Source organism: Leucobacter sp. UT-8R-CII-1-4 (assembly GCF_030010235.1).
Taxonomy (GTDB): Bacteria; Actinomycetota; Actinomycetes; order Actinomycetales; family Microbacteriaceae; genus Leucobacter.
This window is the reverse complement of sequence record NZ_JASCRS010000003.1, coordinates 1-230686: the sequence shown is the minus strand read 5'-3', so window position 1 is coordinate 230686 and position 230686 is coordinate 1. Positions and strand designations below refer to the sequence as shown.

The following is a 230686-nucleotide window of genomic DNA, read 5'->3' as shown; positions in this document are numbered from 1 at the left end:
ACACCTCGCTCATGTGTCGCGGTTGCACCCTCTGGCAGATCTGGCGTGTCCCGGAAGCTCAAGCCAGCCGGCAGCGAATCAGTCACGGTAATTGGGCCGTGATCTGTCTGTGTGCCGGTGTTCTCCACGGTGATCGAATAGGTGCCCACCTTACCGACCTTGAACTCACCAACAGCCTTCTTCTCAATCACCAGCGTGACAAGAGGGCGAACATGAATTGGATCTTCAAATTCATTGTTCGAAGGCTCAGGATCGGTCTCATTCGCCGCCGTAATCTGCACGTGGTTGACCACATCATCAGCTTCGCTGAAGGCGTTCTCATGCACGATCGTGTTCAGTACAAGTGGCTTAGTATCCGCACCCACCTCGGTGAGGCCGGTGTAGCTCGCAACTACGACGGTCGGCTGGCTGGCATCCCACTGCTCTGGCGTGATCGAATCAATCGTCCAACCGGTTGGGTCGCCCTGATCGTCGAGCACGGCACCGAGCTGATCGGTTACCTCAAGGCCGACCGGCATAGTGTCGGTCACGGTGAAGCCGCTCGATACCGATGGCCCATGGTTCGTGACATTGATCAAGAACGGCAGTGCCTCCCCGATAACTACTCGGTCACGGTCATCAGCGGTCGGGTGCGACTTGGTGATCGAGAGATCGGCCGAACGCGTAACCAGTACATCAGCGCTATCTGCGTTGTTGTCTGGGTTCGAATCTGGTGTCTCAGACGTCACGTTCGCCGAGTTGACCAGTGTCTCGCCATTGGCGATTGCCGAGTCAATCTGAGCTTCGAACTCAATCACTGGAGCATTGCCACGAGTGGCATCCGCCGCGGTAGCAGCAAGCTGACCGCCACTGAGGGTGAAGGTCACGATCTGAGGTGATCCGGCGACTACCGGCTCAGCCTTCATCGTCCAGCCGTTCACAGTAGAAGTGCCAGCAGTAACAGTGAGACCAATAGGCAGAGTGTCAGTTACGACGACGGGGCCGCTCGCGTCACTTGCGCCGAGGTTTGCAACCTGCAATCGGTACCAGACGCTTTCACCAGCGGTAACCGGAGCTGGCCGTTCAGCCACCACGTCACCACCAGCCGCACTGATCACGCTCTTTACGATGCTGAGATCAGCATCGTTTGCGATCGTCACGCTTGCGGTGTCGCGTGCGGTCTGCACGCCGGCAGTAGTGTCATCAGACCAGCTGATCTGCGCGGTGTTCACGAGCGCAGGCACGCTTGGCTCTTGAGTCGGGCGCAGCTCTGGGGCGAGCATGGTCTCAATCTCAATCGTTGTTGCGTTGGCTTCGCCAACCGGGTGCAGCCCATTGTTTGCGGTGTAGCTGCACACGCCGGTTGGTACCCCATTGGTTTCGTTGCATTCCCATCCGGCTCCGCTCGCCGAGACGAAGCTCACGCCAGCAGGCAATATATCGCTGAGCGATACCGGTGCTGCAGATGGGCCTTCGTTGGTCACGGTGACCTGCCATTTCGCGGCGGTACCTGCGATCAGCTCAGCGCTCTCGACCCAATCGCCCGAGCTATTCTGCACCTTCTTCTCGATCGACATCGATGCGGTGGTACCGGTCGTGGTGATCAAGTCGGTAGCCCGATTCGGGTGCGGATCAGGATCTGGTTCAGTCTGATCGTCAGGGCCGTCAACGGTAGCCACGTTGTTCAGTGGCGTGCCTGCGCGCAGCGCTGGATCGATAGTTACGTCGAAGGTTACGGTCACCGTCTGACCGACGTCAAACACATCAAGGGCTTCGAGCAGGTTCCAGGTGAGGGTACGGTCGCCGTCACCGCTGAGGCTTGGCTCAGCTGGCATCTGGCTGCGGCCGGTCACGGTGCTGGTCGCGTTCGCGCTACCGGCGACGTATGAGAGGCCAGCGGGCAGGGTGTCAACAATCTCGACATCACCGCTCGTGGAGCTCGGCCCGTGGTTGGTCACCTTGAGGGTGTAGCTCACGGTGGTGCCAGGAGTGAATGGCCCGGTGCCTTCATGCGACTTCTCGATACCAAGATCAACAATCTTGGTGGCGTTGGTGTCGTCCTTATCGCGCACTGGTGTCGCGTTGTCAGCCGAAGCTTCAACCCAGTTCACTACTGCGCCCGTGATGGTCGAGGCGGTTTCATAGCGAACCACGAATGCGCGTGACTCGCCAACAGGCATGGTGCCGCCCTGCAGGGCGAAATCGTGCCAGTTCGTGGCGTTCACCGGCGAAGCAGTCCAGTTGCCGCTGAGGTCAGTCGCGCTCGCGAAGGTCAACCCGTCTGGAGCCTCATCGACCACGTGCACATTGCGCGCATCTGCACTGCCAAGGTTGGTCGTGGTGATTCGGTAGTACACAGGGTTACCAGCGACAAAAGCGTCGTCTGGGTTCGTGCTTGGATCAGCCTGGCGCCAGCCGTCAGCTGCACTCGCATCGGCAACCACACGGGCCTTGCGCACGCCGATTTCTGTCGAGCTATCGGTTGGCGTCGTAGTGGTGCTGGTGTTGTTCTCAGACGAATCGGGGCGGTTTGGCTCTGGGGTCTCACCTGGCAGTACCGCAGCGGTGTTCGTGACATCGCCTACGTGCGAGGTCAGAATTGTTCCACTCACTGAGACTGTGCTGGTGGCACCCACCGGAATCGATGCACCGGTGAAGGTCCAGGTGATCTGGTCTCCTGCCTTGGCTGGGAACTGCGCAGCAGCCCCGGCACGGGTCACACTTGCGGTCCATGAAGCGTTCGATGGGTCCGCAACACTCGAGATTCCGGCAGGAACCGTGTCGGTGATCGTAATTGGCTTCGCGCTCGAGCTAATCGAATCAGACTGGCCGAGGTTGGTCACCGCAAGTTGCCAGGTCAGCTGCCCGCCAACAACGACACCGCGGGCTGGAACCTGCGTTGGCGAGGTCAATGACTTCACCAGAGCAAGGTCGGCAGCGGTCGTGGTCGACAGAGATGCCTCACTGCGGTTGTTCTGCGAATTGTAACCAGGCGCAGCCGGGTCAGAAACGTAGTTCGGATCAAATGTCGCGCCAGGCACAACGATCGCCGAGTTGTTCACGGTGATTGGCTGCTGCGCGGCAGCAACATTCGCGCGCACGGTGATCTTCGGGAACGACTGGTTCTTCGGAAGCGACTCGTTCAGATTTGTGCGCGCACAATCGATCTCGGTCGCACCGTTCGCGGCGCGTGGTCCGACCGTACAGTTCCAGCCGCTACCGCTTGCGCCGGTAATGGTGATGCCGTCTGGCAGTGCGCCGGTGGTGTCCTTTACCCGGATTGGACCCTCTGCTGAGTCTGGTCCGAGGTTACGCACCACAAGATCCCAGGCAGCGAATTCACCGCTGCCAGCAACCACGGCTGAGGTAGGCACGGCAGTTTTGGTCAACTGCAGGTCAGCCTCGGCGATGTAGGCGTCCGCTTGGCTTTGCGATCCAACGTATGAAGTCGCATTCTTGTTGCGGCTTGCATCGTTGGCGTCAGTTGCCGTTGCGGTCAGGGTGTTTCGGTGCACGTTGACCTTGCCACCGTTGCCAATGACGCCGGTGCCTGGGGTGGTCAGTGCCGCCTTTGTTGGCTTGGCATCAAAGGTGATCACGAAGGATCGCCCGGCCGCAAGCGGGGTCGCTTCGGCGCCGGCAATCTGGTTCTGCGACCAGGTCACTGTCTGCTGGTCGCCGCCGCTGACAGCCGCGGTGGTCACGTTTGGCTCACCGAGAAGCGCGAGCGCTGGGCCACCGTTGATGCTGATTTGTGCATTGCCCGCGTATTCCCAGTTCACTGGCAGTACGTCGGTGACGCTGACACTGTTGGCCGTGCCTGCGCCCGCGTTTCGCAGGGTAAGGGTCCAGTTGAAGTTCTTACCGGTGTGCGCCAAACCGTACGACTGTCCCGCTACTGGGTTCGTCACGGTCTTCGTTGGTACGAGGTAAGGGAAGAGCGGCGTGACACTCGCGTCGTCTTGCAAGGTCGCTGGCATGTTTGCGCCGCCTGGCAGCTTGCCGCCCGGACGGTAGGTCCATCCGGTTTCACCGTTCTTGCCGTACGAGGTGTACTCGACGATCTTGGCGATGTTCTGCTCAGCAACTCCGGTACCGGTTGTGGTTGGAGTCGTTGATCGCAGCTCTGCCGATGCCGCGAAGGTGGCATTGAAGGTGAGGTCGATGCTGCCCCCGGCCGGGATCGGGTCGAGGCCAGTCCAGGTGATGGTGCCGTTTGCGCATCCAGCGGCCGCGTTTGCCGAGTAGCTGCCACCGTTCGAAACTGAGGTCACGTCGACAACGCCCGCTGGTAGGCAATCAGTGATTGCCGCATGGTAGGCAGGAGTCGTGTTCGCGTTGGTCACGCGCACCCGATAGGTGAAGCCCTGGTTAGGGTCACCCTGTTTTGTCTTCGCGTAGCTTGCGTCGTCAGCACCTGCCAGCTTGACCTGCTTTTGCACGGTCAGCGATGGGTTCAGGATTGTCACTGGAGCGCTCGCGTCGGCGGTCTTCTTTCGGGTGCCTTCGTCGGTGGTCCTGTTGGTGTTCCAGCTTGCGTTTGCAAAGTTGGTCGGTTGTGTGCTCGCGATCTGATCGGTGATCTTTGCCTGGTAGGTGATCTCGATCGTGCGCGCAGTCGCGGCGGTAGGAATCTCAACACGGCTGTCTGCAGGCCAGACCAGAGTCTGCCCGGTCTTTACCGCACCGCTAACTTTCGGCTGAGCCGCAATGTTTGGGCCGCCTACGAAGTTCAGCGTTGCACTGCCGTCTACAAATTCGAGGCCGGCCGGCATGCGGTCGCTGATCTCGAAGTAGTAGTAGTTTGCGTGTGCGGGAATGGTCGCGCGCATTGTGTACGTGACAGTCTCGCCAACTGGGGCACGGTTCGGAGTAACCGACTTCGTGAGTGTTGCGTTTGCAATGTTCACGTCGGCGCTTGCACCGGTGTTTCGAGTGCCCGCACGTTCGTCGGCCTGTGGCAACGTGTTTGGCAGCGTCTTGCCGACGAGCTGCGCGCGGTTGGTGTACTGCTCGCCGCCGGCAGCGCCGGTGTCAACGATGGCGTCGAATTTGAGGGTCGCTGGCTTGCCAGCGTCGATCCGTCCAACGTTCCACTTGATCAGCGTTCCGGTGCCCTGGGCGTCAGGCTGCGTCACCGTAGTTCCGGCACCGGTTCCGGTTACCGAGCACTTCACTGCCGGGGTCACCGGATCAACGGTGCCTGCTGACGGTGCGAAGGTCTGCGCTGGCAGCGTGAAGCCCGCAGGCAGGCAGTCGTAGACCACCGCATCATAGACAGCCGGGCGGCCGTTGGTGTTGCTCGCGGTCAGGGTGAAAGTGACTCGACCGTCGGCACCCTGGGTGCCCGATACAGCCTTGTTCAGGATTGGTGCTGGCTCAAGGTAACGCGTGTTCGCGGTCGCCGTCAGATCCGCTCGACCAGGAATTCCTGGGTTGGTTGTCGGCTTGTTGTAGCCGAAGTGAGCGGTGTTTACGAGCTGGTCATTGTGAACCAGCGTAACGGCGCCCTTCTTCTGCTTGACCCACACCGTAATCTGCACGCGGAAGACAGCATCATTCGCGGTGTCATTGGTGTAGAACTCAGGCAGCGTCAGTTCACCGGTGGCCGGATCGCACTTGAAATCTGCTGAGCCCGTGCCGCAATCAATCTGTGTAGTTCCGGTCGCGCCTTCGTAGAACTTCGCGCTACCTGGCACAAATTCGTAGCCGAGCTTGTTGCTGTTGCGCGCAAACTCTGCCGCGTCAAAGAGCTTGCCGCCCGCGACGCTTGTCTTTGCCGGAATCGTAGCCGCGTATTCAAAGGTCGCGTATTCACCCTCAACAATGGCATTGTCGGGGCGAGCTTCTACGGCGCCGGTGGTGGTGCCCGAGTTCAGTGGGTCGGCCGGAGTCGATCCACTCGGCTGAATCTCGGTCGAGATCAGCTTCTTTGAAACACTTGCATTTGGCAGGGTCACGTTCGATGGGTCTGTGACGTGGTCAGCTGGTACTTCGAGCTGGTTTGCGCCAGCGGTGCGAAGCGCTACCGGTGCGGCTGTTTCGCCCGCCTTATCGATCGTGCTGCCGCCTGTTGGCACGGTGCTGTTGCCAGCTCCGGGGGTAGGCACAAGAGTGGTCGAAGTGCCTGCACTCGCGTTGTTCACGACAGCCATTTCGGCGATCGAAGCGGTGTTGATGTAGTTCTGCGTGATCTGAGCCGCGGCGGTACCGTCTGCAGCCCCTGGCACTGTGACCGCGTAGCTCACGCTGAAGCCGCGCTGCACAGCAGGCACTGCTGGTTGGCCGCTACTTGGGTCGTTCGGGTTAGCCGGAACAGCTGGCACCTCTGGCGAGCTACCTGGCACGGTACCGGTTACCTGCCAGACCACAATGCTGCGGTCTTTGTAGAGAGGGTTCAGGTCAGTCGGGTAACCGGGATCGCCTGGGTTGTAGGCGTGAGCGGTGTAGGCAACTGTGCTGTTGGCGACATCAGCGTTGTCTGCCCACAGTGTCGAATTTCCGGTGAAGCTACCGTCTGCAGGATCGTAATCGCTCAGGTGCTCAGCTTTGACGCCTGCTGGCAGCGCGTCGTAGAGCCAGTAGTCCTTGGTGTCGACAGTTGGTGCGGTGACGTCAAGCCTGAAGACCACCTTGTCACCCTGCACGATCGGCTGCCCGTCAACATTGCTGTTCGGTGCGTTGGGGCCGAGGTATGGCTGGGTGTTGGTTTTTGGATCAGTGAAGGTGTTGCTTTGAATGCCCTTGACCAGACGCGCAGAGGTATCGAGTGCAATCTCTGCCTCATCACGGAGGAAGTAGATTTCACCGTCGACGTTGTTCTGCTGGTATTTCGCCAGGTTCTGCGAAAGATCGACCTCACCAAATGCCGAGATGCTGGTGACCTTGGCCTTGAGGTAGATCTCAAGCTTTGAGTTCAGTGGCATGAAGCGGTCTGTATCGCTCAAGCCGCAGCTATTGCCGAGGTTGAAGGTGAGCACGTTTCCGCTCACGTTGATACCGCTTGCCGGCGCGAAGGTATTTACCCAGTCGAGGTCGCTCGTCGGCTCGCAGGTGCCCATTTTGGCGTTTGGTGCCGATGGCACGATCCACATATTGTCTGGGCGACCGTCGCTGTCGTTGTCGATCGGGTCGAATTCGACGCCCTCGGGTAGGAAGTCGGTGAATTTTGGATTGCGCACATCGGTGCCGGTCGGTGGGGTGATCTGTACCCGGTACCAAACTTCGTCACCTGGAGCGAACGGGGTGGTCGCTTTCTTGGTCCAGAGTGCTGGGTCTGGGCCGCCGTCCTTCTTTGGCTTCGCAATATCTGCGGCCTCTGGCACGCCGGCTTCGCGCGAAAGCACGGTTTTGTTCAGCTGCGTGTAGTTCGCTTTGAGCGTCGCCGCTGAATCATCTGAAGCGTTCCAGATGCCGTCGGCTACGTCGCCTGAAACCGTGTTTCCGTCGACAGTGCTGCCCGCAGAAGTCACTCCGTCGAGAGCTGGAATCGACCTGGTCTTGCCGAAGATATCGACCGAGTTGTGCACGGTGTCGCCCGAAGTGGTCGCGCCTTCGGCGCTTCCCTTCACATATGCGACTCCCTGCTGTGCCGAGTACTGCACGATGCGGTCGCGAGAGTCTGCTTCGAGCAGCGCTGGATCGACAGCGAGTTCGAGATAGAAGTGCCCTGATTGTGCGTCGAAGCCGATGGTGCTGAGCTTCGCACCTGCCAGCTGAGTCGAGTCAGGCTGAGTGTTGCTTGCGCTGGAGTTCCATGCGCAGGCAGTGCCGAGGCCTGCGTCTGCGACCGCAGCATTCCATGCTTCTGCGGTTTGGAATGGCTGTGCGCCGCTGGTGTTTGGCTTGCCGAGCACCAAATTGGGCATTGGCTGCGCAGTGGTGCTCAGTGGGTTGTTCGCGTCGTGCGCCACTGGCACATTTGCGGGGAATACTGGGCAGAGGCCGTCTGCGAAGTCGTCAAAGAGACGATATGGCGCAGCGCCTGGGCTCGGCACTTCAGCACTCGTGTACTCGCTCGTTGCGAGGTTCAGCGTGTAACGTGCGAAACCGCCCTGCTTGAACTCGCTGTCGTTTACTGACTTGATAACACGCAAATCGACCGCTTCGATCGTGCGGCTGTTTGCGTCATAGGTCTCAGCGTCCTGGTAGCTGCCGCTGGCAGCAGCCACGTTGGTGTAAGTCTTTGGCTCGCCATCGCCCTTGTCGGCAGCGGGGTCTGTTGGGTCAACGTCACCGTGGCGGGTTGAAGCACCGCGGTTATTGTCGAGGTTTGCCGCTTGCGCTCCGCTCGCAGCGTCTGGGGTGTTGCCACCAAAGTCGAGTGTATTCTCAAAGAGAGGCACGCCTGCACGGTAGCGAATCACGGTGGTCGCGGCGACACCCTCAGAAGAGGCGTTTGCACCCTGTGGCTTTGGCGCTTTACCAGTGTCGTTCTGGTTCATTGCCCAAATGCCGCTAGGAATCTGCCAGGTAACCTTCGTGTAGACCTTGCCAACCTCGAGGCGTGAAGCGCCCCGGTTGTTCTGGTACTTCTCGGCGGTTTCGGCGTCCATCAGAATGGTTTCTACCGATGATTCCTGCAGGCAGTTATCGCCTACTGGTGCGGTATTGAGCGCGCCGGCGCCCGGGTATTCGGCACTTTCAGCTCGGGTACCGTTTGCATTCGTTGAGTGATCGTCAATGCCACACGAACCAAGGTATTCGAGCCCGGCAGGCAGGAAGTCGACAACTTCGGCGTTGTCGAGGTCGGCCTGACCGGTGTGGTTGACGGTGAGGCTGTAGATCGTACCGTTGTCGCCGTGCACACCGCGCAGCACCTTGTTATCTGGGTGTTCGGTTTGTGCTTTGCTGACGCGCAGGCCCTTCACTGGGGCGTCGAGCGTGACAGTGCCTGGGGCCGAGGTATGCGAGTTTGTGGTCGCAACTGATTTGACGCCGGGGAAGACGGGAACCATTGTGGCCTGATTGCTGGTGAACGCCGAAATGGTTGCGTTCAGTGCAGAGCCGATGGGGAATAGCGTCGCGTCTGGGCGAACCTTGATCGAGTGCTGGGTTGCTGCACCGGCAGGAAGGTCACTGATGTTGGTGAAGACTGCATACGTCATGCCTTCTGGCACCTGACATGAGTTTGCCTTGCCCGGAGCTGGTTCGAGGCCGAATGCGACACAGTCGGTTGGGAATTTCGCGTAGGCGCCAGGAACGACTCGGTTGGTCTCGCTCACTGGGTAGAGAGTGGGCGCACCAAGGGTGGTCTTGCCGTCGAGTACAACACCCTTTGGCAGCACGATGCCAAGGCTAAGGTTGTACGCGTCTTGCGCGCCTGCGTCTGTCGCTTTGAACGGACTCTGAATATTGAGATTGACGGTGACGTCTTCTCCCCAGAGCGGCGTATTCGCCACAGTGGCCGTAAGTTTTGGCGCAGGCGGGCCAGCGGCTACCGCACTTTGCACGCCGACTCCGGCAACGACTAGCATTCCTGTCAACAGCGCAACTGCCGCGCTCCCGGAAACGAATTTTTGCATTCGCTTCCAGGAAGACGCGACAGATGTACCCTGAACCGATCCCTCGGCCATTCAACACCCCTAATATCCCCATTAGAAGGCACTCCAAATAACCTCGAAAAACACCCTTATTGTTTTCGAGCACGCTGAAGCGCCAGAGAGGAGTCTCCCCAAATGACTCCCTGTTTGACCTTATGCCGAGGGCAAAAATGACACCAATTTTAGAGGGAGTAGATTTGGGTGAAGATATATTTTGGTCGAATGCACGCCAAATCGTGTACCCTACGCCGGTGACTCTTGAAGCCGGCGAGCAAGTGAGTCTTCCTCACGAAATCTGGCAGCCGATCGAGGCCGCCCACCAACGCAGAGTCGAAGAACTCACCACGGCCCATCTTGCCAGACGCCTCGCTAGGCAGCGCCACCCAGTCGAAGACTTCCTGTGGACCTACTACTCAGTGAAACCCGCGGAACTCCGCAGATGGCACCCCGGAGCAGGCATCACACTTGAGGTGACCGACGAGGATCGCGTCGCCTGGAAGTTCTACACCGTGCGGGCAGGAGAAGCGACTGTCGACCTCGACAGCTACTTCGAAAAGCGCGGCGCGACCGTCGACTACGTCGAACAGCTCCTCGGAGCAACGCTCGAACACACTCCCCAGTTCGGCTGCTTTGGCCTGCACGAATGGGCAATGGTCTATCGGATGACCCCGGAGCAGTTGCGGCACACCGGCCTACCGCTCAGAATCGGCCACGAAGCCACCGATCAAGTGGTTGAAACGAACCCGATCAGCTGCACCCACTTTGACGCCTACCGATTTTTCACGCCTGAGGCAGCACCGCTAAACGCCCTTCGACCAACCCGAGAAAGCCAACCAGCACTCGAACAGTCGGGCTGCCTGCACGCCGGTATGGACGTCTACAAGTGGGCGGCAAAACTCGGCCCGATCATTCCGGGCGATGTGCTGCTCGATGCCTTTGTGCTCGCACGCGACATTCGTGAGGTTGATATGCGGGCCTCGCCCTACGACGTCAGCGAGTACCGCGGCGCCGACGGCGAACTGCTCAGCGCAGTTCCGATTGAAACCGCTGCGGGCAAGCGACAGTATGCCGAGCTGCAGAGAGGATTCGCCGAGCGGGGCAACGCCCTACGCCACCGCGTGCTCGCCGCCATCGCTCACGCCCGCTTACTCAGACAGTCCCAGTAACCACGCTGCCGTCATCCTGCGAGCTATGCCGTCTCCGGCCGCACAGCCACGGGATGACGGGTCGATCCACCCAACCGCACGGCCAGGCGCGCTACTTACTCAGCGGAAGTAGTTTCCTCGGCAATGCTTCGGTGATGCCGAATCACCTCGGCCACCACGAAGTTGAACCACTTCTCGGCGAATTCTGGATCAAGCTGTGCGTCTTCGGCGAGCGCGCGCAAGCGAGCGATCTGGCGCTCTTCACGCCCAGGATCGCTCGCTGGCATGCCGTGTTCTGCCTTCAGCTCACCAACCTGCTGGGTGCAGCGAAACCGCTCAGCCAGCATGTGGATCAGGGCAGCATCAATGTTGTCGATGCTGCTGCGCAGCGCAAGCAGCGTAGCTTCAGGGGTTCGATCGCTCACGGCTTTTCCTCGTCTTAGTCGAGCAGATCGTGGCGCACAACAACCTGTTCGCGCTCGGGCCCAACACCAATGGCTGACATGCGTGATCCGCTCATCTTTTCTAGCGCGAGAATGTAGTCCTGCGCGTTCTTTGGCAGATCTTCGAAACGACGAGCGCCCGAGATGTCCTCTGTCCAGCCAGGGAACTCCTGGTAGATCGGCTTTGCGTGGTGGAAGTCGGTCTGGTTCACCGGCATCTCGTCGTGGCGCACACCGTTCACGTCGTATGCAACACACACTGGAATGGTCTCAATACCCGAGAGCACATCGAGCTTCGTGAGTACGAAGTCGGTAACTCCGTTGATGCGCGCCGCGTAGCGCGCCATTGGCGCGTCGTACCAACCACAGCGGCGCAGACGCCCGGTAGTCGTACCGTACTCGTGGCCGACTCGTGCGAGCTGTTCGCCCATTTCGTCGAAGAGTTCGGTTGGGAACGGACCAGCCCCCACTCGTGTCGTGTATGCCTTGATCACAGCGATCACGCGATCGATTCGATGCGGTGGCAGACCACTACCGGTCGATGCGCCGCCGGCAGTCGCGTTCGATGAGGTCACGAACGGGTAGGTGCCGTGATCAATGTCGAGCATGGTTGCCTGGCCGGCTTCAAAGAGCACAGTCTTGTCGTCTCGAATCGCTTCGTGCAGCATGAGGCCGGTATCGCAAACCATTGGCTCAAGCAGTTCCCGGAAGCTCAGCAGCTCTTCGACTACCTCGTCAACGCCGATAGCGCGACGGTTGTAAATCTTGACGAGCACCTGGTTCTTGAACTCAAGAGCCGCTTCGACCTTCTGACGCAGAATGCTTTCGTCAAAGATATCCTGGATTCGAATGCCCACGCGGTTGATCTTGTCGGCGTAGGCGGGGCCGATCCCACGCCCGGTGGTACCGATCTGACGCTTACCAAGGAAGCGCTCCGTGACCTTGTCGAGAGTGCGGTGGTAAGCCGTAATGACGTGCGCGTTGGCGCTGACCTTGAGCTTCGAGGTGTCGACGCCGCGCTCGTTGAGTGCGTCAAGCTCTTGCTTGAGCACTGCGAGGTCAACCACAACACCGTTTGCGATGATCGGGGTGACACCCGGTGTCAGAATTCCCGAGGGAAGCAGGTGAAGTGCGTATTTTTCGTCGCCGATAACGACAGTGTGGCCGGCATTGTTGCCGCCGTTGAATTTGACCACGTAGTCGACTCGGCTACCGAGCAAGTCTGTTGCTCGGCCTTTGCCTTCGTCGCCCCACTGGGCACCGGTGATCAGTACTGCGGGCATCTCAGCCCCTCCTTATTACTGGCAGGCAGTTACTGACCCAGTGTACCGAAGCGCTCAGATATCCATGCAGCCGCTTCGGAGGGTGCGAATTTGTCTTGCATTACGCCCGAGTGATGGGTGGCCCACCAACGCCCGGTTAGTTCGAAGCCTGCTGCACGATATTTCCGCATCAATCCGCGGGTGAAGGGGGCTGGAGCAACCTCATCGAAGCGCGCTGCATCAATCCGAAGTGGCGGCTGCCCGGCACGCGGAGAAAGATTGGCGAGTTCGTTTCTGCGGAACGATTCGAAAAGCATTTGCCACATTTGTGCTTGCTTCGCGCCCCCGATTCGATTGGGTGCGATGCCTCCCCAGGAGTCGTCGCGACCGAGTTCGACCAGTGTTTTCGAAGCTAGGTCGGCCCAGGCGGTTTTCGCGGCTGGGCTCAGCCCTTCAGCCTCAACAAGTTGTTTGAGCCGAGGATCCTCAGCCGAAGCGCCAAGCAGCATCAGGCCAATGAGCGCCGAAACTGTCGCGGAACCCGGCACCCAGCCGGCCATCTTGCGGGCCACCCCGATGCTGAGTTCCATTCTGGTGACGGGCGCAAAGGCTGAGGTGCCAAGAAGCACCGCATCGTTGTCTGGCGCGGTTGCGATTGAGGCGAACATGGCCGCAACCGCACCCTCGGAATGGCCTGCGAGCACCCAGCGGTTGCCGAGCCGAGCGTCGAAGCTGTGGCGTGCGGCCATCATGGCTCGCATTGATTCACCGAGTGATGCGCCGATTAGATAGGGGTGACTGCCGATCGAACCGATGCCCTCGTAGTCTGGCCGGAGCACGGCGATACCTCGACGGAGCAGTCGGCCGCAGAGGGCATCACCCTGCGAGATTCGCCGCCATTCAACGTGTCCTGGCTCTGCACGGCTCGGGGCCGCCGCAGCTGAGGCGCCCGTTGTCATATGCCCGTAGACAACTACCGGATAGCCGCCACTTGGCGCTGCACTATCTGGCAGATGCACAAGCCCGCTCTGCTCACGCTGCTCACCGTCGATCCCTTTCGCGGAAAATGTGACGGCATGGCCCGGTAGCGGCTGCATTACCATTTGCCCTTGGGAAAGATTTTGCGCACCGCGGTGGGTAGAACTCCAAGCAGTGAGCTTTTTCTCGTCTCTGCCTCATTCACGACGTCAACGAAGAAGCGGGCTACGGGTTCAAGCTGGTCGACATCGATCCGGTCGATTGTGTCGGCGTCGTCGTAGAGATAGAGCGGCCCTGAAACGAGACTCACCGTGGGAACCCCGGCAACAAAGGTGAATGATGCGTCTGTGGGAATACCGCTCGCTGACGCTTCAAAGAGCGCCGCACCGAGCAGGCTTGTAGAAACCAAGTGATGTTTTCGTACCAGCGTTGCGATCTTTTTGGTGAAGGCAGGGTTCACATTCACGAAAATACCGCGCGGCTCAGTTTCTTGCACGGTTTCGAAGTGGCCGTTGCTTCCGCGAATCGCGCGCAGGCCGACATGCTCGATCGTGGCATTGAGCACGATGTTCCAGCGCGGTTCTGGCGCGAGCACGTGTCTACGTGTGAACTCCATGTGCGCGTGATACCCGGTGAAGTGAGTGTCAAAGGTAATAAAGAGCAGTGTTTTCTCGCGCATAACACCTTGTTTTGCGAGCTCGCCGTAGTGTTCGGCAAGCGCAATAACCTCAGCGGTTCCAGAGGCGTCTTCGACGGCGCCCGGGCTCACCGAATCGTGGTGCGATTGAATCATGATGGTGTCGCGGCTTCGCCCCGGCAGTACACCGATGACTGTGCGTGAGTTCACTCGCTCTCGACGCATATCGAGAGTGAGTTCGGCTGATCCACCGTTTTGCATTGCGAGCTGCCTGCGCAGTGCTTTGCCGGTGTCTTTCGTAATCCAGACGCCTGGGAGCGCGAAGAGTGTTCGGCGGTAGTACTCGTTGTGGTACCGATGCGATTCTGGGTAGTCACGCAGCACACCAATCAAGCCGACGGCGCCTGCTTTTGCTGCTTCAACCATCACTTTCGCGAGCGTCGTAATGTAGGGATTTCGACTGCCGAGCACATCTTTGCGGCGCAGCTTTCGCTCGGGGTCGTACATTGAGATTGATAGTGGCAGGGAGTGCGCCGTGGTCATGGTGAATGCCAAATCGAAAAGCACCACTTTGCCTTTGACGTCGTGCTTTCGAACAGGGTCTGCGCCGATGTCTACGATTGGCGCGTGCAGTCGGTGCTGCACTTCTCCGGTCCAGTCGTGTCCGGGTAGGCCTGAGTGCAGAATTGGCGAACACTCGTATTCGGTGCCAGCGACCGTGATGCCGTGCCGGTCAGCGGTCCAAGCATACGAATCAACGTCGAGGTACTCGGTTTCAAGACCTGCCTGTTCAAAACGATCTGCAACATAGGCCGCAGCTTGCTCACCGCCAGGGCTGCCGGTGGCGCGGGGCGCCATTGCGACAAGATCCTCGATCGTCTTGTATATCGATGGGGTTTGCAAATTCATAGGGCGATCGTATGACTATGATCAGATTTATTCGCTAAGCAAGGTTGATCCTTCGATTTGGCGAGAAAGGCTCGGCATTTTCGTCACATGATCAACGATGACTTCACTTCTCACGATACTGCTCCACGCCTGCTCGACGAGCTTGACCTTGCCATCGTGCACACACTGCAACTTGATGCCAGGGCACCGTGGACCCGAGTCGCAAGTGCCGTTGGCGCCGATAGCGCCACAGTTGCGCGGCGCTGGGAGCAGATGCGTGAGGAACGTCTCGCCTGGCTCAGTTGCTGGCCAAAAGCCGCCCAGTGGGAATCAAGCACCGACCTCGCCATGGTGCTCCTTGAAGCCCACGCAGACATCGCCGCGATCAGCGCACTCCCCTGGACACTGAGCATCGATGAAACCTCTGCAGGTGTTGTCGCGCTTGTTGCCACCGGCGCTGGCCTGCGTAGTCTCGCTCCGCGCGTGCGCGAACTTGCGGTCACGGCGGGCCTCGGCGAGGCGGGTATTGCTCCACGAATGCACGTGGTGTCAGCCGTTCACGCAGAAGACTCGATGTGGCGCACGGGCGCTCTCGATCCGCGCGGACAGCGACTCATCACCAAATCACTTGCCGGTGAACCAGCGATTGCTCCGAAACGAGAGCTTGTTGCCGAACTTCTTGAGGTAATGCTTGAGGATCCCCGAATGAGTGCGGCGACCCTCGCTTCACGGTTGGGGGTCTCTGAGGCAACAGCGCGGCGTTCAGTTGATCGAGCAACGGCCTCTGGCCGGTTGGGGCTCGGGTGTGACCTCGCAGTTCCGTCAGCGGGGCTTCGTCGCGGTGCCATGCTGTGGGCGCGATCCTCGCATTTGCAACTTTCGGCTTCGCGGGCAAAAAGCTTGCCTCAGGCCTACCGAGTGCTTGAGATTGTCGGGCCAGCTCCGCTGTGCCTAAGTGTTCGCGCCGCGACGCTCACCGCGCTGCCGGAGCTTGAACGAAGCCTCGGCGAAGACATACAGATCACCGATCGCTGGACGGTGTTGAGCCCGCGCAAGCGCAACGGCCACCTGCTTGATGAGTGGGGTCGCACAATCGGGCAGGTTCCGGTGCGCTGGTAGTTGCAGCATTTGTGTAATGAACTAGCGTGATTCCAAGCGACTAGCTACCCTCGTATGTCGGCGGGTTCAACGCATGTACCCGTGCCCCCCACATCTCGGAGGTCGCGCATGCGAACCACACGTTCATTTTTTGCTGCCCTACTCGGCTCTATTGGCGCGCTCGCGCTCTCTGGCTCGATATTCGCTGCCAGCCCGGCGCTTGCGGTCGGCGCCAGCAGTGCCGCACAGAACGCGACGGCCAGTGCTGATGCGGCGGCAGTTTCGGGGCAACCCGAGATCACCTCGGTCGCGCTCAAACCGTACCTAGAGGGTTTGCCTGATTGGCCGTCAACCATGTTCTCGACGTTTGCGCTGGTGATCGATTTTGCGAGCGCCGCTCCAACGCCGGGCAAATCGGTCACGCTTGCGCTCTCACCCGGTCTCACCGCAGCAGCCATGCCCGGCACTGTCGACGACGAAAATGGTCAGGCTCTCGCTGACTTTGAGGTGCTCGCGGGCGGCAGCGAGGTGCGGATCACCTTCACCGAAGCGGTTGGCGAAGTCTCAAATCTTGAGGCCACTCTTGCGGTCTTCGCGAACGCGAGCTGGCTAGACCCGAACGACACCACTTACCTCGCCGAAGCGACGATCGGCAACACTGTGTTTCCGCTCAGCATCGACTACTCGGCTGAGACACGTTTTCCGCATCGCGCCGAAGAAAACTGGTTCATGAGCGACTCGGGCTTGCCCCGGTTTAGTTCACTCAGTCTGTTTGACGGTCAAGCGGAAGCCGCAAATTTTGGTGGCCTGTGGGTGGCTTCAGGGCCCTACGAGTCTTACGACGCCCGGCTTCTTCCGGCTCCAGGCAGCACTCGGCTTTTCGAGGTCGCAGCGCCCCCGACCAAGCCAATTGACTATGTCTCGCCTGAAACAGAACTCGTTGCGGGCACCGACTACACGCTCAACGAGAACGATGAGTACCTTGGCCAGCGTGTAATTTCAGCGACGATCGCACAGCCCAAAAATGCTGGTTATGCCATCGAGCAGGCTTTTGACCTGCAAGATCCGGGCACGGTTGTCATGCAGGTACCCAATGACACTTTGCCGGCGGCTGCTCGCTCACTCTATTTCCCGTCGATAGCTCGCTGGATCACCGCCGCCGATACCACCGCCACAAGTGGGCCGGGCATGCAGGGTTCCATGTCAGCGATCTATTTTGTGAGCTCGGGCGGCAGCGCAACTGCCACCCCCGCCGAGGCGGCGCTCAACGTGCACCGAGATATCGAAACCATCGCAGCAGCAGGCACGACTCACGGTACTGTGACGCTCAAGATTGAGAACACCGGCAATGTCCCGTTGCAGACCGACGTGCTTGATTCGCTTGCTGCCGATGGCGCACGGGTCAGCGTGGGCCAAGCAAACGCCACCTCTCGCACGGCTCTGATCCCCGGTAATGAGTTGCACTGGAACGGTGTGGTGCAACCGGGCAGCGAGATCTCGGTGAGCTACGAGTTCATGGCTGAAGCAACCAGCGTTCAGGCCGGTAGCGTGGCGTTCTCTGGTGCCGCGAGTGGCATTTCAACCGCCAACGCCCAGATGTCTGCTGATGCCGAGTTCGTTGACGAGTTGGTCACTGTTGCCGGTGCACCTCTTACGGTGGATCCGACAACGCGCGGCGAACAGCAGTCCGGGCTTTCACACACCGGGTCGGGCGATGCTTTTTGGCTTGGCCTTGCGGCAGTTCTCACCGCTTTACTTGGTGTCTCGGCAATCGCGGTTGGGCGTCTTCACCGACGAAACTAGCCCCGCGGTTGAAACGGTTGCCTTGCGCTATCCCTTGGCCAAGGCTTGCTCACGCAACTGCCCGTCAAGACGGTACTTCGCGAGCGGAATGAGGCTCAGTACGCACAGCACTGCCGGCACTACTGAGACACCAAGCACAATCGCCCATTGGGTTTCTGCCGACTGTAGTACGGCCGATCCGCTTGCCTCAACATACCCGCCAAGACTCAAAATCACGCCGAGCAAAGCGGGGCCGAGCGCGAGGCCGAGCAGTTCAAAGCCGGACCACAACCCAGAGATCATGCCGATCCGGTTGACCCCTGAGCGTCGCGCGTCTTCGGCGGCCACGTCTGGCAGCATCGCGAGAGGGAAAATCTGTGCACCCGCATAGCCAATCCCGACGACGGCCGCGGCGATAAGGAGCATTGCGGTGTCACCAGTTCGGCTGCCGAGCAGAGCGAAGAGCCCTACCGAAAGCACCACGGTAGCGATCATGAAGCCTCGTTTTTTACCAAGCTTCACCCCGACTTTGGACCAGAGCGGCGCAAAAAGCACAGCCGGCAACACAAAACAGGCGAAGGCAAAAGTAGAGACGCTTGGGTCGTGAACAACGTGCCTTGCCACATACACAACCCCGCTCAGCACCATGCCGATCGCAACCGCCTGCAATACGAAGGCAATTACCAGGTCACGGGTGTCTCGGTTTTTGAGCACAATTCCGAGCTGCTCAAGTAGTTTGCCCCCGGCTTCTTCGGTGCGCGCGAGCGGAACACCCTTGGTGCCGAAGTAAAGCCCGAGTGCGCCGAGCAGAATCAACAGGCCCATCACCGCGGCCATAATTCGATAACCAGTGATGCCCTCGGCTGCTTCGACCAGCATCGGAGCCGCCGCGCCCGAAACCAGGATCGCAATGCTGAATACTGCCACTCGCCAGGTAGTGAGCCTGGTCCGCTCGCTGTAATCGTCGGTTATCTCTGCTGCCATTGAGAGAAATGGCACCTGAAAAAATGCGTAGATTGTTGCGCAGGCGAGCGAGATGAGCAGCACCCAGAGTCCAGCAAGCAGTGGCGGACTCGTCGGTCCAACAAAGATGATCACGAAGACGATGGCCAAGAGCGCACCCGCTCGAATTACGAACGGCCTGCGCCGATCACTTGGGTGTTGCGAACGGTCGCTGATGCGACCCGCAATCGGGTTGAGAATAAAGTCCCAAGCTTTCGGGGCAAAGACGATCAAGCCGGCAAGCCCCGCAGCGACCCCAAGGTAGTCGGTCAGAAACGGCATCAGAATAAGTCCCGGCACCGTGCCGTAGGTGCCTGAGGTGATTCCACCGAGGGCGTAGCCCATACGTACGCGCGGCGACAGCTTAGTCATGAACCGATCGTAGAGCTGCCATCATTTTTGACTCCAACAGCGGCGCAATCACGCATAATTTTGCTGTTGATATCGGAGATCAGTCACACAAGAAAGGCGAGGGGCGGGTATTACCCATTCGCGCCACACGCCAATGCCGTGACAAACCATCCAGCCAGTACACACCCACCAAGCGAGACATAGACTGCAACTATGACGAAGATCAGTCCCGAGCTTGCCGAGTTTCTCGAGGGGGTCACGCCTGCCATCCGCAGGCGTGATGCTGAAACACTGCTTGAGCTCTACGCCAAGGCAACCGGGCTTGAACCAGAACTGAGCGGCACCATTATTGGTTTCGGTAGCTACGACTATCGCTACGACAGCGGTCACAGCGGCACCGCCGCAGCCGCGGGCTTTTCACCGCGAAAAGCCGCGATGTCTGTTTATCTTTCCGACGGGACTGCCGCGCACGCGACGCAACTGGCTAAGCTTGGCCCGCATCGCGCCGCTGTCGGCTGCCTCTATCTTGGCAACCTTGAAAAGATTGACCTTGCCGTGCTTGAAAGCATCGTGCGTAAGTCGTTTCAAACGCTCAGCGCAGGGGTGTACGGCTCACGCGCACGCGAAGGAACAGAATAACCAGCGCAGATCCCCGCAACTTAAGGAACGAGGATCAGCTTGCCCGTCGTTCCACGACCAGCAAGCGCCTGGTGCGCGGCAGCTGCATCGCCAAGCGCAAATCGCCCACCAATACGCAGCGTAAGCGATCCGCTTTCTAGAGCCTCAAACAATTCGCGGTAACGCCATGCGCGCTCTTCTTCAGTTCGCATGAAGTACATCAGTGAGGGCCTCATCACCGAGAGCGAACCGCCTGCGTTCAATCGCTGCAAGTCAAAGGGCGGCACCTGCCCACTCGCGCCGCCAAACAGTACGAGCTCCCCACGCACGCGCAGCGCACGCAACGAGTCGTCAAAGGTATCTTTGCCCACACCGTCATAAACCACCGCAGCCCCGTCGCCACCGGTAAGTTCACGCACCCGGTCGGCGAACCCCACGTATTCAAGCGAGTGCGCTGCCCCTGCATCAAGACTAAGTTCACGCTTCTCTCGCGTCGACGCGGTGGTAATCACTCGCACGCCGCGCGCCACCAACAGCTGAGTGAGAAGCAGGCCGACACCGCCCGCGCCGGCATGCACCAGCACGGTTTCGCCGGCTTGAGGCGTGGCGGCAGACGTGGCTAGATAGTGCGCAGTGCACCCCTGCAGCGGCAGTGCCGCTGCAGTTTCAAGGTCAACGCTGGCCGGCACATGCGCAGCTTCTTCCGCGGCGACGATGAACTGGGTGGCGTAGGTTCTGCTGGCACCCGCCGTGGCGATACGATCGCCAACGGAAAACCCGGCAACGCCCTCGCCGACCGCAATCACCGTGCCAGTAGCCTCCGTGCCCGGCACGAAAGGATACTCAACGGCGTACACCCCTGAGCGCTGGTAGATCTCAATAAAGTTCACGCCAACCGCAGCGGTTTCAACCAGCAGTTCTCCCGCTTGCGGCTGAACATCGGGCAGTTCTTGCAGGCGAAGCGATTCTGGCCCGCCAGCCTCATTCACCACAATCGCACGCACGGCTCTCCCCTGTTCTCTCGTGCTCTCACCCTACGCCGCTCGCCGAGATGACGACAGCGCACTGTCTACTATGACGTGCTAGCACCAAGCACAATGTTCTCTGGTGTTTCACCGGCTTGCAGGTGTGCAATCTGACGACGAATCAGAGCACCAATACGCGGCATCATCGCGGTCGAGTCTCCACCTGCGTGCGGCGTGATAATCACGTTGTCAAAGCCCCAGAGCGGGTGATCGGCTGGCAACGGCTCCGGTTCAGTGACATCAAGCGCCGCACGCAACCGACCAGCGCGCAGCTCAGCGGTAAGCGCTTCAGTATCAACCACAGCGCCCCTTGCAACATTCACCAGCAGCGCATCATCGGGCATTGCAGCGAGCGCTTCGGCGTTCATCATGCCGGCAGTTTCAGCGGTGAGAGGAACCGTAAGCACCACTACCTCTGCGCTGCGCAGTGCATCGTGCAAACGATCAAACCCGAGCACCTCGACGGTTTCGCCGGCGTGGTTTTGCTCGGTGCGGGCGCTTCGGGCGATCCTCGAAATCTGCACTTCAAAGCCCGCCAAACGAGCTTCAACAGCTTTCGCGACCCCACCGTAACCAACAATGAGCACCCGACGATCAGCAAGGCTCGGGAACGTTCTCAGGTTCCAAGTGCCAGACAGGCCCTCGCGAATGAAGCTGCCCATGCCACGCTGCCCGGCGATCATCAGGCCGAGCGCCAGCTCTGCCGTGCCGCTCTCGTGCACGGTGCTCGCATTCGCCAGCGGCACACCTGCCGGCAGCACCTCAGCGATACCGTTGTAGCCAATCGACTGCCACTGCACGAGTTGAGTGCTTACCTCTCGCACTCTTGCGAGACGATCGTTCCCGCCCCAATACGGCGGAACGACGAGGTCAATCACGGGACGAGGTGCCGGACCGTCAAGGTCCCAAAGCACAAACTCGACCCCTTCAAGATCACCAACGGCCTCTTTGAGTCCTGAGTCACTGGGCAACGACACCACGAGTTCACGCATAAGTCGAGTCTAGCTATGGCAGTTTGAGAGCGAGAGCTACCGGACCGCGGCGATCACCGCGCTGAGTCTGCGGTCGCGCTCTGCGGCGAGCGCAGCGGCAGAATCCTCGTCATAGTCGTCAAACCCGGCAAGAGTTTTGGTACCGAGTCTGCCCGCCGCAACAGCATCAACGAGGCTCTGCGGCGGCGCGAATCGTTCGCCGAAGACCCCCTGCAGGGTCTCGAAGATTGATAGGTAGGTGTCGAGCCCACCAAGGTCAGCATTGGCCAAAGGCCCGAGAGCGGCAAGTCGCGGCGCAAATGAGGTTCGCACCACCTCATCGATTGCCTCACGCGATGCCCCATCTTCGAGGCAAAGCATTGCCTCTCGAATCATCGCGAACTGGATCCGGTTTGCAATGAAACCCGGCCGGTTTTGCACCGATACCGGGGTTTTACCGGCGGCACTCAACAGTTCGGTGACGGCTTGAATGGTGTCTACCGCGGTTTGGCTGCCCGGGGCTAGCTCAACACACTGCACCTCGTATGCGGGGTTAAACCAGTGTGCCGCAAGCACTCGGCCTGGCTCGGGCACAACCCAAGCAAGGTCATCAACATCCAATGAGGAGGTATTCGTCGCGAGCACTGCATCGGCGCGAGCAACTTCACCGAGTCTCGCCCAGAGCTGTTGTTTCAGTTGCAGGTTCTCTGGTGCCGCTTCAAAAACGTAGTCGGCTTCGGCTATTGGCGCCCAGTCTGCGCCGATCTGGCCCACCGCCGCTTTCGGGATTTCTTGCAGCCGCTCACGCAGCGCAGCGGCGCGAGCTTGATCGGGCTCAACCACCGAAACTCTGTGGCCGGCATTCGCCATCGCGATGGCGATACCTGCGCCCATGATTCCGCCACCGATGACGACGATCGATCGCTGCTTGGGGCTCTGTGTCTCTGTCATAGCTTCCTTGCTACCTCCTGCTTCACACTATGGCAGCTGCCGACTTAGCCTGCGACACATTTCTTCGGGGCACTGATCGGCGCGAGATGACAGAATGAAGCCATGAGTCCAGCACGCGCCTATACCGAGTTCGACTACACCGACGCTCACGGCATCGACATTCGTGCCTATGTTTGGTTGCCGGGCGAAGAGAGCCAGCACAACGACACCGATGTGATCGCGCTCTCTGCCGATGGTGGCCAGCCACATGCGATTGTGCAGATCGCGCACGGCATCGGCGAACACGCACTGCGCTATGACGCCTTCGCACGCGTGCTCGCGGCCAATGGCTTCGCCGTATATGCCGATGACCACCGCGGTCACGGTCATACCGGCCGCAGGCAGCACGGCGGAGATCTGGCAAAGCTCGGCAAGCTTGGGCCCGGTGGTTTGCGGGCCACTGAGGCCGCCATTTTGCAGCTCACTTCGATCGCGCGTGAACGCCACCCTGGTCTGCCTGTGATCATGTTTGGCCACTCCTGGGGTTCGCTTATGACGCAGCGAATTTTGAATCACGAGGATCGCCCGTTCGATGGCGTGGTGCTTTCGGGCAGCGCATACCGCACCCCATTGATGATGGAATCGGGCGACCTGAATAAGAATTGGCGTAGCCCGAAGGCGAATGGTTTTGAGTGGCTGAGCCGCGACCCGCGCACCGCAAAAGCATTTATTGCCGACCCGCTCTGTTTCTCGGCAGATATTGCCAAGCTCTTTGGTCTTGCCGATGCGGCACGCCTTTTTGGCACCCCGTCTGCCAATGTCGCTGATGTGCCGATGCTGATTGTCTCGGGGCGCGATGATCCGCTCAGTCGCGGCAATGGTCTGCGCAGGCTCGCCGATGCTTACCGCGCGCGAGGGGTGCGTGATGTCACGCTTCGCCTCTTTGACGGCAGGCATGAGCTGCTCAATGAAATCAACCGCGATGATGTTATCGCCGAGATTGTCACCTGGATGCTTGACCATTTCCCTGTCGGCGAATAGATCACCGGCCGCTGCGCGGCGGCGCTACGCTTAAGGCATGGCCCAGCATCACGGCGAATACAAGGTTCCTGGCGGCAAGTTAGTAGTTGTCGACTTCGATTCTGAGCGCGTAAGTGCTGAGAGTTCTGGTGGCGAGGATCGCGAGATTATTGCGAATTTCAAGCTTTCAGGCGATTTTTTCCTTGAGCCTGATGATGCCCTGCCGGTGATCGTTGCCTCAGTGAACGGTCTTGATGTTCGCACTGACGTGACGCAGATCAGCGCCGCCATCACTGACGCCCTGCCTGCAGATACTCACCTGATCGGCTTCTCGGCTGAGGCCGTTGGGGTCGCGGTTCGACGCGCGCTCACTGGTGCTGCGCAGTGGCGTGACTACGAGTGGAGCATTCTGCACGAGCCGGCACTCTCACCAATGATGAACGCTGCCCTTGACGAAGTGCTCGTGAACGAGGTCGGCAGCGGTAAGCGCGGCCCGACTCTCCGTATCTGGGAATGGGATGAGGCTGCCGTGATCATCGGCAGTTTTCAGTCGGTCATGAACGAGGTCGATGAGGAGCAACTGGCCGCGCATAACGCCCAATTGGTTCGTCGTATCTCGGGCGGCGGTGCGATGTATATGGAACCGGCCAGCAGCATCACCTATGCGCTGTATGTTCCCGAAGAGTTAGTGCGGGGCATGAGCTTCGCCGACTCCTATGCGTTTCTTGATGATTGGGTGCTTGAAGCTCTACGCTCACTCGGCATTGATGCGAGCTACAAACCGCTGAACGACATTACGAGCCCGCTCGGCAAGATCGGTGGTGCCGCGCAAAAGCGGATCGCGAACGGCGCGGTGTTGCATCACGTCACCATGGCGTATGACATGGACGCCGAGGCGATGACCAAGGTGTTGCGAATCGGTCGGGAAAAACTCAGCGATAAGGGCACCACGAGTGCACAGAAGCGTGTTGATCCGCTGCGCAGCCAAACCGGTCTCGCTCGCGAAGAAATCATTTCTCATATGCTCGAGGTCTTTACCGGGCGCTACGGCGGCACGGCTGACAAAGTCACTGCCGAAGAGTATGCTTTCGCGGAGCGGCTCGTGGCAGAAAAGTTCTCAACCGAAGAATGGATCCGTCGCGTGTCCTAGGGATTCGTAAGAATCTCACGTACCGCAGTTGACGCGGTCGGCCCCAACGGGTGTCGGCAACCGGGTCTGCGACTTCACAAACCGCAACCCAGGTGTCGCCTCTCCTTGGCGACACCTCCAAGCCAATGGAGGCAACACATGAGCGTCGAACACAACACCCGCAAGATCGAAGATGGCGTCGTCACTGATCTCAGCGAGAAGATGAGCTACGGCCGCTACCTTGACCTCGATACGCTGCTCTCGGCACAGCACCCGGTGAGCAAGCCCGAGCACCACGATGAGCTGCTGTTCATCATTCAGCACCAGACCTCAGAGCTCTGGATGAAGCTCGCCATTCATGAGCTGGTCAGCGCCCGCGAGTGCCTGCGCAATGACGAGCTCGGCGCTGCCCTCAAACGGATCGCTCGCGTGAAGCACATTCAGAACGTACTCACCCAGCAGTGGTCAGTGTTGGCTACCCTGACGCCTGCAGAATATGCGGAGTTCCGCGGCGATCTTGGAAACTCTTCCGGCTTCCAGTCAGTGCAGTATCGCGCTATCGAATTCGCGCTCGGCAACAAGAACGAGCGGATGCTCAAGGTTTTTGAATCAGAACCAGAGAACTACGCGCTGCTGAAGAAAGAACTTGAGAGCACCACTCTCTATGACGAGTTCTTGCGCCTGATTGCTCGCCGCGGTCTGTACGTGCCAGAAGAGGTTCTGAATCGCGACGTTACCAAGGCGTACGAGGCAAACGAAGAGCTGGTTGCCACCATGACAAAGATCTACGAAAACTCCACCGAATACTGGGATCTTTACGAAACCTGCGAGGCGCTGGTCGATCTAGAAGACAATTTCCAGTTCTGGCGTTTCCGCCACCTGCGCGTGGTCACCCGCACCATTGGCATGAAGATTGGTACCGGCGGATCGAGCGGAGTCGGCTTCTTGCAGCGTGCGCTCGACCTCACTTTCTTCCCGGAGCTCTTTGCCCTCCGCACCGAAATCGGAGCGTAAATCATGCAGACCCGCGTGATCGTCACCTGCCGGGATGCCCTCGGCAACTGGCGCCCGGCCGCGCTGCTGAGCGAAACTGCAGCTAACGGCGAGCAGCGCTGCCGAGTTGATTTTGACGCTGTTTCTGCCGGCGAAGCGCCCCTGAGCGGCGGCGTGTTGACCGGGGGGTTCACCGACTGGCACGTGCATCTGCATCTCAGTGATTGGCAATACCTCGCGGTCTCACCAATAAGCCGGGTGCACGATCTCGGTGGTAGCCCAAGCGAACTCCAGCGGCTTGCCGCAGATTCTGCGCACCCGATTGAAGTCATTCACGCTGGCGCATTTTTGACTCCGGTCGGCGGGTACCCCTCTGACCGGGATTGGGCGCCAGCAGACACCTATCGCGAGATTGCAAACTCGTCCGAGGCTATCGCCGCAGTTACCGAGATGGCATCGGCTGGTGCATCGGCGATCAAGGTTGCCAGCAATAGCAGCACAGGCCCTGTCTTCTCTGATGAACTTTTCAGCCTGATTGTGCGCACTGCTGCCTCCTTCAAGTTGCCTGTAGTCGCGCACCCAGAGGGGCCGGGTGAAGCGCTTCGCGCGGCGCGGCTTGGCGCCACCAGACTCGCACACGCTCCGTTTTCTGAGGTTCTCTCCGAGGATCAGATAGTCGAGCTTGCGGCGCTCACCTCGTGGTGCTCAACACTCGATATTCACGGCTGGGGCGAATACACCGAAGCGCACGAAATCGCGCTCAAAAATGTTGCCGCCTTCGTTCGGCACGGGGGCACCCTGCTCTACGCAACCGATATGGGCAATGGTCCGACTCCCGTCGATTTGAACACTAGAGAACTCGCATCGCTTGCAGCTGCCGGGCTGACGCCTGAACAGGTGCTTGAGGCTCTCACGCCGGGCGATCCAACGCTACCGGACGCGAAATTGCTGTGGGTACCTCGCGACGATCAGGGCGAACTTGATGTTTCAGCTTCACGACCGCTGACGCTCGACAACGAAGAAACTGAGATCTCAGCAATTCTCGCCGCTGCGCAGACAGGAACAAAAGCGCGGCGTTAGCTGGCTCTGTGCCGCCCCACCATCAGTCCGTGCCGATGTTGTCGGGGCGTCACTTGCCAGGTGCCACCGAGATTTTCGACAATTGTGAAGTGGTGCAGTTTGCACCGGCAATGTCGCGAGCACAGGAGGACACCGTGAATTCTGCCCCCGAACTTTTTCTCGGCAAGGGACTCGGTCCGGCATTCGCCAAAGAGCACACGGCCAAAGAGATTATTGGCACCTCGCTCTTCGCCGAAAATCGCGAATTTCCGCAGCTCAGTCTGAATGATTCTGCGCTCACGCAGAACATTGCTGCCATGGCTGAATACACAAAGGCCCGCGGAGTACACCTCGCTCCGCACGGCAAAACCGCAATGTCAGTCGAACTCGCCGAACGTCAGCTTAAGGCCGGCGCGTGGGCCATTACCGCGGCTACCCCAACGCAGCTGCGGGTGTACCGACACTTCGGTATCTCACGCCTCTACCTGGCAAACCAACTGGTCGAACCCTCAGCCATTGCGTGGTTGCGAAATGAGCTCGCTGCCGACCCAGCATTTGAGTGCTTCATCACTGTTGACTCGGCAGCTGGCCTGCAGTTGCTTGCTGACACCTCAGCGGAGTCAGAGACGAGACGACCGATCGATGTGATGCTCGAACTTGGCCATGTTGGTGGCCGCACCGGCACACGCAGCGCCGAAGAGCTCATTGAGCTGGCGCGAACCGCCAAGATCACGCCAGGAGTTCGAGTCGCCGGCGTCACCAACTATGAAGGCACCCTGGGCGGCGCGACACCTGTGGTCGCAGCCGAACGTGTTTATGACTTTGCCTGCACAATGGCAAGCATGGTGGCCCAGCTTGAAAACGAGCATCTTGTTGCCGCTGATTGCTGGGTGAGCATTGGCGGCAGCGCCTACTTTGATGAGGCGTTCCGCGGGCTTACCGAGGCCGGAAACGTTCTGCCCAACCGAATCGTGCTGCGTAGCGGCGCCTACCTCACCTACGACAACGGCCTGTATGCACGCACCGGCCCTGCCGCGCGCGAAATCTCAAACTCCCCCAAGTTCGCCTCAGCCATTCGAGTGTGGGCGCCCGTATTGAGCATGCCCGAACCTGGACTAGCACTGCTGCTCTGCGGTCGACGCGATGTTGGCTTTGACGCCGACCTGCCCGCAGTGCTTGGCGTGCGTGCACGCAATGGAGACAACGCTCGCGCCTTCTCTGGCACCATTACTCAATTGGCCGATCAACACGCCTTCGTGAGTTTTGATCCCACGAAATACGACGCCCAAGCTCTGCCGCGTGTTGGCGAACTAGTTGAGCTGGGTGTCTCGCACCCCTGCACCACCCTCGATCGTTGGGGCCTTGTACCCGTTGTCGATGATCAGTTCCAGGTGTGCGAGCTCACCCAGCTGCACTTCGTCTAGACCTCGCTCAAGCGTTTGCGCTGTCTCGCGACCGCGAGCGCAGTGAGTCCGAGACCAGCTAGCGCCCAGAGCGTGAGCAAGAACGCTGTCATGCCCGCACCGCCCGTGCCCATCGCAATGGCTTGGAAACCGTCAAACAGCGCACCGATTGGGCTCGCGTCGCCAATTGCCTGAAGCAGTGGCGGCGCGGTCGAAATCACACCGATGGCGAATGCAATCACCAGCAGGGCGAAAGAAAGGAACCTTCCGAATCCGCCCAATAGCGCTGACAGACCCTGGTTCACAAGCGAGAACGCTAGCCCTGCGAGGGTGGCAATACCGAAGAAGCCGAGCCCCTGAGTGAAGCTGTAGCCCATCAGAATTGGCAGAATTGCACCAACCACAGCGCCCTGCACGGCCCCGATGACAGCCGCCGGCCAGGCACTTCGCATAGTCACATAACCCACCCCGCGAGCGGCCTCACGGGTGCGACGCCAGAGCGGTGCAAGTACGAGGAACGAGGCGAAAGCGCCGGCCCAAAGCGCGATACCGGCAAAGAGCGGCACACCGGCCGCGTTGAAAAGCTCATCGCTTGCGCCCTTTGCTTCAACCGGTTTGGTCGCAAGTTCGGCTAGGCGCTCACGATCGGCCTTTGAGTAGTTCGGAATTTCGTCTGCTGCCTTGTGCAGGCCGTCTGCGAGTTCGGTACTGCCGTCGGCTGCCTTGTGTGCGCCATCGGCAAGCCCGGTGATACCGCCTGCGAGTTGCGAAGTACCTGCAGCAAGTGTCGGCGTGCCCGCCGCGAGTTCGGCGGCGCCGTCAGACACCTGTCGAGCACCACCAGCAAGCTGATCTGCGCCGTTCGCCAGCTCGCCTAAGCCGCCGGCGTAACCACTCACGCCGGCTGAAAGCAGCGGGCCAGCACTCTTAAGCATTTCCAGTTGGGCCGCGGATTCCGGATCAGTGAGCCCAGCAATCAACTGGTCAAGCCCGGCAAGCGCGGCAGCCTTGTCATCAACTGGAACAAGATCAGCTTCAATTGCAGCACGCAATTGTTGTAAAGATCCGACCGCGCCCTCGAGCCCCATTTGCAGCTTTCCGACTGCATCGCTCACTCCAGCCGTGTAACTACCGAGTTGCGCAGCAACAGAGTTCAGACCTGGATTCCCCTGAGAGCCATCACCGTTTAAAATTCCGTGTGCTCCGGCGGCAATTCCGCCTACTCCACCGGCAATCGCGGCTGTACCGGTCGCGAGGTCTCGCGTTCCACTTGCCAGCTGCTGCGTACCGCTCGCCAGCTCGTTGGCACCACTCGCCAACTGGTCAGCACCGTCAGCAAGCGCAGCCCCGCCGTGGGCGAGCTGCGTTGCGCCATCGGCTGCTCCACTTATTCCCTTGCCGATCTCGTTCATGCCAACAAATACTCCGCCAACAAACTGCTCGCCAAGCTGGGCATTGAGCACACTCGTTGCGGTGCTGGTGACAATGTTCGAGAGCGCTGAGTCAAGCAGTCGCCCGCGATCGCTTGTCTGAATATCGATCGTTGCCTTTTGGGCCTTCTTTACGTCTTTCGATGCCGAAGTTGCCGCCGCAGAGAAGTTTTCTGGAATCGTGACGACAGTGGCGTATCGACCGTCTTTGAGACCTTTTTCAGCGTCTTCTTCATCGGTGAGTTGCCAACTGAAGTTCGTTTCGGCTTCTCCGTCGATCAGTTCGCCAGCAAGCACCCGCCCAAGTGGCACCATTTGGCCATCAACGGTAACGGGCTCGTCGAGATTCACGACAGCCGCGGTCACGGTCTCGAGTCGGTCAGTTGGATTCCACAGCCCCCAGAGCAGCACCCCGGCCGCTGTGAGCGGAACCAAGAGCAGTCCCAGAATTGTTCGCCAGTTCACAGCTTTGCTGCCACGCAGCCGGCTTACTCCCGCGCTCATAGCGCGCCCCCCTCTGTTGCCGCTGTCCAGGCGACCGCTGGCTCTTCCGTTGCCGGCGGCGCCCCAGCGAATCCCTCTCGAATGGTGTATTCGGCCGGCAGCACGGCTTGTGTCTGCTGTACGGTGCCGATCACCACATAAATCTCATTCCCCGATCCGGCGTGCAGCGGGCGCAACGGTCTTGCGTGCACACTTCGCAGATCGATAACGATCAGTTCTGGCCGGTCCTGGTACGCCTCTTCGAGTGTGTCGAGGTTGGCCCAGGCCGAGCGCATACGGACCGAGGCGGCCCGTTCAGGCAGCAGTAGCCCAGCGACCTTAAGCGTGCCCGTTTTCAGGGCACCGCGGCCGGTAAGTACCGCAGCAAGTGCCTGGGTGCGCGGATCAGCCGGGTCAAGCTGCAGAGCTTCGCCGTGGGCGATCCGAAGATCGGGGATTCTGCCCGCTCCAGGCAGTGTCAAGTTTGAGCTGGCGATCCTCGCGCCTGGCATATCTGCTGGCCACTCAGCGTGCGCGAGTTCGCGTGCAAGACCCTCACCCTCAACGTCAAAAGCAGGGAGTATCTTGTCGAGCCAGCGCGGCATGCGCCACGCGCGGTCACCGAGCAACTGCAGTACGGCGGGCACGAGTGTCATACGCACAATAAACGCGTCTACAAACACGCCGACCGCGAGCCCGAGCGCAATCACCTTGATCGATGGATCACCCTCTGGCACGAACGCCGCAAACACGGCAAACATAATGATCGCTGCAGCGGTTACCACTCGCCCTGAGCCAACAAAGCCTCGTTTAATGGCCGAACTACTGTCTGAACCGTGCACCACTTCTTCGCGAATACGCGAGACGAGGAACACTTCGTAGTCCATGGCAAGTCCGAAAAGCACACCCATCAGGATGATCGGCATAAAGCTGAGTACCGGGCCGGCGTGGTGCACGTTCAAGAGGTCGGCGAACCAACCCCACTGGAACACGGCGACCACGGCGCCAAAGGCAACCCCGACTGAGAGCACGTATCCGAGTGTTGCTTTGATCGGCACCCAAACCGAGCGGAACACCATTGCGAGCAGAATCAGTGAGAGTCCGACCACGAGAATGCCAAACGGTACGAGTGCTTCAAGTAGCAACTGTGAGACGTCGATTCCGACCGCCGTGAAGCCGGTCACAGCGAGGCTCACACCGTATTTATCAAGCCATTCGTCATGGTGTGCACGCAGTTCGGCTACCAACGCTGCCGTGCTCTCTGCCTGTGGGCCTTCTTCTGGGATCACCTGAATGATGCCAGTGTCGGCACCCTGGTTTGGCGTGGCCAGGGGCACCTCCGCGACGCCGGGTAGCGCGCGTACTTCGTCGGCTAGGTCTTCCATTAGGCCGAGTGGGTCGGTGCTCGAAATGATCGAACCCGTGAGCAATAGCGGGCCATTTGCTCCCTCACCGAAGTGTTCGCCGGTGAGCTCGTACGTGATTCGAGCGGGGTTGTCTGCTTCAAGTGTCTCGGCGCCGGGCAGCGCGAGACGCAGGCCGAACGCTGGGATCGTTGCAGCGCCAAGCGTGATCAAGACGAGCACTACGGTGATGAGCGGCTTCGCGGTAACCGCGCGCACCCAGCCGCCGAAGAATCGATCCGCTTTGCTCACGGTGACCGGTTTCGCGTCTTGAGCGGACGCGTTTGCACCACTTTCAGCTGCTTCGGCTTGGCCTGCAACTTCACCCTGTGCGAGCAGTCTGCGCTGTTTCTTTGACAGGATCTTGTTTCCCGCCATTGCGAGCACTGCTGGTGTCAGGGTTACTGCGATCAGTACCGCGATTGCGACACCGGCGGCCGCGGCGACACCGAGCGCTGTCAGGAACGGAATACCTGCGACGGAGAGACCCACGAGGGCAATAATCACGGTGAGGCCGGCGAACACCACGGCCGAGCCGCTGGTCGCTGTGGCTCGCGCGATGCTCTCTCGCATTTCGACACCGGCTCGTAATTGCTCTTGATGCCTACTGACAATAAAGAGTGTGTAGTCGATACCGACGGCTAGTCCAAGCATCAGCGCAAGCATCGGCGTGGTCGAGGTCATGTCAATAAATGCGGTGGTGAAGTAAATGCCCGCGACTGAAATGCCAACACCCAAAATTGCGATGAGTAGCGGCATCCCCGCCGCTACAAGGGAGCCGAGGGTGAAGAGCAGCACGATGAAGGCGATAATTACGCCGATGGCTTCGGTGGCCGAGAACCCTGGAATCGCCATTGAAAAGGCGTCGCCACCGTATGAGACTTCGCTGCCCGATGGCAGTTCGGCGCGTAGTCGCTCTGCTTCAGCTTTGATGCCGTCGGCGGTTTCGACTGGTACGTCGGTTGCCGTTGCCTCCATTTGGATGGTGAGCAGGGCTGCCTGTTTGTCGTCGCTCAAGCCGCTGGGTGCGAGTTCAGCGAAGGGGGTCGATACCGCGGTGACGGTGTCGAGTTTCTCGAGTTTCGCTGCTGCGTCTTTAATTTCGGCGCGGATCGGATCACGATCTACGCGCTGCCCCTCAGGGGCAACCACAATAATTGTGGCGCTTGTTCCACTCACCTCGGGGAAGGTGCGACCGAGGGTGTCGATTGCTGCCTGTGATTCAGTGCCGGGAATGGTGATCGGCGCGTCGGCTCCCTTTGAGAGGAAGCCGGCACCCGCACCAAGCAGCGCAAGAATCGCAAGCCAAATAACCAAGACCAGAACTTTAGCCTTGGTCGCTCGGAGCCCAAGGGCGTAGAGCATTGACGACATAGTGTGCCTTCCGGGGTGAGGGCGTTGGGACTATCGATACAGTTGTGTATCCAAATGAATACAGTAATGTATCGAGCATGGCTATTGCTGATGAAAGACTGAGCGTTCCGACAGCTACCGTTCCGGTACTGACGCCGAGCGCACGTCGGCAAGCTACGCGGGATCGCCTCCTCGAAGCTGCGGCAGAAGCCTTTCGCGAAGCCGGCCTGCAAGGCGCATCTGTCGAGGCAATCTGCACTCGAGCCGGGTTCACTCGGGGTGCGTTTTACTCAAACTTTGAGAGCAAAGAGCAGCTTTTTCTCACCCTGCTCGAACGAGAATTTGGCCGCCGCATTGCGCACCTCAAAGCACAATCGGCAGTGCTCGAACCGGAGCTTCGCGAGTGCGGGCCAAGCCTCGGACCCGAGGCTGTCGCCGGTTACGTTGCTGACTTTTTTATGCCCGAAACCGATGCAACCACCTGGTTCGTGCTCGAGACAGAGTTCCTCCTTCTCGCCATGCGCGACCAATCAATTGCCGGTGAATACCTGGAATTCATGCAGCGCTTCTACGAAGAAGTTGCCGAGGCCGTCGCGCACGTAATCGGCGTAGCCGGCCGCAGGTTCTCACTGCCAAGCGAAAACGCCATGCCGCTCCTGAGCGGCGTGTACGAGCGCGAATTGCGCGCCGCCGCCCTGAATGGAAACACCACACTCCGCAGTTTTGACGGGCTCGGCGATCAGCTCGCGGAATTGCTCTTTGCCATCACTGAGCCAATTCCCGCAGAAATCCGCGACACACTTTAGATCGTCAATGGCATGCCGGCCAACCTAGAATGGTGATGTGCTGCTATCAGATCGAGACATCAAGGCCGAACTCGCTACCGGACGCATCGGGCTTTCCCCGAGCGACTCCGAAATGGTGCAACCATCGAGTGTTGACGTGCGCCTCGACCGGTACTTTCGCCTCTTCGATAATCACAAGTACGCGGTGATCAACCCGGCTGAAGATCAGCCAGAGCTGACCCGCCTGATCGAGGTTGACCCCGAAGAAGGCTTCATTCTGCACCCGGGCGAATTTGTACTCGGCTCAACCTACGAGAAAGTGTCGCTGCCTGACGATATTGCTGCGCGGCTTGAGGGCAAAAGCTCGCTCGGCCGCCTCGGTCTGCTCACCCACTCGACCGCTGGTTTTATTGACCCAGGGTTTGAGGGCCACGTCACCCTCGAACTTTCAAACGTGGCAACCCTGCCAATTCGACTATGGCCGGGAATGAAGATCGGGCAGCTCTGCTTCTTCAAGCTTTCAAGCCCCGCCGAGCGACCATACGGTGCCGGAGCAACGTACTCGCGCTACCTCGGCCAGCGTGGCCCAACCGCCTCACGCTCGCACCAGAACTTCCATAAGACTGATGTCACCGTGACCGAAGAGGGTTCGCTCGGCGGCTAGTAGCCACCGGTCACCCTGCGATCTCCTGCGGCCCCGCAGGAGATCGCAGGGTCTCACCCGCCCTTAACGCTGCTTATTGTCACGCACGCTGTGCTTCGCGAGCATCTCGTTGTAGGCGTGAAGCTCAGCCTCACCCGAACGATCCGCCGCACGATCCTTGCGTTTTTGTTCTTTCTCGTCGCTGCGCGACCATTGAATCGCCACAATCAACGCGAGCGTCAGCGTCGGCAGCTCACCGATACCCCAGGCGATTCCTCCGCCTGTGCTTTGATCCTCAAGCGGCGTCGATCCCCAGGTTCGGCCCATAGCACCGTACCAATCGGCCATCATCAAACCGTTGCCGGTCATAATCGTGACCCCGAAGAACGCGTGCGAAGCCATTGTCGCGAACAGCGTCACGATACGCAGCGGGTACGGGAATCGATACGGCACCGGATCAATGCCGATCATTGACAGGTTGAAGAGGTAACCCGAGATCAGGAAGTGAATAATCATCCACTGGTGACCTACGTGCTCTTCAGCTGCCCAACGCGCGATCGGCGTGAAATAGAAGATCCAGAGCGATCCGGCAAAGATTACTGCGGCGACAGCCGGGTGCGTGATGAACTTGGAGTATGGCGTCTGCACCATCCAAAGAATCCACTCGCGTCCGCCCCATGATCCATCGTCGCGCTTCGGCACGGCACGCAGTGCAAGCGTGACGGGCGCACCGAGCACCAACACGAGTGGGATCAGCATGGTCAGCATCATGTGACCAAGCATGTGCACGCTAAACAGGTACTGTTCATACGCGTTCAGCGCACCGTTGGTGGTGTAGAACAGTAGGGCGAGACCGGTAAGCCAGGAGATGGTGCGGCCGATAGGCCACTTGTCACCGCGACGGCGCAGACGCATCACGCCGGCGACGTAGAGCAGCGCACCAAAGACGCAGACCAGCACCCAGGCCAGGTCAAATTTCCACTCGGTGATGTAGCCCATTGGTGTGAGCTCTGGCGGCAGCGGGTCTCCGGTAAGCCACACGGCTGGCGGAACATCGAGTGCACCGGTTTCACGCGCAGATTCGAGTGCCACCGGGGTTGCACTTCGACCGAGCGCCGAAGCAAGACCGCTTGCTGCACCCATAACGCCGAGTTCCATGACAATGAGCCACGCAAATACGCGTCCGCCTCGTTCGCCGGGAATCCGTTTGATTGCTCGCTGACGCCAAATCGCGCCGAAAATTCCAAGCGCCACCAGCGTCGCGACCTTGAGTAGCACGATCTTGCCGTACCCGGTGTTCCAAAGCTGATCGAGGTTGCCAACGCGCATCCACGCACTTACTGCTCCCGAAGAAGCGACGCCAATAAACGCGAAGAACGCGAGCGTGCTGTACCGCTCAACCAGGGTTGCCAGCCTGGCACGATCCACCGCTTTCGCAACGAACACCAGGGTGATGAGCCCGCCAAGCCAGACCGCGGCACCAATCAAGTGCACTAGCAGCGAGTTCACTGCCTGCGAGTGATTCGCAGCGCCTGCCGCGTGACCCTGCGATGCAATCGGGAAGGTCGTGGTGATTGCGACTACTAGCGTGAGCAGCACCAATCGACGGTCGCGCACCGCGAAACAGAGCACTGTCGTGACTGCAGCGAGCAGCACGAGTATCAGCCAATAGCGACCGAGTTCGATCTCGGTAACAAACTGTGCGAGGCCCGCACCGAATACCGCATCGCCCGAGAGTGGCTTGCCAAGCACATCTGCGTAGGTGAAGATCAGTGCGGCAGTGGCTGCGACCGTCACCACGGCAGCGCTGCCGGAGGCAAGATCCATCGCAATTCGTGTTTCTTTTTTGTCGCTTGCGAGTGCCCAGACGACCATCACAAGCGCACCGATCATGCCGGCCATGCCGATATTCATGATGCTGCGCGAGATGGGGATGCCGTAGCGGACTACGGAGCCCGGGTCGAGCAGGCTTCGCTCGTTTGCGGCCCCGCCAATTGAGAGCGCAATGTACAAAAAGACCAGAGTTGCGGCCAGCAGAACCGCGGGCGCGAGAATGCGGAGGGATCGAGGCACGCACCAAGCCTACGCCCTGCGGCTGGGAACAGGATTTGGCGCTTCGCGACGCCGTTCCCTGCCTGTGCTGCAGCAGCGCAGTGCCGACTGGATACGTTGTTGCCAGAACTCCGCAAGATTCCGTGCCCCGGCGTATCCATTCGCTGACAACGTATCCACTCAGCATCAGCGCAGCGCACAACGTCGAGTTCCGGCAAACGGAGCCCAAAACCAAACAAGACCCCCGGCCGAAGCCGAGGGTCTTGCTGAAAACTTAAATCAAGTACTTACTTGACTGCAGCCTTGAGCTTCGAGCCAACCGAAACCTTGACGCGCTTGCCAGCAGGGATCTCGATGGTCTCGCCGGTGCGTGGGTTACGGCCGGTACGTGCCGAGGTGGTAGCGGTCTCGAACGAGATCCAGCCTGGGATGGCAACCTTGCCGCCAGCAGCAACGGTCTCGGAAACAGCAGCGAAGAGTCCGTCGAGCACGTTCGAAACGGCTGCCTGGCTCTGGCCGGTCTCGGCAGCGATCTTGGCAACGAGCTCAGTCTTGTTCAGCGACATAGTATTCGTCTTCCTCTCAGGTGCCCGCAGTGTGCGAGTGCCCTTATAAAAGTGCCCCAGATTTGGGGAGATCGGTTGATCGCGTATGAATCTACCTCAAAAACGCTCAGAATCGGCGGAATCAAGCGGAAAATGACGAGAAATTCGGGAGAATTTGAGCTGCATTGGTAATTTTTGCACTATTGACCGGAAGATAGCCCCTATATATACAGCCTTGCGACGCGCCGCCAGATTTCACCTCCGCGGCACCGGCGAGACCGCACAGAAACGCCGCAGAATAAATCTCGTCGGATTGGGATTGCGCGAAACGCCCGGATAACCTAAGCTTGATCTTTGGCTGTGCGAAGTCCCATTGCGCAGACCGCTTTGACGCAAAGCCTGAGCACCCGTTCAGGCCGAGGTCACTGCAGACAAGAGATCTTGGGTGAGGTCATCTCGGCCTCACGGTATTGGAGGAAACACCATGGCAGCAGTGTGCCAGGTGACCGGCGCCGTTCCCGGCTTTGGTCACAACATCTCGCACTCGCACCGTCGTACCAAGCGTCGGTTCGATCCAAACATCCAGAAGAAGACCTACTTCGTGCCTTCACTCGGCCGCAAGGTGACACTCACCCTGTCGGCTAAGGGCATCAAGGTGATCGATGCTCGTGGCATCGAATCAGTGGTCGCTGACCTGCAGAAGCGTGGGGTGAAGTTCTAATGGCTAAGCAGCAAGACGTACGCCCAATTATCAAGCTCCGCTCAACCGCGGGTACTGGGTTTACCTACGTGACGAAGAAGAACCGTCGCAACACTCCTGACCGTCTCGTGCTGAAGAAGTACGATCCGGTTATCCGTAAGCACGTCGAATTCCGAGAGGAGCGCTAAACATGGCTAAGAAGAGCATGATCGCTAAGAACAAGCAGCGCCAGGAAGTCGTTGCGCGCTACGCAGAAAAGCGTCTCGAGCTGAAGAAGGCTCTCATCGATCCAAACGGCACCGATGAAAGCCGCGAGGCAGCTCGTGTTGGCCTGCAGAAGCTTCCACGCAACGCGTCTCCAGTGCGCGTACGTAGCCGCGACGTAATCGACGGCCGCCCACGTGGCGTGCTGTCGAAGTACGGCATCAGCCGTGTTCGCTTCCGCGACATGGCGCACCGCGGTGAGCTTCCAGGCATCACCAAGTCGTCGTGGTAATTCACGCACGATAGCGTTTTAAAAAGAGGTCAGTCGTTTACGGCTGGCCTCTTTTTTGTGCGTTGGATCAGGCGGCCAGCCACAATGGTCGATGAGGTCCTGCGTTCGCGAAGCGAATCGCAGGACCACAATCAAACTTCAGGCGTAGTCTTATCGAGTGGAAGAGCGCGTTGAACTTGCCCCGATCCGTTACGTCGCAATCGGCGATAGCTTCACTGAGGGCGTCGGTGACGAGCAATCCGATGGCTCGGTACGCGGTTGGGCAGACCTGGTTGCCCAAGGGCTCGCCGACTCGACCGGCCAGCCAATTCAATATGCCAACCTCGCCATTCGCGGTCGACTGCTCGCACCCATCATCGCTGAGCAGCTTGAACCCGCACTTGCGCTCGAACCAACACTGCTGAGTTTCAATGGTGGCGGCAATGACATGCTGCGGCCCGGCACAGATATGCCCTGGATCATTGAGCAGACTGAAAAAGCGCTGCGCAGGATCCTCGAAACCGATACCGAACCGCTCTTGCTCGCGGGCGCAAACCCCACCATTGGCTTGCCCCGCGGCGAAAGTGTGCGCGCGAAAGGCAATGAGTTGACCGAGGCAGCTGGCTTGCTCGCCACAGAGTTGAACGTGCGTTTCTGCGACAACTGGAGCGATCCAGTACTTGCCCGCCGCGAATACTGGTCGAGTGATCGGCTGCATCTCGGGCCGATCGGCCACCATCGGGTAGCTACCAATGTGCTGCACTCGCTCGGGCATTTTCATCCGGAGGACTGGCAGCTCGACGCCGAGCCGATTGGGGCACCTGGCACGATGGCGCAGCTTCGTTACACCCGAGAGCACGTGCTGCCGTGGATCAAGCGGCGACTGACAGGCAAGTCGAGCGGTGATGGGCGAACCGCGAAGCACCCCGATTATGTCTGGGTGTATCCGCGGCTTGTCGACCCGCACCACTAACGCGCCCAGCGCACAGCGCCCTCGCCCAGCGCGCACAAGTCGCAGACCCACACCGGTCGAATGTCGGGCGAGACCTTACCCCCTGCTAGCTACGAACGCCGTCTGCGCAGCGCAGCGGCCCCGGAGAGCAGCAGCAATATACTTGCCGCGCCCAGCCATAGCGTCGGCGCAGCATTCGCGCCCGTGCCAGAGAGTGCGCCGTTATGCGCGGAGGTATCGCCCGGGTTCTCCTGGTGTGAATCAATTGAAACGTTGACAATCGGCCCAGCGTTACCGATGGCCCCGCCACCAGAGTCGACCGAAGTTGTGTACAAGGTTTGCTCTAGTCGGTACCCTTCCGGCGCTGTCTTTTCGGTGAGTGCGTAGACCCCCCAAGCGAGGTTCTCAACTGCGAACGAACCGACGGCGGGATCTACATCGAGGTCGCCATTGTCTGCAATTTCTTGGCTGTAACCGTTTGGTCCGGTCAACTCCCACACCGAACCTGCGAGCATTGCGCCACCGGCATCATCAATTTTTGACCAGATCAGCTTGCCCAGTATGCGGGAGTTTTCGATTGACCCAATGCTGACCGCGAGGTGACTGGCGTCGATTTCAGCATGGTGTTCGCTTGGGTCGAGCTGATAGCCGAGCGGTGCGCGCACTTCGACGAGTGTGTAACTACCCCAGGCGAGACCGTAGACCGCAAAGTTTCCTGCGCCAAGTCCGCGCCCATGGCCGTTGTCGTTGCACGAACCGTCACTCGGGTTACTCTCGCTCGGGTCAAGCACAATCGGCTCCCCGAGCGAATCCGAGATGAGCTCACAGTAGCCGTCTGGCCCCGTGAGCTTCCACACGGACCCGGGAAGCCTGCTGAGGCCATTGCCAGCGATCGACTTTGCCCAGCTCAATTCGCCAACTCTGCGCTCATTTTCGATCACGGGCCAGCTTGGCTCTACTTCGTTTTGTGGATCGTACGCGGCCAGCGTGATCGGCGTTGAATCAACAATGTAGCCGTTCGGCGCACGCACTTCGGTCACCGTGTAGCTCGGATTGCTTACATTCGTGGCCGGAATCAATCCTTCGATTCTGAAATAGCCGGGTCTCTGATCAGTATCGACGCCACTGTAGCCAGACTGCCCGATGTTATCAACCACTCGAACGAAGTAGCCGTGCGGCCCGGTGATCACAAAGGAAGCCCCCGCAATAGCACTTCCATTCGTAGCATCGACTTTCGACCACTGAACGACTCCTGGCGCGCCTTCAATCTCGATTGTTTCGTCCGCTTTCGCTAGCGCGGCCTGCCCTGGATCTGCGGGATAGCCAAACGAGTTGCCGCTGTCTGAATATGCAGCCAGCAGATCTTCATCATCGAAAATGTATTGGTAGACCACAACGGTGTGCCCGGCAAGCTCGACCGGCACCTGAAAGTAGACGGGCACCCCACCAGAGGGGGTCTCACCGTCCGTAGTTGAGGTGAACGTTGGCGGCCCGCCGCTACCGTCTGAATTGGCCGTACCGAATATTTGCACTCCATTTCTATCGGTCACGAGCGCGCCAGTGGTCTGATCAAATAGCACTCCATGAATCGTATGGACGGTGTTGGGTTTCAGGCCGGAAGATGTCGCCACAACTGTCACGTCGTCTTGAATGACCCCGTCGTCACCTGTATATGGAAGCACTTTCGGATCGCTGGCATTGCCGGTGCTTGCGACGGTGTCAACCCGTGCTTCAGAACGCAGGCCAGAACCGGTACCCCAGGCGGCTGAGTGCGAAATGAGATTTTCACTTGACCATGGGTTCTTATCAAGAATTTCAACACTGCCCTCATCGCCGTAACTCTCGTAGCGGCCTGCAGAGGTGTCAATGTCAACGTACAGTTCAATCCCCACGTTCACGAGCGGTGGCACATTATTAACTTGCACAGAAATAGAGGTTTCAGAACAGGCAATCACGATTCCTTCCACTGATGTACCGTCAGTGTTTATTGCCTGTTGATAGGTCCAGCTGGGCGCACCGAGCTGCCAGTATGAAAACCAGATCACGGGGTCTGCGTTTAGCGCACAATCAATCCGCTGACCCGGGGTTGTCAGTTTGTCGGTCAGGATCACCGTACTTGAGGGTTCACTCGTGACCGGCCCAACCAGCCACACATAGATCTGATCCTCGGTGTTGGGATCAACCCAGCGCACATACTTTTCAGAGTTTGTGTTGTTATTTGGCGGTTGTGCTGTTGCTTCTGAACCGTCGGTGAGTGTTGCCGTGACGTCTTTGGTTTGCCCGTCAAGGTCAAGAGTTGCGGTATTCAGATACCCCTGCCCATTCCCGCCGTTAGAGACCGCCGCGAGCGACCAATCGGTCACCTTGAGCGCGAGGTAAAGATTGCAGCCAACGCCGCCTGGATTCGCCGGTAATGCAGAAGCAGCTGAGATCCATTTCACGGTGTACACCAGCTCTTCAGGGGTGCACGAAATCACACCCTGTTCAACCGTAGTCATGCGGTTCGCAAATTCGGCATCATCGATGGGCACCGGAAGTCCGTCGTTGCCGAGCGGTTGAAGCAGCACGTAAGGTGCGGTCGAGCAGTCAATTTCGAGGCCAGGGCCTGGCCGCTCAGTGAAGGTGAGCGTATGCGCTTGGTCGGTGGCTGCCCGTGGGATGAATCCGGAGCGAACTACGGCTCCAATTTGTGAGGGCGCTTCGCGATTGATCGGGTTCTGCTGCCACCACATGTACTTTTGCGGATTCGTTACCAATGAGTTTGTGCCCCCTAGATTTCGCCCCCACGAAGCCGCACCTATCGAAACCGAGGACGATGTGGTGGCTGAGATCTTGCGCCCGCCTTCGTCGGTGCCCGTGGCTGATGCAGTGTTGCTCAGTGTTTGCCCGGCGTCAATATCTTCCTGCGTAAGGATGTACGTCGCGCTATACGTTGTTGATTCACCCGGCAGCAGGTCGACTGTGCGTCCGTCAGCGTTACAAGCTTTGTCTGCCGTATTGGGTCGAGCGGCGCACACTGGTGCGGAAAAGTTTCCGTTTGCGCGAAGACCGCTGCGTGTCGGCCCTGGGTCGGTTACGGTTACACCGCTGAGCACCTGCTGCCCCGTGTTCGTAACGCGGAAGGTGTAGGTGATTTCTTGCCCAACTGAGCTGCTGGCGGCTGCGAATGCGCTGGGCGAGGCGCTTTTTGTAAGACGAAGGCTCGATTGCGGATCGGCCATTGGAAGTTCGACCTCTTTGGTGGTGGGAAGGTCGCCAAAAATGACTGTTTGAGAACCACTGCCGTCGTTCTCACCAATGAACTCCGTCGAGAAAAAGAATGAACCGCCGACATTAGTCTTGTCGTTTACATAGTCCGTTAAGGTGAAGGTCACGACGCCGTCTGCGGAAACCTTCGCATTTGCAACGGCAACGTTTGAGCAGGCACCCCCACCCGGAGGGCATAGTGCGAGGTCAAAGCTGGTCGCGCCTCTCCACTTCAATTCTTCCGGGAGACGCAGCGTGAAAGTGTCACCGCCCCGTGCACTGTCAGGTACGCTCCAGGTGCCCTGGAATTTGATGATTGATCCGACATTCACTTGTGTCGGAGACTCCAGCACAATGTCTGTGACTGCCCCAGGAATTTCGGCTGCCTGCGCTGCCGAACTTGGTAGGGTGAGCACCCCGCATAGCAGCGCGGAAATCATCACAAACGCGGCAAGGAGTTTTTTCTTCGGGGTTCCGCCGAACGTAACGACGTGATGTGTATTCGTTCGTCGCGGAACAGCATAGGGAAGATTCTGCGATCGCCTGACGCCATACTGTTGCTTCATTGCAACTCCCTCGATCAAACCCATGAACCACGGCGACGACCCACAAGCTAGCCGCGGTTTTCGAACCTCTTAGCTCATGCTGAATACCGAAAGTCTTATAGGACCTACTGCAAACGCTGCCAATTCCGAGCTAGATCCCGCACCAATTGAGCGCATAGTTTCAATGATTTGAGCATCGCGAAACTCGATTAGGTAGAGAACAAGTCACTACTTCAAGCGGAATGGAGGAGGTGCCCGCAAGAGAAATGGCAGGTCGAGCTACGTAACACGGATGGAAAAGAGCTCACAGCAGACGGTTACGGAAAACCATAATCCCCCTTCGGGATGAGTGGAAATGGTACCTCGGGATGATGCGTTGGCTCTGTGTCATTGCCAAACTGGAATCATTGACCGCTCTGCGGTTAAAAATTCGGCATCGCTGCCCTCAAATCCCTAAGTTCCAGAGGGCCGGCATGTATGCCGCCTAGTTACACGCCACGGAAGGTCCCATGACGTCTCTCACCCGCGCCAGTCTAAAAAACCGGCTGCTTGTTGGTCTGATCACAGCAGCGGTCGCGCTATTTGGTCTCATCTCGATGGGTGCGCTCAAACAAGAGCTCATGCCGTCCATGTCGGCCCCGATGGCTTTCGTCATGATCGACTCCGAGGGCCTTGCACCTGAAGAGATGTCGCGCACGGTCACCGAGCCAGCCGAAAAGGCACTGATGGCTGTTCCCGGCGTAAAGAATGTCACCTCGACGACTTCTTCGGGTTCGGCTCAGCTGCAGGTTGAATGGACCTTCGGTAAAGACGATGACGAAACCATGCGCACCATCAAGGCCGCCGTTGACGGTTTGAAGGCGGTGCTGCCAAAGGATGCCAACAGCCAGGTCTTCTCGGGCGGCACCGACGGCATTCCGGCGATGATGATCAGCGCCGGTAGCTCGAAGGAAGACTCGGACTTTGGCGAGGCACTCGCGCAGACCGTAGTTCCTGCGCTGCAGGGTGTCAGCGGCGTTCAGCGTGTAGAGCTCGCGGGCCGCGCTGAGCAGCAGTTGATGATCGACCTTCGCCCGGCAGACGTTACCCGTCTCAAGGTCCAAACCGAGATGATCCCGGCTGCGCTTCAGGCATACGGAACCCCTCAGCCTGCCGGTTCTGCGGCAAGCAAGGAAGGCAAGATCGCTGTCACCGTTGGTGAGGGTCTTACCTCGGTAGAGGCAATCCAGGCACTGCCGTTTGCAACTCAAGATGGCGTAGTTCGCCTCTCTGATTTCGCCGATGTGCATCTTGAGACGGTGCCACAGGGCTCAATTTCACGCGTGAACGGCAAAGACGCGCTCACGCTGCAGATCATGCCGGCGCAGGGCGCAAACGTCGTTGACATTTCGCACGGTGTAAACGCAGAGCTTGAGCGCCTCTCAGGAACGCTCAAGGCAGACTTCGTCACAGTATTCGACCAGGCGCCGTTTATCGAGCAGTCAATTCACGATCTTTCTGTTGAGGGTGGGCTTGGCCTGCTCTTCGCGGTGCTCGTGATTCTTGCGTTCCTCGGATCATGGCGATCCACCATTATTGCTGCCGTTTCGATTCCGCTTTCGCTGCTGATCACTCTGATCGGTCTGCTCTGGAGCGGCAATACGCTGAATATTCTGACCCTTGGCGCTCTCACCATTGCGATTGGTCGCGTGGTTGACGACTCCATTGTGGTCATTGAGAACATCAGCCGAAGGCGCGGGAGCGGCCCGCTCACAATTGAAGCTGTGGTCGCTTCGGTGCGCCAGGTTGCCGGTGCTATTACCGCGTCAACGCTGACCACGGTTGCGGTGTTCCTGCCGATCGCGTTTGTTTCGGGTATGGCTGGTCAGTTGTTCCGTCCGTTCGCCATCACCGTCACCATTGCGCTGCTCGCATCGCTTGTCGTAGCGCTCACGGTTGTTCCGGTTCTCGCGTTCTGGTTCATGCGTAACCGTCCGGCCAAGGGTCACGGGGCAGAAGCAGCCGCAGATGAGGCAGATCCAGAAGACGATCTCGCCGAGATTCATACCGCGCCGGATCGCCTGCAGAAGGCGGTCATGCCGGTGCTTGGCGCAACTCGTCGTCACCCGGCGATTACCATCACGGTCTCGATCTTGCTGCTGGTTGCAACCCTCGGCATGAGCTCGTTCATTCGCACCGATTTCCTCGGCTCGACTGGCGCCGAGAGCCTGCAGCTGGTGCAGACTCCACCTAAGAGCGCCGAGGGTGATCTGATTGAGGCAGCAAAGCCCGTTGAACGTGCTTTGGCCGATGTTGACGGTGTTCGCGATGTGCTCACGAACATTCCAATCGCTTCCTCAGGTGTCGCCACCGAGATCACCTACGAGGTCATGCTTGCTGACGGTGCTGATACCGAGCAGACGAGCAACAAGATTGAAAAGGCGATGGAGCGTGTGCGCGACATCGGCGAGGTGCAGCTACTCACCCAGGATTCGTACACCGGTGGCGCCGGCGGCGGTATCAGCCTGCAGATCCAGGGCAATGATCCAAAGGCTCTGCGTGAGGCGGGCGAAGCACTTGAGAAGAAGCTCAAGGGCGAAAAGGGTGTGCAGTCGGTTCGCAGCGAACTCGCTGGTGAGCAGCCGGTTGTTCGCGTGAAGGTTGACGAGGCAAAGGCCGCGAAGATCGGTTACGATCCGACCACCGTTGCCCAGGCTATTCGTAGCGCACTTGAGGGTCAGGCTGTCGGACAGCTCATGCTTGATGGTCGCGACCGCTCTGTTGTGGTTCGTACCCCTGGCACCGAGCGCACCGCTGATGCTCTTGCAACGCTGATGCTGCCGGTGACACCGCAGCAGACCGCTGAGGCGCAGAAGCTCGCTGGTGACCGTCTCACCGAGCAGGCGAAGGAACAGGCTCAGCGGGCGCAGGATAAGGCAGCCTCTGAAATGAGCTCGCAGATTTCTGACGCTTACGCCGCTCGCGACGCTATGAACGCACAGATTGCCGAGCTGACTGCTCAGCTGCAGGCGCTCAACGCCACTCCGGTTGATCCGGGGCCATTCAAGCCTGACAATAACGAAGACGCTGAGGCAATGAAGAAGGCACTTGCCGCTCGCGCCGAGCAGGTCGCCGGACTCCAGGGTGCAATCGCCGCGGCCCAGCAAGGCATCGAAGGCATCAACGAGCAGATTTCAGCACTGAATTCTGCCCGCGGTGAGGCGTCGAATGCTCTCGCCGAGCAGGAGAAGGCAGAAGCCGAACAGAAGGCCGCTCTCGAGGCGACCGGTACCGCGGTGCCGCTCTCGGCTATTGCTGAGGTGACCGAGGAGCTGACCGCTCCTACGATTACCCGCGCCAATGGCGACCGCCAGGTTGCGCTGAGCGTCACTCCGAAGAAGGGTCAGCTTGATGCTGCAAACCTTGCCGTGCAGAACGCAATCGAAACCGTTGATCTGCCAGCGGGTGTGAGCTTTGAACTCGGTGGCGTGAGCGCTGAGCAAGACGAAGCATTCACCCAGCTCGGTGGCGCGATGCTCGGTGCGATCCTGCTGGTGCTGCTCGTGATGGTCGCAACCTTCCGCAGCTTCCGCGGACCGTTTGTGCTGCTCGTCTCGATTCCGTTCGCGGCAACGGGTGCACTGCTCGGCCTGCTGCTCACCGGCACCGCGCTTGGTCTTCCAGCTATGATCGGCCTCTTGATGCTGATCGGTATTGTGGTGACAAACGCGATCGTGCTGATGGATCTGATCAACCGCCTGCGCGAGGCCGGCGCCTCGCTCGACGAGGCAGTGGAGCACGGCACTCGCCTGCGTTTGCGTCCGATCCTGATGACCGCAGCTGCAACCATCTTCGCGCTCGTACCGATGTCGCTCGGACTCACCGGCGGTGGCGTCTTCATCTCGAAGCCGCTGGCGATCGTTGTGATCGGTGGCCTGATCTCGTCGACACTGCTGACACTGATCCTGGTTCCGATTCTCTACACCTGGGTCGAGCGTCGTTACCTTCGCAAGACGCAGAAGCGTTCGGAGCGCCGTGAGCGCAGGGCCGAGAAGAAGGCAGCCAAGGCTGGTCTGCTCGTGACACCGGCCCTCGATCCAGCGGTTGAACTGGGTATCGACCCAAGCGATGCGCCAACGGCACCGCTCTATGGCGATGGATCAACAGGCGGCGAACACGCTGCCGATGAGCCAGGCGGCAAGCCAGCGAACTAAACCGCGCTCGGCGACTTCAGCCCCGATCCGGTGAGCACCACAATGTTCACTTGGTCGGGGCTGATTGTTTCTGCGTCAAGCAACCGAGCATAGGCTGCAGCCGCGGTTGCACTGGTTGGCTCAACGAACAATCCAGCTGCGGCTAGTGTCGCCCGCGCCGTAAATATCTCTTTTTCGGGCACGGCGATAGTTGCGCCGTTTGAAACCCGCAGTGCGGCAAGCATTTCTGGCAGGCGCAGCGGTGAACGGATTGCTGTTCCCTCAGCGATGGTCGGTAACACCATCCGGGCTCCGATTTCTTCACCGTTGAACGCCGCATCGAGTGGCGAACAATTCAGCGGCTGCGCGGCAAACAGTCTCGGCAGACGATCGATTTGCCTGGCGCTGAGCAGTTCAGAAAAGCCAAGGGCGAGACCCAACAGCATACTGCCGGCGCCCACCGGCACGATCACGCTGTCTGGGGCGCGAAAGCCGAGATTTTCCCAGAGCTCATAGGCGAGGGTTTTTGTGCCCTCAAGAAAAAATGCCTGCCAATTGTGACTCGCATAGAAGGCATCGCGATCCAGCGCCGAAGCATCGATAGCTGCCTGCTGCGAGGCTTCGCGTGCGCCGTCGACAAGCTCAACTCGCGCGCCATAGGCTTTAGCCTGCGCGAGTTTGGCCGGGCTTGTTGAGGCTGGCGCAAAAATGCTCGCCTCAAGACCACCGGCTGCTGCGTACGCGGCGATTGCTGCGCCTCCGTTGCCGGAGCTGTCTTCGTTTACCCGAGCAACACCCTGTTGCCGCAGCGCTGAGAGCATCACGCTCGCACCGCGATCTTTAAAACTGCCAGTCGGCGAGAACCATTCAAGTTTGCACAGTGGCGCAGTTCCTGCCAAGGTGACAGGCACAAGCGGGGTGCATCCCTCGCCGAGGGTGATTGGGGCGACAATATCGAGTGCGAGCGCAGCCCGGTAACGCCACAGACTTCGGCGGGAGCGATCGATCTGTTCTGGTGTGATGCCGCTTCCGGGTGTGATCATGAGCGGCCGGCCGCTACTTGATTGCCAACGTGGCTGATCGATTGGGTGCTCTTCACCAGAGAGCAGATCGACATAGTGAGGCGGCGCAGCTGACATTGCGGATCCCCCGAACAACTGCCCCAACACCATGGTTATGCCTTACTTCTACAACGTTCGCACACGCCAAAGAGGTCTACGACGTGCTCAATTTCGCTAAAGCCGTGTTCAGCTCCGACCCGGCTCGCCCACTCTTCAACGACACTTGCCTTGATCTCGCGGGTTTCGCCGCAGCTTCGGCAAATCAAGTGATGGTGGTGCCCGGTAGAGCACGATCGGAAGAGGTTCTCACCGTCGAGTGATTGCAGTGAATCGGCTTCGCCTGCCTCGGTGAGCTGCGCAAGATTGCGGTACACCGTTGCGAGACCGATGGTAGATCCTTCGTCGCGAAGCACCGAATACAGCTGCTGCGCGCTCACAAATCCCTGTGCTTCGGCGAGCCGGGCGCGTACCGCTTCACGCTGCCAAGTATTTCTTTTTGTTGTGCTCATCCGGTCACCTCCTTCACTCGTCTGCTCGAAATCTGTCGCCACAGCAGGGCGACCATGAACATCAGCGTAGTCGCAAGTCCGATAGAACCGCCCGCGGCAAGATTAAACTCGCGCGAGGCCCAGAGGCCGAGGAGCCCAGAAGCAACACCGAGCAGTGCGGCAACCAGTGGCAACCACTCGATTCTGCGCACCAACAGGCGGGCCGCGGCTGCTGGTGCAATCAAGATTGCGACACCGAGGATCGCCCCAACGGCGGGCATCGCAACCACCACGGCGGCAGCAATAACGCCGGTTACTGCGAGCTCGATCGGCCAAGCCCGATAGCCAGCCGCCGCATAGCCGGCGGGGTCAAACGTGTGAAAAAGAATGCGACGGCCAAGGAGCAATGTGATCACGATTGCAGCGAGCAACACAATGGCGGTGGCCCAAATATCAACGCCGCTGACCGAGAGTGGCGAGCCAACTAGCAATGCTTCAACCGGCACGCCAAGGCTTGGGTTCAGGCTGGTGAGCAGCGTGCCCAAGGCGAAGCCAAGTGCCAACACGATACTGCTCGCAACCTGGCGCCCCTGCCCAGGCACCCGAGAGAGAGCGGTCATCACCAGCACCAAGAGCAACGCGAAGAGTGCCTGACCAATCAGCAGGTTGTATCCGAGCACGGCGAACACCACCCCGCCGGGGAAGGTGGCATGACTCAGCGCGACCGCGAAAAATGAGCGTCGGCGCAGCACAATGAGCGTGCCTGCGATGCCTGCGAGCAACCCAAGTAGCCCGACCTCTAGCGCGGCAAGAGCGAAATAGTTCATGCCAGGCCCGCCGTTTCTTGTTCATCGAGCTTGTCGAGATGAACAGATCCAACGCGCCCTCTGCGTACCACCAGGAGACGAAACACCACCGCAACCAGGTACAGAGCAACCAGTAAGAGCACTACGAGCGCACCGGGCGAAACAGAGACTTCGTATTCAACTGACCAAACGAATGAGAGCCATAGGCCGAATGTGCCAGCAACAAGCGGCACCAACACGGCGATTGGCACCAGCCAAGCAATCTTCTTGGTCACGAGGCGCGCCACAGCCATTGGCACGGTGAGCAGCGCCACCACCATCAGTACCCCGAGCGCCTGCACTCCGGCGACGACAAGAAGAGCAGTTGCGGCAGCCAGCGCAAGATCGGTGCGCAAGATTTTGAACCCGGCTGCCTCAAAACCCACCGGGTCAAAAGCACGAAACAGCTGTGCACGACCGGTGAGCAGCATCACCGCAATCGCAAGAATTGCAACGACAAGGATCTGCCACAGCTGATCCTCGGTGACCGTAAGCAAGTGCCCAAAGAGCAGATCCTGCAACTGCGCCACAAAACCCTGCTGTTTTGAGACGAGCACGATACCGAGGCTAAAAAGCCCGGTCAGTCCCACCGCAATTGCCGCATCGCTTCCTGCACCACCACGGCGGTCAAGCAGAGTAAATACGAGAGCAGCGACAAGGGCCGCGCCGAGTGCACCCGGCAGGAGCCCTGCCGTGCCGCCGATCATCGCGCCAATAACGAGGCCGGGGAACACCGCGTGCACCAGGCCATCACTCACAAATTCCATCTCGCGAAAGCTGATCCCGAGACCGACGACGCCGGCCGCAACCGCAAGAACCGCCACCGTCAAAAAAGCGCGCATCATAAAAGGCAGCTGGAATGCCTCAAAAAAACTGACGTCCATTTGGGTGCTTACTTGCTGTCGCTCGGTTGGCATTCATCATGCGCCGTCGTCACAATCATGTGCCCATCGATTTGAGCGGCAGCGTCTTGAAAAGTGTGCTCGACAGCTTCGATGGTGAGCGCATCGCGCACCGGCCCAAAACTCGCTGGGTGTCCCGGCTGCTCTGGGGTATGCCCAGCAGAAAGCAGCAGGGCATGGGTGCAGGCTTGTTGCGCAATCTCGAGATCATGAGTACTGACGATCACCGTTCTACCCTCGCGACGCAACTCGCGCACGAGCTCAAGCAGGGTGTCACGGTTTTCTCTGTCGAGACCGTTGAAGGGTTCATCGAGAAGAAGCAGTTTGGGGTCCGAAACAAGCGCACGCGCAAGAATTCCACGCTGCTGCTGACCGCCCGAGAGCTCACCAAAAAGACGCTGCGAAAACTTCGCTAGGCCCACCCGTTCAAGGGCAGCATCAACCGCGGCTTTGCCAGCCCGACCCAGCGGGCGAACCGGCCCGCGAGAACGGTAGAGGCCCATGTTTACGACCTGCCGAAGAGTTACCGGCAGTTCAGTGTCACGAGAGTCGGCCTGCGGCAATGAGCCAATATCTTTGCGTGCGGTAATCGGATCGGTACCGAGCACGCTGACGCTGCCAGCGGTCAGCTCGGAGAGACCAAGGATTCCCTGCAAAAGGGTTGATTTTCCGGAGCCATTTGGCCCGATCAGTGCGACCGCGCTGCCTGCCTCGATGTCAAGGTCGAGTTCTGACACCCGGCTGCGCCCGGCGTAGCCAAAAGCGGCACCCCGCAATGTGATCGCGGGGTGCTCGTTTTGTGGTGCTTGTGAGGTCACTCGTTTTCCAAATTATTTGGGATTGGGTCTGCCTTTACGCCCCAGGCGTCAAGAATGACATTTGTGTTGTGCAGGGTTGCACTGATGTAAGTTTCTGCCCCGCTACCGGCAGGTCCGAGCGAGTCAACGAAGAGCGTATCAGCGTCAATTACTTTGACTCCGGCCTCCTTCGCGACAGCCTGAGCAAGCTTCGGGCTGAGTGAGGACTCTACAAAGATTGCCTTTACGCCGCGGTCTTTGATTGCGGCGACCAGCGCATCAACTTCTGCGGCACTCGGCTCAGCGTTATCTTCGAAGCTCGGCAGGAGCGATCCAGCGTAGTCAATGCTGTAGTCGTGCAGGTAGTAGCGCAGTGAATCGTGGCCGGTCACGAGCACTCGGTCTTCTGCTGGCACCTTTTCGAACTCAGCCGCGATCCAGTCGTTCATTTCGCTGAGTTTCTTGTTGTAATCGTCAGCACGCCCGGTGTAGTCCTTGCTGTGCGATGGATCAACCTTCGCAAGACCGACGGCGATTGCTTTCACCATGCCCTCGGCCTGTTTCGGCGAGGTCCACAGGTGCGGGTTCAAGTCGCCGTGGTCGTGCTCATCACCGTGACCATGGCCGTGCGAGTGATCGTGCTCTTCCTCTTCAGCGTGTTCGTCGCCCTCTTTGCCCTCGTCGCTAATGGCTGCTGCAGCGACGAGGTCGACGCCAGTGCTTGCGTCAATAATGGTGCCCTTGAAACCCGATGCATCGATTGAGTTGTCGATGAATTCGTCAAGACCGACACCGTTGATCACGAGCACATCAGCTTTGCCGATGGCGAGCAGGTCGCCGGGGGTTGGATCGAAGTGATGCGCTGAGCTGCCTGGCTTCATCAGGCTGGTCAGTTCGATATTGTCACCGCCGACAATTGCAGAAAAGTCAGCGAGCTGTGTCGTTGTCGTAACTACCTGAAGACGGTCGCTCTGAGCTGCTGCCCCTTCGCCACTGGTCGAGCACGATGAAAGGGCGAGCACTGCAGCGGTACCGAGCGCTGCGGCCGAAAGGAGTTGGGCAAATTTCACGGGGGAAGCTTTCTAGCTCGGGATCTGTTGAGCACAGGACTTAATGAGAACGAGAATCACTATAGACCTTGATGGGAACGATTCGCAACAAGCTCTGTCGTTTTGACAAAACATCTTTTGCACAACGGTGGTGCGTAGAGTAAAACAATGACCACTGCTCTGGAATTCCGCGACAAACTGCGCAGCGGCGAACTCAGCGCAGTCGAGGCAGTGCAACACTCGCTCAACAGCGCCTCAACCCAGGCCTCGCTTGGCGCATTCACTGAGATACAGCCCGAATTGGCTCTTGCCGAAGCAGCAAACGCAGACCGAATGATCGCGCACTTGCCAGCGAGCGAGCGGCATCAACTACCACCGCTTCTTGGCCTTCCAACGGCGCACAAAGACCTCGTCCGCGTGCGCGGGTTCACCACCCGACACGGTTCTGCTGCCGTTCCACATCAGGTATCAAGTCAAGACGACCCGATCGCTCAAGCGGTGCGCGAATCCGGCGCGATCTGCATTGGCCTCACCCAAGTACCCGAATTTGGCATTGCCGGTTACAGCGAAAACCTGATCGCAGCACCCGCGCGAAATCCGCACAACCCGAGCCTCACCGCGGGTGGCTCAAGCGGGGGGACCGCAACAGCCATAGCCTCGGGAACAATCTCAGCTGCCATTGGCAGTGACGCAGGCGGCTCGATACGCATCCCCTCAGCAGCCTGCGGGCTCGTTGGGTTGAAACCCGGGCGAGCAGCAATCGCCGCCGACACAGTAGGCCGGCCAGCAGATCCACTTGGCGTGCCGAGCATGGCCGTATCGGGGCCAATGGCGCGCACCACACGCGACGCCGCACTCTTATTTGATGCCGTGCGCGGGTTGCGCGACGAACCAAGCCTTCACGCAATTGACCGAGCCGCAGAATTAGGCGGGCTAAAGATTGGCGTGAGCACAGACTCACCCTTCGCCTCGCGCATGCCGATCCGCTTTGATACCGCCGCGACCCAGGCGCTTGAGGCCGCAATTGCCGCCCTGGCAAACTCAGGCCATCATCTTGAAGCCGCAACCATTCGCTACGACGAAGAATACCCAGAAGCTTTTACTACGGTCTGGACCCAATCGCTCGCGCGGATTCCACTGACACCAGAGGCAGAAGCTGAGCTCGGTGAGCTCGCACAATGGTTTCTTGCAAGCGCGCGCGCAACCAGTCCCGAAAAGGTTGCCGCGAGCGTGGCAGCAATCAAACGCTTCGCTCGCAGCGCGAGCGACCAGTGGGCGGAATACGATGTGCTGCTCACCCCCGCACTCGCATTCGCACCACCTGAGACCGGCGCATTCTGGGCGCTCGGACCCGAGGGTGACTACAGACTGCAGTGCGAATGGGCACCGCAGACCTCGATGGTAAATGTCGTGGGAACGCCAGCACTCACCGTGCCAATCATGAACGACGCAGCGGGTTTACCGCGCGGCGTGCAGCTGATTGGCAGGCCCGGCAGCGAGACACAGCTACTGCAGTTGGGGGCTCAGCTACTCGGCGAGTAGTTCTCGATACACCTCAAGCAAGCGTTCGGTAGAGGCTTGCCAGCTGTGCCGCAGCGCGTGTTCGCGAGCAGCCTTGCCCATCTGTGCGGCGAGCTCAGTGTCGGCGAGCAGACGCTCGATCTCGCTGGCCCACACCTCTGGCTCGTCAGATTCGAGCAACACCCCAGTTTCACCGTCAATTACAGCTTCGCGCAGGCCACCCGTGGCGGCGGCTATCACCGGCACCCCTGAGGCCGCTGCCTCAAGCGCGACCAATCCGTAGGTTTCTGAGTGCGAGGGCACCAGCACTAGAGCAGCGAGACGGATGCGTTCAGCGAGCGCGGATCGCAAGAGGGCCCCATCAAAGGCGGTTGTGGTGATCATGCCTGCGTCGGCGATGGCATCATGAAGCTCGCGAGCGTAGGCGGCGCCGTCTGGTGGCGCGGCGCCCACGATTCGCAGATTTGGTCGGCGCTCTGCGGCGATTTCGGCAACGGCTGCAATGGCAAGATCAAAGCGTTTCAGCGGATCAAGCCTGCCAGCTACCAGCACTTCTGGCCTGCCCCCGTGCGCGAGCCAGGCTGCTCGCTCTTCGCATTCGGGCCCGCCGCACGGCCGGAATACCTCGGTGTCAACGCCCGGCAAGACAACCCGTACCCGCTCCGTTGCACCACCAAGCCGTTCGAGTACGGTCTGCTTTTCGGCCTCACTCACCGTGATAATCAGATCTGCCTCGTGCGCAAGTCGCTGCTCGCCAGCCAATCGTCCCGGTGCTTCCGGCCGCTCCCCATCCCCCAGGGGGGTATCTGTTGCGGCGGCAATTGAATGGTAGCTCTGCACGAGCGGAATGCCGAGCGCGCGGGCGGCTGGCAGTGCGGCGAGGCCCGAATACCAGTGTTCTGCGTGCAGTAGATCGGCAGGGTGATCCACCAGGTGCTGATGAAGAGCCTCGCCAAACGGCGCGATGAGTGCTTCGTGTTCACCCTTGGTGATGAGGCGCGCTGGGCCGGCGTCGAGCAGGTGGGCCGTGAGCCCCGGCGCGATTTCAACAACGGCCGCCTGCTCAGTGTCGCTGCGGCGAGTGATCAATCGCACCCGATGCCCGAGTTTCGCCAGCTGCATTGCCTGCGCCAAGACGACCACATTCATGCCACCGGCATCTTTTGTCCCGGGTTCGTCGAGTGGAGAGGTGTGCAAGACCACAAATGCGATGTCGAGCTGATTGAAGTTCACCCCTTGACGCTACACCTCAGTAAAGAGATTCGAATAACAAGTGGCGGGAATACCAGTGAGGGGTATAGGGTTGACCTAGATGCAATACCCCTCGGGGGTATCATTTAAGAGAAAAGGAACATCATGGCTACCTCGAACTACACCGTCACCGGAATGACCTGCGGCAACTGCGAAAACCACGTTCGCAGCGAAGTCGCGGCAATTGACGGCGTCACCGGTGTTGAAGTCAGCCACCGCACCGGTGCTCTCGCGGTCACCACCACCGGCGAAGCGGCAGACGACACAGCAGTGCTCGCAGCCGTCGCCGAGGCCGGGTACACGGCGGTGCGAGCCTCATGACCACAAGCCTTGAGCTAGAGATCGGCGGCATGACCTGCTCGTCATGCGCCAGCCGTATTGAAAACAAACTCAACAAGCTCGACGGTGTCGAAGCCACCGTGAACTATGCCACCGAAAAGGCTCGCGTGTATGTTCCAGAAGGCTACGACGCATCGCTACTTATCGCAGAGGTCGAAAAGACCGGCTACTCCGCAGCGGTACCAAAACCACGCGGCTCAGCAGCCGGCGCTGACGACAACGAAAGCGGCGAGCAAGAAACCGACCCAGAACTCGCCGCACTGCGCCAACGCCTAATTGGCTCGATCTGGCTTTCGGTACCGGTAATTCTGATGGCCATGATTCCAGCACTGCAATTTCAGTACTGGCAGTGGCTCTCACTCGCACTCGCCGCCCCGGTCATCGTTTGGGCAGGCTGGCCGTTCCACCGCGCAGCTTGGGTAAACCTCAAACACGGCGCCGCCACAATGGACACTCTCGTCTCACTCGGCACGAGCGCAGCATTCCTGTGGTCACTCTACGCACTGTTCTTCGGCCACGCCGGCATGCCAGGTATGACTCACGGCTTCGACTTCGGGCTGCAGCAAAGTGACGGCGCAAGCAACATCTATCTTGAGGTCGCCGCCGGCGTCACCATGTTCCTGCTCGCTGGCCGCTATTTCGAGAAGCGTTCAAAGCGCCAAGCAAGTGCAGCGCTGCGAGCCCTACTCGAATTGGGTGCCAAAGATGTAGCGATCCTCGTAAACGGCGCAGAGACTCGCGTGCCGATTGAACAGTTGCAGGTCGGCGACGAATTTGTGGTGCGCCCCGGCGAAAAAATCGCGACCGACGGCGTGATCGTTTCGGGACACAGCGCCATCGACACCGCGATGATCACAGGCGAATCCGTACCGGTTGAAGCCGGTGCAGATGACGCTGTCACCGGCGGTACCGTTTCAACGAGCGGTCGCCTTGTGGTGCGAGCCACCCGCATTGGCAGCGACACACAGCTCGCGCAAATGGCGCAGATGGTTGAAGACGCTCAATCGGGCAAAGCAGAAGTACAGCGCCTAGTCGACAAAATCTCTGGCGTATTTGTACCGATCGTGATTGTGATCGCACTAGCCACCCTCGCAACCTGGCTGCTGCTGGGGTTTGCCCCGGCACAGGCCTTTACCGCAGCGGTCGCCGTACTGATTATTGCCTGCCCGTGTGCGCTTGGCCTTGCTACCCCAACCGCGCTGCTCGTTGGCACTGGTCGCGGCGCCCAGATGGGCGTGCTGATCAAGGGACCAGAAATTCTCGAGTCCACCCGTCGCGTCGATACCATCGTGCTCGACAAGACCGGAACCGTCACCTCGGGCAAAATGTCGCTCAGCGACAGCATCGCATTGGGCGACGAGGATCGAGCACAGCTATTGCGTCTAGTCGGTGCGGTCGAGGGCGCCTCGGAGCATCCCATCGCCCAGGCCATTGCGCGTGGCGCACAGGCCGAACTTGGCGGCGAACCACTGCCAGCTGTCGAGTCGTTCTTGAACACGGCGGGCAAGGGCGTGAGCGGCATTGTTGACGGCCTGCCGGTGCTGGTTGGCACCCCATCGCTCATGCGAGATTGGGCGATCGCCGAAGATGCGGCCGCCATTGAGCTGAAACAGCGCCTTGAAGGCGAAGGCAAAACAGTTGTGCTCGCGGCATGGGATGGCAAGCTGCGTGGCGTGATCGCCGTAGCTGACACGCTCAAGCCCACAAGTGCGGCTGCGATTGCCGAGTTCAAGCGCCTGGGCCTCGAACCTGTGCTGCTCACCGGAGACAATCGCACCGTAGCCGAGCAAATCGCAAAATCTATCGGCATTAGTCGGGTGCATGCCGAGGTGCTGCCCGGTGACAAGGTCGCCGTGGTGAAACAGTTGCAGGCCGAAGGCAAGATCGTTGCGATGGTCGGCGACGGTGTAAACGATGCACCAGCGCTCGCCCAAGCAGACCTCGGTCTCGCGATGGGAACCGGCACCGATGCAGCGATCGAAGCAGCCGACATCACGCTCGTACGCGGTGATCTGCGCAGCGCGGCCGATGCAATCAGGCTCTCGCGGCGCACCCTGTTCACGATCAAGGGAAATCTGTTCTGGGCATTCGCCTACAACGTTGCCGCAATACCGCTGGCCGCCCTCGGCCTGCTGAACCCAATGATCGCCGGTGCCGCGATGGCATTCTCGAGCGTCTTTGTGGTTGGCAACAGCCTATTGCTGCGGCGATTCAAGAGCGTCGCAAGTTGACAATCTAGGGCGTGACTTGGGTTTTTACCCGGTCACGCCCTAGCCGCAACAGACTCACGAGGGTAGCCTCGTAACCAGGAGGAACACATGGATCAGCCACAGAACTGCGAGAACGAATTCAGTGCGGGACACCCCCAGGCACCAGACGGAGTTGAGGCTTCTGGAGCACACGACCACGGCCTAGGCAACGCCACGACCGGCACCGCAAAACACCGCAAGCGGCTGATTCTCGCCCTCTCCATCACACTCAGCGTTGTGATCGTGCAATTTGTTGGCGCGATGATCTCTGGTTCACTCGCGCTGCTTGCCGATACCGGCCATATGCTGACCGATGCCACCGGCATCGCGATCGCCCTGATCGCGAGTCTGATCGCTGGCCTCCCGGCAACCTCAAAACGCACCTTCGGTTTCTTACGCGTTGAGGTGCTTGCTGCGCTGGTCAACGGCATCGTGCTCGGCGTGATCGCAATCTTCATCTTCGTTGAGGCTATTTCACGCTTCGGCAGCGAAGTTGAAGTGCAAACCACACCAATGATCATTGCCGCCATTATCGGCGGTCTCGCAAACCTCACCTCACTTCTCCTGCTGCGCGGAGGCCAGGGTGAAAGCCTCAATGTGCGCGGCGCCTACCTTGAGGTGCTGGGCGATCTGCTCGGCTCGGTTGCCGTAATTATCGCCGGCATCGTGATCTTGTTCACCGGCTGGAACTGGGTTGATCAGGTCGCTTCGATACTGATCGCAGTGATCATTCTGCCTCGCGCCTACACGCTGCTGCGCGAGGTTGTTGAGGTACTGCTTGAAGCCTCACCCAAGGGTTTCGACGTAGACGCAGCTCGTGAGCACATGCTTGCGGTTCCTGGCGTCACCGAAGTACATGACGTACACGCCTGGACCATCACCTCGGGTGTACCGGCATTCTCGGCACACGTCACCGTCTCTGACCAGGCATGGACCGAACGCGAGTACCATGCGATCCTTGACGAGTTGAAGGCCTGCCTGCGCACGCACTTCGAAATCGAGCACACCACGCTACAGATTGAGCCCGTCGGCCATCGACAGCTTGGACCGCTCGTGCACGACTAGGGCTCTGAGTGAGTACCTGAATCGAGTCGCGACATGTCTTACACTGTCGCGACTCGATTCAGTTCTCCTGCTGAGCGAGGATCACCTGACCAAATTCGGTGCGGGTCACCGCGAGGTGGGCCCGCATCTCAGCGGCCGCCAGCTCACTTTCGCCGGCTCGGATCGCCTCAAGAATGCGCTCGTGCGCGTTCAGGCTAGCGTCACGCATAAAGTCAAAGCCGAGCACATCGATTGAATCGAACATCTTAAATCGAGCTTCTTCGACAGCCTGATAAATCTCTTCGTTGCCGCACGCACGCGCAATAGCCAAATGAAACTCGGTGTCGGAGTGCCGACACTCATTCTGCTCACTCGAGTTCGAGAGGGTGTGCTGCGCGCTCTCCATAGCAAGCAAGTCTTCATCACTGCGTCTCGTTGCCGCGAGGCTAGCCGCAGCAGACTCAACCACCATACGAAACTCAACGAGTTCCATAATCTTGTCGGTGCTCTCAACCACGGCTTCAAGCAATAGTCTGCGATCGGCAGGTACGTCTTGCACCGTGGCACCGCCTCGCGATCCGCGATGCACCACAATCTGGCCGCTGCCCTCTAGTACCCGCAGAGCTTGGCGTAGCGTTTCGCGCGCTACGCCAAGCATCTCCGAGAGACGTCGCTCTGAAGGCAGCCGATCACCCTCACGCAAACGACCAAGGGCCATCTCCCGACGAAGATAATCAACAACGTCGGTGTACCCATCGATTTGCCTGCCCGGATCTAGCCGGAGCTCAGCGGAATTCGACTCGGATTGACCGGGCATTCCGCCTCCTCAGTAACTAGAGCGGGAGCCCCTGGGCATCTGTTCCCAGGATCTGCGTTCCTGTGAAGAATTCTAGTAGCTCGGCGTCTCCGTGTCCTCCGACACCAGAATCTCCGAAGAAACTCTGCTGCGACTCGGACGACATGTCGAGCACGCTCGTGCCATTGATCTTTACTTCACCAGCAAGCAAACGCGATCCAACGCGTCGGCCTTCGGATTCGTCCTCGGTGAAGACGTACCCGGCAAGGCCAACCTGACCACTGTTTGCCCGCTGCACCGCCTCGTCAATCGAGTCGAAGGGTTCGACCACCAAAAGTGGGCCGTAGAGCTCCTCCGCAAGATCAAGACCCTCGCCAACGATCAGAGTTGGCGCGATAAACCAGCCCCGCTCTGGTGCGGTCCCGGCCACAATCGTACGAGCCCCAGCAGCGACAAGCTGATCACGCTGATGAAACAGCTCTGTGCGACGGCCCTCAAAAGCTACCGGCCCAAGCGTGGTCGCTTCATCGAGGCTCGAACCAATCTGGTACGAACCGAGTGCCACCTCAAGCGCCGCTAGCAACGATTCAAGCTGCTCCCGCGCCACCAGAACTCGGCGTGGCGCCTCGCACCACTGCCCAGACAGCTTGAGATTGCCACCGGCGAGCGCTTCAGCCGTTGCCGAAATGTTCGCGTCGGCGAGCACAATCGCCGGGTTATTTGAACCGAGCTCGAGACGCAAGCGGGCAAATCGCGGCGCTGCCGAAGCAGAAATTGAACGCCCAGTCGGGGTCGACCCCGTCATTGAGATTGAGCGGATCCGCTCATCAGCGACCAGGGCAGCGCCGAGCCGGCCACTACCCTGCACGAGTGACACTACGCCCTCCGGCAGACCAGCGGCTGCGGCGGATTCGAGCACCAATTGCGCACTCCACGGAGAGGCCGAAGAAGGCTTCAGCACAGCCGTTGAACCTGCGGCGAGCGCGTAGGCCAACTTCTTCACGGCCATAGCTGAGGGCGCGTTCCACGGGGCGATCAGAGCGGTCGGGCCCCAAGGCACCCGGCGCAGTCGCACGTCACGGTCATCGGCAGGCAGCGAGCGTTCATCACCAAGCGCCACGGCACGAGCCGCAGCACCACGAACGGTATCGCCCGCTGATCCAGCGAAGAGCTTGGTCACCGAAATAGGCACACCGGAGTTCAGCGAATCAAGCGGCGCAATCTGTTCTGCTCGTGCTTCAAGTTCGTTCGCAAACACGTCGAGCATCTGCGCGCGGCCCGCAGCTCCGAGGCCATACCACTCGCCTCGCTGGTGCGCTGCGTCTGCGGCTGCAACTGCCCGGTCGAGCTGTTCCAGTGATGCGGTGCGGTTTTCAGCAAGTCGCTCACCGGTGTTTGGATCGTGCAGTGCCTGCGCGGCTGGCATAGCCTCAGCGCTCTGCTCTGGTACACCGCCGATCCATGTGCGGAGTTCTGGAAATTCCATGTCTAGATCCGATCGAAGTAGCGTGCGCGGTCCCAGTCGGTCACCGCAGCGGCAGCGGTGCGCCATTCGTGCTCAGCCAAAGCGGTGATCAACTGTTTGCAGTCTTCGCCAATTACCTCAGCAACGAAGCTGGACTGTTCCATTGCCACTGTCGCCTCTTTCAGGTTTTGTGGCATGGCTGAGTCATTGCAGACGTTCTCTGGCACACCGACAGTTGGCATGCCGAGTTCGATTTTGCGCTGCATACCGTCGCGAGCTGAAGCGAGAATGCCGACGAGCGTGAGATACGGGTTGGTGTCTGCGCCCGGAATGCGGAACTCAAATCGAGTAGTGAACTCGCTGTGTCCCACCACACGGTTTGAAACGTAGCGGTTTTCGCGGCCCCAGCTGCGACCGAAGTCAAAGGTGTCATCGGTGGCGGTGCGTCGGTACGAGTTGATGGTTGGCGCATAGGCGGCCATGAATTCTGGCGTGTGCTCGATAACGCCGGCAAGCGCGTGGCGCATCTTGTCGCTCATGCCATACTCGCCATCGGCGTCCCAGAACGCTGGGCGATCCTGCTCGTCGAGCACCGAGAAATGCACGTGACAAGATGAGCCGGCCTGCTCGGTGACGGGCTTCGCCATGAAGGTAACCGAGTAGCCTGCTGCGCGAGCCGAGTCACGGACTGCGAGTTTGTAGATCGCATGACGATCTGCCATTTCGAGCGGATCACCGTACTCGAACGTCATCTCCCACTGGCCGCTGCCCCATTCCGACTGCGCGGCTTCGATTTCGATGCCACTGAGTTCGAGGTCGTTGCGCAGCTTCCTGAAGAACGGTTCGTAGTAGTTGCCCTCGCCGAGAAGGAAGTCATTCGGCGTAAGCGTGGTTGGCTTCAGGTCGCGGAAATCGTTCAGACGCAGTTCGTAAGGATCATTGCGGAAAAGGTAGAACTCAAGCTCGGTGCCTGCCTTCGGCTTGAGACCGAGCTCACGGTAGCGCTCGACCTCGCGGCGCAGCATCGTGCGGGGTGATTCTTCGAGAGGTTCACCGGTGCCTGGCCACACCGGGTCGGCCATGCAGATGGCAATGCCATCGAGCCAGGCAGCGCGTCGCAGCGTGCCGAGGTCTGGCATCAGTGCAACGTCTGGCGCGCCATTGTGCAGCGAGCACACCTTCACCTTGTTTGCCGAGATGAGTTCGAAGCTCTGCTCGATATCCCATGCCCAAGCACAGGTGCAGACCTCGACACCATTCTTGATGATGGTGGGGAATCGCTTCACTGGAATACGGCGGCCAATCAGGCGCCCCTGCATGTCAGGGGTCGCAACGATAACCGTGTGAATCCCCTCAGCTTCGAGGGTGTCTGGGTTCAACAGGTAGTCACTCATCGGGTCAACCATCCTCCGTCTACTGGCAGCTGAATGCCGTCGATCCAGCTTGCCTCATCTGAGAGCAGCCAGGACACCGCCGAAGCGATATCTGATGGCTTGCCAATTCGCTTCACCAGCAGACGCTGGCCCATGAACTCCATTGCTTCTGGGCTCGTGACGCCTTCAAGGTCGAAGAAGTTTGTTGCGATTGGGCCGGGGGCCACGCAGTTCACACGAATGTTGCTCTCAGCGAGTTCGACTGCGAGCGCTTTGGTCAGCATCGGCACGCCGCCTTTGCTCGCGTTGTAGTGCGGCTGCGCGGTGCTGCCACTGGTCACGACGACCATGGCTTCGACGGTCGAAAGGTTGACGATTGCACCACCGCCGGCAGCGGCGATTCGGCGCGATACCTCCTGCGCTACCAAGAACTGGCCCTTAAGGTTCACGTCTACCACCAGGTCCCATGCGTCTTCGGTGAGATCCGCGAGTGAGTGAGTGGTGACGAGTCCAGCGTTATTGATCAGCAGGTGGATCGCGCCCCACGCCTCGACGGCTGCATCGGCTGCGGCGACGATCTGCTCGCGGTTGCGCACGTCAACCTGTGCGGCGATGGCTTCGCCACCTGCGGCTTCGATCATGCTGACCGTCTCGTTGGCGGCGTCGAGGTTCACATCAGTGATCACCATTCTTGCGCCTTCTGAGGCAAGGCGAAGCGCAGTTTCGCGACCGATTCCTGAGCCACCTCCGGTGATGAAGGCTACTTTTTCTGCGTGACGGGTAGTCATATTAGTTCTCCTTAGTGCGGCGCTCACGCGCCTGGGTTGCTGTGTCTACGAAGCGCTCAAAGAGCGGATCGCCTGAGTAACATTCCGGGTGCCACTGCACGCCAACGACGTTTGCTTCGGGTACTTCGATCGCCTCGATAATGCCGTCGCCAGCGCGTGCCACGACCCGTACACCCTCGCCGAGCGCGCCAACTGCTTGGTGGTGGTACGAGTTCACTCCGGTCTGTTCTCCGTAGATCTCGTGCAGCACGCTGCCTGGTTCGATCACGACCTGCTGGTGGCGATTGTCGCGGTCGAATTCACCGTGAAAGTGCTGCTCTTGTTCGTCGGATTCTTCGAGGTGCTGAATGAGGGTGCCGCCAAAGGCGACGTTGATCAGTTGGTGTCCTCGGCAGATGCCGAGCACTGGCACTCCGGCGGAGGTGGCCTCGCGCAGCAGCGCGAGTTCGCTCGCATCGCGTAGACCGTTGCCGGGCTGTGTGTGTTCACCGCGTTCTTCGCCGTAGAGTTTTGGGTCAACATCTTCGCCGCCGGCGATAATGAGTCCATCAATGCGGGCGATCATTGCTTTTGCGTCTACTTCGAGCGGAATGTGCACGGGCATACCGCCTGCGAGACGGATAGACGATGCGTATTCTTCGAGGTAGATGTCGACGGGTGCGTCGGCGAAACCTCGGGGTGCCCCGATCAATTTGGCGTCAGCTCGGCGCCCGGTGATACCGATCAGTGGCGGTTGCGCTGGCGTTGCTTCCATCATTCTTTGTCTAATCCTTCAGTGATTTGGGCGTAGGCTTTCGGGCTTCGTGCGCGCATGATTCGCGCCTGCACAATGCCAACTATTGGGGTGAGGCCAACCACGATGATGGTGATGATGCTCGGTAGGCCCCAGGTGAGTTCACCGGCGGCGTCGACATCGCCCACCATGAGCGGCACATTCATCAGAATCAGTACGACCGAAATGGCGAGACCGACGAAGCCGAGCATTGGCGCGATCCAGGCCTTCCACGGGTTTGTTTCGGTGCCGTGGCGCAGCGAGTACACCACCGCTGCGATTGAGGTGCCTGCCATCAGCAGCACCAGAGCGATTGTGCCCATGCCCGCAAATTGTGAGAGTACGGCGATTGGGTCGAGGCCGGAGAAGACAATTCCAATCATTAGGACGGTCGCAATGCTGACCTGGGTGATAGCTGCTTTGTGCGGGGCGCCGGTTTTCGGGTGCACCTCGCCGAGGGCTCGCGGCAGCAGCCCCGTGTTGCTCATGGTGTGGAAGTAGCGAGCGAGTACGTTGTGCAGTGAGAGGGCTGCCGCGAAGAGGCTGCCGATCAGCAGAACGGTCGCGAAGATCGAGCCGACTGGACCAAGGTAGGTATCGGTGATGCGCGCGAGCATGCCGCCCGGGTCTTCCGAGGCCATTGCGATCACGTTTGATTCACCGGCTCCGATGACGAGCGCCCACGCGGTAAGTCCGTAGAACAGGCCGATTGCGAGTGCGGCACCGAGGGTTGCGCGTGGGATCGTGCGCTCTGGATTGCGCACCTCACTGCGGTAGACAACTGCAGACTCAAAGCCGATGAAGCTGGCGATGGCAAACATTAGGCCGATCCCCGGTGATCCCGAGAGAATGTTGCCGAGCGAGAAGCTGCCGAAGGTGATTCCTTCTGCTCCCCCGGTTGCCATGACGACGAGTACCAGGATCAGGCCGATCAGCATTTCTGCGCCGAGGGCGATGAAGAGCACCTTTGAGCTGAGCTCGATGTGCCGGTAGCCGAGGATCGCTACGAAGACGATCGCGATAAACGAGAATAACCACCAGGGCAGTTCTGGCCCGCCGATCATCACGATGCTTGATGAGACGGTGCCGCCGAGCAGTGAGAGCACTGATGCTTGCACGGTTGTGTAGGTCAGTACTGCGAGCCATGAGGCTGCGACGCCGGGGGTTCTGCCGAGTCCGTGTGCGATGTAGGTGAAGAATGCTCCTGATCCCGGCACGTGTTTGCTCATCGAGATGAGGCCCACCGAGAACAGCATCAGGATGCCAGCGACGACGAGGAACATTACGGGCAAGCCGATGCCGTTGCCCACTACAAATGCGCCTGGCATTACGCCGCCGACTACGGCGAGCGGTGCTGCTGCGGCGATCACCATAAAAATAATTGAGAACGTACCGAGGTTGCCGGTGAGGCTGCGTGACGGCGTGGTCTCGCTACTCGTGCCGGTCTGTGTTGTGGTCATTGGTTGTCTCCTCGCCCCATTGCGAATAGATCAGTAGTTTTTTTACATTGGCCTAACGCCTAGACCACTGTACCAAGAAGATTGCTCAAATGTGTAGAAACTTCTCGCAGGCATCTGTTCGTTAATCCTTCAATTTGGGATAATTGACAATCAGCTGGGAAATACCCGCCTCTCCAGAAAGTAGAAGTGACATGACTGGTACCGTTCGCAATGCGGTAGCTGAAGCAATCGCAACCCTTCTGTTCGTTTTCACCATCATTGGCGCCATCAACAACGCCGGTGATTTCACCCCACTCGTCATCGGCTTCACGCTGATGGTGCTGGTGTACGCAACCGGACACATCTCAGGTGCACACCTCAACCCAGCAGTTTCGCTGGGTGTTCTGCTGCGCGGCGCAATGAACGTCGGCGAATTCGTCGCCTACGTCGTTGCACAGCTGCTCGGCGCTGCTCTTGGCGCACTGATCGCTGCTGCGGTCTTCCCTGCAGCTGAAGCAGCAAAGCAGATCGAAGTCGGCCCATCGTTCCTCGTCGAGGCACTGTTCACCTTCGCACTCGTTTACGTAGTGCTGAACGTTGCCACCTCGAAGGACAATGACGGCAACTCGTTCTACGGTCTCGCAATCGGCACGACCGTCTTCCTTGGCGCTGCCACCGTTGGCGGCATCTCGGGCGGCGGCTTCAACCCAGCCGTAGCGTTCGGCCTGGCAATCAACGGCCAGTTCGAGTGGAGCAACATGTGGCTCTACGTTGTTGCACCACTCGTTGGTGCAGTCGTTGCAGCTCTGGCGTTCCGCCTGCTGAACAGCCACGATCTGAAGAAGGCAGCTGCCTAACCCTGATCAACTCAGCACTGGAGGCTCGGTCACTTCGACCGGGCCTCCAGTGTTTTCTGGGCCCGGCAGCAGGGGCCGGCAATCAACGCGATTCGCGCAGCCCCAGCTCCGGCGCGTCCAAGCCGTACTCGTGACGCAGCGCTGACTGCGCCGCATACCAGCCAGCCAGTCCGTGCACGCCCGGCCCGGGCGGAGTCGACGACGAAGCAAGATAGATGCCTGGCGCCGGAGTGCGATGCGGGTCCATCGAAATTGTTGGTCGAGCAAGCAGCTGCCGCAGGCTCACCGCACCCGCACTGAAGTCGCCACCATGATAGTTGCGGTTGTAACGCGAAAGCTGGTCGGCTGTGGTCTGGCGCACAGCCACGATTCGATCCCTGAACCCGGGGGCAAAACGTTCAATCTGCGCGATCACGCGCTCCTGCACATCAACATTTGAACCCTTGGGCACGTGTGTATAACTCCACACCGCGTTCCGCCCCGCAGGGTTTCGCGCTGGATCAAACTCACTCGGCTGCGCGAGCAACACGTAGGGTCGTTCCGGGTGCCTGCCACGACTCACCTCAAGTTCGGCCGCAGTCCCCTCCGCCCGTGAACCGCCGAGATGCACCGTCGGTGCAGCTGACACACGCGGATCAGCCCAAGGAATAGGCCCATCAAGCACAAAGTCGACCTTCGTAGCACCGTCTCCATAGACAAAACGACCGAGTGCACGTCGATACTTCGACGGCAGCACGGAGCCCGCAATCGAGACAAGACCCCTGGCCGAAGTATCAAAAAGTTTCACGTCAAACTCTTCGAGCTCGCGAACATCGTCGACGGCGTGATCCACCCGAATCTCACCGCCATGAGCCAATAGGTCTGCGGCGAGCGCATCGGTAATGGCACGACTGCCACCTACCGGCACCGGCCATCCGCTCGAGTGACCAAGCGCACCGAGCATCACACCGACACCCGCAGTAGCAAGATTGGGCATTCGACCAATGCTGTGCGCGGCCACTCCGCTCATCAGCGAGGGTGCCGCCTGCTCCTGAAAACGCAACCCCCACAGCGCAGTGCCCTGTTCGAAGGTACGCACAGCTGTGATTGCTGTTGCGACAAGATCACGAGGCATTCGCAACAGGGTGGGCCCCAGAGCAAAATCTACGACTCCACTGAGCCTGCGAAGCAGTGGGCGGTAGTAGCGGGCGTAGGCGGCGCCATCACGACCCAATTCACTCGCGGTGCGCTGCAGGTCGCGATACGCGATTGCGGCTCGGCCAGGGCCGTGCGGAGTTCCGCCAGCGGCACCATCGAGGGGATTCGCATATGAAGCCTCAGGCACCACAAATTCCATGCGGCTACTAAGCTCAAACTCTCGAAAGAATCCGGTGGCCAACGCCATTGGGTGAATCGCCGAACACACATCATGCAGCACTCCCGGCTGCACCAACTCGGTGGTGCGGGTGCCGCCACCAATCGTTTCGGCTGCTTCAAACACCGTGACCGGCACACCGGCGCGAGCCAGCGTCACAGCGGCAGCAAGCCCATTCGGGCCAGCACCGATCACTGCCGCCGGCTTTGCTCCTCGACTTTTGAAGCTCATGTTGACAGCCTAGCGACCTGGCGAGTCACCGGGTGAGAGTTTGGCGGGGCAACAAGCAGACCTGCTCCCCCGCCTGCAACACACTCAGTCGAGCAGCAGCGCGGGCTCTTCAAGCACTGATGCGACGTCCGCGACAAAGCGCGAGACCACATCGCCGTCGACCACGCGGTGATCGAAAGAGCCGCCAACGGTGGTTACCCAGCGTGAAAGCACCTGACCCTCAACTACCCACGGCTTTTGCTTAATCGAACCCATTGCCAGAATTGCGACCTCGTCACGATTCAGAATTGGGGTTCCGAAGTCCATCCCGAAGACACCAAAGTTGGTGATCGTGATGGTGCCGTGCTGCATCTCTGCGGGCTGCGTGCGGCCAAGGCGAGCGGTTTCGGTGAGCTGCTGAATGGCTTGGGCCAGTTCAATGAGGCTCATGTCTTGAGCCTCTTTGATGTTTGGCACGACGAGCCCTCGCGGGGTTGCCGCAGCGATGCCCAAGTTCACGTAGTTTTTCACGATGATTTCGTCATCGGTCCACTGCGCATTGACCTCTGGATTTCGTCGCACCGCCCAAAGCAGAGCCTTCGCGAAAATCAGAAGCGGCGAAACCTTCACGCCTTCAAACTGACTCGACTGCTTCAGCCGCTTCACAAATTCCATAGTGCGGGTCGCATCAACATCAACAAAAACGCTCACGTGTGGCGCCTGGAACTTCGAGGCGACCATGTTTTCGGCGATGACCTTGCGCACACCCTTTACTGGGAAGCGCTGCTCACGGGCCTCGAGAGTCTGAGGCTTTGACGCCTCACGGAACAAGCCATCCCTGGCGGTCGCCCGCAGCACGTCTTCACGCAGAATTTCGCCACCCTGACCGGTGCCGACAAGGTCACGCAAATCTACGCCGAGGTCCTTGGCAAGTTTGCGGATCGGTGGCTTCGCGATCACATTTCCGTTTGACGCGGCTGGTGTCTCCGCAGCAGCCGGAGCGCTCTTACCGCGGCGGCGACTCTTCGCAGGAGCCACGGTGCCATACCCGACAAGCACGGCACCGCCTTCGTCGGCTGGCAACGAATCTGATGCGCCGGTTGCGCCAGTAGGTCGATCGTCAGTCGCAGGCAGCGGAGTTTCTGCAACCGCAGCCGTGTCTCCGGCTGGAAGATCCACCGCATCGCCCTCGCTTCGAATACGCAGGATCGCGTTGCCAACTGGCACCGTCTGCCCCACCTCGGCGAGCAGTTCTGTCACCACTCCCTCAAACGGTGATGGCAGCTCAACGAGTGATTTTGCGGTTTCAATCTCGCACACCACCTGGTTGAGTGCCACGGTATCGCCCGGCTTTACCAACCAGTTCACGATCTCGGCTTCGGTGAGGCCTTCGCCAACATCTGGCAGCGGAAAAGTCTGCTCGCTCATTTTTTGACTCCTTGCACGTGCTCTTAGAATCCCATGGCGCGATCGACTGCTTCAAGCACACGATCGGCATCGGGAAGGTACACACCCTCCAGCTTTGCTGGCGGGAACGGCACATCAAAGCCGCTGACTCTCAGCGGTGGTGCCTGCAGCGAATAGAACGCTCGCTCGGCGATAGTCGCAGCAATTTCACTACCCACACTCGCATTGCCTTGCGCTTCTTGGGCAATCACCACACGCCCGGTCTTTTGTACCGAGGTAATGATTGGGTCGTAGTCGATCGGTGAAATGGTGCGCAGATCGATCACCTCAAGCTTGGTGCCCTCGTTCGCGGCGATATCGGCCGCTTGCAAGAGGGTGGTCACCATCGCACCAAACCCAACCACGGTGCAATCGCTGCCTGGGCGAACCACTGCCGTGCGGTGCAGCGGTGCGGCGAGGGCGTGCGGATCAACTTCGCCCTTCTGCCAGTACTTGGCTTTCGGTTCAAGGAAGATCACCGGATCGTCCGAGGTGATCGCCTGCTGGATCATCCAGTAAGCATCGTGCGCGTTTGAGGGTGCAACAACACGTAGGCCCGCGGTGTGCGCGAAGTACGCCTCAGGGCTCTCCTGGTGATGCTCTACCGCACCGATGTGGCCGCCGTAAGGCAAACGGATCACTACCGGCATCGACTGCTTGCCGTCGCTGCGACTGGTCAGCTTTGCCAGCTGGGTGACGATCTGGTTGAAGGCGGGGAACACAAAGCCGTCAAACTGAATTTCAAGCACCGGGCGGTAGCCGGCCATCGCGAGGCCAATAGCGCTACCAACGATGCCTGCCTCAGCGAGCGGGGTGTCGATCACACGGGCTGAGCCGAAGTCTGCTTGCAGGCCGTCGGTGACGCGGAACACGCCACCGAGTGGGCCGATGTCTTCGCCCATCAGAATCACACGCTCATCTGCGGCCATGGCTGCGCGCAGGCCAGCATTGATGGCCTTTGAGATTGGGAGTTGCTGGCGCTCAGCCAGCGTCATAATGTTGCTGCTCATTATCGGCCTTCCTCAGCAAACGAGGCTTCGTAATCGGCAAGCCACTCTCGCTGCGCATCCATGAGCGGGTGCGGTTCGCTGTAGACGTGCTCAAACATGGTGTCAGGGCCAGGTTCTGGCAGGGTCAAAATCTCTTCGCGAGCTGCTTTCGCGATGGCGTCGGCCTGCTTCGCTGCGTCGGCAAAGAAGTCTTCGCTCACACCCAGCGATCGCAGGTATCCCTCGAATCGGACGATAGGGTCGCGTAGCCGCCACGACTCAAGTTCGTCTGCTTCGCGGTAGCGCGTTGGATCATCACTCGTCGTGTGCGCACCCATTCGATAGGTGAGTGCCTCGATGTATCCGGGGCCTTCGCCGGCACGAGCCTGATCGAGGAATCGTTTTGCGACGGCAAAACCGGCTAGCGGGTCGTTGCCATCGATCTGCACGGCGCGCAGCCCGAAGCCGAGTGCACGGCGGTAGATCGGGGTGCGTGACTGGCGGGCAACGGGCACCGAGATCGCCCAGTTGTTGTTCTGCATAACATGCAGCACTGGGGCCTGGAAGCTGGCAGCGAAAACCATTGACTCGCTGACGTCGCCCTCGCTTGTTGTGCCGTCACCGTAGAACACGACGGTCGCACCGTCGGTGGCGATACCTTCTTCACCCGGTGCGAGCGAGGTGCTTCCCGCGGCGCGTTTCGCATCAAGCACCTGCCCCATCGCAAAGCCTGAGGCGTGCTGCGCCTGACTACCAAGCACAAGCGTGTAGAGGTGGCAGTTGCCGTTCGCTGGATCGGTGACGTCCCAGCCGCCGTGGGTGACGCCTCGGAACTGCCCAGCGATGGCGGTCAGCTGCACTCCTCGCACATAAGCCACTGTGTGCTCGCGGTAGGTCGGGAAGAGGTGGTCGTTGGGTTTGGTCGCGTGCGCGATGCCTACCTGGCCACCCTCTTGGCCAACGCTTGGCGCCCAGAGCGCCAATTGCCCTTGCCGCTGCAGGTGGGTGCATTCGGTGTCGAAGGCGCGTACCGCAACCATGTCGAGGTACCACTGCTTCAGGTCGGATTCGTCGAGGTTCTCCAGCTCTGCCGCGAACTCCGCGGCAGAGGCTGAGGGAGCGTACCGGCCCTCGTCGTCGAGGAAGCGGATCGGCTCCGGGTCGGTCATATCGACGCCAAAAGTTGTCGTTGCGCTCATTGCGCCAAGTGTAACGAGCGCGCATGTTCAGATGAGGATATTCGCCCCGTACTCTCGGTTTCGGGTGTGGCGCGCCTTCACCCGAACTTCAGTTTCGCTTGCGACACTGAGGGCATGCGCACATTGATTCGAGTTCTGGTTAGCGCCTTCGCGCTGTGGCTCACCACGTTGATTGTTGGCGGTAGCGGCGATCACGGCGTCTGGGTGAAACCGCTCGGCACTGGGCCTTACGATCATCTCTTCACGCTCTTGCTGATCGCTGCAGTGTTTGGCTTGGTAAACGGCACACTCGGCAAGATTGTGCGGGTGGTTTCGATTCCGTTGTACATCATCACGCTCGGTCTTTTCGGACTGATTGTGAACGGATTTTTGCTGCTTGTGGTCGCATGGCTCTCGGACCTCGCCGGTTTCGGCTTGCAGATCGACGGTTTCTGGTGGGGAGTTTTGGCGGCGCTGGTGCTGTCATTGCTTTCGAGCATGCTGAATGGCCTCCTCGGCACAAACAAGAAGCGCGACTCGAAGTAGTTTGCGTCTTTGCGTTGGATCGCCTGAGGTGTGGCGATCCAACGCGCATAATGCGCCTAGCCGCCGTGCGAACTGCGCCACAGCCTGGCGAAGGCACCCTCGGCGTTGCTGAGCAGTTCTTCTGGTGCACCGAGCTCGATCACGGCACCGTCTTCGAGCACTACCACGGTGTCTGCGTCTCGAATCTGATCGAGGTGGTGCGCAATTACTACGGCGGTGCGGCCAGCGCTTACGGCACGCATGGCGTCAACCAGCACTGGGTCAGCGCCGGCTTGCGACCCGGCCTCGTCAAGCAGCACCACGGGCGGGTCTGCGAGCAGTACCCGAGCGAGTGCGAGTTGCTGCGCTTCACGGTGGCTGAGAGCGAGCGAGAGGGTGCCTGCGAGCCCGCCTGGCACGGCTGACAGTTCAAAACCAACTGCGGCGAGCGCTTCGCTCAGGCGATCATCGTTTGCTTCGGGTGCGGCAATTCGAAGGTTGTCTGCGATGGTGCCGGAGAAGAGGTGTGTTTCTTGGGCAACCAGAAATGCTGCTGGTCTGCCGTTATGCGTTGCTTTGGTTGCTGGCACCCCGCCAATGTGCACGGTGCCTGAGGTTGGCTCGTCGACCCCAGAGATCAGGCGCGCTAGTGTGCTCTTCCCTGATCCAGATCGACCAATCAACCCAATTGTTTGCCCCGCAGCGACCTCAATCGACACCCCACTCAGAGCATCACGGATGGCATTTGGGCCGTAGCGATATTCAACCGCCTGAATGCTGATCGTTCCCGCGGCAATCTGCTCTCCGGTAGTCGCGGTGGTCTCGGCTTCAGCGTAAAGCACCACTCCGGCGAGGCGTTGCAGGCCAGAGAGTGCTCGCTGTAGATCGTCCATGCTGCCAAGCAGATCGCCTACCGGCGAGAACAATCGGTGAAAGTAGAGCGCACCAGCGGTGACGGCACCAACTGAGAGTCCGGCAGCGGTGACTCGAACGAAACCAACCGCAAGCACTGCAGCAAGGCCGATGAACTCGGCAGCGTTCAAACCGCCGGTGAACACGTTGCGTGCGCGGGCAGTTGCGCGGTGTGTTTCAACGGCGGTTGCACTGGCAGTTGCGATGCCTTCGAGGTGGGCGTCTCGGGTACCGTAGGCGCGTACGGTGTCTGCGCCAGAGACCGCTTCGATGAAGCTGCGCCCTCGCTCTGCCTCTTCTCGCCGAAGGCGCATGTACAGCGGTCTCGATCTGCGCAGGAAGACTCGTGTCGTGACAATCTGAATCGGCACGGCGATGAGTGCGGCGAGTGCCAACCAGGGGTCGATTGCTGCCATGCCGATCACTGTGAGGGTGATCGTCAGTACCGAGCGAACGCAGAGTGGGATCACGCCAGAGATTGCCTCGGTCACAGCGTCGACATCGTTGGTGACGCGTGAGATTACATCTGCCTCGCCCGCCTCTTCGGTTCGGCTGAGTGGCAGTGTCAGCGCTGCAGCAAACACCTCTTCTCGCAGCTCAGCCAGGGCGCGTTGCAAACAGCGCACAAGCAGCACACCGCCCAGCCACTCAAGCGCAGCCGCAACTACACCGGCGATAGCAATTGCTCCGCCGAGCCAGAGCACGTCTTGAAACGGTTTGCCAGCGATGACGGTGTCGACGATGGCACCGAGCAGCGGCGGGATGAGGAGCACGGTGGCGGTTCCCAGAAAGAGCAACACAATTGTCGCGGCCAGGGTGCCCCGCTGCTGCCAAAGCAAACGAAGGCCAAGTCGCACGGTTTCTTTGCTGCCTGCTGTAGGCAAAATCGAGGTCACTGCTTCACTTCCTCGGCACGGTTCTCGGCGGAGTCTCCGGTATGGCTTTCTGAGCTGTCATCGATGCTGTTTTCGACTCTGTTTTCGGCGCAACAGCGGCCGGTTCCAGCAGCACAGCAGCTCGCCGACCCTGCTGGTTTTACGCAGCGTCCGTCCACCACCCGTTCACACGCGGCGAGCAGTGTCGCGCTTGAGGTGACCACGACCACAGGTCGACCGAGCTCACCCAGGGCGGTGGCAACCCGTTGCTCGGTGATTGGGTCAAGCGCACTTGTTGGCTCGTCGAGTACCACAACGTCACCGACAGCGTGCAGAGCCCTGGCAAGCAGCACTCGCTGGCGTTGACCGCCAGAGAGTCGTTTGCCGCCAGCGCCAATCGCGACGTCGGCATCGCCAAGGTGTTCCAGCACATCGCCCAGGCCAGCGGCAGTGAGTATTTCTTCACGCAGGCAACCATCACTTGCGACGTTTTCGCGTAGCGTTCCGGTGAACAGTGCTGCTGAGTGTGGTGGCGCGATAATTCTTCTTGCCACACACTCTGGTCCGAGCACACACGCGTCGGTGCCGCCAAGTCGCACTTCGCCGCGTTCGGGTTCAAGCCGATAGCCGAGAGTTCCCGCTGCTGTGCGCGCCTCAGCAGCCGTGTCTACCCGTACTCCGATCAGCCCGTCCTGTTCGCGCACCCTCAGCCGGTCGCCGCTCGCGGTAACCCACTCAAGTAGAGGTGCTGCGTCAGTATCAGCAGTGAGCTCTTCGGCGCCCTCGTCAATGCCCGACAGCTCGTAGTCTTCTTCAAGAAACTCGCGCAATCGCTTTGCTGATGCGCGCTTGTGTGCCCAATTAGCTCCGAAGGTACCAACATGCGCGAGCGATCCCTGCAGAAATTGCGCGAGGCCAACCACGGTCACCAGTTGCCCCGGGGTGATGTCTCCGCGCACAGCGAGCCAGCCCGCCGCCAGGGCGAGACTCGCGAGGTAAAGCACAGAAACCATCGTGCTGACCGCTTGATAGGTAACGAGTAGCCGTGAGGCTCGAATTGCTCGATCGCGTGAGTCTGCACTCGCCGCTCGATAACGGCGCACCATCTCGTCTTGTGCCCCAAGCCCGTGCAATACCCGCAGACCGGCGAGCGCATCGGTGGCGATTTCACTCGCTTGGGCAACCGCGCGTTGCTCTGCGGATCCCGCCCGCTCAAGTGGCCTGGCGAGCCACTGCATAAGCAGTAGAACAAGCACAGCGCCAACCGCGACTCCCGCTCCGAGTGGCAGTGAAATTACCAGCAGCGCGATCGTGGCGGCGATCACCGCCGCGAGTGTTGCTGCCTGCTGCGCAATACTCCAGGCGATCCCGGCCACTCGACCGGTGTCACTCGTGGCAATCGACAGCAGCTCACCCGGATTTCGGTTCGCCCGCACCCCTCTTGGGTGCAGCACACGAGCGGCAGCTATCTGCCGAAGGTCGTGCTCTGCATAACCAAAGATTCCGGCCATGGCGAGGGTCGAACGCTGATAACTCAGCGATAGCCCGAGAAACACCACACCGAGCACTGCCAGCCAGATCACCAGGCTGGTTACGTTGCCGGGCGCGATCGCACGGTCAATAACAACCCCAATAAGAATTGGCACAGCCGCTTCAGCAGCCTGGTGCATCATGAGGCCAAAAGTCGCCCAAGCGAGTTTACGGTCTCGGCGATCCCCCGCGAGAGCTACTCGGAGCAGGTTTGGAACATGTGGTGCCGTTGTTTGCGCTGTTGCGAGTTTCGCCGCTCTCGCTTTAGCGTGACGGCGATCTCTCGCCACTAGCCAACATCTGCCGGCATGTCGCCGGCCTTGTCCTGGGTCCAGTATCCGATTGCGTGGTGGCGGTCGCGTGCGAGGTTGAGCCTGTTGCGCAGGTCTCGGCGAATCGCGCGACTCGTAGCTGCTTCGCAGGCTACCCAGGCGTACCAAGCAACGCCCGGGTCTTCAAATTTGGCTACCTCATCGGCAAGCTTGCTTGGCCCGATGCCGTTGCCTGAGCCGGTCAGCCAGATTAGCTCAACGTCTCCTCGAGTTTCGATCTCTTGAATGTCGGCCTCGCTCGGCACCTCTGCGATTGCGTACGCCTTGGCACCTTCTGGTAGCTGTTCAAGAATGCGGCCGAGACCGGGCAGCCCGGTTGAGTCTGCAACGAGCAGCTGCACCGCGGCATCTTCTGGTGCGGCGTAATACGACGAGGGATCGTCACGCGTGCCTGCGCCGAAAATTCCGACGATGTGGCCGGGCTCGGCTCGTTCAGCCCACGATGAGGCGAGACCTCCGTCGTGCATCACGAAGTCGATGGTGAGTTCGCGGCCACCCTCGTGTACATCGCGCACGGTGTAGTGGCGCCAGGGTGGCTCAACCCCTGTCCAGCCGCGACCGTATTCTGGCAGATTGAACACGGCTAGCTCGGCCTCGTTTTTGCCCACTTCTGGAATCGCGATATCGATGCGTTCATCGCCTCGACCGTGTACGTGCCATCGCCAGTCACCGACAGCTTCAAAACGAATTCGCATCATGTGCGGGGTAATCCGGGTCGTCTCAATCACGCGTGCCGGTGCGCAGGGAATCGCCATCTCAGTCTTTCAGCCTCTCGTGGCACAGCTTAGGTGTGCCTCACTTTCATCAGACTAGTTGAGTCCATCAGAAAGAGATGTCGTTTGGCAGTCGATCTATGTCGCGAAACGGTCAGGCGGCGGTCGACCTAAAGATCAGCAACTAGGCAATCGCTATCAATGTCGACCACAATGTGCGGCTCTGGCTGCCCCAATTGACCCTCGAAGTAATAGATCACCTGCATGTCCGGGATCCCAGCAGCCGACTTTGAAGCGCCAACCCCAACCGCGTTCACGTCGAGCTTCTCAGTGGTGAACTCAAAGGTTTCCACGTATTCCCAACCCTGCGCTTCGAGCCAGTCGCTCATCTCAGTGATGGTCATGATTGCTTCACTGCGATCAGGCGAAACTGCTGCCGATGCCGGCGAGAACCAGGAACCATAAAACAGGTACGCTTCACCACCCTCATCTGCCTGACAAGCACGCCTCACATTGCCACCAACCGGCAAATCGCCCTCACCCTCCCACAGCTGTGCAAGCAACAGCTCTGTTTCAGCGGCAAGCTGACTGTTCTGAATCTGCGCGGGCGATTCGATCTCTGAACTATTGCGCGCATCAACGCTTGCTTGGATCACATCGAGTGCGGCGCATGAGGCCAGCATGGGCACAAGAAGCAGGCCAGTCACGGCCGTCGCGGCCACACGTCGCAGAATTCTCTTACTCACCCTTGTCAGCCCCTCAATCACCAATCAACCCAGCTTCAGCTCAGATATCACTGTTCCGATCTTTTCACGACTGCGCCGCAAAAGCCGAGCGGCCACACGCCAGCACAGAGCATGGGAGAATAGAGATTGGCCGATCCACCGCCCCTCGACACGGAGTGTTCAAACATGACGCAGCTTCCCCCGCAGCCCATCAGCCCGCTTGACGGAAGGTACCGCGGCGCGGTCGAAGGCCTCGGTGATTTTCTCTCTGAAGCCGGCCTGAATAAGGCTCGTGTGCACGTCGAGGTCGAGTGGCTGGTGTACCTCACCTCGCACTCACTCTTGGGCTCGACTCCGCTTGAGGCAACCGAGATCGATGCTCTGCGCGCATGGGCAGCAGATTTTGCTCAGCCAGAGATTGACCGCCTCGCTGAGATCGAAGCGACCACCCAGCACGACGTGAAAGCCGTTGAGTACCTCGTTCGTGAACAGCTTTCGCGCCAGGGCCTCGATCGCATCGCCGAACTCACCCACGTGGCGTGCACGAGCGAAGACATCAACAATCTCTCCTATGCACTCACCGTGAAACAGGCCGTTGCCGAGGTTTGGCAGCCAAAACTCGAAGCAGTGATCGCCGAGCTCGCTCGCCAAGCCGAGCAGTACCGCGATCTGCCAATGATGAGCCGTACCCACGGCCAGCCAGCGACACCCACCACGCTCGGCAAAGAGATCGCCGTGTTTGTGTACCGCCTGAACCGTCAGCTCGCGCAGATCGGCCAGATTGAGTACCTCGGCAAGTTCTCGGGAGCCACCGGCACCTTCGCCGCGCACATTGCCGCTGCTCCAAATGCCGATTGGCAGACGATCTCTCGCGAATTTGTTGAGGGCCTTGGGCTCGACTGGAACCCACTGACCACCCAGATCGAATCGCACGACTGGCAGGCTGAGCTTTACTCGCGTATCGCGCACGCCAACCGCATTCTGCACAACCTGGCAACAGACATCTGGAGCTACATTTCGATCGGCTACTTCCGTCAGATTCCAGTTGCAGGCGCGACCGGCTCTTCGACCATGCCACACAAGGTCAACCCGATTCGCTTCGAGAACGCTGAAGCAAACCTCGAACTCTCAAACGCGATCCTCGAATCGCTCGCACAGACGCTTGTGACTAGCCGCTGGCAGCGTGACCTTACCGATAGCTCGGCACAGCGCAACATTGGCGTCGGTTTTGGCCACTCGGTGCTCGCTCTCGACAACATCAAGCGCGGTCTCGGCCAGATCGACGCGGCTCCTGAGGTGCTCGCCGCCGATCTCGATAGCAACTGGGAGGTGCTGGGCGAGGCGATCCAGACCGTCATTCGCGCCGAGGTCACTGCAGGCCGTTCAAGCATTAGCGACCCATACGCCGCGCTCAAAGAGCTCACTCGCGGCAAGCGGATCGGCCAGGCCGATCTCATCGAGTTTGTTTCTGGCCTTGAACTCGGCGACGAAGCCAAGCAGCGTCTGCTTGAACTCACGCCGGCGACCTACATCGGTGACGCCTCGAAGCTACTCAGCTACCTCGAGAAGTAAGTCCTAGAAACTCTTCGGGGCACGGTCTAGTTTTAGACCGTGCCCCGAAGAGTTTCAGCAGCCGCGTGCGTTTGCGCAGCCCCTCTTGTGCTTACTCGGCGCCTGCCACCGCAGCGCCGCTCTGCTTCCAGGTGCGCTTGAGTCCGAACGCGCCAATTGCGGTGAGCAGCGACACTGCGACCAGCATGAGGGCGAGCGACCAGGGGCTGCCACCGCTTGCGTTCAGCACGATGGTTGCCAGCAGCGGCAGCATGCCACCAATTGACGAGCCGCCCTGGTACACGAGCGAGATGCCCGAGTAACGAATGTGTGCCGGGAACTGGCTTGCCAGAAGCGTTGGCAGTAGTGCCCAAATTCCACTACCGATAACGGTGGCGATGGCAAGACCCGCATAGAGCGCAAGCGGTGCGCCGGTCTGCATCAAGCCATAGAGCGGGAATGCCCAGGCAGCCATCATCAGCGCGCTCACTGTGACGATAATTCGTGGTGAGCGGCGAGTACCAAGCAATCCGATCAACAGGAGCACGAGTGCTTGTACTGTTGCATTTACAATCTGCGTGGTGAGCGCAACCGAACGGTCAAGCCCAAGATTGTCGACCACGTAGCTGACCGTGAAGGTATTGATCAGGTAGTAGCCACCGGTGCTCAGCAGCACGGCGAGAATACCGAAGAGCACAATCATTGGCGAGGTGCGGATAACTTCGATCACTGGGAACTTGGCCTTTGGCTTTTCCGCGTTCTTCACGAAGTCGGGGGTCTCATCGACCTTGCTGCGAATTAGGAGCGCGATTACGAGAAGCACGGCTGAGAAGAGAAACGGCACACGCCAGCCCCAGGTCAAGAACTGTTCGTCTGGCAGCAGACCGAAGAGCAGCATCATCGCTGTCGAGAGCAGCGTGCCTGCTGGCGAACCGAGTTGCGGAATAGCACCGTAGAGGGCACGCTTCTTTTCAGGTGCGTGTTCGACCGCAACCAGTGAGGCTCCGCCCCACTCGCCGCCGAGCGCAATCCCCTGGATCACGCGCAAGAGGACCAGCAAAATCGGTGCGGCCATGCCGACCTGTCCGTATGTTGGCAGGACGCCAATCAACGTGGTTGAAATACCCATGATCACGAGCGTCGCAATCAGCGATCCCTTGCGACCGTACTTGTCGCCGAGGTGACCAAAGACGATTCCGCCGAGTGGCCGCACGATAAAGCCGACGGCGAAAGTCGCGAAAGCGAGCATGCTTGCCACGACTGGGTCTTCGCTCGGGAAAAATACAACGTTGAACACAATCGCCGCCGAAGTGGCATAGAGCGCGAAGTCGTAGTATTCGATTGCTTGCCCACTAAATGCACCCCACGAGGCAACACGGGCTTTTTTAAGCACCGTGCGCTCGTCTGTTTCGGGTTTCGTGGCTTCCATAGACACGTGGTCTCCTTAGTTGTGTGGTGTGCCGTGCGGCGTTAGTTGCCGCGTAGGTGGCGCGTCTGATCAAGCAGGTGGAAAATCTCCAGCGCCACCCGCGAAGCGAGATTTGCGGTGTTGCCCTGAAAGTCATGGGCTGGGCTGACAGTTGTGATGTCTGCGCCAACGATGTTCAGCCCAGAGAGGTCACGAATGGTACGAATTCCTTCCGCTGCCGAGAGCCCTCCCCACTCTGGAGTGCAGACTCCCGGGGCCACCGATGGATCAAAAATGTCCATGTCGAAGGAGAGGAAGACTGGACGGTCTCCAATCGCTGCCCGCATGCGGGCGAGAATCTCGGCTCGATCTGCCAGCCATTCGTCGGTGCTTACGACGCCGTAGCCGAGACCTTCTGCCGTGGCCGGGGCGTTCGGCACGGATGAGGTACCGCGCACTCCAATATGAAAGCTTCCTTCGGCGTTGAGCAGCTCTTCTGTCGCTGCGTGGGTGAAGGTCGTCGCGTTGGTAAACGGTGCATTCGTCGGCACCGGGTAGCAGTCGGTGTGGGCATCAAAGTGCACCGTCACCAGTTCGGGGTGTTTTTTTGCAAGGCTGCGGATTTGCGGCAGCGTGACTGCTCCGTCACCTCCGATACAAATCGGCACAGCTCCGGTATCGAGGATCGCGTCGACCGCTTCCTCGATTGCTGCGTATGCGTGCTCGTATTCACCTGAAAGTACGTCTACATCGCCAGCATCACGAATAACTAGGTGGTGGCCGTCTCGACTGCTTGCGTCAGAGAGGAACTGGCGTTCTGGTGCTGAGTTGCTGCGTACATGCTCTGGGCCGAGGCGTGAACCGATTCTGGTTGGGTGAGTTCCAACGTCGTAGGGAATGCCCAGCACCACAACGTCGGCAGCAACTGCCTCATCGAGTCTGGTCGCTGGCACTCCAAAGAGGGTGCGGTAGGGCTGTCGTGCTGAGCGGATTCCGCTCGTTGGTGTCTCCATAAAACTCACTCCATTGAGATGTGGTCCAACCAATTGGTCAGACCGATGTTAACTGATGATTTTCTGTCGCGCAACACTCAGCCGCGCAACAGTGCCACAAATGAGCCGATGCCAACGAGGGCAACAAAAGCGCGAAACAGCCAAGGCGGCAACAAGCGACCAAGACGCACCCCGACAAGCGCGCCGACCACTGAACTCACGGCAAGAACAATCACCACAGGCCAGTGGATTGTGCCCACGAGCAAAAACACCGCGGCAGCCGAGAACCCGGCGGCCGTTTGTAAGAGATTTTTGAGCGCATTGATCGTGTGGGTTGACTCCGAGAACAAACTGCCAAGGATGCCAACAATCAGAACCCCTTGCGCCGCGCCAAAGTAGCCGCCATATAGACCCGTTAGCGCGGTGAGTCCGACCGCAGTTCCCGTTCGTGCAGGCGAAGCCTCCTTCGCCGCTGCACCCTCTTTTGGTTGCACGAGCGGCTGCACGAGCACGAGCACAGTGCCGACCGCGATGAGCCAAGGCGCTACCGCAGAAAAGCCCTCTGGCGGCAGCAGCAACAGGGCAAACGCGCCGCCAATCGCGGCCAGCACCGTGACTATCAGGAGCGGCACAGCAAGCCGCCACACTTCGCGCAGCTCCTTTCGATAGCCCCAAACGCCCATCACGTTTCCGACCGAAAGCCCCACGGTGTTTGAAACATTCGCGACCACCGGTGGCATTCCGCCCAGCAATAGCGCGGGAAAGGTGAGCAATGACCCAGAACCCACAACCGTGTTCACGAAACCGGCGAGCAGCCCGGCTCCCGCCACAGCGATGTACCACCAGATGTCCATTTCCATCCGCATCCCTCTCCCCGAAATGGTCCAACCAATAACTATAGTGAGAGGTCCGACCAATATGGTAACTTTGTGGCATGACGCTAGGGTTCGAACCGGTACAAGTTGACGCCGGTGCTGGCGTAGCCACTTCGAGCCATGTGGCTTCGACAATTCTTGGTCTTATTCAAGAGGGCAAAATCCTGCCCGGTCAGCCCCTTCCGCCCGAGCGCGACCTTGCCGAATCACTCGTCGTTTCGCGCACAACTGTGCGCGAGGCGATCCACGAACTCACCCTGCGTGGCATCATTCGCAAGCGCCAGGGTTCCGGCACTGTTGTCATCGCACCGTCAAGCGCTTCCGAGCACCTGCTGCGAGAAATGTCACAGTCAGACCGCGACACGCTCGAAGAAATCGATCTTCGTCTGGTGCTTGAGCCTCAAGTTTCCGGGCTTGCCGCCGCGCGCCGCACTGACAGCGATCTGGTGAGTTTGGCGGCCTGCTGCAACGACGACCCGGCATCGCTCAGCACCGAAGAATCTCTCGAACTCGACCAAGCCTTTCACGCTGCCATTGCCCGTGCAGCTCAGAATCAATTGATCGCTTCTCTCGAGCGAGTGGTTTCCGAGTGGGTACTTGATTTTCGTCGCAGTTCGCATCTCACGGCTGAGGGCCGCGTTGCTTCGATGAACGGCCACCGGCAGATTCTTGATGCAATCACGCGGGGCGATACCGATGCCGCCGTACGACTGATGTCTGATCACATTCAGGACGTTGGCACGATCTAAACCAGTCCGCACACTGCGGGCCACATTTGCCGCTTGAATCGCTACCATGAAGTCATGACCAAGCGTGCAGAGCGCAGTACATCGACGCCCCCGAACGAACCGCGGCGTCGAGTTTCTGTGCTTACCGCACTTGATCAGTTCTTTTTTGTATTCGCTGGCCTCGCGGCCGTCTGGTTTGCGTGGTTGCTTCTCAACGAGAGCTTTCACACTGGCTGGTGGGGCATTCCAGTCTTCATAGTGTTCTGGGGCATGCTCGCCTATCTGGCGCTCCCCCGACTTCACCGCATGCTCACGACGATTTACGTGCCCGACTACTTTATTGGCCGTACTCGCACGAGCGATGGATTGCTCGGCGATCCGATCAACCTTGCCCTCCTCGGCGATGAGACCCAATTGCACCAAGCAATGAGCAATGCTTCATGGACACTTGCCGACGATGTCACTCTGAAGTCTTCCTGGCGCATCATCGCCTCGACCGTCACACGAAAAAGCTACGACGAAGCCCCCGTGAGCCCGCTGTTTCTCTTCGGTCGCAAACAGGATTTTGCTTATCAACAAGAAGTCGAGGGCAACCCCGCGAAGCGACACCATGTTCGGTTCTGGCGCACTCCTGACGATTGGCTACTGCCGGGCGGTACTCGGGTTGATTGGCTCGCCGCCGGTACTTTCGATCGAGCGGTCGGCTTCTCTCTCTTCACGCTGCAGGTTACTCACAAGATTGAAGCTGACATTGATATCGAACGCGACCACATCATTGCGAGCGTTCAAGAAGCTCACCCAGAATCAGAGTTGCATGTGCTCCGCGAATTCTCGACCGGCTATCATTCCCGAAACGGCGGCGGCGATAGCATCCGCACCGACGGGCATCTACCGGTCATAGACCTCAGCCCTCTCAAGACTTCGGCGGTGGATCGCGATGCCTGAGCAGGAAACCAGAAAACGAAGGGCGAGTGAGCCAGTCGACTTGCTGCTCACCCGGTCTGAGGGCTCTCATGTCGCTGTAGAGAAGCGCCCAATTTCAACCTCGCTCGGCGCCTTTTTTGTGTTTGCGCGTGGGTTTGTCGGCCTCTTTTGGCTGGCGGGCTTTTATTTGGCGTGGCCGACGGTCGCCGCAGAAGAGGGCCTCAGCGGCGAGATCAGCAGCTTCGCTCTCTGGGTGGTAATCGCTTTTGGCGGCTTGGCGTCGATTGTCTCGATGTCGATCGCGACGCTTGTGTACCGGGGTAGCAATTGGGCTCGCCTAGTGGAGCTTTTTGGTGTCACCTTCAGCATCATTACGTCAGCTGTCGGCTATTTCGCAAACGGCGAGAAGATCACGATCGACACCACTCTGCTCACGCTCGCACTCGATATTCTTGTGCTGCTCGCGCTTTCTAGCCGAGATGCCAGGTCTTGGGCGAGACTCCCCCGCGCCCAGCGTCAGTGATCAGCATTCGCTTACTCGGCGGCACAGCACCGGGTGTTGCGAATATCTGGACTTAGTGCCAGTTGCCCTTGTCGGGCTGCTGCAGATCCTTGCGCGCCTCAACGTCGTCGTCGCTTGGCTTTCCGCCGAGACCGATCAGCGCGAGGGTTACCAGGGCGACGATGAAGACAATCACCGCAACAATGCCGGCCTTCGCGAAGTCCACAATGCCCTCTGGGGTGCGCAACACCAGCATCACAATGAGGCCAGCAAATACCGCCAGTACTCCAGAGAAACCAACGAGCTCAAGCGGACGCAAACGATCGCGACGGGTTGGCTCGAGTGGGTTCGGATCAGGCTGGTTTTGGTCAGTCATCTTCAGTTCCAGTTGCTCTTTTAGTTAGTCTCTTGGGTCACAACCGATACCGGGGCGCTTGCCTCACGGGTATCAAGGGCGGCAATCGCGAGGAAGACACCTCGAACAATTGCGTACGCGCCGAAGAAGCCGATCACTGCGATCGGATCCGAGCTCGTCATGAGCGTGGCAGCCGCAAGCGCCACGCTCAGTAGCAGTGACGGCAGCGCAACGCGGGGCGGCTGCGTCTTGCGCACAAGACGCATCGTGGTGATCAGAGCGGTGAGCAGAGCCCAAATGGCAACGATCAACGCAAGGGTGGTGGTGTCGGTGACGGCGATCAGCGAGCCAGCCGCAGCGAAAGCAACTACGGCGCGGGCCGCGATCCACCAGCTTTCGTTGGTTCCGCGAGCTGCCGAGTATTCCAGCAGGGTTGCCGCGCCGATCAGCACAAAGCCAACCCCGAGCACCCAAATGTTGAACTCGAACTGGCTGTGCAGAGGAGCGGTGAAGGCAATAGCCACACCGATAACAACCAGTACCGCCGCACGAATCAAGTGCGCGGTGCGAAGTGCGCGAGCCTCGTGAGATGCCTCAGCCGCAAGTTCTCGCTTCATCCCCGCCTCCGTATCCCTGTTCATATCAAACACAGTCTACTCCCCCTTATCTACAAGGGAGCTCAGCACCTCGCCGAGTGAGCAACACGTCTCCGCCGGTAAGGCTTTGAGCTGGTTCTGACTCTGAGCTATAGGCCTGATGGCATATCGGCGAAACGGGAGTAGTGACCCTGGAACGCCACCGTCACGATGCCGGTGGGTCCGTTACGTTGCTTCGCGAGAATAAAGTCTGCTTCACCGGCGCGTGGGCTATCTCGGTCTCCCGCTGCCTCACGGTGCAGCAGAATGACCATGTCGGCGTCCTGCTCAAGCGAACCCGATTCACGGAGGTCGCTAATCGCTGGCATCTTGTCAGCACGCTGTTCAGAAGCACGGTTCAGCTGTGACAGTGCAACAACCGGAACCTCAAGCTCTTTTGAAAGCAGCTTGAGCGAACGTGAAAACTCCGAGACCTCTTGCTGACGGCTCTCTGATTTTTTGCCAGAAGAGAGCAACTGCAGATAGTCAATAACAACCATCTTGAGACCGTGTTGCTGCTTCAGACGCCGACACTTTGCCCGAATCTCGACGAGGGTCAGGTTTGGGCTGTCGTCGATGAAGAGCGGCTTTTCTGCAATGCGAGCCTGCGTGGCTGCGAGCTTCTGAAAATCTCGATTGTCGAGCGTTCCCTTGCGGAGCGTTTGTAGCGGTACAGACGCCTCAGCCGAGAGCAATCGCATTGCAATCTCAGCACGGCCCATCTCAAGGGAGAAGAATACGGTCGGTGCGTCGGCGTGCACAGAAGCGTTTCGCGCAACGTCGAGAGCGAGCGTTGACTTACCCATTGCCGGGCGAGCCGCGATGATAATCATCTGACCGCCCGCAAAGCCGTTTGTCAGTGCATCCAGCTCACTAAAGCCGGTTGGCACACCCAACATGCCTTCAGGGGTGTCGCGGGCCTTTGAGATCTCTTCGAAAGCGGCGTCAACGGCAAGTGAGAGCGTGACATAATCTTCGGCTTGGTCGGCACCGGTGACCGTGTAGATCTCGGCCTGTGCCGTGTTCACAAGGTCGACAGCCTCGCCCTCACCCGCGTAGCCCATTGCGGTAATTCTGGTGCCGGCTTCGACCAGGCGACGCAGCAGCGCCTTCTCTGCGACGATCTCTGCGTAGAAACTAGCGTTTGCCGCTGTCGGCACAATGCTCGTGAGTGTGTGCAGGTACTCAACGCCGCCGGCACGTTGAAGGTCACCGGACTTGGTCAGCTGGTCGGTCACCGTAATTACGTCAGTTGGATCGCCCTGCGAGTAGAGCGTGAGCACGGCCTCATAGATGACTTCGTGCTTTGGTACGTAGAAGTCTCCCGGCCGCAACTGGCCGGTCACATCGGCGACGGCGTCTTTCGAAAGCAACATGCCGCCGAGCACGCTCTGTTCAGCGAGCAGGTCGTGCGGTGGCACGCGCTCAAAGCCACGAGAGTCGTCGCCGTACTCCGGGGGTGCCTCGGGGATGCCGAGATGCGAGATCGACAATCCGTTCTCCTTTCGTGGGAGGTGTGGCCGAGTGGGCAGATACGCCTGACGTTCACCCAGTAGACACCAGACCTCCGACATTCACGCTAGAGGGCTTCGTTCGTGGCGGCAAATGAGGCACAGAGCAGCCTGTGGATAACTTCGTGGATAACTCACCACATTTCCCCGCGTGTTATTCACACTTCTGGGGATAACTTGTGGAGAACTTTTCTGCAGCATTGCATTAATTCCACTTGATCAGGGATTTTGATAAATATTGCCTGTGGAGTTATTCAAGTCTCAGGTGCAGCTTTAACCTTGCCTGGGAACTTCACCTGTGGACAAACACCCTAAAAATCTCGGCTTGTCAAGTGTTTCGCGACACGCCGCGAGATATATTTGGACAACTGCCTATTACCCACGGAAATCCGCGGAAGTTGTCGTTACGCAACCCTCAAGTAAACAATGAGTGTCTGGGTGCATCAGGGCCAAAAACGCAAAAGCGGGACTGCACCGAAGTGCAACCCCGCTTTTTTGCTGCTCGAATTAGCGAGCTGCGATCACCTGAAGCGTGACCTTTGCGTCAACGCCCTCGTGCAGGTGGATGGTTGCGTTGTACTCGCCAGTCGTCTTGATCACTGGAAGAGTGATCTTGCGCTTGTCGATCTCGCCAACGCCAGCCTCAGCAACAGCAGAAGCCACTGCAGCAGGCTTGATCGAACCGAAGAGACGACCCTCAGCACCAGTCTTAGCGAACAGGCGAATCTTGTTCTCCTGCAGCTTTGCCTTGAGTGCCTGTGCGTCTTCTACCGAAGCCAGTGCGCGAGCCTCGCGAGCCTTACGGATCTGAGCAACCTGAGCCTCGCCACCGCGAGTCCAGTGCACAGCGTAGCCCTGAGGAACGAGGTAGTTACGGGCGTAGCCGTTCTTTACCTCGACCACGTCACCGGCACTGCCGAGACCCAGAACTTCATTAGTCAGAATCACCTTTGCCATGATTCTCCTCCTTAGCGGCCGCTGCCGGCGTAGGGGAGCAGAGCCATCTCGCGGGCGTTCTTCACTGCCTTCGCGATCAGTCGCTGCTCCTGTACCGACACACCGGTGATGCGACGGGCGCGGATCTTGCCGCGCTCAGAAATGAACTTGCGGAGCGTTGCGACATCCTTGTAATCGATGACGCCCACGGTCTGCTTCTTTGCGGGTGCGGCGACCTTAGCGTTCTTACCGCGACCCGGCTTGCGGCCTGCGCCGCTTGCCTTACCTGCCATGATGAATCTCTTTTCGTATATGCCCGTTACCGGGCGAAGCTAATTAGAAAGGCTGCTCGTCGTCGAAGCCCGAGCCGAAACCGCCGCCCTGTGGTGCAGCTGGCTGACCACCCGGGTTGCCCCATGGGTTGTCGTTTGCCTGCGGCGCCGCTGGACGACCCCAATCGCTCTGCCCTGCGGGCTGACCGCCACCGAAACCGCCGCCCTGTCCGCGTGACTGCGCACGCGTCACCTGAGCGGTGGCGTAACGCAGCGATGGGCCGATCTCGTCAATATCGAGCTCATAGCTCGTACGACGCTGACCGTCCTTATCGTCGTAGCTGCGCTGACGCAGGTTGCCGCGTGCAATGACGCGCATACCCTTGGTCAGCGAATTAGCTACGTGCTCAGCGAACTCACGCCAGACAGTTGCGCGAAGGAACAGCGCTTCGCCGTCCTTCCACTCATTTGACTGACGATCAAAAGTGCGGGGGGTCGAAGCGATCGTGAACGACGCGAAGGGCACACCGCTGTTGGTGTACCGCATCTCGGGATCAGCGGTGAGGTTGCCCACCACCGTGATCACGGTCTCGCCGGCCATGACTTACGCGCCCTGCTTCGCAGCGCGAGCGGCCTTAGCCTGATCACGCTTTGCCTGAGCTGCACGCTGTGCGATGAGCTCGTCGGAACGGAGCACCTTGGTGCGGAGGACTGCCTCGCTGAGGCCAAGCTGACGCTCGAGCTCTGCGGTTGCCTCGGGGGTAGCGGTGAAGTTTACGACGACGTAGACGCCCTCGCTGTGCTTCTTGATCTCGTAAGCGAGACGGCGCTTGCCCCAGATGTCGACTGCCTGCACCTCGCCGTCAGCGTTACGGATAACGCCGAGGAACTTGTCGATGCTAGGAGCCACGGTGCGCTCATCGATACCGGGATCGAGGATGACCATGAGTTCGTACGGATGCATTACTGACCCACCTCCTTCGGTCTACGCGGCCACAGAATTTCTGTGACAGGAGGGTGTTTATGCACGTGCCCGGAGACTCACTCAGAATGAGGATCGCCCAGACAACCTTTACATCTTAGCAGGATGTTGGCGATCTGGGCGATCGGGTTTTACAGGATGTGTGGGGGACTCCCGTCGCTATGAAATAGCGACGGTTTCTCCGTGTACCCAGCGAGTGTGCGTTGGCTCCTCAGTGACTCCCGCCAATAGCTCAAGCCGTGGTCGCACCGCATCGGTGCGCGACACGGGTGGCTTGCGCCGACCAGCGCGGTACGGATCGATCCATTCGGCTGCAGCACCGCGGTATTCCTGATCTGCCGCGGCGTGGAGCGTCCAGTGCGGATCCCAAAGGTGTGTGCGTCCGAGCGCGATCAGATCGGCACGTCCCGCAAGCAGAATCGAGTTCACATCGTCATACGATGAGATGGCCCCGACGGCGACAACACCGGCACCGGCTCTGCGTGAGACAAGATTTCGAATCTTGTCGGCAAACGGAGTTTGATAGCTGCGCCCGTACTCTGGTCGCTCATGCTTCACAACCTGACCTGATGAGACATCGATCGCATCGGCCCCATGCTCAATGAATGCAGCTGCAATTGCAACAGCGTCATCGTCGGTGTTCCCTCCCGGAGCCCAATCGCTCGCTGAGATTCGCACCATCATGGGCCGCTCTGCTGGCCAGGCGGCGCGCACTGCGTCAAATACCTCGAGCGGGTAGCGCAGCCGGTTTTCGAGTGATCCACCGTATTCATCTGTGCGCTGATTTGCCAGCGGCGACAGGAACGACGAGAGAAGGTACCCGTGTGCTGCGTGCAGCTCAAGTACGTCAAATCCCGCTTCTTCGGCTCGTTTCGTCGCGGTGACATAGTCAGCGGTAATCCGGTCGAGGTCAGCTCTCGTAGCCTCACGCGGCACATTGCTGCCTGGGCCGTAGGGGAGTGCTGAGGGCGAAATGACTTCCCAGCCACCGATTGGCAGTGGGTCATCGATGCCTTCCCACATCACCTTTGTTGAGCCTTTGCGCCCGGAGTGTCCAAGCTGCGCTCCGATTTTTGCTGTGCTCGTGCTGTGCACAAAATCAACAATTCGACGCCAAGCATCGCGCTGCTCATCACTGTAGAGGCCGCTATCCGCTGGCGAAATACGCCCATCTGCTGAGGGTGCGATCATCTCGGTCATCAAAAGCCCAGCACCGCCGACCGCGCGTGACCCGAGGTGCACGAGGTGATAGTCGCCGACAACTCCTTCGTGCGCCATGTACTGATCCATGGCAGACACAACAATTCTGTTCCTGAGCGTCAGGCCGCCCAGCTGATAGGGCTGAAACATTGCGGGAGTATTGACGCTCGAGGCTTCACCTTCAGTTCGCGCGAAATCGGCCTGCACCTCTTTTGCGAACGCTGGATCGCGCAGCGCCAGGTTGTCAAAGGTAATTCGGCGAGAACGCGTCAGCAGGTTGAAGGCGAATTGCACCGGCTCCTGTTCGGCATATTGACCAATGTTTTCAAACCACTCGAGCGACGCTTGCGCTGCACGCTGCAATGAAAGCACGACTGGGCGGCGCTCGGCTTCGTAGGCTTCGAGCGCAGATGGGATGTCTGGCTGTTCGTGCATGTTCGCTGCGAGGGCGAGGGCATCTTCGAGGGCGAGCTTGGTGCCGGAGCCAATAGAGAAGTGTGCGGTGTGCGCCGCATCTCCAAGCAGCACCACATTGTTGTGGCTCCACTTTTCATTGCGCACTGTATGAAAGGTGACCCATTTGGAGTTGTTGGTGAGCAGTTTCGCGCCGTCCAACTCTTCGCTAAAGATTTCGGCGATCTGGGCGACCGAATCCTCGTCGTTTACTCCCGGCGGGAATACTTTGCCTTCGCTCGCGTCAAAACCGGCCGCGCGCCAGGCGTCTTCAGGCATCTCCACCAGGAAGGTGCTTTCGTTTTCTGCATAGGGATACGCGTGTACCTGCATGATGCCCCAGGGGGTGTGTTTCACGTAAAACGTGAATGCTTCGAGCGCGCGATCGACGCCGAGCCACATAAATCTGGTCTTGCGTGGGTCAAGACTCGGTTTGAACGTCTCGGCGTAGTGCGGACGAATTCGTGAGTTGATGCCGTCAGAGGCGATCACCAGGTCGTAGTCACGCGAGAGTTCGTCAACGTCTGGCGCTTCAGTGCGAAAGAGCAATTCGACACCGAGCTCACGCGCTCTGTCTTGCAGTAGCAACAGCAGTTGTTTACGACTCGATGCGGCAAAACCCTGGCCACCTATCGTGAGCACCTCGCCTCCAAAGTGCACATCAATATCGCTCCACCTCGCGAAGTTTTGCTGAGTAATTCGGTAGAACTCCGGGTCAGAGTTTTCAATACCGCTCAGCGTTTCATCGCTAAAGACCACACCAAAGCCAAAGGTGTCGTCTGGCGCATTGCGTTCCCACACGGTGATCTCATGACTTGGGTCGAGCTTCTTCGCAAGCACCGAGAAGTACAGGCCGGCTGGCCCGCCTCCGACTACTGCAATCTTTTTGCCCATTTCAGTTCCTTTATTTCTGTGGTTCGGTGCCGCTCCGTTGCGGTCGAACGTTTTCAAACGAATCACCCCTGATTCGCAGTGATTTTTACTGTTTATCCCTGCCGAAGCAGGCCTTCCTGCATGACTGTGGCGACGAGAACACCATCACGGGCAAAGAATCGTCCGAGGTTTAGACCCCGCCCACTTTGCACACCTGCTGACTCCTGCAGATACAGCAGCCACTCATCGGCACGGGCTGGTTGGTGAAACCACATCGCGTGGTCAAGGCTCGCTGTGACTAAGCCAGGTGCCGACCAGTGCGTGCCCAAATCGCGAAGCGATGGCTCAAGAATCGTGTAATCGCAGACGTAGCTCACTGCGAGCTGGTGCACGCGTGGCTCATCTGGCAAAGCGGTGAATGCGCGCACCCAAACTCCGCGATGCTCGGCTTCGAGGCCGTCGATGCGCGTGTAGAGCGGTCCAGGTATGTGTCGAATGTCAAAGCTGCGTCCATGAGCCCAATAGTCGTCGGCCTCGTCGCGCCCACTTGGGTTGGCTGCAAGGTATTCGGCAGAGCTGGGCAGTTCTTCTGGCGCCGGCACTTCAGGCATGTTGGGGCCGAGGATCGGCCCTGTCTCTGGCACTTGAAATGAGGCGGTGCACATGAACACTGCTTTGCCGTGCTGATAGCCACGCACATGCCTGGTTGAATAACCTCGGCCGTCACGCAAGAGTTCGACTTCGTAGCGAACCGGTGTGCTGATTTCAACGGGCCTCAGGAAAGCACTGTGCAGTGAGTGCAGGGTGCGGTCGTCGCCGATCGTCGCAATTGCTGCCGCTGCCGCTTGCGCCACTGAGTCGCCGCCGTAGGCTTTAGGCCACGGTACGTACTGCGGGGTAACCAGGAACGCGCGATCAAGGTGTTCGGCCTCAGTCTCTTGCAGTTGGATCGCAGCAAGAAACCGGCTGCTGTCTTGCTTATTAATAAGGTTGATGTTGTCAGAGTTGTGCTGGTCGTTCACGACTGGTTCTCGCCTTCGTGTGTGGTGCTCATGCTGATGCGATTGCGTAATTCGCCTATGCCTTCAATTGATGTGCGCAAGACTTCGCCGTGCTGCAGCCATCGTTGGGGTCGCATGCCAAGGCCCACGCCACCGGGAGTACCGGTGAGCACGATGTCTCCTGGGGCGAGCGGTGTGAATTGCGAGACATATGCGACGAGGTCTGCCGCGTCAAAGACAAGTTCTCTAGTGTTGCTCTGCTGCATCACCACCCCGTCAATCTCGCTCTTGATCTCAAGCCCTGCCGCGGGATCAAGCTCATCGGCTGTCACGACGACGGGGCCGATTGGTGTGGTTTCGGCCCAAGCCTTGCCTTGAAACCATTGCAGCGTGCGGCCCTGCCAGTCGCGATAAGAAACATCATTGGCGACGGTGTATCCGAGAATCGCTGCCGTTGCCTGTGCTCGTGTTGCCCGGCGAATGGGCGATCCAACGATCACTGCCAGCTCAGCTTCCCAATCAACCTGAATTGAATCGTCACCAACCTCAATCTGGTCGTTAGGCCCGATCTGGGTGTCTGCATACTTCGCAAAAAGCGTGGGGTACTCGGGCACGTCGCGTCCGGTTTCGACAATGTGGTCACGGTAGTTGAGTCCGCAGCACACGATTTTTGCTGCGTTGGGCAGGGGAGTGTGCAGTTCGGCGTCAGCAAGCTGAATGTCTTCATGCTCTGTTTCGCCGAGCGCTTTTTCTGCCTGGCTGCGCCAGTCAGCGTGACTGAAAAGTGAGCTGAGATTGTTGTCTTTGAGTAGCACCCAGGTGCTGTCCCGTTGCACGGCAGCACGGGTGCCGTGTGGGGTTCGAACTGTTGCCAAGCGCATCTTTGCTCCTTTGGAAATCTGGTCAGCCAGGGTGCCGCCTGGGTGAGTAGGGGGCTTCCATTCGTCACAGAATGACCATAGTATGACAGAATAGACGCGAACGTCACAATATTGAAACATATTTGAATTCGCGATCTTTATAGGTCAGCGTTGGATCGGCACCGCACAGTGACGTGCAGAACTGATTCATCAAGGCACGAGACTCAACCCCACCGAAAGAGGCACCATGTCCCGCATCATTGTGAACCCACCAGAATTGGTATCGCCGATTGGCTTTGCGCACGGAGTGAAGGCAGGCCCCTTTGTGTATCTCGGTGGCCAAACCGCCCTCGACGCGAACTACAAGATTGTGCCCGGTGGCATTTTGGAACAGTTTGAGCAGGCTTTCGGCAATGTGCTGGCTACCCTGCGCCACGCTGGCGGCCAACCAAGCGACCTTATTGATGTCACCATTTATCTGACCGATGTCGACGACTATCAGCGCAACGGTAAGGCAATCGGGGCAAAGTGGCGCGAAATGGCTGGCACCGAGTACCCCGCAATGGCGGGCATTGGCGTGACCAGACTCTGGCAGCCAGAAGCTTTGATCGAAGTGCAAGCGGTCGCCTACATTGCCGACGAGGTCAAATACTAAGTCTTCGCCTCGGCGTGAACGGCCGCAACCCGCAATCAATTCGGCTTGCGGCACACCCGGCACGATAGCCTTGGTGCGCGGCGCAGTGATCCTTGATCACTTACGTCAATGACGCCAGATCGCAAAGGGAAAGGCTCTCGCATGGCAAGCGGTGGCTCGCACACTCTGCTCGTCACACTGCTCGGCGGTTTCGCCAGGCGTACTGACGACTGGTTGCCAATCAGTGGCATCGTGACCCTACTTGGCGCTCTTGATATTGATGATTCAAGCGTGCGTACAGCGGTCTCGCGACTCAAAAAGCGTTCCTGGCTCGAGGCTGAGCGGCGCAACACACGTATTGGCTACACCCTCACAGATGAGGCGCGCGCCGCGCTTGAGGCTGGTGACCGGGTCATCTGGCACTCCCGCCAGCCTGCGCTTCTCGAAGATGGCTGGTGCATCACGAGCTTTTCTCTGCCAGAAGCGCAGCGTGCCAAGCGTCACCTGCTTCGCTCACGCCTTATGGCGCTTGGCTTTGGCAACGTTGGATCAGGAACCTGGATCGCTCCCGCGCGAATGACAGTCGAGGCCAGCGAGCTTGTTGAGACACTGGGCCTGAGTGAGAACACTGCAATTTTTGTAGGCACTCATGAGGGCGGTCAAGACATCGCCAAAATGGTTCGCGAGAGCTGGGACCTTGACGAGATCCATGAGCGCTATCGCGAGTTTGTCGCAACACATCAGCATGACTTTGACTCCCTTATCGCTGAGCACGGTGCCCAGGTTTCGCCGCGCATTGCATTTGTGCAGTACATGCGAGTACTTGACGATTGGCGTGTTTTGCCAATGCGTGACCCCGGCTTGCCGCGCGAGTTGCTGCGCGAGGATTGGGCCGGTGATGACGCCGTGCAATTGCTTGAGCGGGTAGTTGAAACGCTTGAGGCGCCTGCTCTCGAGTACGTGCGAAGCGTGGTCGACGCCCCCCGCTAGTTCATCCACTGTGCTTGTCATAACGCACAAGGAAACAGCAGTGCGCCCCACCCATCGAGCCTTTCGAGACGGGTGGGGCGCACTGCTGCGCTCACTAACTACCTACTAGAGTGACTGGCGTCGACGTGCGCTTGCCAGCAGTATTGCGCTACCAAGGGCAATGACGCCAAAGCCAATACCGAAAACAAGCACCGGATCACCTGAGCCAGTGTTCGCTAGTGAGTCACTGGGGCCAGGGCCCGGGCCTGGGTCCGGATCTGACCCTGCGCTCACGGTGATCGGAGCGCCATTAAGCACACCAATGATTCGAATGACATCGTCAATCGACTCCGCCGAAGCGTCAATTGTGAATACTCCTTCAGTTGCTCCGACAATCACATTGAAGTGCAGACTTGCCGGCAGATCGCAGTCAGTCGCGCCTGAAAGATCCCAATACAACTCACTCCCGTCAACATCAGGATCATCTGTGGTTGCGCCGGTGCTCGAACCGGTGACATACGTGAACTCATCGGGCAGAATCACTGAGTAGGTTCCGAGTTCGCATACCGAGGTAAATTCGGGCACATTGAGCGAGTAGCCGTTCATGGCGCCTGGAATCGAAGTTGCTGAATCAGCTACTGCACTAAGGGTTGCAAAGTCTCCCAACTCAATCTCAGCGGTTTGCAAAGCTGAAACAACAGCGAAGCTTGACGAAGTTCCTTCGACATCGATGTACCAGAAGCCTTCGTCTGGTCCGGTGGTGACGTTGAAGTGCACGCTCGTGCTTGCAGTTTGCTGCACAGCGAACGGGCCGCTCCACGTAAGCACCTGCTGACCATCACTATTTGTCGTGATAGCGGGTTCTCCCGTTGTAGCCCCGGTGGTGCTTCCCGCGGTGTATGCGAATCCCTCTGGCAAAGTGACAGTCAGCGTGTCAATGTCGTCGCTCACAAGCCCCGGGTTGCTGATCTTTACGGTGTATCCGTTTGACGAGTTGAAGCGGGCCATTGGTGAATCAGCGACCGCGGTGAGATTCAGAATGTGCGTGCCGCTCGGCGAGAGAATGTTCGAAAGGGATATGGTTTCGCTGCCACCTGGGTGCACCGTCAGATTCCAACTCAGACCTGTAGTGTTGTCGTCCTCGCCGGTCATGATGTAGTCAGGGAACGGCAAACCACTGTCAATTACATCCCAGACGTTTGAGTAGCTGTCAGTAACGTAGTTGCTGCCGGGCGTGCGTGGCCAGAATCCGATCAGCCTAGTGGGGTCTTCGGTATCTGCGCCGCCGACACACATCGGAGCTTCTCCTTGAACGAGCGCGCCTCGGCCTGAGTCGTCATCGCCGAAATAGCAGTCGGCCGCGCGATAGACAATGACATCGAGCGGATCGAGTGCCACATTACTGTCTGATTCGATCGTGATGGTGGTTTCCCACTCTTCATCACCATCGACATAGGTGTCCACCTGAGTCAGTGACAGCCCGGTAGTGCCGAGTTCAACAACCGTAGTCACAGTAAAGGGATCGCCGCTGGATCCGGTGCCACTCATTGGCGTCTGCGAAACAATGGTGTACGCCGTGACGTCTGGTCCCGCCGGCACATAGGCAGGCCCGAAAGTTTCCCAACTCGTTGCGTCGTTGGGATCAAATACCGTAACGAAAGTTCCGCAAGCCGTGTCGTCGTAGTAGGCGCCGTGGTCTTCATTGTCGTAGACAACAGCGCAGTTCAGGTCTTCGGTGACCGAAATGTTTAGTGGAACACCCGGCAGGATCTCGGTTGCAAAGGCGGCTGGCGCGACCAAGGCCGTCGCCAGTACCGCTGCACCCCCAAAAATGGACACAACAGTACGAATGAACTTTTTACTCATGGACGGTATACCATCACATCCGCACGCTTTGCCTCTAGAGAGCGTTCGCAATCCGGCAATTAATTTCAGGCGCCGAAATTATAGCTTCTGATCAGGACATTTGACCAAAAACTTCCAGAAAATACGGCCTATTGTTTGGAAGTTTCTCTTTGGTGTTCTATTCCAAATAGCTGTCTCTGAGTCGGAACCGCTGGATCTTGCCCGTCGTTGTTTTCGGTAGCTCATTCACGAAGCTGATCCGCCGCGGGTATTTATACGGTGCAATCTCACGCTTCACGTGGTCTTGCAATTCGCGCACGAGCTCGTCACTCTCAACCACACCTTCTCTGAGCACCACAGCGGCCGAGACGATGGTGCCGCGAGCGGCATCTGGGGCGCCAACCACGCAACACTCAAGTACCGCGGAGTGGGTCAGTAGCGCTTCTTCCACTTCGTAGCCAGCAATGTTGTACCCGGCAGAGACAATTATGTCGTCGTTGCGCCCCTGCGACCAGAGATACCCCTCGGCATCCCGTATATAGATGTCACCAGTGAGGTTCCAGCCATTCTGCACGTAGACCTCCTGCCGATACCCGCCAAGATATCTGCAGCCGGTTGGGCCTTTCACGGCAAGGCGGCCGGGAACACCGGTCTCTGCCCGTTCGCCCTCGTCATCAAGAACATCAACCACAAATCCAGGCACTGCTCGGCCTGTTGATCCTGGCCGAATCTCATCGTCAGCCGCCGAAGCGAATACGTGCAGCATCTCGGTAGATCCGATGCCATCAATAACTGAAATTCCAGTCGCATTTTTTACAGCATGCCAAGTTGAAGCAGGCAAGTGTTCACCGGCAGAGACCGCTCGGCGTAGCCCGGCCAACTCGCCAATCTTGCCACCCGCAATCATGGCCTTGTAGGCCGTCGGAGCGGTGAGGCAAATCGTGACACCGTGCTCGGCAATCAAATCCGCCAGCACCAGCGGGGGAGCGACTTCAAGCAGCAGCACCGAAGCCCCTGCCCTGAGCGGAAAGACCACCGCGCCACCAAGCCCAAAGGTAAACGCAATCGGCGGAGTACCCACAAACACATCTTCAGCGTGCGGTCGCAAAACTTTTGCCGAGAACGTGTCGGCAATCGCAAGTAAGTCTCGGTGAAAATGCATGGTGGCCTTTGGCCGACCAGTGGTGCCAGAAGTAAATGCCAGCAGTGCCACATCGTCAGCGGCGGTGTCAATCGCGTCATACTCGGCAGGTAGCCCGGCAATGGCGGCACCGATCCCAGCAAGGCTCGGGTCGTCGTCACCAAACGACACCACCCGCAGTCCCGAGACGGGAACCTGCTCTATCTCTTCGAGGTAGCGATGATCACTCAATGCAAAAGAGATTTCAGCCACCTCACAAATCGCCTCAAGCTCACGCGCGCGCAGCATTGGCATTGTGGTGACAGCAACCGCCCCCGCCTTGAGCACGCCAAACCAGCAAGCCACCAGCCAAGGGTTGTTCGGCCCGCGCAACAATACGCGGTTTCCCGGCACAATCCCGTAGTGATCGGTAAGTGCTCGAGCGATACGATTCGAGGTGTCGCGCAATTGGCCATATGTCCAAATGGCTCCGTGCTGGCCACGCAAGGCTGGCCGGTCTTCGCCAAAGGTTTCGGCAACACGATCGAGCAACTCAACACCGGCATTCAGACGATCCGGGTACTGCAACTCTGGCAAATCAAAGATTAGTTCTGGCCAGCTATCGCGTTCAGGTAGGTTGCGTCGGCAAAAGTCATCAATATGAGCTGACGGTGCGAGTTCGACCGGGTGTGCCGATGGCGACATTGCCATTTCAGCCTCCAAGCGTCAAGAGTTGGAACTTGAGCGGAAACGACCCTGTCCCGCCAATCTTTGATAAGAATATGCCGATTCTGTGACGTTCGTCAACATATGGAGGTAAATCTTTGTCTTTGATTCTCTGTGCGCAGCAAAGCCCGTAAATCGACTACCGATCCAGCGTGCCTGCGGCTATGATTCAGCACCATGCAACCCACACTGACGTCGGTGCACAACGCACTTGAGATTCTGCACCTGCTTCGGCAGCGCGGCCCAATGCGCCTTTCAGACATCGCCGAAGAAATCGGGGTGAGCGTTTCGTCAACACACCGTCTCATCAGCACTTTGCGTTCACAACGTTTTGTACGTCAAGAGTTAGGCAGCAGACGCTACGAACTCGGATCAGCCATGCTCTTCTCGACAGAAGTGACCGCGCTTGACCACTGCGTTGCGGTGAGCGCCTCTGTCATGAAAGAACTGCAAGAATCAACCGAAGAAACTGTGCACCTATCAGTGCTGCGCGGGGCAACTTGCCTTTTTGCCGCATCATACGAATCGAAGCGCTCCGCTCGAGTGACGAGCAGAGTTGGCTTCGGCCCTTTGGCGCACACCGCGGCCGGCGGAAAGGTCCTCTTAGCCGCACTTGATAATGATCGGCTTTTTGAACTTCTGCCGAGCGAGCAGCTTCACAAAGAAACCGAGCGTTCGCTTCATCGTCGCGAAGATTTGCTGGAAGAACTCGAACTGGCACGCTCGCAAGGTTTCGCACGCAACATTGGTGAGTCCGAAGAGAACATGTACGCAATCGCGGTTCCGGTGCACCGCCCGAATGGTGAGGTAATTAGCAGTCTCACCATTGCCGCACCGCTCTCGAGAATTGCGAACATTGGCTCGAACGCTCTCACTCAGTACGAACAGTCGCTGCTGCTTGCACTGCGCCAATCAGCAGCGCAGATTGAGTCGATCCTCGCCTTTTAGCCCAGGTTTTTCCGCTATGCGGAAAATATCGATGCTCCCCTGATTCAAGAATTAACGTATGTTTACCCCTCAAACATCCACCGGGGCAGCAAGAAAGAGGATCCCGCGATGAGCGAATCAGTCGACCCATTGGGCCGTCCATTCAAGCGAATTAGTGTGCAGCGCAAAGACGAGCTGCCTCTCGCACCCGGCCAGACATCAAAAGCACTGCGCTACTCAGGCGTGTCCGTTGAGAATACCGACGTGGTCGATCTTTGGTTCGGTCGAGTACACACCGGAGTCGGCGAACACTCAGGAGCACACCACCACGGCAAAGCCGAGACCGGTGGTTTTGTGTTGCAGGGCCACGGCTACATTCGATTCGGAGAACGCTACGAAGAAGTTATCTACTTCAACGAGGGCGACTTTGTGTACGTACCGCCATTTGTTCCACACATCGAAGGAAACGTCAGTCGCTCAAAAGAGCTGATCTGGCTGACCACTCGCAACCCCGACAACATTGTTGTGAACCTCGAGGGCGAAGACATTGCAGACATCGAACTGAAGTACGTCGACTAAGCAGACCAAACCATAAGGGGCTCCCGGATTCACGACAAATCCGGGAGCCCCTCATGGTTTGCACTATCGACTAGTCGCGAAGACGCAGCCGGAAACTCTCCACACGATCAATCGCCTGACGCTGACCGCCTACGTGCACAATCTCTTCGCCCTCAACCGCGAGCTGAGTTGCATACGCGCGAAGCGCCGCAACCTTACGATCAAACCACGCACTCACATCGTGCTCTTCAAAGAGCGGTTCTTCATTCGGATCCCCCGCAAGCTCATCAACGACGTCGTCGGCAGCAGCAGCCTCGTGATCCAGCGAAGAAATCTCCCAGAATGGCAGACCGAGCGCAGTCGCCACGGCACGACTCAGTTGGTGCGCAAGCACGTGATCGGGGTGACCATAGCCACCACCATCGTCATAACTTACGATGCCCTGCGCGCCAGAAAGATACGCGCCAGCGAGAAGATCATTCAAGACTTCAATCGCAGGCACACTGGTGAGCGCATCAGCAGTGACATCAGCTGCAGTCGTTGCGCGACCGTCCTCACCCCAAGCCATACCCGAGTCTTCATAAATCACCGGAGGCAAACCCTCTGCTCTGGCCGGTTCCACACCCAAAAATGCGTGCCGTTCTAGGCCAAGCATGCCGAGAGCGGTCTTCAATTCGTTTTGGCGAACCACTGCCAGTCCGTGCGCCTGGGCGAGCCCCTGCAGTGGGCCGGCCATAACCTCGCCCCGTTCACCGCGGGTCAGCGTAATCAGCAAAGGCTCGCGACCGGCCTCGGCAAGCGCTGCCAAGGTGCCGCCGGTAGAAATCGTTTCGTCGTCCGGGTGTGCGTGCACAAACAATACCCGTGACCGACCCCGGAACCACTGCTCGACCACTGCGCCACTCCTGAATTCTGCTGACATCACTTACCCTTCTTGCTCGGCGTACCAGGCACGAAGCTTTTCCTCGGCAGCCGCCTCGCCGATCGGCCCCTCATCAAGTCGAAGCTCAAGCAGAAATTTGTAGGCCTGGCCGACAATCCGGCCAGGGGGCACCCCGAGGATCGCCATAATCTGTTCACCATCAAGGTCAGGGCGCACCGCAGCTAGCTCTTCAGCCTCGGCTAGTTCACTAATACGACGCTCAATATCGTCATAAGCGTGCTCAAGTCGTTCGGCTTTTCGTCGATTTCGAGTGGTTACATCAGCGCGCGTGAGAATGTGCAACTGCTCGAGCACCTCACCGGCATCGCGAACATATCGACGCACCGCAGAATCGGTCCACTGCTGATCGCTATAGCCAAAAAAGCGCAGGTGCAACTCAACCAGACGGCTCACACGTTTGATGGTCTCATTATCGAAACGCAAGTCGCGCAGGCGCTTTTTCACCATCTTTGCCCCAACCACATCGTGGTGATGGAAGGTCACCCCACCGCGCTCAAAACGTCGAGTCGCTGGCTTACCAATGTCATGGAGCAATGACGCAAGGCGCAGCACCAAATCAGGAGCCGCAGTATCGTCACTGCGACGTTCAAGTTCTAGATCAATAGCCTGTTGCAGCACAGTGAGACTGTGCTCATATACGTCTTTGTGTCGGCCATGGTCATCTTGAGTAGTCAGCAACTCGGTGAGCTCCGGCATAAATCGCTCAGCGAGACCGGTATCTACGAGAAGACGGATACCAGGCACCGGATCTTTGGTAGCGAGCAACTTCACAAGCTCATCCCGAACCCGCTCAGCCGAAATAATGTCAAGGCGCTCAGCAAACTCGATCATCGCGCTACGCACCTCAGGCACAACCTCGAAACCGAGCTGTGAGCTAAATCGAGCAGCGCGCATCATTCGAAGCGGATCATCAGTGAATGAAACCTCAGCTGAACCTGGCGTAGCAATTCGTGAGGCAAGCAGATCCTCAACCCCGTTCGACACGTCAATCAAGCGCATCGATGGAAGCATGAGGGCGAGAGCATTCATGGTGAAATCACGACGAACCAGATCGTGCTCAATGGAGTCGCCGAACTGCACTTCGGGTTTGCGAGAATCACTCTGATAGCTATCGGCCCGATACGTGGTGATTTCTACTTGTTCACCGTGCACTCGAGCCGCAATAGTGCCGAAGTCACGGCCAACATCCCAAATACTCGAGGTAAGGGTCTCCAGGATCGCACGCGTCTCATCCGGGCGCGCCGAAGTGGTGAAATCAAGATCTGTCACTTCGCGACCAAGTAAGGCATCACGAACAGGTCCGCCAACTAGAGCGAATTCATGTCCGGCAGCCTCAAATGCAGCAGCGAGGGCTGCAACCGGGCGCGACTCAGCAATCGATCGCATGGCGACCATGGATTCGGCGAGAGTACGCATCCCTCCAGGGTACCGGCTTCAAGGCTCACTAAACTTGTTATATGTTCCGTGTGCCCAAGTTGCTGCCGTGGCGCAGTATTGCGTCGGCCATGATGATTGCCCTCGTGGCGTTTGGTGCGGCACTTGGCGGCCTCGTGGCAATTGGCACAACGCAAGCCGCACACGCCGAAACTGTCAGCCCCGAAGCAGAAGCCGGTGAGCCGGCAACACTTGTAATCGCTCCCGATGAACCAGTGATTCGCAGCAGTGCCGAAGAATTTCAGTTTCAAGTTCTACTCAAAAACCCGAGCAATGCTGAGATCGGTGCTGGTGAAGTTGTCCTTTCGCTTGATAACTTGCGTGCCGAATCTTCGGCAGACCTTGAGCTCGATACTGAACGTGAAACCCTAGAGATCGCCACGGTGCCACTCGAGATCACGCCTGCCGGCGAGAATCAGACCGTATCTGCGTCAGTCACCCGCACCGACATGCCTCTGTTGTTTTCACGACTATCTGGCGTGTATCCGCTGCGTGCAGAATTCATTCCTGAAACCCAGGCTGAAGACGAAGATGCGACACCGCTTCGAGCAACCACACCCCTTGTCTGGAACGGCGTCGAATCTCTCAGCCCGCTTCCACTCACACTCGTAGTGCCACTCGTGCTACCAAGCACCATTCAAACCCTGCCAAACCGCGACGACCTGGCTCGGACAGCACCAAATCTTATTCAGGTATTTGAAGCAGCGGAACGTCGCAACGCGACAATCGCGATCGACCCGCGAATTCTCGCCGGCATTCGTGTGCTCGGTTCAGATGCCCCGGCGGCCGCAACAACACTGCTTGAAAACATCGAAAAAAGCGCATCGCCGATCATACTTCTGCAATTCGCCGATGCCGATCCAGCGGTACAGGCAGCACTCGGTTTCGAGGAACTTCTGAAACCTGTCGGTTTCTCGCGTGCCCAACCAAAAACACAAAGCACTCCCGCCGAGCCGAAGGCAGACGAGACGCTTGCAAACCCTGAGGGTGAAATCCCCGAATTCGATGGTCTGCTTAATCTCGCGAACGCAAAACCTGGGGCATGGCCAGCCGGTGGCGAAGTTGACAGCGCGACGCTCGGGCTTCTCCGCAAAGCTGGCCTCACCTCACTCGTGCTTGATTCGCACAATGTGTCATCGGCAACAAGTAGCCGCGTAGAGCTCTCTGATTTCGAAGCATTAATCGCAAACCGGCAATTTGGTGACTCGGCGCGCGACTCCATAGCTGCCGGAACCACCACAGAACGCGCCGCGGGCAGCGCAAGTCTTGCTTCAGGTCTTGCACTTGCAGCCCAACTCGGCGAAACCGGTGCTGTACTCGCAATTGATCGAGTGGCTCTCGCCGACAGTCCCAACCCCCTCGAGATTTTCGAGGAACTTGATTCATTCACTTGGGCGCAAACAGTCTCAGAACGACAGCAAGCTATCGGTACCGCCTCACTTCGCGCCGGCACCACAACCGAGGATCGCCGAGAGTTGCTTCGCGCCACCCTGCTTCGTGCCGAACAGATCGATGCGCTTGCTCCACTGCTGCGCGCTCCAGATTCATTGCATGAGTATCAGCGTGAGCGCGTGCTTCAGTCGCTATCTGCAGGAAACGCCAGCCCACTGGTTGATTTTGCAGCAGTTGATGAACGTATCAAGTTGCGTGACGAGCAATTGCTTCGCGGCGTGCAACCCGTTGTCACCGAAAACACCCAGTTGGTCGGCACACTCTCGCATATTCCGATCACGCTCAACAACGCCCTGCCTTTTGATGCGCTGGTGAACCTGCATGCAACCCCGGTGTCGGCAGCGATTTCAGTCTCAACGCGCAATTTTGACGTCAGTGTTCCCGCCGACGGCACCGCGAACGTACTGGTACCGGTGCACAGCCGTATTTCTTCAGGCGACACCGGGCTCGCGCTTGAGGTGCAAGATCACGATCGCGATCGAGTCTTTGCAACGGCACTATTGCCCCTAACGCTCCGCACCACAATTGAGACCGTCATGATTTGGGTCTTTGGTTCAGCCGCCGTGCTTCTGCTCGGCTTTGGTATTTTCCGTTCAGTTCGTCGACGCCGCACTCAACAGGCTGAAACAAAAGCGGCCGAGCCTGCCGAAACTGAAAACGACCCGGATGCCAAAGAGTAACCAATCTCGTATTCAGGAATAGTTCTCACCTACGATTGGTTGCAGTCGTCAGGAAAGCTTTACGAACGACAGTCAACGCCGCACGAGGAGCAGCATGCATCAGATTATTATCATCGGTTCGGGTCCAGCCGGTTTGACAGCCGGCATCTACGCGGCGCGCGCTGGCCTTGAGCCTGTGCTGTTTGCAAGCTCGGTTTCACCCGGTGGTGAGCTCATGAATACCACTGAGGTTGAAAATTTCCCCGGTTTCCCAGAAGGTATTCAGGGCCCTGAACTGATGGAGAAGATCCAGTCGCAGGCAGAGCGATTCGGCACAAAGGTCGAATACGCAGATGTCTCAGAGCTTGATCTTGACGGCGATGTTAAGCGGGTCACGACCGCCGATGGCAACGTGCATGAGGCAAAGACCGTGATCTTCGCGACTGGATCGGCTTACCGCAAGCTCGGCATCGCAGACGAAGAACGCCTCAGCGGCCACGGCGTCTCATGGTGCGCAACCTGCGACGGTTTCTTCTTCCGCGAGAAGACCATTGCAGTCATTGGTGGCGGCGATTCGGCAATGGAAGAAGCTACCTTCCTCACACGCTTCGCGTCAAAGGTTTATGTGATCCACCGTCGTGATTCTCTCAAGGCTTCAAAGATCATGCAGCAGCGTGCCTTTGACAACGAAAAGATCGAGTTCATCTGGAACGCCGAGGTCACCGCAATTCATGGTGAAACAGAGGCAACCGGTGTTCGCCTGAACGACACAGTTACCGGCGAAGAGCGCGACCTTGATCTCGACGGTGTCTTCATTGCGATTGGAAATGATCCACGCACTCACCTGGTGCACGGCAAGCTCGATCTGACCGAAGACGGCACCATCGCAGTTGAGGGACGCACCTCGAAGACCTCGATCCCGGGTGTCTTCGCTGCGGGCGACGTCATCGACGCAAGCTACCGCCAGGCAATCACCGCAGCAGGTTCAGGCACAGTGGCCGCTCTCGATGCAGAGCACTACCTCGCAGCACTCGAAGACAACTAAGCAAAGGAGTAGACAGTCATGTCAGAAGCAATCAACGTAGGTGAGCAGACTTTCGAGAGCGTCGTTCTGAAGAGCGACATTCCAGTACTCGTCGATTTCTGGGCAGCCTGGTGCGGTCCCTGCCGCATGGTGGCGCCGGTTCTTGACGAGATCGCAAAGGACCACGAGGGCAAGATTCGAATCGTCAAGGTAAACGTTGACGAAGAGCCTGCTCTTGCAGCGCAGTACCGAATCACCTCGATCCCAGCGATGAAGGTATTCAAGGGCGGCGAAGAGGTTCGTGAGCTGATCGGCGCAATGCCAAAGCAGATGATCGAGCAGCAGCTCGAGGGAATCCTGTAAGCTTTCAGCCGCTTCAGAACGCGCGGTTCGCGCTCACATCATTGTCGTGATGGGAGTAGCGGATCGCGCGTTTTCTTTTCTCAGACCAACCGTTTGTGCGTTGTTTTCTATGCGACGTGAATCCAAGGCCGGCGTGTTGGGTCTGCCTGTGCTGCACGCAACACTTCTCGCGTGGTTGGCGCGATCTCACCCTCTCCAAAAAGCAAAAAACGCAAGAGGTTGATCAACGGTTTGCCCTCGGTCCATCGAAAGTACACGTGCGGCATGCAACCGTAATGCTCTGCCAGATGCAGGGTCACCGCGGCAATTGCGTTGGGCACGCTGCTGGCTTGCACTGAAAGCACTCGGTAGCCGTGCCGGGTGACACCCCGAACCAACAGCTCACCCTCAAATTCTGAGCTATTGTCCACTTCAACCTCGATAAACAGCGCTGACTCAATAGGCAGGTGGTGCGCAACACTGGCATGCCCAAGTTTTTCTTCGTAACGCTGAGCACTGAGGATGTTCGGCTCATGAGCAATCAATTGCAATGGCTGATTCATCGACTCGCGCAGAAAAGCCTCTGCTTGCGAATCAATGCTGACAGACGTGGCCCTGAGCTCAGTTGAGCGAGCGATCCTCGAAACAAAACTGACGAGAAGTATGCCGACAATGAAGCATGCAGCAATCTTGATGCCGTCGGGCCGCTCAATAATGTTTGCGATCGTTGTAAACACAAACACGAAGCTAACTATGCCAAAACCAATCACTGCGCCACGCTCGCGCCGCGAACGGGCAAGCAGGGTCACCGCAATCGCAGCCGAGGTAATCAGCACGAGCACACCCGTCGCATAGGCGCCACCCTGCGCGTCGACGCTTGCTTGAAAGAGGATTGTGATGAGAAAGGCAATGGCACAGAAAACCAGCACCAAGGGCCTGGTCGCACGCGCCCAAGCAGGTGCCATACCGTAGTGCGGCAGATAGCGCGGCACGAGGTTCAACAAGCCAGCCATAGCCGAAGCTCCAGCGAACCAAAGGATCGCAATGGTTGCAACGTCATACACCGTGCCAAAACCGTTGCCCAGATATTGATGTGCAAGATACGCGAGCGCCCTGCCATTGGCTGCTCCACCCTGCTCAAATTCTTGAGCTGGAATCAATGCAACCGTAGTAATTGACGATGTAATCAAGAACCCGCTCATAATGAGCGCCGAGGTGGTGAGCAGTCGCTTCGCGCCCCGGATGCGGCCAGTCGGCATCGCTTCCGTGTCACTCGCATCACCGCGAATCTGTGGCATTACTGCGACACCCGTTTCGAAGCCTGAGAGGCCGAGTGCAAGCTTTGGAAATACCAGAAGCGCGATCGCCACAACAAACAATGGATTGCCGTGCTGGGTCGTCAGCACTGACCACCAATCGCCGAGCGTCACCGGGTGACTCAGCAATTGCAGCATTGCCACCACAACCACAACGAGGTTTAGTGCGAGAAAAACACCCACCAGGCCGGTTGCCACCCGGATCGCCTCACGAAAGCCTCGAAGAAATACCGTACCGAGACCTGCCAGCAAGGCAAGCGTAATAATGACTTCCTGCCCTTTCAGGCCGCTCGGTGCGAAAGGATTTTCAACGAGGTGCGCGGTCGCATCAGCAGCGGAAAGCGTCATCGTGATCATAAAGTCGGTCGCTGCGAAACCCAAGAGCGCGAGCACCACAAGCTTTCCGCCCCATTTAGGAAGTAGTTTGGCGAGGATCGCGATCGAGCCCGTGCCATGAGGGCTTTCTGCGGCGACTCGTCGATAGACGGGCAGCGCACCCGCCAACGTCACCAGCACCAAGACGATTGTCGCAAGCGGCGCAATTGCTCCCGCGGCGAGGGCGGCAATCGCTGGCTGATACCCGAGAGTTGAAAAGTAATCAACACCCGTAAGGCACATCACCCGAAACCAGTGCGCGCGTTTTTCGCCTGCCGGCTTGCCGTGCGGACCAGTGTGCTGGCCTGGCGCCTCTGCAGTGTCGGCAAGCAACCAGTCACGAAACGAGGAGCGTGCGTTCATAGCTGAAGCGTACGCCGAATTTCGGCGTTAGTCTTGCATGAATCGTAGGAGGATTTGGGGGCACTAGCTTCGTCGCACACCCGGGTGTGTGCTCAGATATTCTTCGAAGGCTGCACGGCTGCTTCGAGTTGGCAGATAGCCAAATTCTGTCTTCAGTTTTTTGTTGTCGAGTACCGGTCGATAGCGTAAGAACCGCACCTGTTCAGGCCCGTACGGCGTGACCCGCAACAGCCTTCCCGCCCGCAACACCGCGCTCAGCAGCCACGCTGGGAGCGTAAGTAGCGGCTTGCCAAGCAAATCTGCAATCTCGCTTACCGAGAGGGCACCGTCGCCAGCGACATTAAATATCCCAGAGGCTGCCCCGGTTGCCGCCCGCACCATCACTTCGGCGACATCATCAACCCAGATAAAGACAAAGGGGGAGTCGCTGCCGGCAATTCGCAGCACTCGCGTACCATCCCAGAGCGCCGTGATCTGGTTCCGTACCGTTGGGCCAAGAATCGTGCCAATTCTGAGGATGGTTTGTGCCAGTTCCGGGTGCGTCGCCCGATAGCTTGCCAGCAGTTCTTCGACGATGCGTTTGTGCCTGGAATACGGAAATTCATCATTTCCGCGGAGCGGTGTACTCTCATCGATCCAGGCGGGTGAGTCTGCATGGTAGCCATACGCGGCACCTGAGCTCGAAACAACTATGCGCTGCACACCATGTGCAGCGCAGGCCTGGAGCACATGTTCGGTACCGGTAACGTCAACTCGATATTCAAGGGCAATATCACCGCCTGGATTTACGATTGCGGCAAGATGCACCACGGTGTTGATCTGATACTCGGCTATCGTGCGCGATATCGACCCGGCGTCAGTGACATCGCAGTTCACCTGCAGCACAGATTCCGGAAGCTGCTCATTGCGTCGCACATCGGCCGCGACCACGAGCGATACCTCGCTGTGCTGAGCAAGCAATGCGGCGACAGTTGATCCGAGAAATCCTGCGCCTCCGGTTACCAGAACCCGGGTCACTGATCAGCCTCTTCCGCCGCGGCTTCCCTCGAAACACTTTTTCCGGTCGGATCCCCCTTGACTGAACCGGTCTTTCGTTTCGTGTGCGCCGCCCAAAGCGAAGCGAGAGTCAAGCCGGCGATGATATCCCAAATTCCCCACCAGCCGGCGACGATGGCCATCCCACCAAGTCCGCCAAAGAACGTGAACACAAGACCGAGGCCAAGGCCAGCATTTCTGATGCCAACCTCAAAAGTTACGGCCTTTCGCTCTCTCGTGCCAAGCCCACCGATATGCGCGGTGCCGTAACCAATCGCAAGCGCTACCGCGTCGTGCACAGCAACCACAAGCAGAATTATGCCGAGGAACGCAACGAAATAAGTCCAGTTTCCGGCGAGCGCACCCACAATGAAACCAAGCAAAGCGATCAAGCTGAACCATTTCACGAATGGCTGTACTCGCGTTGCAAACGCGGGCATTTTCGCCCTGATCAAGAGCCCAACTGCAAACGGAACTCCAATAATCAAGAAGATTTCGAGCAGCATTTTTGCCGGTTCAAGACTCACGGTTTTTAAGAGGCCACGCGCGGTTGGGTGCATCGAACCCCAAAAAGCAATGCTCAGCGGCATCGCAACAATGTAGATCAGATTGCTCACCGCTGTCATTGAAACAGAGAGCGCGACATTGCCACCCGATCGGTGTGTAAGCACCTGAGATATGTTGCCTGGTGGGCAACAGGCCACCAGAATCATCCCGAGCGCCATCGACGGAGTGACAGGCAAGATGAGAGTCAACCCAAAGGTGACCACCGGCAACACAAATAGTTGCGCAATGATCGCGACAAAAAACGGTTTGGGGTGTTTGAGTACAACTTTGAAATCACTCGGGGCGGTGTCGAGTGCGATGCCAAACATGATCAGCGCCAGCACGACATTGAGAATCATCAGCGTGCCCGGTGCAAAATTCAGCACGATGTCGTCAATGTTCATCGCTTCACTTCGATTCGCTTGCGCAGCGCGGCAGTTTCGGCCCGAACGGCGCTTCGGTAGGCGTCCTTGTTGACGTAGTACGACATGCGCTCAAGCCCAAGAAAGCGGTACCCGGCTGTGAGGTCCGGCCAGCTCTGTTCGGCCACCCTGATCCGGAATCGTTCAGCGCGATCGGGTTCACTGCTGGCAGCATGAAGGTAGGCGGCGATTAACGCAGCCTGTTCAGCACGGCCCTGCCAACCGAGCCCAGATGCCTCCACCATGCCCATCACGTATAACCCGTTGAAACTTGGCGTGAAAATGTTGAGGAAGAGTTCTGGTGCTGCTTTTTGCCAGTTCAGGTGGGCCCGATCAACCATGGGATAGTCAAGGTGATAGCCAGTCGCGAGCAACACAAGATCATATTCTTCGCGCTCACCGCCGCGGAACACCACACTCGATCCGTCAAACTCCGCAATGTCTGGCACGATTCTCAAGTCACCCTGGCCAAGATGTTGCAGCACGAGTGTGTTCACAATCGGGTGCGATTCGTAGATCTTGTAGTTTGGTTTCGGGAAACCAAATCGCACTGGATCACCGGTGAAGGCACGGAGCACCCGGGTGTCAACAAACTGCTTCAGTCTTCGCGGCAGTGGTCTTCCCTGATTGAGGGTGTCGCTCGGCTTGCCAAATAGATACCGTGGCACGAAGTAATAGCCCCGCCGCACACTCAGGTCAACGCTCTCGGCATGATGCACCGCATCAACGGCGATGTCACAACCCGAGTTCCCGGCGCCAATAATCAGCACTCGTTTTCCAGTCAGTTGGCTGGGTTGCTTGTAGGCACTGGTATGCATGATTTCACCGTCAAAGGTGCCAAAAAACTCTGGCACCTTTGGCTCGGCAAGTGTGCCGTTCGCGAGGATCACCCCTCGATATGTCTTGCTCACTGTGCCAGTGGGGGTTTCGACTGTAACTAGCCAGCCACCACGCTCGTGTTTCTCGACACTCGTAACTCGCGACTGAAATTGAAACATGCCTCGTAGGCCGAATGCATCCGCGTAGTCATCAAAATACTCTTTGAGCGCACGATGCCCCGGGTAGTCGACTCTCGTGCGCATCGGAAACTCAGTGAATTCTGTTGTTGTGCGAGAGGAGATCAGATGGGCCGACTCGTACATGGTGCTTCGCGGATTGCTGATATCCCAAAGACCGCCAACGCTGTCCGCTGCCTCAAAACCGTCCGCAGAAAGGCCAAGCTTTTGCAGTTCTCTTGCCATGGCGAGACCCGATGGTCCGGCACCAATGATTGCGTAATCGCTCACGGGCACTCCTTTATGCGTCGTATGCGGCTCGCCTGATTGTATGCCATTTCATCGCGCACAGCGTAGCTTTTAGCGGTCGACTTTACACCGCCGTCATTTGATGTCATTTGGCAGGCAAAACTACAGTGCCTCCCGCACTCAGTTCCACAGCGCGGCGGTGAAATGCGCTCGCTAGCGAAGTAGCGTTCGGTGAGCTGTTAGCTCAGTTGAACCCAGGATCGCCCAGCTCGTCAAGAATGCGCTTGAGATCGGCAATCGTAGCGAAGTCAATTGTGACTTGGCCCTTCTTCGCGCCGAGTTTAATGTGCACGCGGGTATCAAAACGATCGCCGAGGCGCTCGCTAATCGCATCAAGCTGTGCTTGTACACCGCCTGCGCGAGGTTTCTTGCCCGAGCGTGACTTCGGAGTTTCAGCGGCAGCCGCCTCCGCTGCACGAACCGAGAGCCCCTCATTCACAATCTTGTCAGCGAGACGCTGCATCGCATCGGCATTGCCGCTGCCCGCAGTGTCAACCGAAAGAATCGCTCGTGCGTGGCCAGCCGAGAGCACGCCAGCCGCCACACGGGCTTGCACTGGTTCAGGCAGCTTCAGCAAGCGAATCGTGTTTGAGATCTGTGGGCGTGATCGGCCAATTCGGCTTGCCAATTGCTCCTGGGTGATCCCAAAGTCGGCGAGCAGCTGCTGGTAGGCCGAGGCTTCTTCAAGAGGGTTGAGCTGTGCACGGTGCAGGTTCTCAAGCAGCGCGTCACGAAGCATATGCTCATCGGCGGTCGAACGCACAATCGCTGGAATGTCTTCAAGGCCGGCTCGCCCGCTCGCGCGGAAACGGCGCTCACCCATGATGAGCTCGTAGCGAGGCTCACCCTCGGCGGGGGTAGGTTCGATCTCACGAACCACCACCGGTTGGAACACACCGAACTCGCGAATCGAGTGCGTCAGTTCTTCGAGGGCCTCCTCGTCGAACTCGGTACGAGGCTGTACGCGGTTTGGCACAATCTCGCTGAGCTTCAGCCTGGTGAGCTTGGCGCCGGGCACCTCACGAAGTTCTACCTCGGAAGTTGGTGCGCTTTCGACCGCATCAGCGCTTGTCTCAGTCGATGTTTCAGCCTTTGTAGTTCCACCCGATGGAAAAAATACGTCGACTGGTCGCTCACCCTCAGTCGCCTGCGGGATCAACGCTCCGATTCCACGGCCAAGTCCGCCGCGCTTCTTCGTCGCCATCTCTTAGGCTCCTTCGTTTGTGGTGTTGCTTTTGCCGCGCAAGGCAATCTCAGCTGCGGCTTCAAGATAAGCGAGTGCGCCGATCGAGGCGGCATCATATGCGTGTACGGTTTGCCCGTAACTTGGTGCTTCTGACACTCGAACAGAACGAGGGATCACAGCACGAAGCGTTTCGGTGGGGAAGTGCTCGCGCACCTCAGCTGCAACCTCATGCGCGAGGTTGGTTCGCGCATCGTACATAGTGAGCAGAATCGTCGACACCTTGAGCTGCGGATTCAGGTGCTTTTGAATCAACTGAATGTTGCTGAGCAACTGACTCAAACCCTCAAGCGCGTAGTACTCGCACTGAATAGGGATCAATACCTCTTGGGCAGCAACAAAAGCATTGACCGTAAGAAGTCCGAGTGACGGAGGGCAATCGATAAATACGTAGTGGAATTTACGATCAGATTCTTTGAGGAAAGTCTCGAGTGCCGTACGAAGTCGCTGCTCACGGGCCACGAGCGAGACCAGTTCGATCTCGGCCCCGGCAAGATTGATAGTCGAGGGAACGCAGTACAGATTTTCGTGATCTGTGCTTTGCTGCATCGCTTCTTCCATGGTGTGATCACCAAGAAGCACCTCGTAGACGCTGGTGATCTCTGGTCGATGCGCAACTCCGAGAGCGGTTGAGGCGTTGCCCTGCGGGTCGAGATCAATCACGAGCACATTGGCGCCGCGCCTTGCGAGCGCCGAGGCCAAATTCACCGTGGTGGTGGTCTTGCCCACGCCACCCTTTTGGTTCGACACGGTAATTACCCGAGTGTGATCCGGCAGTGGCGAGGCATTCGCCTCAAGCGCACGGCGTCGGCGAACCTTGTCGACTAGGTGGTTACCCACCAGCGCGTTCTCGGTATCGGTCATTTAGTCCTCAGTCGTGCAGCAGTTTTTGCGCGGGAGGTTCACCTCACCTGCGCCCTAAATACTCTAGTCGTCTCAGCGAGGAGTCCTTCGCCGAGAAGTTCAATACTCATGTCATGCACCTTGAACTTGCGCATGATCTTCTCAGCAGCATCAATCTCATTCTGCACTGAATCACCCTTGAGGAGAAGCAGTTCTCCACCATCCCTGAGCAGGGGAGCGGCAAGCGGCACCAGCTTACGCAGTGCGGTAACAGCGCGAGCTGTCACCTGGTCAACTTCAAATGCATCGTGGAACTCTTCGGCGCGGCCTCGCTTAACTTCAACATTTTCAAGCCCAAGGCGCTCAACCTGCTCGTTGAGCCAAGCACAACGTCGTTCCATCGGCTCGATCAGCTTGAACTGTGCATCTGGTCGCACAATTGCGAGTACCAGACCCGGCATGCCGCCGCCGGTGCCAATGTCTGCAACTTTCGCTCCTTCTTTTACAAGGGGAGCGAGGATCGCGCTGTTTAAAATGTGCCTGGTCCACAGACGCGGTGGTTCAAGCGGACCGATCAAACCAAGCGGTTCGCCGCGCTGAGCGAGATTGCTTGCAAATGCCCGCAACACCTCTAGTCGATCTCCTGCGATTTGAGCGGCAGCGGCCGGCTCAGTTTCGACGACGATCTCGGTGTCGGTCATTTCTCCTCGGTTTCTTGGCAGTATCTTGCCCTCGTGTTATGCCACGAATGGGCCCGTGTTTCACGTGAAACTCGGGCCCATTCGTCAATAAATTAAGCTGAAGTAACGACCAGTCGACGGTCGCGGCCTTCACCACGTGATTCGCTGTGGTGATCCAGCTCAGCAACAATGTCATGCACCAGCTTGCGCTCGTACGATGACATCGGCTCAAGCTCAACTTCAGCGCGTCCGGCAGCGATCTGCGCGATTGCTGCGTCGACGAGGCCACGCAGTTCGATTGCGCGGGCGTCGCGCGATCCACCGATATCAAGAATGAGACGTGAAAAACGTCCGGTCTGATTCTGCACAGCAATGCGGGTGAGATCCTGCAATGCCTGAACAGTCTCTGGCATCGCCAAGCGGTCGAGGTCTTCGCCACCACCGGTTACCGAAAGGTAGGCACGGCCACTTGCAACTGACATGTCGAGATCGCCATCGAGATCTGCGAGATCAAGCAAGCCCTCAATGTAGTCGGCGGCAAGGTCGCCCTCTGTTTCAAGGTCAGCGGTGGTTGCCGATTCTGCTGACTCGTTCAGCTGATCTTCACTCATTGTCATTACCGTCACTTCTTCTTCTTGGCGCGCTTAGAGCTCACCGGCTGCTGGCGTTGTCCCTGTGAAGGTGCAACACCCTCAATTCGATCGATCTCAGCGACCTCTTCGTCGGTCAGCTTGCCTTTGGCCTTCAGACGAGCCTGGCGATTGCGCCATGCCTCGCTACCTGGAGTTGGCATGTTCTGAATAACGATGAACTGCTGGCCCATGGTCCACAAGTTCGAGGTGAACCAGTAAATGTTAAGCGCGAGAGGGAAGGCAACACCCGAGAACAAGAATGCGAACGGAATGATGTACAGCATGATCTTCTGCTGGCGGTACATCGGCGAAGCCTTGGTCTCATCACTGACGTTCTTCGACATGATCTGCAGCTGAGTGAAGAACTGCGACGCGATCATGAGCACCATGATGGTGCCAAGCAGCACGACGACGACCCAGTTGCCTGATTCCCAACCCTGGGTGAAGGTCATACGTAGGGGAGCGCCAAAGATCGAAGCCTCGTAGAAGCTATCGGTGAGATCTTGCCCCATGAAGCCAATACCTGGCTTGCGTTCCGCAGCATGGCGGAGCACATAAAAGAGCGAGAAGAAGACTGGCATCTGCAGCAGAATTGGCAGGCACGAAGCGAAGGGGTTTGTACCGTGCTTCTTGTAGAGCGCCATCGTCTCACGGCTCATTGCCTCACGTGAGAACTGATCGTTCTTGCCCTTGTACTTGGCCTGGATCTTTTTCATCTCAGGAGCAAGATCCATCATGCGTCGCTGAGACTTAATCTGCTTCACAGTGACGGGGATCAGCGCCGAACGCACCACAATCACAAGACCGAGAATCGACAGTACCCACGCCGCGCCAGAGGCTGGGTCCAATCCAATCCAAGTGAAAAGCTGGTGCCAGAGCATCAGCACCAGCTCTACGAGCCAGCGCAGGGGCCACAACAGTGTTTCAATGAAATCCACCGTAATCAGGCCTTTCGTGTGTTGGGGCGAACGAATCCGCGTGCATTTATTGAGAAACTTGGCTGTTTTCGCTCCGGGGGATCATCAATGCCCCCTGGCGAAAACGGGTTGCAGCGCAAAAGACGCCACACAGTGAGGAGCACCCCCACTGTAAATCCTTGACGCTGAAATACTTCCAAAGCGTATCGCGAACAGCTGGGATAGTACCTGCAGACTTGTCCGTAGAGCGGAGAGACGAACTTTCGGTACGCAATCATGAAGGCAATTGCCGCATTTCGCGGAAACAGCCAGATCTCTTGCGCAACTCGGAGCATCACGACTGCTCGGCTCGCATTCGTTCTACACGATCGAGGGCACGGTTTATTTCAAGCTGCAATTGATCGAAAGAAACTGTTGCTGCATGAGGCAACACGCGAAAAACTACATCTGCACCGACGAAGCCTTTCGCGAGGCGCTTCTCCACAATCGATTTTAAGCGCCGGCGAACAAGGTTTCGGGTCACCGCATTACCCACTGCCTTTGAGGCAATAAAGCCAAAACGGGCCGGCCGATCCTCGTCGACATACAAAACCGCGTGGGTGATGCAATTCGCACCTCCCACGCGGTTGCCCTTGCGCACGATATGTCGGTAGTCATCGCCCCGAGTAACTCGGTGATGCTTGGCTGGCATAGTCGCCGCAGAGAAAAGTATTAAGCAGTGAGCTTCGAGCGGCCCTTACCGCGACGAGCGGTAACGATCGCGCGGCCTGCGCGGGTACGCATACGGGCGCGGAAGCCGTGCACCTTGGCGCGGCGGCGGTTATTTGGCTGGAAAGTACGCTTGCTCATGAAAAACTCCGTGGAAATCTGTGCCTGTGGCACCGAAAAGTCGGCAATGGGAACGCATATGCGCCCATACAAGTGAATAAGTCTACGCCCTACACCATGCCTAAGTCAAAGCGCGCGTAGGTGCGCGAAATTATCACCCTCAAAACGTTCGCTCTGAGCATTCAGTTCGGCGTGTTGATAACTATCAAAATCGTTTTCGACTTGCCTGTGGACAAATCTGTGACTAGCGTGAACGGAGACGTTTGCGATGCACGGTTTTACATAGAGTTTACGTGCATTCGTCCATCTGAGCTTCTTGTGTGAAGCTCTGTGGGAAACCTGTGGATATCTTGCCACGCTAGCCGAGGAAACATGACTGAAGAAGAGGTAATGCGCGTTTGGGCGCAGGTGACCCATTCAGTGATGGGCGACCCCTCGGTCGGACCTGCCGTTGGTGCACAATTGGCGCTCGCGGTGCCTCGCGGCGTCGGCGCCGGGATGCTCTACCTCGCCGTTCAACACGACTTCACTCTCAAACTTCTCGAGAATAAACTTCGCCCTGCGATTATGAGCGCGATTGCTTCTATCCCAGAAGCGGCCGGTATTGAGAGTTTTGTGGTTGTCGTCGATCCTGACGCACAGCCCGCGATTGATCCTGAACCGGAAGAGGTACCCTCACCGAAGCAGTCGATCGCCGAGTCGAGCTCTTTCACCGTAAGCGAAACGCATCGTCCGCTTAATGAACCGATGGCTCGGCACGGTGCTGCTGAAACAGTAGATAGCCGACTAAACCCGAAGTACCACTTCGACACATTTGTGATCGGTCAATCAAACCGTTTTGCTCACGCCGCTGCGGTCGCTGTGGGTGAAGCCCCTGCTCGTGCGTATAACCCGCTGTTTATCTATGGCGATTCTGGTCTTGGCAAGACGCACTTGCTGCACGCAATTGGGCACTACGCACGTGAGCTTTACCCAGAAGTTCGCGTTCGCTACGTGAGTTCTGAAGATTTCACAAACGACTTCATTAACTCAATTGCGAATAACCAGGGCGCGGCATTCCACGCTCGTTACCGCAGCATTGATGTACTGCTTGTTGATGACATTCAGTTTCTCGAAGGTAAAGCCGAGACACAAGAAGCTTTCTTCCATACCTTCAACACGCTGCACGGACACAACAAACAGGTAGTGATCACAAGCGATGTGCAGCCAAAACAGTTGCGCGGCTTCGAAGAACGAATGCTTTCCCGCTTTGAGTGGGGTCTCTTGACTGATATTCAAGTCCCAGATCTCGAAACTCGCATCGCAATCCTGCAGAAGAAGGCTGAGCGAGAGCAGCTTGAGCTCGACCGTCAGGTACTTGAATTCATTGCGTCAAAGTTCACATCGAATATTCGTGAGCTTGAGGGCGCACTTATTCGTGTAACCGCCTTTGCTAGCTTGAACCAACAACACATCGATCTCCCACTTGCTCATTTGGTGCTCAAAGATCTCATCACTCTTGATGAGGACAACGATGTGCAGCCTTCAGACATCATTAGTCGCACGGCCGAGTATTTTGATCTCGCCCTTGACGATTTGTACGGGCCATCGCGTGCTCAGCAAATTGCGACGGCCCGCCAGATTGCAATGTATCTCTGCCGCGAGCTCACTTCTCTCTCGTTGCCGAAGATCGGTCAGCTCTTTGGTGGCCGAGATCACACCACTGTGATGTATGCACACAAAAAGATCACTCAGTTGATTGCCGAGCGTCGTTCCATCTTCAACCAGGTCGCTGAGCTCACTTCTCTCATCAAAAGTTCGCGATAATTCGCGGATTTTTGTTATTCACAGCCCATAGTTATCCACAGTTGTTGGGGTGCTTGTGAATAACTGGGGACAACTTGCGTGTCGTTGTGGAGAATTCTTGTCACCCTGTGGAGGAGGCACGTGTACGCAACTTTCGCGTAATCCCGCGGATGCCAGGTTATCCAGAGCTCACCAACAAGTCACAACGTTGTAGTTCCATTGAGCTGATTGAGATCGCCAGAGTTATCCACAGTTTCCACAGCCCCTATTACTATTAACAAATTATTTACTTTTCTTAGAGCCCCTCGATAACGCTTTGCCGGTGAATTTTGACCCGCCGAGAATGACAACATTCGCCAGAGGCTCGGAGTATGCAAAGATTGTGTGACGACCGTGCTGTGCAGAAGCATGTGTTTTTTACCCAGAAGGAGATGCCATGCGTTTCACCGTCAACCGTGACGTGTTCAGCGAGGCTGTCTCGTTCGCCGCAAAACTTTTGCCGCAGCGACCAACCCAGCCTTTGTTGAGTGGCGCTCTTATCGAAGTTGAAAATGGTGAGCTCACCATTTCGTCTTTTGATTACGAAACTTCGGCACGCACTACGGTGACAGCCGACATCACAGAGCCTGGACGTGTACTCGTTTCGGGACGTCTGCTTGGTGACATTGCTTCGCGCCTGCCGCACTCTGATGTAGAAGTGTCATTGGTGGACACACGTGTACAAGTACGTTGTGGTTCCGCATCGTTTAGTTTGCCTGCAATGCCGGTAGAAGAGTACCCACAGGTTCCACGAGTGGATACCGTGACAGGTGCTGTTCCAGCTGAAGACTTTGCCGAGGCTGTCGCTCAGGTTTCTCTCGCAGCTTCAAAGGATGACGTCACACCTGTCATCACCGGTGTTCAGTTCGAAGTCAGCGAGAATGCGTTGACCCTCACCGCTACCGACCGATACCGCGTTGCAACTCGCCGCATTGACTGGGAACAACTCGACGGTGGCGCTGAGCTATCTGCTCTTGTGCCAGCCAAAGTGGTTATCGAAGCTGGCAAAACTTTTGCAGGCAATGGAACTGTTCAGGTTGCCATCATCAAAGACGGTGAACGCGAGCTGATTGCCTTTACCGGCGGCAACAAGACAGTCACTTCACTCCTGATCAAGGGTAATTACCCACCAGTAGGGCGTCTTTTCCCAGAAAATATCGACAACTACGCCGTGATGAATACCAGCGATCTCGTTGAGGCTGTTGGTCGCGTTGGCTTGGTTCTGGAGCGCGAGGCCGCGCTGCGGTTCTCGTTCTCAGAGGGTCAGGTCACTCTCGAAGCGGCTGGTAGTGAAACTGCACAGGCCGTTGAAACGGTCGATGCGCACCTGGTTGGCGATGAAATGGTTGTCTCGTTGAAGCCACAGTTCCTGCTTGACGGACTTCGGTCGACCCACTCTGAGTACACTCGAATTGGTTTTACCCGTACCGAGAACGCCAGCAAGCCTGGTCCTGTGCTCATCACTAGTCAGCGCAGCAAAGACGACGTAGATCAGCAGAGCTTCCGTTACCTTTTGCAGCCAAACCTGCTGCTTCGTTAGGGACGAGTTAGCGATGCGTGTCACGCATCTCTCGCTCAGTGATTTTCGCAACTATCGCTCAGCGGAGGTAGGATTCGCACCCGGTCCGAATCTGGTGATCGGCCGAAATGGACAGGGCAAGACAAACCTGGTCGAGGCAATTTCATATTTCGCCTCATTGAACTCCCACCGTGTGAGTTCTGATTCGGCACTTATTCGAGCTGGTGAGAACTCAGCTGTCGCGCGGATGAAAGTTGCTGTGGGTGAACGCGATGTACTGCTCGAGATGCAACTTAATCGCGACAAGGCGAATCGTGCACAAGTCAACAGGAACGCAGTCAAGCCAAGGGAACTCACTCGCTGGTTTAGTTGCGTGTTGTTTGCCCCGGAGGATCTCTCTCTCGTAAGGGGAGACCCTGGAATTCGCAGGAAGTTTCTAGATGAAGCGGTCATTGCGCGAAATCCCGTGTTCGCCGGAGTACTTTCTGATTATGAGCGGGTCGTACGTCAACGCACCACTTTATTGAAGTCCAGTCGGCACGGTGGAAGCCGCGGCACAATTGAGGCAACTCTCGATCTCTGGGACACGCAGTTGGTCGAGCTCGGATCTCGAATCATGCTCGAGCGACGCGAGTTGCTTGCATCTTTGCAGTCACCACTACGCGCAGGATACGAGGCCATCGTCCAGTACGATCATCGACCAGAGATGGAGTTGATTGAATCCGTATTCCAGACCGTCGCCAAACACGGTGTTTCACGTGAAACATTAAACCCGGAAACCGTTTCGGAGATCGCCAGAGAACAAAGATTCTCTGATGAAGCAAACGCGCAGGAGCGTCCGGGGTACTCTGATCCGACAGAATTGAGCAATCCATCCCCTCGGGAGAATGCGTTCAGTGGAAACTTGAACGCGCAAGACGGAGGCTTTAGCGAAAATTCTTCAGAAAAAGACCCGTTGACTTCTCCCAGAAGCATCCTAAGCCCAGAAGGGGAGGGGAGTTCGGCTCTAAATTCTCATGTTTCACGTGAAACTCTTGAGGAAAACTTCAGAAATGCCCTCTCTTTGGTCCGTAGGCAGGAGTTTGATCGCGGCATGACTCTTATCGGCCCGCACCGTGACGAGTTGTTGTTGAAGCTGAACGACTTGCCAGTGAAGGGTTACGCGAGCCACGGTGAATCATGGTCTTTTGCGTTATCACTTCGTCTTGCGGTTGCGACACTCCTGAGGGAAGAGCTTCCCTCAGGAGATCCGGTGATCATTCTCGATGACGTTTTTGCTGAACTTGATGTTCGACGCCGAAATGCTTTGATGGCCGAGGTCGCCAGGTTTGAACAGGTCATTGTGACGGCTGCAGTCGAGGAAGACGTTCCTGAGGGAGATTGGCACCGGGTACGAATTTCCGGTGGGACCGTCATTGAGAACGGTGAATCCGATGGGTAGCGGCAGTGAGGGCTTCTCCAGCGAGGCTTATCTGAAAGCGAAAGCTCTCTGGAAAGGCCTTCCGATCAGGAGAAACGTCTCTCGTAAGCGTAAAAACTCCGGTGGCGGAAGTCCGTTTTCAAAAGGCAGAGACCCGCGTACCCTTGGTGCAATCCTTGCGATTGCAACGGAAGATATGGGCTGGACAGTCGAGCTCGAGCAGGCAAAAGTGATCACCGATTGGCCAGAACTTGTTGGCGAAGTGACGGCTCCACATACCAGAGTGGTTGAACTTCGCGACGGCATTTTGATTGTTCAGTGTGATTCAACGGCATGGGCCACCGAGCTTCGTCGGATGCGCGCCGAGGTCTTGACGAGGATTATTGAGCACTACCCAGACGCAGGCATTTCCGATCTGAGGTTTCTCGCGCCGGGTGCCCCAACTTGGCGCCACGGGTCTCGAGTGAGCCCTGGTCGTGGCCCGCGCGACACCTACGGGTAGCTCAAAAACAAGAAGACTCCGACCAATCTGAGATATCAGAGGATCGTTCCACCCGAGAAATCCATGCTCAACCGCTAAATAGAGCCCCCCTGAGCGCCGAAGATTGATAGGCTAGGGTGCGGAAGTATCAGGCGCGAAAAACTGCCCTGAGAAGCGAGCTTACGAATTCAAACAGCAGAGAGATACATCAGCGGATGACTTCAGATCAGGCGGCGAATGCCGAGGAATACGGTGCCGGCGCGATTCAAGTCCTTGAGGGCCTTGAAGCGGTTCGCAAGCGGCCCGGTATGTATATCGGTTCAACTGGTCCACGTGGCCTACACCACCTAGTTTACGAGATCGTTGACAACTCGGTCGACGAGGCTCTCGCAGGTTACTGCGATCTCATCGACGTGACGATCCTTGAGGATGGTGCGGTTCGTGTAATCGATAACGGTCGTGGCATTCCGGTAGATATGCACCCAACCGAGGGGCGCTCCACTGTTGAGGTTGTGCTCACAGTGCTACACGCCGGCGGTAAGTTCGGTGGCGGCGGTTACGCGGTTTCTGGCGGTCTACACGGCGTCGGCTCATCGGTAGTGAACGCGCTCTCGACCAAATTTGCGGTCGAAGTAAAGCGTCAAGGTTTCACGTGGAACATGACCTTTAGCGGGGGAGTGCCAGATGCCCCACTCGCGCAAGGCGAAGCTAGCGACGAAACTGGTACCACAATCACCTTCTGGCCTAGCGCCGAGATCTTCGAAACGATTGAGTTCGACTACGAGACACTGCGTACGCGATTCCAGCAGATGGCCTTCCTAAATAAGGGGCTTCGCATCAAGCTGACTGACTTGCGCCCACAGGAACCTGTCGAAAACGAAGATGGCGAGATGGTTTCTCCCGCTCCGCGAGTCGACGAGTTCATGTATGAAAAGGGCATCGAGGACTATGTACGCTATCTCAACTCGGCCAAACGCGCTGAGATTGTGAATGAAGAGATCATCTCTTTTGAGTCCGAAGATACCTCACGACAGATCGCAGCAGAGGTTGCGATGCAGTGGACCACGGCCTACACCGAGAGCGTGCACACCTACGCGAATACCATTAACACTCACGAGGGTGGTACCCACGAAGAGGGATTCCGCGCCGCATTGACCACCCTGGTCAATAAGTATGCGCGTGAGAAGAACCTGCTTCGCGAGAAAGACGACAATCTTTCGGGTGATGACGTTCGTGAGGGCTTGACCGCGGTCATCTCAGTCAAACTTGGCGAGCCTCAGTTTGAAGGGCAAACAAAAACCAAGCTTGGGAATACTGAAGCAAAAGCCTTTGTACAAAAGGTTGTTGGCGATCAACTCGGAGACTGGTTTGAACGCAACCCAAACTCTGCGAAAGAGATCATCCGAAAAGCAATTCAGGCTGCAACTGCGCGAATTGCTGCTCGGAAGGCTCGCGAGACCGCTAGGCGCAAGGGACTGCTTGAATCTGGCGGAATGCCAGGCAAACTCTCTGACTGCACCAGCAAGGATCCGACAGTCTCAGAAATTTTCATCGTGGAGGGCGACTCCGCTGGTGGTTCGGCAAAAACCGGACGTAACCCCGAGACCCAGGCGATTTTGCCACTTCGAGGCAAGATTCTAAATGTTGAGAAGGCTCGACTTGATCGTGCGCTCAGCAATACTGAAGTTCAGGCAATGATCACGGCATTTGGTGCCGGCATTGGCGAGGACTTCGATCCTGAAAAGGCTCGCTACCACAAGATTGTGTTGATGGCAGATGCTGATGTTGACGGTCAGCACATTACGACACTGCTTCTCACACTTCTCTTCCGCTACATGCGACCACTCATTGATCTCGGTTACGTCTATCTCGCGCAGCCACCGCTGTATCGAATCAAGTGGACTAACCACGAACACGAGTACGTGTTTAGTGACGCAGAGCGTGACGCTAGCCTCGCTGCAGGCGCCGAGAACGGCTACCGCCTGCAGAAGGAAAGCGGAGTGCAGCGCTACAAGGGTCTCGGTGAGATGAACTACGAAGAATTGTGGGACACCACAATGAACCCTGAAACCCGTACCCTGTTGCAGGTTACGCTCGACGACGCAGCAAAGGCAGATGAGATTTTCTCGACGCTAATGGGCGAAGACGTTGAGGCGCGCCGCAGCTTTATCCAGCAGAACGCGAAGGACGTGCGTTTCCTTGACATCTGAGAACGAAACCCCAGAAGGCAACGAAGTTCCCGATCAGGAGAATTTCGCCGTACACGGACGAATCGATCAGGTAGACCTGCAGCTTGAAATGCAGCGTTCTTACCTCGACTACGCCATGAGCGTGATTGTTGGTCGAGCGCTGCCAGATGTGCGTGACGGACTCAAACCGGTGCACCGTCGTGTGATTTACACGATGTACGACGGCGGCTACCGGCCAGACAAAGCCTTCTCGAAGTGCACCCGTGTCATTGGCGACGTGATGGGTCAATTCCACCCGCACGGCGACAGTGCTGTGTATGACTCGCTGGTCCGTCTGGTGCAGCCGTGGGCAATGCGATACCCACTCGCGCTCGGGCAGGGTAACTTCGGTTCACCGGGTAACGACGGTGCAGCTGCTCACCGTTACACCGAGACAAAAATGTCACCACTGGCCATGGAAATGGTTCGTGACATTGACGAAGACACGGTTGATTTTCAGGACAACTACGACGGCCGTACTCAGGAGCCAACGGTTCTGACGGCACGCTTCCCGAACCTCTTGGTAAATGGTTCTGTCGGCATCGCTGTTGGTATGGCGACCAACATCCCGCCACATAACCTCCGTGAGGTCGCCGAAGCTGCGACTTGGCACCTGGAGAACCCAGATGCCAGCCGTGAAGAGCTGCTTGAAGCACTGATGGAACGCGTCAAGGGTCCGGACTTCCCTACGGGTGCACAGATCCTTGGTACCCGGGGTATTAAGGATGCCTACCGCACCGGTCGTGGATCGATCACCATGCGTGCGGTCGTAAACATCGAAGAGATCCAGGGCCGTACCTGCCTCGTTGTTACTGAGCTCCCGTACCAAGTGAACCCAGACAACCTCGCGGTCAAAATTGCCGATTTGGTCAAAGAAGGCCGCGTTCAGGGCATTTCGGACATTCGCGATGAGACCAGTGGCCGCACTGGTCAGCGTCTTGTCATTGTGCTCAAGCGCGATGCGATCGCAAAGGTTGTGCTTAACAACCTCTACAAGCACACGCAGCTTCAGGAAAACTTTGGCGCAAACATGCTCGCCATTGTTGATGGAGTGCCTCGTACACTTTCTCTCGACGGCTTCATTACGAACTGGACGAAGCACCAGATTGAAGTCATCGTTCGCCGCACCGAGTACCGGCTGAAAAAGGCTGAGGCCGAGGCTCACATTCAGCGCGGTTACCTCAAGGCGCTTGACGCACTCGACGAAGTTATTGCCTTGATCCGTCGTTCACCAACTGTGGACGAAGCCCGCGAAGGGTTGATGGGCCTACTCGGCGTCGACCAGCTTCAAGCTGACGCGATCCTCGGATTGCAACTTCGTCGCCTTGCTGCCATGGAGCGCCAGAAGATCCTCGACTACGCAGCCAAACTTGAGGCGCAGATCAAGGAGTACGAGGGCATCCTCGCTTCACCAACGCAGCAGCGTGGGATCGTGATCGAAGAACTCGGCGAAGTTGTCACGAAATACGGCGACGAGCGTCGCAGTGCGATTATGCATGGCTATGACGGCGATATGTCGATTGAAGACCTGATTCCTGAAGAGGAAATGGTTGTCACGATCACCCGCGGTGGCTACGTGAAGCGTACGCGAATCGACAACTACCGCTCACAGCACCGCGGTGGCAAGGGCGTGAAAGGCGCGCAGCTTCGCGCTGATGACATCGTCGAGCACTTCTTTGTCACCACGACCCACCACTGGCTGCTGTTCTTCACGAACACCGGTCGTGTGTACCGTGCGAAGACTTACGAGATTCCAGAGGGCGGCCGCGATGCGAAGGGCCAGCACCTCGCCAACCTGCTCGCGCTCGCACCAGACGAGTCCGTAACACAGGTTCTTGACCTGAAGGAATTTGGTGAAGGTTACCTGCTGCTTGCAACCCGTGACGGTCTGGTCAAGAAGACTGCACTCAGCGAATACGACACGAACCGCACCGGCGGCATTATTGCCATCAAGCTGCGTGAGGGAGACGAACTCGTCTCCGCGCTGATTGCAGACAACACTGATGATGTGCTGCTTATTTCACGTCAGGGTATGTCAGTCAGGTTTACGGCTTCTGACCAGGCACTTCGACCAATGGGCCGCTCGACAAGTGGCGTGCGTGGCATGAACTTCCGCGACGGAGACGCACTGCTCGCGGCATCGACAGTAACTGAAAACGGGTACGTCTTCATTGTCACTGAGGGTGGTTACGCCAAACGCACCGAGGTCAGCGAATACCGAGTCCAAAACCGTGGCGGTTTTGGTATCAAGGTTGCGAAGCTTGACGAAGCCCGTGGCGATTTGGTCGGCGGATTCATTGTTGATGACAATGATGAAGTGTTGGTAGTTCTTGCGAGTGGCAAGGTTGTGCGCTCCCGTGTTGATGAGGTTCCGGCTAAGGGACGAAACACAATGGGCGTCGTATTTGCACGATTCCCAGAGGGAGATCGTATTATTGGCATCGCACGTAACACGGAACGCGGTCTCGACGACGAAGAGTCCGAAGATGCCAGCAGTGTCGAGGGTGAAGATGAGCAGAAAGCCATTGAACCCACACAGACAGAGAGCAAGGAAAGCCTGAATGAGTAACACAGTCGCCGACAAGCTTGCGAAAAAAACTCGCAAGAAAGCGCCGGCCAAGCAGGTTCGCCTGAAGCTGGTCTACATCGACTTTTGGTCGTCAGTGAAGTTCTCCTTCCTGGTCTCGCTTTGCGCGGCGATCGTGGGCATCGTTTCAACGATGTTGATTTACACGGTACTTCTCTCGACCGGTGTGCTCGCAAAGCTCAACGAGCTTGTGATGGACATCGTTGGCGATCAGGTCAGTCTGCTTGAGCTTCTCAACTATGGCACCGTGTTCACTTTTGGACTCGTAGTTGGTGTGCTGAACATTATCGTTGGCACTGCCTTCGGTGCTGTGGGTGCTCTTATCTACAACCTGCTTGTGCGTATGCTTGGCGGGTTCCAGCTGGGCTTCACCAGCAATTAAGTTTGACAAATTTCGGAGATCACGCGCGTTCGATTTTACTTTCGCGCGTGATCTCCGGTAGAGTCATTTCTTGGTCGGGGGCTATAGCTCAGGTGGTTAGAGCGCTTCACTGATAATGAAGAGGTCCCAGGTTCAAGTCCTGGTAGCCCCACCATCGAACCCCGGGTCTCATTGCGAGGCCCGGGGTTTTTGCATGGATCGAAAGGGTTCTCCAGTGGAATCCCTTGAGACATGCATAACCGTGTGTTCACAGTGAACTGTGGGACGTAGTAGCGTTTACGGCCCGCAAATGGGATCCACGGTGCCGCTCATTGATGAGCGAAGGCGGGTCGTCGTTGCGCACCAGGTTTAGGGTTACATGTGCCCCGACTGCAGCGACGAGTGTCCCGAAAACTACGCGGAAGCGTTCGGTTCGGTGACGATTTTCTGTGATTACGGGCCACGGTATGACGCTGCGAGAGTGAACCTGAGCCGGTTGCTTGCAGCGACCTAAGCAGGGGAGTTGATCCTCTTGGGTCGTGTCGTCCAGATTGTTGGTTCGGTGTCCGATTTCTATGATCTCCTGTTGATCTTTAAGGAGCGTGGTTTCGTGGTTGGTGCTGCCATAGCGAACGAAGAGGTCCCAAGTTCAAGTCTTGGTAGCCCCATCAAGAACCCGGTTCTCCTTGTGAGGGCGGGGGTTTTCTCGTTTCCGGGTAGCTGCAAAGTCCAGTCTTTCTGTGAGTAATATGACCACATGTCGTTCAACATTGCGCTTGCCTATCTCCCGCACACCGATCTCACCGGTGCAGGCTCAACCCTGGGGGAGCAGCTCTCATTCTCAGACGCCTCTTCGGGGCTCAGTGAGGGGCCTTCGGCAGCGCAGTTCGGCGAGCACGCCATAATCGTTGATCCGACAGCGATGTTGCTCCAGGCCCCTCCGGGGAACGCGACCATAGTCGGGCTCTTCGGTACGAGTGACACGTATTTTCTGCAAAGCACAACATCGAAACCGCGATTGCTTGTCTATTCCGAGGGCGAGGTTGTTGAAGATGAAGGCGAACCCCTAGAAGCTGAGGCGTTGCTTGAGCGGGAAAACTCAATGGAAGACGGCTTTCTTGCGATTTTTCAGCGAGTTTCTGGTGCAGGGTGGGAGCAGCTTGAGGCCCTTGAATGGCGTCGAATTTAGGTCTAAGAACGCTGGATCCCCAGGTGCCGACACGCCGCATTCTCTGAGGCAGAGTAAGGCTAGCGGCCTGATTGAATGCCTCGTTTTGCAGTGTACGGATTATCTCGCTATAGTTGATGAGTCGAGGCCGACAGATGAAAATCAGAAAGCCTCTGAGAAAAATCGCAAGATTTGTCTCGGGTCCTTAACTCAGTTGGTAGAGTGCCTGCTTTGCAAGCAGGATGTCAGGAGTTCGATTCTCCTAGGATCCACAACAAACAAAAGCCCCGCTTGAAGCGGGGCTTTTGTGTTTCCAGGATTGCTAGGGTTTTTGTATGAGTGCGCAAAACGAATCAAGTATTGGATTTCGTGATCTTGAGATCTGGCCACTGTCGACCGAACGCCTCAGCATTCGCCCAGCCGAGCTTGAAGATGTCGACGCGCTGTGGCGCTTTCGTGGTCTCGACGAGGTCGGTGAATGGCTTGGCTGGCACCCAGTCGATCAGGATGACTGGAACAAGACCTACCCCGAGAAGTACCTCGACTACCTCGTGGTTGAGGTTGACGGTGAGATCATTGGTGATCTGATGCTGAGCGTTGGTGATGGTTGGGGCCAGCGTGAGATCAAAGACCAAGCCAAAGGCGTGCAGGCTGAGATCGGTTGGACTTTAGACCCCGCAGCCTCGGGCAAGGGCTACGCGACAGAAGCCGCAGGAGCCCTTCTGGACGTGTGTTTCCGAGATCTGGGGTTACGCCGCGTAGAAGCCGGTGCTTTCGCTGCAAATGAGCCCTCGTGGCGTCTGATGGAACGTTTGGGAATGCGTCGAGAGTCCTATTCGGTAAAAGAATCGCTACATCGCGAGCACGGCTGGATCGATGGATTGCTGTATGCGATCCTCGCCGATGAGTGGCGTGGCCGATAAAACTGGGCCGGGTACCTCACCTGACTGACAAAAACGCTCCCTCCCTCGCCAGTAGCGAGAGCAGGGAGCGTTTTTCGTGAGTAGCTAGTTAAATAACGTGCAGGGCGGTTACACCATTGCGCGACGAAGAAGTGTCTCGGCGTCACGGCGTGGGCCGGTGAAGAACGGCAGTTCATCACGAACATGCAAACGTGCCTCGGTAGCACGAAGCTCGCGCATGAGATCAACGATACGAATCAAGTCGTCAGCCTCGAAGGCAAGCAACCACTCGTAGTCACCGAGTGCGAATGACGAAATCGTGTTTGCGAGCACATCGCCGAAGTCGCGCGCCGCGCCGCCGTGCTCGCGCAACATGCGGCTGCGATCCTCGTCTGAAAGCAGGTACCACTCATACGAGCGCACGAATGGATATACGCAGACGTAATCTTTCGGTGCATCGCCGGCAAGGAAGGCCGGGATATGGCCCTTGTTGAACTCTGCTGTGCGGTGCACACCAATGTTTGACCACACCGGGTTCAGGCGGCCAGCGGAGCCCTCGAGCACCGCGCGGTACGCTTCCTGCAGCGCTTCGGTGGTTGGGGCGTGCAGCCAGATCAGCACATCGGCGTCGGCACGGAAGCCCGATAGGTCATACCAGCCGCGTACGGTGAGGCCATCGACGGCAGCGATTCGTGCGTTGATCGCAGCGACCGCGCTCTCTCCGGGAGCTTCGACCAGGCGATCCTCGGCAAATGCTGCGTACATTGTGTAGTTCACGGCCGCGTTGATCTCTTCGGCAACCGCTGAATGATCAACAAATGGCTTCTGGGTGTCGCTCATGTTTGTACTACTTCCTTTGAAATCTGAATTAGTCTTCGTCGCCAGCGAGCACCGGCAGACCGGTGACCTCTCCGTGACGCATACGGCAGCTATTTGGTGGTGCAACGTCGGGGAACGCACCGAGTGTGCCTACGGTTGGTGCATCTACCTGCTCGCCTCGTTCGCGTGCTGCTCGCTCAACGATCATGTCGACGATGCCGGCTACGAAGTCAGCGCGCACACCGACAGTTGCGGCGCGAGCCGCCACCATGCCCTGTTCTTTGGCGGTTTCCATTGCCTCAACATCAAGGTCAAACGCGACCTCCATGTGATCAGAAACAAAACCGATTGGAGCAATCACAATTCGCTTTACGCCCTGAGTAGCAAGCTCTTCGATGTGGTCGTTCACGTCTGGTTCGAGCCATGGCACGCGAGGATCGCCCGAACGTGAGCAGTAGGAAAGCGACGAGGCAAATTGCACGCCGAATCGCTCTGCGAGTGCAGCATCGATCGACTGTTGAACATCTTCGTGCTGCTCTTTGTAGCCGGGGCCGGTTGCTGCCGAAGCATCTTGCATGGTGTCAGGGATTGAGTGAGTGACGTACACAATGTGTGCGCCCTCATGGCCGCCCTCGAGTGATTCGAGCGCCTCAACAATTGCAGACGTGTTTGCCGAGACGAAGGCCGGATCGTTAAAGAAGGGGCGAAGAATGTCAATCTGCGGGGCGAGTTCGCCAAGTGCATCCCGGGCAGCAGCCAGGTGTTCGCGATACTGGCGGCTGCCTGAGTACGATGCATAGGCGCTGGTGACCAGCGTGAGTACGCGCTTTGTGCCGAAGGCGGCGGCGTCACGCAGAGTGTCCACCGTGTAGGGGTGCCAGTTGCGGTTTCCCCAGATCACCGACAGGTCGATGTGGCGGCGCTTCAGCTCGGCCTGTAGGGCCTCAAGCAGTGCCAGGTTCTGTTCGTTGATTGGGCTCTTGCCGCCGAACATGTAGTAATGCTCGCCGACCTCCTTGAGCCTTTCTTCGGGGATGTTCTTCCCCTTGGTGACGTTACGCAGAAACGGAACTACGTCGTCAGATTCGTTGGGTCCTCCAAAGGAGCACAGGAGCAGGGCATCATATGGATCGGTCAGGCGAGTCACGATTTTCACCATATCATCAGAAACTGCATAGATCTGATCTATAACATCAGACGTGTGAGAGCTGCTTTCTCATTCCATTAAACCGAGGAAATCTGTGAATCGCCGAAGTGTCTGGATCACCGCTACCGCGGCAACTCTGCTGCTGGTTGTTGCGGCATTCTTGTCACTTTCGCTCGGTGTTGTGAGACTCAGCGTGCCTGAAACTCTGCAGGCACTCTTTCGCCCGGCAGAAGCGGAAAACTCGGCGGCCGCAGTAATTTGGTCGATCAGATTGCCACGCATCATCGTCGCAATGCTGGTGGGTGCCGGCCTAGCAACCGTCGGCGCAGTGATGCAAGCGATCCTGCGAAACCCTCTCGCTGAACCAGGCATTACAGGTGTGTCAGCCGGTGCCGCTGTCGGAGCTGTTGCGGGAATCACCATGGGACTTGCAGGCAGCAGCCAGTGGGGAATTCCACTCGCTGCCTTTGCCGGCGCCGCCATCGTCTCGTTGATTCTGCAATTTGTTTTGCAGACCCGCCGCGATCTCGGGCCTGCGACCATCATCTTGGTCGGTGTGTCAATCAGCGCACTCGCTGGCGCGATTATTAACGTCCTAATTGCCAACGCGCACGATGACGCCCTGGTGCGTAGTGCGCTTTTCTGGCTAGCAGGTGACCTAGAGCTGCGCAGTTGGGACCACGTATTGATCGCACTTGCGCCGATCGTGCTTGGTATCGCGTATTTGCTATCCCGGATCCACGCACTCGATGCGCTCTCACTCGGTGAACAAACAGCCGCAACGTCGGGTGTGAACGTTGCCAGAGAGCGTGTGCTCCTCCTTCTCGTGGCCTCTCTGGTCACCGGTGCAGCCGTAGCCGTGAGCGGAATCATTAGTTTTGTTGGACTGGTCGTGCCGCACGCCGTGCGCCTTATCGTCGGCGCCTCACATGCTCGCCTGCTGCCACTGTCGGCACTCGGCGGCGCGTTGTTCCTTGTGCTCGCCGACACCATCGCGCGCGCAGCATTCGGTTCAGTTGTTGTGCAAACAGGCGTCGTCGCCGCACTAGTCGGCGCGCCAATCTTTCTCATTCTGCTACTCAGAAAGAGGCCAGCATGATCCAACTCACAGCATCGTGCCCAACTCTTGCGGGCACACTCACCTTCGACTCATTCGCAGCAACACGTTCCGGCAGAGCGCTAGGAGATCCACTCGAGCTTCGCTTTTTACCGGGCACCGTACTCGGCGTCGTTGGTCCCAACGGCGTGGGAAAATCATCGTTGCTCTCGGCCCTTGCGCACTCGGGCGTAGAACGTCTCGGCACGGCAAAACGCGGCGAACGAGACTTGAGCGGCATGTCGGCAAGCGACCGAGCTTCGTATGTCTCACTGCTCGCACAAGACGTGAACGCACCAGAAGAATTACGTGTGCAAGAGCTCGTAGCGATTGGGGCCAGAGCTTCAAAACGTCCACACCCCACGGAAGCCGCGAAAGAAGCACTCGCCGAAATGGGTGTTGCAGATCTCGCGAAACGACGATTCGGCACGCTCTCTGGCGGCCAAAAACAGTTGGTGCAACTTGCTCGCGTACTGGCTCAGAACACACCGATCGTGATTCTTGATGAACCCACGTCGGCGCTTGACCTGTACCACCAGCGCATCGTTGAGAAAACCATGCGAAAACTCGGTGAGGACGGAAAAATCGTGATCGCAGCGCTGCACGATCTCAGTCTTGCGCTCAATGCGTGCACACAAATCTTGCTGCTGAGCAGCGACGGCGAATCTTACGCTGGATCGCCAGAAGACGTGCTTCGCCCAGAACTAGTGCACGCGGCCTACGGCGTGCAGACCAGTATCCACACCACTCCACAGGGTCGCAGATTTCTTTCGACCGACTGACACAGACAAACAAAGGAATCTGATGAAACGTGCACGCCTCGTTACGGTTTCAGCCGCAACTCTCACCGCGCTGACCCTCACGCTCAGCGGATGCGCAACAGCGAATGACAAAAAGCCAGCTCCCGAAGCGGCCACACAAGAAGTTGCCTGGCCACGCACCATTGATATTCCGGCGGGTGCCGGAGGTGAAGCTTCAACCCTCACCATTGAGGCAGAACCTAAACGAATCGCGGCCCTTGACTATGAGAGCGCAGAAGTTATTGCAGAGCTCGGCCTGGCAGATCACCTAGTGCTGATTCCCGAGGCGGTGCTGAATCCAGCGCTTGGCGGTCACGTCGAAGAACTCGAAAAGGTTGAATCCACCTTTCCTGTTGCAATGGAAATCCAGGCAGAAAATGTCATTGCACTCAATCCGGACCTTGTTGTGATGAGCCCGCGTCATGGCAACGAGGCACCCATTGCTGATGTACTTCAACAAGCAGGTATTTCGGCGCTGCAGCTCCCAGACTCATGGAGCAGCAGCAAAGCATTGATCACAAATATTGATCTGATCGGCCAGGCAACCGGCGGTGACGAGCAAGCAGACACCCTGCAGACCGAGATCAAGGAAGGCCTGAAGAACGAGGCAGCCGAAAGCACTGACGACGGCCCCCGCGTGATGGTGCTGACCAACCAGGCCGGTCGGCCATTCGTAACCGCGGGGAGCGCGTACCCGATCGAGCTGCTTGGACTTTCTGGCGCGCAGAATGTCGCCGCAGAGCTGGGAATTGACCGAACCGGGCCAATCAGTGCCGAACAGCTTGTACAGGCAAACCCGGACGGAATCGTGCTGATTGATATGAACGGCACGGGTGACCGAATGTTCACCGAATTACTCGCGAATCCGGCCGTGGCCAGCCTTTCTGCAATCTCAAACGAGAAGGTATTGCGAGTTGAAGGACGCCAGGTGCAGGCACTTGGGTTGACCGCCACAGTTGATGGGCTTTCCCAACTCACTGATTGGGTTTCGACGCTCTAACCTAGGTTCCGGTACATTGTGACCGGAAGGAGGTGAGCGTAATGGCAGTAAGCGGACCGCAAAGCGGCTCTCAGAAGGCTCGAAATGCGCTCACCTACCTGCGTTCCCACATCGTTGGGGGCGAGTGGCAGGTGGGGGAGCTTATCCCGAAAGAGCCTGAGCTGATGGAACTCATCGGCGTCGGGCGATCAACCGTTCGCGAGGCAGTACGCGCCCTCGCGACCCTCGGCATGCTTGAAACCGTGCCCGGAGTCGGCACATTTGTGCGGGCAAGAACAGCAGTCGGCACGGTACTCACTGAGTTTCTTTCCGGGCATGACATTGAAGAAGTGCTGATCTATCGACGCTCACTCGAGATCGAAGCTGCTCAGGCGGCAGCACTCAACCGCAGCGAAGAGCAGCTTGAAGCGCTCCGAGCAAGCTACCAGCACAGCCTTGACTCACAGCAAGAAGAGCAAGAGCGCTGCAACCACACAACCCGAGCCAACTCATTTCACCGTCTCATCGTTGAAGCAAGTGGTAGCCGTTTGCTGCTAGATCTCTACATCGGAGTGATGCAGGCGCTCAACGAAGCAGCCGATCGTGGGTTGATCTACCTTGGTATTTCGAACGATACGATGCTCGCTGACCATCGAGCCCTTTTGCGTGCAATTGAAGATCAGGATGTGCGCCGGGCAGCGCACGGTATGGCATTGCACGTTGACCGAGATCTTGTGCTTCGTACCGACATGCTTGACTTCGCACCGAATACTTCACGAGCAGAAACACTGATTGAGGCAGGCTTCGAACCCTCAATCGACGACTGAGAACGATCAGCAGGTGTCGTCTATTTTTGGCGAGCTAGACTGCTCACTATGAGCACCGGATCACACGCAGAACTGCAGCTAGAAAACGAGCAATTCAAGGTTACGAAATGGACCATTGAAGCTGGCGGCGTGATCCCGATGCACGTGCACGAGTACGAGTATGTTGTGGTGCCACTCGTGACCATGAGCATGCACGTGGTGAATAGCGACGGCAGCGAGTTCGAGGCGGCTCTCGTGACCGGCCAGAGCTACACACGGCCGGCAGGATCAGAACATCAGATTGAGCACCGCGGCACTGGCGACCCCGTCGTGTTTGTTGAAGTTGAGCGCCTGAGTTAGTTGAGGTTTGCGCGCGTGAAAGCAACAACAGCACTGATCACCGGCGCCAGTTCTGGGCTTGGCGCTGAATATGCGAGACAGCTCGCAGCGCGCGGGTTTTCGCTAGTGTTGGTCGCGCGAAACCAAGAGCCGCTTGAACAGCTCGCCACCGAGATTGAGACACAGCACGGTGTTCGCACCGAGATTATTGCTGCAGACCTGCTTCTCGAAGAAGGTCTTGATTTGGTCGAATCACGGTTATTGAGCGAGGATCGCCCAATCAGAGTGCTCGTGAACAATGCGGGCTTTGGCTTGCCACTGGACTTTGAAAACAACGAGATCACCGAAGAAGTGCGCCATCTGCGCTTGCACAACGAGGTACAGATGCGGCTCAGCCATGCTGCACTGCAGGGAATGCTGGCACGGCGGGCCGGCACGATCTTGAACATCGCGTCGGTTGCCGCGTTTATTCCACGAAGCACCTACTCGGCGTCGAAGCAATGGCTCGTTGTGTTCTCACGCTGGGCCAACGCGCGCTATGGGCCGCGCGGAGTGACGGTGACAGCCGTCTGCCCAGGCTTCACTCACACGCATTTCCATGAGCGAATGGGTCTCGCCCCCGGTGAAGAAGGTGTGCCGAATTGGATGTGGCTGAACGCTGAGCAGGTTGTTGCCGAGTCGTTGCGCGATGCAGCACACAATAAGGCGCTCTCAATTCCATCTCTGCGCTACAAGTTTTTGGCGGCGCTCGCCAGAATCGTGCCCGGTGAAATTACCGCACGGGTTGGCGAACGCGGCAGAATCTAACGCAGATTGTAGGGCGCATTCTGCAAAGCAGGCCCTTGATAACTAGTGTTATCTCGTGACCGCAACGCCCGAGCCCGCAGCCTCTCCCGCGCCCTCTGCCAAAAAGGGCATGAGCCAGGGAATAGCGCTCGCGCTAGCAGCCTCGCTTAGCAACCAAGCAGGGGCGGCAACCGGTGCGCTTGCCTTCTCTGCGATCGGGCCCGTTGGCGTCGTCGTGATTCGTCAGGTGATCACTGCTATCGTCATGCTGCCACTTGGCCGGCCCAAACTTCGACGGATGACCTGGTCGCAATGGTGGCCAGTGATCTGCCTCGGCATTGTCCTTGGCGTCATGAATATGACGGTGTACGCGACGATCGATCGATTGGGCCTTGGGCTCGCAATCACTCTCGAGTTCTTGGGGCCGCTCGCCATTGCGATCCTCGCCTCTCGTCGATTGATCGATGTGCTGTGTGGCGTGCTTGCTGGCGTGGGTGTGGTGGTGCTCGTAAACCCGAGCCCCAGCACTGACTTTATTGGCGTCGGCATCGGACTCATTTCGGCTGTTGCTTGGGCCTGCTATGTGCTGCTCAATCGCAAGATCGGCCAGCGTCTTCCAGGTTTTGAGGGTTCGGCTGCAGCGAGCCTTGTTTCAGTGGTGATGTGGATTCCGATTGCATTTTTCTGGTTCAGTGCACACCCTCCCACCCTGCTGCCAGTAATTTTGGCGGTGGTGTGTGCGTTGCTGTCGTCAGTTGTACCGCTTTCGATCGACATGCTTGCCTTGCGTAGACTTTCACCAGGGTTGTTTAGCACTCTTGCGAGTATGCATCCGGTGTGGGCAGCAATTGTGGGTCTTCTGGTGTTGCACCAGATGCTGAGCTTGCAAGAATGGCTCGGAATCGCACTTGTGGTTGTGAGTAACGTACTAGTCACTGCCACAAATCTGCGCCGCGCGTAGACTCAAAATATGACGCAGTGGCGACCAGACGCGCTCGGCGATGAGTTTGAGTGCACAGACATTGATCTGGGAACAGACAAAGAGGGTCCGTTGTGCGCGACGCTGGTGCGCGCACTGCCGGAGCACCTTGGTTTCTGGAAACGGTTTTTTGGCTCTAGCCGCGAGTTTGAACATCTTGATGTGTTGTACGTGCACGGCTGGAGCGACTACTTCTTTCAGAAGCAACTGGCTAGGTTCTTCACATCGCGTGGTGCACGCTTCTATGCGCTGGATCTGCGAAAGTACGGGCGCAGCCTGCGTGAGGGGCAAACATTTGGTTATGTCGAGCATCTCGATGACTACGACGCCGAAATAGCTGCCTCAATTGCAATCATTCGGGGCAAGAGTGCGAGTGAAGCCGATCAGATTGCAGATCTTCCAAGTGAACGAAAACTGGTGCTTTTTGGTCATTCGACCGGGGGCCTCGTGCTGAGTCTTTGGGCTGATCGACACCGGGGCATTGCTGATGCGCTGGTACTCAATAGCCCGTGGCTAGAGTTGCAGATCACGGGTGCCGCCCGCCGAGCGATTGCGCCAGTGATTAGTCTGCAGGCTTGGTTTAACCCGCGCGATGTTGCGATGCCACAGCTTGATCTTGGGTTTTACACCCTCGCGCAGCGCGCGAGCTGTTCTCCTGAAGAGCTTGACACGATCAACCCTGCTTGGCGCCCAGAACATACGATGCCTATTCGGGCCGGTTGGTTGCGAGCTGTTATTGCCGGGCATGAGCGGATCAGCGCGGGTATCGATGTGGGAGTGCCCACATGCGTACTGCTTTCTGCCAAGTTTGAATTCGCGTTGAACTGGAACGACAACATGCTGCGCGCCGATACGGTGCTAGAAGTCGATGAGGTGGCGAAAGCCGCTCTGAAACTTGGACCCTCGGTGACAGTGGAGCGCATTCCTGGTGCGCTACACGACATCTTTCTCTCGGCTCCCGATGCTCGCGCGGACGCGTATAGCCGTGTTCGGCGTTGGCTCCGAGGCTGGCAAGCGACTGCGTAATCTTCTCAGCTTCGAACCAGCCCAGAGTTTCTCGCGGCTTGCTGTTACACGGAGCCGGTAGGCTCAACGTATGGAGATCCGAGTCGCCGCGTATGCGGTTGTTGAGCGCAGGGGCAAACTGCTGCTCACCCACTGGCGACGAGGGCACCTGCACGGTTGGACCCTGCCAGGGGGCGGTCTTGAAGCCGGCGAAGATCCACGTGATGCCGTGGTGCGCGAGGTCTTTGAGGAGACCGGTCTTGAGGCTCGTGTTGGCAAGCTAATTGGGGTTGATTCGCGGGTGATGATTCGTGAGGAAGTTCCCGAGGGAACCGACCCGGAACTGCACACCATTCGAATCATTTATCGGGCGAGCGTGAAAGACGGACCGCTTCGAAACGAAGTTGGCGGTAGTTCTGATGAGGCGCGCTGGGTTGCTATCCGAGACATCAAAGGACTGCGTACTCTCTCGCTGGTACAGGCGGCGATGCGAATGGCTGGCATAGATCAGCGCAATCGTGGCGGCAATCGCAGGCCGGCTAACCGTCAGGGCCGTTCAAACAAATAGCCCCAAGGGTACAAAAAAGCGTGGTGTCTCAGGCTGTACAGCCCAAAACACCACGCTTTTGAGAAGTTAGTCGCGATCCTCGGGAGCAACCCAGAGTTCGTCGTCGCTGCGGAACGCCTGCCAAAGGGTGTAACCGATTGCGCCAGCAGCAGCAACACCGGCACCAATTGCGAGAACGCGACCGAAGGTTGAACGCTTCTTCTTCGGTGCCTGGATCAGGCCCTGCTGCACACCGAATGCCTGCACCTGACGGGCTGCATCGCTGTTATCCATGCGCTCAAGGCCGCGAATGGTACTGGCAAGGGCAGATGCGAGCAATGGTGCAACCAGCAGACGAGCGTTCGCCTGAGCGCGACGGGCGGTATCGATGCCGCGGTCGATCTTCGGGCGTACACCCTCGATTGCATCATTTACGCGAGGTACAACGACCTCGTTTCCCAGGTGCTTAGCCTGGCGGCCGGCCTCCTGAGCGAGCACACCAGCGTGCCCAAGAATTTCGCGCTGCTCATCGAGCAAAACCTCAGCCTGGGAGCGGAGCTTGTTCAGTTCGCGCTTGCGCTTGCGTGAGAGTGACATATGAACCTCCGGAACAGTACGGATAGGGCGTGCCTACTCTCCCCACGCTACACGATAGGACCGTGTGAACACGATGACTCTGTAGAGAAGACACAGCAGATGCTCACGGTTTGGCGAGCTTACTACCTCATACAATGGCAACTATGACTCTTCATACCGCAGTTGCGACCATTCACACGAACCACGGCGACATCGTGATCAACCTTTTTGGTGATCACGCTCCAAAGACCGTGAAGAACTTCGTAGACCTCGCTCAGAAGGGCTTCTACGACAACGTTATTTTCCACCGTATTATTCAGGACTTCATGATCCAGGGTGGCGACCCAGACGGCACTGGCATGGGCGGCCCAGGCTACACCTTCGATGACGAGATTCACCCTGAGCTCGTTTTCGACAAGCCCTACCAGCTCGCTATGGCAAATGCTGGCCAGCGCCGCGACATGACCGGCAAGATGTCGGGCACCAACGGTTCGCAGTTCTTCATCACCACGATGGCTCCAGCCTGGCTAAACGGCAAGCACTCGATCTTCGGCGAGGTTGCTGACGACGCTTCGAAGACCGTTGTTGACGCAATTGCCGCTGTGCCAGTTGGCGCACAGGATCGCCCGCTTGACGCTGTGGTGATGACCGGCATCGATATCGCTGAGGTCTAAGCGTGTCTTTTGGCGGTACCGGTACTCCTCGATTTGGCGAACGCGCTGAGCCCGGGCCAAACGACTACTGCTACCGCCACAAGGATCGGCCAAGCTTCACGCTGTGTCAGCGCTGCGGCCGCACCATTTGCTCTGAGTGCCAGATAGTTTCGCCTGTCGGCGTGCTCTGCGCAGAGTGTGTGCGTGCCGCAGCGCCAAGCACTAGCGCGCGGGTTGGCCGGTCGGCGCGTGTGATCACGCGCAAGCTGAGTGACACGGATCGTCCGATTGTCACTTATATCTTCATCGCGCTCTGTGCGATCGTCTTTGTTGCTCAGATGATCAGTAGCTGGTTCTTCGGTAGAGACGGTATTGACCCGGTTACTGCGACGCTTTGGTACGCGCCGGTGTACTCACTGCCAAGTGATGTCTCGGCTACGTTGAGTTCATCTTTTGGGTTTGAGCCGTGGCGGCTATTTACCGCGATGTTTACTCACTCGACTGGGTTCTTCCTGCATATTCTCTTCAATATGTATGCGCTCTGGCTGTTTGGCCCGGGGCTTGAACGGTTGCTCGGACGCCTTTGGTTCACTGTGCTCTATCTCTTTAGCGGCATCGGTGGATCGCTTGGCGTGATGATGTGGGTGTATTTTGCGCCAAACACATCTCAGGCTTTGTTCACTGCAGCGGTGGGCGCTTCTGGCGCAATCTTTGGCCTTCTTGCCGCCACCTTTGTCGCTCTCAAAGCGAACCGGGCAAATGTCACGTCTCTTGCTGTACTTATCGGAATTAACTTTGCGATTGGTTTGATTCCAGGTGCCGCGATTTCTTGGCAGGCGCACCTTGGCGGCATGGTCATTGGTGCGCTCACCATGTGGCTGCTGCTGATCACGAACGGGCCGCGTAAAGCTACTCAGCGGGTGGTGGCCATGTCCGGTGTGGCGGTGCTGATCGTAGCGCTCTCGATGCTCTACTTCGTGGTGCTTCCCGGTTAGGTCGGCTCGGCGGAGTACCTGTTCATAGAGACAGCAAGAGGGTGCGAGTTCAAATCTGAACTCGCACCCTCTTTTGCTATTTCACAGAAGTTATCCACAGGTTTATCCCCACCTGGGGAGAATTACACCGGTGTGATTCGGGCGGAATTATGCGGAAGTTGTTACTTCCACCAAGGCGTCATCATAAAACCGATGAGCACCAGGCCGAAGCCAACAAAGATGTTTCCCTGACCAAGCGCTGGGATCGGCAACGGCAGTGGAGTAGCGCTCGTGATGTAGTACACGATGATCCAGATAAGTCCGAGCAGCATAAAACCGAACATGAGCGGCTTGAACCACACTGGGTTCGGAGCTTCGCGGCGCAATTCTGCCGCCTCAGCCTTGCTCAGGCGGTCAATGTTTTTCGCGCTCTGCTTGCTTACGTCTTTTCCTGCTGCAGCCATGCGATCGATTCTACCTTCAGCAGCGTAGAGATACCTACGATTGCTGTGTTCGAAAGTTCTCACAGCCTGCGCACCTACAATATGGCTATGACAGGTCGCCATACGACGAAGAAGCGGGCCCGGGCAAAGCTCAGCCCGTTGACAGTAATTGGTGAGCTCCTTTTTGTGAGCGGCCTTATTGTTGTCGGTTATCTGGTGTGGCAACCCTGGTACACCAGCACAGTTGTGGTTGCCGAACAGGGCAAACTTTCGCAGCAGATCGCCGCCGACCTCGACGCCGCCGCGCCTACAGAGCCGTACGACGGTGTGATTCCGGCAGCTGCTCGAGTGCCCGACAACGAGGTGTTTGGCCTCATGTACATTCCGGCGTTCGGTTCAACCTTTGTGAATAACATCGCTGAGGGTGTCTCTCGCAACGAAGTGCTGAATCTTTCAGATCGCGGGATCGGCCGGTACTCGACCACGCAGATGCCTGGAGAGCCGGGTAACTTTGCGGTAGCTGCGCACCGATCAGGGCCGCGCACGACACCGTTCAAAGAGATTATGAATCTGCGTCTAGGCGATTCAATCTACGTGAAAACGGCAGAGGGCTGGTACACCTACAGCTTCCGCTCGATTGAGTACGTGCTACCTGAAGAGAGCGACGTACTGCTCCCGTTCCCGAGACTTGACGGTGTGCCCGGAGTCGACCAAATCTTGACCCTCACCACCTGTCATCCAAAAGACTTCGGATCAGACGAGCGCGCTATTGCCTATGCCGTACTCGACTCGTTCCAACCAACAAGCGACGGGCCACCCGAATCGCTGCTCAAAGTTAATCCAGACCTAGGGAAGGCATAAACATGTTCTCGCTGATCTGGCGATTCCTCCCCGGCCCAGCCTGGCTGCGGATCGTATTCATGCTCGCGGTGCTTGCCGGCATTGTGTACGCACTGGTGTTCTACGGATACCCGTGGGCAGCACAGTTTTTTGACACCGAACAAGACCTCGCGACGGTAGGGAGCTGACATGACTCGAGTACTCGTCATTGATAACTACGACAGCTTCGTTTATACCCTGAACGGTTACCTGCAGCAGCTCGGCGCCGAAACCAAAGTGATTCGCAACGATGAAATCACCATCGGCGAACTTGAGCAGATGGTGCGCGAATACGACGGTGTGCTGATCTCACCTGGACCGGGCACCCCAAGCGATGCTGGGCTATCCATTCCAATGGTGCATCTAGCGTTGCGAAGCGGTGTGCCCCTGCTGGGCGTCTGCCTCGGCCATCAAGCGATTGCTGAAGCGATGGGTGCCACGGTGACTCACGCTGACGAATTGATGCACGGTAAAGTCTCGATCGTTCAGCACAACAACGATTCATTCTTCACCGGGGTCGAATCAGAGTTCAATGCAACGAGGTACCACTCGCTCGCTGTCGTGCGTGACACTGTGCCCGCTGAATTGACCATTACGGCAGAAACCTCGAGCGGAATCGTAATGGCGTTGCGCCACACTGAACTTCCGATCTACGGAGTGCAGTACCACCCCGAGTCGGTGCTCACCGAGGGCGGTTACCGACAGCTCGGTAACTGGCTGGTGGCCTGTGGCGCACACGAAGCGGCTGAGATCGCCGCATCACTCTCACCCCTGCTCAGCGTGAAGTAGGTTTTACGCTGGATCGATCCAACGCAAAAAGGTAGAGGCGCAGCTCATACGAGCTGCGCCTCTACCTTTTACAAAAGATCAATCGGCATTAGCCGGTGCAGTAAGAAATAACTACCTCTGAGTTCTGGGGCTGCTGGCCAACCAGTGACTGCTCGATTACCGGGTAACCAGCCGCTTGGGCACAGTTGTCGCGAGGCATCGGCTTTACGCTGACAAGGCCGTTCAGCAGGCTTCTTGCCACTTCTAACGCCTGCCCATTTACATCCGGAACGTTCACGAGACCCGTCGAAACAGTCACATCAATCGCATCGCCAGGCTTCAACGCAGAACCAGGTTCAGGAAGAACACTCAGCACCCGATCTGTCGGAGCGCTCGGATCGTCAGCCTTTGAAACGGTACCAACGGTGAGGCCAAGCGCCTCAACCGCTTTGGTGTACTCATCAAGCGATTGCCCGCTGAGGCTCGGCACCTTCGGATTCGCTGGCCCAGTCGAAATAAACACGGTGACCTCCGTGTCCGGGGCAACACGCTCGCCGGCCACAGGATCTGTCTTCACCACGGCACCAATAGGCGTATCGTCATCAGCGATCTCTTGTACAAGAGGTTTCAGATCAAGATCGAGGAGATCTTCAATCGCCTCGGTGCGTTCAACCCCAGCAAGCTTCGGGATAACTCGGCTGCTCTCCGGCACAAAGTTGCTTGGCACCATAGTGACAACCCAGAAAGCGACAGCGGCGATAACCGCGGTGATCGTCAAGATCGAAGCCCACACCCACATCACCGGCGGGCGGCTCTGCGAGCGATTCGACCCACCGGTCTCTGAAAGGCGGCGCAGCGCAAGGTCAGACTCAGACACGTCAGTGCTGGTGCTAAACAACACCGAAGCCTGGTCATCGTCACTGCTGAGCTTCGGCACCACGCCGGTAGCAGCGAGGCGAAGCGCGTCGCGAAACTCAGACGCAGTCTGGAAGCGGCGGTTTCGATCCTTCGCGAGCGAGTGCATAACCACACGATCAAGAGCCTCTGAGAGCTCATCGTTATGCGTGCTCGGCGCCTGTGGGCGCTCGCTCACATGCTGATAGGCCACCGCCACTGCAGTGTCACCACGGAACGGAACGGTACCAGCGAGCAATTCGTAAAGCAGTACACCGGTTGAATACAGGTCGGTGCGGGTATCAACCGTCTCGCCCTTTGCCTGCTCTGGAGAGAAGTATGCGGCTGTGCCCAGGATCGCCGTGGTCTGCTGCACGGTCGAAGAGGTCTCAGACACCGCGCGAGCGATACCAAAGTCCATCACCTTGACCTGACCAGACTTGGTGATCATGATGTTGGCAGGCTTGATGTCGCGGTGCACAATGCCTGCACGGTGCGAGTACTCGAGAGCAGTCAGCACAGAATCAACAACGCGGCAGGCCTCAGCCGGAGTCAACTGACGTTCTGAAGTGATTTCACGCAGATTCTGACCGTCGACGTACTCCATCACGATGAATGGAAGCCGCTGCGGGCCAGCCGCAGACTGAATAAGGTCGTCGCCGGCATCAAGCACACGCACCACACTCGGGTGAGCGAGACGTGAAGCCGACTGAGCCTCCTGGCGGAACCGCGAACGGAACTGCTCGTCGTCGGCCAGGTTGGCACGCATGATCTTGATCGCAACCTGGCGACCAAGTTTCACATCGGTGCCGCGATAGACCGTGGACATGCCACCTTGACCCAGCAGCTCGTCGATCGAGTAACGACCTGCAAGCATGCGCTGAGGGCCTTGGGTGGCAGTCTGCGACATCTCATACTCCTGTTGAATGGGGTGTATCCAGTTTATGTGGATACGACGTGATTAGTTGCCACCTTGGCCAGGATTCGGATCCGGGTCTGGCTCAGCTGGTGGTGCCTTTACTGTGATCGTTGTCGCGGCAGAAGCTGGTGAGGTGCGGGTGACCCCGTTTCCGGTGCACGTTGCGGTGTAGGTGACCGTGATGGTTCCATCTGCAGCACCTGGGGCAAGCGTGTCAGCCTTCAGGTTAGCCGTTGAGCCATTCAAGCTTGCTAGTGATCCATTGCCCTGAACGGTGACGCTGAACTCGCTGAAGCTCAGGCCGGTTGGGCAAACGCCACCCGACGAGAGAGCTGCAGTGAAATCAGCGCCCGAGTTCACCGTACTTGGTGCATTTGGTGCACCGGGTGCAGCAGCATCACCGTAGGCCACGTTGTAGGTGACAGTGATCCTCTGGCTGAACTTGACCTTTTTGCCAGTTGGGCTCACGTCAGAAACCAGACCGACCTGATCGTCAGCAGTGGGGTTGCCCTCTGCCTTGACGACCTCGGTGAAGCCCATCTCGGTAAGCATGCCAACAACCTCATCAGCATTCTTACCAACGAAGTTGCTCGCGACGATCTCGGCGTAATCCTTCTTCTCAGGAGGCTTCGGCGGAGTCGTAGTGGTCTCAGTCGGCTTCTCTTCGCCACCACCCTGGTTGAGCAGAGCGACAGCAGTACCGCCACCGATCAGAAGAAGCAGAGCGGCAAGAGTGACCAGCGGCCAAGTCCACGGGCTGCGCTTCTTCTTTGCGAGCTCGTCGAGTGGCTCAGCCTCTTCCTCGTCGACACCGAGCTGGTTCTCAGGCATCATCTGAGTCTGCGGCAGCGCGGTAGTTGCAGCTTCATTCAGCAACTGGGTGGTCGCTGGCATCACCTGAGTTGCGTCAGGTGTGTCGGCAATCTGCGGCACGTAGCTTGCTGCGAGCTGCAGATTGCCGCGATGCAGAGCGGTTGCTGCCTGAGCGAGCTTTGCCGCAGTCTGTGGGCGATCCGCTGGATCTTTAGCCAAACAAGCGAGCACGAGACGCTGCACAGGAGTCGGAATATCCTGTGGCAGTGCCGGCGGCGTGTCATTGATCTGAGCCATCGCAATAGCGACCTGCGACTCACCCGTGAATGGGCGCTTACCTGCCAGGCACTCGTACGCAACGATGCCAAGCGAGTAAATATCGGTCGAAGCAGTGGCCGTATGACCACTTGCCTGCTCAGGAGCCAAATACTGAACGGTGCCCATAACCTGCCCAGTAGCAGTGAGCGGCACCTGATCGGCAATGCGAGCAATACCAAAATCGGTGATCTTGACGCGGCCCTCTGGCGTAATAAGCAGGTTGCCGGGCTTGATATCGCGGTGCACCAGGCCAGCATCGTGCGCAGCCTGCAGCGCAGTCGCGGTCTGAGCCACGATGCCGAGCACGCGATCGGCCGGAAGGCGTCCCTCGCGCTCGATGATTGCCGACAGCGGTTCGCCAGGCACGAGCTCCATCACAATGTATGCGGAGCCCTGTTCCTCACCGTAGTCAAAGACATTCGCGATGCCTTCGTGGTTCACGAGAGCAGCGTGACGAGCCTCGGCGCGGAAGCGCTCAAGGAACCCGGGGTCGCCCATGTACTCGTCTTTGAGGATCTTGATGGCGACCGTTCGGCCGATGATGGCGTCGCTGGCCTTCCACACCTCGCCCATACCGCCGACCGCGATACGTGAGCTGAGTTCGTAGCGCCCGCCGAAAGTGATTCCTGCAGTAGGTCTCATTGGTTCAACACCGCTTCCATTATCTGTTTTCCGACTCGTACGGGAAGGTCAGAAGAAGTTCCCGAATATCCATATGCTTCGCCGCCACCGTCTTCAATGACGACCGCGATAGCCACTTGTTTGTCATCCTTAAAGCCGTAGCCGGTGAACCAGAGCGTGTACGGCAACGGATCGCCATCTTCGTCCAGGCCGTTCTCGGCTGTACCGGTTTTACCGCCTACACGGGCACCCTCGATGCGTGCACCAGATGAAGCGCCGTCTGAGGCATTCACGCCGTTCTCCATCATGCTCTGCATCGCCTTAGCGGTGCTCTCAGAGATGGGATTGGAGAACTCGACAGGCTTGTACTCGCGTTCGGTGCGCAGATCTGGAGTGATCACGCGTTTCACGAGCGAAGGCTCCATGACAACACCGTCGTTCGCGATACCCGCAGAAACCATAGCCATCTGCAGTGGAGTCGCGCGAACATCAAGCTGTCCGATTGACGAAATCGCAACCTGAGCACTATCGCTCGGGTTCGGCGCAACACTTGGGGTGACCGAAAGCGGGATCGAGAGATCCTGCTCGAAGCCAAAGGCACGAGCCATTTCAGGCACCGCCTTGTTATCCATGCTCATCGCCAGTTCGGCAATAGGAATGTTGCACGACATGGTGATGGCTTGCATCAGTGTCGTCTGTGGCCCGGAGCCGCAAGTACCACTCCAGTTGTTCTTGATCTCGTGCGAGGTGCCAGGCAACTGCAGCGCAGAAGGGTTAGCAAAAGTGCTCGACGGTGTGGCTGTGCCGTTTTCGATTGCAGCAGCAGCAACGAGCAGCTTGTAGGTTGAGCCCGGGTGATACAGATCGCCGCCGATAGTGCGGTTGAACAGTGGATCGTTCGGATCCTCGACCAACTGCGAGTAGTTCGCAATGACCTCAGAATCATCGTTTACCGAAAGCAGACTCGGGTCGTAGCTTGGGGTAGACACCATCGAAAGAATGCGGCCGGTGTCAGGCTCGTAAGCGATTGCTGCGCCCTTGAACTCGCTCATTGCCTCTGCCGTAGCAGCCTGCACCTCTGCGTTGAGCGTGGTTTCAATCGAGCTACCCTGAGGCTCCTCGCCAGTCATTGTGCGCATCAGGCGGGTAAAGAACTGAGAACCAGCAAGACCAGAAAGGTCCTGATTCATCGCGCCCTCAAGTCCCGTCATGCCCTGGCGGCGCGAGAAGTAGCCCGTAATTGGCGCGTACAACTCGCCGTCAGCGTACTGACGGGTGAAGCGGTACTCGTCCTCGGTCGGCGTCGAGAATGCGATCGGGTTGCCATCAACCAGAATTGAGCCGCGCTCAACCTTGTAGCTGTTCTTGATGCTGCGCTGATTCAACTCGTTGTCGCGCAGATCATCTGCATTGACGAACTGAATCATCGTGACCGAGAAAAACAGCACAATAAACATGCCGAAAACAGTGCGGCTCAGGTATTTCAGCTGCTTGTTCATGCGCGGATCACCAACTTAGGTCGATTGCGCACCGAATTCGACATGCGCAGCAGCAAGGCAATGATGATCCAGTTAGACACCAGTGAGGAGCCACCGGCCGCCAGGAACGGCATGGTGAGACCGGTCAGTGGAATCACGCGGGTCACGCCACCAGCAACAATAAACACCTGCAAAGCGATTGCGAAGCCGAGGCCCGAAGCAAGGAGCTTGCCGAAGTCATCTTGACCTGCGAAACCGATGCGCAGCGCGCGACCAATGAGCAGCAGGTAGGCAGCAAGAACGACAAAGAGGCCGACCAAACCGATTTCTTCGCCGAGGCTCGCAAAAATGTAGTCGCTACGAGACTCAGGGGTATCGCCGGGGAAACCCTGGCCAAGGCCGGTACCGGTCATGCCGCCATTAGCCATACCGAAGAGGCCCTGCACCAGCTGATAGCTCGCACCGAGTGGATCGGCGAACGGGTCAAGCCAATTCGCAAAACGATTACCGACGTATTCGAGTGTCTGGCTGGCGATGATGCCACCGGCGAGGAACAATCCGACACCCAGCACTACCCAGCCAACTCGACCGGTCGCGAGATACAGCATCGAGAGGAACAGGCCGAAGTACAGCAGCGAAGTACCAAGGTCACGCTGGAACACCAGCACAGCCATGGCGATCAGCCAGAACACGATCAGCGGACCAAGATCTCGACCGCGTGGGAACCGAATGCCAAGAACTTTCTTGCCCACCATCGACAACGCATCTGCGTTGCGGACCAGATAGCCGGCGAAGAAGATCGCAAGCAACACCTTCGCAACTTCGCCAGGCTGGAACGAGAACCCACCAACGTGGATCCACACTCGAGCGCCGTTGATCTCCTGACCAATAATCGGCAGCATCGGCAGCAGTAGCAAAACCAACGCACCAAGGCCTGACACAAAGGTGTAACGGTAGAGCGTGAGGTGATTGCGCAGCAGCGCAAGAACGGCAGCGGCAACCAAGATCGCAATGATCGACCAAACCAACTGGCGTACCGAGTAGGCCTCCCAGCCAAGGTCGCCCTTCGACAGGTCAATGCGGTAAATCTGGGCAATACCGACAGTGTTCAACAACACCACAATCGGCAGAATCAGCGGATCAGCATCGGCCGCGGTAACTCGAATCACCACATGCATAATCAGCACGGCGACCGCAAAAAAGATGCCGGGAACGAGCAGATTGTGAGTCAGCTTCTCATTGACGGTGAGCTCAACGATCACAATCGCGGCAGCGCCAATAGCCAGCGAGAAAAGCACAAGCGCAAGCTCGAGGCCACGCAGAATGCGAGGAGCTCGGATTGCTGTGATCCGCTGCAGAACTGTTTCGCTAGTACGTGGATTGCTAGGTCTGGATTCACTCAAGAGTCATCCACCCCCAAACGCGCAACAATCTCACGGGCCTCATCGAGCGACGAGGCGCTGAGAGTGCGCTCAATCTGGCGACGTTCCATTCCGTCGAGGGAACTCAACGGAATGCCGGTCTCTTCGGCTACAGAGTTCAGCGAGAGCGAACCGAGCTCCTGCTGCACACCCTGGTAGATGATGACTGTCGTGCCGTCAGTGCCAACGAAGTAGCGGGTCTGAGTCCACTCATAGGCGAGCGCAATGCCGCCAAGAATGAGCGTGATAATGCCAAGCAGACCAAACATCCACAGCAAACGACGCCTACGATTGCGCCGCTTAGTTTCTGCAATCAGCTCGTTCAAGTACTCGTCGACACGCGGTTCGAAGTGCGACTCGGCAACCGGCTGAGCGCGACGCGAACGGCGACGGCCCATGATCTTGATCCGGTTTGTGCTGTCTGGCTCTTCAGCAGTTTCGGTTTCGGCCGAGCCGACAAAACGAGCAGTACCGGCTTCAGTATTTGATGCAGGACCAGGCTGCGATTCGACAAGCACAACCGTAACGTTGTCGGGCGCGCCAAATGAGAGGGCCTTATCGATCAGGTTGTCGACGGCACCCTGCAAGGAAGGCCGGCGAAGCAAGATCTTCTCGATATCTTCTTCTTCGACGTAACCGCAGAGGCCATCAGAACACAGCAGCCAAAGATCTCCCGGACGAGTGTCGAGCACCTCGGTATCGATATCCGGCGAACTATCGACGTCGCCAAGCACACGCATCAGCACTGAGCGGCGAGGGTGTGTCTTCGCTTCTTCTTCGGTGATCCGACCACTGTCGACGAGGCGCTGCACGAAGGTGTGATCCTTCGTAATCTGATTCATCTTGCCGTCGCGCAAGAGATACAGGCGTGAGTCACCAATATGCGCAAGTGCGAGCTGATCACCAACGGTCATGAAACCACAGAACGTGGTGCCCATGCCCGAAAGTTCAGGGCGATCGCCGACCGTTGCACGCAGCATACGGTTTGCCTGCAGCAAAGAGTCGGCTAGGCGCTGGGCAACCTCGGCAGGATCCGTTGAGATCGAACTGTGTGGGGCGAGCGGATCTTCGCCAAGCTCAGCAGTGTCATTTGTTGCACGTTGCTGAGGAAACTCGTCAAGCTTTGCAATGGCCCGAGTGGTGAGTGCCGAAGCAACATCACCGCCCGCGTGACCGCCCATGCCGTCTGCGACAAGAAACAATCGATTTCCGGCATAGCCCGAATCTTGATTGTTCGAACGCACCATACCGACATGGCTGCCGATGGCGCTTGTAAAGCCAACCGTCACGCTTATGGCCTCAGTTCAAACGTGGTCGTGCCAATGGTGACCGGCGTGTACGTGGGGACCAACACGGTGCCGGTGACACGGCTGCCGTTGAGTTTTGTGCCGTTTGTTGAATCAAGGTCGGTCAGCAACCAGCGATCGCCACTCCGAGCGAGTTTCGCGTGGTAGGTCGAGGTGTACTCGTCGACAATGGCAAGAGTCGAGTCATTGCTGCGGCCAATTGTGATGACGCTGTCATCAAGCGGCAGCGAGGTGCCAGCGGCGCTGCCCGACGTGATGACAAGCACACGGGGCTGTGCCGATCCACCGGCTGAAGGAAGTGCACCACCACTTGGTGTGATTGGTGGTGCCACCGGGGGTGCCGCCCCCTGAGCCGCTGCGGCCGCGACAACCGGAGTTGCCGGTACCGGAGGAGTGCCCTGACGGGCCGAAGCCTGATCATTGCTTGGCAGTTTGCGCACTGGTGCACCGAAAAGATCACTTCGAAGCGCGTACACGATCGAAAAGATGAACAGCCAGAGCAGAAGCAAAAAGCCGATGCGCAGGATCATCAGGGTGAGTTCACTCACAAGCCCCTCCAGAAATCTTGTTCAATCCCGGGCTGCGCTGCCGGATCGGGTTGCGCGACAGATGTTCGCGGCTGCTGAGGTGAAGGTTGGTGCTGCTGCACACGAGTCTGTTGCTGAGGGGCCGCGCTGCGCGGCTGGCTGTTTGCGCCCCGGCTCGGAACGAGCTGGAAGCGGAGCGCGGTTTTGCCGATAGTAATTACGGTGTCTGGGCTGAGAGCAGCTTCACGGAATCGCTGACCGTTGATTTTGGTGCCGTTTGTTGAGCCAAGGTCGCGAGCGATGCCGGCCTTGCCATCCCAAATAAGCTGCAAATGTTGCCGAGATGCCGCCGAATCGGTGACCCGAATGTCTGCATCACTACCGCGGCCAACAATCGTGGTGCCATTGCGCAACGCGTGCTGCACGCCTTCGACGTCAATCATCGGGATCCACGATACCGCGCCTTCAACCTGGCTGGCATCGATCTGAAGTACACCCGTGGTGAGGGAATCATCGCGACGCAACTCGACATCGGGTAGGCCGAGAAGCTGATAGCCCTGACGTTTCGCGTGTTTATTCACCACGCCAATGAGTTCGCGTTCAAGCGTTCCGCCAAGACGAGTGAGTCGATCGGCGTCTGCCGAGGAAAGCCGCACGACGAAACGATTCGGTGCAAGCACACGATCTCGGTCGACCACAACAGAGCCAATATCAAGCTCCCGCTTAATCCCGGCAGCGATTTCGACGGGCTGAACTCCCGAGCGGAATGTGCGGGCGAAGGCACCATTGACTGCGCGCTCTAAACCGCGCTCGACGCTGTCGAGAATACCCATGGCGTTCGCCCTCCTTCGCGAACATGCTACCCGGCAACCCTGCGCCCGTGCCGAACACTGGCCGGTCTTTGAGAATTTCGAGACATAGGTGTGACATTCGGTAGTACTAAGGAACGATGCACGTTTGGCGAGATCTTGCCGGTTTGCGGCGTGGCTCAGCCCCGTTTTTGTACTGGAGCACGGTTGTTGCTAAGCTGAACGGGTTGTGAGGCGCTTCGGCGCATTACAGCAAACTCGCGCGAGTGGCGGAATTGGCAGACGCGCTGGCTTCAGGTGCCAGTGCCCGCAAGGGCGTGGGGGTTCAAGTCCCCCCTCGCGCACGAGTGATTAAGTCGAATGAACTGAAAGCTTGCTTTCGTTTCTGAGGCTATTGAAATTCGTTGACGAACGTAGCGAGTTACACGAAGAAAAGCGACCAGATCTTTGGATCTGGTCGCTTTTTTGTTTTGTGCTTTGGGTGAGCTGCCTGTTTTGGCGAATTAGGATGAAGAACATGCGAGATGCAGGGTTGCCAGTAGCAGAGCGAGTTGCAGTGATCAGCGGCGCCGGATCGGCCGACGGGATCGGCTTCGCTACGGCGGCCAGGTTTGTTCGGGGCGGTATGCGCGTAGTGGTCGGCGCGACGAGCCCCCGTATTTATGAGCGGGCCGCTGAGCTCGAAGAGATTGCCGCAGAACTGCACCCTGGCAGTGACAGATTGCCCTGGGCGATTCCGGTGATAGCTGATCTCACTGAGGAGCTTGGGGCTGCGGCACTGGTTGACGCAGCACTTGAGGGTTTTGGGCGACTTGATGTGCTGGTGAACAATGCGGGCATGACCTCAATCTCAGACCCGCAAGAACCCGCGAGCGTTGAAGATCTTGACCGCGCTGGGTTTGAACACGCAGTGACGCGTAATCTTACGTCCGCATATTTGCTCAGTCGGGCTGCGCTCCCACACATCACCGCAGCGGAGCACGGTCGGATCGTCACAGTCTCATCAGTGTCGGGGCCGATTCTTGCCTACCGCGGAGACGTGGGATATCACGCAGCGAAGGCCGGTCTTGTGGGCCTGACTCGCTCACTGGCTGTCGATCTCGCCGCTACCGGCACCACGGCGAATGCTGTAGCTCCGGGCTGGATCAAAACCGGCTCGGCGACTGAGCACGAAAATCTTATGGGTGACGCTACTCCGCTGGGTCGTTCGGGTACTCCAGACGAGGTGGCGGCAGTTATTGAGTTTCTTGCTTCTGCTGGGGCTTCGTATGTGACTGGTCAGGTGTTAGTGGTTGACGGCGGAAACGCTATTCAGGACGAAAAGGGTCTCTAGGCGTAGATTGCGCGACAGCTGACCATGTTTTATCTTGAGAGTTCTGGCTAGAGCCGCGACCGCACAGTGAGGGCGAAACAATGACACGCGCAATACGTTTGTTTATAGCTTTGCTTGTGCTTGGCGCGGTTACCGTCGCGACCTTTGTGATTCTTTCGGGTCTGAACTACGCAGAACTAGATCAGCGGTCGCTTGAAGCGCCAACGCCAACTTGGATTCTTGTGGGCATGGCCGTAGGGGCAGCGATCACAGCGATCTCACTGATTGGCCTGATTGCAGCTCTGGTGAAGGGTAAAGCCGCCCGCTCTTAACAGGCTCAAAGGGCGAGGTGCCCGGTCGCAAACATCGTGCCAATAGTGGTGAGTGCAACGAGAACCGAGAGGATCCCACCGAGCATCAACGGCTTGAGACCCGCCGAGCGAATCGCCCCCAGATCGGTTGAGAGGCCGATACCTGCGAGGGCCATCGCCACCAAAAATACGCTTGTCTGTGTCGCTGCTTCTGTGATCCTCGGAGCAATAATGCCGGTTGACGAGATCGCGGCAACCACAAGGAAGCCGATGAGAAACCAGGGAACGAGACCGAAGATTCGCTTCAGGGTGAATTTTTGAGCTCCGGCTGAACGCTTGTTGTCGATCACCGCGAGCCCAACGCTAATCGGAATAATCATGAGCGTGCGTACAAGTTTCACAACGACGGCGAATCCGAGGGCAGCCGTACTAAAGGCACTTGCCGCCGCCACAACCGAACTGGTGTCGTTGACCGCGGTTCCCGCGAAGAGGCCGAAAGCGTGCGGGCTCATGCCGAGTGCGTGCCCCACCGCTGGAAATATCAGCACAGCGAGAATGTTGAACAAGAACACAGTTGAGATCGCGTATGAAATGTCAGAACTCTTTGCCCGAATCACTGGTGAAATCGCTGCAATCGCAGAGGCTCCGCAGATGCCAGTGCCGACACCGATCAGCGTTCGTACATCGCGATCAATGTTGAGTAGGCGCCCAAGCCACCAGGCAGCCAGCAGGCACACCGTGAGCGAACTCAGCATGACCGGTAGCGATTCTGCGCCAACCTCGACGACGGCTCGCAGCGACAATTGTGCACCCAGCAACACCACGGCGCACTGCAACACAAATTTTGAGGAATACGCGATACCCGGGCGAAGTTTTGCCGCAGGTGTGCGAACAAGAGAGATCAGCACACCGAGTACGACAGCGGGGATCGCCGATCCAACGAGCGGAACAAAGCCACCGATAATGGTTGCTACTGCGGCGATGAGCGCGCAATACAGTGCACCGAGCCAGACTTCGCGGCCTCGAAGCGCTAGTCGGGTCGGCAGTGTTTTGACCGGTGAGAGTTGCATGGTTCCATCTCAGCGGCGTGCTGCCAAGAGCGGAAGGCCAAAAATACAGTAGGGCTACAACCTTTTCTTGTAGTTTGGTCTGGTGAACGCTCCACCGATTAGTGAACTCGAATCATTCGTGATGTCGGTGCGACTTGGCAGCGTTTCAGCAGCGGCTCGGGCGCTCGAAATCTCGCAACAAACCGCATCAATGCGCTTGCGAAGCCTCGAACGACGTCTTGAAATTGAACTCGTGCAGCGCTCGCCGCGTGGAATCACCCCAACCGGCGTTGGTGAAGCGGTGCTCGCTTGGGCAATCGAAGTGCTTGATGCCGCAGAACGATTCTCATCGGGGGTGCAGAGCCTTCGCGGCGTTTCGCATGCCAGCGAACTTAAGGTGGGAGCGAGCCAGACCATCGCAGGCCATCTTTTACCGCGTTGGATCTTGCAGCTTCGCTCAGCGGGCCTCACTGAGCGGGCACAAAGCCCCGAGGTCGAGTTGCACACTGGAAACAGCAGCGAGGTCATTGCGATGCTGCGAGCAGGCAGCATTGACCTCGGCTTTGTTGAGACTCCGCATGTGCCAAAAGACCTCGGTAGTGCACAGGTGGCGAGTGACCAAATGCTGGTGGCAGTAGCGCCAGATCACGCCTGGGCTGCGCTGCAGCGGGTGGCATTAAGCGATCTCGCAGCGACGGCTCTGGTTATGCGCGAAGCAGGCAGCGGTACCCGGGAGGCCTTTGATCAGGCTGTTTCGCTGGCCGGAAATTATGCGCCCGTTGAGGCTGCGTTCACCCTGGCAACGGAGGCCGCCGTTCGCTCAGCAGTCGCGGAGGGAGTTGCCCCGGCGGTACTGAGCGAACTGACGCTCACAGACGACATCAAATTGCAGCGCATCGTTGGCGTTTCGATCGATCCACCGTTGCTGCGCCCCTTCACCGCAATTTGGCGAGGAAGCGCGCGGGACCTGCGAGGCGCCGCGCGCACCCTCGTCTCGATTGCATCGACGAAGCGCTAAGCAAGCCGATGTACTGCCCTATTTAGGGTGTGGCGATTTCGGTTGAGCGTGACGGAACAACTCGCCACACCAGCACCGCAACTGCGAATACAACAGCGGCAGCCGTGAGCGAAGTGAGCTGCATAGCATGCGTGAATGCAAGTTGTGCGGCATCAGCATCAGGGCTGCCCGCGGGCAGGATGCTCAATGCTTGGGCAAGCGAACCTTGTACTGCAGCGGCGTCACTCGCGTTGAGTCCGCTCGGGACTGGGGCGCCAACCCGGTACCACGCGCCAACCACTGAGCCGAGAACGGCGATGCCGAAGGCGGTGCCAAGCTCAAGCGAAGTCTCCGAAATTGCTGCGGCTGATCCAGCGCGCTCTTTGGGAGCCATTGTTACCACGGCATCGGTTGTGACGGTCTGAGTAATGCCAACACCGAAACCAAGTACTGCGAGTGCCAAAGCGAGCCAGACGTAATGCGGTGATTGCTCAGCCAGCGCAACGAGCGACAGCCCGATTGCAATCACAACGAGCGCTATTGCAACCGCACGGCCAACACCGAGTCGGGCGAGCAACCAGCCGACAAACGCGATACCAAGAATGCCGCCGAGAGTAGCCGGTACTTCTGCCGCGCCGGCGATGATCGGAGTCATGCCGCGCACTAATTGAAGATACTGCGAGAAGAAGAACAGCAGCCCTGCGAGAGCAAATGCTGCAACAAAATTCGCGAGTACTGTGCCGGAGAAGGCCGCTGACTTAAACAGCTCCACGTCGATCATTGCTTCGCTTGCGCGGCGTTGCCTGTGGATAAACCACCAAGCAGCCAAAGCGGCACCGATAATTCCGAAGACCCCTGCGAGGTCAAAGCCCTCACCCAGCATTCGTTTTACCGCCCAAATAAATGGAACCAGTGTTGCGAATGAGAGCAGCGCAGAGAGCACATCGAAGCGGCCAGGATTTGGGTTTCGGGATTCGGGCAGCACAATAAGTCCGGCGATAATCACGAACAGCATGATCGGCACATTGATCAGAAAAACTGCGCCCCACCAGAACTGTTCGAGGAGAGCTCCGCCAATGATTGGGCCGAGTGCCGCTGAACCGCTGGTGCCGGCCGTCCATATGGCGACCGCTTTGGTGCGTTCTTTGGCATCGTCAAACATGTCGCGAATGATCGACAGCGTCGAGGGCATGATCATTGCGCCGGTGACGCCGAGTGCGACCCGGGCAAAGATGAGAAGCTCGGCGTTCGGCGCAAATGCTGCAAGTGCTGACGCGGCCCCGAAGCCGACGGCTCCGATAAGCAGGAGTCGGCGGCGGCCGATGCGATCAGCGAGATTGCCGAATGGAATGAGTAGGCCCGCTAGCGCGAGGGGGTAGACGTCTCCGATCCACAGCACCTGGTCGGCCGATGGGCGCAAATCTGCGGTGAGAGCTGGCACTGCCAGATACAACACAGTTGCGTCGATCGACAGCACTGCCGCAGCAAGTACGAGGATCGATACTGCAAACCAGCGACTTGCTGGTCGCTTGGGGGTTTGGGTTAGGTTTTTCACTTGAGTTACTGTACCGCCCGGGCGGTATAGTTTCAAGTGAGTGTTCTCTAGAATGACTCAGAGACCGAAAAGAGGTTGAACAATGGGTCGAAAGCTTGGCAGAAGCGCGGAAGACACGCGTCGAGCAATCCTTGAAGCCGCAGCGCAAGAGATTCGCGAGACAGGAGTGCAAGCGTCAATAGACCAGATTGCACAGCGCGCAGGCGTCTCAAAAGGCGGCCTGAAGTACCACTTCGCTTCAAAAAATGATCTATTGCGAGCATTGGCCGAAAACCTGCTCGAGGGGTTTCGTGCAGCCGTTGTCGAGCGTGCAGCGGGCAACACTGCGACCGGTTCGTTCACACGAGCTTACGTCTCGGCACGCCTCTTCCCCGACCCGGAAGATGTGCTCGCACGTCAAGACCTGGTGCTGATCGCCATGCTGAGCACCCTGCCCAACATTGAAGAACTCGCACACGAAGATGCCGTCTGGTGGGACGAAGCACTCGCAAACGATGGTTTGCCGCCCAGCGTGTATGAAGTTGCAATGGCCGCAGCAGACGGCGCGGCATGCGCCTCGGCTCTCGGATCAAACGGCGGAGAAGACGCGCTACGGCGGCTCAGCAAGCACCTTGAAACGCTTATCGATGCGGCCCAACACTAAGCGCTAACACGGCAAAAGAGTGGTTTCGCTAAGCGAGAACCGCGCTTACAAATCAGTGACATGCGTAGGCATACTTGCCACATGAAGATCCTCATTTTGGGCGGAACGGCCTGGCTCGGTGGCAACGTCGCGACCGCAGCGCTCGCCGCGGGGCATGAAGTTACCTGCCTCGCACGAGGCGCAAATGTGCCAGAAGGCGCAGACATCATTCGTGCCGATCGCAATGAACTCGAAGCCTGCAACGGCGCAAAGGGCACCCAGTGGGACGCTGTGATTGACGTCGCCACCTCGCCAGGTCAGGTGCGCCGATCGGTGCGAGATCTTGCCGAGTGCACCGACCGATATCTCTACGTTTCCTCGGCAAGTGTTTATAAGTCACTTGCCATCGCGGGCGTCAACGAAAGTGCAGAATTGCACCTTCCGCTGCCTGCCGACGAGATGGCAACAATCGATCAATACGGCTCTGCAAAAGCAGCCTGCGAGCAAGCCGTGCAAATGGAATTCGGGCCAGAGCGTGCCATTATTCTTCGGCCAGGACTGATCGGAGGACCGGGGGATCCAACCGGTCGAACCAGCTACTGGCCACTGCGCTTCGCTGAACCCCGCACAGAACCAGACCAGGTACTGACACCCGATGTGCCGAGACAACCAGTCTCAGTAATTGATGTTCGAGATCTGGCGCGCTGGATCATCACACTGCTTGAAGACGGCACTGTCGGCGCATTCAACGCGAGTGGCGATACATTGCCACTTAAGGAATACCTGGCGACTGCGCGAACTGTGAACGAATATCGCGGCCAGGTGACACCCATTCCAAGTGATTGGCTCGTCGAACAGGGAGTGGCACAGTGGGTCGGCCCTCGCTCATTGCCACTGTGGATCGCCGACCCCACCATTGCCGGACTCGGAGCTGTGGCAAACGCCCGTGCGAAACAGGCAGGGCTTTCTTTGCGCCCCGTTGCCGAGACTATGCGCGACACCCTCTCATGGGCACACGACGCACGGATCGATACGGTGAACGGTGCCGGCTTGAGCGCGGCAGAAGAGCAAGAACTGCTGTCACTCTATGCGGGAAGAAGTCACTAACTGGTCTGCTCAGAACCCTGTCATTTGGACTTGTAGCTAGGACCGCCTGCCTTTTATTGTTGTCGAATTGCGCGGCACCAGAATTGGTCGGCGATCCCACGCTCTCGTTAAAAGGACACAAAGAATGACTCTCGCGGAACCTCTTCACGTCAGGCCCCTCGAAGCGGCAGACGAGCCACGCTGGCGCGAACTCTTCACTGCATACCGTGAGTTCTACAAACTCGAACCATCAAATGAGATTGTTGATCGTGTTTGGTCGTGGCTGATGGACCCAGCGCATGAAAGCCACGGACTTGTCGCCGAAGCAGAAGATCAACTACTTGCGATCGGACACTACCGACAGTTTGCGCGCCCCTCAACCGGAAGCGTCGGAATCTGGCTCGACGACCTCTTCACCGATCCAGCAGCGCGAGGCAAAGGAGTCGCACGATCCGTGTTGCATCGGCTCTCAGAAATCGCGCAAGAACAGGGCTGCTCAGTGGTGCGTTGGATCACCGCCGAAGACAACCACCAGGCGCAATTGCTGTACTCACAAGTTGCCACGCGCACCCGCTGGGTGACCTACGATGCGGCCCCCGCAAAATAGCGGCGAACTACACAATATTGCGGTGCCGAACACGATGCACCTCGGTACTGGCCACCGCGATCGCGACACAGATTGCGGCGCCAAGCACCGTCACAATGGGCAGCATTGCGCAGACAATGACCGCGCCGGTCGCGACAAGGCACACAATCGAGGCTGCCGGCGAGAGACGAATGCGCAGCAGGATCAGCCAAACCACAAACATGAACACGGCAACCGGCACAGCAAAGGCGAGTGAAGCAGACCGCGCCGAAAGATGATCGGCCGCGCCCGTGAGCAGATCAAGCTCGACCTCGATGCCTGCCGAAATCGCACCGACCGAGGCAAAAAGCAGATAGTGTGCATAGCCAAATCCGAAACCCGAACTTGCGCTATTCAAACGATCACCGTACTCGTGCGAAAAGTACAACCACCAGACACCGGCGGCGAGTACCAAGCCCGAGATTGCGAGTCGAAGAATTCCTTCGACATGATCACCCGAGTTCAAAGCGTCAATAATTGCATTGGCCGAGGCGAGAAGGCTTTCGCCAAGCAGAATGAGCACAAATAGGCTGTATCGCTCGGCAATGTGGTGCGGATGCCACGGTGTGTTTCGTGCGCGCTCAGCAAAGACTGGCACCAAAAGTTCCAGGACCATTGCTGGCCAAAAACTCCAGAACTGAATATCTGCAGAAAAGGAGATGCGGGCTAACCAAATGCCCTGCACAAAAGTGATACCGAACGCGTAACGCAGTGCGACCGCACGAAGCTCAGGATCTGAAACCGCCACCCGCAACCACTGCGTCACCATAGCGAGGCGCATAATCACGTAGCCCCACGTGACGGTTGCCCAATCACCGTTCGCCATGGCATCGTGCACGCCGGCAGCCACAACGAGTACGCCGCCCATCTGCACAATCGTGGTGACCCGGTAGAGCCAATCATCCGTGTCAAAGGCCGAGGCAAACCAGGTGAAATTCATCCAAGCCCACCAGATAGCAAAAAAGATCATGGCGTAGCTCAGCGTCGTCGTCATTGCGTGCCCCGCAACGATGCCGTGGTGCAATTGTTGTGATGCTTGAGAGACAGCGATCACAAAAACCAGGTCAAAAAAGAGTTCGAGGGGGCTCGCCACGCGGTGCGCTTCGTGAGGGTCGCGGCCCGACATTCGAAGGAGGCCAAATCTGCTGAGAAGCATAGTGCTCATGACTACGGCACCTCCCGCTGCGAAACATCAGAAACTCAATTAATGTACCTCTTCACATGGATGTGTGAAAAGGTGCAGGCGAGAGAACCCAGAATTGATATTGGAGTCACTTCGCTACGGCAATAGACCGAGCAACCTCGCCCGAGACACCGCAGCTGTGCGACTGTGCACCTCAAGCTTGCGCATACAATTGCGCAGATAGCTTTTCACCGTTTCGGCCTCGACATGCAGGCGCTCGGCGATCTCAAGGTTGGTGCAACCGAGAGCGACCAGAGTGATCACCTCAGTCTCACGCGCCGAGAGCGTCACGCTGCTCGCGTTTGGCGCTGGCTGTTGGGCAAAACGACCGGCAAGTTCAGAGAGTTTTGCGCGCAATCGTGCATCGTCAGTATCGCGAGCCAGCTCAAGCAATTCTGCGTGCGCAAGACGAATCTTTTCACGTTCACTGCGGCTGTGAGCGAGGCTTGGGGCTTCGAGTGCCGCCGCAGTTTCGATATCGCGCAACCGCCGCTCAGTCGCCTCAGCAACCGCTAGTTCAAAAGCCAATTGCCTGGTGCACTCCTGAAACGCAGTGAACAAGCGAGGCCCAAAGGGGGCCTCATCGCGACTCGCACCGTAAAGCACGCCACGGATCTTGCGATCCACCGTAACCGGAGCCGCAACAATCGAACGCAGCTGTTCAGATGCGACTGCCCGGTCGTAGTGGTGGGTGATTCTGCTGCTGTCGAGATAGTTCGGAACCGTCGCCACTCTGCCGCTTTCAAGAGCCAAACCGCCGATGCCGAAACCAGCTCGAATAACAAGACCCGGCAACGAAGCGGTAAGTCCGCCAGCGACCTGCGAGATAGAGAACTGCTGACTTGAGTTTGCCCAGCCGCCAAACACCACTGGCAATTGCGTCTGAATTTGGGCACGCGTGAACGTGCGCGCAAGCAGCGCCTCGAAGTCAACTTCATTGTTCACGATGACTGCACTGTACTACGAAGCCCCGGGAATCACCCCCTTTCGGGGGTGCCGCCAAACGCGAAGCTCGGGCATCGTCAGGGTATGCGCAATGAAGCTCAGAATTCTTACTCATCAGGTTCCTCATCATCACCGTTGCTCGGAGTGACTATCGGCAACATGCTTGATTCGGCCGCAGAAGCCCACCCAGATCGCGAAGCGCTCGTAGAAATAGCTAGCGCCCGGCGCTGGACTTTCGCGCAACTGAAAGCCAAAGTTGAACAACTTGCCCTCGGCCTACTCGAAATGGGGATTCAAAAGGGCGATCGGGTCGGCATTTGGGCGCCAAACTGTGCTGAGTGGATCTTTACCCAATACGCGACCGCAAAAATTGGCGCGATTCTGGTGAACATCAACCCGGCATATCGCAGCTACGAACTCGCGTACGTGCTTGAGCAGGCCGGCATCAAACTCGTGGTGAGTGCGAAATCGTTCAAAGCTTCCGACTACAAGGGCATGCTCGAAGAGGTTGGCTACCGCAAAACACTCTTTATCGGGTCAAAAAAGTGGGATCGGGTTCTAGCAAAGGGTGCAGCAGCAGACCCGGCACAACTTGACGACATCGCGGCGACGCTGGCGTTCGATGACCCCATCAATATTCAGTACACCTCTGGTACCACGGGTTTCCCGAAGGGCGCCACTCTCTCGCATCACAACCTCGTGAACAACGGCTATTTTGTGGGTGAAGGGCTGCATTATTCGGCGCTGGATCGCGTGGCGCTACCCGTACCGCTCTATCACTGCTTTGGCATGGTGATGGGAGTGATCGGTGCCCACTCGCACTCCGCCTGCGTAGTGCTGCCAGCACCAACCTTTGAAGCCGAAAGCACCCTTCGTGCAGTGCAAGACGAACAGTGCACCGCACTCTACGGAGTGCCCACAATGTTTATCGCAGAGCTCGCACTCGAAAACTTTGGTGACTTCGATCTGAGTACGCTGCGCACCGGGATCATGGCGGGATCTCCCTGCCCGATCGAAGTGATGGAGCGAGTGATCGCCGAGATGCATATGCCCGAGGTCGTGATTTGTTACGGCATGACCGAAACCTCACCGGTCTCAACGATGACTTCGCGCGATGACGATATCGCCTCAAAAACTCAGACCATTGGCAAAGTCATGCCGCATCTTGAGGTGAAAATCATCGACAAACAGGGCCGAGTAGTGCCGCGAGGAGTGTCGGGGCAGCTCTGCACCCGCGGCTACTCGGTGATGCTTGGCTACTGGGACGAACCGGAGAAAACGGCCGAGGCCATTGACACATCACGGTGGATGCACACGGGTGACCTCGCCACGATGGATGAAGCTGGGCGGCTCAACGTAGCCGGGCGCATTAAAGACATGATTATCCGAGGCGGTGAAAACATTTATCCGCGTGAAATCGAGGAATTTTTGTACCGCCACCCCGATATTGCCGACGTGCAGGTGATCGGTGTACCAGACGAAAAGTACGGCGAAGAAGTCATGGCCTGGCTGGTGCTGCGCCCGGGGGCACCCAACCTAAGCGCAGACGACATTCGCGAATTCGCCCATGGCAAACTCACCCACTTCAAGATTCCACGCTTTGTGCACATCGTCGATGCCTTCCCAATGACCGTGACGGGCAAAGTGCGAAAAGCCGAGATGCGCGAGATTTCGGTGGAGTTGCTGACGGCGGTGCTTGAGGTGTAGGCACTCAATTCCGCCCTTTGACATGGAACGTGAGGTTATGTTGATTATGTGTCCTGGCTCTTGCAACGGCGCAAGGGCAGACAACTCTCGAGGAGAGACTTGTGGACTCAACATCGTTATTCAGAAAACTCCTTGTTTTGACTGCCGCGGCGGGGCTCGGTTGCAGCACGTTGGTTGCTTCTGCTGCGCACGCTGATCCGAGCGCACCAGATGTGCCAGACGTTGTCGTGGCTTCACCGAGCGGAGGCGACAAAGTATTTTTCCCTGACGCAACCATGCTCGCGGATGGGCGGCTTGTCACTGTTTTCTACCAGGCACCCAGCCATTCACGTTACGACGGTAAATACATGTGGACGGAAAGCATCGATGAGGGTGCGAACTGGTCGACGCCGCGCACACTCATCGACACACCTCTAGATGACCGGGACGCGCAGATTACGCAGCTTTCGGACGGCACCATCATTGTGAATTTTTTCCGCATGGACTGGACGAACGAAGCTACGACAGGGATCGTTCCGCACGGTTCCTGGGTAATCCGATCTGGTGATGGGGGCATTACGTGGAGCCAGCCAGTGCCTGTGAACTCGAGCATGTCCTGTGGGTGCGGACCTGTCTCTGGCGCGTATCCACTTGGCTGGAACGCCACTACGGGCAAGATCCTCGAGCTCGATAGCGGTGACTTGCTTGTGCCGCTCTACGGCACTCGGTCGGACTCGGCTGTTGGCCAGGCGAGCGTGGTGCGTTCCACGGATGGCGGTCTTACTTGGCCGATTGAGAACGAAAGTATGATTCCAATACCGTCCGGGGTTTCGTTGAGTGAAATTGCGATCACAAAAACTGCTGGGGACGGTGTTGAGGCATTGATTCGTACAGCTGGGCCAGCAGGGCCAACGTACTCAAGTCGATCGATTGATGGTGGAGCTACTTGGAGCGTGCCGGAACAGACCACCATGAAGGGGCAGGCGCATCACCTGCTCACCCTCCAAGATGGGCGGCTCCTTGCCACATATGGGGACCGATCACGGCAGTTTGTTGCGGGCGAGCCGGTCGCCGGCAGGATCCGGGAAGTGTGCGGAACCTGGAACGAAGCACCTGACCTGCTTCTTTTCCGCGTAATGAGCAGTGATGACCAGGGTGACCCGAGCACGGTGGAGCTTTCAGGGAGCCGCTTTTTTACCGTCTCATATGACACAACACTTGGAATCGTCGGAACCTACAGCTCCCTTTCCGACTATGACGCCCTGCCACCTGTGGTGACACCAGGGGGCCCAATCTCGCCTCCCCAGGATTCAATTCTGAATCTGACCGCGATGCGAGATGCCTCTGAGCTCAGCTTCACTACAGATTTGCAATCAGGGCATGCGAACCATCCCGAAACGAAGCCTTCCGCTGCACTCGATGGCGTTGCAAAGTACTGGTACTCGGCGCTCGGTGGGCTGGCAACACCAGCTTCGCCCAAGGAATACACGGTGAACTTTGTCACACCACAAACGATCGATTGGATTGGGTTAAACCTGAAGGTGGGTTATCCGGAATCCGTCGAAATCTCGTTCTCTCAAGACGGTGTGAATTGGGAATTGCCGGTACAGCAAAGAACTGAGACATCTGTAGCGAACAAGATTGAATGGCAACCCACTCCTGAGGCGACTATTCGCGCGATTCGGGTGAAAATAACTGATTCGTTCGGTGGATCTGCAATGCTCTCTGAACTCAATCTTGCGCACGAAGGCCCGGGAGTTTCGGTGCCATTGCAACCGCATGTGTCGGTGACGCCCTCGGTGCTTACTTCAGCAGCATTTCGTGGGTCAGGTGTGCGAGTGAGCGGGGCGGGATACCCCGCGGGGCAGAGCCTTTCGGTGCTTCTTGACGGTGTTCAAATCACGACCGCGACTACCAGTGAGTGCGGGGTATTCTCGGTGCCCCTGGTTGTTCAGGGGGCGTCGATTGGCGTACACACACTCGTGGTGAGTGATGGTACAAATTCGGCTCAGACCAAGCTTGAATTGAGGGCTGAATCTACGGGTACATCGACGCTCGAACTAGAGTCTGAAGGCGAGTAAGTTCGAGAGAGAACGAGACGAATTTGCGAGCGCGATCCTCCTAAAAAGGGTCGCGCTCGCTTTTCTTTTTGCACAGATACATCTTCGCGATAACGCTGGTGCGTTTCACGTTCCACGTCGAGAAACCGTTGAATATATGCGGAAGTCTCACGAAATCTCTCTCTGGCTTATCCGAACTGATTTTTCAGATGCTTGACATGGAACGCTATTCCACGCCAGCATCTCGATCATGACCAGTACAGGGACGTACCACTCACAGGGGCTTACCCGTGGGCTTGCCGTTTTGCGTGTGCTCGGGCAAGCCCAAGAGCCAATGACGCTCGCCGAGCTGAGCAAATCGATGGAGATGCCGAAGTCCACTCTGCTCAGGTTGCTTTCCGTCATGGATGACGAGCGTTTCGTTGCAAGAGCGGGGGATCCACCGGTCTATTCGCTAGGGCCGAGTGTCTTTGAGATCGCAGAGTCTCTTGACGCCGCAGATCTTGTCACGATTGCCTACAGCGCACTGAAAGCTCTTGCAGAGCAACTCGGTTTTACGACAAACCTGGGCGTGCTGCAAGGCGCATCTGTTTTGCATCTGTGCGTTGAAGAACCGGAGCGCGCACTACGAATTGCTGCCGGCGGCTTTCTCGATCACACCTACTGCACCGGACTCGGCAAAATGCTGCTCTCGACGCTTGACGACGACCAGATAGACGCCCACTTGCCCGTCGGGGAACCCTGGGAAAGCTTCACCCCTCGCACCATCACCACACGAGCAGCCCTGGCGCAGGACTTGAAACGAATCCGGGAACACGGTTACAGCGTGGACGACCAGGAACGAAACCGCGGAGTTCGCTGCATCGCAGTATTGGTGCCCACGAATTCTAGTTTCGCGCTCTCACTGAGCGCATCTGGCCCGATGGGTGAGGTCACCGAGGCAGACGTGCCTCGTGTGCTTGAAGCGCTAAGAAATACCGCACACACACTTGCCGAACTACCGCAAATGACGTCCGCACTGGAGTCAGTTCGCACGAGATGGGGGATCTCATGATCATCGACGTACACACCCATAATCTGCAGCCAGAACATTGGGGCAACGAACACAAGGAAAACTGGGAGCCAGCATATGGCGAACCGTACCCAAGGATCAGTCCAGCGGAGTACGACCGCGTAATGATTGAAGCGGGCGTTGATGTCGCAATCGTATTCGGACTCGCAGCCACACGAGCCGGCGTGCACACCCCAAACAGTTTTGTTCGTGACTATTGCGCAGAATTGGTTACTCCCACCATCCAGTTCACAGCGCTCGATCCGCTTGATGCTGACTGGCGTGAGCAGGTTGAAGAAGCTGTTTCTATGGGATTCCAAGGCGTAAAGCTTTACCCAGTCCTCTCGCTATTTGATCCGCTGGCCCCAGAGTTTGATGACTTTTACCGACTCTGCTTGAAGCACAATCTGACGTTGCTCTGGCATATGGGCACCACCCCAAGCCCTCAGGGAAAGCTGTCGCTCAGCCAACCGATGGTCGTTGAAGAGGTGGCACGTCGCTACCCCGACCTCAAACAGATCATGGCGCACATGGGCCACCCCTGGCAGCGAGACGCCGTCGCAGTGTTGCGCAAGCACAGCAACGTTTATGCAGATGTTTCAGCCAGCTGGTCGCGCCCAATGGACGGCTTTATGGCACTGGTCGCGGCTCAGGAATGGAGAGTAGTGCCGAAACTGCTTTTCGGCAGTGACTTCCCCCTGTGGACACCTGCCGAAGCGATCGAACAATTTCGTTCACTTGCGCAGTTCCGCGCGGGAAATCTCCCCTACGTAGCGGAAGACACCGTTGAAACCATCATTCATGCTGATGCGCTCAACCTTCTAGGCCTTACCGATCCTCGCCGCTAACCCAACCCAATATTGAAAGAAGTAAGTGACGCAATGACCAGCCCAACCGTAGTGAACGCCCTTGGCCGAGCGCAGGAAATGGCTCAGCAAGCCGCTCAGATTATTCCGGGAGGCGTGAACTCGGCAACCCGCGCGATTGGTGCCCCGTGGGCGTTTGCCAGCGCTAAGGGCGCAAGGATTGTGGACGTCGAGGGCCGTTCATATGTGGACTATCACGCCGCTTTCGGCGCCACGCTTCTTGGGCACGCTGATGACCGAGTAAACCACGCGATTCGAACAGCAATCGAGCAAATCGATCTGGTCGGTTTGGGTACAACAGAACTCGAACTTGAAGTCGCTCGCCTCACGGTTGACGCGATTCCGTCGGCCGAGATGGTTATCTCGACAGTAAGCGGGTCCGAATCGGTGTTTCAGGCGATTCGACTTTCTCGTGGCGCAACAGGCCGCAAGTACATTCTGAAATTCCAGGGATGTTTCCACGGATCGTACGATGCGGTAGCCAGAAATGTGATTTCCTCACCGGCTCTGGCATATGGCCGAGATCCCAACTCGAGTGGCATTCTTGACGCTGCGCTGGATCACACACTGATTGCTGAGTTTAATGACCTTGCATCGGTAGAAGAGCTGTTTGCGAAGTATCCAGAACAGATCGCTGCTGTGATTCTTGAACCGGTGCCACACAACGTCGGTGCGCTGCTTCCGGAGCAAGAATTTCTTGAGGGCCTTCGTCGAATCACTCGTGAGCAGGGAACGGTGCTCATTTTTGACGAAGTGATCACAGGTTTCCGACATGCACTGGGCGGATACCAGGAAATCTGCGGCATCACCCCAGACTTGACCACTTTCGGAAAAGCGATGGGCAATGGTTACCCGGTCGCGGGACTCGCTGGCTCGGCCGAGCTCATGCGCAACTTCACTCCGATGGGCGGTGATGTGATGCTCGCTGGCACATTCAACGGAAATGCAGTGTCAATGTCAGCGGCGCTTGCCACTATCACCACGCTGAAAGACCCTGAAGTCGGATTCTACGATCACGTGTATTCATTGGGTGATCGGATGCGGGCCGGGCTCGGCGAGATAACTGCACGACACGGCATCCCTGCCGTGGTTACCGGAATCGGGTCTGTGTTCGTGACCTACTTCATGGAAGGCGAAGTTCGAGGGTATCGCGACCTGCTGCGCAACAACGATGAGGCATATGCCACCTTCCATCGACGCATGATGGAGAAGGGATCGATGATGTACCCAATGTCGCTCAAGCGAAACCATATTTCACTTGCGCACACCGCCGAAGACATCGACCGAACATTGAGCCAGGCAGACGAGGTGCTTGGCGAAATGGCTCGATCTGGAATGTTCAACACTAAGTAGTAGCCGCGGAATTATGTCTACTTCTTCTGCTGACCGCATGGTGCTGATACATGGCACCGTTGCGGATGGACGCGGAGACGCACCGTATCAAGCCGATGTTGTCGTTTCGAACGGAGTTGTCGAATCCGTGATCCCTGCGGCCGCGCGACCCATTGGTGGCTACGACGCCGAAGTCATTGACTGCGCCGGCCAGATCGTGGCTCCGGGATTCGTGGATATTCATTGTCATTCAGACCTCAGCTTGCTGGCATATCCAGAAAACGAGAGCCGAATCAACCAGGGCGTCACAACCGAACTCGTAGGAAATTGTGGCATGTCACCGGCGCCGTTTGCAGGTGACATGGCTGGCCTCGCCAGTGTTGTCAGCACAATTGATGTTGTTCCAGAACTGAAATGGCAATGGGATGACGTCGCGGGCTGGCTCAACAAGTTAAGAGATACCCCGGCCGCCTCGAACGTGGCAGCTCAAATTGGCCATGGATCTGCAAGGTTTGCTGTTGCCGGACAGAGCGGGCGGGCGCTGTCTCCGCGTGAACTTGATCTGCTTGAAGAGCAATTGGAGATTGCATTCGACGCGGGTTGCGTTGGCGCCAGCGTTGGTTTGATGTATGCCCCAGGTGAGGGAGCTTCTGCGGAAGAAATCTATCGAGTGGCCAAAGTGGTAGCCAAGCATGATGGCCTGCTCTCGGCTCATTTGCGCGACTATCGATCAACCGCACTGATCGATTCAGTGAATGAACTTGCCGAGCCAGCACATAGAGCTGGTGCGAGGCTGCAAATTTCGCACCTTCGAGCCACCGGAGGTTCGGGCTTTGAAGACACACTGGCGCACATCGAGCGGCTCAGAGATGAACAGGACATCGCGGCTGACTCTTACCCATATGTTCACGGTCACACCACGGCGATACAACTGTTGCCTTCAGAAATTCGCATGACCGGACCAGCTGGGGTGCTCGAGTTTCTTAGTGACGACCTTCCCGCTGGTGCGCGCGCATTCGCCGCATCGGGGTATCTACCTGAACAGGTCATTGTGATGAAAGCGTCTGCTCGACCAGAATCAGTAGGTCTTTCGCTGGATCAGGCAGCGGGCGATCCTTGGCAACACCTGGCGCAGTTGATGCTTGATTGTTCGGGCGATGTAGATGTGGCGGTTGAAAGTGGTTCTTGGAATGATGTCGATCTCGCGATGAAAACACCATGGATCAGCATCGCTTCTGACGGTACGGCCCTGAATGAATCGCACCAAGCTTCTGTGCCGCATCCTCGATCCTGGGGTGCCTTTCCTGCTGCTTATCGTCGAATGCGTTCACTTGGTGTGGACATCGGCGAAGCCGTAAGGCGTCTAAGCGAGGCTCCCGCGAAGCGGATGAAGATGTCTGCCCTCATCGAGCCGGGTCTGCGTGCGGATCTCACTGTATTTGATGAACAAATATTTAGCTCTGCGGCGACTTTCGCAGCACCCGCGCAGGGTGCTTTGGGTCTGCAGCACGTGCTGGTTGCTGGTGCACCAGTTCTGCTGCACGGATCGCGCACCGGATCCCGCTCTGGAGTGTTTCTGAGCAAAACAAATGGAGGAGTGACTACCCAATGACAGACAAGCCAGTTGGCGTTGGAATCATCGGAGTCGGTGGTATCGCGCTAGAACATATGAAGGCGCTGAGGGCATCGTCTCAATTGCGGCTGATCGGTGTGACTGACATGGATATCGGTCGGGCGAGCGAAGTGGCTCACCTTGAACGCTGCGAGTCGTATCCAGATGTCGCTGACATGCTCGCTGCGGAAGAAGTCGAAGCGGTTATCGTATGCACGCCAAACTTCAGTCACGCAGAACTTGGCCGTCAGGTGCTTGAAGCAGATAAGCACCTTTTGATGGAAAAACCACTCGCGATGCACGCCGCTGACGCTGCTCAGCTCGCCGAGATGGCCGCACAACGTGGACTTGCGCTCGCCGTAGGGCATAGCCACAGGTTTTCAGACCAGGGAATTGCCATTTCTGAGGTGATTGAAAGCGGTGCGATTGGCACACCACGTTTCGTTCGAATTGTCATGAACGGTGGGTGGATCTGGCCCGGTTGGCAGGCTTGGGTGCTGAACCCGGAGGCGTCAGGTGGGCATTCTCTGCACAACGGGGTGCATCTCAGCGACCTGGCTTCATGGTGGATTGGTGAACCGGCAGAAAGTGTCTTCTCGGTTGGTCAGAAAGCCACAAGTGCTGCTCTTGGTATTTATGACTATCTCGTAATGGAACTCTCGTTTCCTTCAGGAGCGACCGCAGTGTGTGAGGTAAGCCGTGGCGAGAGGCCTCGCGGTGCAAGTTTTCTTGAGATGACCGTCGTCGGTTCAGAGGGAGTTCTGAGTCGAGAGTGGGATGCAAACGGGCTTTTGATGTGGAATGAAGCTGGGATTGAGGCTCCTGCACCGGATGGTACGGGTCTTCGTGTGTTCGTTCGTGAGCTCGAGAGTTTCGCGGCCGCCGTTCGAGGGCAGGGCCAGGTGACACCACCAGTATCTGCAGCCGTGCACGCAGTGCAGGTTGCAGAGGCATCTGAACGTTCACTTGCGCTTGGCCAGACCGTACGCATTACCGACATATCCAAGAAGGATGCGAGCGCAACGGGAGAGCAAGCATGACTGAGACACGAGTACTACTGGCCGGATTTTCTGGTGGCCCGAACCAAAATCACCAGAGCGAAATGTGGGCTCCTAAACTTCAAGAAGCAGGCTTGCTTGCCTCTGAGATTTGGGTACCATCTTCCACTTCGGGCGTTGAACTCGAACAGGCAGGCGTGCTTGCCGCTCGACTGGGTCTGCCATTGCAGGTTTCTGCGATGCCAGAGACTAGCGCTGCGTGCGCGATCGTATGTTTGCAAGGCGAGGATCGCCTTCGCTTCTTAAGGTTCGCCGCTGAACGCAAACTTCCGGTGTTGCTCGATAAGCCAACGCTCAGCGATACTGCGGAGCTGCAACAGCTTGCAGAATTGCCCACGACAATCATTGCTCCGCATCATTTTTCGGCACACCCAAGCTTCACTCGAGCGATGTCTGCTGTCCGGGGTGCTGAATTTGGTCTCTTGCGGGCAGTGGCAGTTGAACTTGTTGTAGCCGCCGGTGATGGCGCCTATCCGGGTGGTGAACTGCGCAATCTTGGTGTTTATGCAGTTGATTTGTTGCGCTCAGCAACCGGACCTGCCCAGCTGAGTTTGCAAGCGCACGGCACCGGCGAAAGCTGGAGCATGCTTGGTCAGACTGATCGAGACGTGGTTGTGAGTGCACATATTTCACGTACCAGCGAGAGCGCAGGGGGCTCTGGTGTGCTCCGAGCAGCAGTGCGGTTTGTCGGCACACACGGATCAATGCTTGTCGACCTGATGAAACCAGCGTTTCAGGTGCAACGACCAGATGGCGTGACACGAGTGCAATTTGGCGAAGACTCCGTTGTCTCGCAACTCAGAGCGCTGGTTGCGCACTCGAAGGGTTCCGCAAGGGTCACTCCAAACCTTGACCTTGTTGTTTTGAGCCGTGCACTCGATCAGATAGAAGCCTCTGCAAAATCTGGCAGCGAAATCACCCTCACTTGGTAGCAGGAATAAGGAGAACGAAACCATGAAATGGCTCACCTTCGCAACGGATAACTCCGTACGTCACGGTTATGTGGACGGAGAAGAGATCGTTGTGACCGGAGACGGCGACCTTTCCGAAGTAGTTGCTGGTACCGCAACCGAGAGCCCTATAACGAGAGTGCCTCTGGCCGGAGCGCGGATCCTTGCCCCGTTATTGAAACCCGGAAAAATCATTGCGGCCGCCGCGAACTACCAATCTCATGTTACGGAGTCGGGAGCGCAAGAGCGGGACGAACGGATCGCAACGCCGCGACTGTTCTTGAAACCAGACAGCTCCCTTATCGGCCACGAGGCCCCGGTCGAGTTGGACCCCATGACTCGCGAACTCGATTGGGAAGTTGAACTCGCAGTTGTGATCGGCGCAGTAGCTAGAAGAGTAAGTGAAGCTGACGCGCTCAAATATGTGTTTGGTTACGCGACGAGCAACGATATCTCTGCCCGTAGCTTGGAACTGGGCGAAGAGCGAGATGACGCTGCTCAAAGCGCATTCTTTGACTGGCTTGAAGGAAAGTGGCTTGACGGGTCGGCACCGATCGGACCGTTTTTGGTGTCGGCCGATGAGGTTGCCGATCCACAGGATCTTGCCCTTACCTTGCTTGTGAATGGTGAAGTGAAGCAGAGCGGCAACACTTCAGAAATGATTCACGATGTTGCTGAACTTGTCTCGTTCAGCTCGCGTCTCATGACGCTCAACCCAGGCGACATCATTTTGACTGGTACGCCGGCGGGAGTTGGTGCCACCACCGGCGAATACCTCGCGCCGGGAGACGTCATGGTTGCCGAAGTTGCCGGGCTCGGCGAACTGCATACGCCCGTAATTCTTCCCGCTCAGATCGATTGAACCGCCAAAGGAGACGGTGATCCAAATCAGTACGAACACTTACGAAATACATCATCCATACACAATTTTTAACTAAGGAGTTCCAAATGCAGAAGAAACTGCTGAAGAGTGCTCTGGCTTTCACCGCCGTCGCGGCGCTGCTTACAGGTTGCAGCGGTGGCGCATCCGGCGCGACTTCGGATGGCCAGACATCGGCAAACATTTACCTCTACCAGGCGCCAGAATCCTTTAACCCTCTGAAGCCTCCGATGGGTGGCGAACAACTAGCAATGTCGCTTGTGTTCGACAACCTTCTCACCACCGGCCCTGACTTTGAGTATGTGCCTCGACTCGCAGAGAGCTGGGACATTTCAGATGACGCAACGGAGTACACCTTTCATCTTCGTGAGGGCATGAAGTGGAGCGATGGTGAACCATTCACTGCCGAGGACGTGGTGTTCAGTTACACCCTGTTTGCCGACCCAAATGTGTCGAGTGCGCTACGTTCACGTTTGGCAAAGGTTGTCGGTTTTGATGAACTTGAAGCCGGGACAGCGGAGACCTTGAGTGGGGTTCAAGCTATCGACGATCACACAGTCAAAATCACGTTGACCGAGGCGAACGCTGGATTCCTTTCACTGATCGGCTATGGGTCGGTGTTCTACATTTTGCCTGAGCACGTGCTTGGCGAGACGGACCGAGCTCAGCTGCTAACTGACAGCTTCTTTGACAGCCCACAGGTAGGTATGGGGCCGTACCAAATTGATGAGTACAAGGCCGACCAGGAAGTAGTGCTCTCCGCCAATGAGAACTACCGCACTGATGTTGGCATTGACACGCTTTACCTCAAGCTCCTCACAAGTGATGTCGCCACTGCTCAGCTGGCCAGCGGCGAGATTGATCTTGTTCAGGTCTCAGCTCTTGACGTCGGCACGGTTGAAGGCCTCGACGGAGTAACCGTAGCGAGCAAGCCTTCGGCGGGCTTCTTCAGGTTGCTCCCGAACTTCAAGAAGTTCCCAGACGAGCGAGTGCGACAGGCGTTTCTCTACGCAATCGACCGTCAGGGAATTATTGATGGTGTGCTCGGAGGCCACGCGTCACCGATTAACAGCACAATCATGACCGATTGGGCGTTGCCGGGCGACCTCAATGATTATGAGTATGACGCCAAAAAGGCGAAGCAACTGCTGACCGAAGCGGGTTTTGATTTCTCGCAAGAAATCAAGGTCTCCTGGATTCCCGGTCAACGTGACCGCGACCAAATGATTGACGTTGTGATCGCGAATCTAAAAGACGCGGGCGTGAACGCGGTTGCACAACAGATTGACTCTGCAACACAGCTGCCAATGATCGAGAACGCTGAGTACGACCTGATGCTCTCAGCTGCCGGCGTGTACACGCCGGATCCAGCGAGCTCGTTCCCGTTGGTGGCATGTGACCAGGTGTACCCAGCCGGTTCAAACACCGCGTTGTTCTGCAACCCTGATCTCGACGCTCTCATGGTTAAGGGCGGGACGACTGCTGACCAGACTGCGCGCCAGAGTATCTATCAAGATGCCGCCCGTCTAGACAATCAGCTCGTGCCAATGCTTTGGCTAAGCGTCCCCGACACAATTTGGGTGCACAGCGATCGTCTGCAAGGGTTCCAGCCACACGGTGACTTCACCAATGGCTTCTGGAATGCTGCCGACTGGACAGTGAGCAGCTAATCCTATGTTGAGATCCCTCGTCACACGCCTGTTATCAAGCGTTCTAGTCTTTCTTGTAATCGCGATAGGCCTTTTTACGCTTGTGCGTTTAGCGCCCGGCGACCCCGTCGACATGATGGTGCCACCGGAGATCGCAGGAGAGGACCGAGTCGCGTACACCGCCGCGGTACGAGAACGACTGGGCCTTGACCAAGCCCTTCCGGTGCAATTTATGCGCTGGTTCGGCGGGTTGTTGACGGGGGATCTTGGCTACTCCTATTCGAGCGGTGCACCGGTATCTGGAATGCTTGCTGACCGGATCGGGCCGACGATGCTGCTGATGGGGAGCGCGTTGGTGATCGGACTGATTATCGCCGTTCCAGCTGGCGTGATCACTGCCATGAGGCGGGGCACCATCGTAGATCAGTCAATTAGCACTGTGAGCGTTGTTGCAATCGCAATACCTAGCTTCTTTAGCGCGATGTTGTTGATCTACATCTTCGCAGTCAAGCTGCGTGTTCTGCCATCGGCCGGAATGTACACCTCAGGTAGGGGTGACCTCGGTGACCTTATCCTGCATATGGTTTTGCCGGTGAGCCTGTTGGCGTTGACTGTTGCAGCACCGTTTACACGGTATGTGCGCAGTGGCATGCTCGAGGAACTTAACAAGGACTACGTTCGCGCCGTAGTAGCCAAGGGCGCCCGTCCAAGCTTGGCGATGGCACACGCCCTGCGCAACAGTCTCATTTCTTTGGTTACCGTAGTCGCGCTGTACATTCCAGTGTTTCTCGCTGGTGCGGTCGTGGTGGAACAAGTCTTTGCCTGGCCCGGAATGGGGCAACTCGCGATCAAGGCGCTTTCTACCCGTGACTATCCGGTGATCATTGGCTTCGGGCTCTACGTGGCGGTGCTCGTGCTTGTCTGCAATTTTGTCGCCGACATGCTCTATGCAGTTGTCGACCCACGAGTGAGGATGGCGAAGCAATGAATGAGCCAGTGAGCGAACCGCGGGTGGTGCACCCACCAAAGACCACTGTCGTGACTACGGTCGACGTGGAAAATGACGCAAAAAGGCGGGAGCTTTCGCCGAACCGGCTCGCAGTGCGCAGGTTCCTACGAAATCCACCTGCAGTCATAGGACTTGCAGTACTCGCGATCATCACCCTTGCGAGCGTTTTTGCACCATTCATTAGTCCGTTCGCGCCAGATGCAATTGACCTCGGTGCAATTCGTCAGCCTCCTTCAGCAGAGCACTGGCTAGGGACCGACTCGACCGGGCGCGACGTGCTCAGCCGTCTGCTGAGCGGAGGGCGAGTATCACTTGCCGTCGGCTTTCTGGCAGCATTCCTTGCCGTGACCACCGGCACCTTGCTTGGTGTGATTGCAGGTTGGTACGGCGGAGCAATCGATGCGGTTATTAGTCGTGTGATTGACATCATGCTGACAGTGCCACCAATTCTGGTGGTTATTGTATTGGCCGGAATTATCGGACCCAATGTGACACTTTTGATTCTCGTAATTGCCGGGCTCTCGTGGCCTGGCTCTGCACGTATCGCTCGAGGAGTGGTGCTGGGCTTGCGCGAACAAGAGTTCGTGCAGGCAGCTGGAGTGCTGGGGTCAAAGAGTTGGTTTGTGATCCGCAAGCATTTACTGCCCGGTGTACTGCCACCTGTCGTCGTGGCTGCCACACTCCTCGTCGCTGAGGCAGTGCTTCTTGAATCTGCATTGAGTTTTCTCGGTGCCGGGGTGCAGCCACCGCAGTCCAGCTGGGGAAACATGCTGACAGAAGCGCAATCACTTACGGTGCTCTCCTCTATGCCTTGGCTTTGGATTCCAGCGGGCACTGTAATCGCTCTCACTGTGCTCTCGGCGATGTCTGCCGGTGACGGGATCAGAGACGCAATTGACCCTCGAAAGAACAGGTGACGACTTGACGAACGCAATCGCGGTCAAAAATGCCGCCATTTCGATCCAAGATTTGGTGCTAGAACTACCCACTCCCAATGGTGACGTCAGAGTACTCGACGGAGTGAGCTTCGACATCGCCCCTGGAGAAATAGTTGGCATTGTCGGTGAATCCGGATCAGGAAAGAGCATGACGGCTCTTACTCTGATGCGCCTCTTGCCGCCAGGCGCAAACATCGTTTCGGGCCAGCTTGATTTTCACGGGGTTGACCTCAGCGCACTATCGCCTCGCGAACTTCGAAAGATCCGAGGCCGCCGAATCGGCATGATTTTTCAGGACCCCATGACGACGCTTGATCCGGTGGTGCAAGTAGGCGCTCAAATCGATGAAGCCTATCGAATTCACCATCCCAAGGCTTCGCGTGCCGAGGCTCGTCTCCGAACAATAGAAATGCTTGAGCTGGTCGGCGTGCCGGATGCGGCCCGCCGCGCAAAACAGTACCCACACCAGTGGTCCGGTGGTATGCGCCAGCGGGCAGTGATTGCTATGGCGTTGGTCAACGATCCGGAAGTTGTGATTGCTGACGAGCCGACTACCGCTCTGGACGCAACAATTCAGGCCCAAGTTCTTGATGTGCTGGTGAAGGTTCGTGATGAACTCGGAGTTGCCATCGCCCTCATTACTCATGATCTCGGGTTGATTGCACAATTCGCGAGTCGTGCGGTTGTGATGTACGCGGGCCGTGTACTTGAAGTCGCAGGCACGCACGAGCTATTTGACGATAGCCGACATCCATACACCGCTGCGCTCATCAGTAGTCGGCCAGGATCTACTCCACGCGGCGAGGATTTGGTTACGATTCCCGGACGTCCCCCTGCGATGGATGAGCTGCCAATCGGGTGCCCGTTTGCGCCGCGATGCGTCTCTCCCTTCAAAAGTGAAAAATGCGACAAGGAACGACCGAGTCTCGAGGCGTCAGCCGATGGAAGACTGAGCGCCTGCCACTACCGCAACGAACGACACGAGGTGATGAGATGAGTGAGCGGGTGAATTTAGAGGCCGTGCGAGATGAGAATGGCGCGATTGCCTCTGCACAAGAAGTTTTGAGCCTCGAGAACCTTGAGGTGCACTTCACTAGCTCAAGCCCATTCGGGCGGAAAAGTACCATCTATGCGGTAGACGGCGTCAACCTGAGCGTGTCCGAGCGAGAAACTCTTGGCATCATCGGAGAGTCAGGCTGCGGCAAGAGTACAACTGGGCGAGCGATCGTGCACTTGAATGAACCGACCGGTGGCACTATTCGATACCGAGGCGAAGACATCACTCGACCGGGTCGCGCAAGGAAACAAGAGCTGCGTGAAAAGATCCAGTTCGTGTTTCAAGACCCTCAATCATCACTGAATCCGCGAATGACGGTGCAGGAAATCATCGCTGAGCCACTACGGGCGTTTGGTCGATGGGAGGGGCAGAAAAGTGTCGAGAAAGTTGCAGAGCTGCTCGACCAGGTAGGCCTGCCCCGGCAAGCTTTACAGCGATATCCGCACGAGTTTTCTGGCGGCCAACGACAGCGAATCGGCATCGCTCGTGCGCTTGCGCTTGACCCGGAACTCTTGATTCTTGACGAGCCAGTCTCGGCGCTTGACGTTTCAGTACAGGCGCAGGTACTGAATTTGCTGATGGAACTGCGCAACACCAGTTCGCGAGCGTTCATCATGATTTCGCACGATCTTGATGTGATTAGGCACGTTGCTGATCGAATTGCAGTGATGTACCTCGGGCAGGTAATCGAGACTGGCCCAGCCGATGAGGTGCTCGACCGTCCGGCACATCCCTATACGGCTGCGCTCGCTTCCGCGACGCCTCCCAATAGCCCAACCGAGGTTCGTGAGCGAATTGTGCTGAAGGGTGATCTCCCCTCAGCTGCGAATCCTCCAAGTGGTTGCCGGTTCCGTACCCGGTGCTGGTTGGCGACTGATCGTTGCGCATCCGAGGTGCCGAAACCTGTGCATGTCGGCGGTAGCAACAGGACCGTTGCTTGCCATTACCCGCTGTTGCAAACGGAATCAAACTAGTCGAGAACAGGTGCATGAGTCATGAGCCAATACATTGGATCAACCATTAACGAGTTGCCAAGTCCAGCGGTCCTGATTGAGCAAGAAGTGCTTCATCGAAATATCGATGAAATGGCGGCACATGCGAACCGTCTAGGTGTCGCTCTGCGGCCTCATTGGAAGACGAGTAAAACAAATGAAGTAGCAAAGCTGCAATTGGCTGCTGGCGCGATTGGGCACACCGTTGCTACAGCTGAGGAAGCTCTTGCGTTGGCAGGAGCAGGCCACCCGGATATTTTCTGGGCATATCCGCCGGTCGGGCCGCACCGTGTGCAGACAGCAATAGAGGTAGCGAAACGCACGAGATTGATCGTTGGGCCAGATTCGATTGAATCATTGCGACCTCTCGCCACCTCGGCGGCTGCCGCTGGCATAGAAATCGATGTCCGCCTTGAAATTGATACTGGTGTGCGTCGAACGGGAGTACACCCTGACCAAGCAGTGCAAGTGGCGCTGGAAATGAGTGCACTTGCCGGCGTTCGGTTCGAGGGCGTATTTATGCACGAAGGTCATGTGCAGGGTGTCGGCGCCGACCCTGAACTGCGTCAGCGCACGGGCGAGGCTGCGGCCCGGCTCTTGGTTGAAACCGCAGAGGCGATCCGCGCAGCTGGTGTGGAGGTGGAGAGTGTTTCGGTTGGATCGACCGCTGGAGTAAGGTCGGCGCCCCTGATTCGCGGTGTCACGGAAGCACGGCCTGGAACTTACGTTTACGGAGACGAAAATCAGGTGTCGATCGGCACCGTTGCTCCTGAAGACGCCGCAATGACAGTACTCAGCAGAGTGATTAGCGTAGAACGGGCGCAGCCGGTTCTCATAGACGCTGGAATCAAAGCGATGAGCAGCGACGGCAGCATGCACGGTGACGGCCGTATCGGAACAGTCGTTTCAGCTAGCGGTGGAATCGTCTCTATGGGTCACGAAGAGCATGGGTTTCTTCACGGAAGCGAGGGCCTCTCAGTGGGCGACGTGATTCGGATTCGACCCAACCATGCTTGCGGTTTAAGCAATATGCATTCACGGGTTTTTCTGGTGCACAACGAAGTTGTCGTTGCCGAATGGCCCGTGCTTGGCCGACACTGATTTGTTTTGTTTGCCCATAGATCTAAAGAACGGAAACTAAGAATGACTAGTGCCATGGTGAAATCAATCTCGACACCGTATGCTCCTCCTCCCGCCGGCCCCTACTCGCCAGGAGTCGTAAGCTCGGGGTTTGCTTTTCTCGCGGGGCAGGGACCGTTTGACGCCTCCGGTGCGCGAATCGGTGAGACTTTTGCCGACCAAGTGAGAGCGACCTTTCGCAACCTTGAGGCTGTCGCGAATGCTGCGGGTAGCAGCTTGCAGCACGCAGTGCGCTATGGCGTCTACCTACGCAATCTCGACGACTTTGCGGAGTTTAATGAGATTGCAAAGGAGTTCTTGAGCGAGCCGTATCCTGCCCGAACCACAATTGAGGTGCAATTGCGTGGGTTTGATGTGGAGATAGACGCGATTGTTGCAGTACCGGTGAGTCAGTAGTGAAGCTGATCAACCGAAACGGTCGGGCGACTCTTTTCAGTAAGCGCGGCGAGATTGATGTAGCCGAATCGAGTAATGGGAGATTCCCGGCGGAGCTCGATTCGCTTTATTTCAGCTGGTCGGAGTTTGCTGAGTGGGCCAAGGCATTCGACGCCCCCAATCGTGAAGTTGATCTAGTGGATCGACGAGATCTGGGCGCTGTTTCTCCGGCTCCAAGTCAGGTTCTAGCTGTGGGTCTTAACTATGTGGATCACGCGGCAGAGTCCGGATTCCAGGTTCCTGAGTATCCAATTGTGTTCACAAAGTTTGCTTCATCGATTGTGGGGCCGTTCTCTGAACTCACGTTGACCAGTGGCACTGTCGACTGGGAAGTTGAGCTGGTGGCAATCGTCGGAGTCGGCGGAAGAAACATCTCAGCTGAGGATGCTTGGCAGCATATTGCGGGGCTCGCAATTGGCCAAGACTATTCAGATCGAGACGCTCAATTTCGAGGGCAACCCGCACAGTTCTCCCTCGGAAAATCATTTGCAGGCTTTGGTCCCATCGGCCCGGTGCTCGTGAGCCCAGAAGAGTTTCTGGCACAGAGCGATCCGGTGATTGAGTGCCTGATTGACGGAGAGCGTGTGCAGAGTGCCACAGTTTCAGACATGGTGTTTCCGATACCTGATCTAGTGGAGAAGCTTTCTGCGATTGTTGAACTGCGACCCGGGGACGTGATTTTCACCGGTACACCGCCGGGGGTTGGATTTGGACAAACGCCCCCGCGCTATTTGCGGCAGGGGCAAGTTGTAACTTCCAGGATTTCCGGCCTCGGTGTCATGGAACAACGCTGCGTGTAACGACGCTGAGCAGACACTCAATAGCCATCGTCGCGGGCCGTGCGCAAACGTGCATAGCTCGCGATGATGTCTTATTTCAGGAACTGATTGAGGGATTCTGCCACCTTGTGCGGCCCAGCGCCCAATTGTTACGTGTAGAAAATCTGTGGTCGGGTTTCAGAAAGGCTCGATGGCGCAAGTGAGCTTTTGCTCGGCAAACTGTAGGCAACGCACGGGGTGCGAAGTTGTTTGTCGGATAGGAACCACATTGAAAGCGCTAGTCAAAAAGCATGCCGAACCGGGGCTGTGGCTGGAAGACGTTGCAGAACCTGAGATTGGCCACAGTGAGGTGCTGATCAAGGTGCTGCGTACCGGTATCTGCGGCACTGATTTGCACATTCGTAAGTGGGACGGTTGGGCACAGCAAACCATCAAGACTCCTCTGGTGCTCGGCCACGAGTTCTCGGGTGAGGTGGTCGAGATTGGCCGCGATGTGACCGACATTGCGGTCGGTGACCTTGTCAGTGGCGAGGGACATTTGGTGTGCAACAAGTGTCGCAATTGCATGGCGGGCCGGCGGCACCTCTGCGCAGCTACGGTGGGCCTCGGCGTTGGCCGCAACGGTGCGTTTGCCGAATACGTCGCTTTGCCCGCTAGCAATGTGTGGGTGCATCGCATCGCGATCCCACTCGATGTGGCCGCGATTTTTGATCCTTTCGGCAATGCGGTGCACTCGGCTCTGTCGTTCCCACTCGTCGGCGAAGACGTCTTGGTGACGGGCGCTGGCCCAATCGGAATCATGGCGGCGGCGGTGGCGAAGCATGCTGGTGCGCGCAACACAGTAATCACCGACATCAGTGATGCCCGGCTTGAACTCGCCGAGTCGATGGGTGTCACGCTCGCGGTAAACACCGCTAAAACCTCACTCGAGCAGGCCCAAAGAGCGCTTGGCCTGAAAGAGGGTTTCGACATTGGCCTGGAGATGTCGGGCAGCCCGATCGCTATGACAGGCATGCTCGACAGTATGGCGCACGGCGGTCGCATTGCGATGCTTGGTTTGCCGGCTGAAGATTTCGCTATTGACTGGGCCAAATTGGTGACTTCGATGATCACGATCAAGGGCATTTATGGCCGCGAAATGTTCGAAACCTGGTACGCCATGACGACGCTCGTGCAGGGCGGCCTCGACCTTAGCCCAGTGATTACTGGACGCTATGCCGCACAAGATTTTGAGCAGGCATTTGATGAAGCTGCGAGTGCGAGCAGTGGCAAGATCGTGCTCGACTGGACCGCATAGCTGGTTCCCTCCCCATTGTTCACCTCGCTTGATTAAGGAACTCCAAATATGTTCACCTCAGTACGAGAAGACCTGCGCGCCACTCTGAGCCAGATCAAAAACGACGGCCTCTTGAAGCCAGAACGTGTGATTTCTTCGGCGCAGGGAGCGCTTGTTTCAGTCATTGCTGACGGCGAGAACAGCTCAGTGCTGAACTTCTGCGCAAACAACTATCTTGGACTTGCCGACAATGCCGAGGTCGTGGCCGCTGCCGAAGATGCCCTGAAACAGTGGGGTTACGGCTTGGCATCGGTACGTTTTATCTGCGGTACCCAAGAGATTCATAAGCAACTCGAGGATCGCCTTGCCTCGTTTGTTGGTCAAGAAGACGCAGTGCTTTTCTCGTCGTGCTTTGACGCGAACGGTGGCGTGTTTGAGACGCTGCTTGATTCCTCGGATGCCGTGATTTCTGATGCCCTGAACCACGCCTCGATCATTGACGGTATTCGACTGTCAAAGGCGAGCCGCTACCGCTACGCGAACCGGGATATGGCTGATCTTGAGGCGCAGTTGCAGCAGACCAAGGGTGCCCGCCGCCGTTTGATCGTCACCGATGGCGTGTTCTCAATGGATGGCTACATTGCGCCGCTGCAAGAGATTTGCGATCTTGCCGAAAAGTATGACGCGATGGTGATGGTCGACGATTCGCACGCGGTTGGTTTTGTTGGGCCAGAGGGTCGAGGCACGCCAGAACTGCATGGCGTCATGGACCGTGTTGACATTATCACCGGCACACTCGGTAAGGCGCTCGGTGGGGCATCGGGTGGTTACGTTGCAGCGCGTCAGGAAATCGTTGATCTGCTGCGTCAGCGTGCACGGCCTTATCTTTTCTCGAATTCCCTTGCGCCTGTGATTACCGCCGCTTCGCTCAAGGTGCTCGACATTCTTGAAACAGCCTCGGATTTGCGTGATCGTCTTGCCGAGAACACGGGGGTGTTCCGCTCGGAGATGGCGGCTGCGGGTTTTGATATCTTGCCGGGCGAGCACGCGATTGTGCCGGTCATGATTGGTGATGCGGCCGAGGCGGCACGCATGGCCGAGTTGCTGCTCGAACGCGGTATTTACGTGATCGGCTTCTCGTATCCGGTGGTTCCGCTGGGCGAGGCACGCATTCGAGTGCAGATGTCTGCTGCTCATTCAATTGAAGATGTCCGTGTGGCTGTGGCCGCATTCAAAGAAGTTCGAACGATAATGGCATCGTGATTGATCCGCGCAGACTCAGGGTGCTTCGGGCGGTCGCCGACCATCAGACGGTGACCGCTTCGGCAGCTGCGCTGTACCTCACCCCCTCGGCGGTTTCGCAGCAGCTGAATGCGCTTGAGCAAGAGACGGGTCAGCAATTGCTCACCCGCAGTGGCAAGGGTGTGCGGCTTACGAGTGCGGGTGAGTTGTTGCTGCGTCACGCCGATGCAGTGTTGATGCAGTTGGAGCGGGCCGAGGCTGATCTTGCCGCTTTTGCTGCTGGCGAGGCTGGTGAAGTCGTGGTTGCTGGGTTTGCGACTGGCATCACCGAGGTGCTTGCCCCGGCCAGTGCGCGGTTGCGCGAAACTCATCCGGGCGTGCGGTTTCGGGTGAACGATGTCGAGGGTGACGCGGCTTTGCAGCTGCTGCTCGACGGTGAACTCGATATTGCGCTTGCGGTCGATTACCGCGGTGCGCCCCGCGAAGATGATGCGAGGCTCACACGGTATTCGTTGTATGTTGAGCCGTTTGACGTGGTGTTGCCTGCTGAGCATCGCGCGCTTGCTGCTACCGAGATTTCGTTGGCTGAGCTCGCTGAAGAGGTGTGGATCGGCCCGTACCAGGGCAACCCGCTGCATTCGGTGGTGTGGCACGCGTGTGAGCAGTCGGGGTTCGAGCCAGATTTTCGGCATCACTCAGATGATTTCCGCGCGGTTGTGGCTTTGGTGCAGGCCGGGGCCGGTGTTGCTTTGATTCCGCGTTCTGCTTTGCGGGGGATCAACCTGAACAGTGTCGTGGTGCGACCGGTGACGGGTCCCGTCGCAACTCGTCGCGTGTTTGCCGCGGTACGAAACGGATCATCGGGTCATCCGTTGGTGCGGGTGGCGCTCGCCGCAATGCAGGAGGTTGCTGAACGGGTTTCTGCTTACGAGGCTTTTTCGAGCTAGCTGGCAGTCGCCGGGCGGCGCGAAGCTAGGTCGGCGGCCGGGCTGCTGGCTGTTGACTATGGAGTTGGTGGGCTTACCGTGAGCACGAAGGTCACTGTTTCGCTGCTGTTGTTGCCGTAGCGGTGGGCTTGCTGCGAGGCGAAGGTGACAGATTCACCTGTCTGCACTTCGATTGTTTTTGTAGCGAGTTCGATCACGAGGGTGCCGGAGTCGACAAAAACGCACTCTACCGCTTGGTGCGACCAGGCGGTTTCGCTTGACCATGCGCCTGGTGCGAGAGTGCCACGGAGCACTTCGAAGTTGCCGTTTCCTGGGGTCAGGCGTTCGTACTGGATGCTGCCAACCGGTGTGCTGATGCGGGAGCGTTCGCCGGGTCGGCTGATGTGTAGGAGCACTGGGTTCTCGACAGCAAACAGCGATGATGATGCTTCGCCGAGCACGCTGGAGAGCGCGCGAAGGGTTTTTAGGCTTGGCTCTGCGATACCGCGCTCGACTTGGCTGAGCAGGGTGGGGGATAGGCCGGTTTCGGCTGAGAGTTGGCGCAGCGAGAGACCCTGCTCCGCGCGAAGATCGCGAAGGTTTTTCCCAATTTCGCTAACCATGAATTAACCATAGCGGAGCGCAGGTTGCGTTGCACTGCATGCGTGACGCCGGGAAATAGAGGAAAGATGACCCGTGTGTAAAATTTTGTTTGCTAAAGTTGACAGAACCTGACAGGATTTTTCCGAAATACAAAGGCGTATGAAAGGTTCCACCATGAACGACCAGATACTCCGCTTCCGCGGGGGTATAGCGATGGCTTTTTTGCCCGTCGCAATATTTTTAGTTTTTTGCATTCTTTACTTTGTCGTGTTCAATGCGTTCGACATGACGGCACTCGCAATGGGCGGCTTTGTCGCCTTGCTCATCGGCGCCCTCTTTGCGCGTCAGTACAGCCTGTTCTGGGAACACGTGATGCGCGGCATCAGCAGTCCGACCTCGATCTCAATCGTCGTGATTCTCTTCATGGTCGGAATGATCTCAGAACTCATCAAGGCAACCAACGTTTCCGGCGGATTCGTTTGGCTCGCCCAGAGTATTGGCCTTAACGCCGGAATCTTCCCGTTCTTTGTCTTTCTTGCGGTCGCCGCGATCGCTATGTCGACCGGATCTTCGATCGGTACGTTCTTTACTGCATTCCCAATCTTTTACGCCGCGGGGATCGCGATTGGTGCCGATCCTGCGCTACTTGCAGGAGCAATTCTCTCTGGCGGCATTTTCGGCGACAACCTTGCTCCGATCTCGGACACCACCATCATCTCCTCCTCAAGCCAGCGGTTCCGCAGCAAGGAGGGCGTCGCTGACGTCGGCGGTGTAGTGAAGCAGCGAGCTCGCTACGCCCTCATCAGCGTCGCTATTGCCGCGGTGCTGTTCTTGGTGCTCGGCATGGCAAACGCGCACAGCGGCAACGTAACGCCAGACTTCGAGGGTGCGACTCCGCTACCGCTCGTTATGCTGATCCCAGTTGCCATCATGCTGATTGTTGCGATGAAGACCCGCGACATCTTCCTGGCCGTTACGGTGGGACTGATTCTCGGAACGATCACCGGTCTCGCAACAGGCCTGATTGGCTTCAGCGATATTGTCGGTGTGAGCGATGGTGCACCAGTCGGGTACCTGTACAGCGGAGTTGCAAACATGATTGGCACAGTCACCCTCGTGATCTCGGTGTTCGGCATCATGGGTGTGCTGCGCGGTGCCGGTGTGATGGACATGCTGGTTGACCGACTCGTCTCGGGGCGTCTAGCGTCAACTCCACGCGGCGCCGAAGCCGCTATTGGTATCGGCATCTCAGCGACCACGGTGCTTTTCGGCGGCGTCAACTCGGCTTCGATGCTGAGCTTCGGCCCCATCGCTGATGAATTGGGCTCACGAGTAGGTCTGCACCCCTACCGCCGCGCAAACATCATGGACTGCTTCGCGCTTGGCCTCGCGTCAGTCATTCCGTTCCTGAGTGCGTACCTATTTATTGGAGCGCTGCTGACAAAGGGCTACGAGGGTGTAGCTCCAATCTCGACATTCGAGTTGTTCCCTGCGACCATTTACCCGCTCGTACTTACTGGGGTAATGATCATCGCCGTGATTACTGGCTGGGGACGCAGCTTCGAAGGTGCGGACGGACTCGTCGAGAAGTCACGTCAAACAGCACTGCAAGACGCCTAACCCAAGTGCTGCGCTCAGCAACACACTCCGCTGAAACGAGGAAATAACAATGGATCGCACTAGCGTCGCATGGACCGGATACATTCCGGCAATCACTACTCCGTTTAGCGAGAGTGGCGTGCTTGATCTTGAATCTTTCGATGGTCAAATGGAGTGGCTAGTTGCTGAGCGTATGCACGGGGTGATCCTCGCCGGTACGAGCGGCGAGTGGTTCAGCATGAACACTCAGGAGCGGGCAGACCTTTTTGCTGCCGGTGCAAAGTACCGCAGCGAAAACTTCACAGTGATCGGTGCGTGCAACGCCTTTACAAAGGCCGAAGCGATTACGCACGCGCATGCAGCAGAGCGCGCAGGACTCGACGGCATTCTGCTCACGCCACCCCCATACGTAGTGCCCAATCGAGAAGAGATTGTTGGCTTCTACCAGGCAGTCTCAGACGCATCAGACATTCCGCTGACCGTTTATAACTGGCCCCGTGGCTGCGTTGTTGACATGGACACCGACCTACTCGATGAGCTCGCCGATATTGAAAACGTTGTTGCAATAAAAAACTCAACCGGAAACTTCGCGTCGTTCCTTTCCGGAATGTACAAGCTTGAGTCAAAGGTTCGCTACTTCGGAATGCCAACGAGCGAACTGGGTGCTGACCTTGCACTACTCGGACACGGTGACGGCTTGATGGGCTCGGGCGGAGTGCTCGGCGCGGATCACCCTGACTTCTGGCGTGCAATTGCCGCGGGTGATCGTGACCGTGCCATCAAGCTGGGTGAACGTGATCGCGTCATCATGGAGTCCTGGTTCCGACCAGACTACGGCGTGCAATTTGGCAATCAGCAGGCGATTATGAAGACAGCATTGCGCTTGCGAGGTGTGCCAGCTGGATTTGTGCGCGATCCGCTACTCGAACTCGACGCTGCCGGAGTAGCAAGAATCGAAGACACCCTGCTGAGCCTCGGAATTGAAACCGTAGCTTCGTCGTGAGCGACCACTTCGATGCCCTGGTAGTTGGCGGTGGCCTGCTCGGCTGCGCGACCGCTTGGATGCTGGCGCGAGAGGGAGCGTCAGTGCTACTTGCCGAACGCGACCAGATCAACCAGCATGCCTCGGGGCAAAACGCGGGCAGCCTGCACTTCCAACTTGAGTATCGAATGATGGAACACGGCATCGAAGCGGCTAAAAAAGCCGCTGAAGCAATGCCGTTGCACCTCGAAGCGGCAACTCTTTGGGCCCAGCTGCCGACGCTTAGCGGCGAGAACTTCGAGGTCAAGCAATCTGGTGGCCTGATGGTTGCCGAGAACTCCGCACAGGCGAAGTTGCTCGAGCAGAAAACTGAAATCGAGCGCTCCTGGGGCTTGGATGTCGAGATGCTCGACCAGGCCGGGGTGCAAAAGATTGCACCATATCTTTCCAGCTCAATCGTGGCGGCCGCCCACAGCCCGATTGAGGGGAAGGCCGACACGCGTACGGCGGCTCCTGCACTTGCCAGGGCCGCCGTACGGGAGGGGGCAGAAGTGCGTGCTCGATGCGAAGTCACCGCGATGGAGCGCACCGGAGGTCAATGGCGAGTAACTCTGCAAGAGGGTGCTGCTACTCGACAGGTTACCGCAGACGCGGTCGTGATCGCAGCCGGGGTGTGGACAACTGCACTTGGCGAAATGGTTGGCAGCAGTCTGCCAACCATTCCGCTGGCACTAACAATGACAGCGACCCTGAGAGTGCCAAAGTTCATAGGACATCTGATTCAGCACGCCGGTGCGAGGCTATCGTTGAAGCAGGCGCTCGACGGCAATGTGCTCATCGGAGGAGGCTGGCCTGCGCGATTGATGCAAACAGCCGGGGGAGAACCAAACCTTTCGGCAAGGCCAGAACTACTGCGCGAATCTCTTGCGGGCAACGCTAACGCGGCGCTCGCGGTAGTACCGGGACTAAACGGCATTCCCACACTGCGAAGCTGGGTTGGCACAACGACTGTGGCCCCCGACCAATTGCCGCTCGTCGGTGCTGTTTCAGGTAAGCCGGGAATGTTTGTCGCGACCGGTGGATCAGCGTTTACCTTGGGGCCAAGTTTTGCCCAGGCGCTTGCTGCGCTTGTGGCAGGTCGCGCTCCAGATACAGATCTTTCTAGTTTTGATCCAATGAGATTTCAAAAGGTGCAATCATGAGCGCATCACGACTAAACGCCGAGCGCGGCGAGCCATTCGAGTTCGAATTCTGCGGAAAACCAGTCGCAGCTCACCGAGGGGAAACGTTAGCTGCTGCGCTGATGTCTGCGGGAGTGGAAGAGTTTGCGGTGACTGCCAACGGCGAGCCACGGCAGCCGTTTTGCAACATGGGCACCTGTTTCGATTGCGTCGTAACAGTCAATGGGCAACGTCTGGTGCGGTCCTGTCTCACAGATGCCGAAGCAGGTATGTGCGTAGAAAAGCATGAGGCAAGTTGATGAATGAACTGGTGATCGTTGGTGCCGGCCCAGCTGGTATGGCGGGAGCAGTCGCAGCAGCAGAACACGGTATCGATGTTCTGGTTATCGACGAGCAAGCTCAGGGTGGCGGCCAGATTTTTAGGCGACCACCGGCAAGTTTCGGCGTGAAAACGAACTACGGTCCGTACCGTTGGGCAGAGCAGCTGATCGCACGTTTTGAGTCTCACCCCCGCATCCGCACGATGTTCCGGAGCACCGCATACGGCGTGCTTCGTGACAGAGATGCCTCGGGGATGCAGCTTCAAATTGGCGTCAGCAGAGATGGCCACGGTGAGACTGTGGCGGCAGGCCGGCTTCTTATTGCCACTGGGGCATATGACATGCCTGTTGCCTTCCCCGGTTGGACCCTTCCAGGGGTAATGACGGTGGGAGCTGCGCAGTCGCTTCTCAAAAGCCAGAAGGTACTTGCCGGTCGGCGGATCATTCTCGCCGGTTCTCACCCGTTGCTATTGATTGCAGCAGAGCAACTCATCGACGCTGGAGCACAGATTGCTGAGATCGCGTTTGCGCGTGGCTTGCCAAGCGTCAGTGAAGCCGCAAAAGCGATTCCTGCAGCACCCGGGCATTTGGCTGTGTTTGCCGAAGCGGCCCGTGCAACGGCAAAACTTGTGGCCAGGGGAGTAAAGATTTCAACTCGCACCATAGTCACCGAGGCGATCGGGAAGTCTTCTTTGCGGGGTGCAAAACTCTCCCGGGTTGATCGCAATTGGAGGCCAGTCGGTACATCAAGAGAGCTCGAGGGAGACCTTTTGCTGCTGGGTTATGGCTTCTCACCATCGACCGAGTTAGCCCGGCAGGCTGGCTGCGAGATGCTGTGGAGTTCAAAGCTCGGGGGATGGGTTGTGCGGCATGATGCGAGTTTCGCCACCAGTGCTGAGTCAATCTACATTGCCGGTGAACCAACCGGGGTTGCTGGTGCAGAACAGTCTTGGGCAGAGGGCTGGCATGCCGGCCTGAATATTGCATACTCCCTTGGCGTGCGTACACAAGAGCTCACTAAGGCGCTTGCCGACTCAGAAACTCATCTCACCAAGAGCGCACGCTTTTCGAGCGTCGTTCAAAAAATGTTTGAGCCAAACCGCCATGCTCTAGCGCACCTTTCAGCGCCAAAAGAAACCATTGTTTGCCGATGTGAGCTTGTAACTTCAGAGCGAATAGATGAGGTGCTTGATCTGAACCCCTTCTTATCAAGCTCGAGTGCTCTCAAGCTCGAGTGTCGCAGTGGAATGGGGCCCTGCCAGGGCCGCTACTGCGAGGGCACGGTTTCTGCCCGCATTGCAGAGGCGCGCAAGAGCGATATTGAGAGCTCCGGATACTTTACTGCCCACTTTCCGATTAAGCCGGTGGTGCTCAATGCCTACCAGGGGCTCGATGATTCGCAGAAATAGGGCGTAGACGTATTCCCGATCCGCAACACAGAGGTAAGTATGCTCACAGAGTAATCAACCTTGCAAAGCCGCTTGGTTGAATTCCAGAGAAGGAATGTCTTCTCGGATGACCTGTAAAGGAACCCCCTCATGTCGAACGAATCACAAGAAGTCCGCGTTGTTGCACAGAAGCCAACTCCTGCTTTCATCGGTATTTCATGGCTCGCTTTGCTGATCGGTTTGAGCTGCTACTTCATCGGTCTGTTTAACTCGCGCATGGAGCTTAACGAGAAGGGCTACTACTTCGCGATCCTGATCCTTGGCCTGTTCGCTGCTGTCTCGCTGCAGAAAACCGTTCGCGATCGCGCCGAGGGAATCCCGGTCACAAATCTGTATTACGGCCTCACTTGGCTCGCAGTTGTTATCTCACTCGCCCTGCTGGTCATCGGCCTCTGGAACGCGGGCAGCCTGATTCTCAGCGAAAAAGGGTTTTATGGCATCGGCTTCACGATGAGCCTCTTCGCTGCGGTTGCCGTGCAGAAAAACGTTCGTGACCTCGCTGCTTTCAACAACGGCAAGGAAGAGCAAGACACCGAAAACTCTGAGCGCTATCACGCACCGCAGTACGGCAGCGAAAACTAAGTCACGGTTTTCGCGTTGGATCAAGCCGCGGGACGGCGCTGCCCAACGCTCGTGATCACTCGCTCAAGTGCAGATTGAAAATCTCGCACCGTCGCAGAATCGTTGCTCACACTGCTGTGGGCTGACGTTCCGCGCAACACGATATCGCCGAGAGTGCGCTCCATAGTCACTTCGGGGCAATCAAGCGCGACAAAACGATCGTCGCCCGAGACCATGCCCTCCGGAACTATGGCGACCAGATCGGTTGAGAGCAGGAGCGTCTCGGGTAGCGAAATCGTTGAGTGGGTGATCACGCGGCTTGGCAGTTCAACCCCAGCCTGAGTGAAACCGGAGCGCACGAAACGGCCAACGCGCGTGCTGTTTGACGGCAGCAACCACAAGTGCTCGCGCAGATCAGCCAGCGACTTTGTGCCGTTGAGTGCAGCCGGGTGATTCCGGCGTACTACCGGGGTCACCGCCTCAATTGCGAGCGGGCGCGCAACCAGGTCACTCGTCTCTGCCTGGCGATCCACTCGGCCAACCAAAATGTCGATATCGCCCGATCGTAGCTGCCGCAGTAGCTGATCTGGCGTTGCCTCAACCAGCTCAATACGCACATCGGGCCGAACGGCAAGCAGGGCAACAATCGCCTCGGAGAGCAGACGGTGTTTTCCCGATAGATGCGTACCAACGACCAGGCTGCCACCGGTCTCCTCTGCGACATTTTTGGCGTAGCGGGCACCCAAACGCAAATGTTTCAGAACCGCCCTCGCATGATCGTCAAACACGCGGCCGGCCGGAGTGAGCGTCGCACCCTGGGGCGAACGCGTGAACAGCACCACACCCAGCGCTTTCTCGGCCTCCGCTACAGACCTCGTTACCGCCGGCTGTGCAACGCGAAGCACCTGTGCGGCGCGGCCAAAACCGCCGGTGTCGGCCACTGCGATGATGGCGGTGAGATGGCGCATGCGCAGCCGGCCATCAAGAATGTGATCGAAGTGGTCGGCAGGGCTGAACTCTGGCTCGGGATCCTGGACGCTCATGGTCTCGACCTCTCCGCCGAAGGCAAACGCCCGGCTCCTGCTTTGAGACTAGCGCAGCAGCCGGGCATCACTTTAGCGTTTTTGGGCGCTTAGTCCCGGCCAAGGAAAGCGGCGACATCGATCACATCGAGATCTTCGCTTGCGTGTACCGGACCGCCGAACTCATGACTGGCAATGACCTCAAGGTACTCACTGCTGATTGATCCATCGTCTGGATAGATGTGATGTAGCACCAGGCCAGCAGCGCCCATCTGCGCGGCAAAGGCTCCAACGCCGACGGTGCCAGACCCGCTGCGGGGGTCAACTCCGGAAGACAGCGGAGTGTGCGCTTCAAGAATTTGCGTGGTCATTGTGCTTTCGAGCTCAGTGCCGGTAAATACGGCCAGGGCACTCTCGACATCCATCACCTCGTTTACCAAGATGTCAGTGCCGTTACCGAGCTTTGCCAGGTTCGGATTCGGTGCCGCATCGCCACTGAAGGTGACCGAACCGTAGGCGGTATCGAAACGGAAGCCCCAGGCGGGGTAGACCGGTGGGTGCTCCACCAGAATGGCGGTGACCTTCACCAGATCGTCTTCGTAAACCAGCACGGGTTCCATGTCGGGTGATACGTGCTCCGGTCCCGCCTCGGCAGGCGCGGGAATCGCTCGGATATCGAGCATGCCCTCTCCGTTTGTGCCGGTGAGGTCTCGCGGGCGATCTGCAACCCGACGCACAGTATGGATCGCGTTGTTCAGATCGTATGCATTTGCAGCAAACAGGTAGTCAATCATTTCGATCACGCCGGGCGTTGGATCTTCTGGACAAATCAACTGAGTGTTTGGTGCGGCGGCAAAGCCTGGAGTGCTGAGGTCGCCTGCGTCGGCACGATCTGGGCCAATCACGGCAATAGTTTGCTCGTCATAGCGCCAGTGCGGAAAGTTCGAATTGATGAACGGGTAAAAATCTGCCACGTGATCTGAATGCAGATGGGTGAGGAAGATCCCACGCACATCACCGAAGTGCAGGCCGCTTTCGAAAAAACGCTGTACGAGGCCGGCGCCGGCGTCAATCACATAGACGACACCATCGACCACGAGCGCGGTTGAAGTGGCAGCACGGAGGCTGGGGAACGGGCCGGCACGTGTGCCAAGCATGACCAGGTGCATGCCGGTTCTGCGCGGTGGCTCAGCCCGGAATCGTGGCGGCTGGCGGGTGAGATAACTCGGGGTAGTCATGACTTTGTCTCTTTTGGTTGAAAAGTGTGGTTATCGTGTTTCGTTGCTTGCCGGGTCGGCCGAGTTCGCTGAACTAGCTGAATCAGCTGATTCGCTCGACTCTTTAACCTCAGCGGCCACTGGGCCCCTGGCAGGCTGCTTCAACGCTGCGACCGATCCTCGTCGCATAAACCAGACGACCAGACCAAGCACCAGCCAGACCACGAGGGAAATCTTGTTCGCGTCGGTCAAACGGTTGAACAGCAAGACGGTCTGAACCACGAGAATGCCAAGTCCGATAATCACGAGGGCCAGGTGCGGTCCCTTCTTCAGCGCGAACGGTGCCGCACGGTAAGCCTCCGGCCACTTCACGTGCAGACGCCACGAGCCGATGAGCAGCACTGCCATCACCAGACCCGAGCAGAGACCGGCAATACCGGCGAGAGCTTCAACCGAGATGCCAAGCACAACCGGGCCCGCACCGATCACAAAGAGGCCCAGCAACAGCCAATGCGGAGTGCCGAAGCGACGGTTCACTGAGCCGAGACCGCGCGGCAGCCAGCCATCTTCAATACCCGCAAGCACCGGCTTCGTTGCGGCCGTGAGCAGCGAATTTACGTGACCGATCACAGCGAATAGCGCGCCGCCGATCACGAAGAAAAGTGACTGGCCCGAGCTCAGGAATGAGCTGCCCATCTCAATGAGCGTCTTACCTGCAGAATCTTCAACCCCCGAGACGCCAACGGCAGGAATCGCAACAAAAATGTAAAGTGCGACAGTCAGCAGCGTGCCCACGATAACTGCGATTGGAATGTCACGCTTTGGCCGTTTCATTTCGCCACCGATGTCAGAAACAACCGCAACCGCACCCGTTGTTGCGAAGGTGAGCAGGGCTGCCGCGTACCAGAAATTGCCGCCACCGTTTGGCATCTGCTCGGTGAAGTGCGACCAATCAACCTGAGGCATACCGAGCACGCCGTACATGGCGAAGGCGACGATCATCACGATGCCGAGGTAGATACCAACCTTGCTCGAAAGCGCTGCTCCAAATAGATTCAGCACGAAGAAGAGGGCCATGATGCTGACTGCGACGATCTTTGCGTCTGCCCAGGGCAGAATCGCCTGCACGTAGTGGCCTGCGGCAAGTGTCACCATGCTGAGCTGGATGGTCACGAGAATGGTCATCCACATGGTGAAGAAGCCGGCAGAGGGGGAGAGTAAGCGGGCGGCGTAACTGTACCTGCCACCAACGGCGGGCATGGCGCTGCCGATGGTGATTACCGGCAGTGAGTACACGAGCACCGCTATGCCCGCGACCAAGAACGCAAGCGGTGTACCGGCGCCGGTGAGCGCAATCGCGGTGCCCATGAGCGCAATCACACCACCGCCAAGCACCTGATGAAATGCAACTCCGGTTGCCTGGGTGAGCGTAATGGAACGTTTTAGGTTGCTTTGTGCTGCTGACATGCCGACACCTCCTGGAATGGCTTACGCACCGTTGCGCGCCGTGGTCTCCAATTCTTATTCGCTCACCCAGTCGCGATCCAATGCCCAAACGGGTGAGGTCATACCGATTCGGTTATAACCATCTTGCGTCACGTTCCGCGGTTGCTAGCGTGACGCCATGCATGACGAAGACGCGCACGGGCACCTTGCTCGAAAAATGTTTCCAGGCGGCGAAGAACCCGATCCAAGGTTTACGCTCGCCAATGAACGCACATTCTTGGCTTGGATTCGAACCGCGCTTGCCTGTATCGCTGGCGGTCTTGCGATCGAAGCGTTTCACATCGACGCTTTTGCTCCTCAGTTGCAGCGTCTCTTGGTGTTGCTTTTGCTCGGTGCTGGGTTGTTGCTTGCTGCAGGTGCAGGGTTTCGCTGGTTTCGTGTTGAGGGGGCAATGCGCCGCGGTCGAGCTTTGCCGTTGCCGATATTGGTGCCGTTCCTTAGCCTGGTTGCTGTGCTCGGGGCAGCGCTGTTGCTGGGTTGGGCACTGTTTCTGGGATGAGCATCGACACAGCATTACACGAGGATCCGGGCTTGCAGCCCGAGCGCACCACTCAGGCCTGGCAGCGCACTTCTTTTGCGCTTGCTGTCGCCGGAGCGATCGCTCTGCGCTGGGCTGCGCAGCTGGGGCTCGGTGCCACGGTTCTCGCGGTTGTGACGCTCAGCGTGGCGGCAGGGGCAGTGCTTTTGGCGTGGCAGTCAAAGCACTATCGGCGAGCGGCGGGAGCGATTCGTGGCGGTCGGGGCGCTGCCGATCCTTGGAGCATCTTGCTGCTTACTCTCGCGGTGTGCGCTCTTGCCATTGTCGCCATCGCTCTGGTTTGGTGATCTGTTTAGGTCACGGCCCCACGGCGTTGAAACTCAGGGGTGTCCCAAAGCTTCTCGTCAAGCACTTTGCGTAGCACCTCAACCGCGTCCCAAACATCGGCATAGCCGAGGTAGAGCGGGGTGATGCCGAAGCGCAGCACCTCGGGCTCGCGGTAGTCGCCAATCACACCGTGCGCGATCAGAGCTTGCATGACGGCGTAGCCTTCGGGGTGACGCAGGCTGACGTGGCTTCCGCGGAGTTCTTGTTCGCGGGGAGTGATGAGGGTCAGCGGATGGTCGCTGAGGCGCTGTTCGACCAGCGCGATGAAGAGCTCGGTCATCGCGAGTGACTTTGCGCGCAGTTCGTCTTGATCGACCTCGAGCGCGATGTCGATGCCGATTTCTGAAACCGCGAGTGAGGTGATCGGTTGGGTGCCGCAAAGAAACTTACGAATGCCGTCTGCCGGTGCGTATTCAGGTGACATGGCGAAGGGATTTGAGTGGCCCCACCAGCCTGAGAGTGGCTGCTGGAAGCGATCCTGGTGTTTCTCAGCAACCCAGATGAAGGCTGGTGAGCCGGGCCCGCCATTGAGGTACTTGTAGGTGCAGCCGACCGCGAAATCGGCGTTGGCTTCGGCAAGCGTTACCGGTACTGCACCTACTGAGTGGCAAAGATCCCAGATGATTAGGGCGCCGTTGGCGTGTGCTTTTGCGGTGACTTCTGCCATAGGCCAGAGAGCTCCGGTGCGGTAGTTCACGTGGCTGAGCAGCACAACTGAGACGTCGTCGTCGATTGCTTCGTCGAGTGAGAGCGAATCGTCGATCAGGCGAAGCTCGTAGCCTCGGTCGAGTAGCTCGGCGAGGCCCTGAATCATGTAGAGGTCGGTGGGAAAGTTGTCGCGTTCGGAGAGGATCACGCGGCGGCCCGGTGCATCTTCTTCCTGAATTCTTAGCGCTGCAGCGAGTGATTTAAAGATGTTGATTGAAGTGGTGTCGGTGGCCACGGTGCTGCCAGTGCCACCGCCGATGAGAGCGCCGATTTTTTCGCCGATACGAATGGGCAGATCGAACCAGTGGTTGGTGTTCCAACTGCGAATCAGGTCGGTGCCCCATTCGCGTTCGACGACGTCAAGGGCACGTTCGCTCGCACCGATCGGGCGAGCCCCTAGCGAATTGCCATCGAAGTACAGCTCGCCCTCGGGCAGCAAGAACTTCGCGCGGAAAGATGCGAGCGGGTCGTTGGCGTCAGCGGCGACGCAGGCCTCACGGGTGTTCATTGCGGCGCTAGCTGCGTTGCTCTGCATGCTGATCTTCTTTCTCGTTGGATCGTCAAAGGGCGACGGGGTGGCGAGCGCTGATTGCTCGTTGAGAATCTTGAGGCAAGATTGCCTGATCTATCGCCAAAGGGCAATGAATATCGAATAATCGTCGATTATGGTGTGAGGTATCGGCAATCATTCGAATTTGGAATGCAACGCGCCGGGCCATTGAGAGGAATCATCGTGACTGGACTGACGCTCACCGACATCGACCGCGTGATTATTGGGGCCTTACGCAAAGACGCACGTATTCCAAATACTGAGCTGGCAGCGCTTGCCGGTATCGCACCCTCTACGTGCCATGGCCGGGTGCGGGCGCTTGAGCAGGCCGGTGTAATTACCGGCTACCACGCGCAGATCGACCCCGAAGCGACGGGCCTTTCGGTGAGCGCCCTCATTTTTATTCGAGTACACGGGCACATGCGCGATCGAGTGCACACGCTAGGAGATGAGTTGCGCGGACTACCCGGCGTGCAGCACGTTTATCTGATCGGCGGTGAGCGAGACGTGCTGCTTCACGTTTCAGTTGAGAGCGTGAGCCAATTGCGAGATTTCATTTCGGCGCATATTGGCGTGCACCCCGCGATTGCTGGCACTCAAACACAGATCGTATTTGAGCACCTCACCCCCTACGGCAATTAGCTGACAGGGTGGCGGTCGGCAGGAAAGTCGACTGGCTGGTTAGCTGGTTAGCTGGCGGCAGTCAGGCCAAGCTCGCGAAGTGCCTCGGCAACCTGCTCGCGCTCGGCGCCTCTGAGCCCCTGGATTGGCAACGGTAAGCAGTTCTCGGGTGCGTACCCGAGCAACTCCGCGATCGCCGCGATTACTCGAATGCTGCCGCCGAACTCACTGAATAGACGCCAGATCGGCATGAGATGGGTCGAAGCCGCAAGCGCAGCTGTTGTATCGCCGCTCATTGCTGGCCGTGAAATGCTGAGGGCGAGTTCTGGCAGAGTGCCGCCGAGCACTGAATACCAGGCATCACAGCCTGCACTCAGGCCACTCGCGGCCGCCATGTCGCCCGAGACGCCAATTGTGACGTGTTCGGGAATCGCAGCTCGCACCGCGCTGACCCGTGTTTCTGCGGCGGCAGCTTCGGTGGGCACAGCCGGAATCTTGATTGATGCGATGCCCGGGAGCTCAGTGATTCGGGTGTAGAGCTCGGGGCTGAAAGTGAAATGTGTGGTGGCGGGGTTGTCGTACACGATCACCGGTAGCTCGGTGTGCTGGCTGACGGTGCGGAATAGCTCGAAGACATCGTTTTCGGTGAGCGGCTGGTAACTCATGGGGGCAAGTAGCAATCCCTGCGCGCCTGCGTGTTCTGCCGAGGAAACGTGTTCGAGTACCTGGCTCGTGCGTAGCGCGCTTACTCCAATTGCAACAGGCACATTGCCTGCGTGGCACACCGCGAGTTTGGCCACACGGCTTCGTTCTTCGTGTGAGAGGTAGGCGGCAACGCCGGTTGATCCGAGCGCCGTGATGGCTTGCACCCCTGAGTCGCTCGATATTTGAAATAAATGCGCGCTCATCAATTTCGTCGCTCCTCAGCGGTGTGAGCGGGAAGGCATTGAGGCCGTTGAACATGTTTGCTCCTAGTTGACGAGTGCGCTCGCTCGATGGACGTTGTTGTTCGGCTCCACGGGCGTAGTTCTCTTGTTCAAGAGAGCGTACTGCGATCTTGCTCGGACTAGCTTTGTGGCTTCTGTGTGCTTGTCGACTTAGCTGTTCACGAAATAGACGCTTGACGCTGTGATGCTGAGTCGCATGAGCGCAATGAGCCACAACCCTCAAGCAGCCGGCACCTCCGAGCATGTGGTGATGCTTGAACTGGTGTGCGCCCAGATCTCTCAAGATGCAGAAGCGGATCGATTTGCCCACTGGGGTAAATCTACGTTGATCGATGAATTCACTGGGGTGGCCATGATTGATCGCGAGCTGAGTGATCTGTTGCACTGCGTCGCGGGCCTGAAAAGTGAGTTTCCAATTGGCAATGCCGGGTTACTGCATGTTTACGGGTATTGGTTCTCTGAGGTGCCAACGCCGTTTGGGTTGAAGCGTGATCGTTGGTTGCGGGGAGAACTTGCGGAAGCGCTCGGGTTGCCAGTCGACGCCTTCCACCTGCAGCATGACTCGGGCCGTACCCTGCTTGATCGTGTGCAGAGTGTGATGCTGCCATTGCTACGGCGACCACCGGCGGGTGCCCGTGTCGCCGAGGCTGTGGTTGGTGGCAGACTCGCCCGGGTGGTGGTGTGCCCGAGTCCTCAACCGGCGTTGGGCTCGCAGAGTTCGGCGTTGATTTACGGTATTGCGCCCATTGGCGGCGGGCAAAGTGCGCCGGTTTCGCTCATCACCGCATTCCCGTTTGCCGGTGATCCAGCGCTTCTTCTCGAGGATTTTTCTCGTAACTCGACCCTTCGTTGGAATGCTGTCAATTAGATGTAACCCGCTGTTCACCGTTACATAGACATTTCGTCCATAAAGGCTTCTAGGTTTGGAATCATCGTCCAAATCGAGAAGGAATATGCATGGCCCCGAGCATCGTCTTCGACTTCGATGGCACCCTCGCCATCGGTCACGGCCCCGTTCGCGCATACGCGCTCAAGGTAGCCGAGTCAGCAGGTAGCGAATACCTCGACACAGTCGATGAGGCACTCGCCAGCTACGACGCGGGCGAAAGCAGCTACCGCGATGGCTACGACATTGTGGGCAGTCTCGCTGCCAATTACGGCATCAACGAAACCACCCTGCAGCAGGCATACGCAGACAGCCGCGAGATTCTTGGCACCGAGCTCGCCCCGGTAGCGACAATGACCGGCCTTGCCGAGTTTCTCGCAACATTGCGAGGATCAGCACAGCTGGTGCTTGCGACCAACGCACCAGAGGCAGGCATTCGCCGAGTGCTTGAAAGCTGGGGCGCACCAGACAGCTTTGACCAACTGCACTTCACAGCAGCCAAACCAGCAGGGCTGCACGGCATCGTCGAGCCACTCCTACAAACCGGCCCCGTGCTCTCGATCGGCGACATCGTCGAATTCGACCTCGCGCCAGCGGCTGCCCTCGGCGCCGACACCGCTCTCGTAGGCGCAACCGCCGCGAGCTCAAACTTTTCAGCAACGATGCGGGGCGAGTCGCTCGCCGCGCTCGCCGCCGAAATCACCGCCTGGGCCGTGACAGCGGCATCCAGCAACCCCGAGCGGATCAGCTCGGAAACCGGTATCGAAAGGTAACCCCCACCCATGCGTACACCCGTCTTCGCAGCAGGCGCCCTCGCGGTCGTCGCCCTCGGACTCGCCGGCTGCAGCGCCGGCGGTGCGACCCCCGCAGACGAGCCAACCGAATGGCCATCGTCCATCACTCTCTCACTTGTGCCATCGGTAGAGGGCGAAGATCTTGCTGAAGCGCTCGACCCGCTCACCAGCTACCTCTCCGAAAACCTCGGCATCAAGGTTGAGGGCGTCGTCGCAAGTGACTACGCGGCAACCGTTGAAGCCCTCGGCGCCGACCAGGCGCAGGTGATCATCGCCGATGCCGGTTCGATCTACCAGGCAATGGAACAGTACGACGCAACCCTCGCTCTTCGCGACGTGCGCTTTGGTGCCACCTCATACGCGGCAGTTGGCTTCACCAACAACCCAGACAAGTATTGTGCAGACGCACCAGTAATGAGCACCTACGCCGCGAGCGGTATCGAGCTTTCGTACTGCAACGGCATCGAGACCGCTGCCGCCGAGGCAACGGGACAGGGCCCAGCCGCCCTCGATTCGCTGAAGAAGATCACCCCTGGCACCAAGGTTGCATTGCAGGCCGCCACCTCGCCAGCCGGATACCAGTACCCAGTTGTTGCCATGCGTGAGGCCGGCATTGACACCGACAAAGACATCACTCAGGTGCCCGTCGAGGGCAACAACAACGCAGTTCTCGCCGTCTACAACGGTGACGCAGAGCTGAGCTTTGGCTACTGGGATGCGCGCACCACGGTAACCGCAGAGGCGCCAGACATCGCCGAAAAGGTTGTCGCCTTCAGCTACTCAGACATGATTCCAAACGGTGGCGTAGCAGTCTCATCGACGCTGCCAGCCGACCTCGTCGAGCAGCTCACCAAGCTGATGGATGACTACGCAGATTCATCGCCAGAGGCTGCGACCGTGATGTTCGACCTCGTTGGACTTTCTGACTGGACCAGCGAAACTGCTGTCGAAGAAATCACCCGCTACGGCGAGATTCTGAAGCAGTTCTCGAACTAGTCGCTCAATGTCGCTACATATCGAAGATCGCCACGAGGCAGAGGGCCGTACCCCTTCGGCTGCTGCCTCGTGGCGCATCGCCCTTGAAGAAGTTTCGGTCACCTACCCAGGTGGCACAAAAGCCCTCAACAATGTCTCGCTTGAGATAGCTCCCGGCGAGATGGTGTCGATTGTTGGGCTTTCAGGCTCCGGAAAATCAACCCTGATTCGAACCATCAACGGTCTCGTGCCTGTCACCTCAGGCACCGTCACCGTCGGCCCACACGAGATCTCTGCGCTACGCGGCAAACAGCTCCGCGAAGCACGCGGCCACATCGGCATGATTTTTCAGGCATTCAATCTTGCTGAGCGCGCAAGCGTCTACCGCAACGTTTTGGTCGGCAGATTCGCCCACTCGCCCTCATACCGCACACTGCTCGGTCTGCCGAGCGCGTTGGATCGCGAGGTCACTCTTCGTGCGCTCGACTCGGTGGGCATTCTCGACAAAGTCTGGAACAAAGCAGGCGCACTCTCCGGTGGACAAAAACAGCGAGTAGCAATTGCCAGAGCGCTCTCACAGATTCCAAGCGTGATGCTCGCCGACGAACCGGTAGCAAGCCTCGACCCGCCAACAGCGCACTCGGTTATGGCCGATCTGCGAGATATCAATGCCCAACGTGGTCTCACCGTGTTGATTAACATCCACCTGATGGATTTGGCGCGGCAGTACACCACCCGCATGATTGGGCTGCGCGCTGGCGAGGTCGTTTACGACGGCCCTGCTGCGGCCGCAAGCGACGCAGACTTTGAAGAAATCTATGGCCGCCCGATTCAGCCTCGTGACCGTTTGGGATTCGCAGAATGACGACGGATACTGCACGATCCGAGGTCGCGGCGGTGAAAAACGCTGCAAGCGCCGAGCTGGTGCTACCGCCAAAACCTCGCAAGCTCGGCCGAACCCTGCTGATCATCGCGGCGATCGCCGCGTTCACGATTGCAACCTGTCTGCCAGCAATCGGTGGCATTGATCTCGACCTCGGCGCCATCGCAAAAAACTGGCGAAATGGCGCTGCAAAACTGGCGCAATTGATGCAGCCGAACTTTGAGTTCTTACCGCGCACCTGGGCGCCGATGCTTGAAACCCTGCAGATGGCTCTTGTCGGTGCCGTAATCTCTGCGTTGCTTTCCGTGCCGATCACGCTCTGGGCTGCCAGCCCCACAAACCCGAACACCCTCACCCGCCAGACTGTGCGAACGCTGATCAACGTGATTCGCTCGGTGCCTGACCTGGTCTATGCAACCGTGCTGGTGGCAATGCTCGGTGTGGGTGCGCTACCGGGTGTGGTCACTCTGGTGCTCTTCAACATTGGCATTGTGGTGAAGCTCGTTTCTGAAGCTATTGATGCAGCGGATCACCGGTACATGGAGGCCGGACGGGCCGCCGGAGGTACCCAATTCCAAATCAATCGAGCGACCGCATTGCCGCAAGTTATGCCACTTTTCGCCAATCAGTGGCTCTACACACTCGAACTGAATGTGCGTATCTCGGCCATTCTGGGCATTGTCGGTGCGGGCGGTATTGGCCGTCTACTTGACGAGCGCCGGGGCTTTTACGCTTACTCAGATGTTTCGGTGATCATTCTTGAAATTCTGCTCGTGGTGATTGTGATCGAACTCATCTCGAACCAGCTCCGTCGGAGGCTTGTATGACCCAGCTGCTCACTCACAAGCCAAACGGCACAGACAACTTCTCTGCTCGAGCATTTGGGCCGGTGCCGCCAAAACCGTCAAAATTTTGGCCAACACTGTGGGCGATCCTCGCCGCGATAGTGGTACTGGTCGCAGCAGGTGGCTTGCAGATTTCTTGGGCAGATTTGCCTTCATTGCCCGAGCGCATTGCAAACTATCTTTGGCTCATGTTCGAGTCGCCCAATTGGGAGAAACTGCCGAGGGCTCTCTTTGAAACCTGGCGATCGATTTCGATGGCCTGGGTTGGCGCGCTGATCTGCGTGCTGATTTCGATTCCGCTTGGCATGTTAGCTGCCAACTCGGTAGGGCCGCTCTGGCTGCGTACTGGGCTGCGCGCCATCTTCGCGGTTATTCGCGCAGTGCCAGAAGTCATCATTGCCCTCGTGCTCCTCACGGTGACGGGTTTGACCCCGCTCACGGGAGCGCTCGCACTGGGGATCGCCGGCATCGGTACGCAGGGAAAATGGGTATATGAAACAGTTGAATCTGCCCAGGACGGTGCTTCTGAAGCGGTCCGAGCTGCTGGTGGCAGCACCGCAGAGGTGACTCGATGGGCGATCTGGCCAGCGGTGGCCCCCGCACTCTTTTCGTACGCGCTCTACCGTTTTGAAATCAACATTCGAACCTCAGCAGTGCTTGGTCTCGTGGGTGCTGGCGGAATCGGCAGCATGCTCTCGAACTACACCAACTATCGTCAGTGGGACACGGTCGGTATGCTGCTGATCGTTGTGATCATTGCAACCATGCTGATGGATGCAATCTCAGGCGCGATTCGCCGAAGGCTGATGAACGGAGGCAAGTGAAATGGCTTGGAACGGAGCAAACGATGCTCGCCCGAGCGTGCGTATTGCATCGCTTGCCCCCGCTCTGCAGCGCACCGAGCGCCGAGTGGCTGAGGCGATCGCGCAAGATCGGGGCCGCGCTGTCGAACTCACTGCGCAAGAGCTAGCCGAATGGGTAGGCGTGGGCCGAACCACCGTGATCCGTGCCGCGCAATCGCTCGGCTATGAGGGATACCCGCAGTTACGGGTTGCGCTTGTGCAAGAGCTTGCGCTTGAGACAGCGAGCGCCGCCGCGAGTGTAGCAGCGGGTGTTCGCGTGGCAGGCTCAGCGCCAAACACTGATACGTCAGCCCTTGGTGTGCTGCGCTCACGGGTGGCGCAGGTTGCCGCTCGGCTCGGCGACACCACCTCTGCGCTCACTGCTGATTCGGTTGAAACATTCTTGGCAACGCTCGATAGTGCTGCACGGGTGCTCGTTGTGGCGAACGGCCTGTCAGGGCCACTCGGCCTCGCACTTGTGATGCGTTTGAATGCTGCCGGTCGCTCGGTTGAATACTTCACCGACCCACTCGCGCAGCAGATCGCGGCTCGGCAACTTGGCGCGGGCTCAGCCTGCATCGTGTTTTCAGGGTCTGGCGCGAACCGACAAACCCTCGACACGATGGAGTCGGCGCGCGAGAGTGGCGCGACCGTCATCGCGTTCACGTCATTTGCTCGTTCAGCAGTGGTTGAGCTCGCCGACACTGTGCTTGTGGTGCCACCGATCAATGACAGCTTTAGCGACGAACTCATTCACACCTCACGAGCGGCACTCATGCTGCTCAGCGAAGAATTGGTCGATCTCTTCGTCGAACGTCGTGGCGAACGAGGCGTAGAAGCTCGAGCAGCGGCGCTTGCTGTGCTGGCAAGCGCGATTAAGGAGTAGCTGGGTTTTCAGGAGGCGAAGCTGCGTTTGCCCGCAAGCCTTGCTCCAAGAATCGCACCGATTCGGCGAGTGCCTTGGCGCTCAACTTGCCAACTCCGGTCGCATTCACGAACGCGTGAATATGACCCTCAACAAGCTGCAGGGTGGTCGGTACACCGGCCCCCTGTAAGCGTTTCGCGTAGGCGACCCCCTCATCGCGCAACACGTCAAAACCTGACACAGCGACGTGGGCCGGTGGCATCTTCGAGAGCAGGCTCTGCTCTGCCAGGAGCGGTGATGCGAGCGGATTCAGAGCGTCATCTGGTGAGGGCAGGTAGTGCTCCCGATACCAATCCATCTGGGCTTCTGTCAGAAAATAGCCTTCGGCAAAAAGTGCGTACGATCCGCTTTTCTCAGAGAGATCGGTGACCGGAAAAAACAGGAGTTGAAAATCTGGTGGGCCAAGCGGATCATCAGCCGTGGCAAGGCACACCACCGCGCTGAGATTACCGCCGGCGCTATCGCCAGCCACCGCTATCGGTTCGCCATCGCGTTCCTCTCGAAGCCAGAAATAGGCATCAATCGCGTCTTCTGCTCCCGCCGGAAACGGGTGCTCTGGAGCGAGGCGGTAGTCGACAGAAATCACTTCAAGCGTCGAATTTGCGGCGATAAAGCGGCACACCGAATCTGCTGAATCGAGGCTGCCAACCACCCAGCCGCCACCGTGAAAATACAACACAGTTCCGGTGCGCTGATGCGCAGGCACATTTGAGTAGCGTCTGGCAGCGACGCCGCCACCCCTGGTGGGAATCGTAAAGTCGGCCACCTCTGCAACACTGTGCGAGCCACCGAAAATGCGTGCTTCGGCGTCGATCTGCTCACGCGCCTTTGGCAGAGGCAAAGTTGAAAAGTCTGAGTCGGGCAGTGCGTTGAGCAGCCGCAATGCCATTTGCACCTCTGTGTAAAGCTGCTGGCCATCAACCACCACCGGTTTGCCTGCGATTGCACGCTGCATGCCCTCCGGCAACGAGCCGAGCGTGCGAATCACTGATCGTGTGATTCGTTCAGAAAGAGTGGGGGTGCCTGGCATGGGACTCCTTGGTATCGGCATCATTGTCGATCAACACTGCGGAGCGAATCAGCAATGTAGTTGTACAAAACCTAGCCGAGTTTTGACGACTGTGGCGTGAATTCTCGCCAGTGCACAGGGCAGCGCCATGCCCTAGACAGAATCGGTGGTGACCCCCGCCAACCGGTAACCCATGCCGGGTTCGGTCAAAATGTAGCGTGGATTTGCCGGGTCGTCCTCAAGCTTTCTGCGCAACTGAGACACATAGAGGCGAAGGTAGCCCGTATCCTCGGCGTGCTCAGTGCCCCAAATCGTGGTGAGCACGGTTTGTCTCGTGACCAACTTGCCCGCATTGCGGATCAGAATTTCGATGAATTGCCACTCGGTTGGGGTGAGCCGCAGCTGCTTTGACCCTTCGCTATTCGACCGGGTGACACTGTGTGCAGCCAAATCAATCGTGACATCACCGAGCCGCACCACCGGGCTGCTTGCATCCTGTGGCACGCGGCGAGAAAGCGCGCGAATCCGGGCGAGAAGTTCTTCGATCGCGAAGGGTTTCGTAATGTAGTCATCCGCACCGGCATCGAGAGCTTCAACCTTGTCAGCTGCCCCCGCGCGACCAGAAACCACCAAAATCGGCGAACTCGACCAGCCCCGAATAGCTTCGATCACTTCCAGGCCGTTCAGATTCGGCATGCCCAGGTCAAGCAAAAAGATATCGGGGTGCTGCTCAATGGCAGCGCTGATCGCTTGCGCACCATCATTCGCGGTGACCACCTGGTAACCCTTCGCGCTGAGCGTGATTCGCAGGGCACGCAGAATCTGCGGATCATCGTCGGCGATCAAGATTTTCATGAGTCATCTTTCTGCGCAGAGGGGTGCCGAACTAGCGGTAGAGATATCACCATTGTGAGGCCTCCACCTGGAGTGTCCTCGGGAACAAGCGTGCCGTGCATAGCCTCAACAAAACCCCGCGAAAGCGCGAGGCCAAGGCCAAGACCTGTCGAATTGTCGGTGTCTCCGAGCCGCTGGAAAGGCAAAAAGACATCATCGCGTTTTTCGAGCGGAATACCGGGGCCGTGGTCAACAACCCTGATCTCAAGGTTGTCGGCAAACGTGCTCGTACCGATGATGATCGGGCGATCCGCTGGGCTAAAACGATGAGCATTGGTCAGCAGATTCACCAGCACCCGCTGCAGCAACACCGGATCAGCCTCAGCAAGCGCGTCGCCGTGCGCGAGCGAGAGAGTGACCTCACCAGGGCCAAGCTGCAACTCATCAAGAGCGGGCGCAATGGTCTCGGCAGGGTCGGTTGGCAGGGCGGCAATGGTGAGCACTCCCGCTTGCAGCCGACTGACATCGAGCAGATGTGTCAGCAGCGTCGCAAGCGCTTCAAGGCTTTCCTCGGCGGTGACGAGCAACTCTTGAGTGTCTTCTGCCGAAAGTTTGGCGCCAGCAGCCCGCAACCCTCCAATCGCTGCGCTCGCCGCAGCGACAGGTCTGCGTAAATCATGGCTGAGGGCAGATAGCAGCGCGCCGCGCACCCGGTCAGAAGCGGCAATTGGTTCGATCTGTTCTGCCGTGAGCGCAAGGTGCTGATGCTCAATCGCTGCCGAAAGTTGGGCGGTCACGACAGCGAGAAGGCGCTGATCTGAGGCCGCAAGATCTGGGCCATGCAACTCAAGTACCGTTTCTTCGTCAATACGAATAGTGGTGTGATGGTTGTCAGGCACAGGCTCGCCAGACGCTGCCACCAGCTGGCCGCCGGAGAGCAATCGCACACCGGGCAACTGAAATGCTTCCCGGGTTCGATCAATCAACGCCTGAATAGCATTGTCGCCGCGCAGCACACTGCCGGCGATGGTTTGAATCAATTCAGCCTCGGCAGCTGAGCGCCGTGCTGCTCGAGTGAAGTGGGCCGCGCGATCCACCACAAAACTTACGAGGCTCGCAATCAGCACGTAGAGGCCCAGCGAAAGCAGGTGATGAGGGTTATGAATGTGCACCGTAAACAGGGGCTCGATAAAAAAGAAATCGAGCGTGAAGCCAGAGAGCACCGCGGCGAACACTGCGGGCCAGAACCCGCCAATCAGCGCCACCACCACTACGAGCAATTGGTAACTGAGCACATCGGTGGTGATCGAATCAGGGCTGCGCAACAGCATCAGCACCCCGGTCAAGGCAGGCCCGCCAAGTAGCGCAACGACCAAGCCAAGGATTCTTCGTTTCAAAGTGAGCGAACCAGTCAGCGGCGGCAGCGCGAGTGCGCGCCCAGCCTCTGCGTGATTCACCATATGTACGTCGATATCGCCTGATTCGCGCACCACGGTCGCACCGATTCCGGGCCCGGCAAAGAGGGCGGCGAGTCGACCGCGCCTACTCGCGCCAAGAATCAGCTGACTCGCGTTTACCGAACGAGCAAAGGCGACAAGCGCGCCCGGAATGTCTTCGCCAATAACCTGGTGATAAGTGCCATTGAGTTTTTCGACGAGTGAGCGCTGTTCGGCCAGCGCGGCCGGGTCGGCAGAGCGCAAGCCGTCTTGGCTGGTGACATGCACTGCAATGAGCTCGCCACCTGCCGAACGCGCGGCGATCCTCGCCCCCCGGCGAAGCAGCGTCTCACCCTCCGGTCCACCGGTCAGCGCAACGACGACTCGTTCGCGCGCCTCCCAAATGCTGTCGATGCTGTGCGCTTCGCGGTACCCCTTAAGCGCTTGGTCGACCTCGTCTGCGAGCCAAATTAGTGCAAGCTCGCGCAGCGCCGTGAGATTGCCGAGCCTGAAATAGTTCGAAAGGGCTGCATCGATCCGCTCGGCGGGGTAGACCACGCCGCTGCTCAGTCGATCACGCAGTGACTGCGGCGCAAGGTCGACGACTTCAATCTGGTCGGCGCTGCGCAGAAAACTATCGGGCACCGTTTCGCGCTGCGGCACCCCGGTAATCTGCTCGACCACATCGTTGAGCGATTCAATATGTTGAATGTTGAGGGTTGAAATCACGCTGATGCCAGCGTCAAGCAGCTCGGCAACGTCTTGCCAGCGTTTTTGGTTGCGAGAACCCGGCGCATTGGTGTGTGCGAGTTCATCAACCAGTGCGATGGCGGGTTTTCGCGCCAGCACAGCGGCGAGATCCATTTCGGCGAGTTCCACTCCGCGGTGCGCAATTAGAGTTCGGGGGATCGCCGGCAGGCCCTCGGTCATCGCGGCTGTGGCTGCGCGGTCGTGCGTCTCGACAATGCCGATGACAACGTCTTGGCCAGCCGCGAGTAGGCGCCGGCCCTCCTCAAGCATGGCGTATGTCTTGCCGACACCAGGGGCGGCACCGAGCAGCACGCTGAGCCGCCCCTGCTTCGACATGATTTAGCCTTTCAGCTTGTCTAGTGCAATGTTCAACTCTTGAACATTCACGGTTGTTTCTCCCAGATATCCGAGTGCGCGGTTGCTGGTGTGCGCCTGCACAAGCTCGCGCACCGTATCGCTTGCGAGTCCGCGCTCGTTGGCGACACGTTGTATCTGAATCGCAGCGTACTCCTCGCTGATGTGTGGGTCGAGGCCCGAAGAAGAAGCGGTGACCGCGTCGGCGGGTACCACGGCTTCGTTCACACCGTTAAAGGCAGCGATTTGCGCCTTGCGTTCGGTAATCGCCGAAATCAGTTCGGGGTTCTCAGGGCCAAGATTTGAACCTGACGAGGCGGCACCGTCATAACCACCACCGGCTGCCGATGGTCGTGATTGGAAGTATTCGGGCAGCGGATCACCCGACTGATCTACGAATGATTGACCGATGAGCGAAGAGCCAACTATTTGGCCGTCGGCGCCACTAACAAGCGAGCCGTTGGCTTGTGCGGGCAAGAAAGCTTGGCCGATGCCGGTGATCAAAAAGGTGTAGCCGACCCCGAGCAGCACTGTGAAAAGTGCCATGGCGCGAATCGCGACCCAGGTGGTACGCCCAGCACCGCGGCTTGATGCGTTCATGAGTGATTGCTTCTTTCGAATTTGAGGTTAAAAACCGGGGATCAGGCGAACGAGAAGGTCAAGCAGCCAGATGCCAATAAACGGGGTGATGACGCCACCGAGGCCGTAGACGGCAAGGTTTCGTCCGAGCAGGCTCGAGGCATTGCCCGGCCGATACTTCACGCCACGCAGCGAGAGCGGGATCAGGAACACGATCACAATCGCGTTAAAGATGATTGCTGAGAGCACTGCGGAGGCCGGCGAGTGCAGTCCCATAATGTTGAGCGCCGCGAGTTGCGGAAACACGCCCATGAACATTGCCGGAATGATCGCGAAGTATTTTGCGAGGTCATTAGCAATTGAAAAGGTGGTGAGCGCGCCGCGCGTGATCAACAACTGTTTGCCGATGCGAACAATGTCGATCAACTTTGACGGGTCTGAGTCGAGGTCGACCATGTTGCCGGCCTCTTTTGCGGCTGAGGTGCCGGAGTTCATGGCAACTCCCACGTCGGCCTGCGCGAGCGCTGGCGCATCGTTGGTGCCGTCGCCGGTCATCGCTACGAGATTGCCGCCCTCTTGTTCTTTGCGAATGTAGGCGAGCTTATCTTCGGGGGTTGCCTCGGCGAGAAAGTCGTCTACGCCAGCCTCTCTGGCAATAGCGGCGGCTGTGAGCGGGTTGTCACCCGTGATCATGACCGTGCGAATGCCCATTGATCGCATCTCGGCGAACTTCTCGGGCAGGCCTGTTTTAACAACGTCTTTTAGGTGCACAACACCGAGCAGACGACCGTTTCTGCTCGCGTCCTTGCTGGCTACAACGAGCGGGGTGCCACCAGATTGTGAGATTCGAGAGACGTAGCCGTTGAGTTCAGCAGTCACATCATTGCTCAGCTCGAGGTTGTCGCTTTCGAGCCAGGCAAGCACCGCAGAACCTGCACCCTTACGAATCTGCGATCCATCGGGCAGATCAAGACCAGACATGCGGGTCTGCGCCGTGAACGGCACAATTTCGCCAGCGGTTTCCCGGGTAAATTCCACACCTTCCTTCTCTGCGAGTTCAACGATCGAAACGCCCTCTGGGGTTGGGTCGGTAAGCGATGAGAGCGCTGCCGCCCGCACAAGCTTTTGTTCGGGCACACCGCCCATCCGCACAAATTCACTCGCGCGACGATTGCCATAGGTGATCGTGCCCGTTTTATCGAGCAGCAGTGTGGTGACATCGCCCGCAGCCTCAACCGCCCTGCCTGACATCGCAAGCACATTTCGTTGCACCAAGCGATCCATGCCGGCAATGCCGATCGCGCTCAGTAGCGCGCCAATCGTGGTCGGAATCAGACACACCAGCAGGGCCGTAAGCACTGTCACGCTCACCGGTGCTGCGCTGAACGAAGCGATGGGGTTGAGCGTCAGCGCAACCACAACAAAGATGATCGAGAGCGAGGCGAGCAAGATGTTGAGAGCTACCTCGTTGGGTGTTTTTTGCCTGGCAGCTCCCTCAACTAATGAGATCATTCGATCAACAAATGTTTCTCCCGGTTTTGAAGTGATCCGCACCACAATTCGGTCGGAGAGCACCCGGGTGCCGCCAGTGACAGCCGAGCGGTCGCCGCCCGATTCGCGCACTACCGGCGCAGATTCGCCCGTGATCGCTGACTCATCAACCGAGGCGATACCCCATACGATGTCACCGTCACCAGGAATGAGTTCGCCGGCTGCGACCACGACAGTGTCGCCAAGGGCGAGCTCAGAAGACGCAAGCTCGGTGGTGGACGTGTGCTGCGCTGCTGGATCGCCCGCAGCATCATAATTCTCCACGCGGTGCGCGACGGTGCTGGTGCGGGTCTTTCGCAGGGTCTCTGCCTGCGCTTTTCCGCGCCCTTCTGCAACCGATTCGGCCAGGTTCGCAAAAAGCACGGTGAGCCAAAGCCAAATAGCGATTGCTGCCGTGAATGAGCCCGGTACGGCGGTACCGCCAGAGTCGGCAGGACCGCCAAGAAATGGTTCGGCTATTGCGAGCACCGTGGTCAGTACTGCACCGACCCAGACGATGAACATCACGGGGTTTCGCCACTGCTCGCGCGGGTTGAGCTTACGAAAAGCGCCGGGAAGCGCCGAACGTAATTGCTGCCATGAGAAGCCGTTGGCCTTTGAAACGTGCCCGTTCGCTCCGGCACCCTCAGCGGGGTGAGCGGTGCTTTGCCCCGCGGCATCAGCTTCGGAAAGAGTGATTGTTGACATGGTTTACAGCAGCCCTTCTGCCAGGGGACCCAGCGCCAGAACAGGGAAAAATGTGAGAGCGGTAACCAACACGGTGACCGTTGTGAGCAGCCCAATAAACAGTGGGCGGTGGGTCGGCAACGTGCCAACCGTTGCGGGCACCCGATCCTGCGCTGCGAGTGATCCAGCGAGCGCCAAGACAAACACGATCGGTACAAACCGCCCGAGCAAAATAACCACACCGAGAGCCGTGTTGAGCCAAGGGGTGTTCGCGGTAAGCCCGGCAAAAGCTGAACCGTTATTGTTTGCTGCCGAGGTGAAGGCGTACAGCACTTCTGACATGCCGTGCATACCCGGGTTCAGAATTGAAGTCGAGGCGATTTCTTCGCGCACGCCGGGCAGCGCGAAGCTGAGCGCTGTGCCGCTGAGCACGAGGGTAGGCATCACGAGAATGTAGAGCGCAGCCAGCTTGATTTCTCGCGGTCCAATCTTTTTGCCGAGGTATTCCGGGGTGCGCCCGATCAGTAGGCCAGCAATAAACACCGCAATAATCGCGAGCACCAGCATGGCGTAGAGGCCCGAGCCGACACCGCCGGGGGAAACCTCACCGAGCATCATGTTGAGCATGGGGATCATGCCGCCGAGCGCGGTGTACGAGTCATGCATTGCCGAGACGGCGCCCGTTGAAGTGCCGGTGCTCGTAGTGCTGAAGAGAGTTGAACCGATCACCCCGAGCCGCATTTCTTTACCTTCGAGTGCGCCGCCAGCAAGCTCGGGCGCCGTGCCGAGGCCGAGGGATTCGAGCGACGTCATTGCCGCGAACGCCGCAACATAGAGCGTGGCCATCACTGAGAGCACGGCGTAACCCTGACGGTTGTCGCCGACCATCCGGCCAAAGGTGCGCGGCAGCGAGAACGGAATCATGAGCATCAAGATCACCTGGAACAGATTGGTGAGAGCACTTGGATTCTCGAATGGGTGCGAGGAGTTCGCGTTGAAGAAGCCACCACCATTGGTGCCAAGCAGCTTGATCACCTCTTGTGATGCGGTGGGACCGCCGGGAATGGTCTGTGTTGCGCCGGTGATCGTGGTGACAGTTGTGAAGCCGTTGAAGTTTTGGATCACCCCGCCGACCATGAGCACAATTGCTCCAATGACCGCGATGGGTAGCAAGATGCGCAGAGTGCCTCGGGTGAGGTCAACCCAGAAGTTTCCGATGGTGCCGGAGCGTCGATAGGCGAACCCACGTACGAGCGCGATTGCGACAGCAATTCCGACCGCTGCTGAGACAAAGTTCTGCACGGCAAGGCCCGCAAATTGCACGGTGTAGCCGAGTGTGCTTTCTGGCGCATACGACTGCCAGTTGGTGTTGCCCACAAACGAAGCAGCCGTATTAAACGAGAGGTGCTCTGACGGTGCAGTGAGGCCAAGCGAGTACGGCAGCCACTGTTGCAGGCGTTGCAGACCGTAAACGAGCAGCAAGCCAACGGCAGAAAACGAGAGCACACTGCGCAGATATGCTTGCCAGCTCTGCTCTGACGCGGCATCAACACCAATAAGCCGGTAGATCCCGCGTTCAATTTTGAGGTCTTTTTTCGCGGTGTATACCCACGCCATGTAGTCGCCGAATGGTCGATAAAGTACCCCGAGCAGAACAGCGATAGTTGCCAGCGAGAGAATCGCATACAGCCAGGTCATTAGAATCGCTCCGGTTTCACGAGGGCGATCACAAGATACACAATGGCGGCGGCTGCGAGCAGCCCGGCAGCAATGTCGAAGACGATCACAGTTTCTCCACCGCCTTGCCGAGCAGGCCGATGGCTGTGAACAGCACAATCACGCCCAAGATGTAGACGAGGTCAAGCACAACTAGCTCCTTAGAAAAGGCTTGGCAGCACGTTCGCTGCCGAGCGTCCACAACGGACGCAACACCTGATCAAACACCCGAGCGTGGCGCGAACACAGCTGTCCTAACGGAACCCATACGGCCAAGCCGCGAACCCTCACGAGATGCTTACGCTTGACCCGATTTGGCGCGGGAGAATTGCCGCTGTGATCGTTCTTGGGTTGCCGTATTTGGCTGCGCTGGATCGCCGTTGCTAAATCGAAGTGGCCGTTCTGGGCAGTTTCACCGTCACCACGAACTGGCCGTTTTCTCCCTCGCCGAGTTGCAGTGTGCCGCCGTGAGCCTCGGCGATTGCTGTCGAAATGGCGAGACCTAGGCCGCTGCCGCCAGAGCCCCGCACGCGGGCTTCGGCGCGCACAAACGGTTCTAGAAGGCGCGCACGTAATTCATCGCCGAGCTGCTCGGCACTATTGCTGATGCGCATGATCGAGTAGCCGCCTTCGGCCACCCAGTTGATCTGAATTTCACCGTCTGGGAGGCCGTGTCGAACGGCGTTCTGCAGCAGATTCTCAAGTAGCTGATCGAGTAGTTGTGGTTGCGCTTGCAGCGTGTGCGGTGTGTGCGAAAGCTGCACGCTGAGACCGCGGGCCGTTGCCGCACTCGCACACCTTGCCAGCGGTTCGCGCAAAAGTTCTGCTGACTCGACGGTCTCAATTGTTGCGGGGATTGATGGGTCGAGTGCCTGCGCGCGCGAGAGCTCAAGCAGGGCATTCACCATGGCAATATTGCGGGCATTTACTTCGCGAACCCGTTCGGCAACCTCGCGATACTCGTCGCCACTTGGTTCTGGCCCATCGAGCAGCATGTCGAGCATTGCTTTCTCGGTGGCGAGTGGAGTGCGCAACTCGTGTGAGGCATTTGCTGCGAAGAGTCGTTGAGCTACGAAGGCTCGCTCTATCCGCTCAAGCATTTCATCGAGGGTGTCCGAGAGATCGGTGAGCTCGTCTCGGGGACCGACCAGGCCAACACGCTGTTCGAGATGTTCTGGAGTGGCCGAACGCGCTGCCTCGTTGATGGTGTGCAGTGGCGAGAGCAGCCGACCAGATAGAAACCAGGCTGCGAATGAGCCAATGATCACGATGCAGATGAGCGCGATTACCGAAGACCAAAGCAGGGTCACGAGTACGTCGGTTGTGTCTCGTATCTCGGCGGCTGGTAGAGCCAAGAGTGAGATTTCATTGAGCGGCTGCGGGCTGGTTGAATCAACCGGCAGCTCGATAACTTGCCCAGTCTGTGCGACAACCTGTGCGGGGGTGGTTGAGAGCGACCATACAGGACCGTAACGCATAAAGAGGTTGAGGCCAACGACCAGCAGGCCGCCACCCAGCGCAAACAGTGCCGCAAAACTTAGGGTGAGTCGCGCCCGAATGGTGAGGCGGAAGGGGCGGCCGCCGAGTGCCTTAGCCATGCTGCGTTTCCTCCGGGCCAATTCGGTAGCCAGATCCGGGCACAGTGTGAATGACGCGTGGCTCACCGAGGCGTTTGCGAAGGGTTGAGACGGTCACCCGAATCGCGTTGCTGAAGGGGTCGGCATTTTCGTCCCAGGCTCGCTCAAGCAACTGCTCGGCACTGATTACGCCGCCGTTTGCTTCCATCAATACGCGCAGCACTGCGAATTCTTTGCGGCTGAGTTTCACATAGCGCCCATTGCGAAAAACTTCATGGCGAAACGGGTCGAGGGTGATATCGCAGCTTTCAAGCACGGGCGGTAGTGCCGGTGCTGAGCGGCGCTTGAGCGCGTGCAAACGTGCCAGAAGCTCTGGGAAGTCGAATGGCTTTGCTAGGTAGTCGTCGGCGCCAAGCGCGAAACCATCTACTTTTTGTTGCAGTGCGCCTGAGGCGGTCAGCATCAGCACTCGTGTTTGGGGCAGCTCGCGCACAATCCAGGTGCAGAGCTCGTCGCCGTGCATGCCTGGGAGGTCGCGATCAAGAATCACGATGTCGTACTCGGTGTGACTCAGCGTTTCGTGCGCGGTAAGTCCGTCGAGCGCAATGTCTGCCGCGATCGATTCTCGGCGAAGTACCGTTTGTACGGCCTCAGCCAGATATGCCTCGTCTTCAACGATTAAAACTCGCAACTGTCCCTCCGGGAACAGTCAAGCAGAGCCGAGTTAAAGAAAACATATGTAATTTTCCTAATGTTCTCGCGACATCACCTCTTCTGAAATGGCTACTACGCGCTTCGAACGAATCAGAAGCGCCAATGTACTGATCGGACTCTCTGAAGGGGACCACCATGAAGAAGACTCAATTGTTCCGCCGTATTGCCGTACTCACCGCAGCACCGTTGCTGCTTGTGGCAATGGCCGCGTGTTCGCCTTCGAGCGGCGAGAGTGAAGAGAGTTCAGGCGCTTCAGTGACCGAGGCAGATATGCAGGCGTGGTCAATGAAGTACGCCACCTGCATGCAAGAACAGGGCATTGATTATCCAGACCCACCGAAAGATCCAAACGCCAGCATGCAGGCTTTCAACATCGATGAGATGGGTGGTATCGAAGTTTTTGAAGCAGCTGACAAGACCTGCCGCGGAAAGCTCGGTGAACCACCAATGACTGACGAGATGAAAAAGATGATGGAGAACCCCGAGGCAATGCAAGAGCAGAGCCTCAAGCTTGCAAAGTGCCTCCGAGACCAGGGTTATGACGTCAAGGATCCAACACCCGGCGGCGGACTCACTCTCGACAGTGAGATCTCGCCAGAAGCTTTTGAAGCGTGTGGACTCGGCGTGAGTTCAATGAAGGCGGGGCAGTAGACAATGTCGCAAGAAGACGTCTTGCCCGACGAGAGTGCGCTGTTGCCGGCACTGAACGAAGAGGCGACGGTAGGCGATCCAACGCCCCCTGAAGATGACCAGAAAAAACGACTTCGCTGGCCATGGATCGTCGGCGCGAGTGCGCTGCTCGCCGCGATTGCGGTGTCTGCAGTGCTCATGTTTGGCGGCGCAGCTGACCCGAGCGGCGCGACGAGCCCGAAGGATCGCGCCACCGCGACGATCACTAAGGGTGACCTGGTGGAACAAACCCTGGTCACTGGCATGCTCAGCTATAGCGGCCAACAAAAACAAGACGGCCCAAGCGGAACACTGACCTTTAGTCAACCGGCTGGCACTGTCGTCGATCAAGATCAGACGCTATTCGCAGTCGACAACCGCCCGGTCACGCTGCTGCGCGGTGATCTCCCGCAGTGGCGCGCATTTGAATGGGGCATGGGCGATGGTCCAGACGTGAAGCAGCTCGAAACCGCGCTGAAAGAGCTCGGCTATTTCTGGGGTGAACCCGACGAAGAATTCGACGGAGACACCTATGACGCCATCTGGGATTGGCAGGACGACAAGGGGCTGGAGCGAACCGGAACGATCGGCCTCGGCGACGTAGTGTTTGCTTCTGGCCCGGTTCGGGTTGCCAGCAACGACCTGGCGGTTGGCGCGCAAACAGGGCCGGGTAATACCGTGATGACCACTACTTCCACGCAAAAAGTGGTGAATGTTGAGCTGAAATTGCAGCAGCAGCAACTCGCGGTGATTGGTGCGCCCGTCGAGGTCGAATTGCCGGGTGGCAAAAAGGTTACCGGCAAGATCAGCGCGGTCGAACCACCAAAACCTCAAGAAAAGAACAACGACGGTGGTGAGGCGCCAACGATTGTGCCGGTGACGATCACCCTTGATGATCCGGCCGAGGCTGATGGTTTCGACAAGGCTTCGGTGCGTGTTTTCTTCACGAGCGAAACGAAAGAGAACGTGCTGTCGGTGCCGGTTTCTGCGTTGCTCGCGCTGAGCGGAGGCAATACCGGTGTTGAGGTTGTGCAAAAAGACGGCAGTACCAAGCAGGTTCCGGTAGAAACTGGGCTTTTCGCTGGTGGCATGGTTGAGGTCTCGGGTGACGGGATCGCGGAGGGCACCACGGTTGTGGTGCCAGCGTCGTGATCTCGCTCGATCAGGTGACCAGAAGTTTCGGGTCGCCGCCCACACAAGCGTTGCGTGGTGTCAGTCTCGAAGTGGCAAGGGGTGAGTTTCTTGGCATCGTTGGGCCATCTGGTTCAGGCAAATCAACGATGCTCAACATTATTGGCACGCTGGATCGACCCACCACGGGGCGCGTGAAAATCGCAGGGCGCGAGGTGGAGCACATGAGCGACGACGAACTTTCGGGCCTGCGAGCAAATCGAATCGGCTTTGTGTTTCAACAGTTTCACCTCAATGAGGGCAGAACGGCGCTCGACAATGTTGCCGATGGTTTGCTCTACCGAGGGGCTTCGCGAAAGGAACGATTGCGGCAAGCCGAAGCCTCTCTGATCAGGGTGGGTCTCGGGCATCGACTTTTGCACAAGCCAAACCAGATTTCTGGCGGTGAGCGGCAGCGTGTTGCGATCGCTAGGGCGACGGTCGGCAACCCTGAGATTCTCTTGGCCGATGAGCCTACGGGCAACCTAGATACTGCTTCGGGCGCCACGGTAATGCAGTTGCTGCACGAACTGAATCAGACAGGCACCACGATTGTCATGATTACGCACGACCGCGAGCTCGCGGCTTCACTGCCTCGGAGCGCTAGGGTGCGTGACGGTTTGTTGGTTGACGGGGTGAAAGTATGACTTCGCGACGGGAGACTTGGCTTGAGGCTGAGGTTGAATCCGAGGGTGACGCAAGAGCGACTGCGTCCGCACCGAATGGTGGCGAGGATCGCGCACAGTTACGATTTGCTGACCTGCTCTCGCTGAGTGTTTCTGGAATGAGTGCTCGCCCAGTGCGTGCGATCCTCTCGGCGCTTGGTATCGCTATTGGCATTGCGGCGATGGTCGCAGTGCTCGGCATTTCGACCTCGAGTCAGGCGAAATTGCAGCAGCAGCTCGATTCGCTTGGCACCAACATGCTGACTGTTGAGGGTGGCAAGAACCTCTTCGGTCAGGACTCGCCACTTGCAGAGGACGCCGTTTCGAGAATGGAACGGGTGAAGGGGGTCGATGAGGCGGCTTCGGTTGGTGATTTGACCTCGGTGTTTGTGTATCGGAATTCCTTTATTTCGCCCTCGCAGACGGGCGGTATTCAGGTGAGGGCGGCACACGACAAACTGCTCGATGTTACGGGTGCGAGCTTGCGGAGCGGTGTCTGGTTCAACGAGGCGACGGGAAGTTATCCTTCTGTTGTGCTCGGCTCGGAGACTGCGAAGCGGCTAGGGATCGAATCTCCGGGTAGTCAGGTGTGGCTGGGTGATCAATGGTTCACCGTGATTGGCATTCTTGATCCTGTGCCGCTTGCGCCAGAACTTGATAGTTCTGCATTGGTGGGGGAATCGGTTGCGGCAGAGCGCCTCGGTTATGACCGGGCGCCGACTCGGGTGTTTTTGCGCGCTGATGACTCGTTGATCGATGAGACGCGTGAGTTGATTCCGGGCACCTTGAACCCGCAGACCCCCGAGGGGGTGAGCGTTTCGCGACCGTCAGACGCGCTCGCCGCGAAGGATGCAGCCGATGAGGCCTTTACGGGTTTGCTGCTCGGTCTTGGTTCGCTCGGTTTGCTGATCGGCGGCATTGGTGTGGCGAACACGATGATTATCTCGGTGATGGAACGTCGCCGTGAGATCGGTTTGCGCCGTGCGATTGGGGCCAGGCGGGTGCATATTATGCGCCAGTTCTTGGGTGAGGCTTTGCTGCTTTCGGCGCTGGGTGGTTTGGCTGGTGCGCTACTGGGTATTGCGGCGACGGCAGTGTATGCCTTGAGTAATGGCTGGCCGATTGCGGTGCCGTGGCTGGTGCCGGTGGCGGCGGTTGGTGCGACGCTTGTGGTTGGTGCGGTGGCAGGTATTTACCCGGCGCTGCGAGCCGCGAAGGTTTCGCCGACTGTGGCGCTCAGTGGGTAGCGTCTTCTGGTGCTGCGGAACAGGGGCGGGGTCGTGTGATTGCGGCCCCGCTTTTGTCGCTGGCTGGCTGTACTCTGATTTCAGTTTTGGTCGTGAGTGGTTGGGGGTCGGTATGTCGTTGACGTCGATTGTGAATGAAGCTTGGCTTGCAACGCTGGTTGCGAAGTTGCCGGGGGCTGAGCTTTGGTACAACGAAGATTGGCAGGCGCATATTCTTTCGGTTGGCGGTAAGCAGTTTGCCAGGCTCGGCACCGACAAGATGGGTACCCCGATCGTCACGTTGAAGGGCGATCCGCTAGAGAACGAGGCACTGCGCCAAGAGTTTTCGGCGATTGTGCCCGGTTATTATTCGAATAAGCAGCACTGGAATTCGGTGCTGCTTGATGAAGCTTCTTTCGGCGAGGATCGCATGGCCGAGATGCTTCAAGACGGCTATCGCATTGTGTTCGAGAGTCTCACGAAGAAGTTGCAGGCCGAGCTTTCTGCTTAGTGTTGGTGCTTGGTTTTTGAGTGATCCGCTTCGATTTCCCTAAAGCTTGTAGGTTTTGCCTAATGGGTGTAGGTTTCTGGTGTGGCTCGCGCAAATCTCACCCCAGAACGTCTCTATGCAGCCGCGGCTGAACTCGCAGACGCACACGGCTTCGAAGCTGTCACCGCATCAGCGGTTGCCCGCCACTTCGGAGTTCAACCTGCAAGCCTGTATTCACATGTGCGTGATCGTGATGCCTTGCTTGATGGCGTGCAGCAATATGCGCTCGGCGAGCTTGGCGATCGTGTGTCAATCGAGATCGCAGGGCGTTCGGGGGTTGAGGCCCTGCGCGGTTTCGCCGAGGCGAATCGTGCTTACGCTCTGGAACGCCCCGGCGCGTGGCAAGCGTTACAGCGAACGGCATCGATCGAGACCGCAACATCGACGCAGGGTCAGAGATTAGGTGCACTCACGATTGCGCTGGTCCGCGGCTACGGGCTAGACGAATCGCAATTGGTGCACGCCGCTCGGTTCATTGGTGCAACGCTCAATGGATTTCTTGCACAAAACAAAGCGGGCGCATTCGACCACCGTGACACTGAAGTAGAGACGTCGTGGCAAGCGGCCCTGGCGGCGCTGGATCGAGCCCTGCGTAGTTGGCCGACAAGAGATGAGGCACTGTGAACAAGATCGAGATGCGGCCCGAATTCGTGCGAGGCGCGGCCGAAGTGAGCGCCGGTCGTCACGGTCTCGCGATCCATCGATTGCCGAGCTGGGTGCGCGAACAATTTCCTGACCCGCAACTCATGGCGATGCAAGCCCAGCCCTCGGGCGTGCACCTTGCTTTCGTGACCGAGGCCGAACATCTTTCGCTCGTAAGTCACACGAGCAGAGTGGTGTATCTCGGCCTCGATCGGCCTCGTGGCTGCATTGATGTTGTCGTCGACGGTGAGCTCTATGTTCGCGACGTGCTGAGCGGTGGCGATCGTTTTGAAATCGACATGCAAAACGGGCGGCAGCAACTTGTTACCGGTAGTTCGCACACGAGCGAAATCACACTGCCAGCTGGCCGGAAGCGGGTTGAGCTATGGCTGCCGCACAATGAAGCGCTTGAACTGATCGAGTTGCGCGCAGACGCTGCATTAGAGTCGTACGACGACGATCCTCGGCAATTTCGCTGGCTGCACCATGGAAGCTCTATTAGCCACGGTTCAAACGCAAGCGGACCAACTGAAATCTGGCCGGTGGCAGTGGCGCGTGCCGCTAGCGTTCGGCTGCAGAATCTCGGCTTTGGCGGCAGTGCACTGGTTGATCCTGTTATTGCTCGCGCCATTCGAGACACCCCGGCCGACCTCATTACACTCAAGCTCGGTATCAATGTGGTGAACCATGATGCAATGCGATTGCGCGCATTTGTGCCTGCGATCCACGGTTTTCTCGACACTATTCGTGAGGGCCAAGCCGAGACACCGATTGTGCTCATCTCACCAATCTTCTGCGGTATCCATGAGGCAACGCCCGGCCCCGGTTCGATTGATCCAGCGAGCTTTGCTACTGGCGTGCCCAAGTTCTCTGCGAGTGGCGACCCCGCGGAGGTCGCAGCGGGCCGACTCACGCTCGAGGTGATCCGTGAGGCGCTGGCATCGGTGGTGCAGGCGAGGTCAGACGACGCTCAGTTGCACTACCTCGACGGCCTCGAACTTTACGGTGCGGCAGACGCCGCCGAACTGCCGCTGCCGGACAACCTGCATCCAGATTCTGAGGGGCACGCCCTCATCGCCGCGCGCTTTGGTGAGCGAGTGTTTGCCGAGCATGGCCTGTTTTGGCGCGGTGCGGCAAACTGAGAATTCGATTCTAATTCTTAGTCACCTGCTTCAGTTAGGCGCGGTTGCCAACGTAGCCTGTGGGGAGTTGTGGTCGCTCAGCTGACCTGATGTAGCTGCGTGGCCGCTTGAATCGAGTAGAAGAGGGTTGTAATGAGTGCGCAGCGGGCTGGAATTGTTTGGAACCCTTCGAAAGTCACCAAAGAAGAACTGCTTTCGGCGCTGGGCGAATCTACTGAGGTAGAGCTGAGCTGGCACGAAACTACTGAGGATGACCCTGGTCGCGGTGCCGCACAAGCCGCAGTTGAGGCCGGCGCCGAAGTTGTACTTGCGGCGGGTGGTGATGGCACTGTTCGCGCGGTGGCTGAGTACCTGGCAGACGCCAACTCTGCAGCAGAACTGGCCGTTATTCCGCTCGGCACAGGTAACTTGCTCGCCAGAAATCTTGGCATTCCGCTCAACAATCTGACGGCAGCATTTGAGCGCGCCTTTGCGGGAGAATCGCAGCCGCTCGATATTGGTTGGGCTGAAGTGCAGTTAGCTGATCGAACCGAACGTGCCGCATTCGCTGTGATGGCGGGTTTCGGCATAGACGCGCACATGATCACTGAAACGAATGACGATCTTAAAGACAAGGCCGGTTGGTTGGCTTATGTTGAATCGCTTGGCCGCGCGCTGGACGCGAGCGAGGTGATTGACGTTCGGCTTTCCACTGGTGAAGCTGCCGCGAAGAGCGAGGCAGCGCATACGCTGATTATCGGTAACTGTGGCACGCTGCAGGGTGGAATCACGCTGCTGCCAGACGCCGATCCGGGCGATGGTGAGCTTGATCTTCTGGTGCTGAGCGCAGATAGTTTTGCGGGCTGGGCAGATACCGCTCGAAATCTGGTGTGGGACAACGGCCTCAAACGTCTCTTCGGCGGCAATAATGCCGAGACTGCGGCTCAAAGCAGCGACAGTGCGAGCCACCGACGCTTCACCAATCTGGTCATGGAGTTGGCAGAGCCGCGGGTGTTTGAGGTTGATGGCGATGTGATTGGCGAGAGCTCTCACGTGAGCGTCTCGATCCAAGCGGCAGCGGTCCGGGTTCGCTAGCTCGTGGCTGCCAGCGGGGTGTCTTGTTCCTGCAGCACGTGCACCACGGGGGCGAGTTCTGGCTGCTCGCTCGCTTCGGCTAGTACGCGCTGCAGGGTGGCGTCGTGCACCGGGTGTGCTTTTTCGTAGAGGGCTTGGCCGGTCGTGGTGAGTTCGGTGTAGATTCCGCGCCGATCGTCGACGCAGAGAATTCGGGTGAGTAGACCGCGGTCTTCGAGGCGGTTCACTAGGCGCGTGGTTGCGCTTGGGCTCAGCGCTGTTGCGCGGGCTAGCTGCTGCATTCGCATGTGCCAGCCGTCCTGCCTGCTGAGCGCGTCAAGCACGGTGTATTCGACCACCGAGAGTTCAAATTCGCGGCTGAGGGAGCGCTCAAGCTCCGCCTCGATCAGTCCGTGCAGGGCTGCGAGGGTGCGCCAGCCGCGCGCGCGAATTTCCACTGCGTCGTCTGCGATTCCCATGAGGCTCCTTGATTTCGCGCCCATCAAAAATAGTTGCTTGCGCGCATTAGTTGCGTGTGCAATGATTATCTTCGCAGTCGCAATAGTGCGCGTCTGCAACTATTTTAACAGAAAGGCCAGCACATGCCACTCGGACTTATCGCGCTCGCGCTTGGGGCATTCGGCATTGGCCTCACTGAATTTGTCATCATGGGGTTGTTGCCAGAAGTCGCAATCGATCTTGGCGTAAGCGAAGCCGCCGCCGGTTGGCTCATTTCCGGCTACGCGCTTGGCGTGGTCGTAGGCGCTCTCGCGCTCACCGCCGCCACCACAAAGTTGCCCCGCAAACCGGTACTGCTCGGCCTCGTACTGCTCTTTATCGTTGGAAATCTTGTCACAGCAATTGGCAGCGGCTACGAACTCGCCATGGCCGGCAGAGTGCTCGCGGCGCTCAGCCACGGCGCATTCTTTGGCATCGGCGCGGTCGTCGCAGCAGACCTTGTCGCGCCAGATAAAAAGGCCGGAGCCATCGCAATCATGTTCACTGGCCTCACCGCGGCCAATGTGTTCGGGGTGCCGTTTGGCACATTCCTTGGCCAGCAATTTGGCTGGCGATCGACATTCTGGGTGATCTCAGCCATCGGCGTGATCGCACTGATAGGAATTGCCTTGCTAGTACCAGCAGGCAAACAGCAAGCTCCGACAACTGCCGGGCAGCAAGCCGCCGAACTCGGACTTCAAGGTGAATTGCGCGCCTTCCGATCGGTCCAGGTCTGGCTGTCGCTCATAGTGACGGTGCTCGCCTTCGGTGGCATGTTTGGTGCATTCACCTACATCGCCTACACCCTCACCGAAGTCAGCGGCTTCGCGAGCACAACAGTGCCCTGGCTGCTTGTGCTCTTTGGTGTGGGCCTGTTGATCGGCAATTGGGCCGGAGGCAAACTCGCCGATCGTTCAATCGACGGTACGCTGCTCGTGTTTGTTTCTTCGCTCACTCTGGTGCTTGCATCGTTTTCATTGCTCGCTGGATCGCCAATCGCCACGACCGTGCTGCTCTTCATGATGGGCGGATTCGGTTTTGGTACGGTGCCCCCGCTGCAGGCCAGAATCATGCACTTCGCGGGATCCGCGCCGACTCTCGCCTCTGGCGCGAACATTGCCGCCTTCAACCTTGGCAATGCGCTCGGAGCTTGGGCTGGCGGCATAGGTATCGCCGCCGGACTTGGCTACACCGCACCAATCTGGATCGGCTCAATCATGACCCTCGCAGCTGTCATCGTCATGATTTTTGCCGCAGTGACGGCGCGAAATGAAAAGACTGACGCTCTCGGTGAAACTCCCGTTGCGTCACAGGCCAGTGCCTCGGCAATGGCCTAGGGTGTGGGCAGCGAGCCACCCCAAACCACAGCAAATTTCCCAACCCGAAGGAGAAATCCGATGAACACCCCTCAGGTGACCACCCTCACCCTCAACAACGGCATCGAGATGCCACAGCTTGGTTTTGGTGTCTTTCAAGTGCCAAACGATGAGACACAGCGTGCAGTCGAGGCGGCTCTTGCTGCCGGCTACCGGAGCATCGACACCGCAGCGATCTACGGCAATGAAGAAGGCGTTGGTCGGGCTCTTGCCGGTTCGGGAATTGCCCGCGACGAGCTGTTCATCACCTCAAAGGTGTGGAACAGTGAGCAGGGTTACGACAGCACACTCCGTGCCTACGATGATGCACTTGAGCGCCTCGGCCTCGACCAGCTGGATCTCTTTCTGATTCACTGGCCAACGCCAGAAAAGGATCTCTACGCAGATACCTGGCGTGCGCTTGAAAAGATTTATGCAGACGGACGAGTGCGTGCGATCGGTGTCTCGAACTTTCAGCCCGAGCATCTGGATCGTATTGCGAGCGAGAACGGCATTGTTCCCGTGCTGAATCAGGTCGAGCTGCACCCGTCATTCCAGAACCGAGAGGTTGCTGAAGCAAACGCAGCTCGTGGCATTCTCACCGAGGCGTGGAGCCCCATCGCACAGGGCGATGTGCTCGCCGATCCAGTGGTTGTTTCACTCGCAGAACGCCACGGCAAGACTCCAGCGCAGGTAGTGCTGCGCTGGCACCTGCAGCAGGGCCGCATTGTGATTCCGAAATCGGTCACGCCGTCTCGAATCGCCGAGAACCTGAACCTGTTCGATTTTGAGCTTGCCGCAGCAGACCTCGCGGCAATCGACGCTCTTGAAAACGGTGGCCGCCGTGGCCCACACCCAAGCGAGTTCAACGCGTAATCACACGCACGACATCGTTCACACCCGTGAGTGGATACGTTGTAGCGAAATGGTGCACCGGAACACTGTCCCGACGTATCCACTCGCCGACAACGTATCCACTCGCGGGTGTTGCGTCTAGATCCAGCCTTTGTCGCGCGCAATCTTGGCAGCCCCCGCGCGGTTGCGCGCACCAGTTTTGCCGATCGCCGACGAGAGATGATTGCGCACCGTGCCCGCCGAAAGAAACACCTCGGCGGCAATGTGAGCCGCGCTCTGACCCTCGCCAGCCAAACGAAGAATCTCCTGCTCCCGTTCGCTCAGCGGGTTCGCGCCTTCAAACAGCGAAGCTTCGGCAAGCGCTGGATCGACCACTCGCAATCCAGCATGCACCCTGCGTACCGCGTCAGCCAGGTGCTCGGGCGAGGCGTCCTTCACGATAAATCCACCGGCCCCGGCCTCAAGCGCAGCGCGCAAATACCCCGGCCGTGCAAACGTCGTAACGATCAGCACCTTGGTGCTTGAGCAGGCCTCGCGCACCAGCCGGGTAGCGACAATCCCATCATCACCCGGCATTTGAATATCCATGAGACAAACATCTGGCTGCAGGGCGATGGTCTGATCCACCGCGCTTTTCGCATCTGCCGCGAAACCAACGGTCGTGAGGTCTTCTTCCAAATCGAGCAAAGCACCGAGCGCACCGCGCACGAGCGCCTGGTCGTCAACGATAAGCAGCCTGATGGTGTTCTTTGAGCTGTCGGCGGCGGGAATTTCTCCGGTGAATGTCACCATGTCAGGCTCACCTCAGTTCCGCGTTCGGCCGACGATTCAAGGTGCAGCACCGCGCCAGCAGCGGCAGCGCGTTCCGCCATGCCCCGCAATCCGTTGCCCGGCTTTGCAATCTCTCCGATGCCATTGTCGTGAATGCGGGCAGTGCCGGGAGCGAAGGCGATCTCAACTTTGCTTGCCCGCGCGTGCCGAAGCACATTCGTGGTTGCCTCGCGCAGGATCCAAGCGGTCGTGATGGCCTGAGCGGGCGAGAGCGCGGTGACCTCGCCAACAACTGTCACAGTTATGCCGGCTGATTCGAGCGCAGACGTGCTCGCCGACACTTGCTCCGCCAACCCGTCGGCGCGAAGACCGGTCACCGTGCTTCGAACTCCCGAGATTGCTTCACCGGTAAGCCGAATAATCTCACTCATTTCGGCCTTAGCCGCCTCTGGATTGTTCTCTACCAGGCGCATTGCAAGTTCAGCCTTGAGCTTTACCACGGTGAGTGAGTGGCCGATCAGATCGTGCACATCTCGGGCGACTGATTCGCGTTCTTCACTGGTTGCGAGATCCACTCGCAAGATGTCGGCGGTAATCGACCGGGTGATGAGCCAGACGTTAATCGAATTCACGACGAACATCACAACGACAACCGCAAGCAGCATCACCGCAGGCCGCTGGCCGAGCAAGTACGTGGCCACCACAGCTGCAAGGGTCAGCAGCACTGAAAGTGTTGCAGTAACCCAGTGCCAGACCACGCCCAACACGTACGACGCGTAGGCCATGAGGAACGGCAGAAAGCTGGTAGCGCCCCAGCCCAGTGCAGGGATCGTGAGAGCCGCGAACAGTGCATCGGCCAAAAATAGTGCAATGACCGGGCGAGAGGGTGCATGCCAGCCGTCGCGCATACCCAGAATGAAACCGCCAAGGTAACAGAGCGCAAAGGCCACCAGGGCGCTCCAACCGAGTGTGACTGCCCAACCCTCAGCGTTCGACTCGAGAAGCCCGACAGCTGGGTAGTACAAGAAACCGAGCCAGACAACTGACATGAGCCAGCCGTACCGCTGCCAGGGGCTAGTCTGTTCAGCCTTCGCCGTGCGTGTGAGGGGTGTCGAGCGTGACGTTTCAGGGATCGTCATGGTTTGAGCCTAAGTCAATCTTGTGCGAACGAGCGGCCAAAATGCATCAGCCCAAACCTCATACCCACGATCATTTGGGTGAAACGCGTCGCCAGCGAATTCAGTGAGAATGCCGTTGATACCGCGTGCTTTTGTCGCCGCGTAGAGCGGTACCACGCTGAGGTGCCGCGCCTCGGCGATGACGTGCACGATGCCGTTGGCTTCGTGCACCTTGCGTTCATTCTTTGGCAGATGAAAACTTGGCAGTTCGGCAAGAATGGTCTCGCTTGGCAGCGCGTCAAGAATCGTATTGAGATTGCGGTGAAACGCTCGGGGATTCCACTGCGCGATATCGTTCGCGCCTATCGCCAAGGTGACTAGGTCTGCCTGGCGTTTAGCGAGCACTTTCGCTGCCCGTGGCAATTGGTCGCGCACACAAAGGTCGCTCGGCGCGCCAGAAACCCCAAGATTGGTAACCGCAATCGGGGCGTCGAGCTGAGCTTCGATTCGATCCGCGAGCTGACCAACATAGCTTCTGCCCGGCACAGAAGCGCCGATTCCCTGCGCCGTTGAGTCGCCAAGCGCCAAGTAATGGAATTCGCCTGGCTGTTTGCGCCGCTCGCGCCACCACGCCGCAGTTACCGGCTGCATCTCTGCCAGTTCCATCAGCGGCCGATTGGCAATCTCAAAAAGCCTGGCCTGGCCGAACCGTTTTGCGAGTGTGGCTGTCGCCGAGAGCGCGAGCGCTTTCACGCCGAGCGCTGGGGAGTGACCTGGAAACACTCGCCCAGCGTAACCGACGGCAAGCAAAACCGACCAACCTGACTAGCGGCGCTGGCGCGAACGAAGCACACCGATGCGGGTGATGATCGCGAACACGGCGGTCCAAGCGACGACATTGAGCAGCACGGCCCAAAGCGGATCTGAGCCGCCAGAAACGAGTGCGCCCTCCGTGATCGGCCAGCGCACCAGCGCGACATAGCCGTACATCGGCGTGAAATGCGCAATATCGAGCATGACTCCGCTGAGCGGCATAAACACGTTTCCGAAGAAGCTGAAGAACGTGATCGAAATTGAGGCGAGTGCGGCAGCCGAATCAGAGTTAAAGGCAAGCCCAACACCGAGACCGAACAGTCCAAACATGCAACTGGTCAGCAAAATCAAACCGGCAACGGCAAACCAACGCCATAGGTCGTCGGCTTCTGCTCCGGTGAAACTACCGAGAATGAACACGGCAGTGACCGAGAGCGCCGCGAAGCAGACTGCCGTGAGTAGTTTGGTCAATGCGTAGCCGACCATCGAGAGTGGCGTCATCGCGATCTGCCTGCCCCAACCCTGACCGACTTCGCTCGCCGCGAGAGAACACATCGAGCTCATGGCCGTTGCTGCGCCAAATGCTGCCATAGAAGCCATGACGTAGAGCGAAACGTTGCCGTTGCCTGCGCTTACGGTGGTGTAGTCAGAGCTCACACCAAACATCAGATAGAGCACAACGGGCATTCCGAGCGTGAAGGCAAGGGTGTAAGGGTTGCGCAGTTGGCGCTTTATTTCGGTGCGAAAGAACGTGGCTGAGAAGATCATGGCTTTTCCTTGAAAGTGAATTTTGCTGAGAGACCCGTGACGCGAGCGACGGTTTAGTCGCGCGTCAGCTTGGTGAAGGCTGTCTCAAGGGTTGGCGCCACGATTTCAAGATCGTGCGCGCCCAGTTCGAGCAAACGTGCCGCAATCGCATCGGAGTGTGCGGTGCGCAGCGTGATCCGTTTTTCGTCGATGTCAATTTCGAAGTTGCTATCGAGAGTTTGACCCAAGCTGTCACCGGCTGTGTCTGCTGATGGTTGCCCGGTGAGCTCCGCCAGATTTAGGGCGTCGAGGATCGCCTTGGCATCGAGCTGCCAGAGCGCTGCAGGCAAAGTAGCTGACACGGTGCGACCGCCGAGCGCTGCGCGCAATTGCGCGGTGGCACCATCTGCGACGATCTTGCCGTGGTTCATCACTACGGTGCGTTGTGCGAATTGTTCGGCTTCTTCGAGGTAGTGGGTAGCGAAAACAATCGTGCGCCCAGCGTTCGCTTCATCACGCATCACTTCCCAAAACCTGCGGCGGGCAGTCACATCCATGCCTGCGGTTGGCTCATCGAGCACCAGCACGTCGGGGTCTGGCAGTAGCGCGAGTGCGAATTTCACACGCTGTTGTTCACCACCAGAGCATTTGCTTACCTTTCGTTTTGCGATCGGTTCGAGCCCGGTGCGTTCCATGACGTCAGCAACGCGAGCGCTGGCGCCATAAAAACTCGCGATGACCTCGACCGTTTCGGCGACAGTGAGGTCGGCGAGCAAGCCGCCGGTCTGCATCAGTGCAGAGAGCCGGCCCGCCGAGGCAGCTTGCCTCGGCGTCTGTCCGAGCACGCGCACCGATCCGCTATCGGGGTCGCTGAGGCCGAGCATCATGTCGATCGTTGTTGTTTTGCCAGCTCCGTTTGGGCCGAGCAGTGCAACGATTTCGCCGCGCCCAATGCTGAGGTCGACTCCGCGAACCGCCTGCACGCGACGCTCCCCGCTGCCAAAACTCCGGGTGAGGCCGCTGAGCTCGAAGGCCGGTTCGTTCAGACTTGTGGCTGTCTGCTGCATGCTGCGCTGTGTGTTCATACTGCTAGCTTTTCACCGCGGGTGGTCGGTCGTCACTGAGCTGCTGTCATGACTCAGGCATGACATTTGTCATGCTGAAGCCCACAGCGTGGGGTGACAGAATGTTGCCAAGTAGACCGCAGGGGGAGAGCATGTCAGACGCGCAAACACGAGTGCAGGATGCTGCGGCAGCACGCGGGCTTGATATCGAGCTTCGAGAGCGGGCGAACGCTGGATCGCTCGAAGAGGCTGCCGCGATCCTCGGTATTGAGCCAAGAGAGATCGTGAAAACCCTCGTTGTGAAACGCTCAGATGGCAGCTATCTCTTTGCGCTTGTGCCCGGCGGTCGTGCAATTTCCTGGCCGAAATTGCGCGCGGTCGTTGGCGTGAATAAGTTGCGTTTGCCCGAGGCTGAGCTTGCGCTCGCCGCGACCGGTTATGAACGCGGCACGATTACACCGATTGGCAGCAGCCAAGACTGGCCGGTGTTTGCTGATGCTTCAATTGTGGGCTCACGCATTGCAATGGGGGCGGGAGCTCACGGGTTGAGTCTTTTTGTTGACGCTGACGCACTGATTCGCGCCTATCAGGCCACGGTTGCAGACATTACGGTGCCCGAAGCCGCTTAGGCGTCAGTACCAAGCTGTAGTTTTGTCGAAACCCACACCGATTGGGGTCTTCCTTCGTGAAGAAATGACTGGTTTCGTGCGCCCAGATGTGGTCGAATTAGCTTCACATGTGCGGCGCTGCTCATAAGGCGGCTCCGCCGAGTAATGGAGTGAGGATCAAAAGTCCCACTCCCTGAACCGGAAGGTGCGGCCATGAGCCTCTATTTACGCAACCCTGCCCACCCTGCAAACACCAGCGGGAGGGCCGTTCGATGAAGAACATGCAGCAGTCGTCGGGTATGCCGGTCCATAAGTATCGTCCGTTTCACGAGATTATTCGGGTTGATTTGCCGGATCGTACGTGGCCTGGGAAGCGGATCACTGAGGCGCCGCGGTGGT

Annotated in this window: 209 protein-coding genes and 3 tRNA genes (1 of these 212 cut by a window edge); 112 read left to right on the top strand and 100 right to left on the bottom strand. The window is 58.1% G+C overall.

Annotated elements, in window-relative coordinates:
• Positions 1-9503 carry the 5' portion of an isopeptide-forming domain-containing fimbrial protein gene (locus QBL02_RS08385; protein ID WP_282725962.1) on the bottom strand. 319 nt of this gene lie to the left of the window's left edge, so only the first 9503 of its 9822 coding nucleotides appear in the window; it begins with the start codon at positions 9501-9503; the stop codon falls past the left edge of the window.
• A 269-nt stretch (positions 9504-9772) separates the two neighbouring features.
• Between QBL02_RS08385 and QBL02_RS08380 the strand changes: the two genes are divergently transcribed.
• A complete protein-coding gene (locus tag QBL02_RS08380) occupies positions 9773-10687 on the top strand; it encodes a 3-methyladenine DNA glycosylase (RefSeq protein WP_282725961.1) in 915 nt (304 codons plus the stop codon).
• A gap of 95 nt (positions 10688-10782) precedes the next feature.
• On the opposite strand, the gene QBL02_RS08375 is transcribed toward QBL02_RS08380, so the two are convergent.
• The 4 genes from QBL02_RS08375 to QBL02_RS08360 are packed head-to-tail and all read right to left on the bottom strand — an operon-like array spanning position 10783 to position 14895.
• Entirely contained in the window at positions 10783-11091 is a 309-nt protein-coding gene (locus tag QBL02_RS08375) for a chorismate mutase (protein ID WP_282725960.1), read from the bottom strand.
• 14 nt (positions 11092-11105) lie between these two features.
• Positions 11106-12392 (bottom strand): adenylosuccinate synthase, encoded by a 1287-nt coding sequence (locus QBL02_RS08370; RefSeq protein WP_282725959.1) that lies wholly within the window; start codon positions 12390-12392, stop codon positions 11106-11108.
• Positions 12393-12421: 29 nt separating this feature from the next.
• On the bottom strand, positions 12422-13474 hold the full coding sequence (locus tag QBL02_RS08365; protein WP_282725958.1) for a lipase family protein: 1053 nt from the start codon (positions 13472-13474) through the stop codon (positions 12422-12424).
• Positions 13468-14895, bottom strand: coding sequence for a M28 family peptidase (locus QBL02_RS08360; RefSeq protein WP_282725957.1), 1428 nt, complete (start codon positions 14893-14895; stop codon positions 13468-13470). Before QBL02_RS08360 ends, QBL02_RS08365 begins: the two co-directional genes overlap by 7 nt.
• Before the next feature lie 87 nt (positions 14896-14982).
• Here QBL02_RS08360 and QBL02_RS08355 point away from each other — a divergent pair, with 87 nt between their 5' ends.
• Positions 14983-15993: an AsnC family protein gene (locus QBL02_RS08355; protein ID WP_282725956.1), complete on the top strand. Its 1011-nt coding sequence runs from the start codon at positions 14983-14985 to the stop codon at positions 15991-15993.
• Positions 15994-16101: 108 nt separating this feature from the next.
• Entirely contained in the window at positions 16102-17775 is a 1674-nt protein-coding gene (locus QBL02_RS08350) for a hypothetical protein (protein ID WP_282725955.1), read from the top strand.
• A 27-nt stretch (positions 17776-17802) separates the two neighbouring features.
• Here QBL02_RS08350 and QBL02_RS08345 read toward each other — a convergent pair whose 3' ends face one another.
• Positions 17803-19128 (bottom strand): MFS transporter, encoded by a 1326-nt coding sequence (locus QBL02_RS08345; protein ID WP_282725954.1) that lies wholly within the window; start codon positions 19126-19128, stop codon positions 17803-17805.
• A 192-nt stretch (positions 19129-19320) separates the two neighbouring features.
• Here QBL02_RS08345 and QBL02_RS08340 point away from each other — a divergent pair, with 192 nt between their 5' ends.
• Positions 19321-19746, top strand: coding sequence for a DUF1801 domain-containing protein (locus QBL02_RS08340; protein WP_282725953.1), 426 nt, complete (start codon positions 19321-19323; stop codon positions 19744-19746).
• Positions 19747-19766: 20 nt separating this feature from the next.
• Here QBL02_RS08340 and QBL02_RS08335 read toward each other — a convergent pair whose 3' ends face one another.
• The 3 genes from QBL02_RS08335 to QBL02_RS08325 form a co-directional block, all read right to left on the bottom strand.
• Entirely contained in the window at positions 19767-20729 is a 963-nt protein-coding gene (locus tag QBL02_RS08335; RefSeq protein WP_282725952.1) for a quinone oxidoreductase, read from the bottom strand.
• 68 nt (positions 20730-20797) lie between these two features.
• Entirely contained in the window at positions 20798-21742 is a 945-nt protein-coding gene (locus QBL02_RS08330) for a 2-hydroxyacid dehydrogenase (RefSeq protein ID WP_282725951.1), read from the bottom strand.
• A gap of 36 nt (positions 21743-21778) precedes the next feature.
• On the bottom strand, positions 21779-22672 hold the full coding sequence (locus QBL02_RS08325) for a 3-hydroxyacyl-CoA dehydrogenase family protein (protein WP_282725950.1): 894 nt from the start codon (positions 22670-22672) through the stop codon (positions 21779-21781).
• 102 nt (positions 22673-22774) lie between these two features.
• On the opposite strand from QBL02_RS08325, the gene QBL02_RS08320 reads away from it, so the two are divergent.
• From QBL02_RS08320 to QBL02_RS08300, 5 genes are all read left to right on the top strand, one after another.
• A complete protein-coding gene (locus QBL02_RS08320; protein ID WP_282725949.1) occupies positions 22775-23692 on the top strand; it encodes an alpha/beta fold hydrolase in 918 nt (305 codons plus the stop codon).
• A 37-nt stretch (positions 23693-23729) separates the two neighbouring features.
• A complete protein-coding gene (locus QBL02_RS08315) occupies positions 23730-24821 on the top strand; it encodes a biotin/lipoate A/B protein ligase family protein (RefSeq protein ID WP_282725948.1) in 1092 nt (363 codons plus the stop codon).
• 138 nt (positions 24822-24959) lie between these two features.
• Positions 24960-25814, top strand: coding sequence for a tryptophan 2,3-dioxygenase family protein (locus tag QBL02_RS08310; RefSeq protein WP_282725947.1), 855 nt, complete (start codon positions 24960-24962; stop codon positions 25812-25814).
• A 3-nt stretch (positions 25815-25817) separates the two neighbouring features.
• Positions 25818-26873: a hypothetical protein gene (locus QBL02_RS08305; protein WP_282725946.1), complete on the top strand. Its 1056-nt coding sequence runs from the start codon at positions 25818-25820 to the stop codon at positions 26871-26873.
• Positions 26874-27007: 134 nt separating this feature from the next.
• Positions 27008-28276, top strand: a complete 1269-nt coding sequence (locus tag QBL02_RS08300; protein WP_282725945.1) for an alanine racemase — start codon at positions 27008-27010, stop codon at positions 28274-28276.
• On the opposite strand, the gene QBL02_RS08295 is transcribed toward QBL02_RS08300, so the two are convergent.
• Positions 28273-30189, bottom strand: coding sequence for a YhgE/Pip family protein (locus QBL02_RS08295; RefSeq protein WP_282725944.1), 1917 nt, complete (start codon positions 30187-30189; stop codon positions 28273-28275). The two genes, QBL02_RS08300 and QBL02_RS08295, sit on opposite strands and share 4 nt — an antisense overlap.
• Positions 30186-32945 (bottom strand): MMPL family transporter, encoded by a 2760-nt coding sequence (locus QBL02_RS08290; protein ID WP_282725942.1) that lies wholly within the window; start codon positions 32943-32945, stop codon positions 30186-30188. Before QBL02_RS08290 ends, QBL02_RS08295 begins: the two co-directional genes overlap by 4 nt.
• 77 nt (positions 32946-33022) lie before the next feature.
• On the opposite strand from QBL02_RS08290, the gene QBL02_RS08285 reads away from it, so the two are divergent.
• Positions 33023-33730, top strand: coding sequence for a TetR/AcrR family transcriptional regulator (locus QBL02_RS08285; RefSeq protein WP_282725941.1), 708 nt, complete (start codon positions 33023-33025; stop codon positions 33728-33730).
• 37 nt (positions 33731-33767) lie between these two features.
• Positions 33768-34373 (top strand): dCTP deaminase, encoded by a 606-nt coding sequence (gene dcd / locus QBL02_RS08280; protein ID WP_282725940.1) that lies wholly within the window; start codon positions 33768-33770, stop codon positions 34371-34373.
• A gap of 63 nt (positions 34374-34436) precedes the next feature.
• On the opposite strand, the gene QBL02_RS08275 is transcribed toward dcd, so the two are convergent.
• Both QBL02_RS08275 and QBL02_RS08270 read right to left on the bottom strand, forming a co-directional pair.
• Positions 34437-36425 (bottom strand): cytochrome c oxidase assembly protein, encoded by a 1989-nt coding sequence (locus QBL02_RS08275; RefSeq protein ID WP_282725939.1) that lies wholly within the window; start codon positions 36423-36425, stop codon positions 34437-34439.
• Between the two features lie 266 nt (positions 36426-36691).
• Entirely contained in the window at positions 36692-36970 is a 279-nt protein-coding gene (locus QBL02_RS08270; protein ID WP_282725938.1) for an HU family DNA-binding protein, read from the bottom strand.
• A 463-nt stretch (positions 36971-37433) separates the two neighbouring features.
• On the opposite strand from QBL02_RS08270, the gene rpmB reads away from it, so the two are divergent.
• The 4 genes from rpmB to QBL02_RS08250 all read left to right on the top strand — a co-directional run bounded on the left by rpmB (position 37434) and on the right by QBL02_RS08250 (position 39097).
• Positions 37434-37670, top strand: a complete 237-nt coding sequence (gene rpmB / locus QBL02_RS08265) for a 50S ribosomal protein L28 (protein WP_282725937.1) — start codon at positions 37434-37436, stop codon at positions 37668-37670.
• Positions 37670-37837 (top strand): 50S ribosomal protein L33, encoded by a 168-nt coding sequence (rpmG, locus tag QBL02_RS08260; RefSeq protein ID WP_282725936.1) that lies wholly within the window; start codon positions 37670-37672, stop codon positions 37835-37837. Before rpmB ends, rpmG begins: the two co-directional genes overlap by 1 nt.
• A 2-nt stretch (positions 37838-37839) precedes the next feature.
• The gene (gene rpsN, locus QBL02_RS08255; protein ID WP_282725935.1) at positions 37840-38145 is read left to right on the top strand and encodes a 30S ribosomal protein S14; all 306 of its coding nucleotides are present in this window, start codon (positions 37840-37842) and stop codon (positions 38143-38145) included.
• Positions 38146-38302: 157 nt separating this feature from the next.
• Positions 38303-39097: an SGNH/GDSL hydrolase family protein gene (locus tag QBL02_RS08250; RefSeq protein WP_282725934.1), complete on the top strand. Its 795-nt coding sequence runs from the start codon at positions 38303-38305 to the stop codon at positions 39095-39097.
• A gap of 89 nt (positions 39098-39186) precedes the next feature.
• Here the strand turns inward: QBL02_RS08250 and QBL02_RS08245 are convergent, their stop codons facing one another.
• Complete coding sequence (locus tag QBL02_RS08245) at positions 39187-42888, bottom strand: SpaA isopeptide-forming pilin-related protein (protein WP_282725933.1); 3702 nt, start codon at positions 42886-42888, stop codon at positions 39187-39189.
• A gap of 488 nt (positions 42889-43376) precedes the next feature.
• Between QBL02_RS08245 and QBL02_RS08240 the strand changes: the two genes are divergently transcribed.
• A complete protein-coding gene (locus QBL02_RS08240) occupies positions 43377-47060 on the top strand; it encodes an efflux RND transporter permease subunit (protein WP_282725932.1) in 3684 nt (1227 codons plus the stop codon).
• On the opposite strand, the gene QBL02_RS08235 is transcribed toward QBL02_RS08240, so the two are convergent.
• Genes QBL02_RS08235 through QBL02_RS08210 form a run of 6 tightly spaced genes read right to left on the bottom strand, consistent with a single transcriptional unit; the run spans position 47057 to position 52202 of the window.
• Entirely contained in the window at positions 47057-48178 is a 1122-nt protein-coding gene (locus tag QBL02_RS08235; protein WP_282725931.1) for a pyridoxal-phosphate dependent enzyme, read from the bottom strand. The two genes, QBL02_RS08240 and QBL02_RS08235, sit on opposite strands and share 4 nt — an antisense overlap.
• Before the next feature lie 35 nt (positions 48179-48213).
• Positions 48214-48609: a transcriptional repressor gene (locus QBL02_RS08230; RefSeq protein ID WP_282725930.1), complete on the bottom strand. Its 396-nt coding sequence runs from the start codon at positions 48607-48609 to the stop codon at positions 48214-48216.
• Positions 48606-49415 (bottom strand): metal ABC transporter permease, encoded by an 810-nt coding sequence (locus QBL02_RS08225; RefSeq protein ID WP_282725929.1) that lies wholly within the window; start codon positions 49413-49415, stop codon positions 48606-48608. The genes QBL02_RS08230 and QBL02_RS08225 overlap by 4 nt, the downstream gene beginning before the upstream one ends.
• A complete protein-coding gene (locus tag QBL02_RS08220) occupies positions 49412-50350 on the bottom strand; it encodes a metal ABC transporter permease (protein WP_282725928.1) in 939 nt (312 codons plus the stop codon). The genes QBL02_RS08225 and QBL02_RS08220 overlap by 4 nt, the downstream gene beginning before the upstream one ends.
• The gene (locus tag QBL02_RS08215; RefSeq protein ID WP_282725927.1) at positions 50326-51153 is read right to left on the bottom strand and encodes an ABC transporter ATP-binding protein; all 828 of its coding nucleotides are present in this window, start codon (positions 51151-51153) and stop codon (positions 50326-50328) included. The genes QBL02_RS08220 and QBL02_RS08215 overlap by 25 nt, the downstream gene beginning before the upstream one ends.
• On the bottom strand, positions 51150-52202 hold the full coding sequence (locus QBL02_RS08210; RefSeq protein ID WP_282725926.1) for a metal ABC transporter substrate-binding protein: 1053 nt from the start codon (positions 52200-52202) through the stop codon (positions 51150-51152). Before QBL02_RS08210 ends, QBL02_RS08215 begins: the two co-directional genes overlap by 4 nt.
• Before the next feature lie 147 nt (positions 52203-52349).
• On the opposite strand from QBL02_RS08210, the gene QBL02_RS08205 reads away from it, so the two are divergent.
• Positions 52350-53723 (top strand): amidase, encoded by a 1374-nt coding sequence (locus tag QBL02_RS08205; RefSeq protein ID WP_282725925.1) that lies wholly within the window; start codon positions 52350-52352, stop codon positions 53721-53723.
• On the opposite strand, the gene QBL02_RS08200 is transcribed toward QBL02_RS08205, so the two are convergent.
• On the bottom strand, positions 53709-54935 hold the full coding sequence (locus QBL02_RS08200; protein ID WP_282725924.1) for a glycosyltransferase: 1227 nt from the start codon (positions 54933-54935) through the stop codon (positions 53709-53711). The two genes, QBL02_RS08205 and QBL02_RS08200, sit on opposite strands and share 15 nt — an antisense overlap.
• A 123-nt stretch (positions 54936-55058) precedes the next feature.
• Here QBL02_RS08200 and QBL02_RS08195 point away from each other — a divergent pair, with 123 nt between their 5' ends.
• The 3 genes from QBL02_RS08195 to QBL02_RS08185 all read left to right on the top strand — a co-directional run bounded on the left by QBL02_RS08195 (position 55059) and on the right by QBL02_RS08185 (position 58606).
• A complete protein-coding gene (locus QBL02_RS08195) occupies positions 55059-55274 on the top strand; it encodes a heavy-metal-associated domain-containing protein (RefSeq protein ID WP_282725923.1) in 216 nt (71 codons plus the stop codon).
• Positions 55271-57523: a heavy metal translocating P-type ATPase gene (locus tag QBL02_RS08190; protein WP_282725922.1), complete on the top strand. Its 2253-nt coding sequence runs from the start codon at positions 55271-55273 to the stop codon at positions 57521-57523. The genes QBL02_RS08195 and QBL02_RS08190 overlap by 4 nt, the downstream gene beginning before the upstream one ends.
• A gap of 87 nt (positions 57524-57610) precedes the next feature.
• Positions 57611-58606: a cation diffusion facilitator family transporter gene (locus QBL02_RS08185; protein ID WP_282725921.1), complete on the top strand. Its 996-nt coding sequence runs from the start codon at positions 57611-57613 to the stop codon at positions 58604-58606.
• A 58-nt stretch (positions 58607-58664) separates the two neighbouring features.
• On the opposite strand, the gene QBL02_RS08180 is transcribed toward QBL02_RS08185, so the two are convergent.
• From QBL02_RS08180 to QBL02_RS08155, 6 genes are read right to left on the bottom strand one after another with little or no spacing between them, the layout of a single operon-like run.
• A complete protein-coding gene (locus tag QBL02_RS08180) occupies positions 58665-59402 on the bottom strand; it encodes an FCD domain-containing protein (RefSeq protein WP_282725920.1) in 738 nt (245 codons plus the stop codon).
• Between the two features lie 16 nt (positions 59403-59418).
• Positions 59419-60867, bottom strand: a complete 1449-nt coding sequence (locus QBL02_RS08175) for an aldehyde dehydrogenase family protein (protein ID WP_282725919.1) — start codon at positions 60865-60867, stop codon at positions 59419-59421.
• A gap of 2 nt (positions 60868-60869) precedes the next feature.
• Positions 60870-62240, bottom strand: a complete 1371-nt coding sequence (locus QBL02_RS08170; RefSeq protein WP_282725918.1) for a glutamine synthetase family protein — start codon at positions 62238-62240, stop codon at positions 60870-60872.
• On the bottom strand, positions 62237-63007 hold the full coding sequence (locus QBL02_RS08165; protein ID WP_282725917.1) for a glucose 1-dehydrogenase: 771 nt from the start codon (positions 63005-63007) through the stop codon (positions 62237-62239). Before QBL02_RS08165 ends, QBL02_RS08170 begins: the two co-directional genes overlap by 4 nt.
• A 1-nt stretch (position 63008) precedes the next feature.
• Positions 63009-63764, bottom strand: coding sequence for a gamma-glutamyl-gamma-aminobutyrate hydrolase family protein (locus tag QBL02_RS08160; protein WP_282725916.1), 756 nt, complete (start codon positions 63762-63764; stop codon positions 63009-63011).
• Positions 63761-65239 carry an APC family permease gene (locus tag QBL02_RS08155; RefSeq protein ID WP_282725915.1) on the bottom strand — a complete coding sequence of 493 codons (1479 nt, stop codon included), beginning with the start codon at positions 65237-65239 and terminating at the stop codon, positions 63761-63763. Before QBL02_RS08155 ends, QBL02_RS08160 begins: the two co-directional genes overlap by 4 nt.
• A gap of 191 nt (positions 65240-65430) precedes the next feature.
• Here QBL02_RS08155 and QBL02_RS08150 point away from each other — a divergent pair, with 191 nt between their 5' ends.
• The gene (locus QBL02_RS08150) at positions 65431-66075 is read left to right on the top strand and encodes an aquaporin (RefSeq protein WP_282725914.1); all 645 of its coding nucleotides are present in this window, start codon (positions 65431-65433) and stop codon (positions 66073-66075) included.
• Between the two features lie 82 nt (positions 66076-66157).
• Here the strand turns inward: QBL02_RS08150 and QBL02_RS08145 are convergent, their stop codons facing one another.
• The 4 genes from QBL02_RS08145 to QBL02_RS08130 all read right to left on the bottom strand — a co-directional run bounded on the left by QBL02_RS08145 (position 66158) and on the right by QBL02_RS08130 (position 71273).
• Complete coding sequence (locus QBL02_RS08145) at positions 66158-67660, bottom strand: NAD(P)/FAD-dependent oxidoreductase (protein ID WP_282725913.1); 1503 nt, start codon at positions 67658-67660, stop codon at positions 66158-66160.
• Positions 67661-67744: 84 nt separating this feature from the next.
• On the bottom strand, positions 67745-69067 hold the full coding sequence (locus QBL02_RS08140) for a dihydrolipoamide acetyltransferase family protein (protein WP_282725912.1): 1323 nt from the start codon (positions 69065-69067) through the stop codon (positions 67745-67747).
• 23 nt (positions 69068-69090) lie between these two features.
• Complete coding sequence (locus tag QBL02_RS08135; RefSeq protein ID WP_282725911.1) at positions 69091-70095, bottom strand: alpha-ketoacid dehydrogenase subunit beta; 1005 nt, start codon at positions 70093-70095, stop codon at positions 69091-69093.
• Positions 70095-71273 carry a thiamine pyrophosphate-dependent enzyme gene (locus tag QBL02_RS08130; RefSeq protein ID WP_282725910.1) on the bottom strand — a complete coding sequence of 393 codons (1179 nt, stop codon included), beginning with the start codon at positions 71271-71273 and terminating at the stop codon, positions 70095-70097. The genes QBL02_RS08135 and QBL02_RS08130 overlap by 1 nt, the downstream gene beginning before the upstream one ends.
• Before the next feature lie 114 nt (positions 71274-71387).
• Between QBL02_RS08130 and QBL02_RS08125 the strand changes: the two genes are divergently transcribed.
• A complete protein-coding gene (locus tag QBL02_RS08125; RefSeq protein ID WP_282725909.1) occupies positions 71388-71798 on the top strand; it encodes a phage holin family protein in 411 nt (136 codons plus the stop codon).
• Between the two features lie 56 nt (positions 71799-71854).
• On the opposite strand, the gene QBL02_RS08120 is transcribed toward QBL02_RS08125, so the two are convergent.
• The 4 genes from QBL02_RS08120 to QBL02_RS08105 all read right to left on the bottom strand — a co-directional run bounded on the left by QBL02_RS08120 (position 71855) and on the right by QBL02_RS08105 (position 76885).
• Positions 71855-73585: an ABC transporter ATP-binding protein gene (locus QBL02_RS08120; RefSeq protein WP_282725908.1), complete on the bottom strand. Its 1731-nt coding sequence runs from the start codon at positions 73583-73585 to the stop codon at positions 71855-71857.
• A complete protein-coding gene (locus tag QBL02_RS08115; protein ID WP_282725907.1) occupies positions 73582-75384 on the bottom strand; it encodes an ABC transporter ATP-binding protein in 1803 nt (600 codons plus the stop codon). Before QBL02_RS08115 ends, QBL02_RS08120 begins: the two co-directional genes overlap by 4 nt.
• The gene (locus QBL02_RS08110; RefSeq protein ID WP_282725906.1) at positions 75384-76181 is read right to left on the bottom strand and encodes a siderophore-interacting protein; all 798 of its coding nucleotides are present in this window, start codon (positions 76179-76181) and stop codon (positions 75384-75386) included. The genes QBL02_RS08115 and QBL02_RS08110 overlap by 1 nt, the downstream gene beginning before the upstream one ends.
• A 128-nt stretch (positions 76182-76309) precedes the next feature.
• Positions 76310-76885 (bottom strand): hypothetical protein, encoded by a 576-nt coding sequence (locus QBL02_RS08105; protein WP_282725905.1) that lies wholly within the window; start codon positions 76883-76885, stop codon positions 76310-76312.
• A 165-nt stretch (positions 76886-77050) separates the two neighbouring features.
• On the opposite strand from QBL02_RS08105, the gene purB reads away from it, so the two are divergent.
• Positions 77051-78436, top strand: coding sequence for an adenylosuccinate lyase (purB, locus tag QBL02_RS08100; RefSeq protein WP_282725904.1), 1386 nt, complete (start codon positions 77051-77053; stop codon positions 78434-78436).
• A gap of 91 nt (positions 78437-78527) precedes the next feature.
• Here purB and QBL02_RS08095 read toward each other — a convergent pair whose 3' ends face one another.
• The 3 genes from QBL02_RS08095 to QBL02_RS08085 form a co-directional block, all read right to left on the bottom strand.
• Positions 78528-79844: an MFS transporter gene (locus tag QBL02_RS08095; protein ID WP_282726206.1), complete on the bottom strand. Its 1317-nt coding sequence runs from the start codon at positions 79842-79844 to the stop codon at positions 78528-78530.
• Positions 79845-79885: 41 nt separating this feature from the next.
• Positions 79886-80836 carry an arginase family protein gene (locus tag QBL02_RS08090; protein WP_282725903.1) on the bottom strand — a complete coding sequence of 317 codons (951 nt, stop codon included), beginning with the start codon at positions 80834-80836 and terminating at the stop codon, positions 79886-79888.
• 77 nt (positions 80837-80913) lie between these two features.
• Positions 80914-81675 carry a sulfite exporter TauE/SafE family protein gene (locus QBL02_RS08085; RefSeq protein WP_282725902.1) on the bottom strand — a complete coding sequence of 254 codons (762 nt, stop codon included), beginning with the start codon at positions 81673-81675 and terminating at the stop codon, positions 80914-80916.
• Positions 81676-81749: 74 nt separating this feature from the next.
• Here QBL02_RS08085 and QBL02_RS08080 point away from each other — a divergent pair, with 74 nt between their 5' ends.
• Genes QBL02_RS08080 through QBL02_RS08070 form a run of 3 tightly spaced genes read left to right on the top strand, consistent with a single transcriptional unit; the run spans position 81750 to position 83865 of the window.
• Complete coding sequence (locus QBL02_RS08080; RefSeq protein WP_282725901.1) at positions 81750-82439, top strand: FCD domain-containing protein; 690 nt, start codon at positions 81750-81752, stop codon at positions 82437-82439.
• 54 nt (positions 82440-82493) lie between these two features.
• On the top strand, positions 82494-83363 hold the full coding sequence (locus QBL02_RS08075) for an LssY C-terminal domain-containing protein (protein ID WP_282725900.1): 870 nt from the start codon (positions 82494-82496) through the stop codon (positions 83361-83363).
• Complete coding sequence (locus QBL02_RS08070; RefSeq protein ID WP_282725899.1) at positions 83356-83865, top strand: hypothetical protein; 510 nt, start codon at positions 83356-83358, stop codon at positions 83863-83865. Before QBL02_RS08075 ends, QBL02_RS08070 begins: the two co-directional genes overlap by 8 nt.
• 52 nt (positions 83866-83917) lie before the next feature.
• Here the strand turns inward: QBL02_RS08070 and QBL02_RS08065 are convergent, their stop codons facing one another.
• The 10 genes from QBL02_RS08065 to QBL02_RS08020 form a co-directional block, all read right to left on the bottom strand.
• Positions 83918-84220, bottom strand: a complete 303-nt coding sequence (locus QBL02_RS08065; RefSeq protein WP_282725898.1) for a phage holin family protein — start codon at positions 84218-84220, stop codon at positions 83918-83920.
• A gap of 20 nt (positions 84221-84240) precedes the next feature.
• On the bottom strand, positions 84241-84816 hold the full coding sequence (locus tag QBL02_RS08060; protein ID WP_282725897.1) for a hypothetical protein: 576 nt from the start codon (positions 84814-84816) through the stop codon (positions 84241-84243).
• A gap of 128 nt (positions 84817-84944) precedes the next feature.
• Positions 84945-86327, bottom strand: coding sequence for a replicative DNA helicase (gene dnaB / locus QBL02_RS08055; protein WP_282725896.1), 1383 nt, complete (start codon positions 86325-86327; stop codon positions 84945-84947).
• Between the two features lie 525 nt (positions 86328-86852).
• Complete coding sequence (rplI, locus tag QBL02_RS08050; RefSeq protein WP_282725895.1) at positions 86853-87302, bottom strand: 50S ribosomal protein L9; 450 nt, start codon at positions 87300-87302, stop codon at positions 86853-86855.
• Positions 87303-87313: 11 nt separating this feature from the next.
• Positions 87314-87574, bottom strand: a complete 261-nt coding sequence (rpsR, locus tag QBL02_RS08045) for a 30S ribosomal protein S18 (RefSeq protein ID WP_282725894.1) — start codon at positions 87572-87574, stop codon at positions 87314-87316.
• Between the two features lie 43 nt (positions 87575-87617).
• Positions 87618-88154, bottom strand: coding sequence for a single-stranded DNA-binding protein (locus QBL02_RS08040; RefSeq protein ID WP_282725893.1), 537 nt, complete (start codon positions 88152-88154; stop codon positions 87618-87620).
• A 3-nt stretch (positions 88155-88157) separates the two neighbouring features.
• Positions 88158-88517: a 30S ribosomal protein S6 gene (rpsF, locus tag QBL02_RS08035; protein ID WP_282725892.1), complete on the bottom strand. Its 360-nt coding sequence runs from the start codon at positions 88515-88517 to the stop codon at positions 88158-88160.
• Positions 88518-88694: 177 nt separating this feature from the next.
• Entirely contained in the window at positions 88695-91082 is a 2388-nt protein-coding gene (locus QBL02_RS08030; protein ID WP_282725891.1) for a bifunctional salicylyl-CoA 5-hydroxylase/oxidoreductase, read from the bottom strand.
• Between the two features lie 92 nt (positions 91083-91174).
• Entirely contained in the window at positions 91175-92083 is a 909-nt protein-coding gene (locus QBL02_RS08025) for an acyl-CoA thioesterase domain-containing protein (RefSeq protein ID WP_282725890.1), read from the bottom strand.
• The gene (locus tag QBL02_RS08020; RefSeq protein WP_282725889.1) at positions 92080-92943 is read right to left on the bottom strand and encodes a fumarylacetoacetate hydrolase family protein; all 864 of its coding nucleotides are present in this window, start codon (positions 92941-92943) and stop codon (positions 92080-92082) included. Before QBL02_RS08020 ends, QBL02_RS08025 begins: the two co-directional genes overlap by 4 nt.
• Positions 92944-93169: 226 nt before the next feature.
• Between QBL02_RS08020 and QBL02_RS08015 the strand changes: the two genes are divergently transcribed.
• Positions 93170-93577: a RidA family protein gene (locus tag QBL02_RS08015; protein WP_282725887.1), complete on the top strand. Its 408-nt coding sequence runs from the start codon at positions 93170-93172 to the stop codon at positions 93575-93577.
• Positions 93578-93718: 141 nt separating this feature from the next.
• Positions 93719-94546 (top strand): PaaX family transcriptional regulator C-terminal domain-containing protein, encoded by an 828-nt coding sequence (locus QBL02_RS08010; protein ID WP_282725886.1) that lies wholly within the window; start codon positions 93719-93721, stop codon positions 94544-94546.
• A 105-nt stretch (positions 94547-94651) separates the two neighbouring features.
• Here the strand turns inward: QBL02_RS08010 and QBL02_RS08005 are convergent, their stop codons facing one another.
• Together QBL02_RS08005 and QBL02_RS08000 are read right to left on the bottom strand one after the other, a co-directional pair.
• On the bottom strand, positions 94652-96391 hold the full coding sequence (locus QBL02_RS08005; protein WP_282725885.1) for a hypothetical protein: 1740 nt from the start codon (positions 96389-96391) through the stop codon (positions 94652-94654).
• A 157-nt stretch (positions 96392-96548) separates the two neighbouring features.
• Positions 96549-98201 (bottom strand): AMP-binding protein, encoded by a 1653-nt coding sequence (locus QBL02_RS08000; RefSeq protein ID WP_282725884.1) that lies wholly within the window; start codon positions 98199-98201, stop codon positions 96549-96551.
• A gap of 192 nt (positions 98202-98393) precedes the next feature.
• On the opposite strand from QBL02_RS08000, the gene QBL02_RS07995 reads away from it, so the two are divergent.
• Positions 98394-99164, top strand: coding sequence for an IclR family transcriptional regulator (locus QBL02_RS07995; protein ID WP_282725883.1), 771 nt, complete (start codon positions 98394-98396; stop codon positions 99162-99164).
• A gap of 108 nt (positions 99165-99272) precedes the next feature.
• Positions 99273-99722 carry a cupin domain-containing protein gene (locus QBL02_RS07990; protein WP_282725882.1) on the top strand — a complete coding sequence of 150 codons (450 nt, stop codon included), beginning with the start codon at positions 99273-99275 and terminating at the stop codon, positions 99720-99722.
• A 70-nt stretch (positions 99723-99792) separates the two neighbouring features.
• Here the strand turns inward: QBL02_RS07990 and QBL02_RS07985 are convergent, their stop codons facing one another.
• Positions 99793-100623: a PIG-L family deacetylase gene (locus tag QBL02_RS07985; RefSeq protein WP_282725881.1), complete on the bottom strand. Its 831-nt coding sequence runs from the start codon at positions 100621-100623 to the stop codon at positions 99793-99795.
• A 3-nt stretch (positions 100624-100626) separates the two neighbouring features.
• Entirely contained in the window at positions 100627-102060 is a 1434-nt protein-coding gene (locus QBL02_RS07980) for a CCA tRNA nucleotidyltransferase (protein ID WP_282725880.1), read from the bottom strand.
• A gap of 41 nt (positions 102061-102101) precedes the next feature.
• On the opposite strand from QBL02_RS07980, the gene QBL02_RS07975 reads away from it, so the two are divergent.
• The 3 genes from QBL02_RS07975 to trxA all read left to right on the top strand — a co-directional run bounded on the left by QBL02_RS07975 (position 102102) and on the right by trxA (position 105576).
• Positions 102102-104210 (top strand): DUF6049 family protein, encoded by a 2109-nt coding sequence (locus QBL02_RS07975; RefSeq protein ID WP_282725879.1) that lies wholly within the window; start codon positions 102102-102104, stop codon positions 104208-104210.
• Between the two features lie 94 nt (positions 104211-104304).
• Entirely contained in the window at positions 104305-105234 is a 930-nt protein-coding gene (gene trxB, locus QBL02_RS07970) for a thioredoxin-disulfide reductase (protein WP_282725878.1), read from the top strand.
• Between the two features lie 18 nt (positions 105235-105252).
• Positions 105253-105576, top strand: a complete 324-nt coding sequence (gene trxA, locus QBL02_RS07965) for a thioredoxin (RefSeq protein ID WP_282725877.1) — start codon at positions 105253-105255, stop codon at positions 105574-105576.
• Positions 105577-105683: 107 nt separating this feature from the next.
• Here trxA and QBL02_RS07960 read toward each other — a convergent pair whose 3' ends face one another.
• From QBL02_RS07960 to rpmH, 12 genes are all read right to left on the bottom strand, one after another.
• Positions 105684-107609 (bottom strand): amino acid transporter, encoded by a 1926-nt coding sequence (locus QBL02_RS07960; protein WP_282725876.1) that lies wholly within the window; start codon positions 107607-107609, stop codon positions 105684-105686.
• 63 nt (positions 107610-107672) lie between these two features.
• The gene (locus QBL02_RS07955; RefSeq protein WP_282725875.1) at positions 107673-108626 is read right to left on the bottom strand and encodes an SDR family oxidoreductase; all 954 of its coding nucleotides are present in this window, start codon (positions 108624-108626) and stop codon (positions 107673-107675) included.
• Entirely contained in the window at positions 108623-109594 is a 972-nt protein-coding gene (locus QBL02_RS07950) for a bile acid:sodium symporter family protein (protein WP_282725874.1), read from the bottom strand. The genes QBL02_RS07955 and QBL02_RS07950 overlap by 4 nt, the downstream gene beginning before the upstream one ends.
• Positions 109591-110898, bottom strand: a complete 1308-nt coding sequence (locus QBL02_RS07945) for an NAD(P)/FAD-dependent oxidoreductase (protein ID WP_282725873.1) — start codon at positions 110896-110898, stop codon at positions 109591-109593. Before QBL02_RS07945 ends, QBL02_RS07950 begins: the two co-directional genes overlap by 4 nt.
• Before the next feature lie 202 nt (positions 110899-111100).
• On the bottom strand, positions 111101-112120 hold the full coding sequence (locus QBL02_RS07940; protein ID WP_282725872.1) for a ParB/RepB/Spo0J family partition protein: 1020 nt from the start codon (positions 112118-112120) through the stop codon (positions 111101-111103).
• A gap of 3 nt (positions 112121-112123) precedes the next feature.
• Positions 112124-113023, bottom strand: a complete 900-nt coding sequence (locus QBL02_RS07935; RefSeq protein WP_282725871.1) for an AAA family ATPase — start codon at positions 113021-113023, stop codon at positions 112124-112126.
• Positions 113024-113061: 38 nt separating this feature from the next.
• Positions 113062-113703, bottom strand: coding sequence for a 16S rRNA (guanine(527)-N(7))-methyltransferase RsmG (gene rsmG, locus QBL02_RS07930; RefSeq protein ID WP_282725870.1), 642 nt, complete (start codon positions 113701-113703; stop codon positions 113062-113064).
• 92 nt (positions 113704-113795) lie between these two features.
• Complete coding sequence (locus QBL02_RS07925) at positions 113796-114293, bottom strand: R3H domain-containing nucleic acid-binding protein (RefSeq protein WP_282726205.1); 498 nt, start codon at positions 114291-114293, stop codon at positions 113796-113798.
• Positions 114294-114304: 11 nt separating this feature from the next.
• A complete protein-coding gene (gene yidC, locus QBL02_RS07920) occupies positions 114305-115252 on the bottom strand; it encodes a membrane protein insertase YidC (RefSeq protein WP_282725869.1) in 948 nt (315 codons plus the stop codon).
• A gap of 5 nt (positions 115253-115257) precedes the next feature.
• A complete protein-coding gene (gene yidD / locus QBL02_RS07915; protein WP_282726204.1) occupies positions 115258-115509 on the bottom strand; it encodes a membrane protein insertion efficiency factor YidD in 252 nt (83 codons plus the stop codon).
• A 56-nt stretch (positions 115510-115565) separates the two neighbouring features.
• The gene (gene rnpA, locus QBL02_RS07910; protein ID WP_282725868.1) at positions 115566-115922 is read right to left on the bottom strand and encodes a ribonuclease P protein component; all 357 of its coding nucleotides are present in this window, start codon (positions 115920-115922) and stop codon (positions 115566-115568) included.
• 20 nt (positions 115923-115942) lie between these two features.
• Entirely contained in the window at positions 115943-116080 is a 138-nt protein-coding gene (gene rpmH / locus QBL02_RS07905) for a 50S ribosomal protein L34 (protein ID WP_282725867.1), read from the bottom strand.
• A gap of 402 nt (positions 116081-116482) precedes the next feature.
• On the opposite strand from rpmH, the gene dnaA reads away from it, so the two are divergent.
• From dnaA to QBL02_RS07850, 11 genes are all read left to right on the top strand, one after another.
• Positions 116483-117865: a chromosomal replication initiator protein DnaA gene (gene dnaA / locus QBL02_RS07900; protein ID WP_282726203.1), complete on the top strand. Its 1383-nt coding sequence runs from the start codon at positions 116483-116485 to the stop codon at positions 117863-117865.
• A gap of 415 nt (positions 117866-118280) precedes the next feature.
• Positions 118281-119423 (top strand): DNA polymerase III subunit beta, encoded by a 1143-nt coding sequence (dnaN, locus tag QBL02_RS07895; RefSeq protein WP_282725866.1) that lies wholly within the window; start codon positions 118281-118283, stop codon positions 119421-119423.
• Positions 119424-119436: 13 nt separating this feature from the next.
• Positions 119437-120843 carry a DNA replication/repair protein RecF gene (locus QBL02_RS07890; protein WP_282725865.1) on the top strand — a complete coding sequence of 469 codons (1407 nt, stop codon included), beginning with the start codon at positions 119437-119439 and terminating at the stop codon, positions 120841-120843.
• The gene (locus tag QBL02_RS07885; protein ID WP_282725864.1) at positions 120836-121324 is read left to right on the top strand and encodes a DciA family protein; all 489 of its coding nucleotides are present in this window, start codon (positions 120836-120838) and stop codon (positions 121322-121324) included. The genes QBL02_RS07890 and QBL02_RS07885 overlap by 8 nt, the downstream gene beginning before the upstream one ends.
• Before the next feature lie 194 nt (positions 121325-121518).
• On the top strand, positions 121519-123513 hold the full coding sequence (gyrB, locus tag QBL02_RS07880) for a DNA topoisomerase (ATP-hydrolyzing) subunit B (RefSeq protein WP_282725863.1): 1995 nt from the start codon (positions 121519-121521) through the stop codon (positions 123511-123513).
• Positions 123503-126100: a DNA gyrase subunit A gene (gyrA, locus tag QBL02_RS07875; RefSeq protein ID WP_282725862.1), complete on the top strand. Its 2598-nt coding sequence runs from the start codon at positions 123503-123505 to the stop codon at positions 126098-126100. The genes gyrB and gyrA overlap by 11 nt, the downstream gene beginning before the upstream one ends.
• Positions 126093-126500, top strand: a complete 408-nt coding sequence (locus QBL02_RS07870; RefSeq protein WP_282725861.1) for a DUF3566 domain-containing protein — start codon at positions 126093-126095, stop codon at positions 126498-126500. The genes gyrA and QBL02_RS07870 overlap by 8 nt, the downstream gene beginning before the upstream one ends.
• A gap of 77 nt (positions 126501-126577) precedes the next feature.
• A tRNA-Ile gene (locus QBL02_RS07865) sits at positions 126578-126654 on the top strand.
• 582 nt (positions 126655-127236) lie between these two features.
• A complete protein-coding gene (locus QBL02_RS07860; RefSeq protein WP_282725860.1) occupies positions 127237-127668 on the top strand; it encodes a hypothetical protein in 432 nt (143 codons plus the stop codon).
• A gap of 178 nt (positions 127669-127846) precedes the next feature.
• Positions 127847-127919 (top strand) — tRNA-Ala (locus tag QBL02_RS07855).
• Positions 127920-127982: 63 nt separating this feature from the next.
• On the top strand, positions 127983-128570 hold the full coding sequence (locus QBL02_RS07850; protein WP_282725859.1) for a GNAT family protein: 588 nt from the start codon (positions 127983-127985) through the stop codon (positions 128568-128570).
• A 108-nt stretch (positions 128571-128678) separates the two neighbouring features.
• Here QBL02_RS07850 and hemQ read toward each other — a convergent pair whose 3' ends face one another.
• On the bottom strand, positions 128679-129389 hold the full coding sequence (hemQ, locus tag QBL02_RS07845; RefSeq protein ID WP_282725858.1) for a hydrogen peroxide-dependent heme synthase: 711 nt from the start codon (positions 129387-129389) through the stop codon (positions 128679-128681).
• Between the two features lie 28 nt (positions 129390-129417).
• Complete coding sequence (locus tag QBL02_RS07840) at positions 129418-130515, bottom strand: ferrochelatase (RefSeq protein ID WP_282725857.1); 1098 nt, start codon at positions 130513-130515, stop codon at positions 129418-129420.
• 94 nt (positions 130516-130609) lie between these two features.
• On the opposite strand from QBL02_RS07840, the gene QBL02_RS07835 reads away from it, so the two are divergent.
• The 9 genes from QBL02_RS07835 to QBL02_RS07795 all read left to right on the top strand — a co-directional run bounded on the left by QBL02_RS07835 (position 130610) and on the right by QBL02_RS07795 (position 137873).
• Complete coding sequence (locus QBL02_RS07835; RefSeq protein ID WP_282725856.1) at positions 130610-131614, top strand: iron ABC transporter permease; 1005 nt, start codon at positions 130610-130612, stop codon at positions 131612-131614.
• Positions 131611-132393 carry an ABC transporter ATP-binding protein gene (locus QBL02_RS07830; protein WP_282725855.1) on the top strand — a complete coding sequence of 261 codons (783 nt, stop codon included), beginning with the start codon at positions 131611-131613 and terminating at the stop codon, positions 132391-132393. The genes QBL02_RS07835 and QBL02_RS07830 overlap by 4 nt, the downstream gene beginning before the upstream one ends.
• 22 nt (positions 132394-132415) lie before the next feature.
• Positions 132416-133411, top strand: coding sequence for an ABC transporter substrate-binding protein (locus QBL02_RS07825; protein WP_282725854.1), 996 nt, complete (start codon positions 132416-132418; stop codon positions 133409-133411).
• A 41-nt stretch (positions 133412-133452) separates the two neighbouring features.
• Positions 133453-134217 (top strand): GntR family transcriptional regulator, encoded by a 765-nt coding sequence (locus QBL02_RS07820; RefSeq protein WP_282725853.1) that lies wholly within the window; start codon positions 133453-133455, stop codon positions 134215-134217.
• 48 nt (positions 134218-134265) lie between these two features.
• Complete coding sequence (locus QBL02_RS07815) at positions 134266-134556, top strand: cupin (RefSeq protein ID WP_282725852.1); 291 nt, start codon at positions 134266-134268, stop codon at positions 134554-134556.
• Positions 134557-134571: 15 nt separating this feature from the next.
• The gene (locus QBL02_RS07810) at positions 134572-135342 is read left to right on the top strand and encodes an SDR family oxidoreductase (RefSeq protein WP_282725851.1); all 771 of its coding nucleotides are present in this window, start codon (positions 134572-134574) and stop codon (positions 135340-135342) included.
• A 55-nt stretch (positions 135343-135397) separates the two neighbouring features.
• On the top strand, positions 135398-136282 hold the full coding sequence (locus QBL02_RS07805) for an EamA family transporter (RefSeq protein WP_282725850.1): 885 nt from the start codon (positions 135398-135400) through the stop codon (positions 136280-136282).
• Positions 136283-136291: 9 nt separating this feature from the next.
• Positions 136292-137326: an alpha/beta hydrolase gene (locus tag QBL02_RS07800; RefSeq protein ID WP_282725849.1), complete on the top strand. Its 1035-nt coding sequence runs from the start codon at positions 136292-136294 to the stop codon at positions 137324-137326.
• A gap of 70 nt (positions 137327-137396) precedes the next feature.
• Entirely contained in the window at positions 137397-137873 is a 477-nt protein-coding gene (locus tag QBL02_RS07795) for an NUDIX hydrolase (RefSeq protein ID WP_282725848.1), read from the top strand.
• A gap of 66 nt (positions 137874-137939) precedes the next feature.
• Here QBL02_RS07795 and QBL02_RS07790 read toward each other — a convergent pair whose 3' ends face one another.
• A complete protein-coding gene (locus QBL02_RS07790) occupies positions 137940-138449 on the bottom strand; it encodes a DNA/RNA helicase (protein ID WP_282725847.1) in 510 nt (169 codons plus the stop codon).
• A 143-nt stretch (positions 138450-138592) separates the two neighbouring features.
• On the opposite strand from QBL02_RS07790, the gene QBL02_RS07785 reads away from it, so the two are divergent.
• Positions 138593-139102, top strand: coding sequence for a peptidylprolyl isomerase (locus QBL02_RS07785; RefSeq protein WP_282725846.1), 510 nt, complete (start codon positions 138593-138595; stop codon positions 139100-139102).
• 2 nt (positions 139103-139104) lie between these two features.
• Positions 139105-140076, top strand: a complete 972-nt coding sequence (locus QBL02_RS07780) for a rhomboid family intramembrane serine protease (RefSeq protein ID WP_282725845.1) — start codon at positions 139105-139107, stop codon at positions 140074-140076.
• 161 nt (positions 140077-140237) lie between these two features.
• On the opposite strand, the gene QBL02_RS07775 is transcribed toward QBL02_RS07780, so the two are convergent.
• The gene (locus QBL02_RS07775) at positions 140238-140519 is read right to left on the bottom strand and encodes a cell division protein CrgA (protein WP_282725844.1); all 282 of its coding nucleotides are present in this window, start codon (positions 140517-140519) and stop codon (positions 140238-140240) included.
• 87 nt (positions 140520-140606) lie between these two features.
• On the opposite strand from QBL02_RS07775, the gene QBL02_RS07770 reads away from it, so the two are divergent.
• Genes QBL02_RS07770 through QBL02_RS07760 form a run of 3 tightly spaced genes read left to right on the top strand, consistent with a single transcriptional unit; the run spans position 140607 to position 142166 of the window.
• Positions 140607-141359, top strand: coding sequence for a class E sortase (locus tag QBL02_RS07770; RefSeq protein ID WP_282725843.1), 753 nt, complete (start codon positions 140607-140609; stop codon positions 141357-141359).
• Between the two features lie 2 nt (positions 141360-141361).
• The gene (locus tag QBL02_RS07765; protein ID WP_282725842.1) at positions 141362-141526 is read left to right on the top strand and encodes a hypothetical protein; all 165 of its coding nucleotides are present in this window, start codon (positions 141362-141364) and stop codon (positions 141524-141526) included.
• A gap of 1 nt (position 141527) precedes the next feature.
• Positions 141528-142166, top strand: a complete 639-nt coding sequence (locus QBL02_RS07760; protein ID WP_282725841.1) for a gamma-glutamyl-gamma-aminobutyrate hydrolase family protein — start codon at positions 141528-141530, stop codon at positions 142164-142166.
• A gap of 88 nt (positions 142167-142254) precedes the next feature.
• On the opposite strand, the gene pknB is transcribed toward QBL02_RS07760, so the two are convergent.
• From pknB to QBL02_RS07725, 7 genes are read right to left on the bottom strand one after another with little or no spacing between them, the layout of a single operon-like run.
• Positions 142255-143949: a Stk1 family PASTA domain-containing Ser/Thr kinase gene (gene pknB, locus QBL02_RS07755; protein WP_282725840.1), complete on the bottom strand. Its 1695-nt coding sequence runs from the start codon at positions 143947-143949 to the stop codon at positions 142255-142257.
• 51 nt (positions 143950-144000) lie between these two features.
• A complete protein-coding gene (locus tag QBL02_RS07750) occupies positions 144001-145731 on the bottom strand; it encodes a protein kinase (protein ID WP_282725839.1) in 1731 nt (576 codons plus the stop codon).
• The gene (locus QBL02_RS07745) at positions 145728-147209 is read right to left on the bottom strand and encodes a penicillin-binding transpeptidase domain-containing protein (protein ID WP_282725838.1); all 1482 of its coding nucleotides are present in this window, start codon (positions 147207-147209) and stop codon (positions 145728-145730) included. The genes QBL02_RS07750 and QBL02_RS07745 overlap by 4 nt, the downstream gene beginning before the upstream one ends.
• The gene (locus QBL02_RS07740) at positions 147206-148591 is read right to left on the bottom strand and encodes an FtsW/RodA/SpoVE family cell cycle protein (RefSeq protein ID WP_282725837.1); all 1386 of its coding nucleotides are present in this window, start codon (positions 148589-148591) and stop codon (positions 147206-147208) included. The genes QBL02_RS07745 and QBL02_RS07740 overlap by 4 nt, the downstream gene beginning before the upstream one ends.
• The gene (locus QBL02_RS07735) at positions 148588-149898 is read right to left on the bottom strand and encodes a PP2C family serine/threonine-protein phosphatase (RefSeq protein WP_282725836.1); all 1311 of its coding nucleotides are present in this window, start codon (positions 149896-149898) and stop codon (positions 148588-148590) included. Before QBL02_RS07735 ends, QBL02_RS07740 begins: the two co-directional genes overlap by 4 nt.
• A 2-nt stretch (positions 149899-149900) precedes the next feature.
• Complete coding sequence (locus tag QBL02_RS07730; protein WP_282725835.1) at positions 149901-150464, bottom strand: FHA domain-containing protein; 564 nt, start codon at positions 150462-150464, stop codon at positions 149901-149903.
• Positions 150461-151276, bottom strand: coding sequence for a DUF3662 and FHA domain-containing protein (locus tag QBL02_RS07725; protein WP_282725834.1), 816 nt, complete (start codon positions 151274-151276; stop codon positions 150461-150463). The genes QBL02_RS07730 and QBL02_RS07725 overlap by 4 nt, the downstream gene beginning before the upstream one ends.
• Positions 151277-151512: 236 nt before the next feature.
• On the opposite strand from QBL02_RS07725, the gene QBL02_RS07720 reads away from it, so the two are divergent.
• The 3 genes from QBL02_RS07720 (at position 151513) to QBL02_RS07710 (ending at position 152896) form a co-directional block, all read left to right on the top strand.
• Positions 151513-151596: transfer RNA gene (locus tag QBL02_RS07720), tRNA-Leu, on the top strand.
• A gap of 173 nt (positions 151597-151769) precedes the next feature.
• The gene (locus tag QBL02_RS07715) at positions 151770-152585 is read left to right on the top strand and encodes an SDR family NAD(P)-dependent oxidoreductase (RefSeq protein WP_282725833.1); all 816 of its coding nucleotides are present in this window, start codon (positions 151770-151772) and stop codon (positions 152583-152585) included.
• Positions 152586-152665: 80 nt separating this feature from the next.
• Positions 152666-152896: a hypothetical protein gene (locus QBL02_RS07710; RefSeq protein ID WP_282725831.1), complete on the top strand. Its 231-nt coding sequence runs from the start codon at positions 152666-152668 to the stop codon at positions 152894-152896.
• Positions 152897-152901: 5 nt separating this feature from the next.
• Here QBL02_RS07710 and QBL02_RS07705 read toward each other — a convergent pair whose 3' ends face one another.
• Positions 152902-153945: a putative sulfate exporter family transporter gene (locus QBL02_RS07705; RefSeq protein WP_282725830.1), complete on the bottom strand. Its 1044-nt coding sequence runs from the start codon at positions 153943-153945 to the stop codon at positions 152902-152904.
• An 82-nt stretch (positions 153946-154027) separates the two neighbouring features.
• Here QBL02_RS07705 and QBL02_RS07700 point away from each other — a divergent pair, with 82 nt between their 5' ends.
• Entirely contained in the window at positions 154028-154942 is a 915-nt protein-coding gene (locus QBL02_RS07700; protein WP_282725829.1) for a LysR family transcriptional regulator, read from the top strand.
• Between the two features lie 22 nt (positions 154943-154964).
• On the opposite strand, the gene QBL02_RS07695 is transcribed toward QBL02_RS07700, so the two are convergent.
• A complete protein-coding gene (locus QBL02_RS07695) occupies positions 154965-156476 on the bottom strand; it encodes an MFS transporter (RefSeq protein WP_282725828.1) in 1512 nt (503 codons plus the stop codon).
• 82 nt (positions 156477-156558) lie between these two features.
• On the opposite strand from QBL02_RS07695, the gene QBL02_RS07690 reads away from it, so the two are divergent.
• From QBL02_RS07690 to QBL02_RS07680, 3 genes are all read left to right on the top strand, one after another.
• The gene (locus QBL02_RS07690) at positions 156559-157119 is read left to right on the top strand and encodes a TetR family transcriptional regulator (RefSeq protein ID WP_282725827.1); all 561 of its coding nucleotides are present in this window, start codon (positions 156559-156561) and stop codon (positions 157117-157119) included.
• An 81-nt stretch (positions 157120-157200) separates the two neighbouring features.
• Positions 157201-158205: an NAD-dependent epimerase/dehydratase family protein gene (locus QBL02_RS07685; RefSeq protein ID WP_282725826.1), complete on the top strand. Its 1005-nt coding sequence runs from the start codon at positions 157201-157203 to the stop codon at positions 158203-158205.
• A gap of 124 nt (positions 158206-158329) precedes the next feature.
• Complete coding sequence (locus tag QBL02_RS07680; protein ID WP_282725825.1) at positions 158330-158791, top strand: GNAT family N-acetyltransferase; 462 nt, start codon at positions 158330-158332, stop codon at positions 158789-158791.
• Between the two features lie 7 nt (positions 158792-158798).
• Here the strand turns inward: QBL02_RS07680 and QBL02_RS07675 are convergent, their stop codons facing one another.
• Positions 158799-159974, bottom strand: coding sequence for a low temperature requirement protein A (locus QBL02_RS07675; protein WP_282725824.1), 1176 nt, complete (start codon positions 159972-159974; stop codon positions 158799-158801).
• A 114-nt stretch (positions 159975-160088) separates the two neighbouring features.
• Positions 160089-160937, bottom strand: a complete 849-nt coding sequence (locus QBL02_RS07670) for a LuxR C-terminal-related transcriptional regulator (protein ID WP_282725823.1) — start codon at positions 160935-160937, stop codon at positions 160089-160091.
• 84 nt (positions 160938-161021) lie between these two features.
• Between QBL02_RS07670 and QBL02_RS07665 the strand changes: the two genes are divergently transcribed.
• The 20 genes from QBL02_RS07665 to QBL02_RS07570 all read left to right on the top strand — a co-directional run bounded on the left by QBL02_RS07665 (position 161022) and on the right by QBL02_RS07570 (position 183896).
• On the top strand, positions 161022-162644 hold the full coding sequence (locus tag QBL02_RS07665) for an AMP-binding protein (RefSeq protein ID WP_282725822.1): 1623 nt from the start codon (positions 161022-161024) through the stop codon (positions 162642-162644).
• 137 nt (positions 162645-162781) lie between these two features.
• A complete protein-coding gene (locus tag QBL02_RS07660; protein ID WP_282725820.1) occupies positions 162782-164704 on the top strand; it encodes an exo-alpha-sialidase in 1923 nt (640 codons plus the stop codon).
• A gap of 229 nt (positions 164705-164933) precedes the next feature.
• Positions 164934-165737: an IclR family transcriptional regulator gene (locus tag QBL02_RS07655; RefSeq protein ID WP_282725819.1), complete on the top strand. Its 804-nt coding sequence runs from the start codon at positions 164934-164936 to the stop codon at positions 165735-165737.
• Positions 165734-166582 (top strand): amidohydrolase family protein, encoded by an 849-nt coding sequence (locus QBL02_RS07650; protein WP_282725818.1) that lies wholly within the window; start codon positions 165734-165736, stop codon positions 166580-166582. The genes QBL02_RS07655 and QBL02_RS07650 overlap by 4 nt, the downstream gene beginning before the upstream one ends.
• A 33-nt stretch (positions 166583-166615) precedes the next feature.
• Positions 166616-167953, top strand: coding sequence for an aspartate aminotransferase family protein (locus QBL02_RS07645; RefSeq protein WP_282725817.1), 1338 nt, complete (start codon positions 166616-166618; stop codon positions 167951-167953).
• Positions 167954-167966: 13 nt separating this feature from the next.
• Positions 167967-169544 (top strand): amidohydrolase family protein, encoded by a 1578-nt coding sequence (locus QBL02_RS07640; protein WP_282725816.1) that lies wholly within the window; start codon positions 167967-167969, stop codon positions 169542-169544.
• A complete protein-coding gene (locus QBL02_RS07635) occupies positions 169541-170584 on the top strand; it encodes a Gfo/Idh/MocA family oxidoreductase (RefSeq protein ID WP_282725815.1) in 1044 nt (347 codons plus the stop codon). Before QBL02_RS07640 ends, QBL02_RS07635 begins: the two co-directional genes overlap by 4 nt.
• Entirely contained in the window at positions 170581-171534 is a 954-nt protein-coding gene (locus QBL02_RS07630; RefSeq protein WP_282725814.1) for a hypothetical protein, read from the top strand. Before QBL02_RS07635 ends, QBL02_RS07630 begins: the two co-directional genes overlap by 4 nt.
• 22 nt (positions 171535-171556) lie before the next feature.
• Positions 171557-172414, top strand: a complete 858-nt coding sequence (locus QBL02_RS07625) for a fumarylacetoacetate hydrolase family protein (protein ID WP_282725813.1) — start codon at positions 171557-171559, stop codon at positions 172412-172414.
• A gap of 86 nt (positions 172415-172500) precedes the next feature.
• Positions 172501-174102, top strand: a complete 1602-nt coding sequence (locus QBL02_RS07620) for an ABC transporter substrate-binding protein (protein WP_282725812.1) — start codon at positions 172501-172503, stop codon at positions 174100-174102.
• A 4-nt stretch (positions 174103-174106) separates the two neighbouring features.
• On the top strand, positions 174107-175069 hold the full coding sequence (locus QBL02_RS07615) for an ABC transporter permease (protein WP_282725811.1): 963 nt from the start codon (positions 174107-174109) through the stop codon (positions 175067-175069).
• Entirely contained in the window at positions 175066-176007 is a 942-nt protein-coding gene (opp4C, locus tag QBL02_RS07610; protein WP_282725810.1) for an oligopeptide ABC transporter permease, read from the top strand. Before QBL02_RS07615 ends, opp4C begins: the two co-directional genes overlap by 4 nt.
• 4 nt (positions 176008-176011) lie before the next feature.
• Positions 176012-177025, top strand: coding sequence for an ABC transporter ATP-binding protein (locus QBL02_RS07605; RefSeq protein WP_282725809.1), 1014 nt, complete (start codon positions 176012-176014; stop codon positions 177023-177025).
• On the top strand, positions 177022-178059 hold the full coding sequence (locus QBL02_RS07600; protein ID WP_282725808.1) for an oligopeptide/dipeptide ABC transporter ATP-binding protein: 1038 nt from the start codon (positions 177022-177024) through the stop codon (positions 178057-178059). The genes QBL02_RS07605 and QBL02_RS07600 overlap by 4 nt, the downstream gene beginning before the upstream one ends.
• 21 nt (positions 178060-178080) lie before the next feature.
• Positions 178081-179178 (top strand): alanine racemase, encoded by a 1098-nt coding sequence (locus QBL02_RS07595; RefSeq protein ID WP_282725807.1) that lies wholly within the window; start codon positions 178081-178083, stop codon positions 179176-179178.
• Between the two features lie 42 nt (positions 179179-179220).
• Positions 179221-179613 (top strand): RidA family protein, encoded by a 393-nt coding sequence (locus tag QBL02_RS07590; RefSeq protein ID WP_282725806.1) that lies wholly within the window; start codon positions 179221-179223, stop codon positions 179611-179613.
• Positions 179614-179843: 230 nt separating this feature from the next.
• A complete protein-coding gene (locus QBL02_RS07585) occupies positions 179844-180452 on the top strand; it encodes a fumarylacetoacetate hydrolase family protein (protein ID WP_282725805.1) in 609 nt (202 codons plus the stop codon).
• A gap of 247 nt (positions 180453-180699) precedes the next feature.
• The gene (gene tdh, locus QBL02_RS07580) at positions 180700-181728 is read left to right on the top strand and encodes an L-threonine 3-dehydrogenase (RefSeq protein WP_282725804.1); all 1029 of its coding nucleotides are present in this window, start codon (positions 180700-180702) and stop codon (positions 181726-181728) included.
• 48 nt (positions 181729-181776) lie between these two features.
• Positions 181777-182970: a glycine C-acetyltransferase gene (locus QBL02_RS07575; protein ID WP_282725803.1), complete on the top strand. Its 1194-nt coding sequence runs from the start codon at positions 181777-181779 to the stop codon at positions 182968-182970.
• The gene (locus QBL02_RS07570; RefSeq protein ID WP_282725802.1) at positions 182967-183896 is read left to right on the top strand and encodes a LysR family transcriptional regulator; all 930 of its coding nucleotides are present in this window, start codon (positions 182967-182969) and stop codon (positions 183894-183896) included. The genes QBL02_RS07575 and QBL02_RS07570 overlap by 4 nt, the downstream gene beginning before the upstream one ends.
• 56 nt (positions 183897-183952) lie before the next feature.
• On the opposite strand, the gene QBL02_RS07565 is transcribed toward QBL02_RS07570, so the two are convergent.
• Positions 183953-184498: an XRE family transcriptional regulator gene (locus QBL02_RS07565; protein ID WP_282725801.1), complete on the bottom strand. Its 546-nt coding sequence runs from the start codon at positions 184496-184498 to the stop codon at positions 183953-183955.
• Between the two features lie 139 nt (positions 184499-184637).
• On the opposite strand from QBL02_RS07565, the gene QBL02_RS07560 reads away from it, so the two are divergent.
• The 6 genes from QBL02_RS07560 (at position 184638) to yiaA (ending at position 190590) form a co-directional block, all read left to right on the top strand.
• Entirely contained in the window at positions 184638-186098 is a 1461-nt protein-coding gene (locus QBL02_RS07560) for a Na+/H+ antiporter NhaC family protein (RefSeq protein ID WP_349238639.1), read from the top strand.
• 49 nt (positions 186099-186147) lie between these two features.
• Positions 186148-187080 (top strand): dihydrodipicolinate synthase family protein, encoded by a 933-nt coding sequence (locus QBL02_RS07555; RefSeq protein ID WP_282725799.1) that lies wholly within the window; start codon positions 186148-186150, stop codon positions 187078-187080.
• Positions 187077-188261 carry an FAD-binding oxidoreductase gene (locus tag QBL02_RS07550; RefSeq protein ID WP_282725798.1) on the top strand — a complete coding sequence of 395 codons (1185 nt, stop codon included), beginning with the start codon at positions 187077-187079 and terminating at the stop codon, positions 188259-188261. The genes QBL02_RS07555 and QBL02_RS07550 overlap by 4 nt, the downstream gene beginning before the upstream one ends.
• A complete protein-coding gene (locus QBL02_RS07545) occupies positions 188258-188539 on the top strand; it encodes a (2Fe-2S)-binding protein (protein ID WP_282725797.1) in 282 nt (93 codons plus the stop codon). The genes QBL02_RS07550 and QBL02_RS07545 overlap by 4 nt, the downstream gene beginning before the upstream one ends.
• Positions 188539-189969, top strand: a complete 1431-nt coding sequence (locus tag QBL02_RS07540) for an NAD(P)/FAD-dependent oxidoreductase (RefSeq protein WP_282725796.1) — start codon at positions 188539-188541, stop codon at positions 189967-189969. Before QBL02_RS07545 ends, QBL02_RS07540 begins: the two co-directional genes overlap by 1 nt.
• 129 nt (positions 189970-190098) lie before the next feature.
• A complete protein-coding gene (gene yiaA / locus QBL02_RS07535) occupies positions 190099-190590 on the top strand; it encodes an inner membrane protein YiaA (protein ID WP_282725795.1) in 492 nt (163 codons plus the stop codon).
• Positions 190591-190610: 20 nt separating this feature from the next.
• Here the strand turns inward: yiaA and QBL02_RS07530 are convergent, their stop codons facing one another.
• The 3 genes from QBL02_RS07530 to QBL02_RS07520 form a co-directional block, all read right to left on the bottom strand.
• Positions 190611-191612: a LysR substrate-binding domain-containing protein gene (locus QBL02_RS07530; protein WP_282725794.1), complete on the bottom strand. Its 1002-nt coding sequence runs from the start codon at positions 191610-191612 to the stop codon at positions 190611-190613.
• Between the two features lie 89 nt (positions 191613-191701).
• Positions 191702-192829: an MBL fold metallo-hydrolase gene (locus tag QBL02_RS07525; RefSeq protein WP_282725793.1), complete on the bottom strand. Its 1128-nt coding sequence runs from the start codon at positions 192827-192829 to the stop codon at positions 191702-191704.
• A gap of 30 nt (positions 192830-192859) precedes the next feature.
• Positions 192860-194275, bottom strand: a complete 1416-nt coding sequence (locus tag QBL02_RS07520; RefSeq protein ID WP_282725792.1) for an APC family permease — start codon at positions 194273-194275, stop codon at positions 192860-192862.
• 157 nt (positions 194276-194432) lie between these two features.
• Between QBL02_RS07520 and QBL02_RS07515 the strand changes: the two genes are divergently transcribed.
• Complete coding sequence (locus QBL02_RS07515; protein WP_282725791.1) at positions 194433-194813, top strand: DUF202 domain-containing protein; 381 nt, start codon at positions 194433-194435, stop codon at positions 194811-194813.
• The gene (locus tag QBL02_RS07510) at positions 194810-195139 is read left to right on the top strand and encodes a DUF202 domain-containing protein (RefSeq protein ID WP_282725790.1); all 330 of its coding nucleotides are present in this window, start codon (positions 194810-194812) and stop codon (positions 195137-195139) included. The genes QBL02_RS07515 and QBL02_RS07510 overlap by 4 nt, the downstream gene beginning before the upstream one ends.
• A 5-nt stretch (positions 195140-195144) precedes the next feature.
• Here QBL02_RS07510 and kynU read toward each other — a convergent pair whose 3' ends face one another.
• Entirely contained in the window at positions 195145-196422 is a 1278-nt protein-coding gene (gene kynU / locus QBL02_RS07505; protein WP_282725789.1) for a kynureninase, read from the bottom strand.
• Positions 196423-196620: 198 nt separating this feature from the next.
• Between kynU and QBL02_RS07500 the strand changes: the two genes are divergently transcribed.
• A complete protein-coding gene (locus tag QBL02_RS07500; protein ID WP_282725788.1) occupies positions 196621-197079 on the top strand; it encodes an Lrp/AsnC family transcriptional regulator in 459 nt (152 codons plus the stop codon).
• 47 nt (positions 197080-197126) lie between these two features.
• On the opposite strand, the gene QBL02_RS07495 is transcribed toward QBL02_RS07500, so the two are convergent.
• The gene (locus QBL02_RS07495; protein ID WP_349238638.1) at positions 197127-197966 is read right to left on the bottom strand and encodes a dihydrodipicolinate synthase family protein; all 840 of its coding nucleotides are present in this window, start codon (positions 197964-197966) and stop codon (positions 197127-197129) included.
• Positions 197967-198201: 235 nt separating this feature from the next.
• Between QBL02_RS07495 and QBL02_RS07490 the strand changes: the two genes are divergently transcribed.
• From QBL02_RS07490 to QBL02_RS07460, 7 genes are all read left to right on the top strand, one after another.
• Positions 198202-198873, top strand: a complete 672-nt coding sequence (locus QBL02_RS07490) for an amino acid deaminase (protein ID WP_282725787.1) — start codon at positions 198202-198204, stop codon at positions 198871-198873.
• A gap of 89 nt (positions 198874-198962) precedes the next feature.
• A complete protein-coding gene (locus QBL02_RS07485) occupies positions 198963-199664 on the top strand; it encodes an HAD family hydrolase (protein ID WP_282725786.1) in 702 nt (233 codons plus the stop codon).
• A 9-nt stretch (positions 199665-199673) separates the two neighbouring features.
• Complete coding sequence (phnD, locus tag QBL02_RS07480; protein ID WP_282725785.1) at positions 199674-200681, top strand: phosphate/phosphite/phosphonate ABC transporter substrate-binding protein; 1008 nt, start codon at positions 199674-199676, stop codon at positions 200679-200681.
• A 7-nt stretch (positions 200682-200688) separates the two neighbouring features.
• Positions 200689-201525: a phosphonate ABC transporter ATP-binding protein gene (gene phnC, locus QBL02_RS07475; RefSeq protein ID WP_282725784.1), complete on the top strand. Its 837-nt coding sequence runs from the start codon at positions 200689-200691 to the stop codon at positions 201523-201525.
• The gene (gene phnE, locus QBL02_RS07470; RefSeq protein WP_282725783.1) at positions 201522-202370 is read left to right on the top strand and encodes a phosphonate ABC transporter, permease protein PhnE; all 849 of its coding nucleotides are present in this window, start codon (positions 201522-201524) and stop codon (positions 202368-202370) included. The genes phnC and phnE (QBL02_RS07470) overlap by 4 nt, the downstream gene beginning before the upstream one ends.
• Positions 202367-203212 (top strand): phosphonate ABC transporter, permease protein PhnE, encoded by an 846-nt coding sequence (phnE, locus tag QBL02_RS07465; protein ID WP_282725782.1) that lies wholly within the window; start codon positions 202367-202369, stop codon positions 203210-203212. The genes phnE (QBL02_RS07470) and phnE (QBL02_RS07465) overlap by 4 nt, the downstream gene beginning before the upstream one ends.
• 1 nt (position 203213) lies before the next feature.
• Positions 203214-204116 carry a MurR/RpiR family transcriptional regulator gene (locus QBL02_RS07460; protein WP_282725781.1) on the top strand — a complete coding sequence of 301 codons (903 nt, stop codon included), beginning with the start codon at positions 203214-203216 and terminating at the stop codon, positions 204114-204116.
• On the opposite strand, the gene QBL02_RS07455 is transcribed toward QBL02_RS07460, so the two are convergent.
• From QBL02_RS07455 to QBL02_RS07415, 9 genes are all read right to left on the bottom strand, one after another.
• The gene (locus tag QBL02_RS07455) at positions 204106-205185 is read right to left on the bottom strand and encodes an alpha/beta hydrolase (protein WP_282725780.1); all 1080 of its coding nucleotides are present in this window, start codon (positions 205183-205185) and stop codon (positions 204106-204108) included. The genes QBL02_RS07460 and QBL02_RS07455 overlap by 11 nt on opposite strands.
• Before the next feature lie 132 nt (positions 205186-205317).
• Positions 205318-206019: a response regulator transcription factor gene (locus QBL02_RS07450; protein WP_282725779.1), complete on the bottom strand. Its 702-nt coding sequence runs from the start codon at positions 206017-206019 to the stop codon at positions 205318-205320.
• Complete coding sequence (locus QBL02_RS07445; RefSeq protein WP_282725778.1) at positions 206016-208520, bottom strand: DUF4118 domain-containing protein; 2505 nt, start codon at positions 208518-208520, stop codon at positions 206016-206018. Before QBL02_RS07445 ends, QBL02_RS07450 begins: the two co-directional genes overlap by 4 nt.
• A gap of 3 nt (positions 208521-208523) precedes the next feature.
• A complete protein-coding gene (gene kdpC / locus QBL02_RS07440; RefSeq protein ID WP_282725777.1) occupies positions 208524-209138 on the bottom strand; it encodes a potassium-transporting ATPase subunit KdpC in 615 nt (204 codons plus the stop codon).
• 27 nt (positions 209139-209165) lie between these two features.
• Entirely contained in the window at positions 209166-211355 is a 2190-nt protein-coding gene (gene kdpB, locus QBL02_RS07435; RefSeq protein WP_282725776.1) for a potassium-transporting ATPase subunit KdpB, read from the bottom strand.
• 3 nt (positions 211356-211358) lie between these two features.
• On the bottom strand, positions 211359-213032 hold the full coding sequence (gene kdpA / locus QBL02_RS07430) for a potassium-transporting ATPase subunit KdpA (protein WP_282725775.1): 1674 nt from the start codon (positions 213030-213032) through the stop codon (positions 211359-211361).
• Positions 213032-213121, bottom strand: coding sequence for a potassium-transporting ATPase subunit F (locus QBL02_RS07425; protein ID WP_282725774.1), 90 nt, complete (start codon positions 213119-213121; stop codon positions 213032-213034). Before QBL02_RS07425 ends, kdpA begins: the two co-directional genes overlap by 1 nt.
• A 312-nt stretch (positions 213122-213433) precedes the next feature.
• A complete protein-coding gene (locus QBL02_RS07420) occupies positions 213434-214648 on the bottom strand; it encodes a HAMP domain-containing sensor histidine kinase (RefSeq protein ID WP_282725773.1) in 1215 nt (404 codons plus the stop codon).
• A complete protein-coding gene (locus QBL02_RS07415) occupies positions 214641-215318 on the bottom strand; it encodes a response regulator transcription factor (protein WP_282725772.1) in 678 nt (225 codons plus the stop codon). Before QBL02_RS07415 ends, QBL02_RS07420 begins: the two co-directional genes overlap by 8 nt.
• Positions 215319-215476: 158 nt before the next feature.
• Here QBL02_RS07415 and QBL02_RS07410 point away from each other — a divergent pair, with 158 nt between their 5' ends.
• The 8 genes from QBL02_RS07410 to QBL02_RS07375 all read left to right on the top strand — a co-directional run bounded on the left by QBL02_RS07410 (position 215477) and on the right by QBL02_RS07375 (position 222479).
• Positions 215477-215992: a hypothetical protein gene (locus QBL02_RS07410; RefSeq protein ID WP_282725771.1), complete on the top strand. Its 516-nt coding sequence runs from the start codon at positions 215477-215479 to the stop codon at positions 215990-215992.
• Positions 215993-215995: 3 nt separating this feature from the next.
• Positions 215996-217162, top strand: coding sequence for a peptidoglycan-binding protein (locus QBL02_RS07405; RefSeq protein ID WP_282725770.1), 1167 nt, complete (start codon positions 215996-215998; stop codon positions 217160-217162).
• Positions 217159-217827 carry an ABC transporter ATP-binding protein gene (locus tag QBL02_RS07400; protein ID WP_282725769.1) on the top strand — a complete coding sequence of 223 codons (669 nt, stop codon included), beginning with the start codon at positions 217159-217161 and terminating at the stop codon, positions 217825-217827. Before QBL02_RS07405 ends, QBL02_RS07400 begins: the two co-directional genes overlap by 4 nt.
• Positions 217824-219092 carry an ABC transporter permease gene (locus tag QBL02_RS07395; protein ID WP_282725768.1) on the top strand — a complete coding sequence of 423 codons (1269 nt, stop codon included), beginning with the start codon at positions 217824-217826 and terminating at the stop codon, positions 219090-219092. Before QBL02_RS07400 ends, QBL02_RS07395 begins: the two co-directional genes overlap by 4 nt.
• Positions 219093-219204: 112 nt before the next feature.
• Positions 219205-219582: an MmcQ/YjbR family DNA-binding protein gene (locus QBL02_RS07390; RefSeq protein ID WP_282725766.1), complete on the top strand. Its 378-nt coding sequence runs from the start codon at positions 219205-219207 to the stop codon at positions 219580-219582.
• An 81-nt stretch (positions 219583-219663) separates the two neighbouring features.
• Complete coding sequence (locus QBL02_RS07385) at positions 219664-220245, top strand: TetR/AcrR family transcriptional regulator (RefSeq protein WP_282725765.1); 582 nt, start codon at positions 219664-219666, stop codon at positions 220243-220245.
• The gene (locus QBL02_RS07380; RefSeq protein WP_282725764.1) at positions 220242-221405 is read left to right on the top strand and encodes a GDSL-type esterase/lipase family protein; all 1164 of its coding nucleotides are present in this window, start codon (positions 220242-220244) and stop codon (positions 221403-221405) included. Before QBL02_RS07385 ends, QBL02_RS07380 begins: the two co-directional genes overlap by 4 nt.
• 132 nt (positions 221406-221537) lie before the next feature.
• Positions 221538-222479 (top strand): diacylglycerol kinase family protein, encoded by a 942-nt coding sequence (locus QBL02_RS07375; RefSeq protein ID WP_282725763.1) that lies wholly within the window; start codon positions 221538-221540, stop codon positions 222477-222479.
• Here the strand turns inward: QBL02_RS07375 and QBL02_RS07370 are convergent.
• Complete coding sequence (locus QBL02_RS07370; protein WP_282725762.1) at positions 222476-222937, bottom strand: MarR family transcriptional regulator; 462 nt, start codon at positions 222935-222937, stop codon at positions 222476-222478. The two genes, QBL02_RS07375 and QBL02_RS07370, sit on opposite strands and share 4 nt — an antisense overlap.
• Before the next feature lie 123 nt (positions 222938-223060).
• On the opposite strand from QBL02_RS07370, the gene QBL02_RS07365 reads away from it, so the two are divergent.
• Together QBL02_RS07365 and QBL02_RS07360 are read left to right on the top strand one after the other, a co-directional pair.
• Positions 223061-224293 (top strand): MFS transporter, encoded by a 1233-nt coding sequence (locus QBL02_RS07365; RefSeq protein ID WP_282725761.1) that lies wholly within the window; start codon positions 223061-223063, stop codon positions 224291-224293.
• A gap of 60 nt (positions 224294-224353) precedes the next feature.
• Positions 224354-225187 carry an aldo/keto reductase gene (locus tag QBL02_RS07360; protein ID WP_282725760.1) on the top strand — a complete coding sequence of 278 codons (834 nt, stop codon included), beginning with the start codon at positions 224354-224356 and terminating at the stop codon, positions 225185-225187.
• A gap of 117 nt (positions 225188-225304) precedes the next feature.
• Here the strand turns inward: QBL02_RS07360 and QBL02_RS07355 are convergent, their stop codons facing one another.
• The 5 genes from QBL02_RS07355 to QBL02_RS07335 are packed head-to-tail and all read right to left on the bottom strand — an operon-like array spanning position 225305 to position 229700.
• Positions 225305-225958 (bottom strand): response regulator transcription factor, encoded by a 654-nt coding sequence (locus QBL02_RS07355; protein WP_282725759.1) that lies wholly within the window; start codon positions 225956-225958, stop codon positions 225305-225307.
• Positions 225952-227076, bottom strand: a complete 1125-nt coding sequence (locus tag QBL02_RS07350; RefSeq protein WP_282725758.1) for a histidine kinase — start codon at positions 227074-227076, stop codon at positions 225952-225954. Before QBL02_RS07350 ends, QBL02_RS07355 begins: the two co-directional genes overlap by 7 nt.
• Positions 227077-227085: 9 nt before the next feature.
• A complete protein-coding gene (locus QBL02_RS07345) occupies positions 227086-227838 on the bottom strand; it encodes an SGNH/GDSL hydrolase family protein (protein WP_282725757.1) in 753 nt (250 codons plus the stop codon).
• A 42-nt stretch (positions 227839-227880) separates the two neighbouring features.
• Entirely contained in the window at positions 227881-228636 is a 756-nt protein-coding gene (locus tag QBL02_RS07340) for an ABC transporter permease (protein WP_282725756.1), read from the bottom strand.
• A 53-nt stretch (positions 228637-228689) separates the two neighbouring features.
• On the bottom strand, positions 228690-229700 hold the full coding sequence (locus tag QBL02_RS07335; protein WP_282725755.1) for an ABC transporter ATP-binding protein: 1011 nt from the start codon (positions 229698-229700) through the stop codon (positions 228690-228692).
• A 131-nt stretch (positions 229701-229831) separates the two neighbouring features.
• Here QBL02_RS07335 and QBL02_RS07330 point away from each other — a divergent pair, with 131 nt between their 5' ends.
• Positions 229832-230308: a YbaK/EbsC family protein gene (locus QBL02_RS07330; protein ID WP_282725754.1), complete on the top strand. Its 477-nt coding sequence runs from the start codon at positions 229832-229834 to the stop codon at positions 230306-230308.
• Positions 230309-230686 lie beyond the last annotated feature (378 nt).

Coding starts and splice junctions, on each gene's coding strand:
- QBL02_RS08370 (WP_282725959.1), bottom strand. CDS start 12,392: ATGCCCGCAGTACTGATCACCGGTGCCCAGTGGGGCGACGAAGGCAAA.
- QBL02_RS08365 (WP_282725958.1), bottom strand. CDS start 13,474: ATGGTAATGCAGCCGCTACCGGGCCATGCCGTCACATTTTCCGCGAAA.
- QBL02_RS08360 (WP_282725957.1), bottom strand. CDS start 14,895: ATGAATTTGCAAACCCCATCGATATACAAGACGATCGAGGATCTTGTC.
- QBL02_RS08355 (WP_282725956.1), top strand. CDS start 14,983: ATGATCAACGATGACTTCACTTCTCACGATACTGCTCCACGCCTGCTC.
- QBL02_RS08350 (WP_282725955.1), top strand. CDS start 16,102: ATGCGAACCACACGTTCATTTTTTGCTGCCCTACTCGGCTCTATTGGC.
- QBL02_RS08345 (WP_282725954.1), bottom strand. CDS start 19,128: ATGACTAAGCTGTCGCCGCGCGTACGTATGGGCTACGCCCTCGGTGGA.
- QBL02_RS08340 (WP_282725953.1), top strand. CDS start 19,321: ATGACGAAGATCAGTCCCGAGCTTGCCGAGTTTCTCGAGGGGGTCACG.
- QBL02_RS08330 (WP_282725951.1), bottom strand. CDS start 21,742: ATGCGTGAACTCGTGGTGTCGTTGCCCAGTGACTCAGGACTCAAAGAG.
- QBL02_RS08325 (WP_282725950.1), bottom strand. CDS start 22,672: ATGACAGAGACACAGAGCCCCAAGCAGCGATCGATCGTCGTCATCGGT.
- QBL02_RS08320 (WP_282725949.1), top strand. CDS start 22,775: ATGAGTCCAGCACGCGCCTATACCGAGTTCGACTACACCGACGCTCAC.
- QBL02_RS08315 (WP_282725948.1), top strand. CDS start 23,730: ATGGCCCAGCATCACGGCGAATACAAGGTTCCTGGCGGCAAGTTAGTA.
- QBL02_RS08310 (WP_282725947.1), top strand. CDS start 24,960: ATGAGCGTCGAACACAACACCCGCAAGATCGAAGATGGCGTCGTCACT.
- QBL02_RS08305 (WP_282725946.1), top strand. CDS start 25,818: ATGCAGACCCGCGTGATCGTCACCTGCCGGGATGCCCTCGGCAACTGG.
- QBL02_RS08295 (WP_282725944.1), bottom strand. CDS start 30,189: ATGAGCGCGGGAGTAAGCCGGCTGCGTGGCAGCAAAGCTGTGAACTGG.
- QBL02_RS08290 (WP_282725942.1), bottom strand. CDS start 32,945: ATGTCGTCAATGCTCTACGCCCTTGGGCTCCGAGCGACCAAGGCTAAA.
- QBL02_RS08285 (WP_282725941.1), top strand. CDS start 33,023: ATGGCTATTGCTGATGAAAGACTGAGCGTTCCGACAGCTACCGTTCCG.
- QBL02_RS08270 (WP_282725938.1), bottom strand. CDS start 36,970: ATGTCGCTGAACAAGACTGAGCTCGTTGCCAAGATCGCTGCCGAGACC.
- rpmB (WP_282725937.1), top strand. CDS start 37,434: ATGGCAGCAGTGTGCCAGGTGACCGGCGCCGTTCCCGGCTTTGGTCAC.
- rpmG (WP_282725936.1), top strand. CDS start 37,670: ATGGCTAAGCAGCAAGACGTACGCCCAATTATCAAGCTCCGCTCAACC.
- rpsN (WP_282725935.1), top strand. CDS start 37,840: ATGGCTAAGAAGAGCATGATCGCTAAGAACAAGCAGCGCCAGGAAGTC.
- QBL02_RS08245 (WP_282725933.1), bottom strand. CDS start 42,888: ATGAAGCAACAGTATGGCGTCAGGCGATCGCAGAATCTTCCCTATGCT.
- QBL02_RS08240 (WP_282725932.1), top strand. CDS start 43,377: ATGACGTCTCTCACCCGCGCCAGTCTAAAAAACCGGCTGCTTGTTGGT.
- QBL02_RS08235 (WP_282725931.1), bottom strand. CDS start 48,178: ATGTCAGCTGCGCCGCCTCACTATGTCGATCTGCTCTCTGGTGAAGAG.
- QBL02_RS08230 (WP_282725930.1), bottom strand. CDS start 48,609: ATGAGCACAACAAAAAGAAATACTTGGCAGCGTGAAGCGGTACGCGCC.
- QBL02_RS08225 (WP_282725929.1), bottom strand. CDS start 49,415: ATGAACTATTTCGCTCTTGCCGCGCTAGAGGTCGGGCTACTTGGGTTG.
- QBL02_RS08220 (WP_282725928.1), bottom strand. CDS start 50,350: ATGCCAACCGAGCGACAGCAAGTAAGCACCCAAATGGACGTCAGTTTT.
- QBL02_RS08205 (WP_282725925.1), top strand. CDS start 52,350: ATGACCACTGCTCTGGAATTCCGCGACAAACTGCGCAGCGGCGAACTC.
- QBL02_RS08195 (WP_282725923.1), top strand. CDS start 55,059: ATGGCTACCTCGAACTACACCGTCACCGGAATGACCTGCGGCAACTGC.
- QBL02_RS08190 (WP_282725922.1), top strand. CDS start 55,271: ATGACCACAAGCCTTGAGCTAGAGATCGGCGGCATGACCTGCTCGTCA.
- QBL02_RS08185 (WP_282725921.1), top strand. CDS start 57,611: ATGGATCAGCCACAGAACTGCGAGAACGAATTCAGTGCGGGACACCCC.
- QBL02_RS08180 (WP_282725920.1), bottom strand. CDS start 59,402: ATGCCCGGTCAATCCGAGTCGAATTCCGCTGAGCTCCGGCTAGATCCG.
- QBL02_RS08175 (WP_282725919.1), bottom strand. CDS start 60,867: ATGGAATTTCCAGAACTCCGCACATGGATCGGCGGTGTACCAGAGCAG.
- QBL02_RS08170 (WP_282725918.1), bottom strand. CDS start 62,240: ATGAGTGACTACCTGTTGAACCCAGACACCCTCGAAGCTGAGGGGATT.
- QBL02_RS08165 (WP_282725917.1), bottom strand. CDS start 63,007: ATGACTACCCGTCACGCAGAAAAAGTAGCCTTCATCACCGGAGGTGGC.
- QBL02_RS08160 (WP_282725916.1), bottom strand. CDS start 63,764: ATGATGGAAGCAACGCCAGCGCAACCGCCACTGATCGGTATCACCGGG.
- QBL02_RS08155 (WP_282725915.1), bottom strand. CDS start 65,239: ATGACCACAACACAGACCGGCACGAGTAGCGAGACCACGCCGTCACGC.
- QBL02_RS08150 (WP_282725914.1), top strand. CDS start 65,431: ATGACTGGTACCGTTCGCAATGCGGTAGCTGAAGCAATCGCAACCCTT.
- QBL02_RS08145 (WP_282725913.1), bottom strand. CDS start 67,660: ATGAGCTTCAAAAGTCGAGGAGCAAAGCCGGCGGCAGTGATCGGTGCT.
- QBL02_RS08140 (WP_282725912.1), bottom strand. CDS start 69,067: ATGAGCGAGCAGACTTTTCCGCTGCCAGATGTTGGCGAAGGCCTCACC.
- QBL02_RS08135 (WP_282725911.1), bottom strand. CDS start 70,095: ATGAGCAGCAACATTATGACGCTGGCTGAGCGCCAGCAACTCCCAATC.
- QBL02_RS08130 (WP_282725910.1), bottom strand. CDS start 71,273: ATGAGCGCAACGACAACTTTTGGCGTCGATATGACCGACCCGGAGCCG.
- QBL02_RS08125 (WP_282725909.1), top strand. CDS start 71,388: ATGCGCACATTGATTCGAGTTCTGGTTAGCGCCTTCGCGCTGTGGCTC.
- QBL02_RS08110 (WP_282725906.1), bottom strand. CDS start 76,181: ATGGCGATTCCCTGCGCACCGGCACGCGTGATTGAGACGACCCGGATT.
- purB (WP_282725904.1), top strand. CDS start 77,051: ATGACGCAGCTTCCCCCGCAGCCCATCAGCCCGCTTGACGGAAGGTAC.
- QBL02_RS08095 (WP_282726206.1), bottom strand. CDS start 79,844: ATGGAAGCCACGAAACCCGAAACAGACGAGCGCACGGTGCTTAAAAAA.
- QBL02_RS08090 (WP_282725903.1), bottom strand. CDS start 80,836: ATGGAGACACCAACGAGCGGAATCCGCTCAGCACGACAGCCCTACCGC.
- QBL02_RS08085 (WP_282725902.1), bottom strand. CDS start 81,675: ATGGAAATGGACATCTGGTGGTACATCGCTGTGGCGGGAGCCGGGCTG.
- QBL02_RS08080 (WP_282725901.1), top strand. CDS start 81,750: ATGACGCTAGGGTTCGAACCGGTACAAGTTGACGCCGGTGCTGGCGTA.
- QBL02_RS08075 (WP_282725900.1), top strand. CDS start 82,494: ATGACCAAGCGTGCAGAGCGCAGTACATCGACGCCCCCGAACGAACCG.
- QBL02_RS08070 (WP_282725899.1), top strand. CDS start 83,356: ATGCCTGAGCAGGAAACCAGAAAACGAAGGGCGAGTGAGCCAGTCGAC.
- QBL02_RS08065 (WP_282725898.1), bottom strand. CDS start 84,220: ATGACTGACCAAAACCAGCCTGATCCGAACCCACTCGAGCCAACCCGT.
- QBL02_RS08060 (WP_282725897.1), bottom strand. CDS start 84,816: ATGAAGCGAGAACTTGCGGCTGAGGCATCTCACGAGGCTCGCGCACTT.
- rplI (WP_282725895.1), bottom strand. CDS start 87,302: ATGGCAAAGGTGATTCTGACTAATGAAGTTCTGGGTCTCGGCAGTGCC.
- rpsR (WP_282725894.1), bottom strand. CDS start 87,574: ATGGCAGGTAAGGCAAGCGGCGCAGGCCGCAAGCCGGGTCGCGGTAAG.
- QBL02_RS08040 (WP_282725893.1), bottom strand. CDS start 88,154: ATGGCCGGCGAGACCGTGATCACGGTGGTGGGCAACCTCACCGCTGAT.
- rpsF (WP_282725892.1), bottom strand. CDS start 88,517: ATGCATCCGTACGAACTCATGGTCATCCTCGATCCCGGTATCGATGAG.
- QBL02_RS08030 (WP_282725891.1), bottom strand. CDS start 91,082: ATGGGCAAAAAGATTGCAGTAGTCGGAGGCGGGCCAGCCGGCCTGTAC.
- QBL02_RS08020 (WP_282725889.1), bottom strand. CDS start 92,943: ATGCGCTTGGCAACAGTTCGAACCCCACACGGCACCCGTGCTGCCGTG.
- QBL02_RS08015 (WP_282725887.1), top strand. CDS start 93,170: ATGTCCCGCATCATTGTGAACCCACCAGAATTGGTATCGCCGATTGGC.
- QBL02_RS08010 (WP_282725886.1), top strand. CDS start 93,719: ATGGCAAGCGGTGGCTCGCACACTCTGCTCGTCACACTGCTCGGCGGT.
- QBL02_RS08005 (WP_282725885.1), bottom strand. CDS start 96,391: ATGAGTAAAAAGTTCATTCGTACTGTTGTGTCCATTTTTGGGGGTGCA.
- QBL02_RS08000 (WP_282725884.1), bottom strand. CDS start 98,201: ATGGCAATGTCGCCATCGGCACACCCGGTCGAACTCGCACCGTCAGCT.
- QBL02_RS07995 (WP_282725883.1), top strand. CDS start 98,394: ATGCAACCCACACTGACGTCGGTGCACAACGCACTTGAGATTCTGCAC.
- QBL02_RS07990 (WP_282725882.1), top strand. CDS start 99,273: ATGAGCGAATCAGTCGACCCATTGGGCCGTCCATTCAAGCGAATTAGT.
- QBL02_RS07985 (WP_282725881.1), bottom strand. CDS start 100,623: ATGTCAGCAGAATTCAGGAGTGGCGCAGTGGTCGAGCAGTGGTTCCGG.
- QBL02_RS07980 (WP_282725880.1), bottom strand. CDS start 102,060: ATGCGTACTCTCGCCGAATCCATGGTCGCCATGCGATCGATTGCTGAG.
- QBL02_RS07975 (WP_282725879.1), top strand. CDS start 102,102: ATGTTCCGTGTGCCCAAGTTGCTGCCGTGGCGCAGTATTGCGTCGGCC.
- trxB (WP_282725878.1), top strand. CDS start 104,305: ATGCATCAGATTATTATCATCGGTTCGGGTCCAGCCGGTTTGACAGCC.
- trxA (WP_282725877.1), top strand. CDS start 105,253: ATGTCAGAAGCAATCAACGTAGGTGAGCAGACTTTCGAGAGCGTCGTT.
- QBL02_RS07960 (WP_282725876.1), bottom strand. CDS start 107,609: ATGAACGCACGCTCCTCGTTTCGTGACTGGTTGCTTGCCGACACTGCA.
- QBL02_RS07950 (WP_282725874.1), bottom strand. CDS start 109,594: ATGAACATTGACGACATCGTGCTGAATTTTGCACCGGGCACGCTGATG.
- QBL02_RS07940 (WP_282725872.1), bottom strand. CDS start 112,120: ATGGCGACGAAGAAGCGCGGCGGACTTGGCCGTGGAATCGGAGCGTTG.
- QBL02_RS07935 (WP_282725871.1), bottom strand. CDS start 113,023: ATGACCGATACCGAGAACGCGCTGGTGGGTAACCACCTAGTCGACAAG.
- rsmG (WP_282725870.1), bottom strand. CDS start 113,703: ATGACCGACACCGAGATCGTCGTCGAAACTGAGCCGGCCGCTGCCGCT.
- QBL02_RS07925 (WP_282726205.1), bottom strand. CDS start 114,293: ATGAGTGAAGATCAGCTGAACGAGTCAGCAGAATCGGCAACCACCGCT.
- yidD (WP_282726204.1), bottom strand. CDS start 115,509: ATGATTGCGTACCGAAAGTTCGTCTCTCCGCTCTACGGACAAGTCTGC.
- rnpA (WP_282725868.1), bottom strand. CDS start 115,922: ATGCCAGCCAAGCATCACCGAGTTACTCGGGGCGATGACTACCGACAT.
- rpmH (WP_282725867.1), bottom strand. CDS start 116,080: ATGAGCAAGCGTACTTTCCAGCCAAATAACCGCCGCCGCGCCAAGGTG.
- dnaA (WP_282726203.1), top strand. CDS start 116,483: ATGGGCGACCCCTCGGTCGGACCTGCCGTTGGTGCACAATTGGCGCTC.
- dnaN (WP_282725866.1), top strand. CDS start 118,281: ATGCGTTTCACCGTCAACCGTGACGTGTTCAGCGAGGCTGTCTCGTTC.
- QBL02_RS07890 (WP_282725865.1), top strand. CDS start 119,437: ATGCGTGTCACGCATCTCTCGCTCAGTGATTTTCGCAACTATCGCTCA.
- QBL02_RS07885 (WP_282725864.1), top strand. CDS start 120,836: ATGGGTAGCGGCAGTGAGGGCTTCTCCAGCGAGGCTTATCTGAAAGCG.
- gyrB (WP_282725863.1), top strand. CDS start 121,519: ATGACTTCAGATCAGGCGGCGAATGCCGAGGAATACGGTGCCGGCGCG.
- QBL02_RS07870 (WP_282725861.1), top strand. CDS start 126,093: ATGAGTAACACAGTCGCCGACAAGCTTGCGAAAAAAACTCGCAAGAAA.
- QBL02_RS07860 (WP_282725860.1), top strand. CDS start 127,237: ATGTCGTTCAACATTGCGCTTGCCTATCTCCCGCACACCGATCTCACC.
- QBL02_RS07850 (WP_282725859.1), top strand. CDS start 127,983: ATGAGTGCGCAAAACGAATCAAGTATTGGATTTCGTGATCTTGAGATC.
- hemQ (WP_282725858.1), bottom strand. CDS start 129,389: ATGAGCGACACCCAGAAGCCATTTGTTGATCATTCAGCGGTTGCCGAA.
- QBL02_RS07830 (WP_282725855.1), top strand. CDS start 131,611: ATGATCCAACTCACAGCATCGTGCCCAACTCTTGCGGGCACACTCACC.
- QBL02_RS07825 (WP_282725854.1), top strand. CDS start 132,416: ATGAAACGTGCACGCCTCGTTACGGTTTCAGCCGCAACTCTCACCGCG.
- QBL02_RS07820 (WP_282725853.1), top strand. CDS start 133,453: ATGGCAGTAAGCGGACCGCAAAGCGGCTCTCAGAAGGCTCGAAATGCG.
- QBL02_RS07815 (WP_282725852.1), top strand. CDS start 134,266: ATGAGCACCGGATCACACGCAGAACTGCAGCTAGAAAACGAGCAATTC.
- QBL02_RS07800 (WP_282725849.1), top strand. CDS start 136,292: ATGACGCAGTGGCGACCAGACGCGCTCGGCGATGAGTTTGAGTGCACA.
- QBL02_RS07795 (WP_282725848.1), top strand. CDS start 137,397: ATGGAGATCCGAGTCGCCGCGTATGCGGTTGTTGAGCGCAGGGGCAAA.
- QBL02_RS07790 (WP_282725847.1), bottom strand. CDS start 138,449: ATGTCACTCTCACGCAAGCGCAAGCGCGAACTGAACAAGCTCCGCTCC.
- QBL02_RS07785 (WP_282725846.1), top strand. CDS start 138,593: ATGACTCTTCATACCGCAGTTGCGACCATTCACACGAACCACGGCGAC.
- QBL02_RS07775 (WP_282725844.1), bottom strand. CDS start 140,519: ATGGCTGCAGCAGGAAAAGACGTAAGCAAGCAGAGCGCGAAAAACATT.
- QBL02_RS07770 (WP_282725843.1), top strand. CDS start 140,607: ATGACAGGTCGCCATACGACGAAGAAGCGGGCCCGGGCAAAGCTCAGC.
- QBL02_RS07765 (WP_282725842.1), top strand. CDS start 141,362: ATGTTCTCGCTGATCTGGCGATTCCTCCCCGGCCCAGCCTGGCTGCGG.
- QBL02_RS07760 (WP_282725841.1), top strand. CDS start 141,528: ATGACTCGAGTACTCGTCATTGATAACTACGACAGCTTCGTTTATACC.
- pknB (WP_282725840.1), bottom strand. CDS start 143,949: ATGTCGCAGACTGCCACCCAAGGCCCTCAGCGCATGCTTGCAGGTCGT.
- QBL02_RS07750 (WP_282725839.1), bottom strand. CDS start 145,731: ATGAGACCTACTGCAGGAATCACTTTCGGCGGGCGCTACGAACTCAGC.
- QBL02_RS07745 (WP_282725838.1), bottom strand. CDS start 147,209: ATGAACAAGCAGCTGAAATACCTGAGCCGCACTGTTTTCGGCATGTTT.
- QBL02_RS07725 (WP_282725834.1), bottom strand. CDS start 151,276: ATGGGTATTCTCGACAGCGTCGAGCGCGGTTTAGAGCGCGCAGTCAAT.
- QBL02_RS07715 (WP_282725833.1), top strand. CDS start 151,770: ATGCGAGATGCAGGGTTGCCAGTAGCAGAGCGAGTTGCAGTGATCAGC.
- QBL02_RS07710 (WP_282725831.1), top strand. CDS start 152,666: ATGACACGCGCAATACGTTTGTTTATAGCTTTGCTTGTGCTTGGCGCG.
- QBL02_RS07705 (WP_282725830.1), bottom strand. CDS start 153,945: ATGCAACTCTCACCGGTCAAAACACTGCCGACCCGACTAGCGCTTCGA.
- QBL02_RS07690 (WP_282725827.1), top strand. CDS start 156,559: ATGGGTCGAAAGCTTGGCAGAAGCGCGGAAGACACGCGTCGAGCAATC.
- QBL02_RS07685 (WP_282725826.1), top strand. CDS start 157,201: ATGAAGATCCTCATTTTGGGCGGAACGGCCTGGCTCGGTGGCAACGTC.
- QBL02_RS07680 (WP_282725825.1), top strand. CDS start 158,330: ATGACTCTCGCGGAACCTCTTCACGTCAGGCCCCTCGAAGCGGCAGAC.
- QBL02_RS07675 (WP_282725824.1), bottom strand. CDS start 159,974: ATGAGCACTATGCTTCTCAGCAGATTTGGCCTCCTTCGAATGTCGGGC.
- QBL02_RS07665 (WP_282725822.1), top strand. CDS start 161,022: ATGCGCAATGAAGCTCAGAATTCTTACTCATCAGGTTCCTCATCATCA.
- QBL02_RS07655 (WP_282725819.1), top strand. CDS start 164,934: ATGACCAGTACAGGGACGTACCACTCACAGGGGCTTACCCGTGGGCTT.
- QBL02_RS07650 (WP_282725818.1), top strand. CDS start 165,734: ATGATCATCGACGTACACACCCATAATCTGCAGCCAGAACATTGGGGC.
- QBL02_RS07645 (WP_282725817.1), top strand. CDS start 166,616: ATGACCAGCCCAACCGTAGTGAACGCCCTTGGCCGAGCGCAGGAAATG.
- QBL02_RS07640 (WP_282725816.1), top strand. CDS start 167,967: ATGTCTACTTCTTCTGCTGACCGCATGGTGCTGATACATGGCACCGTT.
- QBL02_RS07635 (WP_282725815.1), top strand. CDS start 169,541: ATGACAGACAAGCCAGTTGGCGTTGGAATCATCGGAGTCGGTGGTATC.
- QBL02_RS07630 (WP_282725814.1), top strand. CDS start 170,581: ATGACTGAGACACGAGTACTACTGGCCGGATTTTCTGGTGGCCCGAAC.
- QBL02_RS07625 (WP_282725813.1), top strand. CDS start 171,557: ATGAAATGGCTCACCTTCGCAACGGATAACTCCGTACGTCACGGTTAT.
- QBL02_RS07620 (WP_282725812.1), top strand. CDS start 172,501: ATGCAGAAGAAACTGCTGAAGAGTGCTCTGGCTTTCACCGCCGTCGCG.
- QBL02_RS07615 (WP_282725811.1), top strand. CDS start 174,107: ATGTTGAGATCCCTCGTCACACGCCTGTTATCAAGCGTTCTAGTCTTT.
- opp4C (WP_282725810.1), top strand. CDS start 175,066: ATGAATGAGCCAGTGAGCGAACCGCGGGTGGTGCACCCACCAAAGACC.
- QBL02_RS07600 (WP_282725808.1), top strand. CDS start 177,022: ATGAGTGAGCGGGTGAATTTAGAGGCCGTGCGAGATGAGAATGGCGCG.
- QBL02_RS07595 (WP_282725807.1), top strand. CDS start 178,081: ATGAGCCAATACATTGGATCAACCATTAACGAGTTGCCAAGTCCAGCG.
- QBL02_RS07590 (WP_282725806.1), top strand. CDS start 179,221: ATGACTAGTGCCATGGTGAAATCAATCTCGACACCGTATGCTCCTCCT.
- QBL02_RS07575 (WP_282725803.1), top strand. CDS start 181,777: ATGTTCACCTCAGTACGAGAAGACCTGCGCGCCACTCTGAGCCAGATC.
- QBL02_RS07565 (WP_282725801.1), bottom strand. CDS start 184,498: ATGGTTAGCGAAATTGGGAAAAACCTTCGCGATCTTCGCGCGGAGCAG.
- QBL02_RS07560 (WP_349238639.1), top strand. CDS start 184,638: ATGAAAGGTTCCACCATGAACGACCAGATACTCCGCTTCCGCGGGGGT.
- QBL02_RS07555 (WP_282725799.1), top strand. CDS start 186,148: ATGGATCGCACTAGCGTCGCATGGACCGGATACATTCCGGCAATCACT.
- QBL02_RS07545 (WP_282725797.1), top strand. CDS start 188,258: ATGAGCGCATCACGACTAAACGCCGAGCGCGGCGAGCCATTCGAGTTC.
- QBL02_RS07540 (WP_282725796.1), top strand. CDS start 188,539: ATGAATGAACTGGTGATCGTTGGTGCCGGCCCAGCTGGTATGGCGGGA.
- yiaA (WP_282725795.1), top strand. CDS start 190,099: ATGTCGAACGAATCACAAGAAGTCCGCGTTGTTGCACAGAAGCCAACT.
- QBL02_RS07530 (WP_282725794.1), bottom strand. CDS start 191,612: ATGAGCGTCCAGGATCCCGAGCCAGAGTTCAGCCCTGCCGACCACTTC.
- QBL02_RS07525 (WP_282725793.1), bottom strand. CDS start 192,829: ATGACTACCCCGAGTTATCTCACCCGCCAGCCGCCACGATTCCGGGCT.
- QBL02_RS07520 (WP_282725792.1), bottom strand. CDS start 194,275: ATGTCAGCAGCACAAAGCAACCTAAAACGTTCCATTACGCTCACCCAG.
- QBL02_RS07515 (WP_282725791.1), top strand. CDS start 194,433: ATGCATGACGAAGACGCGCACGGGCACCTTGCTCGAAAAATGTTTCCA.
- QBL02_RS07510 (WP_282725790.1), top strand. CDS start 194,810: ATGAGCATCGACACAGCATTACACGAGGATCCGGGCTTGCAGCCCGAG.
- kynU (WP_282725789.1), bottom strand. CDS start 196,422: ATGCAGAGCAACGCAGCTAGCGCCGCAATGAACACCCGTGAGGCCTGC.
- QBL02_RS07495 (WP_349238638.1), bottom strand. CDS start 197,966: ATGAGCGCGCATTTATTTCAAATATCGAGCGACTCAGGGGTGCAAGCC.
- QBL02_RS07490 (WP_282725787.1), top strand. CDS start 198,202: ATGAGCGCAATGAGCCACAACCCTCAAGCAGCCGGCACCTCCGAGCAT.
- QBL02_RS07485 (WP_282725786.1), top strand. CDS start 198,963: ATGGCCCCGAGCATCGTCTTCGACTTCGATGGCACCCTCGCCATCGGT.
- phnD (WP_282725785.1), top strand. CDS start 199,674: ATGCGTACACCCGTCTTCGCAGCAGGCGCCCTCGCGGTCGTCGCCCTC.
- phnC (WP_282725784.1), top strand. CDS start 200,689: ATGTCGCTACATATCGAAGATCGCCACGAGGCAGAGGGCCGTACCCCT.
- phnE (WP_282725783.1), top strand. CDS start 201,522: ATGACGACGGATACTGCACGATCCGAGGTCGCGGCGGTGAAAAACGCT.
- phnE (WP_282725782.1), top strand. CDS start 202,367: ATGACCCAGCTGCTCACTCACAAGCCAAACGGCACAGACAACTTCTCT.
- QBL02_RS07460 (WP_282725781.1), top strand. CDS start 203,214: ATGGCTTGGAACGGAGCAAACGATGCTCGCCCGAGCGTGCGTATTGCA.
- QBL02_RS07455 (WP_282725780.1), bottom strand. CDS start 205,185: ATGCCAGGCACCCCCACTCTTTCTGAACGAATCACACGATCAGTGATT.
- QBL02_RS07450 (WP_282725779.1), bottom strand. CDS start 206,019: ATGAAAATCTTGATCGCCGACGATGATCCGCAGATTCTGCGTGCCCTG.
- QBL02_RS07445 (WP_282725778.1), bottom strand. CDS start 208,520: ATGTCGAAGCAGGGGCGGCTCAGCGTGCTGCTCGGTGCCGCCCCTGGT.
- kdpC (WP_282725777.1), bottom strand. CDS start 209,138: ATGAACGCATCAAGCCGCGGTGCTGGGCGTACCACCTGGGTCGCGATT.
- kdpB (WP_282725776.1), bottom strand. CDS start 211,355: ATGTCAACAATCACTCTTTCCGAAGCTGATGCCGCGGGGCAAAGCACC.
- kdpA (WP_282725775.1), bottom strand. CDS start 213,032: ATGACCTGGCTGTATGCGATTCTCTCGCTGGCAACTATCGCTGTTCTG.
- QBL02_RS07420 (WP_282725773.1), bottom strand. CDS start 214,648: ATGGCTAAGGCACTCGGCGGCCGCCCCTTCCGCCTCACCATTCGGGCG.
- QBL02_RS07410 (WP_282725771.1), top strand. CDS start 215,477: ATGAAGAAGACTCAATTGTTCCGCCGTATTGCCGTACTCACCGCAGCA.
- QBL02_RS07405 (WP_282725770.1), top strand. CDS start 215,996: ATGTCGCAAGAAGACGTCTTGCCCGACGAGAGTGCGCTGTTGCCGGCA.
- QBL02_RS07395 (WP_282725768.1), top strand. CDS start 217,824: ATGACTTCGCGACGGGAGACTTGGCTTGAGGCTGAGGTTGAATCCGAG.
- QBL02_RS07390 (WP_282725766.1), top strand. CDS start 219,205: ATGTCGTTGACGTCGATTGTGAATGAAGCTTGGCTTGCAACGCTGGTT.
- QBL02_RS07375 (WP_282725763.1), top strand. CDS start 221,538: ATGAGTGCGCAGCGGGCTGGAATTGTTTGGAACCCTTCGAAAGTCACC.
- QBL02_RS07370 (WP_282725762.1), bottom strand. CDS start 222,937: ATGGGAATCGCAGACGACGCAGTGGAAATTCGCGCGCGCGGCTGGCGC.
- QBL02_RS07365 (WP_282725761.1), top strand. CDS start 223,061: ATGCCACTCGGACTTATCGCGCTCGCGCTTGGGGCATTCGGCATTGGC.
- QBL02_RS07360 (WP_282725760.1), top strand. CDS start 224,354: ATGAACACCCCTCAGGTGACCACCCTCACCCTCAACAACGGCATCGAG.
- QBL02_RS07355 (WP_282725759.1), bottom strand. CDS start 225,958: ATGGTGACATTCACCGGAGAAATTCCCGCCGCCGACAGCTCAAAGAAC.
- QBL02_RS07350 (WP_282725758.1), bottom strand. CDS start 227,076: ATGACGATCCCTGAAACGTCACGCTCGACACCCCTCACACGCACGGCG.
- QBL02_RS07340 (WP_282725756.1), bottom strand. CDS start 228,636: ATGATCTTCTCAGCCACGTTCTTTCGCACCGAAATAAAGCGCCAACTG.
- QBL02_RS07335 (WP_282725755.1), bottom strand. CDS start 229,700: ATGAACACACAGCGCAGCATGCAGCAGACAGCCACAAGTCTGAACGAA.
- QBL02_RS07330 (WP_282725754.1), top strand. CDS start 229,832: ATGTCAGACGCGCAAACACGAGTGCAGGATGCTGCGGCAGCACGCGGG.